Source organism: Streptomyces sp. NPDC093568 (genome assembly GCF_044764945.1).
In the GTDB taxonomy this organism is placed as follows: Bacteria; Actinomycetota; Actinomycetes; order Streptomycetales; family Streptomycetaceae; genus Streptomyces.
The window spans coordinates 1-187,718 of record NZ_JBIWJD010000012.1 but is presented as its reverse complement, the minus strand read 5'-3'; the positions used below and the strand labels follow the sequence as shown (position 1 = coordinate 187,718).

General features: G+C 71.0%; 165 protein-coding genes, 2 tRNA genes and 10 pseudogenes. 68 read left to right on the top strand and 109 right to left on the bottom strand.

What is annotated here, in order from left to right; all coding sequences use genetic code 11:
- The first annotated feature begins 531 nt into the window (after nt 1-531).
- Nucleotides 532-1,563, top strand: a complete 1,032-nt coding sequence (gene trpS, locus ACIRD7_RS36300; protein ID WP_403460120.1) for a tryptophan--tRNA ligase — start codon at nt 532-534, stop codon at nt 1,561-1,563.
- Nucleotides 1,564-1,604: 41 nt separating this feature from the next.
- Here the strand turns inward: trpS and proC are convergent, their stop codons facing one another.
- The 6 genes from proC to ACIRD7_RS36270 form a co-directional block, all read right to left on the bottom strand.
- A complete protein-coding gene (gene proC / locus ACIRD7_RS36295; protein WP_403460119.1) occupies nt 1,605-2,417 on the bottom strand; it encodes a pyrroline-5-carboxylate reductase in 813 nt (270 codons plus the stop codon).
- A 122-nt stretch (nt 2,418-2,539) separates the two neighbouring features.
- A complete protein-coding gene (locus tag ACIRD7_RS36290; RefSeq protein ID WP_403460117.1) occupies nt 2,540-3,331 on the bottom strand; it encodes an ABC transporter permease in 792 nt (263 codons plus the stop codon).
- Complete coding sequence (locus ACIRD7_RS36285; protein WP_403460116.1) at nt 3,328-4,128, bottom strand: ABC transporter ATP-binding protein; 801 nt, start codon at nt 4,126-4,128, stop codon at nt 3,328-3,330. The genes ACIRD7_RS36290 and ACIRD7_RS36285 overlap by 4 nt, the downstream gene beginning before the upstream one ends.
- A gap of 204 nt (nt 4,129-4,332) precedes the next feature.
- Nucleotides 4,333-5,109, bottom strand: coding sequence for a class I SAM-dependent methyltransferase (locus ACIRD7_RS36280; protein WP_403460115.1), 777 nt, complete (start codon nt 5,107-5,109; stop codon nt 4,333-4,335).
- A gap of 384 nt (nt 5,110-5,493) precedes the next feature.
- Nucleotides 5,494-5,997, bottom strand: a complete 504-nt coding sequence (locus ACIRD7_RS36275) for an EamA/RhaT family transporter (protein WP_403460114.1) — start codon at nt 5,995-5,997, stop codon at nt 5,494-5,496.
- 42 nt (nt 5,998-6,039) lie between these two features.
- Nucleotides 6,040-6,384: an SH3 domain-containing protein gene (locus ACIRD7_RS36270; RefSeq protein WP_403460113.1), complete on the bottom strand. Its 345-nt coding sequence runs from the start codon at nt 6,382-6,384 to the stop codon at nt 6,040-6,042.
- 182 nt (nt 6,385-6,566) lie between these two features.
- Here ACIRD7_RS36270 and ACIRD7_RS36265 point away from each other — a divergent pair, with 182 nt between their 5' ends.
- The gene (locus ACIRD7_RS36265) at nt 6,567-8,672 is read left to right on the top strand and encodes a serine/threonine-protein kinase (protein WP_403460112.1); all 2,106 of its coding nucleotides are present in this window, start codon (nt 6,567-6,569) and stop codon (nt 8,670-8,672) included.
- 293 nt (nt 8,673-8,965) lie between these two features.
- Here the strand turns inward: ACIRD7_RS36265 and ilvD are convergent, their stop codons facing one another.
- From ilvD to ACIRD7_RS36245, 4 genes are all read right to left on the bottom strand, one after another.
- Nucleotides 8,966-10,819 carry a dihydroxy-acid dehydratase gene (ilvD, locus tag ACIRD7_RS36260; RefSeq protein ID WP_403460111.1) on the bottom strand — a complete coding sequence of 618 codons (1,854 nt, stop codon included), beginning with the start codon at nt 10,817-10,819 and terminating at the stop codon, nt 8,966-8,968.
- Between the two features lie 205 nt (nt 10,820-11,024).
- Nucleotides 11,025-11,642 (bottom strand): TetR family transcriptional regulator, encoded by a 618-nt coding sequence (locus ACIRD7_RS36255; protein WP_403460110.1) that lies wholly within the window; start codon nt 11,640-11,642, stop codon nt 11,025-11,027.
- Nucleotides 11,639-12,463: a sugar phosphate isomerase/epimerase family protein gene (locus tag ACIRD7_RS36250; protein ID WP_403460109.1), complete on the bottom strand. Its 825-nt coding sequence runs from the start codon at nt 12,461-12,463 to the stop codon at nt 11,639-11,641. Before ACIRD7_RS36250 ends, ACIRD7_RS36255 begins: the two co-directional genes overlap by 4 nt.
- A 419-nt stretch (nt 12,464-12,882) precedes the next feature.
- Nucleotides 12,883-13,815, bottom strand: a complete 933-nt coding sequence (locus ACIRD7_RS36245) for a Ppx/GppA family phosphatase (RefSeq protein ID WP_403460108.1) — start codon at nt 13,813-13,815, stop codon at nt 12,883-12,885.
- Nucleotides 13,816-13,889: 74 nt separating this feature from the next.
- Between ACIRD7_RS36245 and ACIRD7_RS36240 the strand changes: the two genes are divergently transcribed.
- Nucleotides 13,890-14,750, top strand: a complete 861-nt coding sequence (locus ACIRD7_RS36240) for a hypothetical protein (protein ID WP_403460107.1) — start codon at nt 13,890-13,892, stop codon at nt 14,748-14,750.
- Nucleotides 14,751-14,774: 24 nt separating this feature from the next.
- Here the strand turns inward: ACIRD7_RS36240 and ACIRD7_RS36235 are convergent, their stop codons facing one another.
- Nucleotides 14,775-16,553, bottom strand: coding sequence for a hypothetical protein (locus tag ACIRD7_RS36235; protein WP_403460106.1), 1,779 nt, complete (start codon nt 16,551-16,553; stop codon nt 14,775-14,777).
- 204 nt (nt 16,554-16,757) lie between these two features.
- Here ACIRD7_RS36235 and radA point away from each other — a divergent pair, with 204 nt between their 5' ends.
- Entirely contained in the window at nt 16,758-18,167 is a 1,410-nt protein-coding gene (gene radA, locus ACIRD7_RS36230; RefSeq protein ID WP_403460105.1) for a DNA repair protein RadA, read from the top strand.
- Between the two features lie 82 nt (nt 18,168-18,249).
- Nucleotides 18,250-19,374 (top strand): DNA integrity scanning diadenylate cyclase DisA, encoded by a 1,125-nt coding sequence (gene disA / locus ACIRD7_RS36225; RefSeq protein WP_403460102.1) that lies wholly within the window; start codon nt 18,250-18,252, stop codon nt 19,372-19,374.
- Between the two features lie 40 nt (nt 19,375-19,414).
- On the opposite strand, the gene ACIRD7_RS36220 is transcribed toward disA, so the two are convergent.
- Complete coding sequence (locus ACIRD7_RS36220; RefSeq protein ID WP_403460101.1) at nt 19,415-20,236, bottom strand: hypothetical protein; 822 nt, start codon at nt 20,234-20,236, stop codon at nt 19,415-19,417.
- A 187-nt stretch (nt 20,237-20,423) separates the two neighbouring features.
- Between ACIRD7_RS36220 and ACIRD7_RS36215 the strand changes: the two genes are divergently transcribed.
- A complete protein-coding gene (locus ACIRD7_RS36215) occupies nt 20,424-21,065 on the top strand; it encodes a phosphatase PAP2 family protein (RefSeq protein ID WP_403460099.1) in 642 nt (213 codons plus the stop codon).
- A gap of 3 nt (nt 21,066-21,068) precedes the next feature.
- On the opposite strand, the gene ACIRD7_RS36210 is transcribed toward ACIRD7_RS36215, so the two are convergent.
- Both ACIRD7_RS36210 and ACIRD7_RS36205 read right to left on the bottom strand, forming a co-directional pair.
- Nucleotides 21,069-21,728: a response regulator gene (locus ACIRD7_RS36210; RefSeq protein WP_403460098.1), complete on the bottom strand. Its 660-nt coding sequence runs from the start codon at nt 21,726-21,728 to the stop codon at nt 21,069-21,071.
- The gene (locus tag ACIRD7_RS36205; protein WP_403460097.1) at nt 21,725-23,344 is read right to left on the bottom strand and encodes a sensor histidine kinase; all 1,620 of its coding nucleotides are present in this window, start codon (nt 23,342-23,344) and stop codon (nt 21,725-21,727) included. The genes ACIRD7_RS36210 and ACIRD7_RS36205 overlap by 4 nt, the downstream gene beginning before the upstream one ends.
- 163 nt (nt 23,345-23,507) lie before the next feature.
- Between ACIRD7_RS36205 and ACIRD7_RS36200 the strand changes: the two genes are divergently transcribed.
- The 5 genes from ACIRD7_RS36200 to cseC all read left to right on the top strand — a co-directional run bounded on the left by ACIRD7_RS36200 (nt 23,508) and on the right by cseC (nt 28,234).
- A complete protein-coding gene (locus tag ACIRD7_RS36200; protein ID WP_403460096.1) occupies nt 23,508-24,443 on the top strand; it encodes an A/G-specific adenine glycosylase in 936 nt (311 codons plus the stop codon).
- Nucleotides 24,444-24,746: 303 nt separating this feature from the next.
- Entirely contained in the window at nt 24,747-25,286 is a 540-nt protein-coding gene (locus ACIRD7_RS36195; protein ID WP_019756474.1) for a SigE family RNA polymerase sigma factor, read from the top strand.
- A 110-nt stretch (nt 25,287-25,396) separates the two neighbouring features.
- The gene (locus ACIRD7_RS36190) at nt 25,397-25,984 is read left to right on the top strand and encodes a hypothetical protein (protein WP_403460130.1); all 588 of its coding nucleotides are present in this window, start codon (nt 25,397-25,399) and stop codon (nt 25,982-25,984) included.
- Between the two features lie 89 nt (nt 25,985-26,073).
- Complete coding sequence (gene cseB / locus ACIRD7_RS36185) at nt 26,074-26,778, top strand: two-component system response regulator CseB (protein ID WP_403460095.1); 705 nt, start codon at nt 26,074-26,076, stop codon at nt 26,776-26,778.
- Between the two features lie 10 nt (nt 26,779-26,788).
- On the top strand, nt 26,789-28,234 hold the full coding sequence (gene cseC / locus ACIRD7_RS36180; protein ID WP_403460094.1) for a two-component system sensor histidine kinase CseC: 1,446 nt from the start codon (nt 26,789-26,791) through the stop codon (nt 28,232-28,234).
- A gap of 172 nt (nt 28,235-28,406) precedes the next feature.
- Here the strand turns inward: cseC and ACIRD7_RS36175 are convergent, their stop codons facing one another.
- The 3 genes from ACIRD7_RS36175 to ACIRD7_RS36165 all read right to left on the bottom strand — a co-directional run bounded on the left by ACIRD7_RS36175 (nt 28,407) and on the right by ACIRD7_RS36165 (nt 30,943).
- Nucleotides 28,407-28,838 carry a VOC family protein gene (locus tag ACIRD7_RS36175; RefSeq protein WP_403460093.1) on the bottom strand — a complete coding sequence of 144 codons (432 nt, stop codon included), beginning with the start codon at nt 28,836-28,838 and terminating at the stop codon, nt 28,407-28,409.
- A gap of 58 nt (nt 28,839-28,896) precedes the next feature.
- Entirely contained in the window at nt 28,897-29,319 is a 423-nt protein-coding gene (locus tag ACIRD7_RS36170) for a helix-turn-helix transcriptional regulator (protein WP_403460092.1), read from the bottom strand.
- 79 nt (nt 29,320-29,398) lie between these two features.
- On the bottom strand, nt 29,399-30,943 hold the full coding sequence (locus ACIRD7_RS36165; protein WP_403460091.1) for an MDR family MFS transporter: 1,545 nt from the start codon (nt 30,941-30,943) through the stop codon (nt 29,399-29,401).
- Nucleotides 30,944-31,061: 118 nt separating this feature from the next.
- Here ACIRD7_RS36165 and ACIRD7_RS36160 point away from each other — a divergent pair, with 118 nt between their 5' ends.
- Nucleotides 31,062-31,649, top strand: coding sequence for a TetR/AcrR family transcriptional regulator (locus ACIRD7_RS36160; protein ID WP_403460090.1), 588 nt, complete (start codon nt 31,062-31,064; stop codon nt 31,647-31,649).
- A gap of 13 nt (nt 31,650-31,662) precedes the next feature.
- Here ACIRD7_RS36160 and ACIRD7_RS36155 read toward each other — a convergent pair whose 3' ends face one another.
- Entirely contained in the window at nt 31,663-32,277 is a 615-nt protein-coding gene (locus ACIRD7_RS36155; RefSeq protein WP_403460088.1) for a M23 family metallopeptidase, read from the bottom strand.
- Between the two features lie 522 nt (nt 32,278-32,799).
- On the opposite strand from ACIRD7_RS36155, the gene ACIRD7_RS36150 reads away from it, so the two are divergent.
- The gene (locus ACIRD7_RS36150) at nt 32,800-33,447 is read left to right on the top strand and encodes an HAD family acid phosphatase (RefSeq protein WP_403460087.1); all 648 of its coding nucleotides are present in this window, start codon (nt 32,800-32,802) and stop codon (nt 33,445-33,447) included.
- A gap of 60 nt (nt 33,448-33,507) precedes the next feature.
- Nucleotides 33,508-36,552, top strand: a complete 3,045-nt coding sequence (locus ACIRD7_RS36145) for an NACHT domain-containing protein (RefSeq protein ID WP_403460086.1) — start codon at nt 33,508-33,510, stop codon at nt 36,550-36,552.
- A 146-nt stretch (nt 36,553-36,698) separates the two neighbouring features.
- Here the strand turns inward: ACIRD7_RS36145 and ACIRD7_RS36140 are convergent, their stop codons facing one another.
- Nucleotides 36,699-39,224, bottom strand: a complete 2,526-nt coding sequence (locus ACIRD7_RS36140; RefSeq protein WP_403460085.1) for an ATP-dependent Clp protease ATP-binding subunit — start codon at nt 39,222-39,224, stop codon at nt 36,699-36,701.
- A gap of 430 nt (nt 39,225-39,654) precedes the next feature.
- Between ACIRD7_RS36140 and ACIRD7_RS36135 the strand changes: the two genes are divergently transcribed.
- A complete protein-coding gene (locus ACIRD7_RS36135; RefSeq protein WP_403460084.1) occupies nt 39,655-40,359 on the top strand; it encodes an SCO3374 family protein in 705 nt (234 codons plus the stop codon).
- A 19-nt stretch (nt 40,360-40,378) separates the two neighbouring features.
- On the opposite strand, the gene ACIRD7_RS36130 is transcribed toward ACIRD7_RS36135, so the two are convergent.
- The 10 genes from ACIRD7_RS36130 to ACIRD7_RS36085 form a co-directional block, all read right to left on the bottom strand.
- Entirely contained in the window at nt 40,379-40,714 is a 336-nt protein-coding gene (locus ACIRD7_RS36130) for an Lsr2 family protein (RefSeq protein ID WP_200704711.1), read from the bottom strand.
- A gap of 246 nt (nt 40,715-40,960) precedes the next feature.
- Nucleotides 40,961-41,524, bottom strand: coding sequence for an amino-acid N-acetyltransferase (locus ACIRD7_RS36125; RefSeq protein ID WP_403460083.1), 564 nt, complete (start codon nt 41,522-41,524; stop codon nt 40,961-40,963).
- Between the two features lie 9 nt (nt 41,525-41,533).
- Nucleotides 41,534-41,995 carry a BlaI/MecI/CopY family transcriptional regulator gene (locus ACIRD7_RS36120; protein WP_403460081.1) on the bottom strand — a complete coding sequence of 154 codons (462 nt, stop codon included), beginning with the start codon at nt 41,993-41,995 and terminating at the stop codon, nt 41,534-41,536.
- 171 nt (nt 41,996-42,166) lie between these two features.
- The gene (locus tag ACIRD7_RS36115; RefSeq protein WP_403460080.1) at nt 42,167-42,346 is read right to left on the bottom strand and encodes a hypothetical protein; all 180 of its coding nucleotides are present in this window, start codon (nt 42,344-42,346) and stop codon (nt 42,167-42,169) included.
- Between the two features lie 60 nt (nt 42,347-42,406).
- Entirely contained in the window at nt 42,407-43,048 is a 642-nt protein-coding gene (locus ACIRD7_RS36110; RefSeq protein ID WP_403460129.1) for a hypothetical protein, read from the bottom strand.
- A 147-nt stretch (nt 43,049-43,195) separates the two neighbouring features.
- The gene (locus tag ACIRD7_RS36105; protein ID WP_403460078.1) at nt 43,196-43,993 is read right to left on the bottom strand and encodes a type III pantothenate kinase; all 798 of its coding nucleotides are present in this window, start codon (nt 43,991-43,993) and stop codon (nt 43,196-43,198) included.
- 8 nt (nt 43,994-44,001) lie between these two features.
- Entirely contained in the window at nt 44,002-44,973 is a 972-nt protein-coding gene (gene nadC, locus ACIRD7_RS36100; protein ID WP_403460077.1) for a carboxylating nicotinate-nucleotide diphosphorylase, read from the bottom strand.
- A gap of 5 nt (nt 44,974-44,978) precedes the next feature.
- Nucleotides 44,979-46,742 (bottom strand): L-aspartate oxidase, encoded by a 1,764-nt coding sequence (locus ACIRD7_RS36095; protein WP_403460076.1) that lies wholly within the window; start codon nt 46,740-46,742, stop codon nt 44,979-44,981.
- Entirely contained in the window at nt 46,739-47,728 is a 990-nt protein-coding gene (panC, locus tag ACIRD7_RS36090) for a pantoate--beta-alanine ligase (protein WP_403460075.1), read from the bottom strand. Before panC ends, ACIRD7_RS36095 begins: the two co-directional genes overlap by 4 nt.
- Complete coding sequence (locus ACIRD7_RS36085; RefSeq protein WP_403460074.1) at nt 47,725-48,663, bottom strand: Rossmann-like and DUF2520 domain-containing protein; 939 nt, start codon at nt 48,661-48,663, stop codon at nt 47,725-47,727. Before ACIRD7_RS36085 ends, panC begins: the two co-directional genes overlap by 4 nt.
- A 196-nt stretch (nt 48,664-48,859) precedes the next feature.
- On the opposite strand from ACIRD7_RS36085, the gene ACIRD7_RS36080 reads away from it, so the two are divergent.
- Nucleotides 48,860-50,092 (top strand): threonine aldolase family protein, encoded by a 1,233-nt coding sequence (locus ACIRD7_RS36080; RefSeq protein WP_403460073.1) that lies wholly within the window; start codon nt 48,860-48,862, stop codon nt 50,090-50,092.
- Here the strand turns inward: ACIRD7_RS36080 and ACIRD7_RS36075 are convergent.
- Complete coding sequence (locus ACIRD7_RS36075) at nt 50,055-50,297, bottom strand: hypothetical protein (RefSeq protein ID WP_403460072.1); 243 nt, start codon at nt 50,295-50,297, stop codon at nt 50,055-50,057. The genes ACIRD7_RS36080 and ACIRD7_RS36075 overlap by 38 nt on opposite strands.
- A 209-nt stretch (nt 50,298-50,506) precedes the next feature.
- Between ACIRD7_RS36075 and ACIRD7_RS36070 the strand changes: the two genes are divergently transcribed.
- On the top strand, nt 50,507-51,613 hold the full coding sequence (locus tag ACIRD7_RS36070) for a DUF5937 family protein (protein ID WP_403460071.1): 1,107 nt from the start codon (nt 50,507-50,509) through the stop codon (nt 51,611-51,613).
- 3 nt (nt 51,614-51,616) lie between these two features.
- On the opposite strand, the pseudogene ACIRD7_RS36065 reads toward ACIRD7_RS36070, so the two are convergent.
- The 3 genes and pseudogenes from ACIRD7_RS36065 to ACIRD7_RS36055 form a co-directional block, all read right to left on the bottom strand.
- Nucleotides 51,617-52,248 (bottom strand): annotated as a pseudogene (locus ACIRD7_RS36065) (AAA family ATPase).
- A 55-nt stretch (nt 52,249-52,303) separates the two neighbouring features.
- Nucleotides 52,304-52,975: a response regulator gene (locus tag ACIRD7_RS36060; RefSeq protein ID WP_403460069.1), complete on the bottom strand. Its 672-nt coding sequence runs from the start codon at nt 52,973-52,975 to the stop codon at nt 52,304-52,306.
- A gap of 85 nt (nt 52,976-53,060) precedes the next feature.
- Nucleotides 53,061-54,275: a sensor histidine kinase gene (locus ACIRD7_RS36055; protein ID WP_403460068.1), complete on the bottom strand. Its 1,215-nt coding sequence runs from the start codon at nt 54,273-54,275 to the stop codon at nt 53,061-53,063.
- Nucleotides 54,276-54,393: 118 nt separating this feature from the next.
- Here ACIRD7_RS36055 and ACIRD7_RS36050 point away from each other — a divergent pair, with 118 nt between their 5' ends.
- Entirely contained in the window at nt 54,394-55,410 is a 1,017-nt protein-coding gene (locus ACIRD7_RS36050) for an SAM-dependent methyltransferase (RefSeq protein ID WP_403460067.1), read from the top strand.
- Nucleotides 55,411-55,417: 7 nt separating this feature from the next.
- Here the strand turns inward: ACIRD7_RS36050 and ACIRD7_RS36045 are convergent, their stop codons facing one another.
- Complete coding sequence (locus ACIRD7_RS36045) at nt 55,418-56,569, bottom strand: NADH-quinone oxidoreductase subunit D (RefSeq protein WP_403460066.1); 1,152 nt, start codon at nt 56,567-56,569, stop codon at nt 55,418-55,420.
- Nucleotides 56,570-56,600: 31 nt separating this feature from the next.
- On the opposite strand from ACIRD7_RS36045, the gene ACIRD7_RS36040 reads away from it, so the two are divergent.
- The gene (locus ACIRD7_RS36040) at nt 56,601-57,119 is read left to right on the top strand and encodes a PH domain-containing protein (protein WP_403460064.1); all 519 of its coding nucleotides are present in this window, start codon (nt 56,601-56,603) and stop codon (nt 57,117-57,119) included.
- On the top strand, nt 57,116-58,450 hold the full coding sequence (locus ACIRD7_RS36035; RefSeq protein ID WP_403460063.1) for a PH domain-containing protein: 1,335 nt from the start codon (nt 57,116-57,118) through the stop codon (nt 58,448-58,450). Before ACIRD7_RS36040 ends, ACIRD7_RS36035 begins: the two co-directional genes overlap by 4 nt.
- Nucleotides 58,451-58,498: 48 nt before the next feature.
- Here the strand turns inward: ACIRD7_RS36035 and ACIRD7_RS36030 are convergent, their stop codons facing one another.
- Together ACIRD7_RS36030 and ACIRD7_RS36025 are read right to left on the bottom strand one after the other, a co-directional pair.
- Nucleotides 58,499-59,899 (bottom strand): hypothetical protein, encoded by a 1,401-nt coding sequence (locus tag ACIRD7_RS36030; protein ID WP_403460128.1) that lies wholly within the window; start codon nt 59,897-59,899, stop codon nt 58,499-58,501.
- A 219-nt stretch (nt 59,900-60,118) separates the two neighbouring features.
- Nucleotides 60,119-61,249, bottom strand: coding sequence for an alpha/beta hydrolase (locus tag ACIRD7_RS36025; RefSeq protein WP_403460062.1), 1,131 nt, complete (start codon nt 61,247-61,249; stop codon nt 60,119-60,121).
- Between the two features lie 251 nt (nt 61,250-61,500).
- On the opposite strand from ACIRD7_RS36025, the gene ACIRD7_RS36020 reads away from it, so the two are divergent.
- The 6 genes from ACIRD7_RS36020 to ACIRD7_RS35995 all read left to right on the top strand — a co-directional run bounded on the left by ACIRD7_RS36020 (nt 61,501) and on the right by ACIRD7_RS35995 (nt 66,558).
- Nucleotides 61,501-63,333: a phosphatidylglycerol lysyltransferase domain-containing protein gene (locus tag ACIRD7_RS36020; RefSeq protein WP_403460061.1), complete on the top strand. Its 1,833-nt coding sequence runs from the start codon at nt 61,501-61,503 to the stop codon at nt 63,331-63,333.
- A 103-nt stretch (nt 63,334-63,436) separates the two neighbouring features.
- Nucleotides 63,437-64,297, top strand: a complete 861-nt coding sequence (gene folP, locus ACIRD7_RS36015) for a dihydropteroate synthase (protein WP_403460060.1) — start codon at nt 63,437-63,439, stop codon at nt 64,295-64,297.
- Nucleotides 64,294-64,797 carry a nuclear transport factor 2 family protein gene (locus tag ACIRD7_RS36010; protein ID WP_403460059.1) on the top strand — a complete coding sequence of 168 codons (504 nt, stop codon included), beginning with the start codon at nt 64,294-64,296 and terminating at the stop codon, nt 64,795-64,797. The genes folP and ACIRD7_RS36010 overlap by 4 nt, the downstream gene beginning before the upstream one ends.
- Nucleotides 64,798-65,044: 247 nt before the next feature.
- Nucleotides 65,045-65,404 carry a dihydroneopterin aldolase gene (gene folB, locus ACIRD7_RS36005; RefSeq protein ID WP_403460058.1) on the top strand — a complete coding sequence of 120 codons (360 nt, stop codon included), beginning with the start codon at nt 65,045-65,047 and terminating at the stop codon, nt 65,402-65,404.
- Nucleotides 65,401-66,012: a 2-amino-4-hydroxy-6-hydroxymethyldihydropteridine diphosphokinase gene (gene folK, locus ACIRD7_RS36000; protein WP_403460056.1), complete on the top strand. Its 612-nt coding sequence runs from the start codon at nt 65,401-65,403 to the stop codon at nt 66,010-66,012. The genes folB and folK overlap by 4 nt, the downstream gene beginning before the upstream one ends.
- 57 nt (nt 66,013-66,069) lie before the next feature.
- Entirely contained in the window at nt 66,070-66,558 is a 489-nt protein-coding gene (locus ACIRD7_RS35995; RefSeq protein ID WP_403460055.1) for a DUF3180 domain-containing protein, read from the top strand.
- Nucleotides 66,559-66,568: 10 nt separating this feature from the next.
- On the opposite strand, the gene ACIRD7_RS35990 is transcribed toward ACIRD7_RS35995, so the two are convergent.
- The 7 genes from ACIRD7_RS35990 to dacB form a co-directional block, all read right to left on the bottom strand.
- The gene (locus ACIRD7_RS35990; protein WP_403460054.1) at nt 66,569-67,423 is read right to left on the bottom strand and encodes a hypothetical protein; all 855 of its coding nucleotides are present in this window, start codon (nt 67,421-67,423) and stop codon (nt 66,569-66,571) included.
- A gap of 68 nt (nt 67,424-67,491) precedes the next feature.
- Nucleotides 67,492-68,097: a GTP cyclohydrolase I FolE gene (gene folE, locus ACIRD7_RS35985; RefSeq protein ID WP_403460053.1), complete on the bottom strand. Its 606-nt coding sequence runs from the start codon at nt 68,095-68,097 to the stop codon at nt 67,492-67,494.
- Nucleotides 68,098-68,243: 146 nt separating this feature from the next.
- On the bottom strand, nt 68,244-70,283 hold the full coding sequence (gene ftsH, locus ACIRD7_RS35980) for an ATP-dependent zinc metalloprotease FtsH (RefSeq protein ID WP_403460127.1): 2,040 nt from the start codon (nt 70,281-70,283) through the stop codon (nt 68,244-68,246).
- A 183-nt stretch (nt 70,284-70,466) separates the two neighbouring features.
- The gene (gene hpt, locus ACIRD7_RS35975; RefSeq protein ID WP_403460126.1) at nt 70,467-71,027 is read right to left on the bottom strand and encodes a hypoxanthine phosphoribosyltransferase; all 561 of its coding nucleotides are present in this window, start codon (nt 71,025-71,027) and stop codon (nt 70,467-70,469) included.
- A gap of 71 nt (nt 71,028-71,098) precedes the next feature.
- On the bottom strand, nt 71,099-72,265 hold the full coding sequence (gene tilS / locus ACIRD7_RS35970) for a tRNA lysidine(34) synthetase TilS (RefSeq protein ID WP_403460051.1): 1,167 nt from the start codon (nt 72,263-72,265) through the stop codon (nt 71,099-71,101).
- Between the two features lie 211 nt (nt 72,266-72,476).
- Nucleotides 72,477-73,601 (bottom strand): zinc-dependent metalloprotease, encoded by a 1,125-nt coding sequence (locus ACIRD7_RS35965; protein ID WP_403460050.1) that lies wholly within the window; start codon nt 73,599-73,601, stop codon nt 72,477-72,479.
- Between the two features lie 62 nt (nt 73,602-73,663).
- Nucleotides 73,664-75,253 carry a D-alanyl-D-alanine carboxypeptidase/D-alanyl-D-alanine-endopeptidase gene (gene dacB, locus ACIRD7_RS35960; RefSeq protein WP_403460049.1) on the bottom strand — a complete coding sequence of 530 codons (1,590 nt, stop codon included), beginning with the start codon at nt 75,251-75,253 and terminating at the stop codon, nt 73,664-73,666.
- A 124-nt stretch (nt 75,254-75,377) separates the two neighbouring features.
- Between dacB and ACIRD7_RS35955 the strand changes: the two genes are divergently transcribed.
- Both ACIRD7_RS35955 and ACIRD7_RS35950 read left to right on the top strand, forming a co-directional pair.
- A complete protein-coding gene (locus ACIRD7_RS35955) occupies nt 75,378-75,869 on the top strand; it encodes an inorganic diphosphatase (RefSeq protein ID WP_351615513.1) in 492 nt (163 codons plus the stop codon).
- Between the two features lie 115 nt (nt 75,870-75,984).
- A complete protein-coding gene (locus ACIRD7_RS35950) occupies nt 75,985-77,613 on the top strand; it encodes a threonine/serine exporter ThrE family protein (protein WP_403460048.1) in 1,629 nt (542 codons plus the stop codon).
- Between the two features lie 52 nt (nt 77,614-77,665).
- Here ACIRD7_RS35950 and ACIRD7_RS35945 read toward each other — a convergent pair whose 3' ends face one another.
- Nucleotides 77,666-78,586, bottom strand: coding sequence for a DedA family protein (locus ACIRD7_RS35945; RefSeq protein WP_403460046.1), 921 nt, complete (start codon nt 78,584-78,586; stop codon nt 77,666-77,668).
- Nucleotides 78,587-78,723: 137 nt separating this feature from the next.
- Between ACIRD7_RS35945 and ACIRD7_RS35940 the strand changes: the two genes are divergently transcribed.
- Nucleotides 78,724-79,089 carry a YbjQ family protein gene (locus tag ACIRD7_RS35940; RefSeq protein WP_403460045.1) on the top strand — a complete coding sequence of 122 codons (366 nt, stop codon included), beginning with the start codon at nt 78,724-78,726 and terminating at the stop codon, nt 79,087-79,089.
- A gap of 28 nt (nt 79,090-79,117) precedes the next feature.
- Here ACIRD7_RS35940 and ACIRD7_RS35935 read toward each other — a convergent pair whose 3' ends face one another.
- Nucleotides 79,118-79,879 (bottom strand): MerR family transcriptional regulator, encoded by a 762-nt coding sequence (locus ACIRD7_RS35935; protein ID WP_403460044.1) that lies wholly within the window; start codon nt 79,877-79,879, stop codon nt 79,118-79,120.
- A 126-nt stretch (nt 79,880-80,005) separates the two neighbouring features.
- Here ACIRD7_RS35935 and ACIRD7_RS35930 point away from each other — a divergent pair, with 126 nt between their 5' ends.
- Nucleotides 80,006-81,289: an ion channel protein gene (locus ACIRD7_RS35930; RefSeq protein WP_403460043.1), complete on the top strand. Its 1,284-nt coding sequence runs from the start codon at nt 80,006-80,008 to the stop codon at nt 81,287-81,289.
- A 30-nt stretch (nt 81,290-81,319) separates the two neighbouring features.
- The gene (locus ACIRD7_RS35925; RefSeq protein ID WP_403460041.1) at nt 81,320-82,726 is read left to right on the top strand and encodes a glutamate decarboxylase; all 1,407 of its coding nucleotides are present in this window, start codon (nt 81,320-81,322) and stop codon (nt 82,724-82,726) included.
- A gap of 47 nt (nt 82,727-82,773) precedes the next feature.
- Here ACIRD7_RS35925 and ACIRD7_RS35920 read toward each other — a convergent pair whose 3' ends face one another.
- The 5 genes from ACIRD7_RS35920 to ACIRD7_RS35900 form a co-directional block, all read right to left on the bottom strand.
- Nucleotides 82,774-83,496 (bottom strand): ABC transporter permease, encoded by a 723-nt coding sequence (locus ACIRD7_RS35920; RefSeq protein WP_403460124.1) that lies wholly within the window; start codon nt 83,494-83,496, stop codon nt 82,774-82,776.
- 35 nt (nt 83,497-83,531) lie between these two features.
- Nucleotides 83,532-84,497 carry an ATP-binding cassette domain-containing protein gene (locus tag ACIRD7_RS35915; RefSeq protein ID WP_403460040.1) on the bottom strand — a complete coding sequence of 322 codons (966 nt, stop codon included), beginning with the start codon at nt 84,495-84,497 and terminating at the stop codon, nt 83,532-83,534.
- Nucleotides 84,498-84,570: 73 nt separating this feature from the next.
- Nucleotides 84,571-85,212 (bottom strand): PadR family transcriptional regulator, encoded by a 642-nt coding sequence (locus tag ACIRD7_RS35910; RefSeq protein WP_403460038.1) that lies wholly within the window; start codon nt 85,210-85,212, stop codon nt 84,571-84,573.
- A 74-nt stretch (nt 85,213-85,286) separates the two neighbouring features.
- The gene (locus tag ACIRD7_RS35905) at nt 85,287-86,747 is read right to left on the bottom strand and encodes an aldehyde dehydrogenase family protein (RefSeq protein ID WP_403460037.1); all 1,461 of its coding nucleotides are present in this window, start codon (nt 86,745-86,747) and stop codon (nt 85,287-85,289) included.
- Between the two features lie 91 nt (nt 86,748-86,838).
- Complete coding sequence (locus tag ACIRD7_RS35900; protein WP_403460123.1) at nt 86,839-87,663, bottom strand: helix-turn-helix domain-containing protein; 825 nt, start codon at nt 87,661-87,663, stop codon at nt 86,839-86,841.
- 333 nt (nt 87,664-87,996) lie between these two features.
- On the opposite strand from ACIRD7_RS35900, the gene ACIRD7_RS35895 reads away from it, so the two are divergent.
- On the top strand, nt 87,997-88,512 hold the full coding sequence (locus ACIRD7_RS35895; protein WP_403460035.1) for an ATP-binding protein: 516 nt from the start codon (nt 87,997-87,999) through the stop codon (nt 88,510-88,512).
- A 95-nt stretch (nt 88,513-88,607) separates the two neighbouring features.
- Here the strand turns inward: ACIRD7_RS35895 and ACIRD7_RS35890 are convergent, their stop codons facing one another.
- From ACIRD7_RS35890 to rpmG, 5 genes are all read right to left on the bottom strand, one after another.
- Nucleotides 88,608-88,886 carry a DUF397 domain-containing protein gene (locus ACIRD7_RS35890; RefSeq protein ID WP_403460034.1) on the bottom strand — a complete coding sequence of 93 codons (279 nt, stop codon included), beginning with the start codon at nt 88,884-88,886 and terminating at the stop codon, nt 88,608-88,610.
- 333 nt (nt 88,887-89,219) lie between these two features.
- Nucleotides 89,220-89,453: a 30S ribosomal protein S18 gene (rpsR, locus tag ACIRD7_RS35885; RefSeq protein ID WP_403460032.1), complete on the bottom strand. Its 234-nt coding sequence runs from the start codon at nt 89,451-89,453 to the stop codon at nt 89,220-89,222.
- A gap of 3 nt (nt 89,454-89,456) precedes the next feature.
- Nucleotides 89,457-90,623 (bottom strand): CobW family GTP-binding protein, encoded by a 1,167-nt coding sequence (locus ACIRD7_RS35880; RefSeq protein WP_403460031.1) that lies wholly within the window; start codon nt 90,621-90,623, stop codon nt 89,457-89,459.
- The gene (locus ACIRD7_RS35875; RefSeq protein WP_403460030.1) at nt 90,623-90,871 is read right to left on the bottom strand and encodes a type B 50S ribosomal protein L31; all 249 of its coding nucleotides are present in this window, start codon (nt 90,869-90,871) and stop codon (nt 90,623-90,625) included. The genes ACIRD7_RS35880 and ACIRD7_RS35875 overlap by 1 nt, the downstream gene beginning before the upstream one ends.
- A gap of 8 nt (nt 90,872-90,879) precedes the next feature.
- A complete protein-coding gene (gene rpmG, locus ACIRD7_RS35870) occupies nt 90,880-91,044 on the bottom strand; it encodes a 50S ribosomal protein L33 (RefSeq protein ID WP_015658813.1) in 165 nt (54 codons plus the stop codon).
- Between the two features lie 62 nt (nt 91,045-91,106).
- On the opposite strand from rpmG, the gene rpmB reads away from it, so the two are divergent.
- The 4 genes from rpmB to ACIRD7_RS35850 all read left to right on the top strand — a co-directional run bounded on the left by rpmB (nt 91,107) and on the right by ACIRD7_RS35850 (nt 93,123).
- A complete protein-coding gene (gene rpmB / locus ACIRD7_RS35865; protein WP_403460029.1) occupies nt 91,107-91,343 on the top strand; it encodes a 50S ribosomal protein L28 in 237 nt (78 codons plus the stop codon).
- On the top strand, nt 91,343-91,648 hold the full coding sequence (gene rpsN / locus ACIRD7_RS35860; RefSeq protein ID WP_403460027.1) for a 30S ribosomal protein S14: 306 nt from the start codon (nt 91,343-91,345) through the stop codon (nt 91,646-91,648). The genes rpmB and rpsN overlap by 1 nt, the downstream gene beginning before the upstream one ends.
- A 409-nt stretch (nt 91,649-92,057) precedes the next feature.
- Nucleotides 92,058-92,549 (top strand): hypothetical protein, encoded by a 492-nt coding sequence (locus ACIRD7_RS35855; protein ID WP_403460122.1) that lies wholly within the window; start codon nt 92,058-92,060, stop codon nt 92,547-92,549.
- Between the two features lie 52 nt (nt 92,550-92,601).
- Nucleotides 92,602-93,123, top strand: coding sequence for a DUF4232 domain-containing protein (locus ACIRD7_RS35850; protein WP_403460026.1), 522 nt, complete (start codon nt 92,602-92,604; stop codon nt 93,121-93,123).
- 173 nt (nt 93,124-93,296) lie between these two features.
- On the opposite strand, the gene ACIRD7_RS35845 is transcribed toward ACIRD7_RS35850, so the two are convergent.
- Nucleotides 93,297-94,403 carry a DUF2786 domain-containing protein gene (locus ACIRD7_RS35845; RefSeq protein ID WP_403460025.1) on the bottom strand — a complete coding sequence of 369 codons (1,107 nt, stop codon included), beginning with the start codon at nt 94,401-94,403 and terminating at the stop codon, nt 93,297-93,299.
- An 87-nt stretch (nt 94,404-94,490) separates the two neighbouring features.
- On the opposite strand from ACIRD7_RS35845, the gene ACIRD7_RS35840 reads away from it, so the two are divergent.
- Nucleotides 94,491-95,267, top strand: a complete 777-nt coding sequence (locus ACIRD7_RS35840; protein WP_403460024.1) for a Clp protease N-terminal domain-containing protein — start codon at nt 94,491-94,493, stop codon at nt 95,265-95,267.
- A 34-nt stretch (nt 95,268-95,301) separates the two neighbouring features.
- A complete protein-coding gene (locus ACIRD7_RS35835) occupies nt 95,302-96,996 on the top strand; it encodes a bifunctional 3'-5' exonuclease/DNA polymerase (protein WP_403460023.1) in 1,695 nt (564 codons plus the stop codon).
- Between the two features lie 317 nt (nt 96,997-97,313).
- On the opposite strand, the gene ACIRD7_RS35830 is transcribed toward ACIRD7_RS35835, so the two are convergent.
- From ACIRD7_RS35830 to ACIRD7_RS35820, 3 genes are all read right to left on the bottom strand, one after another.
- Nucleotides 97,314-98,207: a glycosyltransferase family 2 protein gene (locus ACIRD7_RS35830; RefSeq protein WP_403460022.1), complete on the bottom strand. Its 894-nt coding sequence runs from the start codon at nt 98,205-98,207 to the stop codon at nt 97,314-97,316.
- A gap of 227 nt (nt 98,208-98,434) precedes the next feature.
- Nucleotides 98,435-98,836 carry a DUF3052 domain-containing protein gene (locus ACIRD7_RS35825; protein ID WP_403460021.1) on the bottom strand — a complete coding sequence of 134 codons (402 nt, stop codon included), beginning with the start codon at nt 98,834-98,836 and terminating at the stop codon, nt 98,435-98,437.
- Nucleotides 98,837-98,966: 130 nt separating this feature from the next.
- Nucleotides 98,967-100,370 carry a Tat pathway signal sequence domain protein gene (locus tag ACIRD7_RS35820; RefSeq protein WP_403460019.1) on the bottom strand — a complete coding sequence of 468 codons (1,404 nt, stop codon included), beginning with the start codon at nt 100,368-100,370 and terminating at the stop codon, nt 98,967-98,969.
- 601 nt (nt 100,371-100,971) lie between these two features.
- Here ACIRD7_RS35820 and ACIRD7_RS35815 point away from each other — a divergent pair.
- From ACIRD7_RS35815 to ACIRD7_RS35805, 3 genes and pseudogenes are all read left to right on the top strand, one after another.
- Nucleotides 100,972-101,196, top strand: coding sequence for a hypothetical protein (locus ACIRD7_RS35815; protein ID WP_403460018.1), 225 nt, complete (start codon nt 100,972-100,974; stop codon nt 101,194-101,196).
- A gap of 194 nt (nt 101,197-101,390) precedes the next feature.
- Nucleotides 101,391-101,669: a hypothetical protein gene (locus ACIRD7_RS35810; RefSeq protein ID WP_403460017.1), complete on the top strand. Its 279-nt coding sequence runs from the start codon at nt 101,391-101,393 to the stop codon at nt 101,667-101,669.
- Nucleotides 101,666-101,896 (top strand): annotated as a pseudogene (locus ACIRD7_RS35805) (DNA-binding protein); the annotation flags it as partial. The gene ACIRD7_RS35810 and the pseudogene ACIRD7_RS35805, both read left to right, overlap by 4 nt.
- A gap of 52 nt (nt 101,897-101,948) precedes the next feature.
- On the opposite strand, the gene ACIRD7_RS35800 reads toward ACIRD7_RS35805, so the two are convergent.
- The 3 genes and pseudogenes from ACIRD7_RS35800 to ACIRD7_RS35790 form a co-directional block, all read right to left on the bottom strand.
- On the bottom strand, nt 101,949-102,275 hold the full coding sequence (locus ACIRD7_RS35800; RefSeq protein ID WP_403460016.1) for a DUF6233 domain-containing protein: 327 nt from the start codon (nt 102,273-102,275) through the stop codon (nt 101,949-101,951).
- 339 nt (nt 102,276-102,614) lie between these two features.
- Nucleotides 102,615-102,866 (bottom strand): annotated as a pseudogene (locus ACIRD7_RS35795) (YdcF family protein); the annotation flags it as partial.
- Between the two features lie 93 nt (nt 102,867-102,959).
- Nucleotides 102,960-103,019, bottom strand: a pseudogene (locus tag ACIRD7_RS35790) (hypothetical protein); the annotation flags it as partial.
- Here ACIRD7_RS35790 and ACIRD7_RS35785 point away from each other — a divergent pair.
- Nucleotides 103,010-103,497: pseudogene (locus tag ACIRD7_RS35785) on the top strand (tyrosine-type recombinase/integrase); the annotation flags it as partial. The pseudogenes ACIRD7_RS35790 and ACIRD7_RS35785 overlap by 10 nt on opposite strands.
- Before the next feature lie 476 nt (nt 103,498-103,973).
- On the opposite strand, the pseudogene ACIRD7_RS35780 reads toward ACIRD7_RS35785, so the two are convergent.
- Nucleotides 103,974-104,186 (bottom strand): annotated as a pseudogene (locus ACIRD7_RS35780) (hypothetical protein); the annotation flags it as partial.
- A gap of 334 nt (nt 104,187-104,520) precedes the next feature.
- On the opposite strand from ACIRD7_RS35780, the gene ACIRD7_RS35775 reads away from it, so the two are divergent.
- Nucleotides 104,521-105,921 carry a hypothetical protein gene (locus tag ACIRD7_RS35775; RefSeq protein WP_403460015.1) on the top strand — a complete coding sequence of 467 codons (1,401 nt, stop codon included), beginning with the start codon at nt 104,521-104,523 and terminating at the stop codon, nt 105,919-105,921.
- Nucleotides 105,922-106,118: 197 nt separating this feature from the next.
- Here ACIRD7_RS35775 and ACIRD7_RS35770 read toward each other — a convergent pair whose 3' ends face one another.
- The 15 genes from ACIRD7_RS35770 to bldG form a co-directional block, all read right to left on the bottom strand.
- The gene (locus ACIRD7_RS35770; RefSeq protein WP_403460013.1) at nt 106,119-106,829 is read right to left on the bottom strand and encodes a hypothetical protein; all 711 of its coding nucleotides are present in this window, start codon (nt 106,827-106,829) and stop codon (nt 106,119-106,121) included.
- An 84-nt stretch (nt 106,830-106,913) separates the two neighbouring features.
- Nucleotides 106,914-109,022 (bottom strand): hypothetical protein, encoded by a 2,109-nt coding sequence (locus ACIRD7_RS35765; RefSeq protein WP_403460012.1) that lies wholly within the window; start codon nt 109,020-109,022, stop codon nt 106,914-106,916.
- A 278-nt stretch (nt 109,023-109,300) separates the two neighbouring features.
- Nucleotides 109,301-110,785 (bottom strand): ATP-binding protein, encoded by a 1,485-nt coding sequence (locus ACIRD7_RS35760; protein ID WP_403460011.1) that lies wholly within the window; start codon nt 110,783-110,785, stop codon nt 109,301-109,303.
- Between the two features lie 680 nt (nt 110,786-111,465).
- Nucleotides 111,466-111,539 (bottom strand) — tRNA-Thr (locus ACIRD7_RS35755).
- A 183-nt stretch (nt 111,540-111,722) separates the two neighbouring features.
- Nucleotides 111,723-113,351 (bottom strand): alpha/beta hydrolase, encoded by a 1,629-nt coding sequence (locus ACIRD7_RS35750; RefSeq protein WP_403460010.1) that lies wholly within the window; start codon nt 113,349-113,351, stop codon nt 111,723-111,725.
- A gap of 166 nt (nt 113,352-113,517) precedes the next feature.
- Nucleotides 113,518-114,723, bottom strand: a complete 1,206-nt coding sequence (locus tag ACIRD7_RS35745) for a DNA polymerase III subunit delta' (RefSeq protein ID WP_403460009.1) — start codon at nt 114,721-114,723, stop codon at nt 113,518-113,520.
- Between the two features lie 256 nt (nt 114,724-114,979).
- The gene (tmk, locus tag ACIRD7_RS35740) at nt 114,980-118,186 is read right to left on the bottom strand and encodes a dTMP kinase (RefSeq protein ID WP_403460008.1); all 3,207 of its coding nucleotides are present in this window, start codon (nt 118,184-118,186) and stop codon (nt 114,980-114,982) included.
- 197 nt (nt 118,187-118,383) lie between these two features.
- Nucleotides 118,384-121,221: a type I DNA topoisomerase gene (topA, locus tag ACIRD7_RS35735; protein WP_403460007.1), complete on the bottom strand. Its 2,838-nt coding sequence runs from the start codon at nt 121,219-121,221 to the stop codon at nt 118,384-118,386.
- Nucleotides 121,222-121,464: 243 nt separating this feature from the next.
- The gene (locus tag ACIRD7_RS35730; protein ID WP_403460006.1) at nt 121,465-121,662 is read right to left on the bottom strand and encodes a hypothetical protein; all 198 of its coding nucleotides are present in this window, start codon (nt 121,660-121,662) and stop codon (nt 121,465-121,467) included.
- 81 nt (nt 121,663-121,743) lie between these two features.
- On the bottom strand, nt 121,744-121,983 hold the full coding sequence (locus tag ACIRD7_RS35725; protein ID WP_403460005.1) for a hypothetical protein: 240 nt from the start codon (nt 121,981-121,983) through the stop codon (nt 121,744-121,746).
- Nucleotides 121,984-122,203: 220 nt separating this feature from the next.
- Nucleotides 122,204-123,736 (bottom strand): methyltransferase, encoded by a 1,533-nt coding sequence (locus ACIRD7_RS35720; protein ID WP_403460004.1) that lies wholly within the window; start codon nt 123,734-123,736, stop codon nt 122,204-122,206.
- Nucleotides 123,737-123,798: 62 nt separating this feature from the next.
- Nucleotides 123,799-124,395: a small secreted protein gene (locus tag ACIRD7_RS35715; protein ID WP_403460003.1), complete on the bottom strand. Its 597-nt coding sequence runs from the start codon at nt 124,393-124,395 to the stop codon at nt 123,799-123,801.
- A gap of 213 nt (nt 124,396-124,608) precedes the next feature.
- Nucleotides 124,609-127,011, bottom strand: coding sequence for a sodium-translocating pyrophosphatase (locus ACIRD7_RS35710; protein WP_403460002.1), 2,403 nt, complete (start codon nt 127,009-127,011; stop codon nt 124,609-124,611).
- Nucleotides 127,012-127,316: 305 nt separating this feature from the next.
- Nucleotides 127,317-127,754, bottom strand: a complete 438-nt coding sequence (locus tag ACIRD7_RS35705) for an ATP-binding protein (protein ID WP_403460001.1) — start codon at nt 127,752-127,754, stop codon at nt 127,317-127,319.
- Between the two features lie 123 nt (nt 127,755-127,877).
- Entirely contained in the window at nt 127,878-128,219 is a 342-nt protein-coding gene (gene bldG, locus ACIRD7_RS35700; RefSeq protein ID WP_003975386.1) for an anti-sigma factor antagonist BldG, read from the bottom strand.
- Between the two features lie 82 nt (nt 128,220-128,301).
- Between bldG and ACIRD7_RS35695 the strand changes: the two genes are divergently transcribed.
- Nucleotides 128,302-131,007 carry a DEAD/DEAH box helicase gene (locus tag ACIRD7_RS35695; RefSeq protein ID WP_403459999.1) on the top strand — a complete coding sequence of 902 codons (2,706 nt, stop codon included), beginning with the start codon at nt 128,302-128,304 and terminating at the stop codon, nt 131,005-131,007.
- Nucleotides 131,008-131,044: 37 nt separating this feature from the next.
- Here ACIRD7_RS35695 and ACIRD7_RS35690 read toward each other — a convergent pair.
- The 7 genes and pseudogenes from ACIRD7_RS35690 to ssd form a co-directional block, all read right to left on the bottom strand.
- Nucleotides 131,045-131,500 (bottom strand): annotated as a pseudogene (locus ACIRD7_RS35690) (Rv3654c family TadE-like protein); the annotation flags it as partial.
- Entirely contained in the window at nt 131,497-131,892 is a 396-nt protein-coding gene (locus ACIRD7_RS35685; protein WP_403459998.1) for a TadE family type IV pilus minor pilin, read from the bottom strand. The pseudogene ACIRD7_RS35690 and the gene ACIRD7_RS35685, both read right to left, overlap by 4 nt.
- On the bottom strand, nt 131,879-132,088 hold the full coding sequence (locus tag ACIRD7_RS35680; RefSeq protein ID WP_403459997.1) for a DUF4244 domain-containing protein: 210 nt from the start codon (nt 132,086-132,088) through the stop codon (nt 131,879-131,881). The genes ACIRD7_RS35685 and ACIRD7_RS35680 overlap by 14 nt, the downstream gene beginning before the upstream one ends.
- A gap of 138 nt (nt 132,089-132,226) precedes the next feature.
- Nucleotides 132,227-133,021: a type II secretion system F family protein gene (locus ACIRD7_RS35675; RefSeq protein ID WP_403459996.1), complete on the bottom strand. Its 795-nt coding sequence runs from the start codon at nt 133,019-133,021 to the stop codon at nt 132,227-132,229.
- A 39-nt stretch (nt 133,022-133,060) separates the two neighbouring features.
- A complete protein-coding gene (locus tag ACIRD7_RS35670) occupies nt 133,061-133,912 on the bottom strand; it encodes a type II secretion system F family protein (RefSeq protein ID WP_403460121.1) in 852 nt (283 codons plus the stop codon).
- Between the two features lies 1 nt (nt 133,913).
- Entirely contained in the window at nt 133,914-135,191 is a 1,278-nt protein-coding gene (locus tag ACIRD7_RS35665) for a TadA family conjugal transfer-associated ATPase (RefSeq protein WP_403459994.1), read from the bottom strand.
- Between the two features lie 98 nt (nt 135,192-135,289).
- The gene (gene ssd, locus ACIRD7_RS35660; RefSeq protein WP_403459993.1) at nt 135,290-136,417 is read right to left on the bottom strand and encodes a septum site-determining protein Ssd; all 1,128 of its coding nucleotides are present in this window, start codon (nt 136,415-136,417) and stop codon (nt 135,290-135,292) included.
- A 559-nt stretch (nt 136,418-136,976) separates the two neighbouring features.
- On the opposite strand from ssd, the gene ACIRD7_RS35655 reads away from it, so the two are divergent.
- Entirely contained in the window at nt 136,977-137,810 is an 834-nt protein-coding gene (locus tag ACIRD7_RS35655) for an HAD family hydrolase (protein WP_403459990.1), read from the top strand.
- 409 nt (nt 137,811-138,219) lie between these two features.
- On the opposite strand, the gene ACIRD7_RS35650 is transcribed toward ACIRD7_RS35655, so the two are convergent.
- The gene (locus ACIRD7_RS35650) at nt 138,220-139,044 is read right to left on the bottom strand and encodes an oxidoreductase (protein ID WP_403459989.1); all 825 of its coding nucleotides are present in this window, start codon (nt 139,042-139,044) and stop codon (nt 138,220-138,222) included.
- Nucleotides 139,045-139,335: 291 nt separating this feature from the next.
- Nucleotides 139,336-140,655, bottom strand: coding sequence for a hypothetical protein (locus ACIRD7_RS35645; RefSeq protein ID WP_403459988.1), 1,320 nt, complete (start codon nt 140,653-140,655; stop codon nt 139,336-139,338).
- Between the two features lie 293 nt (nt 140,656-140,948).
- Here ACIRD7_RS35645 and ACIRD7_RS35640 point away from each other — a divergent pair, with 293 nt between their 5' ends.
- The 6 genes from ACIRD7_RS35640 (at nt 140,949) to ACIRD7_RS35615 (ending at nt 149,509) form a co-directional block, all read left to right on the top strand.
- Nucleotides 140,949-143,783 (top strand): SulP family inorganic anion transporter, encoded by a 2,835-nt coding sequence (locus ACIRD7_RS35640; RefSeq protein WP_403459987.1) that lies wholly within the window; start codon nt 140,949-140,951, stop codon nt 143,781-143,783.
- 276 nt (nt 143,784-144,059) lie between these two features.
- Nucleotides 144,060-146,018, top strand: a complete 1,959-nt coding sequence (gene acs / locus ACIRD7_RS35635; RefSeq protein ID WP_403459986.1) for an acetate--CoA ligase — start codon at nt 144,060-144,062, stop codon at nt 146,016-146,018.
- A 201-nt stretch (nt 146,019-146,219) separates the two neighbouring features.
- Complete coding sequence (gene nhaA, locus ACIRD7_RS35630; protein ID WP_403459985.1) at nt 146,220-147,659, top strand: Na+/H+ antiporter NhaA; 1,440 nt, start codon at nt 146,220-146,222, stop codon at nt 147,657-147,659.
- Between the two features lie 78 nt (nt 147,660-147,737).
- Entirely contained in the window at nt 147,738-148,235 is a 498-nt protein-coding gene (locus ACIRD7_RS35625; RefSeq protein ID WP_403459984.1) for a phage holin family protein, read from the top strand.
- Nucleotides 148,232-149,170 (top strand): alpha/beta fold hydrolase, encoded by a 939-nt coding sequence (locus ACIRD7_RS35620; RefSeq protein WP_403459983.1) that lies wholly within the window; start codon nt 148,232-148,234, stop codon nt 149,168-149,170. Before ACIRD7_RS35625 ends, ACIRD7_RS35620 begins: the two co-directional genes overlap by 4 nt.
- A gap of 156 nt (nt 149,171-149,326) precedes the next feature.
- A complete protein-coding gene (locus tag ACIRD7_RS35615; RefSeq protein ID WP_403459982.1) occupies nt 149,327-149,509 on the top strand; it encodes a hypothetical protein in 183 nt (60 codons plus the stop codon).
- Nucleotides 149,510-149,543: 34 nt separating this feature from the next.
- On the opposite strand, the gene ACIRD7_RS35610 is transcribed toward ACIRD7_RS35615, so the two are convergent.
- From ACIRD7_RS35610 to nth, 3 genes are all read right to left on the bottom strand, one after another.
- Nucleotides 149,544-150,743 carry a MarP family serine protease gene (locus ACIRD7_RS35610; protein WP_403459981.1) on the bottom strand — a complete coding sequence of 400 codons (1,200 nt, stop codon included), beginning with the start codon at nt 150,741-150,743 and terminating at the stop codon, nt 149,544-149,546.
- Between the two features lie 120 nt (nt 150,744-150,863).
- Complete coding sequence (locus ACIRD7_RS35605; RefSeq protein ID WP_403459980.1) at nt 150,864-151,574, bottom strand: NUDIX hydrolase; 711 nt, start codon at nt 151,572-151,574, stop codon at nt 150,864-150,866.
- Between the two features lie 105 nt (nt 151,575-151,679).
- Nucleotides 151,680-152,921, bottom strand: coding sequence for an endonuclease III (gene nth / locus ACIRD7_RS35600; protein ID WP_403459979.1), 1,242 nt, complete (start codon nt 152,919-152,921; stop codon nt 151,680-151,682).
- A gap of 273 nt (nt 152,922-153,194) precedes the next feature.
- Here nth and ACIRD7_RS35595 point away from each other — a divergent pair, with 273 nt between their 5' ends.
- From ACIRD7_RS35595 to ACIRD7_RS35585, 3 genes are all read left to right on the top strand, one after another.
- Nucleotides 153,195-153,869, top strand: a complete 675-nt coding sequence (locus ACIRD7_RS35595) for a Crp/Fnr family transcriptional regulator (RefSeq protein ID WP_030046018.1) — start codon at nt 153,195-153,197, stop codon at nt 153,867-153,869.
- 133 nt (nt 153,870-154,002) lie between these two features.
- A complete protein-coding gene (locus ACIRD7_RS35590) occupies nt 154,003-154,869 on the top strand; it encodes an NUDIX hydrolase (protein ID WP_403459977.1) in 867 nt (288 codons plus the stop codon).
- Nucleotides 154,870-154,936: 67 nt separating this feature from the next.
- Complete coding sequence (locus tag ACIRD7_RS35585) at nt 154,937-155,767, top strand: MBL fold metallo-hydrolase (protein ID WP_403459976.1); 831 nt, start codon at nt 154,937-154,939, stop codon at nt 155,765-155,767.
- Between the two features lie 262 nt (nt 155,768-156,029).
- Here the strand turns inward: ACIRD7_RS35585 and ACIRD7_RS35580 are convergent, their stop codons facing one another.
- The 3 genes from ACIRD7_RS35580 to ACIRD7_RS35570 form a co-directional block, all read right to left on the bottom strand.
- On the bottom strand, nt 156,030-156,851 hold the full coding sequence (locus tag ACIRD7_RS35580; protein ID WP_403459975.1) for a nucleotidyltransferase domain-containing protein: 822 nt from the start codon (nt 156,849-156,851) through the stop codon (nt 156,030-156,032).
- 141 nt (nt 156,852-156,992) lie between these two features.
- Nucleotides 156,993-157,460: a RidA family protein gene (locus ACIRD7_RS35575; RefSeq protein WP_403459974.1), complete on the bottom strand. Its 468-nt coding sequence runs from the start codon at nt 157,458-157,460 to the stop codon at nt 156,993-156,995.
- Nucleotides 157,457-157,615: a DUF4177 domain-containing protein gene (locus ACIRD7_RS35570; protein WP_003967454.1), complete on the bottom strand. Its 159-nt coding sequence runs from the start codon at nt 157,613-157,615 to the stop codon at nt 157,457-157,459. The genes ACIRD7_RS35575 and ACIRD7_RS35570 overlap by 4 nt, the downstream gene beginning before the upstream one ends.
- A 106-nt stretch (nt 157,616-157,721) precedes the next feature.
- On the opposite strand from ACIRD7_RS35570, the gene ACIRD7_RS35565 reads away from it, so the two are divergent.
- Together ACIRD7_RS35565 and ACIRD7_RS35560 are read left to right on the top strand one after the other, a co-directional pair.
- Nucleotides 157,722-158,699 carry an ArsA-related P-loop ATPase gene (locus ACIRD7_RS35565; RefSeq protein ID WP_403459973.1) on the top strand — a complete coding sequence of 326 codons (978 nt, stop codon included), beginning with the start codon at nt 157,722-157,724 and terminating at the stop codon, nt 158,697-158,699.
- 52 nt (nt 158,700-158,751) lie between these two features.
- Nucleotides 158,752-160,302: an ArsA family ATPase gene (locus ACIRD7_RS35560; protein WP_403459971.1), complete on the top strand. Its 1,551-nt coding sequence runs from the start codon at nt 158,752-158,754 to the stop codon at nt 160,300-160,302.
- A gap of 60 nt (nt 160,303-160,362) precedes the next feature.
- Here ACIRD7_RS35560 and wblA read toward each other — a convergent pair whose 3' ends face one another.
- Complete coding sequence (gene wblA / locus ACIRD7_RS35555) at nt 160,363-160,701, bottom strand: transcriptional regulator WblA (RefSeq protein ID WP_286063707.1); 339 nt, start codon at nt 160,699-160,701, stop codon at nt 160,363-160,365.
- A 580-nt stretch (nt 160,702-161,281) separates the two neighbouring features.
- Between wblA and ACIRD7_RS35550 the strand changes: the two genes are divergently transcribed.
- Nucleotides 161,282-163,582 (top strand): transglycosylase domain-containing protein, encoded by a 2,301-nt coding sequence (locus ACIRD7_RS35550; protein ID WP_403459970.1) that lies wholly within the window; start codon nt 161,282-161,284, stop codon nt 163,580-163,582.
- A 186-nt stretch (nt 163,583-163,768) separates the two neighbouring features.
- Here the strand turns inward: ACIRD7_RS35550 and ACIRD7_RS35545 are convergent, their stop codons facing one another.
- Nucleotides 163,769-164,233 carry a GatB/YqeY domain-containing protein gene (locus ACIRD7_RS35545; RefSeq protein WP_403459969.1) on the bottom strand — a complete coding sequence of 155 codons (465 nt, stop codon included), beginning with the start codon at nt 164,231-164,233 and terminating at the stop codon, nt 163,769-163,771.
- A 263-nt stretch (nt 164,234-164,496) separates the two neighbouring features.
- On the opposite strand from ACIRD7_RS35545, the gene ACIRD7_RS35540 reads away from it, so the two are divergent.
- From ACIRD7_RS35540 to ACIRD7_RS35525, 4 genes are all read left to right on the top strand, one after another.
- Nucleotides 164,497-165,423 (top strand): metallophosphoesterase, encoded by a 927-nt coding sequence (locus ACIRD7_RS35540; RefSeq protein ID WP_403459967.1) that lies wholly within the window; start codon nt 164,497-164,499, stop codon nt 165,421-165,423.
- A gap of 171 nt (nt 165,424-165,594) precedes the next feature.
- Nucleotides 165,595-166,404, top strand: coding sequence for a Pr6Pr family membrane protein (locus ACIRD7_RS35535; protein ID WP_403459966.1), 810 nt, complete (start codon nt 165,595-165,597; stop codon nt 166,402-166,404).
- A 32-nt stretch (nt 166,405-166,436) separates the two neighbouring features.
- Nucleotides 166,437-166,510 (top strand) — tRNA-Pro (locus ACIRD7_RS35530).
- A gap of 517 nt (nt 166,511-167,027) precedes the next feature.
- The gene (locus ACIRD7_RS35525; protein WP_403459965.1) at nt 167,028-168,002 is read left to right on the top strand and encodes an SGNH/GDSL hydrolase family protein; all 975 of its coding nucleotides are present in this window, start codon (nt 167,028-167,030) and stop codon (nt 168,000-168,002) included.
- A 75-nt stretch (nt 168,003-168,077) separates the two neighbouring features.
- Here ACIRD7_RS35525 and ACIRD7_RS35520 read toward each other — a convergent pair.
- Nucleotides 168,078-168,463, bottom strand: a pseudogene (locus tag ACIRD7_RS35520) (tyrosine-type recombinase/integrase); the annotation flags it as partial.
- 216 nt (nt 168,464-168,679) lie between these two features.
- Here ACIRD7_RS35520 and ACIRD7_RS35515 point away from each other — a divergent pair.
- Complete coding sequence (locus ACIRD7_RS35515; RefSeq protein WP_403459964.1) at nt 168,680-169,099, top strand: DUF6578 domain-containing protein; 420 nt, start codon at nt 168,680-168,682, stop codon at nt 169,097-169,099.
- Nucleotides 169,100-169,893: 794 nt separating this feature from the next.
- Here the strand turns inward: ACIRD7_RS35515 and ACIRD7_RS35510 are convergent.
- On the bottom strand, nt 169,894-170,769 hold the full coding sequence (locus ACIRD7_RS35510) for an SDR family oxidoreductase (protein WP_403459963.1): 876 nt from the start codon (nt 170,767-170,769) through the stop codon (nt 169,894-169,896).
- A gap of 43 nt (nt 170,770-170,812) precedes the next feature.
- The gene (locus ACIRD7_RS35505; RefSeq protein WP_403459962.1) at nt 170,813-171,895 is read right to left on the bottom strand and encodes an acyltransferase family protein; all 1,083 of its coding nucleotides are present in this window, start codon (nt 171,893-171,895) and stop codon (nt 170,813-170,815) included.
- Between the two features lie 139 nt (nt 171,896-172,034).
- On the opposite strand from ACIRD7_RS35505, the gene ACIRD7_RS35500 reads away from it, so the two are divergent.
- Nucleotides 172,035-172,490, top strand: coding sequence for a tellurite resistance TerB family protein (locus ACIRD7_RS35500; RefSeq protein WP_403459961.1), 456 nt, complete (start codon nt 172,035-172,037; stop codon nt 172,488-172,490).
- A gap of 257 nt (nt 172,491-172,747) precedes the next feature.
- Here the strand turns inward: ACIRD7_RS35500 and ACIRD7_RS35495 are convergent, their stop codons facing one another.
- The 3 genes from ACIRD7_RS35495 to ACIRD7_RS35485 all read right to left on the bottom strand — a co-directional run bounded on the left by ACIRD7_RS35495 (nt 172,748) and on the right by ACIRD7_RS35485 (nt 175,806).
- On the bottom strand, nt 172,748-174,169 hold the full coding sequence (locus ACIRD7_RS35495) for an LCP family protein (protein ID WP_403459960.1): 1,422 nt from the start codon (nt 174,167-174,169) through the stop codon (nt 172,748-172,750).
- A 68-nt stretch (nt 174,170-174,237) separates the two neighbouring features.
- The gene (locus ACIRD7_RS35490) at nt 174,238-175,308 is read right to left on the bottom strand and encodes a M56 family metallopeptidase (protein ID WP_403459958.1); all 1,071 of its coding nucleotides are present in this window, start codon (nt 175,306-175,308) and stop codon (nt 174,238-174,240) included.
- 6 nt (nt 175,309-175,314) lie between these two features.
- The gene (locus ACIRD7_RS35485; RefSeq protein WP_403459957.1) at nt 175,315-175,806 is read right to left on the bottom strand and encodes a BlaI/MecI/CopY family transcriptional regulator; all 492 of its coding nucleotides are present in this window, start codon (nt 175,804-175,806) and stop codon (nt 175,315-175,317) included.
- 213 nt (nt 175,807-176,019) lie between these two features.
- Here ACIRD7_RS35485 and ACIRD7_RS35480 point away from each other — a divergent pair, with 213 nt between their 5' ends.
- Together ACIRD7_RS35480 and ACIRD7_RS35475 are read left to right on the top strand one after the other, a co-directional pair.
- A complete protein-coding gene (locus tag ACIRD7_RS35480) occupies nt 176,020-176,571 on the top strand; it encodes a TerD family protein (RefSeq protein ID WP_403459956.1) in 552 nt (183 codons plus the stop codon).
- 54 nt (nt 176,572-176,625) lie between these two features.
- Entirely contained in the window at nt 176,626-176,862 is a 237-nt protein-coding gene (locus tag ACIRD7_RS35475) for a twin-arginine translocase TatA/TatE family subunit (protein WP_403459955.1), read from the top strand.
- A 122-nt stretch (nt 176,863-176,984) separates the two neighbouring features.
- Here the strand turns inward: ACIRD7_RS35475 and ACIRD7_RS35470 are convergent.
- From ACIRD7_RS35470 to ACIRD7_RS35455, 4 genes and pseudogenes are all read right to left on the bottom strand, one after another.
- Nucleotides 176,985-178,882: pseudogene (locus tag ACIRD7_RS35470) on the bottom strand (glycoside hydrolase family 15 protein).
- A gap of 46 nt (nt 178,883-178,928) precedes the next feature.
- Nucleotides 178,929-179,345: a hypothetical protein gene (locus ACIRD7_RS35465; RefSeq protein ID WP_403459953.1), complete on the bottom strand. Its 417-nt coding sequence runs from the start codon at nt 179,343-179,345 to the stop codon at nt 178,929-178,931.
- 28 nt (nt 179,346-179,373) lie between these two features.
- Nucleotides 179,374-179,844, bottom strand: coding sequence for an SHOCT domain-containing protein (locus ACIRD7_RS35460; protein WP_403459952.1), 471 nt, complete (start codon nt 179,842-179,844; stop codon nt 179,374-179,376).
- Nucleotides 179,845-179,923: 79 nt separating this feature from the next.
- Nucleotides 179,924-180,562, bottom strand: a complete 639-nt coding sequence (locus tag ACIRD7_RS35455; protein WP_403459951.1) for an HdeD family acid-resistance protein — start codon at nt 180,560-180,562, stop codon at nt 179,924-179,926.
- A gap of 425 nt (nt 180,563-180,987) precedes the next feature.
- On the opposite strand from ACIRD7_RS35455, the gene ACIRD7_RS35450 reads away from it, so the two are divergent.
- Nucleotides 180,988-182,400, top strand: coding sequence for a DUF2252 domain-containing protein (locus ACIRD7_RS35450; RefSeq protein ID WP_403459950.1), 1,413 nt, complete (start codon nt 180,988-180,990; stop codon nt 182,398-182,400).
- A 37-nt stretch (nt 182,401-182,437) separates the two neighbouring features.
- Here ACIRD7_RS35450 and ACIRD7_RS35445 read toward each other — a convergent pair whose 3' ends face one another.
- The 3 genes from ACIRD7_RS35445 to ACIRD7_RS35435 all read right to left on the bottom strand — a co-directional run bounded on the left by ACIRD7_RS35445 (nt 182,438) and on the right by ACIRD7_RS35435 (nt 185,970).
- Nucleotides 182,438-182,635, bottom strand: coding sequence for a hypothetical protein (locus ACIRD7_RS35445; RefSeq protein ID WP_403459949.1), 198 nt, complete (start codon nt 182,633-182,635; stop codon nt 182,438-182,440).
- Nucleotides 182,636-182,756: 121 nt separating this feature from the next.
- On the bottom strand, nt 182,757-183,275 hold the full coding sequence (locus ACIRD7_RS35440; protein WP_403459948.1) for a hypothetical protein: 519 nt from the start codon (nt 183,273-183,275) through the stop codon (nt 182,757-182,759).
- A gap of 37 nt (nt 183,276-183,312) precedes the next feature.
- Complete coding sequence (locus ACIRD7_RS35435; protein WP_403459947.1) at nt 183,313-185,970, bottom strand: LuxR C-terminal-related transcriptional regulator; 2,658 nt, start codon at nt 185,968-185,970, stop codon at nt 183,313-183,315.
- Between the two features lie 215 nt (nt 185,971-186,185).
- Between ACIRD7_RS35435 and ACIRD7_RS35430 the strand changes: the two genes are divergently transcribed.
- Nucleotides 186,186-186,659 carry a carboxymuconolactone decarboxylase family protein gene (locus ACIRD7_RS35430; RefSeq protein WP_403459946.1) on the top strand — a complete coding sequence of 158 codons (474 nt, stop codon included), beginning with the start codon at nt 186,186-186,188 and terminating at the stop codon, nt 186,657-186,659.
- A gap of 48 nt (nt 186,660-186,707) precedes the next feature.
- A complete protein-coding gene (locus tag ACIRD7_RS35425) occupies nt 186,708-187,622 on the top strand; it encodes an RNA polymerase sigma-70 factor (protein ID WP_403459945.1) in 915 nt (304 codons plus the stop codon).
- Here the strand turns inward: ACIRD7_RS35425 and ACIRD7_RS35420 are convergent.
- Nucleotides 187,619-187,718 (bottom strand): annotated as a pseudogene (locus tag ACIRD7_RS35420) (IS481 family transposase); the annotation flags it as partial. The gene ACIRD7_RS35425 and the pseudogene ACIRD7_RS35420 overlap by 4 nt on opposite strands.

Below are 187,718 nucleotides of genomic sequence, written 5' to 3'. Positions count from 1 at the left end.
TTTCCCTTTCCGGCGGTTCCGACTTTAGCAGATCCTTTCGGGCCTGATCCCCAGTCAGCGGGGCTTGTCTTCCCGGCCGTTGGGCCGTTCCGACGAGTGAGACTTTAGCGGATTCCTCGCTCCCGAGCTAATCAGGGGCTGCGCTCTCTCGAGCGCGGATTCCTCATTCCGTAATTACGCATGCCAATGAGACGACGGCAGACAGATCGACTGTCGTCGAATAGTGGCTGGTACTTGCGGAGTGGCTGTCCGGGGACCGACCGGAGTCGGCGCTCACGTCGGACAACTCGGAGAACACTACGGACCGGGCTGGGGCGTGTCAACTTCACTCCGTGTGGCACCCCGGGGGCGTAGTCTGGGACGCATGACGACGCGTACGTACACCCAGCTGTGGTGGGCCGCCTGACGGCGGCCGTTCCTTACGTATGCACTCAACGGCCGCCGCCTCGGCGGCCGTTTTCGTTTCTCCCTCCCGAGCTCCGGAGGGTCGGCCGGCCGGGACGGCGGCCTCGACCAGGAGGTGGAGCAGGGATGACGCGGGTCTTCAGTGGGGTCAAGCCGACCGGGCATCTGACGCTGGGGAACTACCTGGGCGCGATGCGGCGGTGGGCCGCCGTGGATCAGCACGGGGCCGACGCGCTGTTCTGCATCGTCGACCTGCACGCGCTGACGGTGGACCACGATCCGGCGCGGGTGCGCAGGCTCAGTCGGCAGGCGGCGACGTTGTTGTTGGCGTCGGGGCTGGATCCTGAGCTGTGCACCGTCTTCGTGCAGAGTCATGTGGATGAGCACGCGCGGCTGTCGTATGTGCTGGAGTGCGTGGCCACCGACGGCGAGATGCGGCGGATGATCCAGTACAAGGAGAAGGCCGCGCGGGAGCGGGAGCGGGGCGGGAGTGTGCGGCTGTCGCTGCTGACCTATCCCGTGCTCATGGCGGCGGACATCCTGGCGTACGCGACCGACGAGGTGCCGGTCGGGGACGATCAGACGCAGCACGTGGAGCTGGCGCGGGATCTCGCGGTGCGGTTCAACCAGCGGTACGGGCATACGTTCGTGGTGCCTCGGGCCACGCATCCGCAGGTCGCGGCTCGGGTGATGAATCTGCAGGATCCGGCGTCGAAGATGGGCAAGAGCGACGACTCCGGGCCGGGGATCGTCTACCTGCTCGATGAGCCGGACGTGGTGCGGAAGAAGGTCATGCGGGCCGTGACCGACAGCGGGCGGGAGGTCCTGTACGACCGGGACGCGCAGCCGGGGGTGGCGAATCTGCTGGAGATTCTGGCCGCCTGTACGGGTGGGAACCCATTGGAGCTGAGCGGTGTATATGAGTCGTACGGCGCTTTGAAGTCAGCCACTGCGGAGGCCGTGGTCGAGGTCCTCAGGCCCGTACAGGAGAGGCACAGGGAGCTGTGCGCGGATCCTGGCTATGTGGAGGGGGTGCTGCGGGATGGTGCGGAGCGGGCTCGGGCGATGGCGCGGCCGACCGTTGATGCCGCGTATCGGGGGATCGGGTTGCTGCCGGCGGCTGCGACTGCCGCTGCGGATATCGGGGTGACCGTGTAGGGGGCGCCTTGGACCGCCCCCGAAGCAGGGGCGGTCGGGCGTCACTTGGTGTTGCCGGAGGCCAGCTCGCGGCTGCGGTCGCGGGCGGCTTCGAGGGCGGCGATGAGGGCGGCTCGTACGCCGTGGTTCTCGAGTTCGCGGATGGCGTTGATGGTGGTGCCGGCCGGGGACGTCACGTTCTCGCGGAGTTTGACGGGGTGTTCCCCGCTGTCGCGGAGCATCGTCGCGGCGCCGATCGCGGACTGGACGATCAGGTCGTGCGCCTTGTCGCGGGGCAGCCCGAGGAGGATGCCGGCGTCGGTCATGGCTTCGACCAGGTAGAAGAAGTACGCCGGGCCGGAGCCGGAGAGGGCGGTGCAGGCGTCCTGCTGGGACTCGGGGACGCGGAGCGTCTTGCCCACGGCCCCGAAGATCTCCTCGGCGTGGGCGAGGTCGGCTTCGCTCGCGTGGCTGCCGGCGGAGATGACGGACATGGCCTCGTCGACGAGGGCGGGCGTGTTCGTCATGACGCGGACGACAGGGGTGCCTGCGGCGAGGCGCTCCTCGAAGAAGGAGGTGGGGATACCCGCGGCTCCGCTGATGACCAGGCGGTCCGTGGGGATGTGCGGGGCGAGCTCGTCGAGGAGGGTGCCCATGTCCTGCGGCTTGACCGTGAGGATCAGGGTGTCGGCGGTCTTGGCGGCCTCCGCGTTGGTGACCGGCGTGACTCCGTAGCGGGTGCGGAGTTCGTCGGCTCGTTCGGCGCGGCGGGCCGTCACCAGGAGGTCGGCCGGGGCCCAGCCACCGCGGATCATTCCGCTGAGCAGGGCTTCGCCGATCTTGCCGGTGCCGAGGACTGCGACTTTCTGGGTCATGGCTGAGGTGCCCTCCGGGGGTTGCGTCGTCCGCGTTCATCCTCCCACCGAGGGGCTGTCGGCGAGGTGGTGTGTCCGGTGGGCGGACGGGCGGGCGCGCGCCGGGCCCGCCCCCGGGACGGTCAGGCGGTCCGGCGCCGCAGGGTCGCCGCACCCAGCCCCAGGACCAGCAGGGCGCAGCCCGCCACGATCAGGGCGTCGCGGACGAAGGCGGTGGTCGTGTCGGTGTGCTTGAGGACCTCGTTCATGCCGTCGACCGCATAGGACATGGGGAGGACGTTGGAGATGGCCTCCAGAGCGGGGTGCATGTTGTCGCGGGGGGTGAACAGGCCGCAGAGGAGGAGCTGGGGGAAGATCACGGCCGGCATGAACTGGACGGCCTGGAACTCGGAGGCCGCGAAGGCCGAGACGAACAGACCGAGCGCGGTGCCGAGCAGGGCGTCGAGCAGTGCCACGAGCAGGAGCAGCCAGGGGCTGCCGGTGACGTCGAGGCCGAGGAACCACAGGGCGAGTCCTGTCGCCAACGCCGACTGGATGATCGCGAGGGTGCCGAAGGCGAGGGCGTAGCCGGCGATCAGGTCGCCCTTGCCGAGGGGCATGGCGAGGAGGCGTTCGAGGGTGCCCGAGGTGCGTTCGCGCAGGGTGGCGATGGAGGTGACCAGGAACATCGTGATCAGCGGGAAGATCCCGAGGAGGGAGGCGCCGATGTTGTCGAAGGTGCGCGGGCTGCCGTCGAAGACATAACGCAGCAGGAACAGCATCACGCAGGGCACGAGCAGCATCAGTGCGATGGTGCGCGGATCGTGGCAGAGCTGGCGCAGGACCCGGGTGGCTGTGGCTGTGGTCCGGGCGAGGTTCAGCGAGCCGGTGGGGGCGGGCCGGTCTGTGGTGGTCGGGCTCGTCGTGGTGGTCATCGCGTGGTCTCCTTCGCGCGGGCGGCCGCGACCGCCTCGTCGACCAGGTGCAGGAAGGCCGCCTCGACGGTCTCGGAGTTGGTGCGGGTGCGGAGGGCGTCGGGAGTGTCGTCGGCGAGGATCTGGCCCTCGCGCATGAGGAGGAGGCGGTGGCAGCGCTCGGCCTCGTCCATGACGTGGGAGGAGATGAGGAGGGTGGCGCCGCGGGTGGCGGCGATGTCGTGGAAGAGGTTCCACAGGTCTCGGCGCAGGACCGGGTCCAGGCCGACGGTCGGCTCGTCGAGGACGAGGAGTTCGGGGGTGCCGAGGAGGGCGACGGCCAGGGAGACGCGGCTGCGCTGGCCGCCGGAGAGGTTGCCGGCCAGGGAGTCGGCGTGGCTGGTGAGGTCGACGTCGGCGATGGCGCGGGTGACGTTCTCGTGGCGCCGGTCGGTGGCGGCGCGGCCCGGGTCGAGGATCGCGGCGAAGTAGGCGAGGTTCTGGCGGATGGTCAGGTCGTCGTAGACGGAGGGGGCTTGGGTGACGTAACCGATGCGGGTGCGCAGGGTGGGGTGGCCGGCGGGGCGGCCGAGGACGTCAAGGGTGCCGGTGACCTTGGCCTGGGTGCCGACGATCGACCTCATCAACGTCGTCTTGCCGCAGCCTGAGGGGCCGAGCAGACCGGTGATCTGGCCGCGCGGGACGGTGAAGTCGAGGTCGCGGAGTACCTGGCGGGGACCGCGTTCGACGTTCAGGGCCTCGGCTCGGATGGCCGGAGTGTCGGGAGGGTCGGAGCGAACGGACGAATAATTCATCATGCGATGAATAGTGCTCCGGTCGGGCTGTGCCGTCAAGCGCCGAGGCGGGGAGGCGGTCTGGGCTGCGCCGGGTGTGAGGTGCCGGGTGTGAGGTGCCGGGTTCGCGCCCGGATATGGCTCGCCCGCCCTCACCGGGTGGCGGGGCGGGCGGATGTGGGGGGATCGGCGTTGCGGTGGAGTGCGGAGAGGGATGGGGGGGTGGGTTCACGAAGGGGTGGCCAGGGCTACCAGGAGGTCCACGTCGTAGGTCTCTTCGATGATTCCGTCCGGGAAGGCGTCGAGGAGGAACTGCCTCTCCTCGGTGAGGAAGGTGGTGCTGGCCTCCGTGCCGTGGACGAGGAAGATCGAGTGGCTGCCGATGTTGGCGAGGTGCGTGTCCAGGGGGACGCGGCGGCTCCAGCGGACCTTGCGGCGGGTGAAGTGCAGTGTGCCGGTGGGGTCGGTCAGGGCGTTCTGGGCGCCGCTGCCGTTCTGCTCGACGACGGGGTGGACGCCGAAGCGGCGGCCGATCCGGGCTGCCTGGGCGGCGTGCCACGGGATGTCGAGCGGGGTGGTGTTCCACCACAGGGCCAGCGCCCCGCCGGGACGCAGCACGCGTAGCGCCTCCGGCGCCGAGCGGGCGGGGTCGGTCCAGTGCCAGGCCTGGGCGTACGTGATGAAGTCGGCGGAGGCGGTGGCGAGGGGGAGGGCGTCGCCGTTGCCGCGGACGATCGGCAGGTCGGGGTGGACGCTGCGGAACTGGGCCGCCATGCCCGCGCCGGGCTCCACGGCCAGTACGTCGGCGCCGCGGCGGCGCAGCAGGGCGGTGGCGATGCCCGTGCCGGCACCCACGTCGACTACGCGCGCGCCGGTGAGGGGGCGGCCGGCGAGCTCCTCGATCGCGTCGAAGAGGGCGGGCGGGTAGGAGGGACGGTTCGCCGCGTACTGGGCTGCGGCGGCGTTGAAGGCGTGGGCCCGGTCGGCGTGGGAGGGGGCGCTCATACGGCCATGGTGGCGCCGGACGGTGGGGTGTGCACCGAGTTTGCCGAGAGGTGAGTCGACGGCGTCGCGGACGGCGTCGGGTTTACCGAGAAGTGAGACGACGGAGTCGCGGACGGCGTCGGGTTTACCGAGAAGTGAGACGACGGAGTCGCGGACGGCGTCGGGTTTGCCGAGAAGTGAGTGGACGGCGTCGCGGACGGCGGGTGGGGCGCTGTTGGCGGGGCCGACAGGTGAGTCGCGGCCGTCCTGGTCGGCGGGTGGGCCGTCGCAGTCCTCGCCTGCACTATGAGCGCTTCCGTGCCTGCCTGCACCAGGAGTGCTTCCGTCTCCGCCGGGGGTGGGATGAGGCTCGGCTGGAGGGGCTCGCCCGTAACGGGTGCGGGGCTAGGGCCGGCGCCGCTTCTTCGACGGGTTGCCCGTGCGGCGGGTCGTGCGGTTCTCGTGGTCTTTGCGGGCCTTCTCGTATTCCTCGCGGTGGAGCTTCTCGCCGGGGGCCTCGGAGAGGGAGCGGAGGAAGTAGGCGAGGAGGGAGCCGACGAAGCCGATGGCCAGGAGGCCGCGGAGGGAGGCCTGGCGGTGGGGGTCGGGGCGCTTGCTGAAGCCCTCCCAGGTGTGGCGGAAGGCGAGTGCGCTGCACACGGCGAACATCACGACGACCAGGACGGTGACGAAGTCGCCGATGGCCGCGATCTGGAGCCCCTGGAAGGCGAAGCGCAGGACGAGGCAGGAGACGGCCGCGCAGGCGAGGGAACCGACGGACACGGCGATGCGACGGGCGGTGTAGCCGTGATCGTGGTCGACCCAGGTCGTGCCGAAGAAGTGCAGGGGCTCGGGGCGGGGGCCCGTGGAGCCCGCGGGGGTGGCCGGGGTGCCGTTCTTCTCGCTCACATGTCGATTATGGCTCCGGCGTGGCCGCGGGCTCCTACGGGCTCAGCCGCAGCGGGGACGGACGTAGCCGTCGCTTCCCGTCTGCACATAGGCGTCCGCGACGTACTCGCCGTCGTCGATGTTGTCCCAGATGTTCGACGTGCCGTAGGGGCCGCTGACGTTCGTGCCCGGCGTCTGGCAGTAGATCGGCACCATGGCGCCCTCGGGCAGGACGCGGACGATGGAGTACTGGGTGCCCGGCCCCCTGCGGACGTTCAGGCGGACGCCCGGCGCGACCGGGTAGTAGCGCACCCCCGTGGCCGTGGCGGCCAGGGTGGCGACGGCCTCGCCCGCGGTCCCCTGGGCCTCGTCGGCTCTCTCGACCTCTTCAACTCGGTCAGTGGACATGATCGAACCTCCCCCGTTGATCCCCATGACTGCCATGGGGTCCCGTTGATTCCCCTAAATCACGCCACGCACACATGTGCGTGTTGGGAACACGGAGGCTAGCAAGCCGCCTCTGTCTCGTACGAGTCATCGACTAGGCTCCGTGCGTCGCGCGCGCGGACGAACAGCACGGGGGTGGTCCCATGGCGCCGCAGCAGGACGCCGGAGCGGGCGCGGAAGCGGAACTTCCCGAGTACGCCGGTCACTACCGTCTGGAGTCACGTCTGGGCTCCGGTGGCATGGGCGTCGTCCATCTCGCCCGCAGCACCTCGGGGATGCAGCTCGCGGTGAAGGTCGTGCATGCGGAATTCGCCAGGGATCCCGAGTTCAGGGGGCGGTTCCGGCAGGAGGTGGGGGCGGCTCGCCGGGTCAGCGGGGCCTTCACCGCGCCCGTCGTGGACGCCGATCCGGAGGCCGAACGGCCCTGGATGGCCACGCTGTTCATCCCCGGCCCGACCCTCGCCGAACATGTGAAGCGGAACGGCCCGATGGACCCGGCGCAGCTCCGCCGACTGATGGCCGGGCTCGCCGAGGCGCTGCGGGACATACACCGGGTCGGCGTGGTGCACCGGGATCTGAAGCCCAGCAACGTGCTGCTCGCCGAGGACGGCCCGAAGGTCATCGACTTCGGTATATCTCGGCCAAAGGACAGTGAACTGCGGACCGAGACGGGGAAGTTGATCGGTACGCCGCCGTTCATGGCCCCGGAGCAGTTCCGGCGGCCGCGGGAGGTCGGGCCGGCCGCCGACATCTTCGCGCTCGGGTCGGTGCTGGTGCACGCGGCGACGGGGCGGGGGCCGTTCGACTCGGACAGTCCGTACGTCGTCGCCTACCAGGTCGTCCATGACGAGCCGGACCTGACGGGTCTGCCCGTCAATCTCGCGCCGCTCGTGCTGCGCTGCCTGGCGAAGGAGCCCGAGGACCGGCCCACGCCGGACGAGTTGATGCGGGAACTGCGGTCGGTGGCGGCGTCGTACGACACCCAGGCGTTCATTCCGGCGCAGCGGGCCGGCGAGAAGCCGTCCCAGCCGGAGCCGAAGCCGAAGCCGCGCGTCGAGGAGAAGAAGGGCGAGGTCTCCGAACGGCCTCCCCGGCGGCGACGCAAGCTCATGGCGACGGCCGGCGTCGGCGTCGCCGCGCTCGTCGCGCTGGTCTCGGTGCAGCTGCTCGCCGGCGGGGAGCCGTCGCCGTCGCGGGAGGGCCGGGAGACCGCCTCCGCCGGTTTCGACGCGTGGGCAAAGGCGCCGGCGCCCCGGAAGGGCACGCCCCACTGTTCGTACGGGGCGGGGAAGTTGTTGTGTGCGCAGTCCGGGCTCGTCTACGCGCTCGACCCGTTGGACGGCCGGTCACTGTGGCGGCATCCCGTCGGCATGTCGCACGTGAGCGGGCCGCCGGTCGTGGCGGGCGGGCTCGTGCACCCGGCGACGGAGCCGGAGAGCGGGCTGCAGGGCCTCGACCCGGCCACGGGCAAGGCGCGTTGGCAGCGGAGCGCGCCCGCTTCCGGCACCGTCGTCGGCGGCATGCTGTTGCTCACCGGCACCGACGGCACGGTCACCGGTGTGGACGGCGCTTCGGGCGACACCAAGTGGAGGCGGGCCGTTCCGGGCCACAAGGAGCCGTACTTCGTCTCCTTCGCCGGGGATCCGCTGGCGTACACCACGCTCACCTCCGACGACGGGTCGAGCACTCGGGTCACCGCGCTGGACCCGGCCACGGGTGACGTGCGCTGGGACGCGCGGCTGAAAGGGACGCTGGAACTCCTTGACTCGTCGGACGGGTCGGTCTTCCTCGCCGTCGTGGACGGCATCTACAGCGACACCAGGACCGTCATCCGCTACTCCCCCGCCGACCGGGCGACGCGGCGCGTGACACTTCCCCTGCCGGTCATGCAGGCCCGCGGCACCGCGCACGGGAACGTCGTCTATCTGGTGGGCGACGGCGGCTCGCTGGTCGCCGTCGACATGGCGGCGGGCAAGCGGCTGTGGAGCCTGCCGACATCGGTGCTGCGCACGTCCTCGCCCGTCACCGACGGCCGGAACGTGTATCTCAGCGCTCCCGACGGCCGGCTGCTGGCCGTGGACGCCCGCAGCGGCCGGCTCGTGGGCGAGACACCGGTCCGGCTCGGCACGGACCCGGACCACGTGACACCCGACCTGCCGGAGCCGGTGCTCGCGGACGGCCACGTCTACGCGAGCGCACCCGACGGCACCGTCTTCGCCGTCGACGGCCGGGACCCCGCCGACTGGTAGGCCGTACTCCCCCACCGCCCTCGTGCACGTGACATGGCCGCCCCCCACCGACAGTCGACGCGGACCCGGATCATCTGACACGCGACCTGCCGCAGAGCCACTCGCGGACGGCCACGTCTACGCAAGCGCACCCGACGGCACCGTCTTCACCGTCGACGGCCGGAACCCCGCCGACTGGTAGGCCGTACGGCCCCACCGCCGCACACGCGAAGGGCCCCACCCTCCCCCGCACACACGAAAGGGCCGCCCCCGCACCAGCAGGAGGCGGCCCCGCGCCTATAAGTCCAGGCCCCTCAGCCCAGCTTGCTCACGTCCCGCACCGCGCCCTTGTCCGCGCTGGTCGCCATGGCCGCGTAGGCCCGCAGGGCGGCCGACACCTTGCGGTCGCGGTTCTTCGGGGCGTACGTCCCGTTCAACGCCTGCTCACGGCGGGCGAGTTCCGCATCGTCGACCAGCAACTCGATCGAGCGATTCGGGATGTCGATCCGGATCCGGTCGCCGTCCTCTACGAGGGCGATCGTGCCGCCGGACGCGGCCTCCGGGGAGGCGTGGCCGATGGACAGGCCCGAGGTGCCGCCGGAGAAGCGGCCGTCGGTGATCAGGGCGCAGGTCTTGCCGAGCCCGCGGCCCTTGAGGAAGGACGTCGGGTAGAGCATCTCCTGCATGCCGGGGCCGCCCTTGGGACCCTCGTAGCGGATGACGACGACATCGCCGTCGGTCACCTGCTTGTTGAGGATCTTCTCGACGGCCTCCTCCTGCGACTCGCAGACGACCGCCGGGCCCTCGAAGGTCCAGATGGACTCGTCCACGCCCGCGGTCTTCACCACGCAGCCGTCGACGGCGAGGTTGCCCTTCAGGACCGCCAGGCCGCCGTCCTTGGAGTACGCGTGCTCGGCGCTGCGGATGCAGCCGCCCTCGGCGTCCTCGTCGAGCGCCTCCCAGCGCTCGGACTGGGAGAAGGCCTCGGCGGAGCGGACGCAGCCGGGGGCGGCGTGCCACAGCTCGACGGCCTTCGGCGACGGGGATCCGCCGCGCACGTCCCAGGTCTTCAGCCAGTCCGACAGGGACGGGCTGTGGACGGCGTGCACGTCCTCGTTCAGCAGGCCGGCGCGGTGCAGCTCGCCGAGCAGGGCCGGGATGCCGCCGGCGCGGTGCACGTCCTCCATGTAGTACGTGCGGTCCTTGGCGACGTTCGGCGCGACCTTCGCCAGGCAGGGAACCCGGCGGCTGACCTCGTTGATCTGCTCAAGGCCGAACGGAACGCCCGCCTCCTGGGCGGCGGCCAGCAGGTGCAGGATCGTGTTGGTCGAGCCGCCCATCGCGATGTCGAGGGCCATGGCGTTCTCGAAGGCCGCGAAGGTGGCGACGTTGCGCGGCAGGACCGTCTCGTCGTCCTGCTCGTAGTAGCGGCGGGTGATGTCCATGACCGTGCGGGCCGCGTCCTCGTACAGGGCCTTACGGGCCGTGTGCGTGGCGAGGACCGAGCCGTTGCCGGGCAGGGACAGGCCGATGGCCTCGGTCAGGCAGTTCATCGAGTTGGCGGTGAACATGCCGGAACAGGAGCCGCAGGTCGGACAGGCGTTCTCCTCGATACGGAGGATGTCCTCGTCCGAGATCTTGTCGTTCACGGCGTCGGAGATCGCGTCGACCAGGTCGAGCGTGCGGACCGTGCCGTCGACCAGCGTCGCGCGGCCGGACTCCATCGGGCCGCCGGAGACGAACACCGTCGGGATGTTCAGGCGCAGGGCCGCGTTCAGCATGCCCGGGGTGATCTTGTCGCAGTTGGAGATGCAGATCAGGGCGTCGGCGCAGTGGGCCTCGACCATGTACTCCACGCTGTCGGCGATCAGGTCGCGGGAGGGGAGGCTGTACAGCATGCCGCCGTGGCCCATCGCGATGCCGTCGTCGACGGCGATCGTGTTGAACTCGCGCGGGATGCCGCCGGCCTCCCTGATCGCCTCGCTGACGATCCGGCCGACGGGCTGGAGGTGGGTGTGGCCGGGCACGAACTCGGTGAAGGAGTTCGCCACCGCGATGATCGGCTTCCGGCCGATGTCCGCACCGGGTACACCGGAGGCGCGCATAAGGGCGCGGGCGCCCGCCATGTTGCGACCGTGGGTGACTGTGCGGGACCTCAGCTCGGGCATCGTCGCTCGCTCCTTCAAGGACTGCTGGGACTGCTGGGACTGCGATCAAGACTGCTGGGACTGCGATCAGAGACTTCTGACTGCTAACGAGCGTACGCCCGACATCCAGAGGGCGGGACGAGGTGTCCGGAATACGGGACGCATGTCTCGCGAAATCGCGCTCGCGTCGGCGACGCATGCCTTGCGGTACCGGCGATCCGGTCCGTCACGGGCCGGTCAGGTGCCCCTGCACCACGGGCGCCACGCGCGCGATGATCTGCTCCGGATCCGCCGACGCGATCGGCTCGATCTTGATGACGTACCGCATCATCGCGACGCCCACCAGCTGGGCGGCGGCCAGCTCGGCGCGCAGTTCGGCGTCCGGTGCGTCGATCTCGCCGGCGATCCGGCGCAGCAGCTGGGCCGAGACGAGCCGCCGGAACACCGTGGCGGCGGCCTCGTTATTGACCGCCGAGCGGACGATGGCGAGCAGCGGCTTGCGGGTGGCGGGGTTCTCCCAGAGCCCGAAGAGGAAGCGGGTCATGCGTTCGCCGACGGCGTCGAGGGGCGCCGACAGCACGGCGTCGCGCACCTTGAGGGCGGGCACGAGGGCGACCTCCACCGACGCCTCGAAGACCTGCTCCTTGGTGCCGAAGTAGTGGTGCACGAGGGCGGAGTCCACGCCGGCCGCCTTGGCGATGCCGCGCACGGACGTCTTCTCGTAGCCCCGCTCGGCGAACTCCTCGCGGGCCGCGTCGAGGATGCGGTCGCGGGTGCCGGCGGATTCCGTACGAGGGGGGCGGCCCCGGCGTCTGGCGCCCACTCCGCGAGTGGTGTCGCTCATGGCCGGGGCACCCGCACCGCCGAGGCCAGGTGCAGCCGCGTGAAGGCGAGGGCCTCGGCGAGGTCGGCCTCGCGTTCGGCGCCGGACATGGCGCGGCGGGTGTTGACCTCGATGACGACGTGCCCGTCGAAGCCACTGAGCGCGAGGCGCTCCAGCACCTCGGCGCAGGGCTGGGTGCCGCGGCCCGGGACGAGGTGCTCGTCCTTGGCCGATCCGCGGCCGTCCGCGAGATGGACGTGCCCGAGGCGGTCCCCCATCCGGTCGATCATCTGCACGGCGTCCGTCCGGGCGGTCGCCGTATGGCTGAGATCGATGGTGAAGTTCCGGTAGTCGTCCTTCGTCACGTCCCAGTCTGGGGCGTAGGCGAGCATCTCGCGGTCGCGGTAGCGCCAGGGGTACATGTTCTCGACGGCGAACCGCACATCCGTCTCGTTCGCCATGCGCCAGATGCCGGCGACGAAGTCCCGGGCGTACTGGCGCTGCCAACGGAACGGCGGGTGCACGACGACCGTGGAGGCCCCGAGCTTCTCGGCGGCCGCCTGGGCGCGCTGGAGCTTGGTCCACGGGTCGGTGGACCAGACCCGCTGGGTGATCAGCAGGCAGGGGGCGTGGATGGCGAGGATCGGGATCTGGTGGTAGTCGCTGAGCCGGCGCAGCGCCTCCATGTCCTGGCTGACGGGGTCGGTCCACACCATGACCTCGACGCCGTCGTACCCGAGGCGCGCGGCGATCTCGAAGGCCGTCGCCGTCGACTCCGGATAGACGGAGGCCGTCGACAGGGCGACCTTCGCATCCGGGATGCGCACCACTGGTTCTGCCACGGGGACAGCGTACGGGGCGGCACCGGAGGCCGGGGAACCGATGACCACACGCTCGCGTGGAGGCTCCACAATCGGCCACGTGCGCGAACTGGGCGGATGCCCGGTCGGCGGGGGCGGGGTGTGTGGCGGGCTTCACGTGGGTCGCGGTGCCGTCCCCCGGCGCTCGCGCCGCACCGTGCGCCGCGCCGTGCGCCAAGCAGTGCGCCGCCGGGTGCGTCTCCGCAGGGGGCGGGCGTGAGCCCACCCACAACCGCCGGGGGCGTCCCCTCCGAGGCGGGCGTCAGCCCACCGACAACAACCGCGGGCGTCTCCGCAGGGGGCGGGCGTCAGCCCATCCACAACCACCGGGGCACGACCCCGCCGAGACGGTCATCAGCCCACCGACAACCACCGGGGCGCGACCCCGCCGAGGGCGGGCGTCAGCCCACCGACAGGTGATCCAGCTTCCGCAGGATCACGCCCTCCCGCAGCGCCCAGGGGCAGACCTCCAGCGTCTCCACCCCGAACAGGTCCATCGCCCCCTCGGCCACCAGCGCCCCCGCCAGCAGCTGCCCGGCGCGCCCCTCCGAGACGCCCGGCAGCTCCGCGCGCTGTGCCGTCGTCATCCCGGCCAGCCGCGGCACCCACGCCTCCAGGGACTCCCGCTTCAGCTCGCGCTGCGTGTAGAGCCCTTCCGCCGAGCGGGCGGCGCCGGCGATCCGGGCCAGCTGCTTGAAGGTCTTGGACGTGGCGACCACGTGCTCGGGCGCCCCGAAGCGGCTGAATTCGCCCACCGTGCGTGCGATCTGCGCCCGCACATGCCGGCGCAGCGCCCGTATGTCGTCCGCCTCCGGCGGATCACCGGGCAGCCACGCGGCCGTCAGCCGGCCCGCGCCCAGCGGGAGCGACACGGCGGCGTCCGGCTCCTCGTCAATGCCGTACGCGATCTCCAGGGACCCGCCCCCGATGTCGAGCACGAGCAGCTTCCCGGCCGACCAGCCGAACCAGCGCCGCGCCGCGAGGAAGGTCAGCCGGGCCTCCTCCGCGCCGGTGAGAACCTGCAGCTCGACCCCGGTCTCGGCCTTCACCCGCGCGAGCACGTCATCGGCGTTGGTCGCCTCCCGCACCGCGGACGTCGCGAACGGGAGAACTTCCTCGACACCCTTGTCCTCGGCGGCCTGGAGCGCCTCGTGCACGACGCCGATCAGCCGGTCGACACCGTGGGGGCCGATGGCCCCGCCGCCGTCGAGGAGTTGCGCAAGGCGCAATTCCGCCTTGTGCGAGTGGGCCGGCAACGGCCGCGCGCCAGGGTGTGCATCCACCACCAGCAGATGCACCGTGTTAGATCCCACGTCGAGGACACCGAGTCTCATGTACGGAACGCTACTGCCACCAGGGCGATCCTCCGTCCTCGAAGTCGCAGGTACGGACGCCGTACCCTGGACCCGTGCCAAAGACGAAAAAGGCGAAGGACGACAAGACGGCCAAACCCGGCAAGGGTTCTTCGCCGGCGAAGGCGGCCATGACGTCGAAGAAGTCCAAGAAGGGCTCCCGGGAACCGGACGAGAAGGGCCTCGACTTCGCGCGCGCATGGGTGGAGTTCCCTGATCCGGCGGACGACGAGCAGGTCTTCCGCTGTGATCTGACATGGCTGACCTCCCGTTGGAACTGCATCTTCGGCAGCGGCTGCCAGGGCATCCAGGCGGGCCGCGCGGACGACGGCTGCTGCACGCTGGGGGCGCATTTCTCGGACGAGGACGACGAGAAGCGCGTCGCCGAGCATGTGGCGAGACTCACGCCGGAGATCTGGCAGCACCACGACGAGGGCATGGAGCACGGCTGGGTCTCGGAGGACGAGGACGGCGACCGCCAGACCCGCCCCTTCCAGGGCTCCTGCATCTTCCAGAACCGCCCCGGCTTCGAGGGCGGCGCGGGCTGCTCGCTGCACATCCTCGCCCTGAAGGAGGGCCGCGAGCCGCTGGAGACCAAGCCGGACGTCTGCTGGCAGCTGCCGGTGCGGCGGACGTACGAGTGGATCGACCGGCCCGACGACACCCGGGTGCTCCAGGTGTCGATCGGCGAGTACGACCGCCGCGGCTGGGGCCCGGGCGGCCACGACCTGCACTGGTGGTGCACGTCGGCGACCTCCGCGCACGGCGCGGGCGACCCGGTGTACGTGTCCTACCGGCCGGAGCTGATCGAGCTGATGGGCAAGGCAGGCTACGACCGTCTGGTCGAACTCTGCGAGGAGCGCCTGGCGTCGCAGCTGCCGCTGCTGGCGCCGCATCCGGCGGATCCCGCCGGCTAGCCGGCCCGCTCCGGAACCGGCGCACTACGAGTCCGACGGGCTCGGCTCCCCGCTCCCACCGGGCGGCGGTGCCGAGCTCACCGGGTCCGAAGGCCCTTCGGGCGAGGGCTCGGGCGAGGAGGGCGGCGGATCGCCGGTCGGCGGGTCGCTCGGCGTGGGGTCACCGGGGGTCGGATCGGACGGAGGCGGGCTCGTCGGCGTCGGATCCGGCCCGGACGACGAGGGCGGCGGGTCGCCGGGCGTCCCGGGGTGGGTCGGATCGCTCGGACGGGGGTCGGGTCCGGGGTCGTGGCCGCCCGGGTCGGAGGGGGTCGGGGCGCTGCCGTAACCCTCGATGGAGACGAGGGCGCCGGCGGGTGAGATCGCCACCCGCGCGCTCCAGTACCCGGACGGCTCGCGCAGCTGGTCGACGTGCACCTTGATCGTCAACGACTCGCCGGGCGCCAGCGTTCCCGCCGACTGGCTCAGATACAGCCAGTGCGCTCCCGTGCTCGCCGACCAGCGCACCGGCCCGCGGCCCGTCGCCGTGAGGGTGACGAGCGTGGTGTCTCCGCTGTTGTCGGCCGACACCCGAAGCTGCCCGGCGCGCGCGCCGCTGACGCTGACGACCTCGACCAGGACGTCCGGACCGGGACGCTCGCCGAAGCGGCCGCCGGGCCGGGTGCTGGCGTTGCCGGCGTTCTCGTAGCCGGCGCCCGCCGCGTCGCCGTCGAGCGCGCCGGGGCCGTGCGCCTCGCTCGCGCTGGCCGAGCCGCCGTCGACGCCGTCGGCGGTCGGGGTGCCCCGGTAGGCGGCCCACAGGGCGATGACCGGGGCGGCGACGACGGTGGCGACGACGGTCGTCGTGACGGCACGCGCGCGGAACCGGTCCCTGCGGGCGGCACGGTCCTTCGGGTCCATCGGAAAGCCGCTCCGGTCGAAGCGCGGCACGGCGCCACCCCGCGCGCGCGGGTGGTGCGCGAGGGCCATGTGCAGGGCCGCGCGGGGCGCCTGGAGCACGGGCAGTTCGGCGGGGGTGACGGTCGCGCCGGGCCAGCGGCCGGGGATCGCGCGCTCGGCGGTGCGGCGGCAGCGCGGGCAGTCGTCGACGTGCCGGACCAGTTCGCGGCGCAGGGCCGTGCCGAGCACGACCTGGTGGTCACCGGTCAGCCGGGCGACGCCCGGGCAGGCGCCGGTCTCGACGACGGCGAGGGCCGCGCGGGTGCGCTCGACCTCGCAGGCGGCAGCGGCGAGCAGTTCGCGGGCCGCGGCCGGGTCCATACCGAGGACGGCGGCGACCTCGTGGGCGGCGAGGTGGTGGCGCACGGCGAGTTCGAGCGCCTCGCGCTGCTCCGGCGTGGTGCCGGCGGCCTCCGGCCAGGCGAGCAGGGCGAGTTCGCCGCGCCGCTGCTCCTGGACCTCCTCGGAGACGGGCGGACCGGCGGCCCGCTCCCCGGTCGTCCGGTGCGCGCCGTGCCGGCCCGCCGCATGGCTGCCCTGACGTTTCTGCTTGGCCTCGGCCAGCTTGCGCAGACACGCCCAGCGGGCCAGCGCGTACAGCCAGGGCCGCCGGTCCGCCGGGGCCTGCGGCACCCGCTGCCCGCGCCGCTCGGCGAGCGCGAGGGCGTCGCCGAGGGCCGCGGTCGCGGCGTCGTGGTCGCACAGGACGGACAGGCAGTAGGTGAACAGCCCGTCCAGATAGGGCTCGTAGCGCGCGGGCGGCCGCTGCGCCAACGTACGCGCCGCCGCGCGATCGCGCGCCTCCCGGTGCGCCCGATGCGCGCCGGGAGTGCGGGTCGGGGTCTCCGGAGTGCTGCTCATCATTGAGGGACCGTAGGCGGCTCCAGGTGGCCCCTTCTGCCTGCTTGAGCAGTTTTAATCCATACGGGTGAAACGATCCCTCAATGGGGTACAGGAATGCCTAATTCCGTGGCCTGTGCATGACCAGTCGCCCTCTGCGGCAGCCCGGAACAGCGGCGCGCACACGGCCGTACGGCGATGTCAGTGGGCTCGGATACGGTTCATCGCATGGCTGCCCGTACCAAGACCACGAAGGACCGACCGTCCTACCGCTGCACCGAGTGCGGCTGGCAGACGGCCAAGTGGCTCGGCCGCTGCCCCGAGTGCCAGGCGTGGGGGACGGTCGAGGAGTACGGCGCGCCCGCGGTCCGCACGACGGCGCCGGGGCGGGTGACGAGTTCCGCGCTGCCCATCGGGCAGATCGACGGGCGGCAGGCGACCGCGCGCTCCACCGGCGTGCCCGAGTTGGACCGGGTCCTCGGCGGCGGTCTGGTGCCCGGCGCGGTCGTGCTCCTCGCGGGCGAGCCCGGCGTCGGCAAGTCCACCCTGCTGCTGGACGTGGCGGCCAAGTCCGCGAGCGACGAGCACCGCACGCTCTATGTCACCGGTGAGGAGTCGGCGAGCCAGGTGCGGCTGCGCGCGGACCGCATCGGCGCTCTCGACGACCATCTGTACCTCGCGGCCGAGACCGATCTGGCCGCCGTGCTCGGGCACTTGGACGCGGTGAAGCCGTCGCTGCTGATCCTCGACTCCGTGCAGACCGTGGCCTCGCCGGAGATCGACGGCGCGCCCGGCGGCATGGCCCAGGTCCGGGAGGTGGCCGGTGCGCTCATCCGCGCCTCCAAGGAACGCGGGATGTCCACCCTCCTCGTGGGACACGTCACGAAGGACGGCGCCATCGCCGGCCCCCGCCTCCTGGAGCACCTCGTGGACGTGGTGCTCCACTTCGAGGGCGACCGGCACGCGCGCCTGCGGCTCGTGCGGGGCGTCAAGAACCGCTACGGCGCGACGGACGAGGTGGGCTGCTTCGAGCTGCACGACGAGGGCATCACCGGCCTCGCCGACCCGAGCGGACTCTTCCTGACCCGTCGCGCCGAGCCGGTCCCCGGCACCTGCCTGACGGTCACCCTGGAGGGCCGTCGCCCCCTGGTGGCCGAGGTCCAGGCGCTCACCGTCGACTCGCAGATCCCCTCGCCCCGCCGCACGACGTCCGGTCTGGAGACCTCGCGGGTGTCGATGATGCTGGCCGTCCTGGAGCAGCGCGGCCGGATCAGCGCGCTCGGCAAGCGGGACATCTACTCCGCGACGGTGGGCGGAGTGAAGCTCTCGGAGCCCGCCGCGGACCTCGCCGTCGCCCTCGCCCTGGCCTCGGCCGCGAGTGACACACCTCTCCCCAAGAACCTCGTCGCGATCGGCGAGGTGGGCCTCGCGGGCGAGGTCAGACGGGTCACGGGCGTGCAGCGCAGGCTGGCCGAGGCACACCGTCTGGGCTTCACGCACGCCCTCGTACCGGGCGACCCGGGCAAGGTCCCCACGGGCATGAAGGTGCTGGAAGTGGCCGACATAGGGGACGCGCTGCGGGTCCTTCCGCGCTCGCGTCGGCGAGAGGCCCCACGGGACGACGAGGACCGCCGGTAGACTTTGCCCTGGTCTCGCCCGTCCGTACGAACCGAATGTGCGAAACGGGAGCGCCTGAAGAACCTGCGACCGGAGGAGTGCAGTGGCAGCCAACGACCGGGCGGCAGCTCCCGGAAAGTCCGGCGGGAGTTCCGGTGCCGATGGCCTGATGCGCGCCTCCCTGAGCGCGGTGGCACCGGGCACGACCCTGCGGGACGGACTGGAGCGGGTACTCCGCGGCAACACCGGCGGGCTCATCGTCCTCGGCTTCGACAAGACCGTCGAGTCGATGAGCACGGGCGGTTTTGTCCTGGATGTCGAGTTCACGGCGACACGACTGCGGGAGCTGTGCAAGCTCGACGGCGGCATCGTGCTGTCGTCCGACCTGTCGAAGATCCTCAGAGCGGGCGTGCAGTTCGTGCCCGACGCGACGATCCCCACGGAGGAGACCGGCACCCGGCACCGCACGGCGGACCGGGTCAGCAAGCAGGTCGGCTTCCCGGTCGTCTCGGTCTCCCAGTCGATGCGGCTGATCGCCCTCTACGTCGAGGGCCAGCGCCGCGTCCTGGAGGACTCGGCGGCGATCCTCTCCCGCGCCAACCAGGCGCTCGCGACCCTGGAGCGCTACAAGCTCCGCCTGGACGAGGTCGCGGGAACGTTGTCAGCGCTGGAGATCGAGGACCTGGTGACGGTCCGCGACGTCTCCGCGGTCGCCCAGCGCCTGGAGATGGTCCGGCGCATCGCGACCGAGATCGCCGAGTACGTGGTGGAGCTGGGCACCGACGGACGCCTGCTCGCCCTCCAGCTGGACGAGTTGATCGCGGGCGTCGAGCCCGAGCGCGAGCTGGTCGTGCGCGACTACGTCCCCGAGCCGACGGCCAAGCGCTCCCGCACGGTCGACGAGGCGCTGTACGAGCTGGACGCGCTCACCCACGCCGAGCTGCTCGAACTGCCCACGGTGGCACGGGCGCTGGGCTACACCGGCTCACCGGAGGCGCTGGACTCGGCGGTCTCCCCGCGCGGCTTCCGCCTGCTGGCCAAGGTGCCGAGGCTGCCCGGCGCCATCATCGACCGCCTGGTGGAGCACTTCGGCGGCCTGCAGAAGCTGCTCGCCGCGAGCGTCGACGACCTCCAGACGGTGGACGGCGTCGGCGAGGCCCGCGCGCGCAGCGTGCGGGAGGGTCTGTCCCGGCTGGCGGAGAGCTCGATCCTGGAGCGCTACGTCTAGCGGAGCTCTCGCGGACTCTCCCGGAGCTCCGGCGCAGCGCTCAGTCGTTCTCCAGCACGAACGACGTCTGCGTCGTCCCGAACCCGGGCGCCGTCGCCTCCACCAGATACGTGCCCGGCCCGGCCGACCCGGCGGCGGGCGTCGCGCACTGCGGGGCGCTGGGCTTGCGGTCCCACTTCACGGTGTACGTGATGCTGTCGCCGGCCGGTACGCGAAAGCGCAGGCCGGCGGGGTTCGCTGGGCAGTCGGCGGAGGACCACAGGGACTCCTCGGAGCCCGCCTGAGTGACCGTCACCACCGCGTTCTTCGGGCCGAGATCGACCTTGCAGTCGTAGGTGGAGGAGTTCGTCGCGGTCAGCAGCAGGGCGGGCGTCTCGCCGGGCTCGTACGCGTTGTGCCGGCTGCGCACCGTCAGCTTCATCTGGCCGGAGACGCAGTCGGGCAGTGAGGAGCCGTCGGCGACCGTGTCGTCCGCGCCGACACCGCTGCCCGAGCCGCCGCCGGCCGAACCGCTGCCGCCCGACCCGCCGGACGAACCCTCCACCGAACCACCGCCGCCCCCGGAGCCGTCCCCCGAGTCCGAGCCCGAGCCGTCGGAGTCCCCGCCGGCGGTCGACTCGTCGCGCCCGCCCGGCGCTTGGCTGATCGCCGGCCCGGAGCCCGAGGGCCCCGGTGTGATCGTCGAGGGCGCGGGGTTCTTGCCGTCGGCCCCGCCCGCGCCGTTCCTGCCGCCTCCGCCGCCCGAGACCAGCACCCAGGTGGTCAGCAGCGCCAACAGGGCGACCACGGACAGCAGTACGGCCCTCCGTCGCCAGTAGATGGAGGAGGGAAGCGGCCCGACCGGATTGCGCAGAGATCCCACGGCGCAAACTGTACGAGAGATCGGCGCGCTAGCTTGCTCCACCCGCCGCCTCGGATGACAACTTTTCCGGATCATCATTCCGGCGCGCGCCCCCCGCGGTCCGTGTCACCCCCTGTCTTCCGTCAGGGGCGGCACCTGTCGATCGCGGGGTGTGACCGGATCGGCCCGCCGCCTACGGTCCGTGACCATGGACTTCGAGGACGCCGAGCTCTACCGCGACATCACCGGCTTCGCCCACGGCACCCCAACGTGGGTACGGCACGTCGCCGAGACATGGACGGAGGCCGGACTGCTGCTGTTCGGCGCGCTGTTCGCCGTCACCTGGTGGCGGGCCAGACGCGACACGACCCGGGCGTTCGCGATAGCGGTCCTTGCACCTCTGGCCACGGCTGTGGCGTACGTGTGCAGTGAGCTGCTCAAGTCCGGCTTCACGCAGGAGCGTCCGTGCCGGGCGGTGGCCGACGCCACCGCACCGCTCAGCGCCTGCCCGCCGCCGGGCGACTGGTCCTTCCCCAGCAACCACGCCACCATCGCGGGCGCCGCCACCGTCGCCCTCGCCCTGACGGGCCGCGCGCTGCTGTGGCTGACGGCCCCGGCGGCCCTGCTGATGGCGTTCTCCCGGGTCTTCGTCGGGGTGCACTATCCGCACGACGTGGCGGCGGGGCTCGTGCTCGGCGCGGTCGTGGCGGTGACGGCCGTACGGCTCGGCACCGGTCCGGCGATCCGGCTCGCCGAGGCGATGCGGGGCGCGCCGGCGCCGGCCGTGCGGTGGTTCACCGGGCCGGGGCCGGACCGCGCCCCGTCGTACCACCCGGGCGCCGGGCGCTGAGCCTCACGTCTCCACCAGCCCCGCCTCGTACGCCACGATCGCGGCCTGAACCCGGTTGCGCACGCCCAACCGGTCCAGGGCGGCGCTCACATACGCCTTCACCGTGCCCTCGACGAGATGCAGCCGGGCGGCGATCTCCGGGTTGGACAGGCCCGCGCCGACCAGGGCGAGCACCTCGCGCTCGCGCGGGCTGAGTCGGGCCACGCGGGTGCGGGCGGCGGCCTCGCGGCCGAGGCGGCCGTCGCTGCCGCCCAGGCCGTCGATGACGTACCGGGCGACCTTCGGCGAGAGGAAGGCGGCGCCGCCGGCCACCGCCCTGACGCCCGCGACGAGTTCGTAGGGATCCCCGGACTTCAGCAGGAAGCCGGTGGCGCCGCCGCCGAGGGCGCGGGCCACGTAAGCCTGTTCGGAGAAGGTCGTGAGCATCGCGACGGCCGTGCCGGGAACGGTCCGTACGATCTCCTCCGCGGCGGCGAGCCCGTCCAGGCGAGGCATCCGGATGTCCAGCAGGGCGACGTCCGGCCGGTGCGCCCGGGTCAGCTCCACGGCCGCGCGGCCGTCGCCCGCCTCCGCGACGACCTCGGTCCCGTCGTCGCTCGCCAGGATGGCGCGGACCCCGGCCCGCACCATCGCCTCGTCGTCGGCCAGCAGTACGCGGATCACCGTATGAACTCCTCATCAGTGGAGGGGCGTTGAGAGAGACCGGCCCGGGGGATCACGTCCTTGGCCACCAGCCGTCCCGCGTCGTCGAAGCAGAGCCTGAAGTGGTCGACGGAGACGAGGAGTTCGCCGCTCGCCCGGTAGTAGCGGCACTCGCTGTTCCGCGGGGGCGGTGTGGGCGCCCGCTCCACCGGGGCGTCGCGCACGGTGCGGTCCGGAAGGACCCGGCCGACGTCCTCGGCCGGTGCGCCCAGGCGCAGTTCGGCGTACGCGGCGGGCGGCAGCACCGAGTGGGTCTCGGTGTAGGCGTACCAGGCGAACCCCCCGCCGACCAGCACGACGCCCGCGCCGGCCGCTGCCGCGAGGGCGAGGACGATGCGGCGGCGGGCCTGGGTGAAGGGGGCGTGTGCGGCGGGGCCGGGCGTCGGGGCGGGTCCGCCGGCGGACTGTTCGGGGACGTGGGCGCGGACGCGGAAGCCGTCTCCGTGCGGGCCGGCCTCGAAGGCGCCGCCGACCGCGGTGACCGCGGCGCGAAGCGCGGGGAGTCCGGTGCCGCCGGAGGCCGGGGGCGGCGGGGCCGGGACCGTCGCGCTGTCGGGCACCGCCGCCCTCACCCCCGGTCCGCTGCTCACCGTGACCGTCGTCCCCGCACGCTCCCCGGCCGCCGCGACGACGACCGGCGCCCCGGGCGCGTGCCGGGCCGCGTTGGTCAGGGCCTCGCGGACCACTCGGTACAGGACGCGCTCGGTGACCCCGCCCGGCGTGGGCGAGGCGAGGCGTTGGCCGGGTGCGGCCGGCTCCCATCGCACCGGCAGCCCCGACTCGGCGGCGCGTGCGACGAGTTGCTCGACGGTCTCCCCGGCCGGTGTCAGGGACGCCGGCACCGGCTCGTCCTCCTCGCGCAGGACGCCGATGATCAGGTGCAGCCGTTCGGTGGCGTCGGCGGCGGCCGCGCGCAGGTCGGCGACGGCGGCGCGGTGGTGGTCCGGAAGGTCGCCGGCGACCTGGAGGGCGCCGGCGCGCAGGGCGATCAGGCTCAGCTCGTGGCCCAGGGAGTCGTGCATGTCCTGCGCGATCCGGGCCCGCTCGCGCAGCCGGGCACGCTCCTCGGCGACACGCTGTTCGCCCTCCAGGCGTGCGGCCCGGCTCCAGCCGGCCTCGGACAGCTGCCGGGACTGCCGCCAGTAACGGCCGCCGAGCCACGGGAAGACACAGCCGAACAGCAGGGTGCCGGTCAGCACCACCCACTCCGGCGCCGGATCCACCCCGAACAGCGCGATCCGCGCCGTGCCGAGGCAGCCGACACCGCCGAGGACGGCCAACGCCGGCCGTACCCGCCGCGCGCGCAGCCCGAGCAGCAGCGCGAAGACGCCGAGCGCGGGACCGTAGGAGACGCTGAACAGAGCGGGGGCGGCGGCCAGGCTCAGTACGGCGGTCAGCGCGAAGGCCGCCAACGGCCGCCGCCGGGCCAGGGCGACCGCGGCGGCGACGACGACAAGCCCGGCCGACTGCTGCCACAGGGCCCGCGGCTCGTTCATTCCCAGCCGGTCGGCCGTCAGCGCGGGGAACCCGAGAGCGGCCCAGAGCAGGCAGGCCCGCCAGGTGCGAGGACGTTCCATCCGCACGACGCTACAAGCGGGGGACGGGGTGACACTGCTGCCGATCGTCAGGTGCGACGTACTCCTCGCGCGGGTCCCCGCACACCGCGACCCGCAGCCGCCAACGCACCGGCGCCGCCGCCTACCCACCCCGCCGCCCCCAGCATGGCAGGATCGGAAGGCCATGACTGCGCCCACGAAACCCCCGCACAGCCACCCAGCCGACGCCGGCTCACCGGACCCCCTCGGTCAGCCGCTGCACAGCCCTGTCATCGACTGGTTCGGCGAGAACGCCCGCGACCTCCCCTGGCGGCGCCCCGAGGCCGGCCCCTGGGGAGTGATGGTCAGTGAGTTCATGCTCCAGCAGACGCCGGTGAGCCGCGTCCTGCCCGTCTACGAGCAGTGGCTGACCCGCTGGCCCCGTCCCGCCGACCTGGCCAAGGAGGCGCCCGGCGAGGCCGTCCGCGCCTGGGGCCGGCTCGGCTACCCGCGCCGCGCGCTGCGGCTGCACGGCGCCGCCGTCGCCATAGCGGAACGGCATGGCGGGGACGTACCCACCGACCACGCCCAGCTCCTCGCCCTGCCCGGCATCGGCGAGTACACGGCGGCCGCCGTGGCGTCGTTCGCGTACGGCCAGCGGCACCCCGTGCTGGACACCAACGTCCGGCGCGTGATCGCCCGTGCCGTCACCGGCGTGCAGTACCCGCCGAACGCCACCACCGCCGCCGAACGCAAGCTCGCCCGCTCGCTGCTCCCCGACGACGAGGGCACCGCCGCCCGCTGGGCCGCGGCCTCCATGGAGCTCGGCGCGCTGGTGTGCACGGCGAAGAACGAGTCGTGTCACCGCTGCCCGATCGCCGCGCAGTGCGCCTGGCGGCTCGCGGGCAAGCCGGAGCACGAGGGCCCGCCGCGGCGCGGTCAGACGTACGCCGGGACCGACCGCCAGGTGCGCGGCAAGCTGCTCGCCGTACTGCGCGAGGCCCATGTGCCCGTGCCGCAGGCCGCGCTCGACCGGGTGTGGCACGAACCGGTGCAGCGCGCCCGCGCCCTGGACGGTCTGGTCTCGGACGGGCTGGTGGAGCCGCTGCCGGGCGGGATGTACCGGCTGCCGCTGAGCTGACGCTCAGTCAGATCACAGCGGGAGGGCCTTCGCAACATCCGATACACAGCCCTCCCATGGCCGCGATTCGAACAAATCACCCCATAGCACTCCCAACTCCCCAGCCGTTTTGTCCGTTTCCTGATTCCGTTACACAACCGACGGACAGCCGAGCGCTGGCCGCAGGCTGCTTCGGACAGCCCCGTGACAACGCCTCCGTAGCTTCATTTCCGTACCCGACAGGCGGGGACGACTACGAACCACAGGCAGTGAGCCCGACGGCCGACAGGCCGGTCGGGGACGGGGAATCGGGAGGCGGTCAACATGGCGCAGGGCGAGGTGCTCGAGTTCGAGGAGTACGTCCGCACCCGGCAGGACGCGCTGCTGCGCAGCGCCCGCCGGCTGGTCCCGGACCCGGTCGACGCGCAGGACCTGCTCCAGACGGCGCTGGTGCGGACGTACCACCGCTGGGACGGCATAGCGGACAAGCGGCTCGCGGACGCCTACCTGCGCCGCGTGATGATCAACACGCGGACCGAGTGGTGGCGGGCGCGCAAGCTGGAGGAGGTGCCGACCGAGCAGCTTCCGGACGCCTCCGTCGACGACGCCACCGAGCAGCACGCGGACCGCGCCCTGCTGATGGACATCATGAAGGTTCTCGCTCCGAAGCAACGCAGCGTCGTCGTGCTGCGACACTGGGAGCAGATGTCCACGGAGGAGACGGCCGCCGCCCTCGGCATGTCGGCCGGAACGGTCAAGAGCACGCTGCACCGGGCGCTCGCCCGGCTCCGCGAGGAGTTGGAGAGCCGCGATCTGGACGCACGCGCGCTGGAGCGTGAGGAGCGGGAGCGTTGCGCGGCCTAGGCACGACGACGGGCGGCACCGGAAACACAGAAGGGGAGGCCGACGACATCGGCTCCGCGCAACCCGGGCCCCCAGCGGCCCGGGGGACCTTCCAGGCGGCGTTCACGGCGATGGCCGTGTTCGTCGCCCTCGCCCTTTGCCTCTCCGGCTGCGCCACCGGCGGCACCGGCGCCCGCGACGAGGGGCCCGCGCACGCCGACATGGCGCGCAGCAAAGCCGTCTCGTCCGCCTCGCCCTCGCCCTCGCCGGTCCCGGACCGCACGGAGGCCGTCCGGCTGGTCAAGGCGGACCCCGCGGTCTCGACGGAGGTCAAGCGCGAGCTGAAGCCGTGCGTCTCCGACGACTACCCGATCGACGTGTCGTACGGCGACCTGACCGGCGCCCCCTCGGACGACATCGTGGTCAACGTGCTGTCCTGCGGCGACTCCGTCGGCGTCGCCTCGTACGTGTACCGCGAGCAGGGCGGCGCGTACCGCAATGTGTTCAAGTCCGAGGAACCCCCGGTCTACGCCGAGATCGACCGCGGCTACCTTGTGGTGACCAAGCAGGTGTACGCCAAGGACGACGCGCTCTCGAACCCCTCCAGCGAGGACGTGATCTCCTACCGGTGGATCTCGGACCGCTTCGTCCGCAAGTACAGCACCCGCACCGACTACGGCTCCCTCGGCGACGAGGAGACGGCGGCGCCGGAGGGCTGACGGCGTGAACGCATCGCCCGCTCCGCGCGTCCCACTTATGGACACGCCCGACACAGCCGCAGCAGCACACGAGGACTGAGAGCACCCGGATGGCAGACCAGACCCACGTTCTGTTCGTCGAGGACGACGACGTCATCCGCGAGGCCACCCAGCTCGCCCTGGAGCGGGACGGCTTCGCGGTCACCGCCATGCCCGACGGGCTGTCGGGCCTGGACGCGTTCCGGACGAACCGCCCCGACATCGCGTTGCTCGACGTGATGGTCCCGGGTCTGGACGGGGTCAGTCTGTGCCGCCGGATCCGCGACGAGTCGACCGTGCCGGTGATCATGCTGTCGGCGCGCGCCGACTCGATCGACGTGGTGCTCGGCCTGGAGGCGGGGGCCGACGACTACGTGACCAAGCCGTTCGACGGGGCCGTACTGGTCGCGCGGATCCGGGCCGTGCTGCGCCGCTTCGGGCACGCGAGCGGCCCCGACCGGGCGGACGAGGCGGACTCCTCGGCCGTCGGCGGCCCGCTGTCCTTCGGCGACCTGGAGGTCGACACCGAGGGCATGGAGGTGCGCCGGGGCGGCGAGCCGGTCGCGCTCACGCCGACCGAGATGCGGCTGCTGCTGGAGTTCTCCTCGGCGCCGGGCACCGTGCTGTCGCGGGACAAGCTGCTGGAGCGGGTGTGGGACTACGGCTGGGGCGGGGACACCCGCGTCGTCGACGTCCATGTGCAGCGGCTGCGGCAGAAGATCGGCCAGGACCGTATCGAGACGGTCCGTGGCTTCGGCTACAAGCTGAAGGCCTGAGCGGGGCGGCATGCGGGGGATGTTCAGACGTCCGGCGGCGTCCGGAGCGGGAAGAGTCGGCCTCACCGATCCGGCGGAGGTCGCGGGTCAGGGGTCGGGTGTGCGGGTGCCTTCGCTCGCCGGCCGGCGTGCGGGCAGGCGCGTGGGCGGCGGCCGTATCGCCATACGCACGGGCCTGCGCTGGAAGCTGAGCGCGGCGATCGCGCTGGTCGGCGCGCTCGTGGCGATCGTGCTGAGCCTGGTCGTGCACAACCAGGCCCGGGTCTCGATGCTGGACAGCGCGCGCGACCTCGCGGACGAGCGCATCCAGATCGCCCAGCGCAGCTATGAGCAGTCCAAGCGGCTGAACTTCCCCAACCTCACGATCGACGACCCGGAGCTGCCGGCGGCGCTGCGGGACCGGGTCGAGGAGGGCCGGCGGGCGACCTATGTGACCGACTCGCCGAGCGGCGCGCCCGACATCTGGGCGGCCGTGCCGCTCAACAACGGGCATGTCCTGTCGTTGCGGACGGGCTTCACCGACCGCAGCGAGCGCATCCTCAACCGCCTCGACCAGGCCATGTTCATCGGGTCCATCGCGGTGGTGCTCGGCGGCAGCGCCCTCGGTGTGCTCATCGGCGGCCAGCTCTCGCGCCGGCTGCGCCAGGCGGCGGCCGCGGCGAACCAGGTCGCGAGCGGGGAGCCGGACGTCAGGGTGCGGGACGCCATCGGGGGTGTCGTCCGGGACGAGACCGACGATCTCGCGAGCGCGGTGGACGCCATGGCGGACGCGCTGCAGCAGCGGCTGGAGGCGGAGCGCCGGGTCACCGCGGACATCGCGCACGAGCTGCGCACGCCGGTGACCGGGCTGCTGACTGCGGCCGAGCTGCTGCCTCCGGGGCGGCCCACGGAACTGGTCCTGGACCGGGCGAAGGCCATGCGCACGCTGGTCGAGGACGTCCTGGAGGTGGCCCGGCTGGACAGCGCCTCCGAGCGGGCCGAGCTGCAGGACATCCTGCTCGGCGAGTTCGTCAGCCGGCGGGTCGCGGCCAAGGATCCCGCCATCGAGGTGCGGGTCGTCCACGAGTCGGAGGTCACGACCGACCCGCGGCGCCTGGAGCGGGTGCTGTTCAACCTGCTGGCCAACGCGGCACGGCACGGCAGGCCGCCGATCCAGGTCACGGTCGAGGGCCGGGTCATCCGGGTGCGCGACCACGGACCCGGGTTCCCGGAGGACCTGCTCGCCGACGGCCCGAGCCGCTTCCGCACCGGCAGCAGCGACCGCTCCGGCCACGGGCACGGCCTCGGCCTGACCATCGCCGCAGGTCAGGCGCGGGTCCTCGGTGCCCGGCTGACCTTCCGCAACATCCGCCCGGCGGGTGCCCCGGAGCATGTCGCGGCGGAGGGAGCGGTCGCGGTCCTGTGGCTGCCGGAACACGCGCCGACGAACACGGGGAGCTACCCGATGCTGCCGTAGCGCCCGGTGGCGTACGGCTCAGGGTCCGCGGCACGTGGTTTACGGCTCGTGGCTCACGGTCTACGGCACGTGGCTTACGGTCCACGGCTCACGGCTCGTGGCTCACGGTCCACGGCACGTGGCTCACGGTCCACGGCTCACTCGTGAGTTACGGCTCGTGGCTCAGGGCTCACTAGAACGACTTGCTGAAGTCGAGTTCCTCGCTGCGCTCGGTCAGCGAGTACCAGTTGCCGTTGTCGTCGCGGAAGATCGCCTCGATGCCGTACGGCCGCTCCTGCGGCTCCTGGATGAACTCGACCCCGCGTGCCTTGAAGGTCTCGTAGTCGCCCCGGCAGTCGTCGGTGTGGAACGCCCCGGCTCCGATGACGCCCTTGCCGACGAGGGTCTTCAGCGCGGCCGAGGACTCCGGGTCGAGGCCGGGTCCGTCCAGGCTCATCAGGGCCAGCTCGACGTCCGGCTGGTCCTTCGCGCCCACGGTGACCCACCTCATGTCCCCCATGGACAGGTCGTTGCGCACCTCGAAGCCGATCTTCTCGGTGAAGAACGCCTTGGTGCGCTGCTGGTCGAACGTCCAAACGGTGGTGATGCCCAGGCCCTTGATCATGGCTGCTCTCCCGTGCTGCGGCTTGCGGTTACTGCCGTCACGTTAGGCAGAGGCGGGGTCACGGCGCTTCTTCAGAATTGCCCTCCTCCCGCTGCCGGAAGCCGCCGGCCCACAGCATCGCGTAGCACCCCGGTATCAGCGCGGCCCCGCGCCCGACGTGCTTCTCGCGGTACTCGCTCGGGGACAGCCCGGTGCGCGCCTTGAACTTCGCCGAGAAGGTCCCGAGGCTGCTGAACCCGACCAGATGGCAGATCTCGGTGACCGTCAGATTGGCCGCCCGCAGATACTCCTCGGCCCGCTCGATCCGCCGGTGCGTCAGGTACTGCCCCGGTGTCTCGCCGTACACCGCCTTGAAGGCCCGCACGAAGTGATACCGCGAGTACCCGGCATGCGCGGCCACCGCGTCCAGGTCGAGACCGGGATCGGCCCAGTCCCGGTCCATGGCGTCCTTCGCCAGCCGCAGCTGCCGCACCTTGTCCATGCAGCCGATGGTGACACGCCCCACTGACAGGACCCCCGGACGGCGATCCGCCCGGGGGTCCGGCACCTGCCGGGACGTCCTACGCCTGCGGTCCCGCTCCCTTGAGCGGCACTTCCTTGACGAACACGGCCGCCGCCAGGGACAGCACGGCGATCACCGCTCCCAGCAGGAACGCGGAGTGCGTGCCGGCCGACACCGCGTGCTGGTACGCCTCCCGGACCGCGTCGGGCAGCTTGGCGAGGCTCGCCGCGTCCAGCTGCGCCGACTGCTCGGTCACCTTCGACCCCAGCGCCCCGCCCCGCTCGGCCATGACGTCCTGCACCCGGTTGTTGAACAGGGCGCCCATGATCGCGACGCCGAAGGAGGAGCCGAGCGTCCGGAAGAGCGTGGTGGAGGAGGACGCGACGCCCATGTCCTTCATCTCGACGCTGTTCTGCGCGACCAGCATGGTGATCTGCATCAGACAGCCCATGCCCAGGCCGACCACGGCCATGAACACACCGGACATGAAGCGGCTGGTGCCGGTGTCCATCGTCGAGAGCAGGTACAGCCCGACGACCATCGCCACGCTGCCGACGATCGGGAAGACCTTGTAACGCCCGGTGTTCGTGGTCACCCGGCCGGCGACCATCGACGTGACCAGCATCGCGCCGAGCATCGGCAGCAGCAGAAGCCCCGAGTTGGTGGCGGAGGCACCCTGCACCGACTGCTGGTAGAGCGGCAGGAACAGCGTCGCTCCGAACATCACGAACCCGGTGATGAAGCCGATCAGGGACATCAGCGTGAAGTTCCGGCTGCGGAAGATGTGCAGCGGCACCACCGGCTCGGCCGCCTTGGTCTGCCAGAACACGAACCCGACGAGCGCGGCGACGCCGATGCCGATCAGCTCCATGATCCGCGCGGACGTCCAGGCGTACTCCGTACCGCCCCAGGTGGTCACCAGCACGATCGCGGTGATCCCCACGGTGAGCAGACCGGCGCCCAGGTAGTCGATCCGCGCCTGCGCCCGCTTCTTCGGCAGATGCAGTACGGCGCTGATCGCGGCGAGCGCCACGACACCGAGCGGCAGGTTGATGTAGAAGGCCCAGCGCCAGCCCCAGTTGTCGGTGATGGTGCCGCCGACCAGCGGTCCGCCGATCATCGCGAGCGCCATGACGCCGGCCATCATGCCCTGGTACTTGCCGCGCTCCCGCGGCGGGATGAGGTCACCGATGATCGCCATGACGCCGACCATCAGACCGCCGGCGCCGAGGCCCTGCACGGCCCGGAAGGCGATCAGCTGCCCCATGTCCTGGGCCATGCCGCTGAGCGCGGACCCGACCAGGAACAGCACGATCGACGACATGAAGACGCCCTTGCGGCCGTACATGTCGCCGAGCTTGCCCCACAGCGGAGTCGAGGCCGCGGTGGCCAGGGTGTAGGCCGTGACGACCCACGCCAGATGCTCCAGGCCGCCGAGCTCACCGACGATCGTCGGCATCGCGGTGCCCACGATCATGTTGTCGAGCATCGCGAGCATCATCGTGATCATCAGCGCCAGCAGGACGACCCGTACGCTCCTCGGCTTCTCGGCCGGATCCGTCTGATCCGCCGGCCCCTTGTCCACTGCCAGTGTGTCCGCCATGGTTCCCTCTCCCCCAGCTACTTACTTGCCGCCCGGCTAGTTGCCTACACTGAAGGAAGGTAGGGGCGTAACTAGCCGGTCGTCAAGTAAGTTTTCTGGAAAGCCGAGGAGTAAGAGGATGGGTGGCACCATGGACGGCACCAAGCAGCGGCGCCGCGGGGACACCCGCCAGCGCATCCAGGACGTGGCCCTCGAACTCTTCGCCGAGCAGGGCTACGAGAAGACCTCCCTGCGCGAGATCGCCGAGCGCCTGGAGGTCACGAAGGCGGCCCTGTACTACCACTTCAAGACCAAGGAAGAGATCATCGTCAGTCTCTTCGAGGACCTGACGCGGCCGATCGAGGAACTGATCGAGTGGGGCCGGCGCCAGCCGCACACGCTGGAGACGAAGCAGGAGATCGTACGCCGCTACAGCCAGGTCCTTACGGACGCGGCCCCCCTGTTCCGCTTCATGCAGGAGAACCAGGCCACGGTCCGCGAGCTGAGCATCGGCGAGATGTTCAAGAACCGCATGCTCGGCATGCGGGACATCATCATCGACCCGGACGCCGACCTCGTCGACCAGGTCCGCTGCGTCAGCGCCCTCTTCACGATGCACGCCGGCATGTTCGTGCTGAGAGACCTCGAAGGCGACCCCGAGGAGAAGCGCAAGGCCATCCTCGAGGTCGCCACAGACCTGGTCACCCAGGCGCACAAGGGCGCCTGAATCACTGGGTGACTCAGATCGCGAGACCCTTGGCCCGCAGGAAGGCCACGGGGTCGATCGCGGTGCCGTAGTTGGCGGTCTTGCGGATCTCGAAGTGCAGGTGCGGACCGCTGGAGTTACCGGTGTTACCGGACTTGGCTATCTTCTGGCCGGTCTTGACGACCTGGCCGATCTTCACGTCGATGCGCGACAGGTGGGCGTACTGGGAGAAGGTCCCGTTGCCGTGCTTGATGACGATGGCGTTGCCGTACGCGGGACCGTCACCGGCGCCGTTGCCACCGGCCTTGACGACGGTGCCGCCGTGCGCGGCCACGACCTGGGTGCCGGTCGGGACGGCGAAGTCCTGCCCGCTGTGAGTGGACTGCCACATGCCGCCGGCCTGCGCGAAGCTGGCCGACTTCGTGTACTTCTTCACCGGCTTGACCCAGGAGACGGCGGCCTTCTTGGCGGGCGCCTTCTTGGCGGCGGCCTGGACGGCGGTGGAGACACCGGTGGCGGAGGTCATCTCAGAAGCGACCGCGCCTCCGGCGCCCAGCACGACCGAGGCTCCCAGTCCGGCGGCCAGCACAGCAGCACGGGTGCGGAACGCGGACGTACGGGACGAACGGAAGTTAAAGCGCGGGGACATTCGAAACCTCACGAGGTGGGCGACAGGGAAAACCACCCGACGCACAAGGCGCTCGCCGGATGGCCATCCCTTGGTAACCCCCTTCGCCCCGAACCCCCAAACCCCCCTATCTACGACAGTGGCTAGTACTCCGCCTCATAAATCCCCGCATCTTGACAGACCACTTAATACGGACGAACCAGCACTGACGCCAAAACCATCAGCCCTTTTTGTGGATTTAGATCCGTTTTGCCCACCGGGCCCGTTTCCACTATTCCCGCTAGTAACGGACAAATCGCCTGTGCGGCATGTCACCGCCGAGCGCAATCAGAAGACCCCGGAATGTGACGGGCGCTACGCCGCGCCCCCGCCACGGCCAACTCCGGCTGAACGGCCGCGAAGGCGGAATCTCTCGCCTTCATGTGACGCACGCCTCTAGCGACTTACCGTCCAGTAACCTTAACGTTCCCCTCACGCCACCCCCACCCACGAACATGCACGCGACAACAACACAGCGCACGTGACGTGAGAGGACCCCCACACATGACGCTTCGCCGCCCCTGGGTGCGCCGGATAGCCGTCTCCAGCGTCTCCGCGGCCGCCCTCGTGGCCCTCGCGGTTCCCGCCGAAGCCGCGACGACCGCCACCGCGACGAGCACCTCCACCACGGCGACGGCCGCCGCGGCGTCCTCGGCGGATGTCGGCTACGACACCTGGCAGAAGGACTGCACGGCGGTCATGAACCAGGCGCTTCCCTACCTGAAGCAGCGGATCGCCGCCACCAAGCCGGGTGAGAAGCAGGCGATCGTCTTCGACATCGACAACACCACCCTGGAGACGGACTTCGGCTTCAGCTACCCCCAGCCGGCCAACAAGCCGGTCCAGGAGGTCGCCAAGTACGCCCAGGAGCACGGCGTCGCCCTGTTCTTCGTCACCGCCCGCCCCGGCATCATCTACACGGTGACCGACTACAACCTGAAGTACGTCGGCTACAAGGTCTCCGGCCTGTACGTGCGCGGCTTCTTCGACCTGTTCAAGAACGTCGCCGACTACAAGACCGCCCAGCGTGTCGACATCGAGAACAAGGGCTACACGATCATCGCGAACATCGGCAACAGCGCCACCGACCTGTCGGGCGGCCACGCCGAGAAGACGTACAAGCTGCCGGACTACGACGGCCAGCTTTCCTGACCCCGGCCTCCAACTCCCGGTAGTCTCACCCCCGTTCGCGCGATCACGGGGGTGAGGCGGATGGAGCCCGCGGTACTGGGCAGCCGGCTGGCGTCCGCACTGGTCGGTCCACTGGTGCGCAAGCTGTTCGCCCCGGACGCCCCGGGCGCCGGCCTGGTCGACAAGCCCGTACGCCTGTCGCACCTCGTGTCCTTCCGGGGCGAGAAGCGCACCCTCAAGGAGAAGGACGTCCGCCGACTCGCCGCCGAACTGGTGGCGCAGGCCGTGACCTCGCCCGGCGAACGGCCCTTCCCGCCCGACGAGGAAGCGGCCGTCACCGACACCCTCGCGCGGCGGCTGCTCGCCCTCGGCGACCTGGACATGGACGACGTCCAGGCCGTACGGCTGGGCAGCCACGAACTCGCCCAGCAGCTGCGTCGCCGGGCCGCGCCCCCCGACGGCCTGTCCGGCGACGCCTGCGTCTTCCTCGACTCGGCGACGCAGTGGGCGTGCCTGCACATCCTGGAGTTCTTCACCCGCCGCTCCTCCTTCGTGGCCCGGACCCTGGTGGAACACAGCCGCGCCCAGTCCGAACTCATCGCCCGTGTCGACGAGTTGATCACCCGGACCCCGCGCCCCGACGCCCGGGACACCGCCTTCGAGCGCCGCTATCTGCCGTACGTCGTCGACCAGCACAACCACATCACCATCTACGGCATCGACCTGCGCGACTCCCCCGACCGCTGGCCCCTCGAAGTGGCTTACCTGAGCCTGGAGGCGACCGGGGACGAGGAGCGCGCGGCCTCCGGGTTCCGCGCCGAGAGCAGCTTCAGCGTTCACCTTCCCGCCGAGGGCGCCCTCCTGGACCACGACTGTGTGCTGCTGCGCGGCGACGCCGGCTCGGGCAAGACGACCCTGGTGCAGTGGCTGGCGGTGACCGCTGCCCGCAACGGGGACCGCGTCCCCTACGTCCTGCCGCTGCGCACCCTGGTCCGCGCGGGCACGCTGCCGACGCCCGAGCGCTTCCTCGCCGCGGTGAGCTGCCCCCTGTCGCCCCCGGCGGGGTGGGCCGAGCGGGTACTGAACGCCAGACGCGCCCTCGTCCTGGTCGACGGCCTGGACGAGATTCCCGACGCGGACCGGCACCGGACCCGGGCCTGGCTCCTCGGGCTGATCCACGCCTTTCCCGGCAACCAGTGGCTGCTGACCTCGCGCCCCACGGCCGTCCGCCCCGACTGGCTCACGGCCGAAGGGTTCCGCGAGCTGCTCCTCGCTCCGATGCGCCGCGGCGAGGTGACGACCTTCGTGCGCCGGTGGCACGCGGCCGCACAGGCCCCCGAGTACCTGGCACCGCTGCTGGACGCGCTGCGCACCAAGCGGGACCTGGCGCGGCTCGCCACCAACCCGCTGATGTGCGGCCTGATCTGCGCCCTGCACCGGGAGCGCCGCGGCTTTCTGCCCCTCAGCCGCCAGGAGTTGTACGAGGCCGCCCTGTCGATGCTGCTGGCCCGCCGGGACCGGGAACGCGGCATGGGGGCACCCGACGGCGTCGACCTCGGTCAGGCGGCCCGCTCGGAACTGCTGCGGCGCATCGCCTACGCGCTGATCCTGAGCAGCCGCACCGAAATGGAGCAGGACACGGCCGAGGCGGTGGTGGAGCGCGCCCTGCCCAGCATCGTGCCGTCCGGGCAGCACGACGCGCCCGCGGTCTTCCGGCACCTCCTGCTGCGCAGTGGCCTGCTGCGTGAACCGGCGCCGAACATCGTGGACTTCGTGCACCGCACCTTCCAGGACTACCTGGGAGCGCTGGCCGCGGTGGAGGAGGGCCATGTGGATGTGCTGGTCAGCCGTGCCCACGACCCTCAGTGGGAGGACGTGATCCGCATGGCGGTGGCCCACGCGCGGCCGCACGAACGGGCCGGCATCCTGCGCAAGCTGCTGTCCCTCGCCCACACGCGCACCGACCTGCTGGCCCTGGCCTGCCTGGAGCACGCGACGTCCCTGGACCCGCAGGTGCGCACGGAGGTCGAGACACGGGCGGCGCAGCTGATCCCGCCCCAGACCAAGGCGGAGTCCCGGGTGCTCGCGGAAGCCGGCGGTCCACTGATCCTGGAGCTGTTACCCGGTCCGGACGGCCTCTCCACGACGGAGGCCGCCGAGGTGTCGCGGACGGCGGCGCTGGTGGGAACCGACGGGGCGCTGCCCGTCCTGAAGAGGTTCCGCGCCCACCCCGAGCTCGCGGTGCGCGCGCAACTCGTCGCGGCGTGGAGCCAGTTCGACGCCGAGGAGTACGCCGACGAGGTCCTCGCCCACGTCGACGCCGCCGACCTCTTCCTCACGGTGCGCGAGGACGCCCAGCTGCGTGCCCTTCCCCGGCTGGGCCCGAGGCCCCGGGTCCGCTTCAACGGGCCGCACGACCCCGTACCGCTTCTCTCCGCGCTCGACAGGGAAGCCCTGAGTCACCTGGTCGTCTACGACAACGCCCGCCTGACCGACCTCACGCCCCTCTGCTCGCTTCCCGGGCTGAGCTATCTGCATCTGCACCGCTGTCCCGGCATCAACGACCTCTCGCCGCTCGCCACCGCCTCGCTCAGCGAACTGCACCTGTGCTGGGACCGGCGCGGCGCACCCATGGTCGGCCTGGACCGCTGCACGCAGCTGCGCGAACTGGGCCTCGACGGAGAACTCCCCTGGGGCGTCACCCTCTCCGACTTCCTGCCCATCGCGGCACCGCTGGAGTTCCTGTTCCTGTCCCAGGGGACGGTGGAGAGCCGGGGGCTGCGGGACATCGGCCACTGGCCGACGCTGCGCACCTTGAGCCTGGGGCCGTACCCGGGCCGTCTGTGGCGGAAGGACTGGGAGGCGATCGCGGAGCTGCCCCGGCTGAGCCACCTGTTCCTGCACACCTCGGTGCTGGACTGGATCGATCACGCCCCGCAGATGCCGGGCGTCGAAGTACTGCGGGTGACCCAGCTGACGGGCAGGGAGCAGCTGGACAGGCTCGCCCTGTGCTTCCCGGGCCTGCGTCAGGTGGCCCTGGCGGCCGCGCCGGACCGGTTCCTCGATGCCGAGTGGTACGCGGATGTCTTCCCGGACACGGAGATCATCGTGGAGCCGGGCTCCTGAGGCCGGGCGGGTGAGGGGCGGGGCAGCGCCAAGGCGCAGGGCAACGCAAAGGGGCCGGGCAACGCAAAAGGGCCGGGCAGCGGGCCGGGCAGCGCAAAGGGGCCGGTGCCCGAAAGCACCGGCCCCTCAAGGCATCGCCCGAAGGCTTACGCCTCCTTGCTCAGGTTCGGCCCGGTTCCGCCGGCCGCCTGCTCGATCGGCGGGACGTCCGGCAGGGCCGACTTCTCCTCGCCGCGGAAGGTGAAGGTCTTGGTCTCGCCCTCGCCCTCCGTGTCGACGACCACGATGTGACCGGGGCGCAGCTCGCCGAAGAGGATCTTCTCCGACAGGGTGTCCTCGATCTCGCGCTGGATCGTGCGGCGCAGCGGCCGGGCACCCAGCACGGGGTCGTAGCCCTTCTTGGACAGCAGCTCCTTGGCGGACTGGGAGAGCTCGATGCCCATGTCCCGGTCCTTCAGGCGCTCGTCCACCTTGCTGATCATCAGGTCGACGATCGCGAGGATGTCGTCCTGGGTCAGCTGCGGGAAGACGACCACGTCGTCGACGCGGTTGAGGAACTCGGGCCGGAAGTGCTGCTTGAGCTCGTCCTGGACCTTGTTCTTCATGCGCTCGTAGTTGGTCTTCGTGTCACCCGAGGCCGCGAAGCCCAGGTTGAAGCCCTTGGAGATGTCCCGGGTGCCGAGGTTGGTCGTCATGATGATGACCGTGTTCTTGAAGTCCACCACCCGGCCCTGGGAGTCGGTCAGGCGACCGTCCTCCAGGATCTGCAGCAGCGAGTTGAAGATGTCCGGGTGGGCCTTCTCGACCTCGTCGAAGAGGACCACCGAGAACGGCTTGCGCCGCACCTTCTCCGTCAGCTGGCCGCCCTCTTCGTAGCCCACGTAGCCGGGGGGCGAACCGAAGAGCCGCGAGACCGTGTGCTTCTCGCTGAACTCCGACATGTCGAGGGAGATCAGCGCGTCCTCGTCACCGAAGAGGAACTCGGCGAGGGCCTTGGAAAGCTCGGTCTTACCGACACCGGACGGGCCGGCGAAGATGAACGAGCCACCGGGGCGCTTCGGGTCCTTCAGACCGGCACGCGTACGGCGGATCGCCTTCGACAGCGCCTTGACGGCGTCGACCTGGCCGATGACCCGCTTGTGGAGCTCGTCCTCCATGCGCAGCAGACGCGAGGACTCCTCCTCGGTCAGCTTGAAGACCGGGATGCCGGTGGCCGTGGCGAGGACCTCGGCGATCAGCTCGCCGTCGACCTCGGCGACGACGTCCATGTCGCCGGCCTTCCACTCCTTCTCCCGCTTGGCCTTGGCGGCCAGGAGCTGCTTCTCCTTGTCGCGGAGGGAGGCGGCCTTCTCGAAGTCCTGCGAGTCGATCGCGGACTCCTTGTCCCGGCGGACACCGGCGATCTTCTCGTCGAACTCGCGCAGGTCCGGCGGCGCGGTCATCCGGCGGATGCGCATCCGGGAGCCGGCCTCGTCGATCAGGTCGATCGCCTTGTCCGGCAGGAAGCGGTCCGAGATGTACCGGTCGGCCAGGGTCGCGGCCTGGACGAGGGCCTCGTCCGTGATCGAGACACGGTGGTGGGCCTCGTACCGGTCGCGCAGACCCTTGAGGATCTCGATGGTGTGCGGGAGCGAGGGCTCGGCGACCTGGATGGGCTGGAAGCGGCGCTCGAGGGCCGCGTCCTTCTCCAGGTGCTTGCGGTACTCGTCCAGCGTGGTGGCACCGATGGTCTGCAGCTCACCGCGGGCCAGCATCGGCTTCAGGATGGAAGCCGCGTCGATGGCGCCCTCGGCGGCACCCGCACCGACCAGCGTGTGGAGCTCGTCGATGAACAGGATGATGTCGCCGCGGGTGCGGATCTCCTTGAGCACCTTCTTCAGGCGCTCCTCGAAGTCACCGCGGTAGCGGGAGCCGGCGACCAGCGCGCCGAGGTCCAGGGTGTAGAGGTGCTTGTCCTTGAGGGTCTCGGGCACCTCGCCCTTGACGATGGCCTGGGCGAGGCCCTCGACGACGGCGGTCTTGCCGACGCCGGGCTCACCGATCAGGACCGGGTTGTTCTTGGTACGGCGGGACAGCACCTGCATTACCCGCTCGATCTCCTTCTCGCGCCCGATGACCGGGTCGAGCTTGGACTCACGAGCGGCCTGGGTGAGGTTCCGGCCGAACTGGTCGAGGACCAGGGACGTCGAGGGGGTGCCCTCGGCAGGCCCGCCGGCGGTGGCGGTCTCCTTGCCCTGGTAACCGGAGAGCAGCTGGATGACCTGCTGCCGCACCCGGTTCAGATCTGCGCCCAGCTTGACCAGGACCTGGGCGGCGACGCCCTCGCCCTCACGGATCAGGCCGAGCAGGATGTGCTCCGTGCCGATGTAGTTGTGGCCCAGCTGAAGGGCCTCGCGGAGCGACAGCTCCAGGACCTTCTTGGCACGGGGGGTGAAGGGGATGTGCCCGGACGGGGCCTGCTGCCCCTGCCCGATGATCTCCTCCACCTGCTGGCGGACCGCCTCGAGCGAAATCCCGAGGCTCTCAAGGGCCTTGGCGGCGACACCCTCACCCTCATGGATCAGGCCCAGGAGGATGTGCTCGGTGCCGATGTAGTTGTGGTTGAGCATCCGGGCTTCTTCCTGAGCCAGGACGACAACCCGCCGCGCGCGGTCGGTGAACCTCTCGAACATCGTTAATCGCTCCTCAGAGCGGTCAGGCAGTGGGGGGAACTTCCCCTCCCTGTCCTTCCGCAGCTTAGTCCCGCAAGCGGGGACCGCTCATTCCAACTGCCGACACCGTCGATGGCCTCCTGACCCCGAACGCCGACATCTGCTCCAACCCGATGGTGCGAGACGATGTTCCCGCAGGCCAGGTGGTTACCCTCACCATCAGTACGCCGATGGCGAACGTGAGACTCACTGTCCTGCGTGTCGCCCCCTCCCACTAGGGATGTCTTACCCGCTGGGACGGACACTCCATGCCGCGCCCCCCGGTTCCCTCCGCTACGGGCGAACAACCTTGCGCCTCCCCGCACCCCCCGCACGCCCCCTTTTCGGCACTCTGCGCATCCACTAGTGCACCCAGCGTAACCCGCATGCTCTTTCGGCGGTTGCACTTGGCATGGTCGGCACCCGTCCTTCGCTCGCCACGGAATTCGCCACGATCCCCTTCCCCCGTCGGCCGCTCGATCCGAGCGATCAGGTCCGCCGGTGGTACGAGAACGAACTGGGCTGGCCGGTGGTGCCCGCGACGGCCACGACCCCGCCGAGCCTGCGGGTGGGCCATCGCTTCGACGTCCTGGACGTGCCTGTCGAGGCCGGCCGCGGTGCCCTGCGCCATCTGAGGCCGCACTCTCCGGTGGCCCTCCAGGGCGAGCGGATGCTGCTGCTCCTGGCCGCGGGCAGCGCTCAGGAGGTGCCGGGGGTGCTGCTCTGGCTGGAGTGGGGCTCCCTGCCCCTGGACCTGCGAACCCTCACCGAGGGCGATCTCATGGCGGCGCCGACGCCGCCGGATCACGGGCCGGTCATGGACGTACGGCCACCCGCGGCCGACGGAGCGAGGGGAGCCGTACGGCGTCCCGGTCGCTCGGGGCCCGGTGAGGTGGGGCCGCTTCCCCTGGGCCGCTCGGGTGCAGTGCAGGGGGCCGCGGTGTGGTTGCGGCCCCCCGAGTCTGGGGGCGAGGTCGAGGCCTCGCTGCCGACGCTGTCGGCGCTCGGGGGCGGTGGGGGCGCCCCCGATCTCGTACGGGTTCTGGACACGGTGGCCTCGCGGTGCCACCGCCTGCGGCTGCGCCGCGGGTGCGTCCAGCCGTCGGCCTGTCCATAGGGCAGGCGCCGGCCTTGAATCAGGCGTTGGCCTTCTCGTATGCCTCGCGAATGGACGCGGGAACGCGGCCGCGGTCGTTGACCTCGTAACCGTTCTCCTTGGCCCACGCACGAATCTGCGCGGTGTCCTGGCTGCCACCGGAAGCGGCGCGCGTCTTTCCGCGTCCACCCGAAGCGCGGCCTCCGGTACGACGACCGCCCTTCACGTAAGGATCGAGAAGGCCACGGAGCTTGTCCGCATTGGCAGTCGTGAGATCGATCTCGTACGTCTTGCCGTCCAGCGCGAACGTCACGGTCTCGTCCGCCTCGCCGCCGTCGAGGTCGTCGACAAGAAGGACCTGAACCTTCTGTGCCACCGGATTTCCTTTCATCGAAACTTGAGGGCTGGGGGTCTGCGGCGTCCGCCGTTTCGCCGTCCCCTGTTATATGCAGTACTGCAGTACGTCGGAAAGCAAACCGCTTTTGCTGGAAAAACACAAACCCCCGGGAGAGACCCTCAGGCAACCCGCAGTCCGGAAACATGCGCGTTTCGGACATAGGGCACCTGGGCACGGGCTGTCGCACGGAATACCCGTTGTGGATCCCTGGTGGATGCCGGGTGATCACAGATGCAGAAGCATCCGGCTGTTGCCCAAGGTGTTCGGTTTCACTCGTTCGAGACCGAGGAACTCCGCCACGCCCTCGTCATAGGAACGCAGCAGCTCCGCGTAGACATCGGTGTCGACCGGCGTCTCACCGATCTCGACGAAGCCGTGCTTGCCGAAGAAGTCCACTTCGAAGGTCAGACAGAAAACTCGCCGAACGCCGAGCCAGCGTGCGGTGTGGAGCAACTTCTCCAGCAACTGGTGACCGACACCGGCGCCCTTCAGACCGGGCTTCACGGCGAGAGTGCGCACTTCCGCCAGGTCTTCCCACATCACGTGCAGTGCGCCGGCGCCGACGACCTCACCGTTGTCGTCCCGTTCCGCGACCCAGAACTCCTGGATGTCCTCGTAAAGCGTCACCGTGGCTTTGTCGAGCAGGATGCGACGGCGGACGTACTCGTCAAGGAGACGACGCACCGCCGGGACATCGGCGGTACGGGCCCGCCGGACGGTGATGGCTTTTGCGGTGACTTCTGGGCTCTCCGCCGAGGGAGTCTCGGCCGAGTGACTCTCTGCTGACATGAGCGGACGCTATCGCCCGTCGGGCCCCTGTGCGGAGCCGGGGTTCTCGGCGGCGGTATCGGCGCCGGTCGTATTGGGGGTGTCGCTATCGGTGCTGGTATCGCTGCTGCGGGTATCCGTATCCGTATCCGCGGGTTCGGAGGTTTCCGGGCCTTGGACGATGCGTACGGCGTCACGCAGGGCCTGGCGCTGTTCGTCGCTCATCATGCCGAAGAAGGCGACGAGCGCGGCGGCCGGGTTGTCGCTCTGCGACCAGGCGTCGTTCATCAGGGCGGCGGCGTAGGCGGCTCGGGTGGAGACCGCCTCATATCGATAGGCGCGGCCTTCCGCCTCGCGGCGCACCCAGCCCTTCTGATGGAGATTGTCCAAAACGGTCATCACCGTGGTGTACGCGATGGACCGTTCCTGCTGAAGATCTTCCAGGACTTCCCGAACGGTCACCGGGCGGTTCCACTTCCACACCCGCGTCATGACCGAGTCTTCGAGTTCTCCCAATGGGCGAGGCACAGTTCAGCACAATAGTAGGAGTTCTCCACAAATGGGAACAAAAAGGGCGTACGACTCGGAAAACGCGTGGTGTGCGCTTGGAGTCGTACGCCGTTGAGTGCGTCGGATCCGGCGGTGGGTGGGCCGGACGGTCGCTCAGGCGTCCGGGGCGGCGGAGGACTGGCGGGCGCCCTCCGCGCGCGCGAGGGCGGCGTCGACGGCCGCGTCCTCCTTGGCCTTGTTGGCTCCGCCCTGGGTCTTCACGATCACCCTGATCACGCCGATGAAGAAGACGGCCATGACGGCCGGCGGGAGGAGTGCGGAGACGTAGTCCATGCGTCCAGGGTAGCCAGGGGGGTGAGGCGGGCAGGCGCTGGCCCCGCGGAGGGACCGCCGTCAGCCCGCGGCGAGCTGCTGGGGTGGGTTCGGAGGTGGCTGGGTCGGCGGTTTGCGACGGGGGAAGACCTCGCCGGGCGTGGGGATGGGACGGGTCGGCTTCGGGGCGTCGGGGGTTGGCGCGGGGCCGGGGGCGGGTTTCGGGGCGGCCGGTTTCTCGGCGGGCTTCTTCCGGGGCGGCTTGCCGGGTTCCTGGGCGACGGCCGCCTGGGCGGGGAGGTCGACCGGGGTGCCGGGGGTGCCGTTGGAGAGGCCGCCGGGGAGGGCGTGGAGGTGGGTGCGGGACGCGGGGATGGCCGGGTGGACGAGGGGGCGGCAGCGGTCGAGGAGGGCCGCCGCGGCGGGGTTGCCGCGCAGGGTCCGCAGGGCCGTGAGGTCGTCGGCGGTCGGGACGTAGCCGGCGCCGAGGGCCTCGTCGAGGAGGGTGAGGTAGCCGGCTGCGGTGCCGGGGAGGGCGGCGCGGTAGCGGGCGAGGTCGGCCACCAGGAAGGCCCGCATCCGGGCACCCTCGCGCATCGCCTCGTCTAGCGACTCGGTGAGGCGTAGACAGTCCTGGACGTCTTCGGCCGAGGCGGGACTGGGGTTCACGGCAAGGGTGAGGGCGCGGCGGAGCACACGCAGCTCCTCCACGCCGAACGCCATGCCGCCGCGGGATCCGTATGGCGTGGGCATGCGCCGACGATACGCGCTAATCAGACAAACGCGGCATATGGGGCGGGGTGTGGCGTGGGGTGACACCCGGGTGGGCGGGGGTGCGGGGCCGCGGGCCTCGGACCCCCGCCGGCCGGGTCACATGCGGGAGACGTTGCGTTCGTAGACCAGGCGCAGGCCGATCAGGGTCAGCCACGGTTCGTGCTCGTCGATGACCGAGGACTCGCCGAGGACCATGGGGGCCAGGCCGCCGGTCGCGATGACCGTGACGTCGTCGGGGTCCTCCGCCAGTTCGCGGGCCATGCGGTTGACGACGCCGTCGACCTGGCCGGCGAAGCCGTAGACGATGCCCGACTGCATCGCCTCGACGGTGTTCTTGCCGATCACGTTCCTCGGCCGGGCCACCTCGATCTTCCGCAGCTGCGCGGCCTTGACGCCGAGGGCCTCCACCGAGATCTCGATGCCGGGGGCGATGACTCCGCCGACGTACTCCCCGCGCGCGGAGACCGCGTCGAAGGTGGTCGCCGTACCGAAGTCGACGACGATCGCCGGCCCGCCGTACAGCTCGTTCGCCGCGACCGCGTTGATGATGCGGTCGGCGCCGACCTCCTTGGGGTTGTCGAACTGGATCGGCACGCCCGTCTTCACGCCGGGCTCGACCAGGACGGCGGGTACGTCGCCGTAGTAGCGCCGGGTGACCTCGCGCAGCTCGTGCAGCACCGAGGGCACCGTCGCGCAGATGGCGATCCCGTCGATGCCGTCGCCCAGCTCGTCGCCGAGCAGCGGGTGCATGCCCATCAGGCCCTGGAGGAGGACCGCCAGCTCGTCGGCGGTGCGGCGGGCGTCCGTGGAGATGCGCCAGTGCTCGACGATGTCCTCGCCGTCGAACAGGCCGAGGACGGTGTGCGTGTTGCCTACGTCGATCGTGAGGAGCATGCCCGTCCCTACTCCGCCGCTCGCAGGTCCAGGCCGATGTCCAGGATCGGCGAGGAGTGGGTGAGGGCACCGACCGCCAGGTAGTCGACGCCCGTCTCGGCGTACGCCCTGGCGTTGTCGAGGGTCAGCCGGCCGGACGCCTCGAGCGCCGCGCGGCCGGTCACGATCGCGACCGCCTCCTCGCACTCGATCGGCGTGAAGTTGTCCAGGAGGATCAGGTCCGCGCCCGCGTCCACGACCTCGCGCAGCTGGTGGAGGGTGTCCACCTCCACCTCGACGGCAAGGTCGGGGAAGGCCTCGCGGACGGCCTTGAAGGCCTGTGCGACGCCGCCGGCCGCCACCACGTGGTTGTCCTTCACCAGGGCCGCGTCCGAGAGCGACATGCGGTGGTTCACACCGCCGCCGCAGCGCACCGCGTACTTCTCCAGCGCGCGCAGGCCCGGGGTCGTCTTGCGGGTGTCGCGGACCCGCGCCTTCGTGCCGTCCAGGACGTCCGCCCACGCGCGCGTGGCCGTCGCGATGCCCGACAGGCGGCAGAGGATGTTCAGCGCGCTGCGTTCGGCGGTCAGCAGGTCCCGGGTGCGGGTGGTGATGGAGAGCAGCTTCTGGCCCTGCTCGACGCGGTCGCCGTCCTCCACGTGGCGCTCCACCTCGAACTCGTCCTCGCAGACGATCGAGACCACCGCCTCGGCGACCCTGAGGCCCGCCGCGACGCCCGCCTCGCGCGCCACGAAGTCGGCCGTGGCCACCGCCTCTTCGGGGATCGTCGCGACCGTCGTCACGTCCACGCCGTGGGCCAGGTCCTCCTGGATCGCCACGTTGGCGATGTCCTCGACCTCGACCGGGTCGAGGCCCGCGTCGGCCAGGAGCTGGGCGAGCGCGGGGTCGAGACCGCACTCCATGTACTCCTCTTCGGCACCGCAGGCACAGTCGTCGCCGCAGCCGCCGTTCGAGGCGAGGGGAAGGTCGGGGGTGGTCACTGCTGTCACTGCTCCTGGGGCCGGGTCGGGGGGAAGTCCGCGGTGTCTGTGGTGTGCACGGCCAGTGTGCGGTCGGGGTTCAGGCGTACGACGATGTGGCGGCGCCATGTCGTGTCGTCGCGGTCCGGCTCGTCCTCGCGCCAGTGGCAGCCGCGCGTCTCCTCGCGCAGGCGGGCGGCCGCGACCAGGACGCGGGCCACGCACAGGAGGTTCGTGGCCTCCCAGGTGTCCACGCCGGGCTCGGCCGTCTTGCCGTTCTCGGTGAGGGCGTCGCGGGCCTCGGTGCGCAGCTGCTGGAGCTGGTCGGCGGCCTTCGCGAGGGAGTCGGCGGAGCGCAGGACGCCGGCGCCGTCCGTCATGATCCGCTGGATCGTGAAGCGGGCCTCGGGCGCGAGCAGGGGGTGCTCGGGGGTCTCCGGGTACGGCACCGGCTGCGGCACGCGCGCGTGGAGGCCGTCGGCCGCGCGGGCGGCCGCGATGTCCTCCACGATGCGCTCGGCGTAGACCAGTCCTTCTAGGAGGGAGTTCGAGGCCAGGCGGTTGGCGCCGTGCACGCCCGTGCAGGCGACCTCGCCGCACGCGTACAGGCCGGGGACGGTCGTACGGCCCTGGGAGTCGGTGCGGACGCCGCCGGAGGCGTAGTGGGCGGCCGGGGCGATCGGGATGGGCTCGTGGACCGGGTCGATGCCGTGGGCGCGGCAGGCCGCGAGGATCGTCGGGAAGCGGTGTTCCCACATGTCGGCGCCGAAGTGCCGCGCGTCGAGGAACATGTGCTCGGCGTCCTGCTCCTGCATGCGCCGCATGATGCCCTTGGCGACGATGTCCCGGGGGGCGAGTTCGGCGAGTTCGTGCTGTCCGACCATGAAGCGCACGCCGTCGGCGTCGACCAGGTGGGCGCCCTCACCGCGTACGGCCTCGGAGACCAGGGGCTGCTGGCCCTCCGCCTCCGGGCCGAGGAACAGGACGGTGGGGTGGAACTGGACGAACTCCAGGTCGCTGACCTCGGCGCCCGCGCGCAGGGCGAGGGCCACTCCGTCGCCCGTCGACACGGACGGGTTCGTGGTCGCCGAGAAGACCTGGCCCATGCCGCCGGTCGCGAGGACCACCGCGGGGGCGTGGACGGCCCCCACGCCGTCGTGCTGGCCCTCGCCCATGACGTGCAGGGTTACGCCCGCCGTGCGGCCGTCGGCGTCCGTGAGGAGGTCGAGGACGAGCGCGTTCTCGACCGTGCGCAGTCCCGCCCGTCGCCCACCACCGCCCTTGCCCGAGAGCGCTTCGCGCTCGCCCCTCCTGACTGCGCGTACCGCCTCGACGAGGGCGCGGGAGATCTCCGCGCCGGTCGCGTCTCCGCCCGCGTGGGCGATGCGGCGGCGGTGGTGGCCGCCCTCGCGGGTGAGCGCGAGCTCTCCTTCGGAGGACTCGTCGAAGTGGGCGCCGGTCTCGATCAGCCGCCGTACGGCGTCGGGGCCCTCGGTGACGAGGATGCGGACCGCTTCCTCGTCGCACAGACCGGCGCCCGCGACCAGGGTGTCGTCCAGGTGCTGTTCGGGGGTGTCGCCCTCACCGAGGGCCGCGGCGATGCCGCCCTGGGCCCAGCGGGTGGAGCCGTCGTCGAGGCGGGCCTTGGTGACCACGACCGTCGTCAGGCCGGCGGCCTCGCAGCGCAGGGCGGCGGTGAGGCCCGCGACGCCGGAGCCGACGACCACGACGTCCGCGGTCAGGGACCACCCGGGCGCGGGCGCGTGCAGTCGTATGCCTGTGCTGGTCACGAGGCGGCTCCGAAGGTGAGGGGGATGTTGTCGATCAGCCGGGTCGTCCCGACCCGGGCGGCGACGGCGAGGACGGCCTCGCCGGTGAAGTCGTCCTCGATCTCGGTGAAGTCGGAGGGGTCGATCAGGGCCAGGTAGTCCAGTTCGAGCGGCGGGTCGAGGCGGGCGGCCTCGTCCAGGACCAGGCGGGCGGCGGCGCGGATGGCCGCGGCGGCGCCGGGTACGGCCTTGGCGACGGCGTGCGCGTCGGCCGCGGCGCGGGACTCGCCTATGGCGCTGAGCGCCTCGGCACGCGCGCGCGTGGCCGGCACTTCGCGGGCCCGCGCGCGCAGCGCCTCCTGGGCCGCGTGCCGGTCACGGCCGGCGAAGAGCGCCTGGGACAGCGCGAGGGCCGTGCGGCGCTCCTTGGGCGAGAGGTAGCGGTTGCGGCTGGAGAGGGCGAGGCCGTCCTCCTCGCGCACGGTCGGGACGCCGACGATCTCCACGCCGAAGTTCAGGTCCCGGGCCATCCGGCGGATCAGGGCGAGCTGCTGGGCGTCCTTCTGGCCGTACAGGGCGACGTCGGGGCGGGTGAGGTGCAGCAGCTTGGCGACGACGGTGAGCACACCGTCGAAGTGGCCGGGGCGGGAGGCCCCCTCCAGGCGCTCGCCCATGGGGCCGGCGCTGACGCGGACCTGGGGCTCGCCGCCGGGGTAGACCTCGTCGACGGCCGGGGCGAACACGGCGTCCGCGCCCGCCTCTTCGGCGATCTTGACGTCGGCGTCCAGGGTGCGCGGGTAGCGGTCGAGGTCCTCGCCCTGGCCGAACTGCAAGGGATTGACGAAGACCGTGACGACGACCTCGCCGTCGGGTCCGGCGATCCCGCGCGCGGTGCGGATCAAGGTGGCGTGCCCCTCGTGCAGGGCACCCATGGTCATCACTACGGCGCGGCGGCCGGCACGCGTGCGTGCGTGCAGTTCGTCGGCGGTGCGCAGCAGGGTCGTCATCGGGCGTCTCCCTCGGCGCCGTCGGTCCTGTCGGTCCCGCCTGCGAGTACCCCGAGGAGGTCTTCGGCGAGCTCCGGCTTGAGCAGTCCGTGGGCGAGCGCCCGGTCGGCCGTCGCGCGGGCCATCGCGAGATAGCCGGCGACGGCCTGCGGGGCGTGCCGCCGCAGTTCGGTGACGTGCGCGGCGACGGTGCCCGCGTCCCCGCGCGCGACGGGGCCGGTCAGGGCGGCGTCGCCGGAGCGCAGGGCGTTGTCCAGGGCGGCGCCGAGCAACGGGCCGAGCATCCGGTCGGGGGCGGCGACGCCCGCCTCGCGCAGCAGCTCCATGGACTGGGCGACGAGGGTCACCAGGTGGTTGGCGCCGAGCGCGAGGGCCGCGTGGTAGAGCGGGCGCATGTCCTCGGCGACCCACTCGGGTTCGCCGCCCATCTCGATGACGAGGGCCTCGGCGGCCAGCCGCAGCTCGTCGGGCGCGGTGACGCCGAAGGAGCAGCCCGCCAGGCGCTGGACGTCCACGGGGGTGCCGGTGAAGGTCATCGCCGGGTGCAGGGCCAGCGGCAGCGCGCCCGCGCGCAGGGCGGGGTCCAGGACCTTGGCGCCGTACCGCCCGGACGTGTGCATCAGCAGTTGGCCGGGCTTGACGGCACCGGTCTCGGCGAGGCCCTCGACCAGGCCGGGCAGGACGTCGTCCGGGACGGTCAGCAGCACCAGTTCGGCGCGCGCGAGCACTTCGGCGGGCGGCACCATCGGCACGTCGGGGAGCATGCGCTCGGCCCGTCGCCGGGAGGCGTCGGAGACTCCGGAGACGGCCACGGGACGGTGTCCGGCGAGCTGGAGGGACGCGGCGAGTGCGGGGCCCACGCGGCCGGCGCCGACGACACCGACGGTGAGCCGCGCGGGGCGGTCCTTGGGATCTGGCTGTTGGCTTGTACTCACGCGAAGGCGGCCTTCCCGTTCCAGTCCGCTCTGGGTACCGGACGATTTCTCGTCATGTTAACGCGATTGGTTCGAGCGGCGTTCGGTTGTCCACAGGCTGTGGGTTTCGCCACGCCCCCGCACGCGGGCGCCGAAGGGGAGCCGCAGGGGGAAATGCAGGTGCCCGCCGAGTCGGGCGCGCGGGATGATCCGCGGCATGAGCGATACGGCGGAACAGAGCGGGCAGCAATTGTCGGACGAGCAGCTGTCGGACGACGAGCGGCGCAAGCGGCGCCGTGAACGGCGCAATGCCGCTTATCGCGGCGCGCGGCGCGTGCTCGCGCGCCCCGGCTTTCTGGGCACCCTCCGCGAGCGCCTGGCGCTCCTGGACGAGGCGCGTGCGCTGGACCTGCACGACCTCGACGCGCCGTCCGACGTCTACGGCGACGGCATCGTCGAGGTCCTGGAGGAGCAGACCGCCGCTCTGCTCGGCAAGGAGGCCGCGGCTTTCTTCCCGACGGGGACGATGGCCCAGCAGGTGGCCCTGCGCTGCTGGGCGGGCCGTACCGGCGACAGCACCGTCGCGCTGCATGCGCTGGCCCACCCCGAGGTGCATGAGCGGAATGCGTTCAGCCAGGTCAGCGGCCTGCGCCCGGTCCGGGTGACGAGCGAGCCGCGACTGCCGACCGCCGCCGAGGTACGGGACTTCGACGAGCCCTTCGGGGCGCTGATGCTCGAACTGCCCCTCCGCGACGCCGGTTTCGTGCTGCCCACCTGGGAGGAGCTCACGGAGGTCGTGGAGGCGGCGCGGGAGCGCGACGCGGTGGTGCACTTCGACGGCGCGCGCCTGTGGGAGTCCACCGTCCACTTCGGCCGCTCCCTTCCGGAGATCGCGGACCTTGCGGACAGCGTGTACGTGTCGTTCTACAAGTCCCTCGACGGCTTCGGCGGGGCCGCCGTCGCCGGTCCGAAGACGCTGATCGACGAGGCGAAGGCCTGGCGGCACCGCTACGGCGGAACGATCTTCCAGCAGTTCCCGACCGCCCTGTCGGCGCTGGCCGGACTGCGGCGTGAGCTGCCCCGGCTGCCCGAGTACGTCGCCCACGCGCGCGTGGTGGCCGCCGCGCTGCGCGAGGGCCTCACGGCGGCCGGGGTGCCGTGGACACGGGTCCACCCCGAGCCGCCGCACACGAACGAGTTCCAGGTCTGGCTGCCGTACGACGCCGACACCCTCGCGGAGGCCGCGATCCGGCAGGCGGAGGAGACGAGGACCGTCCTTTTCGCCAACGGCTGGGAGACCAAGGGGCCGCAACTGGCCGGCACCGAGGTCTACGTACGGGCCGCCGGGCTGGAGTGGACGGCCGACGACGTACGGGAGGCCGCCGCCGGCTTCGTGGAGCGGCTGACCGACGTCAGCAGCGTGAACAACGCTGCGGGTCAATACAGCTAGAGCGCGGCCTCGGACGCAGCCACCGCCCCAGGGCGTGCCGTAGCCGCCCGTGCGCCGGGCGCCCGGCGACGACGGCCCTGAACTGCCGGTAGTCGCGAAACTCGCGCACGACCTGCCAGTCGTGGCGGCCGGGTGCCGGCGGGGCCGCCTCGCCGAGCCGGCGGGCGCGGTAGGTGTCGAGGAGGTACTGCTGGGTGATGCTCATGGCCGATCGCCTTCTCGGGACGTAGGAGACATGGAGGCGTGCAGTGGCTGGTGCGTGAATCGGCTGGTGCGTGAAGTGGCTGGTGATCGGGCTCCGCGGCTGCCCCGGTGATCCCAGGCTCGCCCCCGCCCGGCCGCCCCGTCGCGTCGATTGACGGCGGCCGTCAATCGAGGGCCGCGTTGTCAGTGGCGGGGTGCACCATGAAATGCATGAGCGTGACCATCGACATCGCGGGGCTGCGGCCGGAGAGGCTCGCCGTGGTGCCCTCGCCCCTGGCCGAGCTCGGCATGGCGCTGCACGCGCTGTCGGAGCCGGGGCACCACCCGGGCCTGCAGGGCTGGGTGACGGGCGTGACGGCCCGGCTGGACTCACACCTGGCCGACCGGATGTGTGAGGCCGACTTCCTGTGGCGGACGACGTTCTCGGACCTGTTCCTGCCCTTCGCCGGCATCCCGGGCGGATGCACGCTCCCGGGTGCCACCCTCGCCGAGGACCTGGACCTGCTCGACAAGCTCACGGACGAGCAGTTCGTGGACGCCGCCCTGGAGTTCACCTGCGCGCTCCCGTACGCCACCCAGGGGCCCCATGTCCTGGACGACCCCGAGCTGCGCCGACGTGCCCTGGAGCTGGCCACCGCGCGCGGGCCGCAGCAGCTGCGGTTCAGCCGGCGGCTGCTGGAGGACCCGCCGCGCATCCGGGCCTGGCTGCGGCAGTTCCTGGAGGACTGCGACGAGATCTTCTTCGCGGACGCCTGGCCCCGCCTGCACCACCAGCTCGCGGCGGACGCCCGCCACAAGACCGACCTTCTGCGGCACAAGGGGCTGTCCGAGGCGCTGACGGCCGTGTCCCCGGCGGTGAGCGTCGACGAGGCCGCCGGACGGATCTCCATCGACAAACTGCGCCAGGGCCACACCGTCATCAGGGAAAGCAGCCTGCTGCTCGTGCCGACGAGCCTGGGCTGGCCCCATCTGATGGTGCTGCACCGGCACGGCTGGCAGCCGGTGCTGCACTACCCGATCGGCTCCCCCGGACTCGCCGCGCCCCCTTCGGTCGACCAGCTGACCCTGCGGATGACCGCCCTGTCCCACCCGGTGCGGATGCAGCTGTGCCGCAACCTCGCCCGCAGCACGTACACCACGAGCGAGCTCGTGCGGATCCACGGCATGACCGCCCCCGAGATATCCCGGCACTTGAGCGTGCTCAAGAAGGCGGGCCTGATCACCACCCGCCGGCGAGGGCGGTACGTCCTCTACCAGTTGGACGTCACATCGGTGGCGCGGCTCGGCAGCGACTTCCTCGAAGCGCTCCTGAGGTGAGCGTCAGTCGAACCGGATGTGCCTGACCCCGACCCCCGCCTGCCGCAGCCGCGTGCGCAGCGCGCCCTCGTGGTTGGGCCGCAGCCGCAGCCCGGCCAGGACGGCGATCCGGTCGGCCGTCTTCGGCACGGTCGAGTGGTCCGTCCACAGGTGCTCGGCGAACTCCGGCTCGCGCAACCGCTCCAGGCAGTGGTCGAGCTGCTGGACGGCCCAGCTCTCCCGCCGCAGCCCCGAGTTCTTCCCGCCGACGTACCGCAGGAGATGCCCGAAGCCGCGCTCCCGGAGCCGTTTCAGGACCGTCTCCCGTTCGGCGAGGAGGGTGAAGTGCCGTACGTCGTGGCCGAGTTCACCCAGCCGTCCGACCGTCTCGGCGAAATGGCCGGAGTGCGTGACGGTCATGGGGGCGATCACCACGCCGTCGTCTTCGTCAGGGCGAGGTCGAGCACCTCGACGACGCCCTGCCGCCAGGACGCCAGATCCTGGAAGTCGCCGCGCAGTTCGGGCGGGAGCATGCGCCGCAGACCGAACCCGGGGTGCTCCGGGTCGCAGATGACGCTGCCGGGCAGGCGGCGCAGGATCTCGTGTGCGGTCTGTGTCTTGCCGCCCCCGAAGGGGCCGTTGATCCACAGGAGCATGCGCAGACCCTAGTGCCCCCGGGCCACCCGCGCGCGAGGTCCTCGGCCTCCGGCCTCAGCCGTGCCCGCCCGCCCGTACCAGCCCCGTCTCGTAGGCGAGGACCACCACCTGCACCCGGTCCCGGAGCCCCAGCTTGGTCAGGATGCGGCCGACGTGGGTCTTCACGGTCGCCTCGGACAGCACCAGCCGGGCGGCGATCTCCCCGTTGGACAGCCCCTGGGCGACCAGCACCATGACCTCGCGCTCGCGGTCGGTGAGCCGCTCCAGCTCCTTGTGCTGGGGCTCCTTGCCGGCGGACGGCAGCATCGGCGCGAACCGGTCGAGCAGGCGCCGGGTCGTCGAGGGGGCGACCACCGCGTCACCGCTGTGCACCGCGCGGATGGCGCCGAGGAGCTCGGCCGGCGGCACGTCCTTGAGCATGAAGCCGGAGGCGCCCGCCTTCAGCCCGGAGAAGGCGTACTCGTCGAGGTCGAAGGTGGTCAGGATCAGCACCTTGGGCGGCTCGGGCTCCGAGCAGATGCGGCGGGTGGTCTCCACACCGTCCAGCTTCGGCATGCGCACGTCCATCAGCACCACGTCGACGGCGGTCGCGCGCAGCACCTGGAGGGCCTCGACGCCGTCGCCCGCCTCCGCGACGACCTCCATGTCCGGCTGGGCGGCGAGCACCATCCGGAACCCGGTGCGCAGCAGCACCTGGTCGTCGACGAGCATCACGCGGATCGTCATCGGGTCCTCTTCCGTGTCTTCCGGGTCCGTCTAAAGGGGCGTTCTACAGGCATTACAGGTGTCAACAAGGTGCACGACCCAGAGGTCAGTGTGCTGGTTTGAGCGGCAGCAGCGCACTGATGCGGAATCCTCCGCCCGGGCGCGGGCCCGCGTCCAGGGTGCCGCCGACCATGCCGACGCGTTCGCGCATCCCGATCAGGCCGTGCCCCCGGCCGTCGGCGCCGCCGTCCTCGTACAACTCGTGCGGGGCGCCCTTGCCGTCGTCCTCCACGAGCAGGCCGAGCCCGTCGTCGAAGTAGACCAGGCGCACGCTGGCGCCCGCGTTCGGCCCGCCGTGCTTGCGCGTGTTGGTCAGCGCCTCCTGCACGATGCGGTACGCGGTCAGCTCGACGCCGCTGGGCAGCGGACGCGGGTTGCCCTCGACCTTGAAGTCGACCGGCAGACCGGATGTGCGGCACTGCTGGATGAGGTCGTCGATCTGCTCGACGTCGGGCTGCGGGACGTACTCGCCGGTCTCCTGGTGCTCGCCGGTGCGCAGCACGCCCAGCAGGCGGCGCATCTCGGCGAGGGCCTGGCGGCCGGTGGAGGAGATGGTCTCCAGGGCCTTCTTGGCCTGGTCGGGGGCGGAGTCGAGGACGTAGGCGGCGCCGTCGGCCTGCACCACCATCACGGAGACGTTGTGCGCGACCACGTCGTGCAGCTCGCGGGCGATCCGGGCGCGTTCGGCGGCGACCGCGACCTTGGACTGCGCCTCGCGCTCCTTTTCGAGCCGGGTCGCGCGCTCCTCCAGCTGTTCGTAGTAGGCGCGCCGGGTGCGGATCGAGTCGCCGAGCACCCAGGCGAGCGCGAACGGCACCGTCATGAAGATCACCAGGGCCACGTTGCCCAGGACGCTGGATTCCTCCTCCGGCCAGCGCAGCTGCGCCAGGGGCGCCGCGCACAGGCCCACGCCGAGCGCGAGCCGGGAGGCCCAGCGGGCGCCGGTCGCGGCCACCGTGTAGGTGATCACCAGGAAGGCGAAGTTGGCGGGTGTCGTCGCCACGTTCAGCACCAGCTGCGCGATTCCCACCCCGATGGCCAGCAGCAGCATCTTCTCCGGCATGCGCCGCCGCAGCGCGATCACCAGGCACAGCAGGACGACCACCACGACGATGGCCGCCTCTGAGTCCGAGCCCGGAGAGTTCTGCCCGCCCTCGTCCCGGACGGTCACGGCGACCACAGAGATCCCGAGCAGGAAGACGGCCCAGAAGCCGTCGACCCATGTCGGGTGCCTGCGGATGAAGTCATAGAGGCGCTGCACGTAACCCAGCGTAGGGAAGTGAGATGCGTGCAAGGGTCAACCGGAGGACCGATCCGCACCTCGCGCGCGTACTCCGCAAGGTGGAGGCTGCGTTCCCCTGTACGCATAGCCTGGGCCGGTGACAGCAGAGGCGACGGACGAGTGGCACGGATGGCGCGCGGCGGCGGCGGCCGCTCTCTACGGGCCTGACGGCTTCTACCGGCGTCCCGAGGGGCCGGCCGGCCACTTCCGTACGTCCGTCCACGCCTCGCCGCTCTTCGCGCGCGCCGTGGCCACGCTGCTGTGCCGGGTGGACGAGGCCCTGGGCCGGCCCGCACGGCTCGACTTCGTCGACATGGCGGCGGGCCGCGGTGAGCTGGTCGCGGGTGTGCTGGCCGCCCTGCCCGCCGAGGTGGCGGCACGCACGCGTGCGTACGCCGTCGAGGTCGCCGACCGTCCGGGGTCCCTCGACCACCGGATCGAGTGGCTGCCCGAGCCGCCGGCGCGGACGACGGGCCTGCTGTTCGCGAACGAATGGCTGGACAACGTCCCCGTGGAGATCGCGGAGGTGGACTCCTCGGGCGTACCCCGTCAGGTCCTGGTACGCCGCGACGGCACCGAGCGCCTCGGGGAGCAGGTCGCGGGCGCGCAGGCGGAATGGCTCGCGCGGTGGTGGCCGCTGACGGGCGCCGCGGAGGGCACGCGGGCCGAGATCGGCCTGCCACGGGACGAGGCCTGGGCCGCGGCGGCCGGCACCCTGGAGCGGGGCCTCGCGGTCGCCGTGGACTACGCGCACTCGGCGCCGTCACGACCGCCCTTCGGCACCCTCACCGGCTTCAGGGACGGCCGCGAGACGGCCCCCGTGCCGGACGGCTCGTGCGACATCACGGCCCATGTGGCACTGGACGCCTGCGCCCTGCCCGGGGCGGTCCTGCTGACCCAGCGCGCCGCCCTGCACGCCCTGGGCCTCTCGGGCGCACGCCCCCCGCTGGAGCTGGCCTCCACGCGCCCGGCGGAATACGTACGAGCCCTCGCGGGCGCGGGTGAGGCGGCCGAGCTGACGGCGGCAGGCGGCCTCGGCGACTTCGGCTGGCTCATGCAGCCCGTCGGCATTCCGGACGTGCTGACGCAGGCGCAGGGCACCCCGGCGGACTGACGGCCGCCTACTTGTCGATGTCCCCCACCACGAAGAACATCGACCCCAGGATCGCCACCATGTCCGCGACCAGCGTGCCCGGCAGCAGCTCGACCAGGGCCTGGATGTTGTTGTACGACGCCGAGCGCAGCTTCAACCGGTACGGGGTCTTCTCGCCCTTGCTCACGAGGTAGTAGCCGTTGATGCCGAGCGGATTCTCGGTCCACGCGTAGGTGTGGCCCTCGGGGGCCTTCAGCACCTTGGGCAGCCGCTGGTTGATCGGCCCCGGCGGCAGCTCGGCGAGCCGGTCGAGGCAGGCGTCGGCGAGATCGAGGGCGTTGTGCGTCTGCTCCAGCAGGCACTCGAACCGGGCGAGGCAGTCACCCTCCTCGCGGGTCACCACCCGCAGCACGTCGCTCAGCTCGCCGTAGGCGAGATACGGCTCGTCGCGGCGCAGGTCGAAGTCCACGCCCGAGGCGCGCGCGATCGGCCCGCTCACGCCGTACGCGTGCACGGCCTCCGGCGTGAGGGCGCCCACGCCCCGCGTGCGCCCCCGGAAGATCTCGTTGCCGAGGACGAGGTCGTCGAACCGGTCCATGCGGGAGCGCACGTCGGCGACGGCGGTCCGCGCGCGCGTGGTCCAGCCGGACGGCAGGTCCTCCTTCAGGCCGCCGACCCGGTTGAACATGTAGTGCATCCGCCCGCCGGAGACCTCCTCCATCACGTGCTGGAGTTCCTCGCGCTCGGTGAAGGCGTAGAAGATCGGCGTGATCCCGCCCAGCTCCAGCGGATACGACCCCAGGAACATCAGGTGGTTGAGCACCCGGTTGAGCTCCGCGAGCAGGGTCCGCGTCCACACGGCCCGCTCGGGCACCTCCATGCCGAGCATGCGCTCGACGGCGAGGACGACGCCCAGCTCGTTGGAGAAGGCCGACAGCCAGTCGTGGCGGTTGGCGAGCATGATGATCTGGCGGTAGTCGCGGGCCTCGAAGAGCTTCTCCGCGCCCCGGTGCATATAGCCGATCACGGGCTCCGCGCGCGTGATGCGCTCGCCGTCGAGGACGAGCTTCAGACGCAGCACGCCATGCGTCGACGGGTGCTGGGGCCCGATGTTGAGCACCATGTCGGTGCTCTCCGCGGCGCCGCCGATGCCGACCATGGTCTCCGTCGTAGGAGTCATGGACACAGTCTCTCCTACGTACGCTGGCCTCATGGAGACGGGGAGCCCGGAGAACACGGGTACGGCGGGGGACCAGCGGGCGGGGGACGGACCGGAGTGGACCGGGCTGCCACCGGGTCTGCTCCGCATGCGCCGACTGTTGCTGGTGGTGTGGCTGGGCCTGCTGACGATCGGCCTGGCCCTGCTGCTGGGCCTGCTCGCCGGACCCACCTGGACGGCCTTCGCGCTCCTGCCCCCGGCGGTGATGGCGTGGGGCTGGGTGATGCTCGGCCGTAACTGGGCCTCGTGGCGCTACGCCGAGCGCGCCGACGACCTGCTGATCAGCCGGGGCGTGCTGTGGCGCGAGGAGACGGTGGTGCCCTACGGCCGCATGCAGCTGGTCGAGGTCACCTCCGGGCCCGTGGAGCGGCACTTCGGCCTGGCCAGCGTGCAGCTGCACACGGCGGCCGCCGCGACCGACGCCACCATCCCGGGCCTGGACCCGGCCGAGGCGGAACGGCTGCGCGACCGGCTCACCGAGCTCGGCGAGGCCCGATCGGCGGGCCTGTGACCACTCCGGGCGTCGACGACGCCGTACGCGAGCTGCGCCCCGTGACCGAACGCCGCCTGCACCCCGTCACCCCGCTCAGGCGGGCCTGGGCACCGGTGGCCGTGCTGATCGGCTGGGCGGTGCACGACCCGGACCAGGCGCAGCGCCAGCTCACCCGGCTGACCACGACCACCCTCCTCATCGCCCTCGCCGTACTGCTCCCCGCGGCCGCCCTGTACGGCTTTCTCACCTGGTGGTTCACGCACTTCGCGGTGACGGACAGCGAACTGCGCATCCGTACGGGCCTGTTGTTCCGCCGCACGGCGCACATCCGGCTGGAGCGCATCCAGGCCATCGACGTCACCCAGCCGCTGCTCGCGCGCGTGGCCGGGGTGGCGAAGCTCAAACTGGACGTCGTCGGCACGGACAAGAAGGACGAACTGGCCTTCCTGGGCGCGGAGGAGGCCCGCACACTGCGCGCCGAACTCCTCGCCCGCGCCGCCGGTTTCGCCCCCGAGACGGCCCACGAGATAGGCGAGGCCCCCTCCCAGCAGCTCCTGAGCGTGCCCCCGGCGGTCCTGGCCACCTCCCTCGTGCTCACCGGCGCGACCTGGGGAACCCTGGCCGCCGCCGTCGCCGTACCGACGATCCTCTGGCTGGTCACCCAGAGCGCGTGGACGGTGCTGGCCACCGCGATTCCCCTGGTCGGCGCGGCGGGGGCGAGCACTGTGGGGCGTTTCGTCACCGAGTACGACTGGACGGTGGGCGAGTCCCAGGACGGCCTGCGCATCGACCACGGCCTGCTCGACCGCGCCCACGAGACGGTGCCGCCGGGCCGGGTGCAGACGGTGCGGATCGTCGAACCGCTCCTGTGGCGGCGGCGCGGCTGGGTGCGGGTGGAGCTGGACGTGGCCGGCTCGTCCAACTCCCTGCTGCTCCCGGTCGCCCCGCGCGAGGTCGCCGAGTCGGTCATAGCCCGCGTGCTGCCCGGGGTGACCGTCCCGAGCCGGTCGTCCCTGTCCCGCCCGCCGCGCCGAGCGGCTCGCTGTGTGCCCCTGTGGTGGCGCGGTTACGGCCTCACCGTCACGGACGCGGTGTTCGCCGCCCGGATCGGCCTCTTCCGTCGCAGCCTGGCCCTCGTCCCGCACGCGAAGGTCCAGAGTGTACGGCTTGCTCAGGGCCCCTGGAAGCGCCTGTGGCGCGTCGCCGACGTCCACGTGGACACGGGGGCCAACAAGACCGTCACGGCCCGTCTGAGGGACGCAGAGGAGGCGGCGGAGCTGCTGCGGGCGCAGGCGGAGCGGTCGCGGACGGGACGCCGGGACGCGCTCCCGGACCGCTGGATGGCGTGACCGTACGCGGCGCCCGGCACGGGCGCCGGGCGGCCTCGCGGGCCTCCGTCAGGAAACCGCGCTCCGCAGCCCCTGCACGTCGATCTGTTCCGTCTCGTCGTGCGCCGTCAGGTCGATGACCTGACCGACGCCCCGGGACTCCTCGTCCGCCGGCTTGAACTGGGCCTCGGACTCCGCCTTGTGCAGGGCGAGGGCCTCCTGGCCGACGACGTCGGCGAGGTCCTCGTTCTGGACGGCCTCCAACGCGGAGGGCGCCGCCCCCTGCTTGGTGCCGAAGAAGTCGAAGCCGCCCTCGACGGCCGGGCGCCGCACGGGCGCGGCCGGCGCGACGGCCACCGCGGTCGGGGCGATGAAGTGACCCGCGGGCCGCTGGGCCGGAGGCAGGGCGGGCCGCGCCGTGGCGACCGCGCCGGCCGGGGTGACGGCGGCCGCGCGCTCATGCCCGTCGGCCGCCTCGGACTTCCCCTGCGGGTCGTCCTCCAGGGTGGTGCCGGTCTCGGACGCGCCGGTTCCCTCCGCCTCGGCGGCATCGGAAGGGTCCTTCACCGGCTCACCGCCGGAGGGTCCGTCGCCCTTCGGGGGCTGGTTGTTGGGCGGCTCGTCTTTTGGGGCTTCGCTCTTCGGGGCGTCGCTCGCGGAGGGTTCGCTCTTCGGGGCGTCGCTCGCGGAGGGTTCGCTCGTCGAGACGTCGCTCTTCGGAGCCTCGTTCTTCAGCGCGTCGGCGCCCTTGAGGGACGCGTCCTTCGCCGCCTCGTCCTTGACCGCGCCGCCCTCGACCGCCTCGCCCTCGGCCGGTTCACCGTCCTCGTCGAACCGCGCCAACGCCGCCTGCGCCCGCAGGAACAGCCGGGAACCCTCGGGCGAGAAGACCCCCGTGGTCTCCTCGGCGCCCTCGACGGCAGCCGTCTCCACGGCCTCCGCTTCCGCCTCGGCCTCGTCCCCGGCGACTTCCGCCACGGCCGGGGCAGCCACAGCCCCCGCCTCCTCGTCGGCCGCGCTCTCGACCGCCCCCGGCGGCAACGCGCGCGCGGGCGTGGTCGCCTCTATCTCCAGGACCCGGCGCTCCTCCAGGACGCTCGCCCGCTCGGTCTCCGCCGTGGCGTACCGCCGCAGCAGCGACGCGTGCTCGTTGCGCAGCCCCGCGAGCTCCGCCCGCTTGCCCCGCAGCCGCTGCTCCAGCTTCATCCGCAGCTCGCGCGACTCCTCGAGGTCGGTCTCCAGTTCGGCGACCCGCTCCTCGTGCCGCCACTCGTCGCTCGCCCGCGCGCGCGTGAGGTCGGCGACCTGCTTGCCGGCCTGCGTGTCCCAGCGGCGCATGACGACCGCGCCGATGACCGCCGTCGCCGCGGCGGCCGCGGCGAGGCCGCGCAACGCCATGGGCTCGGTGAACACCCAGGGGGCGAGCGCACAGACGACGGACACGCCAGCGATCGCCGACGGCGGCAGCATCCTGTGCAAGGGCGGGGAATGGCGGTGACGTCCACGTGGCATGGCCAGAAACTTACCGCGCGTAGGCGAATCTTGGAGCCCCGCCCCGTAAAAAGACAGCCATCCCCGGCCGTTCACATGGCAACAGCAATCAGAACCGCCACCGAATTGCGCGAGAACCAAGATCACAAAGCCTCTCCCGCAGGCCGGCCCCCACCCCGGTTCGCGCTCCGCCCCCGCTCAGCCCCCGCTCAGGCGGCCACTCAACCGCCCGCTCATCCACTCCAGCGTCGCCGGAATCTCGCGCCGCCAGGTGTTGAAGTTGTGCCCTCCGCTTTCGAGGATGATCGAGGAGATCCGCGTCGCCCCGTTCGCCTTCACGCGCGCAATGAACTTCAACGTGTCCTTGTAGTTGGATTCTCCAACTTTGCTGCTGCTGACGAGCAGTGAAGTGTCCGGAGCGGGCATGTGCTTGAGGTACCACCACAGGTTCGCGCGATTGCGCAGTTCCTCGTCGCCCTGGAAGAGATCACCGGTCGTGGCGTCGATCGGCGCCTTGTAGTACGCGGAAAGCCCCGCCCCGGCGGCGTACACCCCGGGGTGGTGCAGGGCGAGCTTCAACGCGCAGTAGCCGCCGGTCGAGTCGCCGATGACGCCCCAGCCGCCGGCCCCGCCGCGCACCCTGTAGTGGCCGCTCACGGCGTCGGGCAGGTCGGACGCGAAGAACGTCTCGGTCTGCGGGCCCCGGGGGATGTCCACGCACTCCGTGTCCCGCGGCGGCGCCACGGTCGGCCGCATCATCACCAGGATCATCGGCTCCATACGGCCCTCGGCGGCGAGCCTCGCGGCCGTACGCGGATAGTCGAGCTTGTCCACCAGTGCCTGGGCCGTACCCGGGTAGCCCGTCAGGACCACGGCCGCGGGGAACGTACGCGTGCGGTACCGCGGCTGAAAGTATTCGGGCGGCAGATAGACGTACGCGGGTGTCGCGATGTGCGACTTACGGCCCACGAGCCGGATCTTCTGTACCTGCCCGCCCACCTGGGGCCGGGCGCTCGCGGCCCCCGGCACCCGCCGGCTGTCGACGACCTTCAGGGGCCCGTCACCGGGCGTGTGGTCCACGACGACTCCCTGGTCGTCCTCCTGCCCGAACAGGTCGGCCCAGCTGGCGTAGAACCCGAAGGCCTGGTTGGCGAGCAGGCCGACCGCCGCGAAGAGCGTCAACTGCGTGGCGAGCAGCAGCCCGACGCGCCCGGCGACGGCCCGCGGCCCCCGCCGGGCCAGCCGTGGCCACAGCCACACCGTGCCGACGAACAGCCCGACCGCGGCCGCGACCGCCAGCGTCAGCACCTTGTCGCTCGTGAGACCCATCGATGGTTACCTGCCCGCGCTTTCCGTCCGGACCGCGCGGGCACCCGCCCCCGCGTTCTCCCCTGCACCTTCGCGAGGGCTTGCCCCGGACTTTCCTTGGCCTTTGAAACGGTTTTGGAGAGCTGAGTGAACCTCTCCCCTCAAGACACCGTCCTAGAGGGCGCAATGTCGCCGGATGCCCGAATCGGCACCGGATCCAAGGTCTCTCGCAGAACTAATGGGATGCGATGTCTGTCAGGACAGATGTGGAAATGTCGGGCAAGGTTCCTCAACGATCGACCCAGGTGGGGCATCTGTCGAGCCGCGTGCGGTACGTGCTGCGCGGGCCGCGTCCCGAGGCCGTTCCCGTCCTCCTCGGCAGAGCCTGCGCCCTGGTCGGCCTGCTGGACGTCGCCGCCGGCGTCTTCCCGCGCTTCCGGCACAGCCGTATGCACGCCATCGCCGAGGTACTGCCGGGCGCGATGAGCCCGTTCGCGGCGGCGCTCTCGCTCAGCGCCGGCATGCTGTTGCTGCTGCTCGCGCACGGCCTCAAGCGCGGCAAGCGCAGGGCCTGGCGCGCGGCGGTCGTCCTGCTGCCGGCCGGAGCGGTGGCGCAGTTCACCTACCGCCACTCCGTCATCGGCGTCCTCATCTCCCTCGCGCTGCTCGCACCCCTGCTGCGCCACCGCGACCAGTTCGCGGCCCTGCCCGACCCGCGCAGCCGCTGGCGCGCGCTGGCCAACTTCGTCCTCATGGGCGCCGGTTCGCTCGCCCTCGGACTGGTCATCGTCAGCGCCCACCCGAAGACCCTGGTCGGCGACCCGAGCCTGGCCGACCGCATCACCCACGTCCTGTACGGCCTGTTCGGCTTCGAGGGCCCGGTCGACTACCAGGGCAACACCTCCTGGACGGTCGCCTTCTCCCTCGGCGCCCTCGGCCTGCTCACCGCCGTCACCACCATCTACCTGGCCTTCCGCCCCGAACACCCCGCCGCGGCCCTGACCGAGGACGACGAGGCCCGGCTGCGCGCCCTGCTGGACAAGCACGGCGGCCGCGACTCCCTCGGCCACTTCGCGCTGCGCCGCGACAAGGCGGTCGTCTTCTCCCCCAGCGGCAAGGCCGCCGTCACCTACCGCGTCGTCTCCGGCGTGATGCTCGCCAGCGGCGACCCCATCGGCGACGTCGAGGCCTGGCCCGGCGCCATCGAGCGCTTCATGGACGAGGCCAAGGCCCACTCCTGGACCCCCGCCGTCATGGGCTGCTCCGAGACCGGCGCCGAGGTGTGGACCCGCGAGACCGGCCTCGACGCCCTCGAACTGGGCGACGAGGCGGTGGTGGACGTCCCGGATTTCTCCCTCACCGGCCGCGCGATGCGCAATGTGCGACAGATGGTCAAGCGCATCGAGCGCGCCGGTTACGAGACCCGGGTACGGCGCGTCCGTGACCTCGGCGAGTTGGAACTGGAGCGCATCCGGCAGGCCGCCGAGGACTGGCGCGGCACCGACACCGAGCGCGGCTTCTCCATGGCGCTCGGCCGCGTCGGCGACCCCGCCGACGGCGACTGTCTGATCGCCACCGCCCACAAGGCCGACGACGAACCGGGTCCGTACGGCGACCTCAAGGCGATCCTCCACTTCGTGCCCTGGGGCACCGACGGGGTCTCCCTCGACCTGATGCGCCGCGACCGCGCGGCCGACCCCGGCATGAACGAACTGCTGATCGTGGCCGCCCTCCAGGCCGCCCCGAAGTTCGACATCGCGCGCGTGTCCCTCAACTTCGCGATGTTCCGCTCGGCGCTGGCCCGCGGCGAGAAGATCGGCGCCGGACCGGTGCTGCGCGCGTGGCGGGGCCTGCTGGTGTTCCTCTCCCGCTGGTTCCAGATCGAGTCCCTGTACAAGTTCAACGCCAAGTTCCAGCCCCGCTGGGAGCCCCGCTTCGTGGTCTACCGCGCCTCCGCCGACCTGCCCCGCCTCGGCATCGCCGCCATGCAGGCGGAGGGCTTCGTGAACCTGGCCCTGCCCCTGCCGCGCTTCCTGCGCCGCCGCACGGCCACCCCGCGCCCCTGCGCGCACCGGGTGGTGGAGCGCGACGTCCAGGCGGCGTGAGGCCGCCGCCCCAGACCGGCCCGAGCGGCAGCCCACCCACCCCCCTGGGCTGCCGCTCGGGCCGCGGCACGTCCCGGCCCCTGCTTGGGCCTAGGCTGAACGTATGAGCAAGCAGAGCGGACGCGGGCGTGTCGCGGGCCTTCCGGGGTGGGACCGGTGCGCGGTCATGGGAGTCGTGAACGTGACCCCCGACTCCTTCTCTGACGGCGGCCGCTGGTTCGACACCACATCCGCCGTCAAGCACGGCCTCGCCCTCGTCGAGGAGGGCGCCGACCTCGTCGACGTCGGCGGCGAGTCCACCCGCCCCGGCGCCTCGCGGGTCGACGAGGACGAGGAGCTGCGCCGCGTCGTCCCCGTCGTGCGCGGCCTCGCCTCCGAGGGCGTCACGGTCTCCGTCGACACCATGCGCGCCACCGTCGCCGAGCAGGCCCTCGCCGCCGGCGCCGCCCTCGTCAACGACGTCAGCGGCGGCCTCGCCGACCCCGCGATGATCCCGGTCGTCGCCGACGCCGGCGCGCCCTTCGTCGTCATGCACTGGCGCGGCTTCCTGGAGGGCGCGAACGTCAAGGGCGTGTACGACGACGTCGTCACCGAGGTCGTCGACGAACTCCGCGCGCGCGTGGAGGCCGTACTGGAGGGCGGCATCGCCCCCGACCGCGTCGTCGTCGACCCCGGCCTCGGCTTCTCCAAGGACGCCGAGCACGATCTCGTGCTGCTCGCCCACCTCGACCGACTGCTCACCCTCGGCCACCCGCTCCTCGTCGCCGCCTCCCGCAAGCGGTTCCTCGGCCGGGTCCTCGCCGGCCCCGAGGGCGCGCCGCCGCCCGCCCGGGAGCGCGACGCCGCCACGGCCGCCGTCTCCGCGCTCGCGGCGCACGCCGGCGCGTGGGCGGTGCGCGTGCACGAGGTGCGCGCCACGGCGGACGCGGTGCGCGTCGCACGCGCCGTCGAAGGAGCCCGGTGAGCGCCCCCCACACCGACGTCGAACAGGTGGAGGCGGCCAACACCGCCTTCTACGAGGCCGTGGAGCGCGGCGACTTCGAAACGGTGTCCTCGCTCTGGCTCACCCCGTCCGACCTCGGCGTCGACGAGACCTACCACGACCCGGCCGACGCCGGCGTGATCTCCTGTGTGCACCCCGGCTGGCCGGTACTCACCGGACGCGGCGAGGTCCTGCGGTCGTACGCCCTGATCATGGCGAACACCGACTACATCCAGTTCTTCCTCACCGACGTACACGTCTCCGTCACCGGCGACACCGCCCTGGTGACCTGCACCGAGAACATCCTCAGCGGCGGCCCGGCGCCCGACGCCGGCGAGGAGCTCGGCCCGCTCGTGGGCCAGCTCGTGGTCGCCACGAACGTGTTCCGGCGCACACCCGAGGGCTGGAAGATGTGGTCGCACCACGCCTCGCCGGTTCTGGCCGAAAACGACGAGGACGACAACGACGAGACCCCGTCCTGAGTGGGTAGGCGCTCCATAGGGACCAACAAGTGGTTGGAATCACCTGGGTGCGGGTAGGGGCGGCTACCAACCCGTGAGCCGCCGGATTCCCCAGGGGAAACACACGATGAATCCTGCCGGCCCAGGGCCGGGCCACGCCCCCGTGACCCGGCCCTGTCCGTGCCCGCAGGTAGATTCGTTCGAGGCCGGTGTGCCGCCCGCACACGGCACCGACCGGCCGTCACCGACGATTGCAGGAGTGATTCGCGTGGATCGTGTCGCGCTGCGCGGCCTGAAGGCCCGCGGGTACCACGGTGTGTTCCCCGAGGAACGCAGGGAGGGCCAGACCTTCGTCGTGGACCTCGTCCTGGGCCTGGACACCCGGCCTGCCGCCGCCGACGACGACCTGGCGAAGACCGTGCACTACGGCATCGTGGCGGAGGAGGTCGTGGCCGTCGTCGAGGGCGAACCGGTCAACCTCATCGAGACCCTCGCCGAGCGCGTCGCCCAGGCCTGTCTGAAGCACGAAGGGGTCCAGGAGGTCGAGGTCACCGTCCACAAACCGGACGCGCCCATCACCGTCCCCTTCGACGACGTGACCGTCACCATCACCCGGAGCCGAGTATGACTGCACCCTTCATCAAGGGTCCCAGCGACCCGACCGTACAGCCGGTACCCGCCTCCGTCGTCGACCAGGTCGACGCCGCCGACACCACCCTCCACAACCCCAAACGCGCCGTCATCTCCCTCGGCGCCAACCTCGGCAACCGCCTGGAGACCCTCCAGGGCGCCATCGACGCGCTGGAGGACACCCCGGGCGTGCGCATCAAGGCGGTCTCCCCCGTCTACGAGACCGAGCCGTGGGGCGTCGAGCCGGGCAGCCAGCCCACCTACTTCAACGCGATCGTGGTCCTCAAGACCACGCTCCCCCCGTCCTCCCTCCTGGAGCGGGCACACGCCGTCGAGGAGGCCTTCCACCGGATCCGCGACGAACGCTGGGGCGCGCGCACCCTCGACGTCGACATCGTCGCCTACGCCGATGTCGTCTCCGACGACCCGCAGCTCACCCTCCCCCACCCGCGCGCCCACGAGCGGGCCTTCGTCCTCGCCCCCTGGCACGACCTGGAGCCCGAGGCCCAGTTGCCGGGCCGCGGCGCGGTCGCCGACCTGCTCGGCACGGTCACCCGGGAGGGCGTGGCGCCGCGCGCCGACCTGGAACTCCAGCTGCCCGAATAGTCGTTAAGGTCAAGACGACCACCATCCGCGGGCACCCGGGGGAGCTGAAAGAACACCGTGAGAGAGCTGCGCATCAGGACACTGGCAGGCGTGTTCATCGTGGCCGGAGTCCTGTCGTGGGCGGGCGCCCGCCTCTGGAACTCCATCGGGACCCTGCCCAGCGTCCCCCTGGCCGCCCCGATCGTCCTGGCGGTCATCGCCGTGGTCCTGCTGGCCACGGCGCTCTCCATCCGCGCCCGCCTCAAGGCCCAGCGCGAGCGCCGCCCCGAGGCCAAGGGCGTCGACCCGCTGATGGCCGCCCGCGCGGTGGTCTTCGGCCAGGCCAGCGCACTGGTAGCCGCCCTGGTCGCCGGCATGTACGGCGGCACGGGCGTCTTCCTCCTGGAGTCCCTCGACATCCCCGCCCGCCGCGACCAGGCCATCTACGCCGGCTTCTCGGTCCTGGCCGCCCTCGGCGTGATAGCGGCGGCCATCTTCCTGGAGCGCGTGTGCAAGCTCCCGGAGGACGACGAACACAATGGCGCGGGGGCGGCGCCTACGGTGTGACAGCGCCGGGTCACCAGGGCAGGCGGGCAAGGTGTCCGTTGACCAGGAAGCCCCGGTGCGGGTCCAGGCGGTAGCTGTAGAGGGTGAACGGGAGTGCTGCCCGTGGAGTGACCCTCGCGCCCACCACTTGCGCCAGCTCCGAAAGGAACGGCGCGTTGCCGCTGACCAGCAGACGTCCGGACCACGTCTTGGGACGGAATCCATCTCCGTCCGTGTAGCCGTCCAGAAAGCCTTCGAACGTTTCCCTGTCCCGAAGGACAACCCGCGGAAATCGCTGCCGCATGTGGTGCGCGTCTCCGCCCACGTACTGCCTCATCAAGTCGGCCAGATACGACGACACCACACGTACACGAAAGCCCGGAGCATCCCGCTGGAGGTAACCGGAAGGCCGCGTCACCGCCTCCAGCCGGGCCGGCAGCCCGGTGGCGGCGGTGAGACAGGCCGCAAAGCGCGCGGCGAACACCTCGTCGTTGACCACCAGGGACACGTAGTTCTTGCCGACCGTCCCGTCCGCGCAGTTGGCCCCGATCAGGTAGCCCAGCTCATAGCCCGGCTTGATGATCAACCGTGTGCGACACAACTTCCGCGCCGGCGTCCACGCGAGCACCGTGCCCGTGGCATCCCTCGCGTGAACCCACCCGTCGGGCGTGCCGAGCATCTGGTCGGGTGCCACCGTGAACGTCACATGATCGGTCACGACGTCGACCACCTCGCACACCCGGACGGTGGCGACCGCCACGACCGTGGTCTGGATCGTGCGCTCCCCATCCAGCGTCCAGAGTCGGCAGCCCACTGGGACATTCCGCGCCTGCAGGCGGCCGTCAACCGCGTTCACCGTCTGCTTGCTGGGCAGCCCGTACCCCACCGCAATCCCCCTTGATCAGCGATCGGCCCACTGATCAAAGACGGTATCGGGCACCACCGACAATCAGGTCAACGCGCCAGTATCAGGCTCATTGCCTCGGCGCGGGTCGTAGAGTCACGAAGCTGGCCGCGCACCGCCGACGTCGTGGTCTTGGCGCCGGGCTTACGAATACCGCGCACCGACATGCACATGTGCTCGGCCTCAATGACGACGATCACGCCCCGGGCCTCGAGGATCTTCATGAGGGAGTCGGCAACCTGCGTCGTAAGTCGTTCCTGCACCTGCAGCCGACGGGCGAAAACCTCGACAAGCCGCGCGAGCTTCGACAGGCCCGTAATCTTGCCGCTTTCTGCCGGAATATACCCAATGTGGGCTACGCCGTGGAATGGCAGCATGTGATGCTCGCACAAGGATACGATTTCAATGTCCTTCACCAGGACCATCTCGTCGTGCCCGATGTCGAACGTGGTCGTCAGAACATCCTCAGGCTGCTGCGTGTGTCCCGCCAAGAGCTCTCGATACGCCCGCGCCACCCGCCCCGGCGTCTCCCTGAGCCCTTCGCGGTCCGGGTCCTCCCCGACCGCGATCAGCAGTTCGCGTACGGCGTTCTCGGCGCGCTTCTCGTCGAACTCGCCGATGCTGCCCTCGCCGTCCAGCGTCACGGGGTCGGTCATGTGGTGCCTCGTTCCTTTGCGGGTGGCGCGTGTGGGTCACGCGTCTGAACTGCGGGCATACGAAAGCGCCGCGCCCCCCAGGCTAAAACCAGGGGGGCACGGCATCCATTCCGGGCCCGGTGCGAACCGCACCGGGTGGAGCGAGGTCAGCTCTCGGGGCGCTCCTCGGGAGCCGGCTCGGCCGCCGGGGCCGGCTCCGTCACCGTCGACTTGGCGGTGCTGATCGCCGGCGTCGCGCCGTTGGCGCCGTTCGTCAGTGCGAGCTCCTTCGGGGAGAGCACCGGCGGACGGGTGGACGGCGTACGGCGGGAGGACCCGGTCCAGGCGGGCCGGGGCGGGCGCTTGACGATGGGGGCGAAGATCTCGGCGATCTCCTCCTTGCCCAGCGTCTCCCGCTCCAGCAGCTGAAGCACCAGGTTGTCGAGGACGTCGCGGTTCTCGACCAGGATCTCCCAGGCCTCGTTGTGCGCGTTCTCGATGAGCTTCTTGACTTCCTCGTCCACCAGCGCGGCGACCTCTTCCGAGTAGTCGCGCTGGTGAGCCATCTCACGTCCGAGGAACGGCTCGGTGTTGTCGCCGCCGAACTTGATGGCGCCGAGACGCTCGGTCATGCCGTACTGCGTGACCATCGCGCGGGCCGTGGTGGTGGCCTTCTCGATGTCGTTCGCGGCACCCGTGGTCGGGTCGTGGAAGACGAGTTCCTCGGCCGCACGGCCGCCCAGCATGTAGGCCAGCTGGTCCAGCATCTCGTTGCGGGTGGTGGAGTACTTGTCCTCGTCCGGCAGGACCATCGTGTAGCCGAGGGCGCGGCCTCTGGACAGGATCGTGATCTTGTGGACCGGGTCGGAGTTAGGGGAGGCCGCCGCGACCAGGGCGTGTCCGCCCTCGTGGTACGCGGTGATCTTCTTCTCCTTGTCCGACATGATCCGGGTCCGCTTCTGCGGGCCCGCCACGACGCGGTCGATCGCCTCGTCCAGCATCTGGTTGTCGATGAGCTTCTTGTCCGAGCGGGCCGTCAGCAGCGCCGCCTCGTTCAGCACGTTCGACAGGTCCGCGCCCGTGAAGCCGGGCGTACGGCGGGCGACCGCCGACAGGTCGACGTCCGGGGCGACCGGCTTGCCCTTCTGGTGGACCTTGAGGATCTCCAGGCGGCCCTGCATGTCCGGGCGGTCGACCGCGATCTGGCGGTCGAAGCGGCCGGGGCGCAGGAGGGCCGGGTCGAGGATGTCGGGCCGGTTCGTCGCGGCGATGAGGATCACGCCGCCCTTGACGTCGAAGCCGTCCATCTCGACGAGGAGCTGGTTCAGGGTCTGCTCGCGCTCGTCGTGACCGCCGCCGAGGCCGGCGCCGCGGTGGCGGCCGACCGCGTCGATCTCGTCGACGAAGACGATCGCGGGGGCGTTGGCCTTGGCCTGCTCGAACAGGTCCCGGACTCGGGAGGCACCGACACCGACGAACATCTCGACGAAGTCGGAACCGGAGATCGAGTAGAAGGGGACACCGGCCTCGCCGGCGACGGCGCGCGCAAGGAGCGTCTTACCGGTACCAGGAGGCCCGTAGAGCAGGACGCCCTTGGGGATCTTGGCCCCGACGGCCTGGAACTTGGCCGGCTCCTGGAGGAACTCCTTGATCTCCTGGAGCTCCTCGACGGCCTCGTCCGAGCCGGCGACGTCCGAGAACGTCGTCTTCGGGGTGTCCTTGGTGATGAGCTTCGCCTTGGACTTGCCGAAGTTCATGACCCGGGAGCCGCCGCCCTGCATCTGATTCATCAGGAACAGGAAGACGACCACGATGAGGACGAAGGGAAGCAGGGAGAGCAGGATCCCGACGAAGGGGTTCTGCTTGGACGGCGAAACGGTGTAGCCGTCCGGGATCTGCTTGTCCTGGTACTTGTTCTGCAGCGTGTTGGCGATGGTCACGCCTTGGTCGCCGATGTAGCTCGCCTGGATCTTGTCGGCGTCCTCGACCTTGACGCCGTCCTTGAGCTGGACCTTGATGATCTGCTCGTCGCCGGTGGTGAGCTTGGCCGACTCGACCTTGTTGTCATTGATCGCCTGGACGACCTGGCCGGTGTCCACCGTCTTGTAGCCGCCGGACGAGCCGACGACCTGCATCAACACGACCACGGCAAGGACGGCCAGCACGATCCACATGACCGGCCCACGGAAGTATCGCTTCACGTCCATCCATACGGAGCGGTGCCGCCCCGTCCCTCCTGCCATAGTGAGTTTGATAAGACAGTTCTTCTGACGGTACCCCAGCTTTGTCGCGCGTAGCCGCACGGGACGGCTGGCAAGCCCGTCTGCATGCTCCAACGGCGCGAGGCCCGCCGGGGTTCCCGATCGTCCTACAAAGACGGCTCTTGTGGCTCAGCCGCCGTAGACGTGGGGCGCGAGCGTACCGACGAACGGGAGGTTGCGGTACTTCTCGGCGTAGTCGAGGCCGTAGCCGACGACGAACTCGTTGGGGATGTCGAAGCCGACCCACTCGACGTCGATGGCGACCTTGGCGGCGTCCGGCTTGCGAAGCAGGGTGCACACCTTCAGCGACTCGGGCTCGCGCGAGCCGAGGTTGGACAGCAGCCACGACAGGGTCAGGCCCGAGTCGATGATGTCCTCGACGATCAGGACGTGCCTGCCCTTGATGTCGGTGTCGAGGTCCTTGAGGATCCGCACCACGCCGGAGGACTGGGTGCCCGCGCCGTACGACGACACGGCCATCCAGTCCATGGTGACGGGGGTGGACAGCGCCCGGGCGAGGTCGGCCATGACCATCACCGCGCCCTTGAGGACGCCGACGATGAGCAGGTCCTTGCCCTCGTACTCCGCGTCGATCTTCGCGGCCAGCTCGGCCAGCTTCGCGTCGATCTCTTCCTTGGTGATGAGCACCTGCTGGAGGTCGGCACCCATGTCTTTCGCGTCCACCCGCATCACTTTCGGTCGGTCGTCCCGCATATTCGGCTCACCGGCCCCTCCGCGGCGTGCATGCGAGGGGCCGGGATTCAGTCCTGCCGAATCACCAGTCTGCCACCCTGGCGCTGGGCGACGACTTTGCCCGGGAGATTGATGGCTCCCTGGCCGCGCCAGCCGGTGATCAGACGGTCGACTTCCTCGATGTGGCGGGCGAACAGCGAGCCGGCGGGCGCCCCGGCCTCGATGGCGGCGCGGCGCAGGATCCGGCGGCGGACGGCGGGCGGCAGCGCGTACAGCTTGGCGCACTCCAGCAGGCCGGTGGCGTCGCGTACGGCGGCCTCGGCCTGGCTGGCCCAGGCGTCGAGGGCGTCGGCGTCGTCGCGGGAGAGCTGGGCCGTGCGGGCGAGGGCCTCGACGACGCCCTTGCCGAGCGCCTTCTCCAGGGCGGGCAGGCCTTCCTGGCGCAGGCGGGAGCGGGTGTACGCGGGATCGGAGTTGTGGGGGTCGTCCCAGACCGGCAGGGACTGGACCATGCAGGCCTTGCGGGCGGTCTGCCGGTCCAGTTGGAGGAAGGGGCGGCGGTAGCGGCCGCCGGCCCCCGAGACCGCGGCCATTCCGGACAGGGAGCGGATGCCGGAGCCGCGGGCGAGGCCGAGCAGGACGGTCTCGGCCTGGTCGTCGCGGGTGTGGCCGAGCAGGACGGCGGCGGCGCCGTGCCGTTCGGCGGCGTCGTCGAGCGCGGCGTAGCGGGCGTCGCGGGCGGCGGCCTCGGGTCCGCCGAGGCGGCCGACGTTCACGGCGATGGACTCGACCGGGTCCAGGCCGAGTTCGCGCAGGCGCTGGGCGACTTCCTCGGCGCGCAGGTCGGAGCCGGGCTGGAGGCCGTGGTCGACGGTGACGCCGCCGGCGCGCAGGCCGAGCTTGCGGGCCTCGAACGCGAGGGCGGAGGCGAGGGCCATGGAGTCGGCGCCGCCGGAGCACGCCACGAGCACGAGCGGGGAGGGGGGCCGCTCGTGCGGGGCAGCGCGCGGGGGCTCCTGCGCGGTCGGGCCGGGGAGCTCGTACGACGGTGCGAGCGCCGTGTCGTGGGCGGCGCGGGGGGCGCCGGCCCAGGGCAGGGGCGGCGTCAGGAGCGCGGTCGCGCGCGGGCCGCTCGGCGCGGGGACGTCGGTGGTGCGGCTGTGTTCGGTGAGGAGGTCGTGGAGGACGCGGCGAACCGCCAGGCGTATCGCCGCGACCGCAGGATGGGGACCCATGTCCGGTTCCCTTCATGAAGTTTTCGGGGGGTGAACCCGAGCTCGGTCACTCAGAGTGTGTAGATGGTGACAGAACCGGGCCGTTCCCCGAGCATTGCACGCCTACCCATGGCTCACGGTCCCTCGGACGGGTGATTGCGGGGGCGTTCGCCTGCCGTCGGCCGGATTCGGTTCACGACCTTCGTATGAGATGCACGACTCGGCGCGTGTTTCACGACTCCGCCTTGCGATGCACCCGTGCGATCCAGTCCGCCGGTTTGGCGATCTCCGACTTGGTGGGGAGGGTGTTCGGGGACGTCCAGACGCGGTTGAAGCCGTCCATGCCGACCTGGTCCACGACCGACCGGACGAACCGCTCGCCGTCGCGGTACTGCCTGAGTTTGGCGTCGAGGCCCAGCAGTTTGCGCAGGGCCATGTCCAGCCGGGAGGCGCCCTTGGCGCGCCGCTGCTGGAACTTCTCGCGGATCTCGGCGACGGAGGGCACGACGGCCGGGCCGACGCCGTCCATCACGAAGTCGGCGTGGCCCTCCAGCAGGGACATCACCGCGGTGAGGCGGCCGAGGATCTCGCGCTGGGCGGGGGTCTGCACCAGCTCGACGAAGGATCGCCCGCCGTCGTCCTCCTCGGCCTCGGGCCGGCCGCCCGAGAGGGACTGGGCCGCTTCGCGGATGCGCTCCAGGACGGTCATGGGGTCGACGTCGGTCTCTCCCAAGAAAGACTGGATTTCGCCCTCGAGGTGGTCGCGCAGCCAGGGCACCGCGCTGAACTGGGTGCGGTGCGTCTCCTCGTGCAGGCACACCCACAGGCGGAAGTCGTGGGGCTGTACGTCGAGTTCGCGCTCCACGTGCACGATGTTCGGGGCGACGAGCAGGAGGCGGCCGCCGCCGTTCTCGCCCGCCGGGAGTTCGCGGGTGGCGGGGGCGAAGGTCTCGTACTGGCCGAGGACGCGGGAGGCGAGGAAGGACAGCAGCATTCCCAGTTCGACGCCGGTGACCTTGCCGCCGACGGCGCCGAGGACCGCGCCGCCGGGGCTGCCGGTGCGCCGCTCCTGCATCTTGTCGAGCAGGGGCTTGAGGATCTCGCGGAAGCCGGCGACGTTCGCGCGGACCCAGCCGGGGCGGTCGACGACGAGGACGGGGGTGTCGTGGATGTCGTCCGTGCCCATACGGGTGAAGCCCCGGACGTGTTCCTCCGAGGCCTTGGCGTGTCGGCGCAGCTCGGCGACGACGGACCTGGCCTCGTCGCGGCTCACCTCGGGGCCCGGGCGTACGAGCCGGGTCGCGGTCGCCACCGCGAGATTCCAGTCGACCATCTCGGCACCACCGATGCTCGTCATGTGTCAACCGTACGTGAGCGTTCCCACTTGGGGCAGGCCGTGGCGGTTCGCGATGCCCGGGGTCAGCCGCAGCCGCATGCCGCGAGTGCGGTCGCCGTTCGGTCCAGGGCCGACTGGACCGACCCCGGATCCGCCGTACTCGTGCTCAGGAACGCGAAGGCGAGGAGCCGGCCGTCCTGGTCGACGACCGTGCCGGCCAGGGCGTTCACGCCCGTGAGGGTGCCGGTCTTGGCTCGTACGATGCCGGCCGCGCCGTCGGTGTAGCGGGTGCTCAGGGTGCCGGTGAAGCCGGCCACCGGCAGGCCGGTCAGGGTCGCGCGCAGTTCGGGGTGGGCGGGGTCGGCGGCCTTGGCGAGGAGGGCGGTGAGCAGGTCGGCCGTGAGCTTGTCCTCGCGGTTGAGGCCGCTGCCGTCCTTGAAGGTCACGCCGGACACCGGCAGTCCGAGCTTCTTCAGCCGGGCCTTGATCGCCTCGCCCGCGCCGTCGAAGTCGGCGCGCGCGCCGCTCGCCACGGCGGTCTGGCGGGCGAGGTGCTCGGCGATGTCGTTGTCGCTGTTGGTGAGCATGCGCTCGACGAGGGCGGAGAGCGGCGGTGAGGAGACCTGGGCGAGCGACTCGGCCCGGTTGGTCGCCTTCGACGGGCCGGGCGCGGTCGTCTTGATGCCGTGGTCGGCGAGGAGGTCGGCGAACTGGGCCGCCGCGTCCTTGGCCGGGTCCTCCTTCCGCTTCACCGGTCCGCTGGTGGAGTCGTTCGTGCGGGCCTCGTCGACCGTGAGGGCGCTGACCGCGGCGAGGTTGGGGTTCTTCCCGATGGGGTGCAGTTCGGGTCCGGCGTAGAGCGTCTTGTCGTACGAAAGGGTGACCTCGCGTACGCCTCGCTCGGCCAGTGCCTCGGCCGTGCGGTCCGCGAGTTCGCGCAGGCCGGCCCAGCCTTCGGTGTCCTTGCGGGCCGTGAGCGTGGGGTCGCCGCCGCCGACGAGGACGAGTTCGTTCGTGTCGGGTTCGAGGGCGGTGCGGGTGATGAGGCGGTGGTCGGGGCCCAGGGCCGCGAGGGCGGCCGCGGCGGTGGCGATCTTCGTGGTGGAGGCGGGGGTGAGGGCCTGGCCGGCGCCGTCGCCGTACAGGCGCTTGCCGCTGGCCACGTCCACGATCGCCGCCGACTTGGCGCCGAGCACCGGGTCGGCCAGGAGCGGGCCGACGAGGTCGGCGACGGCCTTGCCGTTCGGGGCCGCGTTCACGGCGCCGGTGCCGCCGCCCAGGCCGGTCAGGACGGAGGCGGCGCTGGGGGCGGGGCGGGGCCCGCCGGCGGCCGCGTCCGCGGAATCGGACGTATCGGTATCACGGCCGTGATCTGCGCCACCCGTGACCTCCAGGGCAACCGCCCGGTCGCGCTCGGCCGTACGCTGACCGGTGGAGTCCCAGGGGCCGGCGACGGTCACCACTCCGGCGGCCAGCGCCAGTCCGGCGGTGGCGGCGCCCGCGGTGTACTGCCAGGTCTTCGGCTTGCGTGTCCGCGCGGCCTGCGGTGAGACGGCTCGCGAGAGCCGCGCGACCCGTGGTTTCGCGGCCGTCACGACGCGGGCGAGACGTGGGCGTACGGCCTCCGCGGCCCGTGCCAGACGCGGTCGAACGGCGCCCGCGACCCGCGTCACATGCGGTCTCGCGGCTCGCCACGGCCTCAGCTCCGGCACTACCACCAGCCCCTTTCGCGATCACACACCTGCGTGAGGGACACTTAACCACCAGAACTATGTGTTGATCATGGAGGAGCCACCGGTGGAGTTCGACGTCACGATCGAGATCCCGAAGGGTTCGCGGAACAAGTACGAGGTGGACCACGAGACCGGTCGGATCCGCCTGGACCGTCGACTCTTCACCTCGACCAGCTACCCGGCCGACTACGGCTTCGTCGAGAACACCCTCGGCGAGGACGGCGACCCGCTGGACGCGCTGGTCATCCTGGAGGAGCCGACCTTCCCGGGCTGCCTCATCAAGTGCCGCGCCATCGGCATGTTCCGGATGACGGACGAGGCCGGCGGCGACGACAAGCTGCTGTGCGTCCCGGCGTCCGACCCGCGCGTGGAGCACCTGCGCGACATCCACCACGTGTCGGAGTTCGACCGCCTGGAGATCCAGCACTTCTTCGAGGTCTACAAGGACCTGGAGCCCGGCAAGTCCGTCGAGGGCGCCGACTGGGTGGGCCGTACCGAGGCCGAGGCCGAGATCGAGCGGTCCTACAAGCGCTTCAAGGACCAGGGCGGCCACTGAGCATCCCCTGGCTTGTGCCAAGTGAACGGGCTGTACGCATGCGCGTGCAGCCCGTTCGCGTGTCTGTGCGCATACTGAGTGCGGCAGGAGGTGTCGTACAAGGAGTGCTACGCAGGTGACGGAAGCGGAGGACCGCAAGCCGCAGTCGGACGAGGCGAGGATGGCTTTCACCCCGCCCGCCGGGATCGAGGTCGGGGACAGCGAGTCGGAGACCACGTCGGAGTTCGCCCTCCCCACGGGGCTGGATGCGCCGCATCCGCCGACCGCGGAACCGGAGGGCTCGGCGTTCAGCACGCCCAGCCTGTACGGCGGCCCGGACGCCCTGGCGTTCACGCCCCCCAACGGCATACCGCAGGTCAGCCTCACCAAGGACCTGCCCTGGCAGGACCGGATGCGCACGATGCTGCGCATGCCGGTGGCCGAGCGGCCCGCTCCGGAGCGGATGCCCCGGGCGGAGGAGGAGGGTCCGGCCGTCCCGCGCGTGCTCGACCTGACCCTGCGTATCGGCGAGCTGCTGCTGGCGGGCGGTGAGGGCGCGGAGGACGTCGAGGCGGCGATGTTCGCGGTGTGCCGGTCCTACGGCCTGGACCGCTGCGAGCCGAACGTCACCTTCACGCTGCTGTCGATCTCGTACCAGCCCTCGCTGGTGGACGACCCGGTCTCGGCGGCGCGCACGGTGCGGCGGCGCGGCACCGACTACACGCGCCTGGCCGCCGTGTACCGGCTCGTCGACGACCTGAGCGACCCGGAGAGCCACATCTCCCTGGAGGAGGCCTACGGGCGGCTCGCGGAGATCCGCCGCAACCGGCACCCCTACCCGACCTGGGTGCTGACCGGCGCGAGCGGACTGCTGGCGGGCGCGGCCTCCGTGCTGGTCGGTGGTGACGTGATCGTCTTCGTCGCGGCGATGGTGGGCGCGATGCTCGGCGACCGGCTGGCGTGGCTGTGCGCGGGGCGCGGGCTGCCGGAGTTCTACCAGTTCACGGTGGCCGCGATGCCGCCGGCCGCGATAGGGGTCGCGCTGACGCTGGCGCACGTCGATGTGAAGGCGTCCGCGGTCATCACCGGTGGGCTGTTCGCGCTGCTGCCCGGACGGGCGCTGGTGGCGGGCGTGCAGGACGGGCTGACCGGCTTCTACATCACCGCGTCCGCGCGGCTGCTGGAGGTCCTGTACTTCTTCGTCGGCATCGTGGTCGGTGTGCTGGTGATCCTGTACTTCGGGGTCAACCTCGGCGCCAAGCTCAGCCCGGACGCGGTATTGAACGTCTCCGAGCGGCCGTACTGGCAGATCGCCGCGTCGATGCTGCTGTCGCTGACCTTCGCGGTGCTGCTCCAGCAGGAACGATCCACCGTGCTCGCCGTGACCCTCAACGGGGGTGTCGCGTGGGTCGTGTACGGCGCCATGCACTACGCCGGAGAGTTCTCGCCGGTCGCCTCCACGGCTGTCGCGGCGGGGCTGGTGGGCTTGTTCGGGCAGCTGATGGCGCGCTATCGGTTCGCGTCGGCGTTGCCGTACACCACCGCGGCGATCGGACCCCTGTTGCCCGGTTCCGCCACCTACTTCGGGCTGTTGTCGATCGCGCAGAACAACGTCGACAAGGGCCTGGTGTCGCTGGCCACGGCCGCCTCACTCGCCATGGCCATCGCCATCGGGGTGAACCTGGGGTCCGAGATCTCGCGCCTGTTCCTGCGCATCGGCTCCGCCGAGAAGCGCCGAGCGGCGAAGCGGACACGGGGCTTCTGAGCGCTCGGCGGTTCTCATATCGGCCGGGGTGGCCGTCAACGCAACCGGCGTCTCAGTAGCCCTGGTTCGGCGGGTACTGCTGGTTCTGCTGGTCGTAGCCCTGCGGGTACTGCTGGGCGTACGGCTGCTGCGGGGGCTGCTGGCCGTAGTACTGCTGGTCGTAGCCGTACTGCTGGCCGCCCTGGTCGCCGTACTGGTTGCCGTAACTCTGCCGGCCGCCCTGGTCGCCGTACTGATTGCCGTACGGCTGCTGGGGCTGGTCGTCGGACGGGATGCGGCGGAGCTGGGTCGTCGCGTCGTCCATGGGCGGGGCCTGCTGGTGCCGTACCGCGGCCGGGGCCTCGGCAGCCGCCCGCTTCTTCTTGGCGCGCTCCCGCAGGAACTCGATGATGATCGGGACCACGGAGATGAAGACGATCAGGATGAGGATCGCCTCGACGTTGGTCTTGATGAAGTCGATCTGGCCGAGCCAGTAGCCGGCAAGGGTGACGCCGGTGCCCCAGGCGATACCGCCGATGACGTTGTAGGTGAGGAACGTGGCGTACTTCATACGGCCGGCGCCCGCCACGATGGGGGCGAAGGTGCGCACGATCGGCACGAAACGGGCGAGGACGATCGCCTTCGGGCCGTACTTCTCCATGAACTCGTGCGCCTTCTCCAGGTTCTCCTGTTTGAAGAGCTTGGAGTTGGGCCGGTTGAAGAGCTTCGGGCCGAAGAACTTGCCGATCATGTAGCCGACCTGGTCGCCGATGACGGCGGCCAGCACGATGAGCGTGCAGACCAGCCACAGGGGCTGGCTGATGTAGTTCCCCTCCGCCACGAACAGACCCGCCGTGAACAGCAGGGAGTCCCCCGGCAGGAACGCGAAGAGACCGGACTCGGCGAAGACGATCAGCAGGATTCCGGGGAGGCTGAAGGTCTCGATCAGATAGTCCGGGCTGAGCCACTCGGGGCCGAGCGCAAGCGTGGTCACGTGACTGTGGCTCCTGCGGGGAAGGGGCGGGCGGGCTGTGACTGGCGGGTCCAAAATATCAACGCCGCAGTGGCCGCCCAGGTTCCATGGACGCGTTCAGGATGCACTGTGCCCCGGCTGGGACAAAGCTGTGAGCCATGGGCATCGAAGAGTACGGCGGCGGGCAGGGCCCCCGGCCGGACGTTCTGGTGGTGACGACGAACGACGTTCCCGGACACCGGGTCACGGAGGTCGTCGGCGAGGTCTTCGGGCTGACCGTGCGCTCCCGGCACGTCGGCAGTCAGATCGGCGCCGGGCTGAAGTCACTGGTCGGCGGTGAGCTCAAGGGGCTCACCAAGACGCTCGTGGAGACCCGCAACCAGGCCATGGAGCGGCTCGTCGAGCAGGCACGCGCGCGTGGCGCGAACGGCGTGCTGGCGTTCCGCTTCGACGTGACCGAGGCGGCGGACGTGGGCACCGAGGTGTGCGCCTACGGAACCGCGGTGGTCCTGGCCCGGGAGTGACCCGGACGGCCCCTCGCGGGCCAGGAACTCACGAGGTGTGACGGGCGGCGTTCGCCAGGATGGCGTCGCGCAGGTACACGGCGAGGCCGGGGCGGATGCCGTCGTACATCGCGGTGAACCGCGGGTCGGCTACGTACATCTCGCCCAGCCGGGTGTGCATGTCGTGCGAACAGTCGTAGTACGTGCCGTTGATGAAGCGGCGGTGGTCCTCCGCCGTGTCCATCGCCGCCTCGGAGGCGGCCGGTGTGCCGCCGGTCATCAGGTCGGCCATGCGCTGATGGATCGCCTCCATCTCCTCGGTGACGCGCTTCCAGTCCTCCTTGGTGTACGCGGCCGTGCGCTGCTGTGACTGCCGGTAGGCGTCGGTGTCGCCCCAGCGCTCCCGCACCTCGTCCGCGTACTGGTCCGGGTCGTGGTCCCCGAACACCTCGAACTTCTCCTCGGGCGTGAGGTCGAGTCCCATCTTGCGTGCCTCCATGGCCTGTTCCACGGCCGTCGCCATCTTCTGGAGCTTCTCGATCCGGGCGGTCAGCAGTTCGTGCTGCCGGCGCAGGTGCGCGCGCGGGTCCGCGTCCGGGTCGTCGAGCAGGGCGGCGACCTCCTCGAGCGGGAAGCCGAGCTCGCGGTAGAACAGGATCTGCTGCAGCCGGTCGAGGTCGGCGTCGCTGTAGCGCCGGTGGCCCGCGTGGCTGCGCTCGCTGGGCACGAGCAGGCCGATGTCGTCGTAGTGGTGCAGGGTGCGCACCGTCACACCGGCGAAACCGGCGACCTGTCCCACCAAGTAGCTCACTTCCGCTCCCTTCTCGGTACGCCCTCCACGGTGCGTCCTCACGTGGCGTGAGGTGCAAGCCGGGCACCGCCCCCGACTCGGCCCACTCCAGATGAAGCGTCCGTTTTGCCCGCTTATCGTGAGCCCGTGGCCCAGGAAACCGCGCAGCAGCCGCCCCATCCTCCGGCGACCCCGGCGCGCGCGCTGCTGCCGTCGATCCTGCCCGCCGTGGTGATCGGCGTGATGGCGAGCCTGCTGCTCCTGGGCGTGAGCGAGGCGGCGGAGGCGCTCCAGGACGTGCTGTGGGGCGATCTGCCGGACGCCCTGGGGGTGGGGCGCTACTCGGTGCTGTGGATGCTGGTGATGCTCACCGCCACCGGGATCGCGGTGGGCCTGGTGGTGTGGAAGGTGCCGGGGCACGCCGGGCCGGATCCGGCCACCGTCGGCCTGGACGCGCCCGTGCTGCCGGTCTCGGTGCTGCCCGGGCTGGTGCTGGCGACGGGGCTGATGCTGGCGGGCGGGCCGAGTCTGGGCCCGGAGAACCCGATCATCGCGGTGAACGTGGGGCTGGCGTTCTGGCTGGGCCACCGGCTGGCGCCCCGGGCGCCGGGACAGCTGTGGCCGATGCTGGCGGAGGCGGCGACGATCGGCGCGCTGTTCGGGACGCCGGTCGCGGCGGCGCTGCTGCTGTCGGAGGCGCTGGCGACGCGTCAGACCCGGGGCGCGCTGTGGGACAACGTGTTCGCGCCGCTGGTGGCCGCCGCGGCCGGGGCGCTCACCGTCGACCTGGTGTCCGAGCCGTCCTTCGACCTGGGCCTGCCGCCGTTCGGGCACCCCGGCTGGGCGGATCTGCTGGCGGTGGTCGTGGTCGCCTCGGCCGCCGCGGTGCTCGGCATGGCCGCCGTGTACGTCTTCCCGTACGTCCACGGCGTCTTCCGGCGGCTGCGGCACCCGATGGTGGCGCTGCCCGTCGGCGGGTTCCTGCTGGGGCTCCTGGGGGCGCTGGGCGGCCATCTGACGCTCTTCAAGGGGCTGGAGGAGGTCGGGGAGCTGGCGGCCGACCCGGACGGCTGGAGCGCCGGGGAGTTCGCCACGATGACGGTCGTCAAGCTGGCCGCGCTGGTGGTCGCGGCGGCGTGCGGGTTCCGGGGCGGGCGGATCTTCCCGGCCGTCTTCGTCGGTTCCGCGTTCGGCCTGGCCGCGCACGCCCTGGTGCCGGAGGTGCACCCGGCCGTGGGGGTGGCCGCCGGGGTGCTGGGCATGCTGCTGGCGATCACCCGGCAGGGCTGGGTGAGCCTGTTCACCGCCGCCGTCCTGGTCGCCTCGCCCTCGATCATCGCCCTGTTGTGCATCGCCTCGCTGCCGGCCTGGCTGCTGGTGACGGGGCGCCCCCAGATGCAGTTGCGCCCCGACGGAACCTCGGTCCGATGAAACCCGTTCGTGAAGTCAGGAGGCAGGCCCATGTCCTTGCACAAAGGTCCCGGCGACCCCGAAGAGCGTCACCTGTCCGTGAACCCCTTCTACGGCGAGGCCAATCCGGTCGGCGGCATGACCCAGGCCCCGCCCACGCATCGGCTGCCCGAGGCGCCGATGTCGCCGTCGACGGCGTATCAGCTGGTCCACGACGAGCTGATGCTGGACGGCAACTCCCGGCTCAACCTGGCCACCTTCGTCACCACGTGGATGGAGCCGCAGGCCGATGTGCTGATGGTGGAGTGCCGTGACAAGAACATGATCGACAAGGACGAGTACCCGCGCACGGCCGAGTTGGAGCGCCGCTGCGTGGCGATGCTGGCCGATCTGTGGAACGCGCCGGATCCCTCGACGGCCGTGGGCTGCTCCACCACCGGCTCCAGCGAGGCGTGCATGCTCGCGGGGATGGCGCTCAAGCGGCGCTGGGCGCGGCGCAACACCGACCGGTATCCAGGGGCGCGCCCCAACCTCGTGATGGGTGTCAACGTCCAGGTGTGCTGGGACAAGTTCTGCAACTTCTGGGAGGTCGAGCCCCGGCTGGTCCCTATGGAGGGCGAGCGGTTCCATCTCGATCCGCAGGCGGCGGCCGAGATGTGCGACGAGAACACCATCGGGGTCGTCGGGATCCTCGGCTCCACCTTCGACGGCTCCTACGAGCCGATCGCGGACCTGTGCGCCGCCCTGGACGCCCTCCAGGAGCGCACGGGCCACGACATCCCGGTGCACGTCGACGGCGCGTCCGGGGCCATGGTGGCGCCCTTCCTCGACGAGGACCTGGTGTGGGACTTCCGGCTGCCGAGGGTCGCCTCGATCAACACCTCGGGGCACAAGTACGGGCTCGTCTACCCCGGCGTCGGCTGGGCGCTGTGGCGGGACGCCGAGGCGCTGCCGGAGGAGCTGGTCTTCCGCGTCAACTACCTGGGCGGCGACATGCCGACCTTCGCGCTGAACTTCTCCCGGCCGGGCGCACAGGTCGTGGCCCAGTACTACTCGTTCCTGCGGCTGGGCCGGCAGGGCTACCGGGCCGTGCAGCAGACCGCGCGGGACGTGGCCGGCAAGCTCGCCCAGGCGGTGGAGAAGCTCGGCGACTTCCGGCTGCTGACCCGCGGCGACCAGCTGCCGGTGTTCGCCTTCACCACGGCCCCGGACGTCAGGGCGTACGACGTCTTCGACGTCTCCCGGCGGATGCGCGAGAGCGGCTGGCTGGTCCCCGCGTACACCTTCCCGCCCCACCGCGAGGACCTGTCGGTGCTGAGGGTCGTCTGCCGCAACGGCTTCTCCGCCGATCTCGCCGAGCTCTTCGTGGAGGACCTGAGCCGCTCCCTGCCGGAGCTGCGCCGGCAGCCGCACCCCTTCACCCGCGACAAGGGGGCGGCCACCGGCTTTCATCACTAGGGCCCGGCGTTCGGATCAGCTCGGCGTCGCGGGCACCGGGGTGGCCGCTAGCGGCTCAGTCGCGCGAACCGCCGTACCGCCAGCGGGAAGAACACCGCCAGCAGGGCCAGCGGCCAGACGGTCGCCGCCACGACGTGCTCGGTGCCCGTGCCGGCGAACAGGTTCCGTACGGCCGTCGCCGTGTGGGACATCGGGTTCCACTCGACGACCGTGCCCAGCCAGCCGGGCATCGAGCCGGGCAGGGCGAGGGCGTTGGACAGGAAGCCGATCGGCCAGACCAGGATCTGCACGGCCTGCACCATCTCGGGCCGGCCGGCCACCAGGGCCAGCTGGATGCCGACCCACAGCATGGCGAAGCGGAAGAGGAGGAGCAGCCCGAGGGCGCCCAGGAAGCCCCCGGGGGAGCCGTCCGCGCGCCAGCCCAGCGCGAATCCGACGCCCATCAGGACGAGCAGAGCCAGCGCCGACTGGAGCATGTCGGCGGCCGAACGGCCCACCAGGACCGCCCCGTTGGCCATCGGCATGGAGCGGAAGCGGTCGATCACGCCCTTGTTGATGTCCTGGGTGACCGCGATCATCGTGCCCTCCAGCCCGAAGGCCATGGTGAGCGCGAGCATCCCGGGGAGGAGATAGTCGATGTAGGAGCCGTGGACGCCCCGGCCGCCGCCGATGAGGTAGCCGAACATCAGCAGCAGCATCACGGGGAAGACCAGGTTGACCACGACCTGCACGGGCTGGCGCGCCCAGTGGGCGAGTTCGCGGCGGGTCATGGTCCAGGAGTCGGTCAGGGCGTAGGCGTGCGTGCTCACGCGGCCTCCTTCACTCGGTCGTCGCTCCCGGTGAGGTGCAGGAACACCTCGTCCAGCGTCGGCCGCCGCAGCACGACGTCCTCGGCCTCGATCCCGGCCTCCTCCAGGGCCCGTACGACCCCGGAGAGCGCCGCCATCCGGTCGCTGACGGGGGCGCTGAGCAGCCGGCGGTCGGTGTCGACGGAGACGGTGTCCTTCGGCACGGGCAGCAGGGCGACCGCGGCACCCAGCTGACCGGCGTCGCGCAGGACGACATCGACGCGGTCGCCGCCGGTCAGCGCCTTGAGCTGGTCCGCCGTGCCGTCGGCGACGACCCGGCCGGCGTCCACGACCGAGATGCGGTCGGCGAGCTGATCGGCCTCCTCCAGGTACTGGGTCGTGAGCAGCACCGTGGTGCCGCCGCCGACCAGGGAGCGGACGGCGGACCAGACCTCGGCGCGGCCGCGCGGGTCGAGGCCGGTGGTGGGTTCGTCGAGGAAGAGCACCTCCGGGTCGGTGATGAGTGAGGCCGCCAGGTCCAGCCGTCGCCGCATGCCGCCGCTGTACTGCTTCACCGGCTTGCGGCCGGTGTCGGCCAGGCCGAAGCGCTCCAGGAGCTCGTCGGCGCGCACGCGCGCGTGGCGGGCGCCGAGGTGGTAGAGGCGGCCGAACATCTCCAGGTTCTGATGGCCGCCCAACTCCTCGTCCAGGGCCGCGTGCTGGCCGAGCAGCCCGATGCGCAGGCGCACCTCGTACGCCCGGCGCACCACGTCGTGCCCGGCCACCTCCACGCGGCCGCTGTCCGGCCGCAGCAGGGTGGACAGGATCCGGACCAGGGTCGTCTTGCCCGCGCCGTTCGGGCCGAGCACTGCGTGCACGGTGCCGCGCGTGACCGTGAGGTCGAGCCCGTCCAGCGCGTGCCTGCCCGCTTTTCCGCCGTACTTCTTGCGTGCCCCTTCGACGATGATCGCCGTGTCGGCCACTGCTTCTCCCTCGCTAGTCAAACTTGACTACAAGCTCGAAGGTAGGCCACCTCTCAGAGTTAGTCAAACTTGATTAGCGCGCATCTCCGGGGTGGGTCTCCCCCGTCGCGTACGGGTTCTCCTGGTCATCGGCCAGGATGCCGACGAACGGATCGCCCTCTCCGGAGAACGTGTAGGCGCCCGCTTCGAGCCGCTCGATCAGCCCGCTGGTCCACTCGCCCTCGGAGTCCGCGGTGTGCACCCACATGTTCATGATCTCGCCGATGTGGCCGAGCTGCTCGGGCCCTTCCTCGGGCACGTAGTGGGCCACGACGGAGGCACGCCACTCGTCGATCCGGCGGACCCGCTCCTTCAGGAGGGTCACCGCCTCGGCCCGCGGCAGGTCGACCATGAAGCCGAGGGCCGCCGTCTTCACGTCTCCCCGCTGGTCGTAGGTGACCAGCGCGTCGCGCAGCAGCGCGAAGTACTCCTCGGTGCCCGCGTCCGTCAGCTCGTACTCCACCCGGGGCGGGCCCCCCGCCGTGGACGGCGCGATCTCGTGCGCGTGCAACAGGCCCTGCTTCGCCATCTGCTTGAGCGCGTGGTAGATCGAGCCGGGCTTGGCGTTGGACCACTCGTGCGCGCCCCAGTACTCCAGGTCGTTGCGCACCTGGTAGCCGTGGGCCCGGCCGTGCATACGGACGGCGCCGAGCACGAGGAGACGGATCGCTGACATGCGGTCCAGGTTAGAGCCGCGGTGTGCCCGGGGCCGAGGTCAGCCCCGGGCGCGAGGCCCCTCGGACGCTGCGCTCAGAACGGGAACCCGCTTCGCCCGTGCTGCACCGAGATCCACTTCGTCGTCGTGAACGCGTCCAGCATCGTCTCGCCGTTCAGGCGGCCGAGGCCGGAGTGCTTCTCGCCGCCGAAGGGGACGATCGGCTCGTCGTGGACGGTGCCGTCGTTCACGTGGAACATGCCCGTGTCGATCCGCTTGGCGAAGGCGACACCGCGCTCGATGTCCGCCGTGTGGACGGCGCCGCTCAGGCCGTACGGGGAGTCGTTGACCAGGCGTACGGCCTCCTCCTCGCCGTCGAAGGTGAGGAGGAAGGCGACCGGGCCGAAGACCTCCTGCTTCAGCAGGGCCGAGTCGGCGGGCAGATTCGTCAGGACCGACGGCTCGACGAGGTTGTCCGTCGTCGTGCCGTGCACCAGAGCGGTAGCGCCCTCGGCGATGGCCTGCTCGACGGTGCCCGAAATGGCGTCCGCCTGGGAGGAGTTGATGACCGGACCGATGACGGTCTCCGGGTCGCGCGGGTCGCCGGCCTTGAGGGTCTTCACCTTGGCGACGAACTTCTCGGTGAACTCGTCCGCGACCGAGCGGTCCACGAGGACGCGGTTCGCGGCCATGCAGACCTGGCCCTGGTGGACGTACCGGCTGAAGACCGCCGCGTCGACCGCGTAGTCGATGTCGGCGTCGTCGAGGACGACGATCGCGCTGTTGCCGCCGAGTTCGAGGACCGAGCGCTTGAAGTGCGAGGCGCAGACGGTGGCGACGTGGCGGCCGACCTTGTCGGAGCCGGTGAAGGAGATGACCTTCGGGACCGGGTGCTCGATGAAGGCGTCGCCGATCTCGGCGATGTCGGTGATGACGACGTTGAGCAGGCCGGCGGGCAGGCCCGCGTCCTCGAAGATCTTCGCGACCAGGGAGCCACCGCAGATCGGGGTGTTCTGGTGGGGCTTGAGGACCACGGCGTTGCCGAGCGCGAGGGCCGGGGCGACCGACTTGATCGACAGCAGGAAGGGGAAGTTGAAGGGGCTGATCACACCCACGACACCGACCGGCACGCGGTAGACGCGGTTCTCCTTGCCGTCCACCGGCGACGGGACGATCTTGCCCTCGGGGCGCAGCGCCAGGTGGACCGCCTCGCGCAGGAACTCCTTGGCGAGGTGCAGCTCGAAGGCCGCCTTCAGCCGGGTGCCGCCGAGCTCGGCGATGATCACCTCGGCGATCTCCTGCTCGCGGTCCTCTATCAGGCGCAGCGCCTTCTCGAACACCGAGCGGCGGGCGTACGGATTGGTCGCCGCCCACTGCTTCTGGGCGCGCGCGGCGGCCTGGTAGGCGTCGTCGACCTCGTCGACCGTGGCTATGGTGATCGACGCGAGCTTCTCACCGTCGTACGGGTTGAAGTCGATGATGTCCCAGGAGCCTGTGCCCGGACGCCATTCACCGTCGATGTACTGCTGAGCCAGGTCGGTGAAGTAGGACGACATGTGATCCCTCAATCCCTAGCAGACACCCGATCGGCATGGACGCCATCGCGATCGCCTTCACGGTCTGATCACACGTCATCGTACTTGTGTCTCAGGAGAGTTGAAGGAGTCCCCGCAGAAGATCCCGGCTCTCGTCCGGCCCCGGACTGTCCTGCTGGAGCTCCTTGAGCGCCTTCTCGTACTGGGCGACGTCCTCGTGCTTGTCGAGGTACAGGGCGCTGGTGAGCTGCTCCAGGTAGACGACGTCCGAGAGGTCGGACTCGGGGAAGCTGAGGATGGTGAAGGCGCCGGACTCACCGGAGTGGCCGCCGAAGCCGAACGGCATGACCTGCAGGCGTACGTTGGACCGCTCGGAGATCTCGATGAGGTGCTGGAGCTGGCCGCGCATCACCTCACGGTCGCCGTACGGCCGGCGCAGAGCGGCCTCGTCGAGGACGATGTGGAACTCCGGGGCGTTCTCGGCGACGAGGTACTTCTGCCGCTCCAGGCGCAGCGCCACACGCTTTTCGACGTCGGCCGCGCTCGCGCCCTTCATACCGCGCCGGACGACCGCGCGGGCGTACTCCTCGGTCTGCAACAGGCCGTGCACGAACTGCACTTCGTAGGCGCGGATGAGGCTGGCGGCGCCCTCCAGGCCGACGTAGGTGGGGAACCAGCTCGGCAGGACGTCGGAGTAACTGTGCCACCATCCCGCGACATTGGCCTCACGGGCGAGGGAGAGCAGTGAGGCGCGCTCCTGCTCGTCCGAGATGCCGTACAGCGTCAGCAGGTCTTCGACGTCCCTCGTCTTGAAGCTCACCCGGCCCAGCTCCATCCGGCTGATCTTCGACTCGGAGGCGCGGATCGAGTAACCCGCCGCCTCGCGCGTGATCCCGCGCGCCTCCCGCAGTCGCCTCAGTTGCGAGCCGAGCAGCATGCGCCGCACCACCGATCCGGGCTCTCCCGCGCTCACGTTCGCCAGCCTCCCCAACCGTCTTCAGGGCCCGCAGTCTGCCACTAAATCACTTCGAGCAGTACTCGTCCGATTACAGAGACGGAAAGAAGACAAGGATTCCTCCCAGGAAGGAGTCAGCGGAACACAAGGAGAGGGGCCGAAGTTGGCGGAAAAAATGGCCAACAAGCGGTACGGGAGCGTCCAATTCGGTCACGTGCACGTGCATCTGCCCTTGCATCTGCCTGGCGCATCCGAAACCATGGTCCCGCGCAACCGCTGCATCGCAACGACCGCGAACTCTCGGGAGTGCCTCGCATGGGGACGAATGGATCGACCATGCTCGAGCCGTTACGGCAGGGCCTTCCGCCGCTGGATCCCACCGCCGTCTCCAATGCCGCGTCCTGCGCTCTGCCCGCCCGTTACGAAGCGGTGCGCGAGGCCCGGAAGTTCACCCGGCGCACCATGGACCAGTGGGAGCTGGGCTACCGCTTCGACGACGTGTGTCTCGTGGTGTCCGAGCTGGTGACGAACGCGCTGCGGCACGCGCTGCCCGCCGGCGCGCAGCGGATGCCCGAGCAGACGCCGCCCGTGCGGCTGCATCTCATGCGGTGGACCGAGCGACTGGTGTGCGCGGTGCGCGATCCCAGCCACGACAGCCCGGTCGCGCGCGATACCGACGACTTCTCCGCGGAATCCGGGCGGGGACTGTTCCTTGTCGACTCCTTCAGTGACGGCTGGGGATGGCATCCGCTGGCGGGAACACTCAGCGGCAAGGTGGTCTGGGCGCTGTTCCGGCTGCAGCCGGCGACGGGGAGCTCGGCCGAGGGATGAACCGCGGCGCACGACGGCGCCGCGGTTCTACGCGCGTTACCCAGCGATACGGACCGATTGCCCTGAGTTGCACGGCCGTTCGAGGAGGCGCCTGCTCAGCCCGCGACCAGGTGGTCGAACTCGCCGTCCTTGATGCCCAGGAGCATGGCCTCGATCTCGGCACGGGTATAGACGAGGGCCGGGCCGTCCGGGAAGCGGGAGTTGCGCACGGCCACCTCTCCGCCCGGGAGCCGGGCGAACTCCACGCAGGAGCCCTGGGAGTTGCTGTGCCTGCTCTTCTGCCAGGCCACCCCGTTCAGATCCGTGGCTGCCATGCCGTTGTACACGTCGTGGTCCACAGGTCGCTCCCCGGTGGTGCGGTGGCTCGAGGCCATTGAGGCATGAGGTGGTGCAGTGGTGCGGCAGTCAACTGCTTCCGGATCATAGCTCTGTTCACGTGCAACTGCATGAGCAGATGCACGTGCACGCGGGGTGTTCCTGTGGTTACTCCTGTGACGTACGCGGCCCTGTTTGCGTTCCAGCGCATGCCCCGCGGATCGCGTCACACACCGACCCTCGCATCCTAGGAAGAGACGCATTCCGTGGCCGTCTTGTTCCAAACGCGAAGCGACAGTCCGCTTCCTGGACGCACAAGGTCCCGGCACCCACCGGGTGGGCGCCGGGACCTGCGCATACGCGTTCGCGTCGGCCGCGGTTGTGGCTGGGGTTCAGCGGGTTGTGTACGGAAGGAGTGCCATTTCGCGAGCGTTCTTGATGGCCTTTGACAGCTGGCGTTGCTGCTGGACCGTCACCCGGGTGACCCGACGGCTGCGGATCTTGCCCCGGTCGGAGATGAACTTCCGCAAAAGGTCGGTGTCCTTGTAGTCGATGTAGGTGATCCCGGCCTGGTCGAGGGGGTTGGGGCGGGACTTGGCCGGCTTGCGGGCGGGGATGCGGGGCATCGGTCAGACCTCCAGGAGGGTGTCGAAGGCGGGCGGGAGCCGCTTCCAGGCGTCGCGGCCGGCGGCGTACTCGGCGTCGGTGAGCAGGCAGGACTCCAGGAGCCGGCACAGGCCGTCCCGGTCCAGGCCGGGGGACGTGAAGACCAGGTGCTGGCAGCAGTCGCCGTGCTCGGGGTGCCAGTCCAGCGCGGCGGCCGCCCGGCGCACCGGCGGCACCATGTCCCAGGCCGCGTCGGGCAGGGAGGCCATCCACGGGCCCGCGCTCTCCACGCACAGGGCCCCGCCCGCCGCGTCCCAGTGCAGCAGCACGTCGGGCTTGTCGGCGAGCCAGAAGCGGCCCCGGCTGCGGGCCGCCGCACAGGTGATGTCCTCCAGTGCCTCGTACAGCCGCTCCGGATGGAAGGGGCGGCGGCGGTGCCAGACCAGGGTGGCGACGCCGTGCGCGTCGGCCTCGGCGGGGAGCAGGGCACACGCCGGGTGCTGGGCCGCGGCGGCCGACTCCACGTCGAAGCCCGCGAGGGCCGCCTCGGCGAGCGGGCCGACGAGGCGGCGGCGGGGAGTCGGCACCGTCAGGTCGTCGGCGGGCCCGATCGGGACCTGGCGGGCCGTCGGGTGCAGCTGGGCCAGCAGTTCGCGGTCCTCGTCGTCGGCCTCCGGGGAGTCGGCCACGGCGAGGACGGGGGCGTACTCCAGCTGGCGCGCGAAGGTGTCGGCGACCGTGCGCTGGTCGGTCGCGGCGGCCGCGAGGTCGCGCTCGGCCAGGTCGTCGCCGTCGCCCAGGTACGGCAGGACCAGGGCGGGGTCGACCGCGGTGATCACGCCGGTGACCGTGAGCCCGCCGGCCGCGACCACCTCGGCCATCGCCTTGGGTTCGACGGAGTCCCAGAGCTCGACGACGGCCATCCGGGTGCCGCCCGCGTCCCGGATCCGCAGCAGTTCCGGCACCAGGTCCTCGCGCAGGGCACAGCAGGCGCAGTCGTTGACCAGCGGCGCCTCGCCGGCGCTGACGAGGCCGGCCGCGTCGCGGATCGTGCGGACGACCGTGCCGGCCGCGGCCGTCGCCAGGTCGTGGTGGAGTACGACGCTGCCGGGGACGTCGGCGAGCAGCCGTGCCACGGCCGCCTTGCGGGCGTCGGCGTGCAGCCCGCCGACGATCACGACGGAGAGCATCAGCCCTTCTTTCCGTACCGGCGCTCGAAGCGCTCGACGCGGCCGGCGGTGTCCAGGACACGGGCCGTGCCGGTGTAGAAGGGGTGGCTGACGTTCGAGATCTCGACGTCGACGACCGGGTAGGTGTTGCCGTCCTCCCACTCGATCGTCTTCGTACTGGTCATCGTCGAGCGGGTCAGGAACGCGTGGTTCGCGGCGCGGTCCCGGAAGACGACCGGGCCGTAGGGCGGGTGGATTCCGTTGCGCATGGCGGTGCTCAGCGCTCCTCTCGGAAATCGACGTGCCGGCCGGCGACCGGGTCGTACTTGCGCAGGGTCATCCGGTCGGGGTCGTTGCGGCGGTTCTTGCGGGTCACGTAGGTGAAGCCGGTGCCGGCGGTGGACCGGAGCTTGATGACCGGGCGGAGTTCGTTGCGAGCCATGCTGCTATCTTACTGAAAATGAATTCCATTAACAGCTTCGAGCGAGGAGAGGTGCGTCACCCGTGTCCGCCCACTGCATGCTGACCGGCGCCCGGCCCGGCTTCGGCAACACCGTTTCCCACTCCCATCGGCGTTCCTCCCGCCGCTTCGACCCCAACATCCAGACCAAGCGCTACTGGCTGCCCGGCGAGGGCCGGCACGTGCGGCTGCGGCTGAGCGCCAAGGGGATCAAGACCGTCGACACCATCGGCGTCGAGGCGGCAGTCGCCCGGATCCGCGCGCGGGGGGTGAAGGTCTGATGGCCAAGAAGAGCAAGATCGCCAAGAACGATCGCCGGCAGGAGATCGTGGCCCGGTACGCCGCCCGGCGGGCCGAACTGAAGGAGATCATCCGGCGGCCGTCGTCCAGCGACGCCGAACGGCTCGCCGCCCAGCGTGAGTTGCGCCGCCAGCCCCGGGACGCCAGCGCGACGCGCGTACGCAACCGCGACCAGGTGGACGGGCGGCCGCGCGGCTACCTGCGCGCCTTCGGCCTGTCCCGGGTGAGTCTGCGCGAGCAGGCGCACGCGGGGTATCTGCCGGGGGTGCGCAAGGCGTCCTGGTAGGCCGGGCTGGGCCTGGCCGGGCTGGACCTGGCCGGGCTGGGCCTGGCCGGGCTGGGCCTGGCCGGGCTGGGCCTGGCCGGGCCTGACCTGGGTACCAAGGACCGGGAGGGACCTGGGTACCGAGGGCCGGAGGGACCTGGGTACCGAGGGCCGGAGGGACCTGGGGTACCGAGGGCCGGAGGGACCTGGGGTACCGAGGGCCGGGAGGGACCTGGGCACCGAGGACCGGGACGGACCCGGGGTACCGAGGACCGGGACGGACCTGGGGTACGGACCGGACTCCCTGGTAACTTGCTGCGGTCGTTTCGGCCACGTCGGCCGAATCGGCCGTATGCCGACCGCTACAGCTTGGGAGCTTCCAGTGACCTCGGCGACTTTCTCGCGTACGCGCACGATGTCGGGCCGTCGGATGCGGGCCGCCGCCATGGCGGCGACGCTGGCGGGCGCGCTCGCGCTGACCGCGTGCAGCGGTGACGGCGGCTCCGATTCCGACGCCGCCCCCAGCCCGAGCGGCTCCGCCACCGCGAGTGCCGACACGGGTGGCGGTACGGGCGGTGGCACGGGTGGCGGATCGGAGTCCTCGGCCGGTGAACTGGGCGGCAGCTGGCTCGCCACGACCGACGGCAAGGCCGTGGTGCTCATGATCAACGGCAAGGAGGCCGGGCTCTTCGCGACCGGCGGCACCGTGTGCAGCGGGACCTCGGGCGAGGAGGACGGGATGCGGATGATCCGCCTCAAGTGCACCGACGGCAGCAAGGACCGCGCGGTCGGGATGGTCGACTCGGTCGCCAAGTCCTCGCTGAAGGTGACCTGGGAGGGCGGCCTCGGCTCCGAGACGTACACCAAGTCTGAGGGCGGCAAGCTCCCGACGGGCCTGCCGACGGCCGGTCTGGGATCGTGATGTTTGATTCGCTCACTGCCCGCGATCACTGACGTCCCAGCCAGAGGAACCCATGCGCGCCACCTCCCTCACCGTCGCCGCCCTCGCCGCGGCCCTCCTCCTGACCGCCTGCGACGACGGCGGGGACACCACCGGCCAGGACGCCAAGGCCGGTTCCGGCTGCGTCGACGAGCTGGCCGTGGAGTTCGGGCCGGCCAACGCCGCGCCCGCCGCCGGTGACACCGGCAACGTGCCGGTCACCGTCACCAACCGCGGCGAGGCCAAGTGCGCCCTGGACGGGCTGCCCACGCTCGAGTTCGACGCGGGCGGCAAGACGGTCACGGTCGCGCCCGACCAGGCCGTCACGGCGGGCAAGACGACCCTCGTGAAGGACGCCACCACGTCCTTCACGCTCACCTACGTCCGGGGCGAGGAGGGCGGCGGCAAGAGCCTCGCCGTGAAGACCGCGAAGGTCCGGCTGCCCGGGTCCACCGAGACGCACAACTTCAAGTGGTCGTACGGCGCCGTCGCGCTCAAGAGCGACGGGAAGACTCCGGACGCGTCGGTGAGCGGGTTCCAGCGGTCCGGCGACTGAGGCCGTCGGGCGAGTTCAGCGGTCCGGCGACTGAGTCCGACCGGCGAGGCCAGCGCTCCGACGACTGACGCCGACCAGCGAGGCCAGCGCTCCGACGACTGACGCCGACCAGCGAGGCCAGCGCTCCGACGACTGACGCCGACCAGCGAGGCCGGCGGTCCGGCTGCTGACGTTCAGCGCAGCGGCCGACGGGGTGCCACCTGGGCCCGGTCGGCCGCCTCGGCGCCCTCCACCCAGCCCGCCTCGTCGCTGACACCGCGCAGCCGGGTCGTGGTGGTCTGCGGGAACATGTGGTCCAGGCGTGCGGTGACCGCGACCTCGCGCGAGGCGAGGACCGGAAGCAGGTCGTCGGACACCTGCGTCCGCGCCGCCTCGTCCAGCCGGCCGCCGATGCGGTGGGCGTAGGCCGCCAGGAACGACTGCCGGAAGGTCTTGGTGCGCTTGCGACCGCCCGCGCGCTGCGCCGCCTCCGCCTTCGTCATCGCCGTCTGCGCCTGCACGAGCAGCGAGGTGTAGAGCAGCTCGACCACCTCCAGGTCGGCCTCGAAGCCGACGACCGTGGAGAACCCGAACGGTTCGTTCCACACGGCACGGCAGTGGTTGGCGCCTGCCACCGCGTCCAGCAGGACCGCCTTCGCCTGCTCGTACGGCGGCTCCACCCCGATCCTGCAGGCGCCGGGCGCGTCCTTCGCGGCGGGCGTGCGGGAGGCGAGCAGGGCCTCGTCGATGCTGTGCCGGGCCATCAGCTCCTGCGCCTTGGCGCTGAGCGCCTCCGCCTCCTGCGGGAACCCGGTCGCCTCCGCCTTCGCCAGCAGCGCGCGGATCCGCGTGAGCATGCGCGACTCGGGCCGGGAGCCCTTGGCCGCCGGCTCCTCCAGGGGTTCCAGGGCGGGCAGGCGCAGCAGGAGGCGGTACAGCTCCAGGACGGCGGTGGCGTGCGAGAAGCGGTCGGCGCGGGGCGGCGCCCCGGTGGGCAGGTCGTCGAGCTGCGCCTGCCAGCGGGGGCCGCGGGGGCGGTCGTTCGGCGTCTGCGCGCGGATCAGCGCCGAGAGCAGTCGTACGTGTACGTCGTCCAGGTCGCGCCGCACCAGCCGTACGACATCCGCCGGCTGCCAGCCGCGCCGCCAGGCCGCCGCCACGAACTCCTCGCCGCGCCGGGAGAGTTCGGCGTCCGCGCCTGGGTCGGCGGCGAGCAGGGAGGCGCCGGTGTCGAGCGCGGTGTGCTCGGTGTCGTAGAGGGCGGCCTCGAAGGCGCGGTCGACGGTGCTCGGCGTGGTCACCCAGGGATCGTAGATCGGTGTCGAACATCGCCGCAGAATGTCAACCTCGGGTTGACACTCCCATGACTGTCAACCTACGGTTGACACATGTCGACGAACCCGACCATCACGTCATCCGTACGTCTCGACGAACTCATCGCGGCCATCAAGAAGGTCCACGACGAACCCCTCGACCAGCTCCAGGACGCGGTGATCGCCGGCGATCACCTCGGCGAAGTGGCCGACCACCTGATCGGTCACTTCGTGGACCAGGCCCGGCGATCGGGCGCCTCCTGGACCGACATCGGCAAGAGCATGGGCGTCACCCGGCAGGCCGCGCAGAAGCGGTTCGTGCCGAAGGAGTCCATCGACCTCGACCCCCAGCAGGGCTTCGGCCGCTACACGCCACGCGCCCGGGGCGCGGTGGTGGCCGCCCACAACGAGTCCATCGCGGCCCGCAACTCCGAGGGCCGGCCGGAGCACCTGGTCCTCGGCCTGCTCGCCGACCCCGACGGCCTGGCCGCGAAGGCGATCACGGCCCAGGGCGTACTCCTGGACTCCGTACGCCAGGCCGCCACCGCGGCGCTGCCGCCCGCCGTCGACGAGGTGCCCGAACTCGTCCCCTACGGCTCCGACGCCAAGAAGGTGCTGGAGCTGACCTTCCGCGAGGCCCTGCGCCTCGGCCACAACTACATCGGCACCGAGCACATCCTGCTGGCCCTGCTGGAGTTCGAGAACGGCACCGGCGTCCTGTCCGGCCTCGGCCTCACCAAGCAGGCGGTGGAGGACTACGTCGTCGAACTGCTCTCGCAGTTCCTGCAGAGCGGTGAGCGGACCAGCAAGGAGTCCCGCGAGCAGAACAAGGCGGGCGAGGCGCGGGGCTGAGCCCGTTGTCAGACCCGGGTGCCACACTCGCAGCATGACCGACCGGTGGGCGCTCGCCCCGGCCGAGGACGGTGGCGTGGAGATCGCCCCCCTCGGCCCGGACGGGCTGCTCGCCGGGCCGGTGCGCCGGGAGCCGGACGCCGCCGAGGCCGTGCGGAGGCGGCCGGAGGTCGCGCGCTGGGTGTGGCGGTCCACCGCCGAGATCTATCCGCGACTGCTCGCCACGGGGGTGCGAGTGGAGCGGTGCTACGACATCGAGGACGCCGAGACCCTCCTGCTCGGCCACGAGGGGCGGTCCGGCGAGCCCAGGTCGGCCGCCGCCGCCCTCGCCCGGCTGCGCGGCGGCGCCGTGCCGCCCGACCCGCCGCAGCGCTCGGCCGAACCGGGCTCGCAGTCCTCGCTGTTCGAGCCACAGGCACTCCATGTCCCGCTCACCGACCTGGTCGAGGTGTACACCGAGCAGCAGCGCCGGCACGACCGGACCGCGCACCCGGAGCGGATGCGGCTGCTGACGGCGGCCGAGTCGGCGGGGATGCTCGTCGCCGCCGAGATGAACCGGTCCGGGCTGCCCTGGAGCGCCGAGGTCCACCGCCGGGTGCTGCACGAACTGCTGGGCGAGCGGTACGCCGGCGGCGGGGAGCCGCGGCGGCTGGCCGACGAGGTGTCCGCGGCCTTCGGCCGCCGGGTGCGGCCCGATCTGCCCGCGGACGTCATCAAGGCCTTCGCGCAGGCCGGGATCAAGATCAGATCGACCCGTCGCTGGGAGATCGAGTCCCTCGACCACCCGGCCGTGAAACCGCTGGTCGAGTACAAGAAGCTCTACCGGATCTGGGTGGCCCACGGCTGGTCCTGGCTCCAGGACTGGGTGCGGGAGGGCCGGTTCAGACCCGAGTTCATCGCGGGCGGGACCGTCACCGGGCGCTGGGTGACCAACGGCGGGGGCGGGCTGCAGATCCCGAAGGTCATCCGGCGTGCCGTGGTCGCCGACCCCGGCTGGCGGCTGGTGGTGGCCGACGCCGACCAGATGGAGCCGCGCGTGCTCGCCGCGATCTCGCGCGACCCCGGGCTGATGGAGGTGGCCGGACGGGAGACCGACCTGTACCAGTCCGTCTCCGACCGGGCCTTCTCCGGGGATCGCGCCCAGGCCAAGCTCGCGGTGCTGGGTGCCGTCTACGGCCAGACCTCCGGCGACGGACTCAAGAACCTCGCCGCGCTCAGACGCCGGTTCCCCAAGGCGGTGGCCTACGTCGACGAGGCGGCGCGGGCGGGCGAGGAGGGGCGGCTGGTGCGGACGTGGCTGGGGCGGACCTGTCCGCCGGCCGCCGGAGCGACGGACGACATCGCCGAGGAGGCCGGAATCCCGGTCGCGGACACCGGGGACGAGCCGGCCGAGGGCGCCGGTGCCCAGGAATGGGGCCGCGGTTACGCCTCCACCAACGCCCGTGCGCGGGGCCGCTTCGCCCGTAACTTCGTCGTGCAGGGCAGCGCCGCCGACTGGGCACTGCTGCTGCTCGCCGCGCTGCGGCAGACCTGCGCGGGGATGTCGGCCGAGCTGGTCTTCTTCCAGCACGACGAGGTCATCGTGCACTGTCCGCTGGAGGAGGCCGAAGCGGTGGTGACGGCGATCCGGGAGGCGGCGGAACTGGCGGGACGGCTGACGTTCGGTCAGACACCGGTGAGATTCCCGTTCACCACGGCGGTGGTGGAGTGCTATGCGGACGCGAAGTGATCGACGCGTGTATCGACGCGGGTATCGGCCCGCGTAGCGACGCGTGGATCGAACCGCGTAGCGACGCGTGGATCGACCCGCGTAGCGACGCGTGGATCGACCCGTGTATCGACGCGTGTCGCGAAACACATTTGGCCAGATGTTGGCGTTCTCTTGGCATGGCTTAATCTGATCAGCACATCGGATCCGGCCCGACGGCGCGCGCGTGGAACGCGCAGCTCGGGGGAGCGTCGCCGCCGCGGCCGGATCCGGGGACGCATGGGTCCCGGTCGGCGGAGGTGAACGACCGGGACCCGCGTCCCGCTCCGCCCCACCGGTCAGACCACCGGCGGCCGCCCCAGCCGGCACAGCCGCAACACCGTGCGCCAGCGCATCGGCCGCCGCTCACCGGCCGGTTCCCGCAGCCCCTCCCTGAAGCCGCCGAACCAGGCACGCAGACCGCCGAACGACCGGGTCCGGGCGAGGGTGAGCAGCACCCAGATGCCCAGATGGACCGGGATCAGCGGCAACGGCAGCCGACGGCGGGTCAGCCAGACGCGGTTGCGGGCGTTGACCCGGAAGTAGATGGCGTGCCGGGCGGGCGAGGTCTTCGGGTGCTGGAGGAGCAGTTCGGGCGCGTAGAGAATGCGCCAGCCCGCGTCGATCGCCCGCCACGCGAGGTCCGTCTCCTCGTGTGCGAAGAAGAACTTGGCGGGCCAGTCCCCGGTCTCGGCCAGCATCGCCGTCCGCAGCGCGTGCCCGCCGCCGAGGAAGCCGGTGACGTAACCGCCCTTGAACGGATCGGACTTGCCGACCCGCGGCACGTGCCGCTGCTGGGTCTCGCCGTGCTCGTCGGCGATGCGGAAACCGACGATGCCGAGCCGGTCGTCGGCGGCGTACAGGTCCCGTACCCGGCGCAGCACATCGGCGTCGACGAGCAACCCGTCGTCGTCCAACTCGACCACGACGTCGATGTCCCCGAACTCACGCAGCCGCTCCAGAGCCACATTGCGTCCACCCGGACAGCCCAGGTTCTCGTCCATCTCGATCGGCGTGAACTCGCCGGGCAGCCCCAGCCGCTCCGCGAACTCGGGCAGCGGGCAGCCGTTGCCGACGACGACGATCCGGTCGGGGGCGAGGTCCTGCTTTGCCACGGACTCCAGCAGCGCGTCGACCTCGGCGGGACGGTTGCCCATGGTCACCACGGCGACGGCGATCCTCAGCTCCGTCATACCCGCCCCCTCACCTCGTCCCGGCTGCGATTACCGGCGAGATGCTAGTCGTTCACGGGTACGACGTCTAAAGTTCGCCAATCTGCGGGGCGTTCGGTGGGGCTGGTGTGGGGGTTCGGTGGGCGGGCCGGGGGCTGCGGACTGAGGGTGGCGGATTGCGTACGGCGGGCTGTCTGCTGAGGGCGACGGACTTCGTACGGCGGGCTGCCTGCAACGTACGGGCGAACCTACCTACGGCGGTGCTCCCGACGCCGTACGAACTTCAGCCCCGACCAGTCCTCCCCCAGCGCCGCCACCTTCACGTCGACGACCCCGAGGGGGAGGAAGAGGTCGCGCAGGGCGTTCTCGGTGATGTCGCTGGTGTGGCCGGCGGCGCGTCGGGGCCAGGCGATCCACAGCATGGCGTCGTCGGCGAGGTCGCCGACCAGCCCTGGCCCTTCGGCGACGAGATCCCCGTACGCCCGATAGAACGCGACGGCGACGTCTGCCCCGCGCGGCCCCCCTTCGGCCACCTCGCATCCCGTCGGCAGCCCAGGGATGTCCCACTGATCCGGCGCATGAAGGAGCCGCAGCCGATGGCCCGGCTTGATGCCGATCTTCTGGGCGAGCGGCGTACCGGAGTCACTCATCACGGCCGCCTCCGTACACGGAAATCCAACGCATCCGCTCCCGATTGTCCCGCGGAGCGCACGCGGGACTACCCTCGCCGCGCCGCAACCACAACCACGCAGACGAGGGCGCCGCCGGACTCCGCGCCCGTCAGGCGCGCAGCGGGTTGTGACGCGCGGCCGCCATCAGGTACCAGGCGGTCGCCCCCACATGCCGGTACGGGTAGTACCCGAACCCGAACCCGGTGTCGAGAGGACTGCTCGCGGACACGACCCCCACCCCCTCGGGCAGCGCCCGCCCACCGACGGTCTGCCCGCCGCCGAGCCGCTCCTGGGCCCGTTCGAGGGAGTCCATCAGCCGCCGGGCCCGCGCCTCGTCAGCGCGGCCGCCCCGCTCCCGCAGCGCGAGCGCGAGATGCGCGGTCCCCTCGAACCACACGCCGTTCCTGTCAGGCTTGGGCTGGGAGTCGGCGATCGGTGCGTCCTCGTTCGCGAGGAGACTGGCGGAACTGAAGGTGACACCTTCGTACGACTGCCCCGCCGGAACCGTGCTGTTGCGCCGCCCGGCGTGGTCGAGCACGGCCAGCTCTCGCGCGGCCCAGTCGAGCGAACGGGCATGGGCGCGGGAGTCGAGGGCGAGGTGGGTCCAGGTCTGGGTGTCCTCGGGGATGGGCGACTTGTTGACGGTCACGCCGTCGTTGGTGCCGGTGTAGAAGAACCCGCCGTCCGCCTCCCACATCCGCAGCACGAAGTCCCGCGCACGGACACGCCGTTGCGTCCACACCCCGTCCCGCGTGAGCCGGGCGAGCCGCCCGAAGAGACAGACGAGGTCGGTGTTGTGCTCGGTGGAGGTGAAGGGCAGCCGCTGGTTGCCCCCGTCGACGCCGAACTTGTAGCCCCCGAGGGGTTCGTCCGTACGCCCGTTCCGCTCGATCCACTCCCCGATCCGCACAGCGCCACGGAGAAACCGCCGCTCCCCCGTCCGCCGCGCCAGCGCAGTGAGCGCGATCCCGGCCCAGGCCATGTCCCCCACGGCCGTACCCGTGAACCCGAACTGCGTCCCCACATTGACGGCCCCGTCCGCCCGCACGAACCCGTCCGGCTGCCGCGAGCCGTCATAGAAGGTGTACGGCCCCACGTTGTAGGCCTGCCGGAGCCGACCGTCGTCGTAGCCCGGGTCATGCGCCTGCGCGTACAACAACGCGTCCCCGAGAACGACCGCCCGCTCCCGTCCGCCGGCGGTGCGGGCAGCGAGGAGGGCGAGGATCGCGAGGGCGTTGTCGTAGGTGAAGGCGGTACTGAAGAGACCGGCCTGGTCGGTGTAGCTCTGGGCGAGGCGGGTGGGGCCGTGGTCGGGGTAGGCGTCCATGGCTGCGGCGAGGAAGGTGTGGGCACGGTGGGGGGCGGAGCTCCGCCCTGGAGCGGCGTACGCGGTTCCGGCCCCGCCGAGGGCGACGGCACCGAGCCCGAGCCCGAGGCCGGCGCCGATGAATGTGCGGCGACCGAGAGCCGGACCTTGCCCGCCGATGCCGTTCGCGCCGGTCGTACCGTTCATGGGTCTCCCTCATCGGGCCTTGAGAGCGCTCTCATGGATGCGGGGTCATTCTGCTGGTGCGGGTGTCGTGGGTCAACAGGCCTGTTTTGTTGCGCAGTTGACGCCGACGAACCATTCACCGTCCGATGCAGGACCGAGTTGTCCCGAGTGCTCATCAGGTGATCACCAGAAAGGGACGGCCTTGCTCATGCAGTACGCCACACGCCTCGCAACGACTCTGACCGCTACTGGAGCCCTCTTACTCACCGGGGGGACAGACGTACGCGCCGGCGCCATCGGCTCGACTCCAGTGCGCACGTTCGAGTACAGCGCGGGAGGCGTGACCATGAGGTTCCGACCGGCTGCATGTTCACCCACATCGTCCGGGGTAGCGGCAAGAGGATCACGTACCAGAACGCCGGGGTCGACTGCGGTCGACTGCGGTCGACTGCGCTTTCGTCGGGGCGCTCAGCAGCGGCTTCTGCAACTGGCGCATCGATTTCACCTATGCCGACACGACCAACCGGACCTACCGCACGTCACGCGGCAAGACACACAGCGAGTGCAAGATCCACCCGATGCGGAACAACGCTCCCCAGACGTTGCCTCGTTATGGCAAGGCGTGCGCCCACCTCCTTGTCAACGGAGTGCGCAGGATCCTCGACGCCGTCGCGCCGGGGTCGCCGCATTCCTCGCGGGCCTCTTCGCCACGCTGGCCTTCTTCGCCTTCTTCCCCGGCCTGCCACACGTCATCGACTGGGGGGCGATCCTCGTCTCCCTGGCCGTGGGCGGGCTCGCCCACTGGGGCTGTCTGTCCTGGATGAGGCGGACCACCACGAAGAAGTAGTCGGACACCCCCAGGCCGAGCGTCGACCTGGGGGATTGCCGAGTCGGGTCGTGATGACCAGGCCGGTGCGCCCACTTGGCGAATAAGTCCGGCTCAGGTTCAACCTGGTTCAACAGATCGCCGATCCCATTCGCACCCGGCGGCACCGGAAGCGCGCGTCGCCGAATAACAACAGTTTTGTCAATGTGGGCTCCATGACCGCCACCCCCGACCCTGCTCCCGGCGAAGGTCCCGTCCGCCCGGTCTCCGTCTCTCTCCACGAAGGCACCATCGCGGCACTCAAAGCACGCACCGGCAAGCGCGGCATGTCCGCATATGTCGAAGCCCTTATCCAGCGCCAACTGGAGCGCGACCGACTGCGCGAACTCATCGAGGACGCCGAAGCAGAGCACGGCCCCGTCGACCAGGCAGCGGTCGAGACCAAGCGAGCGCTCCTGCGCGGCGACATGGCCGTCTCGGCGGACACCGCGTGATCGGCACCCTCGTTCTGGACCGCGAAGGCCTGTCCAAGCTCGTACGCCGCACACCCGATCTCACCGAATGGCTCGCCGCCGCCGAGGCCGAGGACATCCGCGTCATCGCCAGCTCCGTCACCCTCGTTGAAGCCCACGACCCCAAGACCAACCAGGCCCGCTTCGACTACGCCGTCTCGCGCCTCAACATCGTCCCTCCCACCGAATCCATCGCCCGCCACGCGAGCAGCACAGTGCGGCGTCAGATGTTCAGCTGCTCCATACGTCAAGCCCGCCGCCTTACTCCTTCGCCAGACCGAGGAGCTTGTCAGGTCGGCAGCGCTGGCAGGGGTGTTGGAAGGAAGCGTCCTTCAGCAGCGCGTACTGGGCCTTGGTGGCATCGAGGGTGGTGACTGGCTGCTGGATATGGGCGCAGTCGGCGGCATGGATGGTGACCCCTACAGGCTTGCCTGCGCGCCGGTCCTGCTCGCTGACGTAGCCGTCCGTGGCCCGCACCTGCTGCGCGACCTGCTCGATCTTCCGCCGGGTACCTCGCAGCTGCCAGTCGAGCCACTCCTCAAGGACGCGCAATTTGGCAAGGCGCTCGGACGGCGAGAGGTCGGACATGCGTTCGATTCTAGAGCCAGGATGCCACGCCGGCATCCCCGATGCCCACCTCACTCTCGCCGACGAGTAGGCGGGCACCGTGTTGACGAGCGGGCCAAACGCCCCATGCCGCTCCGCCATCCTGGGGATCATGAGCCGCCATGCCTACCTGAATCGCGTGCGCTCCCTACGGGCCTGCGGCGGATCGACCGCCATTACGGCGACACCGAGAGCTGGGCATCCGCCCGCCCGCGACCGTCCACGCGGCCCAAGTTGGGGCTACTGGCCGCACCTGGACCCGGTGAGTACCGGATCTCCACCCGACCTTGATCTTTCGTGAGTGCCGCGCCCGCACCGCACACGTGCACGTGGCTCCAGGAGGAAGTGGACAGCCTCACCGCGCGGCATGCGCAACTTGGTTGTAGGGCTCGTGGCCCCCGTGAAGACGGTGACCGGCACCATGCCCTGGTGGTACAGCTCCGCAGTCACGTCAGCCACACCAAGGTCGTGACTGCCGAGACCCACGACCACGGAACAGGGCCGTGGGTCATGGTGCATGAAGTGGTACTCCCACAGGAGTCGAGCATCTGCCCATGCCTGTGCCGAGATCATCCCTGCCCCTTGTCCTGCGCCGAGTCGGAAAGCCACCGTGCCATCTGCCGTGTACGTGGTCCGGTGCAGCTCGACTACGGGCTCACCGACCGGGAGCTGTAGGAGCTGCACTACGCCCGCCGTCGGGATGCGGGCGAACAAGGCCTCTGTCATGTGGTCGATCTCGTATCCGGCGTCATAGAGGCCCGCCGAACTGCACGACGCACAAGAGCCACAAGCGCGGGTGCCCCAAGTCGTGCCCAAAGGACTGCACTCGGCACGCCAGTGCCTGCCCCGAGCGCAAGAACGGCGGAGGCGGGACGCTGCCGGCGAAGCGTGGGAGGAACGTAGGGCGGTCTTCAACCGGCCGGACGGCCGTCCACTCGATCCCCGGCAGGACTGGGAGGAGTTCAAGGAGTTGCTGGCGGAAGCCGGGATCGACGATCGCCGCCTGTACGACGGTAGCCGTCACACCGCCGGCACGATCCTGAACGAGCTGGGTGTGGACATGCCCACGATCATGGAGATCCTCCGGCATACCCAGATCAGCCAGACCCGACGGTACGTGAAGGGACGATCGCACCGTTCGACTAGAACGGAGACTACGGACAGCCGCACGGCTCGCGCCCGTTGCCGCCGCCGCGTGCGCTGAACGAAAAAGCCCAGCTCAGAGCTATTCTGAGCTGGGCTTCGGTGGAGCCGCCTTCGGGATTCGAACCCGAGACCTACGCATTACGAGGGCGTGAGAGATCGTGACGAGCTGTGCCACGCGATCGCATCAGATCCAGTTTTCGCAGATCAAGGCACTGATCGCGGTCCGGCTGCTCGTACGCCGTGTTGCACCGTCCACAGGCGTCCGCGCTCTCCTTGCGCTCCCCACCCCTTCGGCAAGGCGATGAACCGGCCAGCAAGCACGGTGCGACACCATCGTCGCACGGCTTGTCGAAATCCCACACACGAGACCGATCACCATCATCCGTGGCCTTCCCGCCCACATGCCTCACGCCGACGAGCACAGCGGCACACACAGCAGCAACAGCAACAGCTCGACGAAAGACGGCCTCCTTCCGCCTCGGGCGTGACAGCCGTCGGCTCATCGACGCCTGCGGGCTCCGGTACGTCAATGTGGAGCAGCTTGAGCAAGTCAGCGGTGACAACCCGGTATGCATTGCCAAGCCGCAGGACCGTGCACGGATACCGACCACGCTTGGCCAGGTCATACCCCGTAGTACGACTGAGGGACAGCGCACGATTCGCCGTCTCCAAGTCCACAGCCGCGGGCAGCGCCAGCAGTTCCTCACGCGTCAGCCCACGGGATGCGTCGTCAAGCTTGGTGATCACAGATGATCCGTACCCCGCGGGGCATCAGCCACCTGCCGTTCCGGGCCACAAAGCCACAGAATCCGCCAGCAGTGTGACGCCGGGTCAGCGGCGGCCTCCGGCTCGCTGCGGCTCAGCACAGCTCTGTCCAACCACCTTGGCGCCCGATGTCAGTGCACTGACGTACGCTGGCTTTCCGCACGGCCCGGACCGCCGGTAGCACCGGAGGCACCAGCCGCAGCTCACCTACTTCCCCGTCCGGGAGTGCGTCAGTACCGCGCTCACCAGCGGAAATCTCCTTCTCGCTTGCGCATCCGCAAGGTTGCGCACCCAACGCGTTCCCGGAGTCTCCCGCATGCCTACCGAGCCCGAACTCACTCCAGTCGTCGACTTCCTGTGCGAGCACAGCCCCAGCAAGAGCCGCGTCATGGCCCTGATCGGTCCCTACCACGGCGCTCGTTCCCTCACCGCAGTGTTCACCTGCAAGGACAAGCACCACGCCCACCAAGCGGTCCAGCTGCTGCGCCGCGCACTGGCCTCCCGCGACACCGCCGTTGTCATGGAAGACCTGGACACTCTGGCCACGGCGCTGCCCGACGCCCCCGCCAGCTCCTTGCGCGCGGCGACGGCCCACGCAGCCTCAGGAGCATGGCCCGCCCCCGCAGGCACGACGTTCTGCCCACCTGACGAAGACCTCGGAGAGGACGAGGACACGCAAGTCGACGAGGCACCCACCGCACCGGAGTCAGAAACGCCTGACGGCGCGCGGCTGAAGGAGCTGCCGGGCAAGGTCGTACGCATTACTCATCTGCGCGAGTTCCACATCACCGACGAGGACGCGCTCATACGCGCGGCCATCGACGACGGCTGGGAGCCGCTGCCCGCGTCCGAGTTGGACGCGGACGATCCTCGCGATCTGGTCGGCGCCGTGATGACCCTGACCGAGAGCGGCAGTTGGATCATCGGTGCCGATACCCTGGAAGACCAGAGCGAGGCAGGACTGCTGCGCGCCGAGCAGGGTGACGAGCTCACCGACTGGAGCCCCGTCCCGGTAACAACCCATTTCCACCACGGGTGGCGGCTGCGCCGTGCGGTCCCCGACACGTCGGCCGACGAGGAGCAGCCCGACCTGGTCGCGCTCTTCCCGGTCAAGGAGTGTTCCTGCGGCGACGAGGACTGCGAGAACTGCGGCTGGCAACTCACCCCGCGCACCGCCGACCTGCTCCTGACCGCGTTGAGCGTTCTGGCCGACCAGGCCTACGACGACGCCGACGAACTACGGGACCAGCCCGTGACCAAGCAACAGCCCGGCGACTGGGAGCTGTTCACACGCCTGCCCTCCCTCACCTGGTCCGCCGACCGGAACTGGCGCCGCCGAATGGCACGAGCCTTCGACGACCTGACCGACGACCTGGAACACGGTCGATGGCCCCAACCCTCGTGTACCGCCGAGGAGATGGCCCTGCACCTGGCGATCGAGGACGCGCCCGGCTACCTGGACGACATCGACACCCGCGACACCGCACACGGCACCCTGCCCGAACACCGCGACGACTACGACTGGGACGCCTGCTCCGACTTGTTCTTCCAGGACCACGACGTCCTCATGCTCTTCGACGCGCGCCTCGACGGCATCGAGGACCCGGACGGCGACGTGAACCAGCGCCTCGGCATGGGAGACCTGCGCACCGCCGCCTGGTTTGAGCCATTCGGATACCCGGAAGCCCGGGACCCAGGGCGCGGCTTCCGACGCTGACCGCAGCTCTCGTGGCCGCTGCTCCGCCGCTTTTCGGCGAAGCAGCGGCCACCGCACTTCTGCAGCGCGCTCGGCACCTCGGCGGCATGGGAGGCGCATCCTCAACCAGGCGCTCAGAGGACCGCTCGAGCCCGGTGGACCGTCGGCTCACGGCGTCGGGGCCACCCCGCCCGCCTTGGCCGGGGGCCGGGGCCGCCCTACCCATCGCCACCGAACGGGAGCCATGGACGACAGCCCTCTTCGGCCAGCCAGGCGCGGGCCCGTCCGAGCCCTCGTTCATCGCTGAGCCGGTGGAACCGGCGCCAGGCGCGCTCGTCACGGGCGAGGACATCCTTGAAGCGCCGAAAGGCGCCTCGGCCGCGGATGGCGGTCCACAGCCCATCGGCGAGGGCGGTGTCACCGAGCATTTCGATGAACAGCTCCATGTCCTCGTAACCGTCCCGGGAACCCAGCGCCGGCACGGACAGCCACCGGTCGGGAGCGTCCGCCTCCTCGAACCCGGTCTCCAGCTCATCGGCGATGGCCGGCTGGCACTCCCCGGTGGACAGATCGAGCCGACCACCAGACTCGACCGGGTCGCCCTCCAGCAGCATGGCGAGCATCTCCAGATCGACCGAGAGCGGACGAAGGGTGGGATTCACCACGTGCCCCACAGACCCGCGCAACACGTCATCCAGTTCCTCATCGCCCCGGAAACCGCGCTCCCGCAATGCTCCGAAGAACGTGGCAGCCATCTTCGCGGCACCCGGCAGACCCAGAGCAGCGGTACCTGCCACACCGTCACCGGCCAGTTGCAGCACCTCGCTCACGGGTCCGCGGCGCAGCGCGGCAAGCAACGCCTTCCCGTCCGCCCCGTGCAGCGCGCCGCGCACGGCCCGCAGCCCGTCCTCGTCCCATCCCTCGACCATGGCCCAGACGCTAACGCGCGTCACCGAGTCGTAGAACCGGCCGACGGACCGGGCGGTCGCCCGGTGCCGATCGGTGTCACCCTGTCACCGGCGCCGCTTGCGCCCGCCCCTGCCCGTAGAACGCCCACGGCCGCGGACGCCGCGGTGACGAACTGCGGACGTACGCCAGGCCCTGGCCGCGAGGTGCCGGAGTTCCTCAAGCCCGGCCCGGTCCGGGTGCCCGGAGTCCAGCGCGGCGGCGACCGCGTCCCTGGCCTCGGCGCCCTGGGCGCGCAGTGCCTCCTCGCCGCAGCCCGCACCGCCCGCCAGCTCCAGGAGCTGGAGCAGGCTCTCGGCGAGCACCAGCAGATGCTCGGCGTCGGTCATGTCCTCGGGGGACAACAGTTCACGGTGCGCCAGTGCGCTCAGCGCGAGCGGAGCCAGTACGGCGTCACCGCGCAGCGCACGCAGCAGCCGCTCGCCCTCACCGTCGGGCCACGCCACCGCCAGCACGTCGAGCATCGCCTGTGCCCGCGTGCGGAAGGATGCACCTGCCATGGCTCGTACGGCGTCGGTCAGTTGCCGCAGTGCGGCATCCCGCTCCCCGCGGGCCGAAATCCAGCCGGCCAGTTCCGCGCGTGCGGCATCCGGGCCGTAGTCCTCGGCCAGCACCCCCAGCAGACCGGCCGCCGGTACCTGGACCAGCTCACCGACCAGCGGTGCGTCCCGGCCGGCCGCCAGCAGCCGCCGCCGTACGGCCCGGGTGCCCAGTTCGGTGAGGCGGATGAGTTCGACGGGCCCTGCGGTCAGTTCCTCACGCAGGCGGCGGTCACGCTCCCGCGCCTGAGCCGGATCCGCTGCCGCCCCCACGGCCCCCAGCAGCTCCGCGAGTTCCTGCGGCATGCCCGCAGGCAGTTCAGGTCCGGAATCCTCTGGATCGAAGAGATCGGCCTCCAGGAACACCGGATCGGCCATCCCCTGTTCCCGCTCGACCGCGCCCAGGTCCACCAGCACGTCGAGCACCGAACGCAGGTCCCGGTCGGCGTGCTCGAACCACATCCGGTGTCGGAGGTCCGAGCCGCCGTCCAGTTGGAAGCGGGCCCGGTAGCCCAGGTGGACAGAGTCGCGCAGCCGCGGCCAGGGCATCGGGTACGGCAGGCTGTAGAGCGTGTTCAGTACGTCCTCGAGCATCTCGCCATAGAGGTCGAAGAGCATCGACTCGACGGGCCGGCCGCTGGGCGCCCCGATCAAGGCCTGCCGCAGTTCGAAGAGTGCGTCGAAGGCGCGCGACCAGAGCTGAAGCGGGTCGGCCAGCACCGGCCTGGCCTTGGCCACCGCGTACAACCGGCCCTTGGCGACCCGGACCAGCCGCGCCTTCTTCGCCCACTCCACGAGCAGTCCCAGCCGCGGCAGGTCGGCCGAGGAACGCACCCCCTCGGTCCTGTCCCCGGTGCCCAGCACGCCCACCAACTCGCGGGCGTCGGCCATCCGCAGTCGCCCCGCGGCCGTCACCACCCGCCCCTCGCGCCCCGCCCACTCCGCAAGCCCCCGCAACTGCGCCACAGTCGTCGACGCCTCGGCCCGTAGCCGCAGTTCACCGTCCGGAGGGAGCACCACCGGCAGCTGCGGCTCGGCCCGAGCTCCGTCGGCCAACACACGGCCGTTCAACCGCCGATCCATGATCGCGTCAAGAGCTCGCTGATCGTAAGCGACCTCCCCGCGCTGAGCGCGGTCCGCGAACCGCTGCAACGCCGCCCCGTCCATGACGTCCACGCCCTGCTCGGCAGCGGTCACCGCCCAGAACTTCGCCAGGCCCCAGCGAGTACGGTCCACCATCGCCGCCGGATACCGCTCCTCGGCCGCGTCCACCGCGCCGAGGGATTCACCGATCGCGGGACCGCGAGGGTCCGCCAACTGCACGGCATGCAGAAAGCGCAGGAGGGTGCGCAACGTGCCCGGACCGTCGCCGCGTTCCTCTCCGGGAAGCTCGGTGACCTGCTGGGGGAGCCAGGACAGCAGCAGTTCCTCCACATGCCGTGGCTCCCACAGCCCCAGCCGACCGTCGGCGGTCGCCCGGTGCCGGTAGTCCAGCGCCGCCTCGGCCATGAACGCGTCCACCGGAGTCCCTTGCTCCCCGGCCCACCGGACCAGCCGGTCGAGCAACAGTCCACACGCCGCCTCGAACTCGTCCTCGGCTCCGGCTTCGCACCGCATCCGCATGAAATCCGCCCCGCCTGTCCGCAGCCTTGCTCGCCTCGCCTCGCCACGCTACCGCCGAATCGCGACGTACCACTCTCGGCCGAGGATCCGGCGCCCACCACCGACATGTCGTGGTGGCGGCCCGCGCTCACCCTGACCGTCCGACGACGGATCGCGCATGGTCGTACGAGCCCTCGCCTTACCTGTCCGAAGAGCCCGGACTCCTCATACGGTCCGCATACGGGTCCACCGGCCGGTTCGGACGACCGGTCCCCCGCGCCGCAGATCGAGAGTCATTCGCCGTGGTAGAGGCGGAGCAGGTCGATCAGGTGGATCGTGGGGTCGTTCTTCGCGAGGTGAGTCAGTTCATCGGTGAAGCCGGTACCGCTGAAGCAGTAGAGCCTCGTTGCCTCGGTAGCCGTGCCGCTCCTGGTCAGGAGGGAGCGGATATGCCGGAGGCGTTCCAGGTGGCCGGCTCCCATCACGTCGCTCCACTTCGCTTCGCCGATGGCGAGCAGCACCTGACGGCCGTCGTGGGTCTCACCGTGGACGGCGACATCGACTTCGTGGCTGGTCCGGGCGGCGGGGTCGTTGACGGTGCCGCCGGCGACCCGTGTGGCGTGTCCGCCGTGGGTGTCGGGTGCCGCATGCCAGCGGGCCCATTCCCGGCAGACCTGCTCGAAGTGCGGACCGACGACTTTGCTGCGGAAGGTGGACTGGGTTCGGCGCCATACGTCGGGCGCCCGCCCGGGGCGTTCCAGATCGCCCCAGGCCGGGCGCATGACCGCGTGGTAGAAGGTGACGAGCGGTTCGGCGATGCGGTAGGCGGAGCGGTTGCGGCGAAAGGCGTCGGCTTCGTGGGTGATCATGCCGACGTCCTGGAGAACGCTCAACGGGTGGGCGAGGTCGGTGGACTTGCGCCCCAGGTAGTCGGCGATGCCGCCACGAGCGGCGTTACCGGCGGCGATGGCTGCCAGGACCGAGTGATACAACGCGGTGTCGTGAAGTTCGGGCTCCTCGGCGAGAAGGTAGCGGGCCTCCCGGAAGAGCGGACGCGCCGGGTTGAGCACCGCACGCACGACCCAGGCATCGAAGTCGTCCGGCCCGGCAGGAGTGTCCCCCTGGGTGAACTCACGGCGGTAGGCGGGCGTACCCCCGACGATGGCATTGGTCAGCAACGCCGTGCGCGGGTCGTCGATCTGCCAGAACTCGGCCGCGAGCCGGAAGTCCAGGGTCGGGACCACGAGTTCGAGGCCGGCTCGGCCCCGCAGCGGAGCATTGCCGGACAGCAGCCGACCCATGAACGACAGCGCGGAACCGCACAACAGCAGACGCACCGGAGTGTTGCTGTGCTGGGCAGCGGGGTCGAGAGCGCGCTGGATGATCGAAGGCAGGGAGGGAGACGCCTTAGCGAGGAAGGGGAACTCGTCGATGACCGCCACGGCGGGACCACCCGCGTCGGCGATGCGCATGAGTTCCGCGACCGCCTCGTCCCAGTGCGCGAAACGGAACGGAGTCGGCTGCCCGCGATAACGGGCCAGTGCCTCACCGAACTGACGCAGGGCGTCGGCCTCGGTGGTCTCGGTGGCGGTGAACATGAAGCCACCACTGGCACGAGCGACGGCATCGAGCAGGAAGGTCTTGCCCTGCCGGCGACGACCGGAGACCACACCCAGCGTGGCTTGCGGGCCCGGCAGGGTGGCGAACCGGGTCAGCTCGGCCCATTCGAAGGCGCGGTCGAACATCTCGGCGGGCTTGTCCACAGCACCAGCTCCCATATATAGATGCAGTTATTATAGCTGCACTTATTTGCTGCACTGATCGACCAAACCGACTCCGGATCTCGCGAGGCGAACACCTGCTGCCGCCGACGCCAGCCAATGTGCCCATTGAAGGATTCCGGCTCGTTCCACAGCCCTTCCGGGTTCGTGCCGCTGGGCCGCCCTGGGCTCTTCCGGCCGGGTGAGGTTCGGGCGGGGGTGGACCACGTCAACGGAAGCGGCGGATCGCGCGCGGGCCGCAGAACCCCGAGAGCACGACGGCACATCTCGCGCGTACGGCATTGACACCCTCGCCCCCACCCCGGACGGCACCACCGGGTCGACGAAACCGACCGCGCCCGTCTTCCTCATCAGGATTGTGCGACATCGACAACCTGACCGGAGTCAGCACTTCCCGCTCGACCGACCGCCATCAACGCCGGCCGGTGCACTGCCGTTGCACCGATGCGCTCCCCTCCCGCACTCCATCGCCAACCAGAAGCGATCAGGAAGCGGCGAACTCTCGAAACCACAAGGTCAGAGGGGTATCCGCACGCACACCCCGGGGAACCACACCGCCACGAACCTCCGACCTACGCATTGCGCCTGCGCAGGTCAACCGCCGCAGTCCAGCCCGGACGACACAGCATGAATAACAGAAAACCCCAGGTCAGCGACCTGACCTGGGGTTCGAAAAGAGCCGCCTTCGGGATTCGAACCCGAGACCTACGCATTACGAGTGCGTTGCTCTGGCCATCTGAGCTAAGGCGGCGCGCTGTCCGCACTATGGTGCGATCAGCAACGTCGGTAAGTCTACACAGTTTCTGAGGTGCCCCGTACCAACCCCTGCCCGGCCCCCGCACGCCCCCGGCGAGGCTCCGCGCGCAGGTCCGACCGCCCCGGAGTCATGGGTTCCGGAGCGGCCGGAGTCATGACTTCAGGGCGGCCGGCACGGCTAGCCGCAGCGCTTGTCGCGGGTCGGTGGTGTGCCCCGGACGAGGTAGGCGTTGATCGCGTCGTCGATGCAGGTGCTGCCGCGGCCGTATGCCGTGTGGCCGTCACCGTCGTAGGTGAGGAGGCGCGACGAGGAGAGCTGGCGGGAGAGGGCCTGGGCCCAGCGGTAGGGGGTCGCCGGGTCGCGGGTGGTGCCGACCACGACGATCGGGGCCGCGCCCCGCGCCTCGATGCGGTGCGGCTCACCGGTGGGCGCCACCGGCCAGTACGCGCAGTTCAGGGTGGCCCAGGCGAGGCCCTCGCCGAAGACGGGGGACGCCTTCTCGAAGGTGGGGAGGGATCTGCGGACCTCCTCGGGGGTGGAGAAGGCCGGCGGGAGGTCCACGCAGTTCACGGCCGCGTTGGCGAACATCAGGTTCGAGTAGTTGCCGTCGGCTTCGCGCTCGTAGTAGCTGTCGGAAAGGGCGAGGAGTCCCGCCCCGTCCTTCTCCTGCATCGCCGAGGTCAGGGCGTCGCGCAGCTGCGGCCAGCTTCCCTCGTCGTACATCGCCGCGATCACGCCCGTGGTGGCGAGGGACTCGCCGAGTTCACGGCCGTCCTCGTCACCCGTCGGGACGGGCTGTGCGTCGAGCTTCTCGAAGAAGGCCTTGAGGTTGCGGCCGACCTCCCCGGCCTTCGTACCCAGCGGGCAGTCCGGCTGCCGCACGCAGTCCCTCGCGAACGCCCGGAACGCCGTCTCGAACCCCGCCGTCTGGTCGAGGTTCATCCGGCGGGCGGGCAGGGACGGGTCCATCGCGCCGTCCAGGACCATCCGGCCCACCCGGTCCGGGAAGAGCCCGGCGTACGTCGCCCCGAGGAAAGTGCCGTACGACGCACCCACGTACGTCAGCTTCTCGTCCCCCAGCACCGACCGCAGGACGTCCATGTCCCGGGCCGCCTCCGCGGTGGAGACGTGGCGCAGCAGACCGGGCGCGTCCCTTCCGCAGCCCTCGGCGAACCGCTTGTACGCGACGACCAGCTCGTCCGTCTCCTTGGCGTCGTCGGGCGTGAAGTCCGTCTGGGTGTACGCGTCCATCTCGCGTCCGTCCAGGCATTCGACGGGCTCACTGCGGGCGACTCCGCGCGGGTCGACCGCGACCATGTCGTAGTGGGCGCGCACGTCGGTCGGGTAGCCGATCCCCGCGTACTGCTGGAGGTAGCCGATCGCAGAACCGCCCGGCCCGCCCGGGTTCACGAGCAGCGATCCGAGCCGCTTGCCCGGTCCGGTCGCCTCCTTGCGGGCCACCGCGAGACGGGTGTCACCGGCTTCCGGCTTCTTGTAGTCGAGCGGCACGCGCATGGTGGTGCACTGGAAACCAGGCACCCCGCAGCTGCGCCAGGTCAGCTTCTGCCCGTAGTACGGCGAGAGCGCGGCCGGCGTCGACCGCGGCAGCGCGGCCAGCGCGGCCTCGGCCGCCGGGCTCCCCGCATGTGTCGCCCCGCCGGAGGAGCAGGCGGAGGCGAGCAGCGCGGCGACGGCGAGGAGGGTGCCGAACGTGCCCGCCCGCCGACGGGATCGACGGGGGTTGCGAGGGCCCGGCCCGCTCGGGCTCGGGTCAGGGCTGAGTGGAGAGCTGCGCCTGGTGTGCATCTGGCGAGCGTAACTCTGTGCAGTGGATTGAATGCCGTGCGTGCACGGTACGGCTCGTACGTGTTACATGGTCAACCTCCTGTTGATTGCTGGTGAGTACCCCACAGCACCGCCTCAGCGCCGGTGGCGGGTGGCGGGGGAGCCGAACCGCAGAGCCCCTGTTCGTTCAGCCCGCTCTGAGTGCCATGGTCATCGCCTCCACCGCCAGCAACGGCGCCACATTGCTCTCCAGGGCCTCGCGGCAGTCGGCGATGGCCTCGATGCGGCGCAGCGTGGACTCCGGGGAACTGTCGCGGGCGAGGCGCTCCAGTGCGTCCTCGGCGTCGGTGTTGGCGAGGGCGATGCGGGAGCCGAGCTGGAGGGCGAGGACGTCGCGGTAGAAGGCGGTGAGGTCGGTCAGGGCGAGGTCGAGGCTGTCGCGCTGTGTCCGCGTGCGGCGCCGCTTCTGTTTGTCCTCCAGGTCCTTCATCACGCCGGCGGTGCCGCGCGGCATCCGGCCGCCCTGAGCCGCGCCCAGCGCCGCCTTCAGCTCCTCGGTCTCCTTGGCGTCCATCTCCTCGGCGAGTTGCTTGGCGTCCTCGGACGCGGCGTCGACCAGTTCCTGGGCGGCCTTGAGGCAGCCGCCGATATCTCCGAGCCGCAGGGGCAGCTTGAGCACGGCTGCCCGGCGCTCGCGGGCCGCCGGGTCGGTGGCCAGGCGGCGGGCCCGGTCGACGTGGCCCTGGGTGGCACGGGCCGCGGCGGCGGCCACGTCGGGCTCGATGCCCTCCCTGCGTACGAGCATGTCGGCGATGGCGTCGACCGAGGGTGTGCTCAGGTTCAGGTGGCGGCAGCGGGAGCGGATGGTGGGCAGGACGTCCTCGATGGAGGGGGCGCAAAGCAGCCAGACCGTGCGGGGGGCGGGCTCCTCCACGGCCTTCAGGACGGCGTTGGCCGACTTCTCGTTCAGCCGCTCCGCGTCCTCGACGAGGATGATCTGCCAGCGGCCGTTCGCCGGGGACGTGAACGACTTGCGGACGGTGTCCCGCATGTCGTCGGCGAGGATCTGGGTGCCGACGGCAGCGACGGTGGTGACGTCGGCGTGCGTGCCCACCAGCGCCGTATGGCATCCGTCGCAGAAGCCGCAGCCTGGGGCGCCGCCGAGCGCCCGGTCGGGGCTGACGCACTGCAGCGCGGCGGCGAAGGCCCGTGCCGCCTGATTGCGGCCCGCTCCGGGCGGGCCCGTGAACAGCCAGGCGTGCGTCATCTTGGACGCCTCGGGCGGCGGGGCGTCGGTGGCAGCGGCGGTGACCAGGGCGTCGGCGTCCCGAGCGGCAGCGTCCAGCTGCTCGCTGACCCGCTCCTGCCCCACCAGGTCGTCCCATACGGTCATGGGTCCCGCCCGCCTTTCGTCACGCCTCGCGTTGTGAGATCCATTGTGCGGGGCGGCACTGACAACGAGGGCACCCGCAGGGGGAGGCCGGATCCGTGCGGCTGCGGGTCGGTGGGGCCGGTCGCACGGCTCCCCGCGCGATTGGGTGGGCCAGGTCACACGGGCCTGAAGCAGCCACGCGCCCGGCCAACCTCAGACCCGGCCAACCTCAGACCCGACCGACCTCAGACCCGACCGACCTCAGACCCGACCGACCTCAGCGCCGCCTACCCCGCCCCCGTCCCCCGTCCTCGTCGTACTCCTCATCGTGCGGGCCCAGCAGCTCGTCCGCCAGCGTCGGCAGATCGTCCAGCGGCGTCTCCTCGGCCCAGTCGGACCGAGCCCTGCGTCGCTGCGTGCCCGACTCGTCGACCTGGGGCATCTCACGCGTACGTTCCTCGTCGCGGAAGTACCCGGGCGGCACCCGGTCCCCGCGCTCGTCCGCCGACACGGGCGGGAGTACGGCCGTCTCGTCCGCCGCGCCCGGCGGAACCGGCGGCAGCACAGCCGTCTCGTCCGCGGCCCCCGGCGGAACCGGCGGCAACACGGCCGTCTCATCCGCCGCCCCAGCAGGCGCCGGCGGCTGCGGCAGCTTCGCCGTCACCTCGGACTCGGACTCCCCGGAGGCACGCCGGCCGGAAGGCCGCTCATCACGAGTCGCCCCCCGTTCCTCGTCCCGCACCGGCCGCAGCACCGTCGTCTCGTCGGACGCCCCACCCGGCGCGTTCTCCGGCGTCACCACCGGCGTGGGAACCGTCGCCGCGTCCCTGAAGCCGGCGCCGGCCGCAGGTCCCTTCGGCTTGGGCCCCGCCTCCGCGGCGGCCGCGGCCTGCTCCGCGAGTCGCCGGGCCTCCTCGGCACGCAGCAGCGCCTCTTCCGCCTTGCGCTGCTTCTCCAGGCGCCGGGCCTCGGCCTCGGCGTGGATGCGGGCCTCTTCCTCGGCCTGCTTGCGGCGGCGGTCCTCCTCGGCCCTGCGGCGCGCCTCTTCCTCGGCGCGCACCTTCTCCTCCGCGAGGAGCCGCTGGCGCTCCTCCTCGGCCCGCCGCTGCGCTTCCTCGGCCCGCAGCCGGGCCTCCTCCGCCTGCCGTTCGGCCTCGCGCCGCTGCGCCTCCTCCAGCTCGCGCCGCTTGCGCTCCTCCTCCTCGGCACGCAGCCGGGCGAGCTGCTCCTGGCGCTCGCGCTCCAGGCGCTCCTCCTCGGCCTTGCGCGCGGCCTCTTCCTCGGCCTTGCGGCGGGCCTCCTCCTCGGCCTTGCGGCGCGCTTCCTCCTGCGCCTGGATCTCGGCCTCGGACAGCGGCAGCATCTGGTCGAGCCGGTGGCGGATGACCGTCGTCACCGACTCGGGCTCCTGGCCCGCGTCCACCACCAGGTAGCGCCCGGGGTCGGCCGCGGCCAGCGTCAGGAAGCCGGAGCGCACGCGCGCGTGGAACTCCGCCGGCTCCGACTCCAGCCGGTCCGGCGCCTCGGTGAACCGCTCGCGGGCGATCTCCGGAGAGACGTCGAGGAGCACGGTCAGGTGGGGTGCCAGTCCGTTCGTCGCCCAGCGGTTGATGCGGGCGATCTCCGTCGGGGACAGGTCGCGGCCCGCACCCTGGTAGGCGACGGAGGAGTCGATGTAGCGGTCCGAGATCACGACCGCGCCGCGCTCCAGTGCCGGCCGGACCACCGTGTCCACGTGCTCCGCGCGGTCCGCCGCGTACAGCAGGGCCTCGGCGCGGTGCGACAGCCCGGCGCTCGACACGTCCAGCAGGATCGACCGCAGCCGCTTGCCGACCGGCGTCGCCCCCGGCTCGCGCGTGACGACCACCTCGTGGCCCTTGCCGCGGATCCACTCCGCGAGCGCCTCGGCCTGTGTGGACTTCCCGGCGCCGTCGCCGCCCTCCAGGGCGATGAAGAACCCGGACGTCGCGGGCACCAGCTCCGAGTCGTCCCCGCCGAGCACCGCGTCCCGCAAGTCCTGCCGCAGCGGCACACCGGACCGGTCGTCGACCTTGGCCAGCACCAGCACGGCCACCGGCAGCAGCAGCGCGCCGACCAGCATCAGCGTGAACGCCGCGCCGCCGTGCGCGAAGACGAACTTGCCGCTCTCCAGCCGGTGCGGCCCGATCAGCGCGGCCACCAGCGGCGCGATCACCGCGCCGAGCGCCACACAGACCCGTACGACCGCGTGCAGGTGCTCGGTCGTGCGCGACCGGCGGAACTCCTCGGCCTCCTGGTCGATCAGGGTGTGCCCGGTGTTGGCGGCCACCCCCGCGCCGATCCCGGCCAGCGCGACGATCAGCAGGACGGTCGTGACGTCCGGGACGAGGCCCGCGGCCAGCAGCGCGACACCGGTGAAGGCGATGGCCAGCGCCAGCAGCCGGCGCCGCGACAGGGCGGGCAGCACGGAGGGCGCCGTACGGATGCCGACGACCACGCCGCCGGTCAGCACGAGCACCAGCAGGCCGTACAGCACCGGGCCGCCGCCGAGGTCCTTGGCGTGCAGCACGGACACGGCGACCGCCGCGGCCACCGCTGCGGCGACCGCCGCGCACGCCGTCACCAGCAGCGCGATCGCGCCGGTGCGGCCCTTGTCGACGCCCGTCCCGGTCTTCGGGCGGCGCAGCCCTTCCAGCGGCGAGCGCGCACGCGGGGTGCGTGTGTCGGGCAGCTCCAGGAAGGTCACCACGGACAGGGACGCGGCGAACAGCCCGGCCGCGACATAGGACGCGAGGGCCGCCTGGTGCTGCGCGAACCAGTCGAGTCCGGCACCGAGCAGGTTGTTGAGCAGGGCGGCGACGACGAGTGCGGCGCCGGCCAGCGGGACGGCCACGAAGCTCGTACGCAGCGACAGGCGGCGCAGGGCGTCCATGTGGTCCGGCAGCGGGCGTACCGACGCGCCCTCCGGCGGCGGGGGCGGCAGCAGTGCGGGCGCCGCGCTCTCGCGGCACACCGTCCAGAAACGCTCGGCCACTGCGGTCACGAAGGCCGTCACCAGGAGCAGTGCCAGCGCGTTGTCCGGCGTCCAGTCGATCCACAGGGGCGCGACGATCAGCAGGGCGACGCGCAGTCCGTCGGCGCCGACCATGGTCCAGCGCCGGTCGAGCGGGCCCTCCTGCGAGGTCAGCGACGTCAGCGGGCCGAGGAGCACGGCGCCGAAGAGCAGCGTCGCCAGGATGCGTACGCCGAAGACGGTCGCCACTGCGAACGCCACGCCTCGGTAGCCCCCGCCGAACGACCCCTCCGCGATCGCCGCCTGAAGGGCCAGCAGCACCAGCACCAGCAGGGCGAGGGTGTCGCCGACACCCCCCACCAACTGCGCACTCCACAGCCGCTTCAGCTGAGGTCGGCGCAGCAGGGCGCGCACCGCGCGCTCGCGGGAGTCCGCTGCCAGGGCGTCGTCGGGGGCCGGGTGGTGGGCCGTTGGCTGCTCGGCTCGGGTCATGCTTTCAGCCTATCGGGACCCACCGACAGCCCGGCGCTCCCGCCCGAACGTACGCACGCCCCGACACCAAACTGATGCCGAGGCGTTCGTTTTGCGAACCGGAGGTGAAGGTCTGGGCCCTCAACCAGGCCCGAAAAGGGCCGGGTTGTGACCCGGACCGGTCGCCGGCCGGCCGCGCGGGCGGCCGGCCCGCCGGCTCAGTCCTCGCTGGAGGACTTCGCGGCCGTGGCCTTCTTCGCGGCCGCCGTCTTGGCCGTCGTCTTCTTCGCGGCCGTCGTCGTCTTCTTCGCCGCGGTCTTCTTGGCGGCCGTCTTCTTGGCCGGAGCGGCCTTCTTGGCGGCCGTCTTCTTCGCCGGGGCCTTCTTCGCCGTCTTCTTGGCGGGTCCCTTGGCGCGCTTCTCGGCGAGCAGCTCGAAGCCGCGCTCCGGCGTGATCGTCTCGACGCTGTCGCCTGAGCGCAGGGTCGCGTTGGTCTCGCCGTCGGTCACGTACGGCCCGAAACGACCGTCCTTGACGACGACCGGCTTCTCGCTCACCGGGTCGGTGCCCAGCTCCTTCAGCGGCGGCTTGGCGGCCGCGCGGCCACGCTGCTTGGGCTGGGCGTAGATCGCCTGCGCCTCCTCCAGCGTGATCGTGAACAGCTGCTCCTCGGCCTGGAGCGAGCGCGAGTCCGTGCCCTTCTTCAGGTACGGCCCGTAGCGGCCGTTCTGCGCGGTGATCTCCACGCCGTCCGCGTCGGTGCCCACGACACGCGGCAGGGACATCAGCTTGAGCGCGTCCTCCAGCGTGACCGTGTCGAGCGACATGGACTTGAAGAGGGAGGCCGTGCGCGGCTTGACGGCGTTCTTGCCGGTCTTCGGGGTGCCCTCGGGGAGCACCTCGGTGACGTACGGGCCGTAGCGGCCGTCCTTGGCGACGATCTGGTGGCCGGTCTGCGGGTCGGCGCCCAGCTCGAAGTCGCCGCTGGGCTTGGCCAGCAGTTCCTCGGCCAGCTCGACGGACAGCTCGTCCGGCGCCAGGTCGTCGGGGATGTCGGCGCGCTGGTGCTGCTCGGTGTCCTTCTCGCCGCGCTCGATGTAGGGGCCGTAGCGGCCGACGCGCAGCACGATGTCGTTGCCCACGGGGAACGACGACACCTCGCGGGCGTCGATGGCGCCCAGGTCGGTCACCAGTTCCTTGAGGCCGCCGAGGTGGTCCCCGTCGCCGTTGCCGGCGTCGGCCGCGCTGCCGTTGTGGGTGCCCTCGCCGAAGTAGAAGCGCTTCAGCCACGGCACTGACTGCGCCTCGCCGCGGGCGATGCGGTCGAGGTCGTCCTCCATCTTGGCCGTGAAGTCGTAGTCGACGAGCCGGCCGAAGTGCTTCTCCAGGAGGTTGACCACGGCGAAGGACAGGAAGGACGGCACGAGTGCCGTGCCCTTCTTGAAGACATAGCCGCGGTCGAGGATCGTGCCGATGATCGACGCGTACGTCGACGGGCGGCCGATCTCGCGCTCTTCGAGCTCCTTGACCAGGCTGGCCTCGGTGTAGCGGGCCGGGGGCTTGGTGGCGTGCCCGTCGACCGTGATCTCCTCGGCGGTGAGCCGGTCGCCCTCGCTGACCTGCGGCAGCCGGCGCTCGCGGTCGTCCAGCTCGGCGTTGGGGTCGTCGGCGCCTTCGACGTAGGCCTTCAGGAAGCCGTGGAAGGTGATCGTCTTGCCGGACGCGCTGAACTCGACGTCCCGTCCGTCGGCCGCCGTGCCGCCGATCTTGACGGTGACGGAGTTACCGGTCGCGTCCTTCATCTGGGAGGCGACGGTCCGCTTCCAGATCAGCTCGTAGAGCTTGAACTGGTCGCCGGTCAGCCCGGTCTCGGCGGGCGTGCGGAAGCGGTCGCCGGAGGGGCGGATCGCCTCGTGCGCCTCCTGCGCGTTCTTGACCTTCCCGGCGTAGGTGCGCGGGGCGGCCGGCAGGTAGTCGGCGCCGTACAGCTGCGTGACCTGGGCACGGGCGGCGGCGACGGCGGTGTCGCTCAGCGTCGTCGAGTCCGTACGCATGTAGGTGATGTAGCCGTTCTCGTACAGCTTCTGCGCGACCTGCATGGTGGCCTTCGCGCCGAAGCCGAGCTTGCGGCTCGCCTCCTGCTGCAGCGTCGTCGTACGGAACGGGGCGTACGGCGAGCGGCGGTACGGCTTGGACTCGACGGACCGGACGGCGAACTGCGTCTGCTCCAGGGCGGCGGCCAGCGCGCGGGCGTTGGCCTCGTCGAGGTGGAGGGTGTTCGCGCTCTTCAGTTGTCCGAGGGAGTCGAAGTCGCGGCCCTGCGCGACTCGCCTGCCGTCGACGGTCTGCAGGCGGGCGACCAGCGACGACGGGTCCGACGGATCTCCTGCGCGGCCGGTCGCGAAGGTGCCCGTCAGGTCCCAGTACTCAGCAGAACGAAACGCGATGCGCTCGCGTTCCCGCTCCACGACGAGTCGGGTGGCGACGGACTGGACACGGCCGGCCGACAGCCGCGGCATGACCTTCTTCCACAGGACCGGCGAGACCTCGTAGCCGTAGAGGCGGTCGAGGATGCGGCGGGTCTCCTGGGCGTCGACCAGCCGCTGGTTCAGCTCGCGCGGGTTGGCGACGGCGGCCTGGATCGCGGCCTTGGTGATCTCGTGGAAGACCATCCGCTTGACCGGGACCTTGGGCTTGAGCACTTCCTGGAGGTGCCACGCGATGGCCTCGCCCTCGCGGTCCTCATCGGTGGCGAGGTAGAGCTCGTCGGATTCCTTCAGCAGGTCCTTGAGCTTCTTGACCTGGGCACGCTTGTCGGCGTTGACCACATAGATCGGCTCAAAGTCGTGTTCGACGTCCACACCGAGGCGGCGGACCTCGCCGGTGTACTTCTCCGGCACCTCCGCAGCGCCGTTGGGAAGGTCGCGGATGTGCCCGACGCTCGCTTCGACTACGTAGCCGGGGCCCAGGTAGCCCTTGATCGTCTTCGCCTTGGCAGGCGACTCGACGATGACGAGTCGGCGGCCGCCCTGTGCGGTCTCGCTGGTCGGGGACAACTTCGCTCTTCTCTCCGGTCGACGCTGGGCCTCCCCAGGCCGTAGTCCCGGGGTCGGGTGGTGGTGACGCTGCGGAGTGTGACGGTACATCCCGCCCCGTTGTCAAACGGGAAAAGCCCGCAACGGCCACTCGAACGGTAACCCGACTTCCGCCATTCCTGCCGCCCGGAGTGGCCACAGGTCTTTTCGAGCCTTTCCGGAAGACGGCTCACCAATTACCGGCTGCCCAGCTCATGGGCGTTCTCAGAGGCGGGAGAAGCACCAGGTTCCGAGGATCAGCGCGATCACCGAGACAAGGCCCGCGAGGGTCGCCGATGCGACGGGGTTCACACCGTGAGCGACGGGCTGACGCTGCCTGACCCGCACCGCGGTCCACACCAGCAGCCCGGCTCCGAACAGGGCGAACACGATCCCAGCGAAGATCGCCGGTCCCCTCTCCATGGCCCTCTTGCCCCTTTTCTCCCGTCCGCGAGTGCCCCAGCCCGGGGAGGCTGACACGCGCGGACGGCGCTCAGGCGAACCTCAGGTGAACGAGGGACCGACGCGACGGTGGACTCTCCTGACCTCGAGTGCCGGCCGCCACGACAGCCCCACAGGATCCTCCACCCTCGCCGGCCTCTCCCGCCTCAGAGCGCGCCGGGCGCGGGCGTCTTTCCTGATCGTCTCGGTGCTGTCCGCACGGCTGCCGCCGAGCGCGTGGACCAACTCGAATTTGTCCCCGGGGAGCTCGGCGGCTTTGCCGGTGCCCTTCTTGTGGTTCATTTCGCCGGTGCCCGAACAGCGCCTATGACCTGGTCGGTGTGCGGTTTGGCGCAGTCGATCAACAGAGTGTCGTATCCGCCGATCACGGCACCCGTGCCGAGTACGAGGCATGCCGTATCGCCGCCTGTCGGCGGTGTCGCCGGAAGCCGGAGCAGGCGGCTCGCCGCACCTGTTGCGGGGCGCCGGACGGATGTTGGCCGGTTTCCCCTCCCGGCCCCGGTCACCGTGCCGGTTCGAGGAACCCCTGTTCCACCAGCAGCCGGATCTGCGCGGGCGTACGGTCGCGCAGCAACACCGGGTCCTCGCCCATCAGTTGGGCGATGGCGTCCAGGATGCGGCCCGCGCTCAGCGAGCCGTCGCACACGCCGGCGAAGCCCGCGCCGACCGTGTCCACCTGCGTGGCCCGGCGCATCCCGCGGTGCTGGCGCAGCACCACGTGCTCCGGGTCCTCGGCTCCGGGCAGTCCGACCTGCTCCTGCACGATCTCGCCGACGAGCCTGAAGTGGTCCTCCAGCAGGGCCGCGTCGTCGCGGGCCCGCAGATAGTCGATGCGGTCGAAGTGCGCCCGCACGGTGTCGCCGAGCGGCTGCTCCACCGGATGCGGCCACTCCTCCACGGTGATCGACGGCACGGGGCCCGACGCCTTGCGCAGGGTGATCCAGCCGAACCCGACGGCCCTGACCTTGCGCCCCTCGAACTCGTCCAGCCAGGCGTCGTAGCGCGCCTGGTACTCGGCCACGTCACCCCGGTGGTCACCGGCGTCCCGCAGCCACAGCTCGGCGTACTGCGTGACGTCCTGGACCTCGCGCTGCACGATCCACGCGTCGCACCCGCGCGGCACCCACGACCTGAGCCTGTCCTGCCAGTCCTCCCCCTCCACGTGCTGCCAGTTGGCGAGGAACTGCGCGAACCCGCCCTCGTTCAGCCGCTCCCCCGCACCCTGAACGATCGACCGGCACAGATCGTCCCCGCCCATCCCACCGTCGCGATACGTCAGCCGCGCGCCGGGCGAGATCACGAAGGGCGGGTTGGAGACGATCAAGTCGTACCTCTCGTCGTTCTTCAGCGGCTCGAACAGCGAGCCCTCGCGCAGGTCCGCGGCCGGCGCGCCGGACAGCGCGAGCGTGAGCGCGGTGATGTGCAGCGCGCGCGGGTTGAGGTCGGTCGCCGTCACGCGCGTGGCGTGCTGCGCGGCGTGCAGCGCCTGGATCCCGGAGCCGGTGCCGAGGTCCAGGGCGGCGGAGACGGGCGTACGGACGGTGATGCCGGCGAGGGTCGTGGAGGCGCCGCCGACGCCGAGGACGACCCCCTCGTCCTTGCTGCCGATGCCGCCCGCACCGCCGACCGCGCACCCCAGGTCGGACACGATGAACCAGTCCTGGCCGTCGGGCCCGCCGTAGGGCCGTACGTCGACGGTCGCGGAGACGTCGTCGCCGGAGGCGCCACCGCCGACCCGGACCAGCCAGCCACTCTCCAGGCACGCGTCGAGGGGCAGAACGTCCGCCACGCGCGCGTGCGGCACGGGTTGCTGCAACAGAAACAGCCGTACGAGCGCCTCCAGGGGCGTCTCTCCCCGGGTGGCCCGGAGCGCGGGAACGGTCTCGCTGCGCGCGAGCGCCGCGTACGCGGGCGCGCCCAGCAGTTCGAGCAGCCCGTCGGCGGTGAAGGAGGCCCCGAGCAGGGCCTCCCGCAGCCGGGCGGCCACATCGGGGCGGTCGGATGCGGGCAGGGCAGGCAGCGTGGAGTCACTCACGACCCCATTGTGGCCCGCGCCCGCCCGCGGAGTCGGCACGGCCGCCTTGGGCCGCGTTCGGCTCAGCTGCCGGAGGCCCCGGCCGCGCCGGACGCCACGGCGGCCTGCTTGCAGCCCTCCTGAGAGGTCAGCGCCTTCTTGGTGTCGCCGGACTCGAGCTTCTTCAGCGCCGTGATCGCGCTCTTGCGCTGGGTCTCGACCTGCTTCATCTCGGCCGAGACCTCCTTCAGACCGGAGGCGAACTTCCCCTGGTCCTTCGTGTCCAGACCGTCGACCCGCTTCTTCAGGTCGGCGTAGGCCGCGGAGAGGGCCGTGAGCTTCGTGACGACGTCCTTCTGGGTCTTCGCGCCGTCCTCGACCCCGGGAGGCGCGCCGGCGCTGCTGATGAGGGCCGCGCGCTCCTTGTAGCCGTCGGCGAGGTCCTGGAAGGCCTTGGAGTCGGCCTGCTGGAGCTCCTTGGGCGTGCTGGTGGTGTCCTTGGCCGCCTTGGTGATCGCGACGTAGGCCGCCGAGATCTTCGCGTTCTGCGCCGGCACCGCGTCGCAGACCTTCTTCGCCCAGGCGTCGAGCTCCTTGTTGCCCTCGTCGCTCGTGCATCCCGTCAGCGCCAGCGCCAGTACCGCACCGCCGGACAGCGCGGCCGCGAGCTTCTTGTTCACCGGTTTGGTCCCTTCCGTGGCTCTCGGCCACGGGACCCTACACGGCGGATGGATGACGACAGCACCCCGAATCGTGCCTATGTAATGATTTACGACTCTTTGCACCATGTGAGAGAAGGGTCACGGCCGGGTGTGAACGAGCAAGGGGCGGGCGGGCGACGCACCAACGCGCGCCACCCGCCCGCCCCTTGATCTGGGCTGTCGTAAGACCGCCTACGAAACCACCGCGGGATCGGCCGGCTTGGCCACCCTCTCGGCGTTGTCTTCGTCACCCACGGCGATACCGCGCCGCTTGGAGACATAGACCGCGCCGATGATCACCAGCAGCGAGGCGACGGCGATCAGGACCCGCACGCCGACGTTCTTGTCCTCGCCGTAGCTGAACTGGATGACCGCGGGCGCGATGAGCAGCGCGACCAGGTTCATGACCTTCAGCAGCGGGTTGATCGCCGGACCGGCGGTGTCCTTGAAGGGGTCACCGACCGTGTCGCCGATCACCGTCGCGGCGTGGGCCTCGCTGCCCTTGCCGCCGTGGTGGCCGTCCTCGACGAGCTTCTTGGCGTTGTCCCAGGCACCACCGGAGTTGGCGAGGAACACCGCCATCAGGGTGCCCGTACCGATCGCACCCGCGAGATACGCGCCGAGGGCGCCGACGCCGAGCGTGAACCCGATGAAGATGGGCGCCATCACGGCGAGCAGACCGGGCGTGGTCAGCTCGCGCAGGGCGTCGCGGGTGCAGATGTCGACGACCTTGCCGTACTCCGGCTTCTCCGTGTAGTCCATGATCCCGGGCCGCTCACGGAACTGCCGCCGCACCTCGTACACCACGGAACCCGCCGACCGCGACACCGCGTTGATCGCCAGCCCCGAGAAGAGGAAGACGACCGCCGCGCCCGCGACCAGGCCGACGAGGTTGTTGGGCTGCGAGATGTCCATCATCAGGTTCATCGGCGCGCCTTCACCGCTGAGCTTCTCGCCGACGTCCCGCGCGCCGGTGGTGATGGCGTCGCGGTAAGACCCGAAGAGCGCCGCCGCCGCGAGGACGGCGGTGGCGATGGCGATGCCCTTGGTGATGGCCTTGGTGGTGTTGCCCACCGCGTCCAGGTTGGTGAGCACCTGGGCGCCGGCGCCCTCGACGTCACCGGACATCTCGGCGATGCCCTGCGCGTTGTCGGAGACCGGCCCGAAGGTGTCCATGGCGACGATCACACCGACCGTGGTGAGCAGACCGGTGCCGGCCAGGGCCACCGCGAACAGCGCCAGCATGATCGACGTGCCGCCGAGCAGGAACGCCCCGTACACGCCGAGGCCGATCAACAGGGCGGTGTAGACGGCCGATTCGAGACCGACCGAGATACCGGCGAGCACGACGGTGGCGGGACCGGTCAGCGAGGTCTTGCCGATGTCCCTGACGGGGCGCCGGTTGGTCTCGGTGAAGTAGCCGGTCAGCTGCTGGATGACGGCCGCGAGCAGGATGCCGATGCCCACGGCGACGAGCGCGAGGATCCGCGGGTCGCCCTCCTTGGTCGCGATGGCGGCGTCGGTGACACCGTCGAGGTCGGCGTACGACGACGGCAGGTAGGCGAACACGGCGATCGCGACGAGCACGATCGAGATCACCGCGGAGATGAAGAACCCGCGGTTGATCGCGGTCATGCCGCTGCGGTCGGAGCGGCGCGGGGCCACGGCGAAGATGCCGATCATCGCGGTGATCACGCCGATCGCGGGCACGATCAGCGGGAACGCGAGTCCCAGGTCGCCGAAGGCGGCCGACCCGAGGATCAGCGCGGCGACCAGGGTCACGGCGTACGACTCGAAGAGGTCGGCCGCCATACCGGCGCAGTCGCCGACGTTGTCGCCCACGTTGTCGGCGATGGTCGCGGCATTGCGCGGGTCGTCCTCCGGAATGCCCTGTTCGACCTTGCCGACCAGGTCGGCGCCGACGTCGGCGGCCTTGGTGAAGATGCCTCCGCCGACACGCATGAACATCGCGATCAGCGCGGCGCCGAGACCGAATCCTTCGAGCACCTTCGGCGCGTCGGCCGCGTACACCAGCACCACACAGGAGGCGCCCAGCAGACCGAGCCCCACTGTGAACATGCCGACGACGCCGCCCGTGCGGAAAGCGATCTTCATGGCTTTGTGCGAGACGGTGGTGAGATCCTTTTCCGGCTCACCCTCCGCCGGGGTCGCTTCCCGCGCCGCCGCGGCGACCCGCACATTGCTGCGCACGGCGAGCCACATGCCGATATAACCGGTGGCCGCCGAGAACGCGGCGCCGATCAAGAAGAACACCGATCGGCCGATGCGCTGATTCCAGTCGTCCGCGGGCAGCAGCATGAGCAGGAAGAACACGACGACGGCGAATACGCCGAGCGTCCGCAGCTGCCGGGCCAGATAGGCGTTGGCGCCTTCCTGTACCGCTGCCGCGATCTTCTTCATGCTGTCGGTGCCCTCGTCCGCCGCGAGCACCTGGCGCACGAGAACGCCGGCGAGCACGAGCGCGGCCAGTGCGACAACGCCGATGACCGTGATGATGATCCGGTTGTCGTCCGTCAGTACTGCGGCTGCGAGGGTTGTGGGGTCCAGCTGATGAGGGGTAGAAAGCCCCGCCATTCGTCCTCCTTGACGCTTGGGCTGAGCTCAAGATGTGGACGGATTCTAGGTACCGGAACCTGATCAAAACAGATGGCGGTAAACGGAATTAGCCTTCACATGCCGTTCAGCAAATGATCGACATCTCGCCACTGAACCCGAAAGTGCTAATGCCTCAAAACCATTGACGTGAGCATAGGCGCTTGATCAAATTATCGGGTGATTGATCGTGAATTTCTTCACGAATTCGCCGACGCCGCCGGCGTAAACACGAAAGGGCCCTGCTGAGCAGGGCCCTTTCGTGATGAGAACGCTTCGAGGGGGTCTCAGGTAAGCACCACGGCCGGCGGTGTGGTCGGCCAGGTCATACGGATCAGCCCACCATGCTCCCCGGCGGAGACCTCGACGTCGTCGACGAGACCGCTGATGACCGCGAGGCCCATCTCGTCCTCTTCGGCCTCGATCTCGCCGTCGTCGCCCGCGCCGCCGGCGGCCCGCTCACCGGGAACGGAGCGCGGAGCCTCGTCGCCGACCTCGATGGAGAACTGTTTCTCCTCCTCGATCAGCGCCACCTTCACCGGCGCCGTGATGCCGACGCTCTGATGCAGTCCGACGGCCCGGGAGCAGGCCTCGCCGACGGCGAGCCTGACCTCGTCCAGGACGGCCTCGTCCACTCCGGCCCTGCGCGCCACCGCTGCCGCCACCAAACGGGCGGTCCTGACGTGCTCGGGCAGCGCGCTGAAGCGGAGTTCAACGGTGGCCATGCATCCCCCTCGCAACTTCGGGCGTGCTATCGGGGGGAACGGGCCGCCGAAAGCCCGCTCCCCCTTCACTTTCAACTTCTGCCGCCCCGGGCACACCGCTGCACGGCGTGTCCGGGTCCGGGATCAGTCGGTCGCCGCTACCGCTTCCTCGACCGAGGTGTGAATCGGGAACACCTTGGTGAGGCCGGTGATGCGGAAGATCTTGAGAATGCGCTCCTGGTTGCACACCAGGCGCAGGGAGCCCTCATGGGCTCGTACCCGCTTCAAGCCGCCGACCAGTACGCCGAGCCCGGTGGAGTCGAGGAAGTCCACGCCCTCCATGTCGACGACGAGGTGGAAACTCCCGTCGTTCACCAGCTCGACCAACTGCTCGCGCAACTTGGGCGCGGTATATACGTCGATTTCGCCACCGACCTCGACGACCGTACGATCGCCGACGGTACGGGTCGACAGGGACAGGTCCACGGATCCTCCAGCACCTTGCTATCGAGCGGTCGTCCCTAGGGACACCTCGGCTTGCAGCCCCCAGGACGGTTCGCCAGCCGCGATGGCATTCAATCACTTACCGGCAGGCGTGCACGACGCCTTGGTCCCATTGTCCGTCACGCCAGTGACACACTCGGTGCCGATGGCCAAGAATCACCGATCCGATCGAACCCCAACGGGCCCCGTTTCCCGGGTGGACCCGGGCGCGGTGCTGGACCGGCTCGCCTCGGGGCCGAGTCGGGCTTCGCGCATCACTCATACGGAGCATGTGCCCCCGAGGGCGGGTCGCCATGCCGTCTGGCCCGACCGGATCCGCGCGGAGGTCATCGCCGCGGTGCAGACGGCCGGAATCGAACATCCCTGGGCCCACCAGGCACGCGCTGCCGAGCACGCCCTGGACGGCGACTCGGTGGTCGTCGCCACGGGCACCGCCTCCGGGAAGTCCCTGGCCTACCTCGTGCCGGTCCTGTCGACCCTCCTGGACGGCTCGGAGGCCCCGAACGGCCGCGGCGCCACCGCCCTCTACCTCGCTCCGACCAAGGCTCTTGCGGCGGACCAGTGCCGTTCGGTGAAGGAACTTTCACATCCGCTGGGCAATTCGGTACGTCCGGCCGTGTACGACGGCGATACTCCGTTCGAGGAACGGGAGTGGGTCCGCCAGTACGCCAACTACGTCCTCACCAACCCCGACATGCTGCACCGGGGCATACTCCCGTCCCACCCCCGCTGGTCCTCCTTCCTCAAGGCCCTGAAGTACGTCGTCATCGACGAGTGCCACACCTATCGCGGCGTCTTCGGCTCCCATGTCGCCCAGGTGCTGCGCCGCCTGCGCCGCCTGTGCGCCCGCTACGGCGCCTCTCCCGTCTTCCTGCTGGCCTCCGCGACCGCCGCCGAGCCCGCGGTGGCCGCCCGCCGCCTCACCGGGCTCCCGGTGGTCGAGGTCGCCGACGACGCCTCCCCGCGCGGCGAACTGGTCTTCGCCCTCTGGGAGCCCCCGCTCACCGAGCTCCAGGGTGAAAAAGGCGCACCCGTCCGGCGTACCGCCACGGCCGAGACGGCGGACCTCCTGACCGACCTGGCCGTGCAGGGCGTGCGCTCGGTCGCCTTCGTGCGCTCCCGGCGCGGCGCCGAGTTGATCTCGGTCATCGCCCAGGAGCGCCTCGCCGAAGTGGATCGCTCCCTCGCCCGGCGTGTCGCGGCCTATCGCGGCGGCTACCTCCCGGAGGAGCGCCGCGCCCTGGAACAGGCCCTCCACTCCGGCGAACTCCTCGGCCTGTCCGCCACCACCGCCCTGGAACTCGGCATCGACGTCTCCGGCCTCGACGCCGTACTGATCGCCGGCTATCCGGGCACGCGCGCGTCCCTGTGGCAGCAAGCGGGCCGGGCCGGCCGCTCCGGGCAGGGCGCGCTGGCCGTCCTGGTCGCCCGCGACGACCCGCTGGACACCTACCTCGTCCATCATCCCGAGGCCCTGTTCGACCGTCCGGTGGAATCGACGGTCCTCGACCCCGACAACCCGTACGTCCTGGCCCCGCACCTGTGCGCGGCGGCCGCGGAGATCCCGCTGACCGATGAGGACCTGGACCTCTTCGGCCCCGAGGCCGAGGCTCTGCTGCCGCAGCTGGAGGCCGCGAAGCTGCTGCGCCGCCGTACGAAGGCCTGGCACTGGACCCGCCGGGAACGCGCCGCCGACCTCACGGACATCCGCGGCGAGGGCGGCCGGCCGGTCCAGGTCGTCGAGGCCGGGACGGGACGGCTGCTGGGCACCGTCGACGCGGGCTCCGCGCACGGCACGGTGCACGAGGGCGCCGTCCACCTGCACCAGGGCCGTACGTACCTGGTGCGCTCCCTCGATCTGGAGGACTCGGTGGCCCTGGTCGAGGAGGCCGCGCCGCCGTATTCGACGGTCGCCCGCGACACCACGGCGATCTCCGTGCTGGAGACGGACGTCGAGATCCCGTGGGGTGACGGCCGCCTCTGCTACGGCTCCGTCGAGGTCACCAACCAGGTGGTCTCCTTCCTGCGCCGCCGGCTGATCACCGGCGAAGTACTGGGCGAGACGAAACTCGACCTCCCTCCTCGTACGCTGCGCACCCGCGCGGTGTGGTGGACGGTCACCGAGGACCAGCTGGACGAGGCCCGGATCAACCCGGAGATCCTCGGCGGCGCCCTGCACGCCGCCGAGCACGCCTCGATCGGCCTGCTCCCCCTGTTCGCCACCTGCGACCGCTGGGACATCGGCGGCGTGTCGATCCCGCTCCACCCCGACACGCTTCTCCCGACGGTCTTCGTCTACGACGGCCACCCCGGCGGCGCGGGCTTCGCGGAACGCGCCTTCCACACGGCCCGCTCCTGGCTCACGGCCACCCGCCAGGCCATCGCCTCCTGCGAGTGCGACGCCGGCTGCCCGTCCTGCATCCAGTCCCCCAAGTGCGGCAACGGGAACGACCCGTTGCACAAGAGGGGCGCGGTGCGGCTGCTCGGGGTGCTGTTGAAGGGGGCGCCGGAGGGGGAGGCCGGGGAGCGGACCGACGGGGCCGGGGAGCGGGGCGAGGGGGCCGGGGAGCGGGGCGTGGCTGGCCGGGACGAGGGGCTGGGAGGCCGAGAGGGCCAGGAGGGGCCGGTGTCGGTCGCTCAGGCGGTCACGGGGCCGGTCTCGGGTGGTGCGCCTCAGCAGGCCGGTACGCGCCCGGAGGGCCGGGCGGTGGCTCCATCTGGCCGGCGGGACGCGGAGGCGCCGTCGGTGCCGCGGGTCCCGGAGGCGTAGGCGGCGCCGCGAGTCCCTGAGGCGTGGTCGGCCCCGTAGGCTCCGCAGGTCCCGCAGGCCCCGCAGGTCCAGCCCTCGCCCTGACCTCCGCCTCGAAGGGCCCTCGGCCCGAGGCGGCCGTCACGTCCGAGATCTCGCCGGCCATCACGCACCGCACGAGCCGCGCCTCCTGCGCCCGCGCCACCCGTTCCGCCCGCGCACAGGCCGCCGTACCGCCCTCCGCCCAGTGGTCGGCCGCCGCCAGTGCCGCGAGATCCGCACCGCCGGCCGCGCGATGCCGGGTCACGACGGCGTGGCCCAGGGCGAGTACGACGCCGAAGACGACGCAGAGCACGGCGATGGCGCCGAGGCTCCACACGGTGGCGGAGCCCCGGTCGGAGGTGAGGTCGACGGCAGCGGGCCTCCATCGCGCGAAACACCGACGGTCGGCTGGCGCCCGCCGGGGCCGACGCCTGGGACCAAGCCTCCGGGCGGATTCGCCAGTTCCGCTCATGTCCCCGCCCCCACCATCTCCTCAGCCGACGCCACGGCCTCCTCCCGTACCTCGAAGGGGAGCCCGCTCAGCACCGGCGGCTTGGCGACGACGGTCACGCGGACCTCGTCGCCCTCCCGGCCGACCGTGACCGTCGCGCCGCGCGGGGCAGCCTCGCGGGCCACCTCGACGACCGCCTCGGTCGGATCCTGACGGGCTGCCGCGCGGGCACCCGTCCGGGCCGCGTCCACGCACTGGATCTGCGCCGCCATCACGAGCAGCCCCCACACCAGCGCCATCGCGAACATGACCAGCACCGGCAGCACCACAGCCGACTCGGCCGTCACGAATCCGCCGTCCGAGCGCCAGGCCGACCCGCGCTCACGCACTCCTCCCTGCTCACATCCCCGCATCGAGTGCTCGCTTCACGATGGCCTGCAACTCAGCGCTGACCTCGCCGCTCGTCACGACCTTGTAGAGCACCACGGCGAACGCCACCGCGGCGACGATCCCCATCGCGTACTCGGACGTGACCATCCCGGCGTCCCTCTGCGCCGTCCGCACCCGCCACACCAGCGCGCGCATCCGCGCCCGTACCGCCTTGTACATCTCAACCCCCGTAAGGTTCAGTTCCGTTGAAAAAGCCCTTGAAATGCCTGTCGTTGGATGTCTGTCGTTCAACGCCCGCGACAGCTCGAGCCGGCTGCCGGCTTCCTGCCACCGCACTCCGCGATCCACCTCACGCCGTCATCCACCACCACCCCCTCCCAACACCCCACCCGCAAGCCCGATCACCACAGGCGCCACACCGATCGCGATGAACGCGGGCAGGAAGCACAACCCCACCGGCGCGGTGACCATGACGGCCGCACGCCTGGCCCGCTCGGTCGCGGTGCGCGTCCACTCGGCGCGGGCGTCCGCGGCAAGGCGCGCGACCGGTCCGGCCGCCGGAAGTCCTGTCACATCGGCCCGTTCCAGCAACCGCGCCAGCGCTCCGGCCCCCGGCATCGAGGCCAGTCGCTGCCACGCCTCGCCCGGTTCACCACCAAGCCGTACCTCCGCCGCGCCCCGCGCCAGACCGTCCCCGACGGGACCACCCAGCGCCTCGCCCACGGCCTGCGCCGCCATCACCGGGCCTGCTCCCGCCGCGATACAGGCCGCCAGCAGATCGGCGGCGAGCGGAAGCCGACGTGCCACCTCACCGGCGTCGACCGCCTCCACACCGTTCTCGGCGGACCGCTGCCGACGCCGCCACCACCACAGCCCAACCGCGGCAGCCAGCCCCACCACCGCTCCGATGACGCCGCCGACCAGTGCCCAACCGGCGCCCCCGGCCGCCACGACAGGCAGCCCTTCCCGCACGCCCTGCCGGACGTCGAACCGTCTGCGCCTCGACGCCGCATCGCCGGTCGCCATCAACCCCACAAGCCGTCGCCGGACCCTGCGCTCGTGCCGGGACTCCGCCCACCACCGCCACACCCACCCGACGGCCAGCACCACCCCCATCGCCGTCCCCAGCCTGTGGACAACCTCCGCGTTCACGCCGACCCCTCCCTCTCGCTCCCCTGCCGGCCCGAGTCCTCACATCGCCTCCGCACCGCGCACGATCCGCGACGCCCACCACAGCCCCACCCCCTGCAGCACTCCGCCGACGACGAGACACCCGATCCCCGCCCCGGTGTGCAGCAGCACGTGCAGCGGGTCCGCCCCCATGGCGGCGCCGAGCAGCAGCCCCAGGACCGGCAGCCCGGCGAGCATCACGACGGTCGACTTGGCACCCGACAACTGGGCGCGCAAGTCCGCACGTTGGTCCCGCTCGGCGCGCAACGCCCCTTCCAGGCGGTCGAGCCCCGCCGCGAGCCCCGCGCCCTGGTCCACAGCGACCCGCCAGCACGCCGCCAGGCCCGACAGGCCGTCCGCGCCCGGCTGCCGTGCCGCGGAGGCGAGCGCACCCGGCACATCGCCGCCGAACCGCGCCGCCGCCAGCACCGCGGACTGCGCCTCACCGAGCCCGCCGGAGTCCCGTGCGGCCAGCAACAACGCCTCACCCGGGTGCCGCCCGGCCCGCACCTCCCCGGCGAGCGTCGCGCACAGCTCGATCACCGCGTCTCCGTGACGCTCGCGCACCCGCCGCGCCTCCCGGGCCAGCCGGACCCGCCGCAGCAAGGGCACTCCGGCCGCCCCCGCGACGACCGGCAGCACCGAGGACCCCAGCACGGCCAGCACCAGCCCGACGACCGGTGCCCACCACTCGGCCCGCATCCGCCCCGGCAGCCGCCGCAGCTCGCCTGCCAACCGCCGCCAGTCGGGCGGCCCGGCACCCACCGCCCCACCTCCCGCGAGCAGCAACTGCGCCCGCCGGGACCCGAAGTTCGGCCCACCCAGGAACCAGACCGCCACACCGAGGCACAGCACGGCCGCCCCCGCCGACATCTCACCCACTCAAATCACCGAACCCCTCACGATCACCGGACCGCTCACATTCGCCGAGCCCCCCACGGTCACCACGGACACCACGCTCCCCCACAACACCCCCGGCACCCCCGACACCCTCATCGCCCTCATCCCCCTCACCCCGAAGCAACCCCCGCAGCCGCCCCCACCCCCGCTCACGGGCGAACGCCCCCGCGCCCCACCGCAGCGCCGGCACCGTCCGCACCCACCCCGACCGGTCCCGTTCCAGCACATGCACCTCGGCGATCCGCCGTCGCCCGCTGCGGTCGCGGACGAGATGCAGTACGACCGACAGCGCGGCCGCCAACTGGCTGTGCAGCGCGGCCCGGTCGAGTCCTGCCGCCGTGCCGAGCGCCTCCAGCCGGGCCGGGACGTCTCCGGCCGCGTTGGCGTGGACGGTCCCGCAGCCGCCTTCGTGGCCGGTGTTCAACGCGGCCAGCAGATGCACCACTTCGGGTCCGCGCACCTCGCCCACGACTAGCCGGTCCGGCCGCATCCGCAGCGCCTGCCGCACCAGGTCCTCGAGGGTGACGAGGCCGGCGCCCTCCTGGTTGGCGGGTCTGCTCTCCAGCCGTACGACATGCGGATGGTTCGGCCGCAGCTCCGCGGAGTCCTCGGCCAGCACGATCCGCTCGCCCGGTCCGACCAGCCCGAGCAGCGCGCTCAGCAGCGTGGTCTTGCCGGTGCCGGTGCCGCCGCTGATGAGGAAGGACAACCGCGCGTCGACCAGCGCCCGCAGCAACCGGTCCCCGCCCGGCGGCACCGTGCCCGCGGCGACCAGTTCGTCGAGCGTGAACGCCCGCGGCCGTACCACTCGCAGCGACAGGCACGCGGAGCCGACGGCGACGGGCGGCAGCACCGCGTGCAGCCGGGTCCCGTCGGGCAGCCGGGCGTCCACCCAGGGCCGCGCGTCGTCCAGTCGCCGCCCGGCCACCGCCGCGAGGCGCTGCGCGAGACGTCGTACGGCCGGCGCGTCCGGGAAGGACACCGGCGTCAGCTCCAGGCCGCCGCCCCGGTCCACCCAGACCCGGTCCGGCGCCGACACCAGCACGTCCGTCACCGAGGGGTCGGCGAGCAGGGGCTCCAGCGGGCCGCTGCCGACCAGTTCGGACCGCAACCGGGTCGCCGCCCCGAGGACTTCGGCGTCCCCCAGCACCCGGCCCTGCTCCCGCAGAGCCTGCGCCACACGTGCGGGCGTCGGCTCGGCCCCGCTCTCGGCCAGCCACTGCCGCACCCCGTCGAGCAGCTCCGCCGGCATGCCCGCCCCGGCAGCCGTGCCGGCCGACGCCCACCCAGACGCGGCCCGTCCCGGACCGGCCCGGCCACCCCTCGCCAGGTCAGGCTCGGAACCCGTACTCATCCGGCCCTCACCTCAAGCAACGCGCGCTCCCAGAACTCCCGGCAGAACCGCCCCAACGGCCCCCGCCCCGCCGCCCCCGGCGGTTCCTTGCTCTCGTGCGGCCGCAGCAGGCCCGACTCGACCGGCACCTCGCCCACCAGCGGCAGGTCCAGCAGCCGGGCCACCTCACGGTCGTCGAGGCCGGGTGCGTACGGCCCGCGCACGGCCACCCGCAGGTCCCGCAGGACGAGCCGGACCGCGGAGGCGATCTGGCGGGCGGCGGCGACGGCGCGCAGTTCGGCGGGGACGACGAGGATCCCGACGTCGAGCTGGGCGAGCGCCTCCGCGACCCCGTCGTCGATGCGGCGGGGCAGGTCGACGACGACCGCGCCGCCCCTGCGGCGGGCCGCGGCGAGCACCGCGCGCATCGCCTGAGCGGGCACGGCGACGCATTCACCGCGGTCCCAGCTCAGCACCCGCAGGGAGTGCAGCTTCGGCAGGGACTCCTCCAGCGCGCCGCTGCCGAGCCGCCCGCGCGAGCCGGCGAACGAGGGCCAGCGCAGCCCTTCCGCCGCCTCACCGCCGAGTACGACGTCGAGTCCGCCGCCCAGTGGGTCGGCGTCCACCAGCAGCGTGCGCAGCCCTTCACACGCGGCGGTGACGGCGAGGGCGCACGCGAGTGTGGAAGCTCCGGCGCCGCCCCGGCCACCGATCACGCCGACGGTGAGGGCGGGCCGGCCGACGCCTTCGGTGACGTCGGCGATGCGGTCGACCAGCCACTGTTCGCCGTCGGGCAGCATCAGGACGTGGTCGGCGCCGATCTCGACGGCCCGGCGCCAGACCCCGGCGTCGTCCTGGTCCCGTCCGACGAGCACCACTCCGCGCCGGCGTCCTGCCCCGCGCACGCGGCGTGCGGCGTCGTCACCGACCAGGACGAGCGGCGCGGCCTCCCAACTGCCCCTGGGCTCGGGTACTGAGTGGTGGACCTCCGGTGTGGCGCCGGCCGCGGCGCACAGGCGCAGCAGGTCGTCCAGCAGTTCGGCGTCTTCCGTGACGATCAACGGCTTGCCCGGCCGCCCGGAGGCGGCGGGCGGTGGATCGTGTGTGACGACTGCGGTCACGGTTTCCGTCCCCCTTCGCTGCATCACTCGCGCAGCCCTGCGGCCCCGCGATTCCCATACGTGTGAAGAACCGGCAACCGGCCTCCATATGAACGGCCGATACGAACCGGCCAAACACGCCCGACTAACCAGAACCGGCCATGAAGTCGGTCCTAGCGGGACGCGTTGGAATCACGGTGCAGCGATCCCGGAAATCGTGTGGATCTTGGTCGATAACTGTGGACAACTCGGCAGTTGTGAATATCGCCGTCACCCAAACCGGTGACCCCCGCACCGATCCCTGTACGACTCCCGCAGAGCAGCACGACGACTACCCACAGTCACGAATCTTGGGCATGGCGAACCGGCGGCCTCAGCCGCTCGGCCCCGACCGTGGGGCAGCTCTTGAAAGGGAAAAACCCACCCGGACATGCGACGACCCCCGCCGGGGGGGAGAGCGGGGGTCGTCTCCACGGCCGACTCGGGGGGGGGAGGAGTCGGACCGGGTTAGCACGGTCGCGAACGATCCGTGACTTCCATGGTGTACCCGAGAGCCCTCTCAGGCAAACCCACGCGCCCACCTTACGCCGAATGGGCTGCGCCTATGCTCAGGGTCGTGGAAAACCACTCCTTGCCCCGCACAGCGGCCTTCTTTGACCTGGACAAGACGGTCATTGCGAAGTCCAGCACGCTCACGTTCAGCAAGTCGTTCTACCAAGGCGGTCTGATCAACCGCAGGGCCGCGCTGCGGACCGCATACGCCCAGTTCGTCTTCCGCTTGGGCGGTATGGACCATGACCAGATGGAGCGCACACGCGAGTACCTCTCCGCGCTCGTCCGTGGCTGGAACGTCCAGCAGGTCAAGGAGATCGTCGCCGAGACGCTGCACGACCTGATCGACCCGATCATCTACGACGAGGCCGCCTCCCTCATCGAGGAGCACCACACCGCCGGCCGCGACGTCGTGATCGTGTCCACGTCGGGCGCCGAGGTGGTCGAGCCGATCGGCGAGCTGCTCGGCGCCGACCGCGTGGTGGCAACACGCATGGTCGTGGGCGACGACGGCTGCTTCACCGGAGAGGTGGAGTACTACGCGTACGGCCCGACGAAGGCCGAGGCGATCAGGGAACTGGCCGCGTCCGAGGGATACGACCTCGACCGCTGCTACGCCTACAGCGACTCGGCGACCGACCTGCCGATGCTGGAGGCGGTCGGGCATCCGCACGCGGTGAACCCGGATCGCCCGCTGCGCCGCGAGGCACTCGCGCGCGGGTGGCCGATTCTCGACTTCCATCGCCCGGTCCGGCTCAAGCAGCGGATTCCGTCCTTCTCCGTACCGCCGCGGCCCGCCCTCGTCGCGGTCGCCGCCATAGGAGCCGCGGCGGCCACCGCGGGCCTTGTCTGGTACGCGAACCGACGCCGCACCGCGCCCGCCTGACCTGCGCCTCCCGCTTTCCGAGCACCCCGCGCGACAAACAGATGCCCGATTCACGCGATTTGCGACTAAAAGTAAAGAACTGCGGCGAGGCCTTCCGCTTCCTTCCGGCCAGGAGTACAAAGGACTCAACGGCCCGCGAGACCAAGGACATCCGAGAGGATCACCTTTAATACGCATTTGGCCCCACGGACCGAGCATGAACATTGGGCACCCACGCGACGTCGACCCGTCGATTACGGGCCAGCCGCACCAGGTGACGGGCAAAGTTCCCGACCTGATGGGCAACATATCGAGGACGCTTGGTAACCCGGTGAACATGCCAGCGGCGGTACGAATACTCGTACCGCCGCAACTCTTGTGCGCACGCGCGGGGATCCTGGAACGCCACGAGGCTCCACGCGCGCGTGCGCTACGCCGCCCCGCGCTGCAGCGCCTCGCACACCGCCGTCGACTCACGGGCCCCGAGCTCGATCGCCCTGCCGCAGTGCGCGATCCACGCGGCCATGCCCTCGGGAGTGCCGGAGACATAGCCCTCGAGCGCCGCCACATAGGCCGCGCGCCCCAGTTCGGCGTGGCCGACCTCGGCCGCGCAGACGGACTTCGGGTCCAGCCCGCTGCCGACCAGGACGATGCGCTCGGCCGTGCGCGCGACCAGGCCGTTGTGGGAGGCGAAGGGGCGCAGCGCGATCAGTTCGCCGTGCACGACAGCCGCCGTCACCAGGGCCGGCGCCGAACCACCGGCGATGATCAGCTCGGACAGCCCCTCCAGACGGCCGTGCACCTCGGCCGCGCTCGGCAGCGGCAGCTCGACCAGCGGCTCGTGGACCGGCTCGCCCTCCTGCCGCGGGCGGCCGACCTCGCCCTCGTTGCTCGCCGCCGCCACCAGGTGCAGCCGGGCCAGCACACGCAGAGGTGACTGCCGCCAGATGGACAGCAGTTGGCCCGCCTCGGCCGTCAACCGCAGGGCCGCGCCCACGACACGCGCCTCGTCGTCACCACTGAAGTCGGTACGCCGGCGCACCTCTTCGAGCGCCCAGTCGGCGCCGGACAGCGCCGCCGAGCCCCGGGCGCCGCGCAGGGCCGCCTCTGCGGTGATCTCGTTGCTCCGGCGCCGCATGATCCGGTGCCCGTACACGCGGTCCACAGCCTTGCGCACGGACTCCACGGACTCGGGCACCCCGGGCAGTGAGGCGAGGGCCGCGAGCGGATCGGCGGTCGCACCAGTCGTACTCATGAGTACGACAGTACGCGCCCGCCCGTCGTCCGACCGCCCGCCCCCACCGGCACCCCTTCTCACCACGCCTCACCCCCTCACACGCCCCACGATCGTGTGGCCTTCCCACCACACCGCTGCCACATACAGCTATCCCGTGACCACTGTTCGTGAATATGAAGATTGCCTTCGCCGGAAAGGGCGGCAGCGGCAAGCCAACGCTGTCTCTGAGAGTGCGACCTCCCTGCCTGAAAGCGTGGCCGCCTTGCCTGAAAGCGGACACCTCGAGCCGGTCAACTCACCCTCTGACGTCTACGGCTTGACCGGCGGCGCCCCGGGCACCCCCTTCGGAGCCGGCGCCGGCCGCGCGGACAGGAAGGACGCCCAGCCCCCCTTCGGGGCCTCGCCCACCCCCAGGGTGCGCAGCTTCTTCAGGACCGCCGGGTCCTGGGCGTCCAGCCAGTCGGCGAGCTGCCGGAAGGACACGCAGCGCACGTCGGGCTTGTTGCAGACGGCCTCGACGACCTCCTCGACGGCGCGCATGTAGGTGCCGCCGTTCCAGGACTCGAAGTGGTTGCCGATGATCAGGGGCGCGCGGTTGCCCTCGTAGGCCCGGCGGAAGCCCATGAGCAGGCCGTCGCGCATCTGGTCGCCCCAGACCTCGTGCTTGGCGGGGTCGCCCTGGGTCGCGGTGCCGGACTGGTTGACCATGAAGTTGTAGTCCATGGTGAGCTGCTCGTAGGAGTGCCCGGGGAACGGCACCAGCTGCATCGACAGATCCCACAGGCCCTCCCTCTTGGCAGGCCACAGCTGGTTGTTGACGCCGCTGGAGTCATAGCGGAAGCCCATCTCGCGGGCGGCCTTGACGAAGTTGTCCCGGCCCTCCAGGCAGGGTGTGCGGGCGCCGATGAGCTCCTTGTCGTAGTCGAAGGGCAAGGGTGGCGCCTTCGTCATGCCGGTGGTGGTCTTCCAGGACTTGACGAATCGTTTCGCCTGGGCGATCTCGTCCTTCCACTCCTCTACCGACCACTCGCCGACCCCGCCGTCGCTGCCGCAGAAATGACCGTTGAAGTGGGTGCCGATCTCGTTTCCCTCCAGCCAGGCGTGGCGCAGCTGCTTCACGGTGTCGGCGATGCCCTTCTCGTCGTTGAAGCCGATGTCGGAGCGGCCCGGGGAGTGCTGCGGCGGGCGGTACAGGTCGCGCTTGTGGTCCGGCAGCATGTACACGCCGCTGAGGAAGTACGTCATCGTCGCGTTGTTCGCCTTGGCGACCTCACGGAAGTGCGAGAACAGCTTCTGGCTGTCCTCGCCGGCGCCGTCCCAAGAAAACACCACGAACTGCGGGGGCTTCTGGCCGGGCTTGAGCCGTTCCGGTCTGTGCAGACGGGGCTGCGCGCCGGTGTACGCGGTGGAACCGTCGCCGATCAGGCGGATCGCGCTCCCGGGCGCGGGCACCGCGGGCACCGCGGGCTTCGCCTTGTGCGGTCCGGGCGCCGCGGGCCGGGTCGTGTCGGGACCGCTCGCGCATCCGGCGAGCGACGCGGCGCAGACCGCTGCGGCAGCGGTACCCGCGGCGATCCGGTGCGTCGCGGCGATGGTGCGAGGGGCGGCGAACCTGCGGGGGGCGGCCATCCGTCCACCTTCTTCCTTCTCTCGGGTGCCGACTGCGCCGCAAAGGTCGCACGGGATCGAGAAGGAATTAATACGACAAGCCGACTAATTGGCCACTTCACTCTTGAGGGGGATTTATTAGTCCATTTGCTCGGAAAATCTATTCTCTCCCTTTACTCTGCATTACGATCCGTTTACCGACAGTTGCATCCCGCCACTGCACGCCGTGACCACACGGCCGCGACCCGACCCCTCGCCACCGGGCGAGGGACCACCTGTTCCGCGACCGCGCTGCCCCGGAGGAGACGGGAAACATGTCAGCCTGCGTTCCGACCCGCGCCGACGAACCAAGTCGAGAGAAGCGCATCCACGAACCCCACAGTCCGCCCCCGACCCGGCCCCGCCGCCCTCGCCTCGCGGGGGCCGACGTCTCGGCCTCGATCGCGGTCTTCCTGATCGCACTCCCGCTGTCCCTCGGCATCGCGCTCGCCACCGGCGCGCCCCTCCAGGCCGGCCTCGTCGCCGCCGCCGTCGGAGGAATCGTGGCCGGACGGCTCGGCGGTGCCCCGCTCCAGGTCAGCGGCCCGGCCGCCGGCCTCACGGTCGTCACCGCCGAGCTCATCCAGCACTACGGATGGCGTACGACCTGCGCCATCACCATCCTCGCCGGCCTCGCCCAACTCGGCCTCGGCCTCCTGCGCGTGGCGCGCACCGCGCTCGCCGTCAGCCCTGCCATCGTGCACGGCATGCTCGCCGGCATCGGCGTCACCATCGCCGTGGCCCAGCTGCACATCGTCCTGGGCGGCATCCCGCACAGCTCGGTCCTCGACAATCTGCGTGAGCTGCCCGCCCAGTTGGCCGGTGTGCATCCGGCCGCCCTGTCGGTGAGCGTGCTGACCCTCGCCCTGCTGGTGGTCTGGCCCCGGCTGCCCGGCCGGGCCGGCCGGCTGCTGCGCAAGGTGCCGACCCCGCTGGTCGCCGTCGCCGTCGCCACCACGACCGCCTCGCTGGCCGGACTCCACCTGCCCAAGGTCGACCTGCCGTCCTGGAGCAGCCACGCCCTGGCCACGCTCCCCGAAGGCCCGGTACTCGGCCTGGTCGCCGCCGTGCTCACGATCACGCTGGTGTGCAGCGTGCAGTCGCTGCTCGGGGCGGTCGCCGTGGACAAGCTGGTCGCCGGCCGACCGGAGCAGTCGGCCCGCGTCGGACGCTCCGACCTGGACCGCGAGCTGCTCGGTCAGGGCGCCGCCAACGTCGTCTCCGGCGCGCTCGGCGGGCTGCCCATCGCGGGCGTCGCGGTGCGCAGTTCGGCGAATGTGCACGCCGGTGCCGTCAGCCGGAACTCCACGATGCTGCACGGCGTTCTGGTAGTAGTCGCCGCGCTGCTGATAGTCCCGATCCTGGAGCTCATCCCGCTCGCCTCGCTCGCCGCCCTGGTGATGGCCGTCGGCATCCAGATGGTGTCCCTGCACCACATTCGCACGGTGACCCGCCACCGAGAGGTGCTGGTGTACGCCGTCACCACCCTCGGCGTGGTGTTCCTCGGCGTGCTGGAGGGTGTGGCCCTGGGGATCGCCATGGCCGTCGGGGTCGCCCTGCACCGCCTCACCCGCACCCGGATCACGCATGACGAGTCGGAAGGAGTTCATCACGTACATGTACGAGGCCAGTTGACGTTCCTGGCGGTGCCCCGGCTCAGCCGAGCCCTGCATCTCGTACCCCAAGGCGCGCACGCCGTCGTGGAGTTGGACGGGTCGTTCATGGACCACGCGGCGTACGAGTCACTGCAGGACTGGCAGAACACCCAGAGGGCACACGGCGGCACCGTCGAGCTGATCGGCCGCAGGGCCGGAGTCAGGATCGGCGAGCCGACGGGACCGGCCGGCCTCCCCGGCGACGTCGGGATGGCCGAGCTGGAGTCCGCCGACTGCCGCTGCCACCCCTGGACGCCCTGGCGCAACCACCAGTGCGAGATCCCGGAGGCCTCCCCGCTCCGCGAGGGACAGCACGGCGAAACACGGACGCCCACGACGACCAGGGCGCCCGGGACCAGCGACACCGACGGTCCCGGCACGCCCACAGGCACCGACGGCAACACCGCCACCGCCGCCAGCGGGACCGGCGGACTCGACACGACCGTCGGGACGGGCGAGACCGGCGAGACCGACGGCTCCGCCGCCCCCGGCCGCCCCGGCCCAGGCCGCCCCAGGCAAGACGGCCCCGACACATCCGCAGGAGGACCGGACACAGACACGACGACAAGCGCGAAAAGCGGCACAGCCACAGGACCCGGCACTGGAACCGGGACAGCCACAGGACCGCGCACCGGGACCGGCACCGGCACCGGCACCGGACCCGGCACAGCCCCAGGCCCCGACACCGGAACCGGCCTCAGCCCAGGCCCCGACACCGGCCCCGGCCTCAGCCCCGGCACCACCACAAACACCAGCATGTCCGGAGCCACCGACGGCAGTCGCCCCAGCGCCCGCCAACTCGCCCGAGGGATCAGCGCGTTCCAGCGCAACACCGCGCCCCTGGTGCGAGGTGAGCTGGCACGGCTGGCGCGTGAGGGCCAGCAGCCCTCGCAGCTGTTCCTCACCTGCGCGGACTCCCGGGTGGTCACGTCGATGATCACTTCCAGTGGTCCGGGCGACCTGTTCGTGGTGCGCAACGTGGGCAACCTGGTTCCGCTGCCCGGCCAGGAGAGCGGAGACGACTCGGTGGCCGCCGCGATCGAGTACGCGGTGGACGTGCTCCAGGTCCGGTCGATCACGGTGTGCGGGCACTCCGGGTGCGGTGCCATGCAGGCGCTGCTCGCCGCCGAGCCGGACGGCCCGCAGACCCCGCTCAGGAGGTGGCTGCGGCATGGCCGGCCGAGTGTGGAGCGGATGTCCGACGAGAGCAGGCCGTGGGCCAGACTCGCCGGGCGGGCGCCGGCCGACGCGGTCGAGCAGCTGTGTCTGACGAACGTGGTGCAGCAGTTGGAGCACCTGCGCGCCCACGCGTCGGTGAACCGGGCTCTGCGGGCGGGGGCGCTGGAGTTGCACGGGATGTACTTCCACGTGGGCGAGGCGCAGTCGTATCTGCTCGCGGAGGGGGACACGGACGAGGTGTTCGACCACGTGGGAGTGGCGGATCTGTCGGCCTGACGGGGAGAAGAGTGCGCGGCCCCGTGCGGAGCGGGGCCGCGCTCGCGGTGAGGCGGCGTTTCGCCTGTACCCGGCCGGAGTGTGAAAGGGATAACAGACCTGAACCGCGTCCGTCCCATGTCCGTGGGAACGGATGACCCCGGTGCCGGCAACGGCTCGGACCCCACCCCCGCCGACAGGTCTAAACCAATTTTCCATCGACCCTTGTCATCGGACCCCCGGGTCTGATGAGCTGTGGCCTGGGACACAACGGACACCCTGGGAAAGGGAGATGTCGTGAGCAACGAAAGCCTGGCCAACCTGCTGAAGGAAGAGCGCAGGTTCGCACCCCCCGCCGACCTGGCCGCAGGCGCCAACGTCACGGCGGAGGCGTATGAACAGGCCAAGGCTGACAGGCTCGGCTTCTGGGCCGAGCAGGCCCGCCGGCTGACCTGGGCCAAGGAGCCGACCGAGACGCTGGACTGGTCGAACCCGCCGTTCGCGAAGTGGTTCAAGGACGGCCAGCTCAACGTCGCGTACAACTGCGTGGACCGGCATGTGGAGGCCGGGCTCGGCGACCGGGTCGCCATCCACTTCGAGGGGGAGCCCGGCGACAGCCGTGCCATCACCTACGCCGAGCTCAAGGACGAGGTCTCCAAGGCGGCCAACGCCCTGCTGGAGCTGGGAGTTCAGAAGGGCGACCGGGTCGCGGTCTACATGCCGATGATCCCCGAGACGGCGGTCGCGATGCTGGCCTGCGCCCGGATCGGCGCCGCGCACTCCGTCGTGTTCGGCGGCTTCTCGGCGGACGCGCTGGCCACCCGTATCCAGGACGCGGACGCCAAGGTGGTCATCACCTCCGACGGCGGTTACCGGCGCGGCAAGCCGTCGGCGCTGAAGCCGGCCGTGGACGAGGCCGCCGGCAAGGCGGGCAATGTCGAGCACGTGCTCGTGGTCCGCCGTACCGGCCAGGACGTCGCCTGGGACGACAGCCGTGACGTCTGGTGGCACGAGATCGTCGAGCGGCAGTCCGCCGAGCACACCCCCGAGGCCTTCGACGCCGAGCACCCGCTGTTCATCCTGTACACGTCCGGCACGACGGGGAAGCCCAAGGGCATCCTGCACACCTCTGGCGGCTACCTCACCCAGACGTCGTACACCCACCACGCGGTGTTCGACCTCAAGCCGGAGACGGACGTGTACTGGTGCACGGCCGACGTCGGCTGGGTCACCGGCCACTCGTACATCGTCTACGGGCCGCTGGCGAACGGCGCGACGCAGGTCATGTACGAGGGCACCCCGGACACGCCGCACCAGGGCCGCTTCTGGGAGATCGTGCAGAAGTACGGGGTGACCATCCTGTACACGGCGCCGACGGCGATCCGTACGTTCATGAAGTGGGGCGACGACATCCCCGCGAAGTTCGACCTCGGCAGCCTGCGGGTGCTGGGTTCCGTGGGTGAGCCGATCAACCCCGAGGCGTGGATCTGGTACCGCAAGCACATCGGTGCCGACCGGACGCCGGTCGTCGACACCTGGTGGCAGACGGAGACCGGCGCGATGATGATCTCGCCGCTGCCGGGCGTGACCGAGGCCAAGCCCGGTTCGGCCCAGCGTCCGCTGCCCGGCATCTCCGCGACCGTCGTGGACGACGAGGCGAACGAGGTGCCCGACGGCGGTGGCGGCTACCTGGTGCTGACCGAGCCGTGGCCGTCGATGCTGCGCACCATCTGGGGCGACGACCAGCGGTTCCTCGACACGTACTGGTCGCGGTTCGAGGGCAAGTACTTCGCCGGGGACGGGGCGAAGAAGGACGACGACGGCGACATCTGGCTGCTCGGCCGCGTCGACGACGTCATGCTCGTGTCGGGCCACAACATCTCCACCACCGAGGTCGAGTCCGCCCTGGTCTCCCACCCGTCCGTCGCCGAGGCGGCCGTCGTCGGCGCCACCGACGAGACGACGGGGCAGGCCATCGTCGCCTTCGTGATCCTGCGCGGTACGGCCGACGCCGAGGACGAGAGCCTCATCGCCGACCTGCGCAACCACGTCGGGGCCACCCTCGGCCCGATCGCCAAGCCCAAGCGGATCCTGCCGGTGGCCGAGCTGCCGAAGACCCGCTCCGGCAAGATCATGCGCCGGCTGCTGCGGGACGTCGCCGAGAACCGCCAGCTCGGTGATGTCACGACCCTGACCGACTCGACCGTCATGGACCTCATCCAGGCGAAGCTCCCGGCGGCGCCCAGCGAGGACTGAGCAGGGCCAAGTACTGAGCACGGCCATCGAGGGCACCCGGCGACGAGCGCGCCGGGTGCCCTTCGGGTACGTACGGTGGACATCGACGGATGCACTCCCGTGCACCCTTAGGTAAGCTAAGTAAACAAGCTCAGCCTCAGGTGTGCCGGGAAGTCTGGTCGGCAAGTGCTCTGTCCTGCCCACCGACCGGAGGTCTCCCCCGTGGCCGCGCCCCGCACCCCCGCTCCCGCCCGCAAGGTTCTCGGACGGCTCTCCCTCCCCGAGCGGACCTTCGTCGCGGACGCGCTGCGCACCGAGACCGTCGGCGGGGTACTGCTGCTGCTCGCCGCGATCACCGCGCTGGTCTGGGCGAACGTACCCGCGCTGCACGACAGCTACGAGACCGTCGGCCACTTCCACTTCGGCCCCGAGGCGCTCGGGCTGAACCTGTCCGTCGAGCACTGGGCCGCCGACGGACTGCTCGCGATCTTCTTCTTCGTCGCCGGCATCGAGCTCAAGCGTGAGCTGGTGGCCGGCGATCTCAGGGACCCCAAGGCGGCCGTGCTGCCGGTCGTCGCCGCGTTGTGCGGGATGGCGGTGCCCGCGCTCGTCTACACGCTGACGGCTGTCACCGGGGGCGGCTCGACGGACGGCTGGGCGGTGCCGACCGCCACCGACATCGCCTTCGCGCTGGCCGTGCTCGCCGTCATCGGCACCTCGCTGCCGAGCGCCCTGCGCGCCTTCCTGCTCACGCTCGCCGTGGTCGACGACCTGTTCGCGATCCTGATCATCGCGATCTTCTTCACCTCACAGATCGACTTCGCCGCGCTCGGCGGCGCCGTCGTGGGACTCGTCGTCTTCTGGCTGCTGCTGCGGAAGGGCGTACGGGGGTGGTACGTGTACGTCCCGCTCGCGCTCGTCATCTGGGGGCTGATGTACAACAGCGGCATCCACGCCACCATCGCGGGCGTGGCGATGGGCCTGATGCTGCGCTGCACCCGGCGCGAGGGCGAGGAGCACTCCCCCGGCGAGCACATCGAGCATCTCGTGCGCCCGCTGTCGGCAGGGCTGGCGGTCCCCCTGTTCGCGCTGTTCAGTGCGGGTGTGGCCGTCTCCGGCGGCGCTCTCGGCGAGGTGTTCACACGGCCCGAGACACTCGGCGTGGTCCTCGGCCTGGTGGTCGGCAAGGCGGTCGGCATCTTCGGCGGTACGTGGCTGACGGCACGTTTCACCAGGGCCTCGCTCAGCGACGACCTGGCGTGGGCCGACGTGTTCGCGGTGGCCACCCTCGCCGGCATCGGGTTCACCGTCTCGCTGCTCATCGGCGAACTCGCCTTTGCGGGCGACACCGCGCTGACCGACGAGGCCAAGGCCGCGGTCCTGGTGGGGTCCCTCATCGCGGCGACCGTGGCGACGGTGCTGCTGAAGATACGTAACGCCAAGTACCGCGGGATGGTGGAGGCCGAGGAGCGCGACGAGGACGAAAGCGGCGTCCCGGACATCTACGAGGAGGACGAGCCGGAGTACCACCTGCGCATGGCCGCCATCCACGAGCGCAAGGCCGCCGAGCACCGCCGGCTCGCCGAGGAGAAGGCCGCCGCACGCCACGCGCTTGCCGAAGTGGCGGGCAGGGCAGGCGAGGAGGAGCACCGTCGGGCATGATCTGACGGGACGGTACAAAAGACGGAACCGTACGCAGTCAGGCAGAAGACGGAACCGTACACGACGAGGGAGACCGCGATGAGCGCACCCGACGGCAGCCCGGCCGGCGCCGAACGCAGCATCGGCCAGCTGTTCGCCTCGGCGACGACCGAGATGTCGGCGCTGGTGCATGACGAGATCGCACTGGCGAAAGCGCAGCTCAAGCAGGACGTCAAGCGGGGCGCGACGAGCGGCGGCGCGTTCACGATGGCGGGCGCCGTGCTGGTGTTCTCGCTGCCGATGCTGAACTTCGCCCTCGCGTACGGCATTCAGACCTGGAGCGACTGGAACCTCGCGATCTGCTTCGTGCTGTCCTTCGCGGCCAACGTCCTCGTCGCCGGCATCCTCGCGCTGATCGGCGTCGTCTTCGCGAAGAAGGCCAAGAAGAGCAAGGGCCCGCAGAAGGTCGCCGCCTCGATGAAGGAGACGGCGGGCGTGCTGCAGAAGGCCAAGCCGCACCCGCGTCCGGGCCCGCGGCCGGAGCTGGAGGACCGGGCGCCCGCGGCCATCGAGGCTGTGGCACGCTCATCGTCATGACGGATCCCGCCGCCCCTTCGGCTCAACCCGCCTCGGTCGTACGAGTGGACGGTCCCTGGACACACAGGGACGTGGCCGCCAATGGTGCGCGCTTCCACATCGCGGAGATGGGCGACGGTCCGCTGGTGCTGCTGCTGCACGGATTCCCGCAGTTCTGGTGGGCCTGGCGGCACCAGCTCGTCGCGCTCGCCGACGCCGGCTTCCGGGCCGTCGCCATGGACCTGCGCGGCGTCGGCGGCAGCGACCGCACCCCGCGGGGTTACGACCCGGCCAACCTCGCCCTCGACATCACCGGCGTGGTCCGCTCCCTGGGCGAGCCCGATGCCGCGCTGGTCGGCCACGACCTCGGCGGATATCTGGCGTGGACGGCGGCCGCGATGCGCCCCAAGCTGGTGCGGCGGCTCGCGGTCTCCTCCATGCCGCACCCCCGGCGCTGGCGTTCGGCGATGCTCTCCGACGTCAAGCAGACGAGCGCGAGTTCCTATATCTGGGGATTTCAGCGCCCCTGGATTCCCGAGCGGCAGCTGACGGCCGACGACGGGGCACTCGCCGGCCGGCTCATCCGGGACTGGTCGGGCCCGCGGCTGCCGGACGACGACGCGGTGGACACGTACCGCCGTGCGATCTGCATCCCCTCGACGGCGCACTGCTCCATCGAGCCGTACCGCTGGATGGTGCGCTCGCTGGCCCGTCCCGACGGCATCCAGTTCAACCGCCGTATGAAGCGACCGGTGCGGGTGCCGACGCTGCATCTGCACGGCTCGCTCGACCCCGTGATGCGCACCCGCAGCGCGGCCGGTTCGGGCGAGTACGTCGAAGCGCCGTACCGCTGGCGGCTGTTCGACGGACTCGGGCACTTCCCGCACGAGGAGGACCCGGTGGCGTTCTCCGCCGAGCTGATCAACTGGCTCAAGGACCCGGAACCCGACCGCTGAAACAGCGCCGCGCCGACCCCGATCGGTGACCGTGCCGATGCGCCCGGTGTCCGGAACTGAACACCTGTCCTACGAACAGCCAATTGCCCGGCGCATAGGCCAATTGGGGGCGCCAGGGGCGGTTATCGACCTTGGGGCGGGGGCAGACGTCGGGGTATGGGCTGGACGCACGACTACAGTGACGCAGCACGCAATCGCCGCTCGGCCAGTGGGCTGAGCTCCCACCAGCGAGGCAGCGCCCCGCAGATGCCGGGCTCCGACCTCAGGGTGGGCATTCCGCGCATTCTGCGCCGCCGGGCCCGCTGGGTCTCGGTACGCCTGCGCCACCCGCGCGGCTGACGGGCCGCGCCCGTCCGCCGTTGCGCCGCCGGGCCTACAGGGCGCAGCTGTCGCTGTCCACCTGCTGGTTGGCGGTACGCCCCTTGGCGATGTCCTCCTGGATCTCGTCCGCGGTGAGGGCGTAGCCGGTGTCGGCGTCGTCCAGGGACTTGGCGAAGACCACGCCGTACACCTTGCCCTGAGGGGTCAGCAGCGGACCGCCGGAGTTGCCCTGGCGGACGATCGCGTACAGCGAGTAGACGTCGCGGCGTACGGTGCCGCGGTGGTAGATGTCCGGACCGTTGGCCGGCAGGCGCCCCCGCACCCGGGCCGCGCGCACGTCGTACGCGCCGTTCTCCGGGAAGCCCGCGATGATCGCGCCGTCGCCGCTCTCGGCGTCCGAGGCCGTGAACCGCAGTGCGGGCGCGTCCAGGTCCGGTACGTCCAGTACGGCGATGTCGCGCTGCCAGTCGTAGAGGACGACCTTCGCGTCGTACCGCCTGCCCTCGCCGCCTATCTGGACGGTGGGTTCGTCGACGCCACCGACGACATGCGCGTTGGTCATGACGCGGCGGTCGGCGAAGACGAAGCCGGTGCCCTCCAGGACCTTGCCGCAACTCGTCGCCGTGCCCATGACCTTGACGATGGAGCGCTTGGCGCGCGCGGCCACCGGGCTGCCGGCGAGGGCCGGGTCGGGCGGCTGGACCTCGTTGATCGGCTCGTTGGAGAAGGGGCTGAAGACCTGCGGGAAGCCGTTCTGCGCGAGGACGGTGGAGAAGTCCGCGAACCAGGTGTCGGCCTGGTCGGGCAGCGCCCGTGAGACGCCGAGCAGCACCTTGGAGCTGCGGACCTCCTTGCCGAGCGTCGGCAGCGTCGTCCCGGCGAGGGCCGAGCCGATCAGCCAGGCCACGAGGAGCATCGCGACGACGTTGACGAGGGCGCCGCCCGTCGCGTCCAGGGCGCGGGCCGGGGACCAGGTGATGTACCGGCGCAGCTTGTTGCCGAGGTGGGTGGTCAGGGCCTGGCCGACGGAGGCGCAGACGATGACGACGACCACCGCGACGACCGCGGCCGTGGTGTTCACCTCGGAGTTGTCGGTCAGCGCGTCCCAGATGACCGGGAGGAGGTAGACGGCCACCAGGCCGCCGCCGAGGAAGCCGATCACCGACAGGATGCCGACGACGAAGCCCTGGCGGTAACCCACGATCGCGAACCACACGGCGGCGACCAGCAGCAGGATGTCCAGCACGTTCACCGATTCAGGCCTCGCCTCGTCACTCTCCGGTCCCCCCGCCTCGACCGGGGCTCCGGCCCACCGCACAGCGCGAATCGGACAGGGCGGCCCCCGTGAATACACAGCACGGCAGACACCCTGTCATGACCGCCAGTCGAGCGGGACCTGCTTACCCCGGTCCCAGGGCCGCTCCCAGCCCGAGAAATGCAGCAGACGGTCGATGATTCCGGCCGTGAAGCCCCAGACAAGGGCGGATTCGACCAGAAATGCCGGTCCTTGGTGGCCGCTGGGGTGGACGGTCGTGGCGCGGTTGTCCGGATTCGTGAGATCCGCCACGGGGACGGTGAAGACCCGGGCCGTCTCGTTCGGATCGACGACGTCGACCGGGCTCGGCTCTCTCCACCAGCCCAGCACAGGAGTGACGACGAAGCCGCTGACCGGGATGTACAGCTTGGGCAGCACGCCGAAGAGCTGGACACCGCTCGGATCGAGACCGGTCTCCTCCTCGGCCTCGCGGAGAGCGGCCCGCAGCGGCCCGTCGGCCTGCGGGTCGCCGTCCTCGGGGTCGAGGGCGCCACCGGGGAAGGACGGCTGTCCGGCATGGGACCGCAGCGAACTGGCCCGCTCCATGAGCAGCAGCTCGGGCCCGCGCTCGCCCTCCCCGAAGAGGATCAGCACGGCCGACTGACGCCCCGCGCCGCTCTTCGGCGGCAGGAAGCGGCTGAGCTGCAACGGCTCGACCGTCTCCACCACCCGCACCACCGGACCCAGCCAGTCCGGCAGCCCTTCCTTGCTGACCGCCACCGAACCGACCACCACCGACCCGTCCTGCGTGTCACTCGCCCGCGTCATCGCCACCCCCGTCGTCCTGTCGAGTCCAACGCCCGAGGGCACCTAGATCGTTCCGATCCGGCCGTACGAGCACTCCACGACACCCCGCCGGGCCCGCTCGCCCCGTCATCCGGCCCCCAGCGGCGGGGCCGCCTTGCCGCCCGCCTCCAGGTAGGACTGGGGCGGATTGAGGCGCTGGCCGGGGAAGCCGCCCTTCTCGTACTTGAGGAGCTTCTTCGCCTTCTCCGGATCCGTCTCGCCCTCGCCGTAGGCCGGGCAGAGCGGGGCGATGGGGCAGGCGCCGCAGGCGGGCTTGCGGGCGTGGCAGATGCGGCGGCCGTGCCAGATCACGTGGTGCGAGAGGTCCGTCCAGTCGCTCTTCGGGAACAGGGCCCCGATCTCGGCCTCGATCTTGTCCGGGTCCGTCTGCGCGGTCCACTCCCAGCGCCGCACCAGCCGCTGGAAGTGCGTGTCCACGGTGATGCCGGGCCGGCCGAAGGCGTTGCCGAGGACGACGAACGCGGTCTTGCGGCCGACGCCGGGCAGCTTGACGAGGTCCTCGAGCCGCCCCGGGACCTCGCCGCCGTGGTTCTCCACCAGCGCCTTCGACAGCCCCATCACCGACTTGGTCTTGGCCCGGAAGAACCCGGTCGGCCGGAGGATCTCCTCGACCTCCTCGGGGTTCGCGGCGGCCAGGTCCTCGGGCGTGGGGTACTTGGCGAACAGCGCGGGGGTCGTCTGGTTGACCCTCAGGTCCGTGGTCTGGGCGGACAGCACCGTGGCGACCACGAGCTGGAAGGGGTTGTCGAAGTCCAGCTCCGGGTGGGCGTACGGGTAGACCTCGGCGAGCTCGCGGTTGATACGCCGGGCACGGCGGACGAGGGCCGTGCGGGACTCGGCGGTGGGGGGCTTGGCGGTGACGGTCCTGACGGGAGAGGCGCCCTTCACGGAGGCGGTGGCGGCTTCCGGGACGATGGCGGGTTTCTTGCTGACGGCTTTCGTCGTGAGGGGCTTCTTGGCGACTGTCTTGGCGGTCGCCTTGGTTGCCTTCTTCGCAGGGGTCGCCTTGGTTGCCTTCTTCGCGACTGTCTTCTTCGCAGCCGTCGACTTCGCAGCCGTCTTCTTCATGGCGGCCTTCTTTGCGGTGGCCTTCCTCGCGGTGGCCGTCTTGGTGGCCTTCTTCGCCGTGGCCTTCTTGGCGACCGCCTCCTCGGTAGCCGCCGTACGGGCAGTCGCCTTCTTCGCGGGCACCTTCTTCGCGGGCACCTTCTTCACCGCCGCTTTCTCGCCACCGGCAGCCGTCCCACCTGGCGTCGTTTTCGCCGTTTTTGTCGTTTTCCTTCCGCCGCCAGGGTCCTGTTCGCCCACAGCGGAATCTCGACGTACAACCACCCGCCCAGCCCCCTTGGCCTGTGCTCTCACCGGCGATTTGGACACCCGGCCAGCCTAAAGCCCGGCACTGACATCCGCCCCGGACCTCGAAGATCGGCCCCCAATTGGACCCCTGCCGCTTACCTCGGGACACCTGTGCGGCATCCTTGTGACAGATCACACTGTTTGGACCGTCCGGCAAAATGGGGAACACGGTCCCCTGGTACGCGGGGGAGAGATCCCCTGAGCAGGTCGACAAGGAGAGAACTCGTGGACGACCCTCTGCGGCGCAATCCGCTCTTCGCGGCTCTCGACGACGAGCAGTCCGCGGAACTGCGCGCCTCCATGAGTGAGGTGACCCTCGCGCGTGGCGACTCCCTGTTCCACGAGGGCGACCCGGGCGATCGGCTCTACGTCGTCACCGAGGGCAAGGTCAAGCTTCACCGGACGTCTCCCGACGGCCGCGAGAACATGCTCGCCGTCGTCGGCCCCGGCGAGCTCATCGGCGAGCTGTCCCTCTTCGACCCGGGCCCGCGCACGGCGACCGCCACCGCGCTGACGGAGGTCAAGCTGCTGGGCCTCGGCCACGGCGACCTCCAGCCCTGGCTGAACGCCCGCCCCGAGGTGGCCACCGCGCTCCTACGCGCCGTCGCCCGCCGCCTGCGCCGCACCAACGACGCGATGTCCGACCTCGTCTTCTCGGACGTCCCCGGCCGTGTGGCCCGCGCGCTCCTCGACCTCTCCCGCCGCTTCGGCGTGCAGTCCGAGGAGGGCATCCACGTCGTCCACGACCTGACGCAGGAGGAGCTGGCCCAGCTGGTCGGCGCGTCCCGCGAGACGGTCAACAAGGCCCTCGCCGACTTCGCCCAGCGCGGCTGGCTGCGGCTGGAAGCCCGCGCGGTGATCCTGCTGGACGTGGAGCGTCTGGCGAAGCGGTCGCGTTAGGCCCACTTTCCCGTCGTACGGCAACGGGGCCCCGTCTCACACCGAGGCGGGGCCCCGTCGCCGTTGACCTCGCAGGTTCCCGCCCCACGGCCACCCCTCGAACATCAGCGCACCAAGAGATAGCCTCGCGCCCATGGCAAACGGGCAGTGGTACCCACCGGAGTGGCCGGACCGAATCCGTGAGCTCGCGGAAGGACGCCTCACCCCCGTCGTTCCGAAACGGGCGGCCACCGTCATGCTGCTCAAGGACTCCGGCGCCGGACCGGCCGTGCACATGCTGCGCCGCCGCAGCTCCATGGCCTTCGCCGGCGGTGCCTACGCCTACCCCGGCGGCGGGGTGGACCCCCGTGACGAGCAGCCGATCCGCTGGGCGGGCCCCACGCGCGCGTGGTGGGCGCGACGGCTCGGCGTGGAGGAAGCGGTGGCCCAGGCGATCGTCTGCGCCGCCGTACGGGAGACGTACGAGGAGGCCGGCGTGCTGCTCGCCGGGCCCACCGCCGATTCCGTGATCGGGGACACCACCGGCGAGGACTGGGAAGCGGACCGCGCCGCCCTGGTCGCCCGTGACGTGTCGTTCGCCGAGTTCCTGGACCGCCGGGGGCTGGTCCTGCGCTCCGACCTGCTGGGCGCCTGGACCCGCTGGATCACCCCGGAGTTCGAACCCCGCCGCTACGACACCTGGTTCTTCGTCGCCGCCCTCCCGGAGGGCCAGCGCACCCGCAACGCCTCCACGGAGGCCGACCGCACGGTGTGGACCCGTCCCGCGGACGCCGCCGCCTCGTACGACAAGGGCGAGTTGCTGATGATGCCGCCCACCATCGCGACGCTGCGGCAGCTGACGCCGTACGACAGCGCCGCTCACGCTCTCGCCGCCGCTCCCGACCGCGATCTCACGCCCGTCCTGGCCCAGGCCCGCCTGGAGGACGGCGAGATCGTGCTCTCCTGGCCCGGCCACGACGAGTTCACCAAGCACATACCGACCGGCGGAGCCCCCGCATGACCTGGCCCGCACTGTCCGCACCGCCCGCGGTCCCCGCGGCGCCGACCGCCTTGGAAGGTCCCCTCGCATGACGGACGCAGCAGCCCTCCCCGGCCAGCCGCGAGGCGGGGTCCTCACCGGTCCCGCCACCACCCGCGCCGTCAACGTCCTCGCGCCGAACGCGTCCGCGATGACCCTGGACGGGACCAACACCTGGCTGGTCTCCGAACCGGACTCCGACCTGGCCGTCGTGATCGACCCCGGTCCGCTGGACGACGGTCACCTGCGCAACGTCGTCGCGATGGCCGAGAAGTCCGGCAAGCGTGTCGCCCTGACCCTGCTCACCCACGGCCACCCGGACCACGCCGAGGGCGCCGGACGCTTCGCCGAGCTCACCGGCACGCGCGTGCGTGCCCTCGATCCGGCGCTGCGGCTCGGCGACGAGGGGCTCGGCGCCGGGAACGTGGTCACCGTCGGCGGCCTGGAGCTGCGCGTCGTACCGACGCCCGGGCACACCGCCGACTCCCTCTGCTTCCACCTCCCGGCCGACCGCGCCGTCCTGACCGGCGACACGATCCTGGGCCGTGGCACGACGGTGGTGGCCCACCCCGACGGCCGGCTCGGCGACTACCTGGACTCGCTCCGGCGGCTCAGGTCCCTCACGGTCGACGACGGCGTGCACACCGTCCTCCCCGGTCACGGGCCTGTCCTGGAGGACGCGCAGGGCGCCGTCGAGTTCTATCTCGCCCACCGGGCCCACCGGCTCGCCCAGGTCGAGACGGCGGTCGAGGACGGCTACGGCACCCCGGCCGAGGTCGTCGCCCATGTGTACGCGGACGTGGACCGCTCCCTGTGGCCGGCGGCCGAGCTGTCGGTACGGGCACAGATGGACTACCTGGAGGAGCACGGCCTCATCTAGGCGAGGCGGGACCCAAGGACACCCCCTGGGCTGCGCGTCCTCAGTCGGCCGGGGGCGCTCCCGTGGGCTGCGCGTCCTCCTTCGGGCCGGGGGCACCCCCTGGGCTGCGCGTCCTCAGTCGGCCGGGGGCGCTCCCGTGGGATGCGCGTCCTCAGTCGGCCGGGGGCGCTCCCGTGGGATGCGCGTCCTCCTTCGGGCCGGGGGCACCCCCTGGGCTGCGCGTCCTCCTTCAGGCCGGGGGGCACCCCCTGGGCTGAGCGTCCTAGTCGGGCCGGGGGGCCTTGACGCCGTGCACGCGCGCGTACTCCCCCGCCAGCCACGGGCCGAGATCATCGACGTACGACCGGAGCACCCCCGCGTCGCCCGTGGGCTCGTGCCCGAGCCCGGCCGCCACGCGCATCTGCTCCGCGCGGGCCGGGTAGTACGCCCCGAACGCCTCGGCCATTTCCGCCAGATCGCTGGTCCAGCCGCCCCATCGAGGCATGACGAGCGTGAACCCGGTCCGCACGAGATGCCGTGACATGAACCGCACGAGCGGCCGCCGGGCGTCGTCGCTGTCACCGGCCCCGGCGATCCGCTCCCGCCAGCGGGGCAGCAGGAGGCCGAGGTCACCGTTGGTCTCCCGCGCGAGCAGCGAGTCGGGCCGGTAGCGGGGAAGATACTCGGCGAGATCGTCCCCGAGCAGGGGCGTGCAGAGGCAGGAGACGAACCACCCGAGGTCGTACGTCTCCAGGTCGCTCAGCAGCCGTTCGCGGCCGTAGAGCAGCGTCCCGACCCCGTCGATCTGCGCGAACTCCTTGTCCAGGTCCTCGCCGAGCACGCGCGCGGCCGCCCGGTCCGCCTCCGTCGGCTCCGCGCGCAGGGCGACCAGCAGATCCAGGTCGCTGCGCCCCACGCGCGCGGTGCCGCGCGGAATCGACCCGTAGAGGTAGGCGCTGTGCATCCGCGCCCCGAACACGTCGAGCAGCCGGTCCCGCGCGGCCGCCACGACGGGCCGGAACGCGTGCGGGATCCGCCCGAGGGACCCTTCGGGCGCGATGTAGCCCTGGGCGTCGAGCCCTCTGCGGAGATCGGTTTCGGCCATGGGGCCACTGTGCCCTGCCGGGAGGCCGGGAGCGGGCTCATTTTCGGCGCCGTACGGCGATGTTCGGCCGGACCGTGACACGCGACCTGCCCGGGGGCACACGGGGCACCCTCGGACAGGCCACGACAGTCGTCGAAGGGCCTACGCCCCGGTCAGCTCCACCTGGACCTCGACCTCGACCGGCGCGTCCAGCGGCAGCACGGCCACGCCCACCGCGCTGCGCGCGTGCACGCCCTTGTCGCCCAGCACCTCGGCGAACAGCTCGCTCGCGCCGTTGATCACACCGGGCTGGCCGGTGAAGTCCGAGGCGGAGGCCACGAACCCGACGACCTTCACCACGCGCGCGATGCGGTCCAGGTCACCGGCCACCGACTTCACGGCGGCGAGGGCGTTCAGGGCGCACGTACGGGCGAGGTCCTTGGCCTCCTCGGCGGTGACCTCGGCGCCCACCTTGCCGGTGACCGGAAGCTTGCCCTCCACCATGGGCAGCTGGCCCGCGGTGTACACGTACACGCCGGACTGGACCGCCGGCTGGTACGCGGCGAGCGGAGGCACGACCTCCGGGAGGGTCAGGCCCAGCTCGGCGAGCTTCGCCTCGACCGCGCTCATGCCTTCTCCCGCTTCAGGTAGGCCACGAGCTGCTCGGGGTTGTTCGGCCCGGGCACGACCTGGACGAGCTCCCAGCCGTCCTCGCCCCAGGTGTCCAGAATCTGCTTCGTGGCGTGGACGAGCAGCGGCACGGTTGCGTATTCCCACTTGGTCATGTGGCCGACTTTATCCGCTGTCCGCGGGGCGCAACGCGGCCGACCACCGCCAGATTGTCCACAGGCTGTCGCGTGGTCGGCGCACCGACTGGTTAGGCTCGAAGACGTGAGCAGGCTCCAGGTCGTCAGCGGCAAGGGCGGGACCGGAAAGACCACGGTCGCCGCCGCGCTCGCGCTCGCCCTCGCGACGGAGGGGAAGCGGACGCTTCTCGTCGAGGTCGAGGGCAGGCAGGGCATCGCGCAGCTCTTCGAAACAGAGGCGCTGCCATACGAGGAGCGGAAGATCGCCGTCGCTCCTGGGGGCGGGGAGGTGTACGCCCTCGCCATAGACCCCGAACTGGCCCTTCTGGACTATCTCCAGATGTTCTACAAGATGGGCGGCGCGGGCAGAGCGCTGAAGAAACTCGGCGCCATCGACTTCGCCACCACCATCGCGCCGGGACTGCGGGACGTACTCCTGACCGGCAAGGCGTGCGAGGCCGTGCGCCGCAAGGACAAGTCCGGGCGGTTCGTATACGACTGTGTCGTCATGGACGCGCCGCCCACCGGGCGCATCACCCGCTTCCTGAACGTCAACGACGAGGTCGCCGGCCTCGCCAGGATCGGGCCGATACACAATCAGGCGCAGGCCGTGATGCGGGTGCTCAAGTCCTCGGAGACGGCGGTGCACCTGGTGACGCTGCTGGAGGAGATGCCCGTCCAGGAGACCGCGGACGGGATCGCCGAGCTGCGGTCGGCGCGGCTGCCGGTGGGGCGGATCATCGTGAACATGGTGCGGCCCGAGGTGTTGGACGCGACCGATCTGGAACTCGTCCGCAGTGTTCCGCGCGCGGCCGTCGCCAAGTCGCTGTCCTCGGCCGGACTCGGCGGGGCGCGGCGCGGTGGGAACGCCGAGAAGCTGGTGGACCCGCTGCTGGCGCAGGCCGACGAGTACGCCGAGCGGTACATGCTGGAGCACGAGCAGCGCGCGGTCCTGGGCGAGTTGGGGCTGCCGGTGCACGAACTGCCGCTGCTCGCCGAGGGCATGGACCTGGCGGGTCTGTACGCACTCGCGCGCGAGCTGCGGGAACAGGACTGGTCATGAGTCCGTTCACTAGTCGGGAGCCGTACGCGGTACGTCGGAAGCAGGGGATGTCATGAGTCGTCCGGAAGCGGCCCACGCACACGACGCCGGCCCCAAGTCCCACGGCCTCTCCTCGGTGCGCGTGCTCGACCTCGACCCGCTGCTCGACGATCCCGACACGCGCATCGTGGTGTGCTGCGGCTCGGGCGGGGTCGGCAAGACCACGACGGCTGCGGCGCTGGGGCTGCGGGCCGCCGAGCGCGGGCGCAAGGTCGTGGTGCTCACGATCGACCCGGCCCGTCGGCTAGCCCAGTCGATGGGCATCGACTCGCTGGACAACACCCCGCGCCGGGTCAAGGGCGTGGAGGGCGACGGCGAGCTGCACGCGATGATGCTCGACATGAAGCGCACCTTCGACGAGATCGTCGAGGCGCACGCGGACCCCGAGCGGGCCGCCGCGATCCTGGGGAACCCCTTCTACCAGTCGCTCTCGGCGGGCTTCGCGGGCACGCAGGAGTACATGGCGATGGAGAAGCTGGGCCAGCTGCGGGCCCGGGACGAGTGGGACCTGATCGTCGTCGACACCCCGCCGTCCCGCTCGGCGCTGGACTTCCTGGACGCGCCCAAGCGGCTCGGGTCCTTCCTCGACGGCAAGCTGATCCGGGTCCTGCTGGCCCCGGCGAAGGTCGGTGGACGCGCGGGGATGAAGTTCCTGAACGTCGGCATGTCGATGATGACGGGCGCGCTCGGCAAGCTGCTCGGCGGGCAGCTGCTGAAGGACGTACAGACCTTCGTGGCGGCCATGGACTCGATGTTCGGCGGGTTCCGCACCCGCGCGGACGCGACCTACAAGCTGCTTCAGGCGCCCGGCACGGCGTTCCTGGTGGTGGCGGCGCCGGAGCGGGACGCGCTGCGGGAGGCCGCGTACTTCGTGGAGCGGCTGGCCGCCGAGGACATGCCGCTCGCGGGTCTGGTGCTCAACCGGGTCCACGGCAGCGGCGCCGACCGGCTGTCGGCCGAGCGGGCGCTCGCCGCCGCGGAAAATCTTGAAGAGCCCCGCATTGTGGATCAGGAGGGCGGGAAAGCTGGACTTCGTAACTCCCCCGACACGTACGACAGTTCAGAATCGGCCGCTTCCGAGGCGCCGGCTCCCGACGCAGGCTCCCCCGCCGCCACGGACCTGAAGCGCACCTCGGCCCCGGACACGTCACAGTCGCGGACGGACGAACCGGAGTCCGTCGCGTCCGTGTCCGCGTCCGCGTCCACGCCTGGCGAAGCGTCCGGTGACCCGCGTGTCGAGCGGTCCGGTGATCCGCACGGGGAGCCGTCCGGTGATCCGCACGAGGAACGATCCAGTGATCCGCACGGCGAGCGATCCGATGACCCGCATGTGGAGCGGTCCGTCGACCAGCTCACCGCGGGCTTGCTGAGGCTGCACTCCGAGCGCATGCAGTTGCTCTCGCGTGAGCAGCGCACGCGGGACCGCTTCACCGCGCTCCATCCCGAGGTGGCGGTGGCCGAAGTGGCCGCGCTGCCCGGCGACGTGCATGACCTCACGGGGCTGCGGGACATCGGTAACCGGCTCGCGGCCCATCGGCCGGAGCTGCCCGAGACGAACGCCTGAGGGGAACCCCGACGAGCGCCTGAGGGGAACCCCGGGGACACACCCCGACCGGGGGTGGCCTCAGCCCACCGCCGCGTAGTTCTCGTACACCTCGTCGTCGTCGAGCGGCAGGATGCCCGCTCCACGCTCGTACTCCGTACGTGCCGTCTCCAGCAGCCGGCGCCACGAGGTGACCGTGGGCCGCCTGCGCAGCAGCGCGCGGCGCTCCCGCTCCGTCATTCCTCCCCACACGCCGAACTCGACGCGGTTGTCCAGCGCGTCGGCCAGGCACTCGGTCCGCACCGGGCAGCCGGTGCACACCGCCTTGGCCCTGTTCTGCGCTGCTCCCTGAACGAACAGTTCATCCGGATCGGTAGTGCGGCAGGCCGCCTGCGCACTCCAGTCGACTACCCAGCCCATACCGGCGCCGTCCTCTCCCGAATCGAGGCTCCCCCACGGCGGCAGCGGCATATTCACCGCCGCCAGTTGAGGACGTTACGGAAGGTGGGCACAGCGCAACACCCCCTTCGGGCCCAATCTTGAATGGCCCGAACGGACTATGCGTAAGCGGCAGATCACCCGGGGGAGTGAGCTGGCGACATGCGTGACTTTCCCGGCAAACCGGGGCAGTTCTGCTGAGTCACAACGGACGCCAGATGACACACAAGGCGGATTCGGACACGTACCCACCAAAAAAAGTGGGTGGTCGCCAGAACGATTCGGGGTCGCCGGACGTATTGATACATGGCCGCGCTGCTGTGACAGTTGAGAGCAGCTTAGGCCAAGGCCTGCACGCCTGTCCGGCGATTGGGCCGTATCCGTCGTGCGAGCTCCGCTCGCGGGCAGACGGCTGACTTCGTCGTGCCGTGGCCCCCGCCCCCGTCCGCGCCTGCCGTGGCCCCCGCCCCCGTCCGCGCCCATGGCCTGTCTCACATCGCCGGGCCGGGCTCGCGCCCGATCGGCTCTCGGTTCGCTCATCTCTACGGTTTAGGCTGCCTCCATGCCAAAGAACCGCTCGGGCGGTGGTCTGTCGCCGACTCAGCAGGCCGCCAAGTTCCTCGGTGTCAGTGTGCTCGCGGGAGCCGTGCTGGCCGGTATCGCGCTGCCCGCCGTAGGCGCCCTGGGACTCGCGGCCAAGGGGTCCGTCGAGAGCTTCGACGAGCTCCCGACCAACCTCAAGACGCCGCCGCTGAGCCAGCGCACCACGATCCTGGACGCCGAGGGCGGCACGATCGCCACCGTCTACTCGCGCGACCGGACGGTGGTCAACCTCAAGGACATCTCGCCGTACATGCAGAAGGCGATCGTCGCGATCGAGGACGCCCGCTTCTACCAGCACGGCGCGGTCGACCTGAAGGGCGTCCTGCGCGCCCTGAACCGCAACGCCCAGAGCGGCGGCGTGAGCGAGGGCGCGTCCACGCTGACACAGCAGTACGTGAAGAACGTCTTCGTCGAGGAGGCCGGCGACGACCCGACCAAGGTCGCGCAGGCCACCCAGCAGACCCTCGGCCGCAAGATCAAGGAGCTGAAGTACGCGATCCAGGTGGAGGAGGAGCTCGGCAAGAAGAAGATCCTCGAGAACTACCTGAACATCACGTTCTTCGGCCAGCAGGCGTACGGCGTCGAAGCCGCCGCCCAGCGCTATTTCTCCAAGTCCGCCAAGGACCTCAAGCTCCAAGAGGCCGCGCTGCTCGCCGGCATCGTCCAGTCGCCCAGCCGCTACGACCCCATCAACGACGAGGCCGAGGCCACCAAGCGGCGCAACACCGTCCTGCAGCGCATGGCCGACCTCGGTGACGTCCCCCAGGCGGAGGCCGACAAGGCCAAGGAGGCCCCGCTGGGGCTGAAGGTCAGCAAGCCCAAGAACGGCTGCATCACCGCGGTCAAGGGCGCCAGCTTCTTCTGCAAGTACGTCGAGAAGGTCTTCCTCTCCGAGCCGGTCTTCGGCAAGAACCGCGAGGCCCGCGCCAAGATCTGGAACCAGGGCGGCCTGACGATCACGACGACCCTGGACCCGCAGGCCCAGAAGTCGGTCCAGGCCTCGCTCAAGGACCACGTCTACCAGGACGACAAGGTCGCCGCCGCGACCACCCTCGTCGAGCCCGGCACCGGCAAGATCCTCGGCATGGGCCAGTCGAAGCCGTTCGGCTACGGCAAGAACGAGACCGAGATCAACTACTCGGTCGACTCGGCGTACGGCGGCTCCAACTACGGCTTCCCGACCGGTTCCACGTTCAAGCCGTTCGTCGCCGCGGCCGCGCTGGAGGAGGGCCGGCCGCCGACGCAGGAGTACTCGTCGCCGTACGAGATGGAGTACCCGAGCCCGGTGCAGACGTGCGACAGCTCGCCGTGGACGAACCTGCGCGGCGAGAAGCTGGAGAACGAGAGCGAGTCGGAGCACGGCCCCTACCGCCTGAAGAAGGCGATGGAGCTGTCGGTCAACACCTACTTCGTGCAGATGATCGCCGACATCGGCCTCTGCCCTGTGGTCAACATCACCGACCAGCTCCAGGTCCGCCAGGGCAACGGCGACAAGCTCCCCGAGCGCCCGGCCATCGCCCTCGGTTCCGTCGGCCTCTCCCCGCTGACGATGGCGAGCGCGTACGCCGCCTTCGCCTCCCGGGGCATGTACTGCACGCCGATCGCCATCGAGTCCATCTCGCAGAAGGTCGGCGGCAAGGAAAAGTCGATGGAGGTGCCGAAGTCGACCTGCTCGCGCGCGATGTCCGAGCTGACCGCGGACACCATCAACAGCCTGCTGCAGGGCGTGGTCGACTCCGGTACGGGCAGGGAGGCCGGTCTCACCGACCGCGACAGCGCCGGTAAGACCGGTACGACGGACGAACGCCGCAACGCCTGGTTCGTCGGCTACACGCCGAACCTCTCCGGCGCCGTCTGGGTCGGCAGCGCCACCCAGAAGGTGAAGATGCGCAACATCTACATCGGCGGTGAGTACAACGACCTGGTCTACGGCGGCAAGGTGCCGGGCCCGATCTGGCGGGACGCCATGCTCGGCGCCCTGGACGGCAAGCCCGTCGAGGACTTCAACACCATCCACATCCCCGACGACGAGGACCGTGACAAGGGCCGGGGCGACGAGGACGACAACGACCGCGGCCGCGGCAACGACGACGGCAACAACGGCGACGACAACCTCATCGGCGGCCTGCTCGGCGGCGGCACGGGCGGGAACAGCGACGGGGGCACGGGCGGGGGGACCGAACCGAGTCCGTCGTTCTCGATTCCTGAGGGATGGTGGCAGGGGCAGACGAATGGGAACGGGAATGGGGGCCGTGACTGATGCGGCGGTCCCTGTGACGCGTTCGCAGTGACCCTTTTAGCCCGACGGCGACGGCCCCCGACCCCTCGTATGGAGGGGCCGGGGGCCGTCGCCGTTGTAGTCATAACGGCTGTCGCCGTGCGCCGGACGGGGTCAGCCCGCCAGCGACGTGGGCAGCCCGCCAGCAGGGTCAGCCCGCCAGCAGCGTCAGCTCGCCAGCAGCTTCTTGACCACCGCGGCCACGCGGCCGCCCTCGGCCTGCCCCGCGACCTTCGGGTTCACGATCTTCATCACGGCGCCCATGGCACGCGGACCCTCGGCACCGGCCGCCTTGGCCTCCTCGACGGCCTGGGCCACGATCTCGTTCAGCTGGTCGTCGCTGAGCTGCTTCGGCAGGTAGGTGGCGAGCACCTCGCCCTCCGCCTTCTCGCGCTCGGCCTGCTCGGCACGACCACCCTGCGCGAACGCGTCGGCGGCCTCACGACGCTTCTTCGCCTCGCGGGTGATCACCTTCTGCACCTCGTCGTCGGAGAGCTCGCGCTTCTCCTTGCCCGCGACCTCCTCCTTGGTGATCGCGGCGAGCGTCAGCCGGAGCGTCGAGGAGCGGAGCTCGTCGCGCTCCTTGATCGCGGCGTTGAGGTCTTCCTGCAGCTTCGACTTGAGCGTGGTCATGGGGTCGATTGTCGCAGGTACGGGGAGCGGGGCGCCCGTGGATTTCAAGGGGGCGGGTGGGAGGGGAGGGGAAAGGGCGCTCGGAGGGGATCGCAGGGGACCTGAGGATGGCCGGGGGCCGGAGGATGGCGGGGGCCGGAGGATGGCCGGGGCCGGAGGATGGCGGGGACCGGAAGACGGCCGGGGCCGGAGGATGGCGGGGACCAGAGGATGCCGGGGACGGGCGGGCGCAGGGTGCTTCTACCGTCTGACACGATGGTCGTATGCGCGCGCGATACGGAGTGCCCCTGGGAATCACGGCGGTTGGGGCCGCCGGACTGCTGTACTCGGCGGGTTTCGAGGCCCGTTCGTTCCGCCTGCGACGGGTGACGGTCCCCGTCCTGCCGGCCGGTATGCGGCCGCTGCGGGTGCTCCAGGTCTCCGACATCCACATGGTCAGCGGCCAGCGCAAGAAGCAGCGCTGGCTGCGCTCGCTGGCGGGTCTGCGCCCCGACTTTGTGATCAACACGGGCGACAACCTGTCGGACCCCGAGGGCGTGCCGGAGGTGCTGGACGCGCTGGGCCCGTTGATGGAGTTCCCGGGCGTGTACGTCTTCGGCTCCAACGACTACTACGGCCCCAAGCTGCGCAACCCCGCCCGGTACCTGCTGGAGAAGACCCAGGGCCGGCACGGCCTGAACGGCAACCCGCCCGCCGTGGGCGCGATCCACAACCCGTGGGAGGACCTGCGCGACGGCTTCGACGCCGCGGGCTGGCTCAACCTGACGAACACGCGCGGGACGCTGAAGGTCGAGGGCGTGTCCGTGGAGTTCACCGGCCTGGACGATCCGCACATCAAGAGGGACCGCTACGAGCAGGTGTCGGGCGGTCCGTCGGGCGCCGCGGACTTCGCGATGGGCGTGGTGCACGCGCCGTACCTGCGCGTCCTGGACTCCTACACGGCGGACGACTACCCCCTGATCCTGGCCGGCCACACCCACGGCGGCCAGCTCTGCATCCCCTTCTACGGCGCCCTGGTCACCAACTGCGACCTGGACACGGACCGAGTGAAGGGCCTGTCGACGCACACGGCGGGGGGCCGCACCTCCTACCTCCACGTCTCGGCGGGCTGCGGCGCGAACCGCTACACCCCGTTCCGCTTCGCGTGCCCGCCGGAGGCGACGTTGCTGACGTTGGTGGGGCGGGAGTAGTAGGGGAGGCAGGGAGGGGTGGGGCGGCGACGGGTTACGGGTGGCGGATGACGGCTGACGGCTGACGGCTGACGGCTGACGGCTGACGGGGCGATAAATCCCCCCATCTCTCATTAACTCGCATGGACGACCCGTATCGCCCATTTCGCCCACGCTGCTTAGCGTGAGGCCATGACCGCCCCGATACCCAGGGACATCCCGAACATCCCCGCGATACCGGGAGTCCCCGTACTCTTCCCGTCGCACGTCCCCGCCACGGCCGTGGTCGCTCCCACACCGCGCCGCCTGGCCACCTTGTTCCGCCTGCTGGTGGCCGTGTCGGCGGCAGCGGCCGTGGCCGTCGAGGTCGGCCTCGGCAGCCCCTTGCGCACCCTGAGCCACTTCACGATCCAGAGCAACATCCTGCTGGCCCTGGTCTTCGTCGCCTCGGCCCGCCGCGCCTGGGCGGCCCGCCCCCCACTCCCCACGTCCCTGACAGGCGCCACACTGCTCTACGCCCTGGTCACGGCCCTCGTCTACCACCTGATCCTGGCGAACGGGGCGAGCCCTTACCCCCTGCCCGGCATCCTCACGGGCGAAGCGGCCGCCCCGACGGGCTGGCACGCGATCACCAACCAGATCCTGCATACGGCGGTGCCGATCGCCGCACTCCTGGACTGGCTGCTCCTCACATACCCCGGCGACCTGCACCTCCGCCAGGCGACGACGTGGCTCCTCTACCCCCTGACCTACCTGACCTTCACCCTCACCCGAGGCGAACTACTGACCCCCGGCACGCCGGCCCGCTACCTCTACCCGTTCCTCGACGTCGCGGGGCACGGCTACAAGAGCGTCCTGGCCAACGCCCTCCTCCTGGGCCTCGCCATCTACGCCCTGGCCATCCTGCTCGTGGCCCTCGACCACGCCCGCCCCAACCCGATCCGCCACCGCGTCCACCACCGCGCACAAACCGGATTTCGTCTCCAGCCCCCTGTGGGCTAAAGTAAACGTCGTCGCCGCGACAGCAGCGACATCGGGGTGTAGCGCAGCTTGGCAGCGCGCTTCGTTCGGGACGAAGAGGTCGTGGGTTCAAATCCCGCCACCCCGACGCTGGTCAGAGGGCCTGGTGTGCAAGTGACACCAGGCCCTCTGTCATGCCCGGGGGCCAAACGGAGGGCCAAACGAATTTGATCCGCCCCCAGCCCCCTCCGTCTTGACTCAGGGTCCGAACGATTCCTAATGCGGTCCCGTCAGCCCGAGGGCTTCGGGCGGAATGGGCCGGTGGCGCCGCCCATCGCGCAGGAGCCCGCAGAGCGTTGACCCTCAGGCGGGCGATGGCCAGCCGGGAGTGATCACGAATGAGACAGGCGGCTAGGGCCGTCAGATGTGCCGAGGCGATGGCCAGCCGGTCGATGTGGCTGCGAGGGCCACGCATACCGTGCGGGGCCGGTCAAGCCTCGGAGCTAGACGGCCAAGATCCGGACTCATCCGTTCAGGACCTGACCACCTGGACCATAAAGACGCCCGAACCACACGGGATGTGACTGTCCGTATTGGATCTAGTGCTTTAAGTAACGAGCCTCTTAGGGTCAAAGCGTCGCCAACACCGTATCCCTGGAGGATTCGTGGCAAGGTTCCGCACTCGTCTGGCCCTGCTCGGCTCGGCCGCGGCTCTCACCGCCGGCGCCCTCGCTCCCGCACAGCTCGCCGGGGCACAGCCTGCCGCCGCGGCGGAGTACGACTGGGTCGCCCTGGGCGACTCCTACACCGCCGGGGCCATCCAGGCCGCAGGTGGCGTCTTCGAGATCCCCCGGGACGGCTGCGAGCGCACCGACCGGTCCTACCCGCAGGTCATCGACCGGGACCTCGGCTCGTTCTTCGAGCTGACCAACGTCAGCTGCGGCGCCGCCACGATCGAGGACGTCACCTTCAACGCGCAGCAGCCGATCGGCCGCCACCTGCCGCCCATCTCCGAGGACCCGGACTACCCCTTCCCTGCGGTGCCGCCCCAGTCCGAAGCAGTCAAGTCTGGCACCGACGTGATCACCGTCGGCGTGGGCGGCAACACCCTCGGGTTCGCCGACATCCTCCTCAAGTGCCTGGAACTGGGTCAGGGCAGCGGCGGCGTGGGCACCCCGTGCAAGGACGCCCTCGCCGCCGACATCCCCGCCAGGCTGACCAAGGTCGGCACCGACTACGACCAGATGCTCGCCAAGCTCCATGAGAAGGGTCCGCACGCCAAGATCCTGGCCGTCGGCTACCCCACGGTCATCCCCCAGGACACCTCCAAGTGCCGCTACAACGACATCCACCAGTTCTTCTCGATCACCCAGGGGGACCTGGACTGGCTGCGCCAGGACGTCCTGGAACCCCTCAACAAGGTCATCGAGAAGTCGGCCGCCACCCAGGACTCCGCCACCTTCGTCAACCTCTACGACTCCTCCGAAACGCACAGCGTCTGTGATGCCGGCAAGTGGGTCGAGGGCGTCCTCGACAGCGACAACCGGCCGGCCCTCGTGCACCCCAACGCCAAGGGCCACCAGAACGCCGCCGACCACGTCATCTCGGAGATGCTGAACGCCATCGCCCCGAAGGACTGACCCGCAGAGGGCACCCCGTCCTCGATCCACCGCCGAGTTGCCTCCGGTCCTCCGGCCCGGAGGCAACTTCGCTCTTCAAACACCGAAGAAGCGCTCAGCCTTACTGGCTGCCTGCGCCCCCTCTTCCTGACCTTCGGCGAAGATGTCATCCATCGCTTCGGCGCCCTGCTGCGTGATCACGGGCCTGAGCTGCTTGCGATAGACCGCCTCAGTGGTCGCCTGACTGCTGTGGCCGACAAAGAGCGCGATCCGCTCCAACGGGATGCCATGGTCGGAGAGCAGGGATACGAAGCTGTGCCGGAGCTCCCGCGGGGTCACTCAGGCTTCAGTCCGGCCTTTTTCACGATGGCCTTGAAATCTCGCCGGACGTTGGCTGCGTCCAGTGGTTCGCCGCTCCGCGTCGTGAAGACACGGCCGGCTGGGCTCCACTCCATCCCTCTCAAAGCCCGCTCCTGTTGGCGCGGCAGATCTCAGAGGCACCAGCAAGCCCGGGATCCGGACGTCAACGCCTCAAATCAACGACGGCAGACAGCAGGAACTCTGGTCAACCCGTCGCAGGCTCGCACCGCGAGCGTCCGAAGCGCTGGGGCTCGATCGATCGAACTCCCAAAGCTTGTGTCGTAGATCATGCGCGAGGGCCCCTGATGAGGTCAGGTCGCCCAGCAGACAATGGCGGCATGACGTTGACGCTTTGGGTCGATGACTGGCAGATCCAGTGCTGCGGACAGAGCTTCACGCCCGGGGATGTCGTCTCCTGGACGCTGCTGAAGGTCGATCCGGAGGATTACGCCGACGTCGTTGGCAGCGAACGTGCGGACGAGATCGACTTCCGCGAGGAGCATCACGGCCAGGAGGATGGGCACGCACCCACCTCGGTGGAAGTGGTATCGATCGTCGAGGTGCACTGTCGTTTCGAGGTACCCCTGGGTGCTACGGACAAGGTGAACCGCCCCGTTCCGGGCACGACCGTGCTGGTTCCGGTCAAGGAGGCGGACGGGTGGGCAAAGGCCAGGCCAGAAGTCAGCTTCGTGGGCTATCTGGTGACGGCCCGGCGTGCCGCAGACGAGCCGGAAGGTGTGGTTGCTAGCGGCCGATGAAGGCGCCGGTGGGGGCAGGCATCCTGCTCGGTTTGGTCGGTATGACCGTCGCTGACCGATCCGGCTGGAGCTACGGATCAGGTGATGCCCACGACAGGAGACGGTGCGCGGTCGGCGCTGGCAGGTCATCCGCTGGCCATCGACGAAGCCCGACCGTCGGTTAGGTCCCGGACGATCCTCCGGGCCGCCCCCACACAGGCCGGGGATGCAACCATTCCCTTCAGAGCTGGAACCCCCGGAAGCCGACCGCGCCTTGAGACCCTAAAAGCTGCCACTGACAACGGCTCTGTGGGGGATTGGCCGTTGGACCTCCGGCAGCCACAAGGGCGGCAGGGCCACAGGTAGCGCCACAGTGGTCGGCTCCTCTTGAACGAACGACTGCCCTCGCAGCGGCTCCGGCGCCGGCCTCAAGGTCAAACGGCATCCACCTCGTTCTTCCCGCCGACGACGGCGAGGTCGTCCTGGCATCGGCGGACAGCGCGATGCGCAACCCCGGTGACTGACGATCCCGCCCGCCGGGCTGTCCAGATCCTTGCGAACGGCGGGGCTGCGAGCTGGCGTCACTCACCTGCGAGGTCCGACCCGACGCCGCGGGTGGCGTTGTCGTCGCTGCCACGACAGTCGTGCTCCTCCGCAGTCACCGGTGCGCCTTCCGCCGCGGAATCTGGCCGCCGAGCCACCCCACCGCCACCCGGGCCGCCATCTACGCGTCCGTTCTGGAGGAGCGCCTGATGACACGCGTGGTCCCGCAGCTCGGCGACGCCGCGTCGTCGGGTGAGAAATCGCGTGATCACCTATTCGACGTGGCGTGAACCACGGGCCGGCGACGGCCCGTCAGCAGCGCGGCGGCCCCCGTCAAGGAACTCCCGGGCCCCGCGCAGCCTCGTCCGCAGTCGGTTCTGTGTGGCGCGGCTGTCGAGGCGGATGTCCAGGCCTCCGGGCAGGGTGGTGTCGGCCCGTTTGGCCGTGGGGAGGTGGGTGGCGTCCAGGCCTTCGTGGTGGGCGATGAGGATGCCGAGGTCGTGGCGGTTCAGGGCGTCCGGGCCGGACAGGTGGGAGACTCCTGACGCGTCGGAGAGGGCGAGTTCCAAGAGGGCGGCGGCCAGGTCCTCGACGTGTACCGGGCAGCGGATGTTGTCGGTGAACAGGGCGCCTTCGCGGGTGCCGGACGCCAGGTCGCGCACCATGCGTTCGTGCGCCGAGCGGCCGTGGCCGATGATCAGTGAGGTGCGGGCGACGACCGCGTCCGGCAGCAGGAGTCGTACCGCGGTCTCGGCGGCTGCCTTGGCCGCGCCGTACGGGGAGACCGGGTCGGGCAGGCAGGACTCGTCGTAGTGGACGTCCGCGCCGGAGAACACCGCGTCGCTGGAGACATGGACCAGGCGGCAGCCCTGCTCGGCGGCCGCCAGGGCCACGCGGATCGCACCCTCGGCGGTGACCGCCCAGTCGGCGTTGCCGCTGGAGGCGTTCAGCACTACGGATGGGGTTACCTCGGCCATCAGTCTGGCGATGTGTGCTGGGTCTCGGACGTCGAGGGGGTGCCACGCTACGTCCGGCGCTCTTCCGGGGCGGGAGGCGAATGTCGCCGCCGTCTCGTGTCCCGCCGCGGTGGACTGGCGGACCAGTTCCGTTCCCAGGAAGCCGCTGCCGCCGATGATCAGGACCGTCATGGGCAGCCACGGTAGTGGAGGCGGGGCCCTGCCCGGGGTGGCCTCAGCGTGTCAGCAGCCTGGCCACCGCCCACTTCATCGCCTTCCGGAAAGGCCGTCGCACAGCGGGGGCGCACAGCGCTGTCACCACCGCCGCCGCGAGCCCCGTCAGCGCGAGTATCCCTGCCGGCCCACGGATCCAGCCCGCGTCGTACCAGCCCCAGTACTCCGCCGCCTGCGCCACGAATCCGTGCAGCAGATAGCCGTACAACGTGCCCGCGCCGAACGCCGTGAACCATGTCCTGCGGCGCGGCACCCACGCGAGGAACCCCAGGACCAGGGCGAGGGAGCAGCCGAACGTGGCCAGGGTCATCAGCGGGCCGTACCAGGCGGGGGCCGCGAGCGATGTCGCGCTGGTGTTGTGGAAGAACCAGGCGTAGTTCATCCTCGGCACCGCCCAGTACGCCAGGGCCAGCGCGCCGGCGAACAGCGGTACGGCCAGGAGGCGGGCCTCTCGACGGGCCGGCAGGTGGAGGTGGTGGGGTTTCAGGCGCAGGCCCAGGACGAAGTACGGCAGGAACTGCGCGACGCGTTGGAGGTCCAGGTCGTTGCCGACGGACGGGGAGAGGGTCGCCGCCGCGGCGATCGTGAGGGCGATCGGGAGCGGGTGGCGCAGGGTCTGCCAGATCGGTGTCGTCAGGCGCCAGATGAACAGGGCCGCCAGGAACCAGGTCAGGTAGAGGGGGTCGAAGAGGGTGATCGGGCGCTCGGGGTCGTGGCTCGTCCAGCGGGTGAAGAAGGTGTACGCCGTCTCGAAGAGCACGTAGGGGGCCGCGATGCCGGTCAGCAGGCGTCCGATGTTCCTCGGCGTCGCCTCGAATCCGCGCGATAAATAGCCCGAGATCAGCGCGAACACCGGCATGTGGAAGGCGTACACGAGCGTGTAGAGGGCCGTGATCGATCTGCTTCCCTCGCGCAGGGGCTCCCAGGCGTGGCCCGCCGCCACCAGCACGAACGCCAGGTATTTGGCGTTGTCGAGGAAAGGGTCCCGCTGGGGTGGTGAGGCCTGTCTCGCCGGTGCCTCCGCGGACCTTGGTGCTGGTACGGCAGTGGCGTCGGTTGCCGGTGTGGCGTGAGTGGAGAGCATTGCCAGCACCCTAAACACACCGTTGAGGGCTCGCTCAACCCCGCCAGCGCGCTCGCACTCGCACTCGGGCGTCTACCATCTCTGGTAACTTCTACACTACTGTAGAAGTGAGTGATCGTGTAGGGAGTCGGGAGTCGGCATGGCCCTTTGGGACCGCATCAAGGAGTCCGCATCGACGATGCAGACCCAGCTGGTAGCGAGGAAGAACGACCTCAAGAGCGGCGCCTTCCGCGACGCGAGCATGGCCATGTGCGCGCTCGTCGCCGCGGCGGACGGCACCGTCGATCCCTCCGAGCGGCGGCGCGTCGCTCAACTCATCGCCAGCAATGACGTGTTGCGGAACTTCCCCGCCGACGATCTGCGCCGTCGCTTCGAGGAGAACCTCGACCGGCTCGCCGCCGACTTCGACTTCGGCAAGGTGAGCGTGATGCAGGAGGTCGCCAAGGCGATTAGGAAGCCCGTCGAGGCGCGGGCCGTTGTCCAGATCGGCATCGTCATCGGCGGCGCCGACGGCGACTTCGACAAGGACGAGCAGGCCGTGGTTCGCGACGCGTGCTACGCGCTTGGGCTGCCGCCGCACGAGTTCGATCTCTGACCTGTCCCGGCCCGGACGGCGTCCGAACGCCCCTCGCATCCGTACGGTTGCCCAGGCGGGGTCGGGTCAGCGGCCGCACGGCGTCAGACTCTGAACCATCCCGGCCCCCACGCCGCGCCAACGCCCCACGCATCCGTACAGTTGCCCAGACCGGGTCCGGTCAGCAGCCGCACGAGGTCAGTCTCTGAACCATCCCGGCCCCCACGCCGCGCCAACGCCCCACGTCCGTACGGTTGCCCAGGCCGGGTCGGCCCGGCTCAGCGGATGCGCGCGGCGTCCAGGTCCTTTCCGACCACCAAGGTCACCACGCCGGCCGCCGTATCCCCGGCCTCCGCCGCCCGCGCCCGGACCCCGGGCAGCCGCGCCGCCAGTGCCTCGGCCTGTTTCTTCAGGCCCGCCGGGTAGGTGACCGTCGTGGTGCCGGTGTTCTCGGGGGCGTTTCCGGTGCCGGTGACCATGATGCCGGATGCGCGCAGCTTCTCCGCGACCGTGCCGGCCAGGCCCTGGACCGACGTGCCGTTGAGGACCTGGACGCGGACGGCGGAGGCGTACACGGGGTTCTTCCCCTCTGCCTCCAGTCGCTTCTTGTCGACCTCCTGGTCCTTGGCGAGCGCGGTGAACAGGTCGGTGGCCTGCGGGTACTGCCAGACGACGTTGGCCGTGTCGGAGGCCACGTCGGCCTCCCGTGGGTAGTTGGGGACGGTGAGGAAGGTCAGGCGATCGCTCGGTATTCCCTTGAGTTCCGAGGCGAGGGAGTACAGCGGCTTGATGCCGGCCATGTCGGGGTCCGTGGTGAGGGACTTGGTGCCGGACTGCAGGAAGCCGTAGAGCGACTTCGGGCTCGTCAGCTTGGCCTTCGCCTTCTCCGCCAGGGCGTTCATGAACTCCTGCTGGCGTCCGATGCGCCCGATGTCGGAGCCGTCGCCGACGCCGTAGCGGACCCGTACGTAGCCGAGCGCCTGCTCGCCGCCTACGGTCTGGCAGCCCGCGTCCATGTCCAGCCGGGCCTTCTTGGAGTGGATGGCCTCCTCGGGGCAGACCTCTATGCCGTCCAGGGCGTCGACCATCCCCTTGAACCCCTGGAAGTCGACGGACATGAAGTGGTCGATGCGCAGGCCGGTGTTGGCCTCGACGGTCTTGATCGAGCAGGCGGCGGCCCCGGCGACCTCGCCGCTGCTGCCGCCGATCGCGAACGCCTCGTTGATCTTGAAGCGGTGCGGGTCGGAGGTGTTGCCGTCGCCCTTGTCGCAGGCCGGTATCTCCACCCAGGAGTCACGGGGGAACGACACGACCGTGGCCCACTCACGGTTCGCGGGTACGTGCAGCACCATCAGCGTGTCCGACTGCATGGTGGTCAGGTCCTTGCCGTACTTCGCGTTGGCGCCGTCGCGGCTGTCGGAGCCGACGACGAGGATGTTCTTCGAGCCGGGGCTGAGGTTGGCGGGACGGTCCCCGCCGATCCTGTCGTCGACGTCGGCGGACTTGATGTTGTTGTCGAGGTCCTGGTAGACCCAGGCGCCGACGCCGGCGACACCGAGCACGACCGCCGAGGCCGCACCCGCACTCCACGCCAGGATCCGCCTCCGCCGGCCCGGCCGGGCCGCTCCCGTCCCCGCTCCCGCTCCCGTCCCCGCCTCCGGCTGTGTACGCCGCCGCTTCCCCGAGCCGCTCACCGGCATTCCTCCCCCTGGGCCACGATGGCCCCCTTATGAACAGACGACGAAATCGGGCTCTTCCGTTGCCCGGGTCACAGTGGTGTGGCCGCGCGGAAGATGAGGACCATCGTCACCGCCGAGTTCGCCGACGACATCGCCGACACGGCCGTCCCCACGGCCGCACACCACGCCGCCAGGCCCACCGACGTGAACAGCGACGGCCACCGGCGCACCGCCGGGGCGGGCCCCAGTAGCGCGGCCACCCTGCGGGGCACGGGTCCCGGCGCGGCGAACCCGGCCAAGGTCACGACCGGCGCACCCCCTGACACCAGCGCCGCCTTGCCGACGGCGGACCCAACCGTACGGCGATACCCCATCGACCGGGCCACCTTCCCATCAGCCCTGCCGAACTCGGGCCCCGACCAAGCGAACCCCGCCAAGGTCGCAACCGGCGCACCCCCGGACACCAGCGCCGCCTTGCCGATCGCGGACGCCACCGTGTGCCGGTGTCCCACCACCTGCGCCGCCTCCTCATCAGCCCACCGCTCCGCCGTGTACGACACCGCCGTACGCAGCGGGCGCAGGAACGGGTTGGTGCGTGCGGCCAGTTGGACGGTGAGCAGGAAACGGTGGTGACCGGCGGCCAGATGGGCTCGCTCATGGGCGAACAGGGCCCGGCGTTCGGCGGGTTCGAGGTGGTTCAGGAGGCCGGTGGTGACGACCACGCGGTCGCGTCTGCCGCCGGGGAGCGCGTACGCGTACGGCAACTCGTCGGGCAGTACGGCCACTTCGGTGCCCGGCAGCCCGGTCAGCGCCCGGTGCGCGCGCCTGCGGACCCGGCCGTGCTGACACAGGGTCCGGGCGCAGGCCACGACCACCGCGCACAGCGCCGGAATCGCCGCCTTGCCGACCACCTCGTCGTACGGCACCGCCGCCCGCACCTCGGGATCCGACCAGCCGTCGGGGAGGGGGTTGCCGGGCAGTTGGGCGGTGCCCACCACCATCACCAGGCCCAGGCACAGCGTGCTGCACGCCGCCATCACCGCGGCGACGCCGGTCAGCAGCCTGGTCGCGGTGCGCGGATGCAGATGCTGCTCGGCGAGGCGGGCGATCGGCCAGGCCGTGAGCGGCAGGACGAGCGGAAGAAAGACGAAGACCCCCATACGGCGTCAGTCTTCTCCTTCGCCCGGGGACCCGCCCTGGGACCCGCCCGGGGACCCGCCCGGGGACCGGTCCGAGGGCCGGTCTGAGGACCGACTCGGCGACCGACCCGGCGACCGACCCGCGCCGCCGGACTGCCCCAGCAGATCGCGCAACAGCCGCTCGTCGTCCGGGCCGAGACCCGTGACGAAGCTGGCCAGCACCGCCCCCCGGTCGCTCTCGGCGTCGAGCACCTTGCGCATCCGGTGCGCGGCGAGGCCCGCCTGGTCCGACGCGGGTGTCCAGGCGAAGGAGCGGCCCGCGCGCTCCCGGGTCACCGCGCCCTTGGCCAGCAGCCGGGTCAGGATGGTGATCACCGTCGTATAGGCGAGGTCCCCGCCGAGGCGCTCCTGCACCCAGCCGGCCGTAGCCGGCCCGTCCGCCTCGCCCAGCGCCGACAGGACCAGCGCCTCCAGCTCGCCCTGCCCCCGGCGCCGGGGGCCCTGCCGGTGATCCGCCATGTCCTGTCTCCCTTCCGCTGAGCCGCACGCCATCTGCGAGACATCGAGCGGTACATCGTAAGGAAAGCAGAGGTCGCCCGGCGGGGACGGCCTTCCCATATGGCCTTCCCATATGGCCTTCCCATATGGCCTTCCGGATACGACCTTCCCGTATTTCTACAGTGTTGTAGATTTCTGGGGTACGTCATCACCGCACGCAGGAGAAGAGCAACCGTGGGAGTTTCCCTGGCCAAGGGTGGCAACGTCTCGCTCAGCAAGGAGGCACCGGGCCTGACGGCCGTGCTGGTCGGGACCGGCACCGACTACGACCTCGACGCCTCCGCCCTGCTGCTCGACGCAGCCGGCAAGGTCCTCTCCGACCGGCACTTCGTCTTCTACAACAACCTCACCAGCCCGGACGGTTCGGTCGAGCACACCGGCGACAACCTCACCGGTGAGGGTGAGGGCGACGACGAGTCGGTCAAGGTGAACCTCGCGGCCGTACCCGCCGAGGTCGACCGGATCGTGTTCCCGGTCTCCATCCATGACGCCGAGAACCGCGGGCAGAGCTTCGGGCAGGTCCGCAATGCCTTCATCCGGGTCGTCAACCAGGCCGGCGGCGCCGAGATCGCCCGCTACGACCTGTCGGAGGACGCCTCGACGGAGACGGCGATGGTCTTCGGCGAGCTGTACCGGGGCGGCGCGGAGTGGAAGTTCCGCGCGGTCGGTCAGGGTTACGCTTCGGGCCTGGCCGGGATCGCCGCCGACTTCGGCGTGAACGTCTGACCAGGGCCGGCCGCACACCGAGGCTCACGCCCCAGCTCACCAGGAGGTCGACCCATGTTCGGACTGAGCGAAGTCGCGATCATCCTCGTCGTCGTCATAGCCGTGCTCTGCGCGAAGAAGCTGCCGGACCTGGCCCGTTCGGCGGGCAAGTCGGCGCGCATCTTCAAGGCCGAGGCCAAGGCGCTGAAGGACGAGGACGACGGGACGGCACCCCGGGTGATCCCGGGCGAGACGGTCACCCCGGGCACAGACGAGCCGAGGCCCGGGGGGACGCAGCAGCCTCGTACGTGAGATGCCGGCCCGGGCGAGCAGCGCGGGTGGCTTCCGGAACCGCGGTCGCTTCCTTCACGGGCCGCTTCCGGAAGCGCCGTCGCTTCCTTCACGGGCCGCTTCCGGAAGCGCCGTCGCTTCCTTCACAGGCCCCTGCCCGGGTCACCCACGACATGGCGGCGTACGACCGGGTATCCGCGTTCGGGTGCCGCCGGCCCCGCGCCGTCGCGCCGGGCGAGTTCCTCGTCCAGCGCCATCGCGGCGGTGATCAGCGCGAGATGGGTGAACGCCTGGGGGAAGTTGCCGAGTTGCTCGCCCGAGGGGCCGATCTCCTCGGCGAACAGGCCGACGTGGTTGGAGTAGGTGAGCATCTTGTCGAAGGCGTACCGGGCCTGGGAAAGCCGGCCGCTGCGGGCGAGGGCCTCCACGTAGAAGAAGCTGCACAGGTTGAAGGTGCCCTCGGAGCCGCGCAGTCCGTCCGGGGAGGCGGCCGGGTCGTAGCGGTAGACCAGGCTGTCGCTGACGAGTTCCTCGTCCATGGCGTCGAGGGTGCTCAGCCAGTCCGAGTCGTGCGGGGAGAGGAAGCCGACCCGGGGCATGAGCAGCAGTGAGGCGTCCAGGACGTCGGTGTCGAAGTGCTGGACGAAGGCCTGGCGCTTGTCGTGCCAGCCCTGTTCCACGATCTGCCGGAAGACGGCGTCCCGGGCCTCGGTCCAGCGTTCCAGGTCGGCCGGCCGGGAGGTGTACAGCGCGGCGCGGATGCCGCGGTCGAACGCCACCCAGGTCATCAGCCGGCTGTAGGTGAAGTTCTGCCGCCCGCCCCGGGTCTCCCAGATGCCCTCGTCAGGGCGGTCCCAGTGGTCGGTCAGCCAGTCCAGTACGCCGCGCAGTGCCGTCCAGCCGCGCAGCTCGCCGATGTCGCGGCCCACGATCAGGGCGTCGGCGGCCTCGCCGTAGATGTCGAGCTGGAGCTGGTCGGCGGCGGCGTTGCCGGCCCGGACCGGCCGTGAACCCTGGTAGCCCTCCAGGTGGTCGAGGATCTCCTCGCTCAGCCGCGGGTCGCCGTCGACCCGGTACATGATCTGCAGCGGGTTGCCCGACGGGGTCGCTCCGGCCGCGAGGCGGTCGCGCAGCCAGCGGCGGAAGGCATACGCCTCGGTGTGGAACCCCAGGTCGATCAGGGCCCGCACGGACAGGGAGGCGTCGCGGATCCAGGTGTAGCGGTAGTCCCAGTTGCGCTCGCCGCCGATCTGTTCGGGCAGCCCCATGGTGGCCGCCGCGACCGGTGCCCCGCTGGGCGCGTAGGTGAGGAGCTTGAGCGTGATCGCCGAGCGGTTCACCATGGACTGCCAGCGTCCCCGGTAGGTGCACGAGCGCAGCCACGACTGCCAGAAGGACTGGCAGCGCTCCAGTTCCTCGGCGACGCCCGCCACCGACGGCGCCGGCGGGGCGGGGCCCCCGCCTGCCGTGCTGGTCAGCACGACCGCCGCGATCTGGCCGGCCGAGAGCGTGAAGCGGGCGGTGACGTCGTCGCCGTCGGTCCGCAGCTCGACGTCCTCGGTGCTCTGCACGTGCAGGTCGGTCGCTGGTCCGCGCAGCACGGCGTGCCGGCCGTCCGGCCGGGTCACGGTGTGCGGGGCACGGGCGTAGTCGAAGCGCGGGCGGCAGGTGAAGGCGAACGGCAGGCTGCCGCGTACGACCCTGACGACCTGAGCAGTGTGTGCCGGTCCGTGGCCTGCGTCGACTCGAGGGGCACCATGAAGTCGGCGACCTCGCCGACGCCGCCGGGGGCCATGAACCGGGTGATCAGGACGGCGGTGTCGGCCAGATACAGCTGCCGCACCGCCATCCCGTCCGCCGGAAGCTCCGCGGCCAGCCGGCAGTGGCCCCCGCGCTCGCCGTCCAGGAGCGAGGCGAACAGGCTGGGCGAGTCGAGGCGCGGTGTGCACCACCAGTCGATGGTGCCGTCGGACGCCACCAGGGCAGCGGTCTGCAGATCGCCGACCATGCCGTGATCGGCGATGGGTGGGTATCCGTTCACGAGCCTCCTCCTCCGGCGGGTCGTCACCGGGCACACGGTCGGCGGGTTACCGGAAGTCTTCCTTCCGCGCGACGCACAGCGCCCAGATGATGAACCCGGAGATCGCGATCATGACCACCGACCACACCGGGTAGTACGGCAGCGAGAGGAAGTTGGCGATGATGATCAGCCCCGCGATGGCCACGCCTCCGACGCGGGCCCACATCGACGCCTGGAACAGCCCGATGCCGACGATCACGGCGACCACGCCCAGGATGAGATGGACCCAGCCCCAGCCGGTGAGGTCGAACTCGAAGACGTAGTTGTTGGTGGTGACGAAGACGTCGTCCTCGGCGATCCCCATGATGCCGCGGAAGACGGCTATCAGTCCGGCGATGGTGAGCATGACGGCGGCGAAGACCGTCAGACCCCCTGCCCAGGCGTACTTGGTCTCGTGCGCCTGCTTGGTCTGCATGGTGGCCATGGTTGTACCTCGCTTCCTTGGTGCGTGCTCAGGTGCGTGTGCCCGGTGTGGTGGTGGAGCCGGTACCGGCCGACGGGCCGGCGCCGCTCAGGACGAGGTCCTTGGCGCGGCGGAACTCGTCGTCCGTGATGTCGCCGTGGCTGCGCATCTCGGACAGCCTGGCGAGTTCCTCGGCGCTGCTGGGCCGCTTGCTCTCGCCGGCGGTGTCGCGGATGTAGTCGTCGAACGCCCGCTGCTGTGCCTGGGCGTGGGCGATTTCGCGGCTGCCCATCTCCTTGCCGCGGGCGATGAGGTAGACGAACACGCCGAGGAAGGGCAGCACGATGCAGAAGACCAGCCAGCCGGTCTTGCCCCAGCCGCTCAGGCTGTCGTCGCGGAAGATGTCGCCGATGATCCGGAAGAGCAGGACGAACCACATGATCCACAGGAAGAACCAGAGCAGGGTCCAGAACATGCTCAGCAGCGGATAGTCGTAGGCGAGGTACGTGGTCGCGCTCATCGTTTGCCTCCGTCCCGGGCGGGAGACCGCTCTGCCGCTCCCGCTGACCTCAGCGTGCACATGCTCACGACGAACGGCCTCACCCTGGGCGGGTGAAGCCCGCCCGGTGCAGTGCGGACCGCCAGGCGAGGGCGACTCCCAGCTCGATGAGTCCGAGCAGCAGCAGCCACAGGCCGAGCAGCCGGGTCAGGACTACGGCGGAATCGCTCGGCAGCGCCAGCACCACGATGCCCGCGACGATGCCGAGCGCCCCGGCGCCGAGGAGGACCGCGCGGTGCGGCAGGCCCTTGGCGGCGAGGGCCGTCCAGGCGGTGAGCATGCCCGTCACCAGCCAGACGGCGCCGACGATCAGTGACAGCGCGGCGATGGTCTGCAGCGGGTGGCGCAGGCACAGCACGCCGGCGAGGACGTAGAGGGCCGCGGCGAGCAGTCCCAGGTGCCGGTCGCCCTGCTCCCGGGCGAAGGAGGTGACGAACCGGAACCCGCCCGTCACCAGCAGATACACCCCGATGATCACCGCCAGGACGTGCAGGGTGGCATCCGGCCAGGCCAAAGCGATGATGCCGGGCACCAAGGTCGCCAGCGCCGACCCCAGCAGCCAGGTCCACGAGCCGCCGAGGTCCGCCAGCAGCCGATCGGTGTCCTGCTCGGCGAGAACCGTCCCGTCGGCCAGAGGATCGGCTCCGGTGCCCGGCGCGGAATCACGCGGCACGGTCATGACTCCTCCTCGCGTGACACGCCCGGTGAGCACCGAACCGCCGACGGGACGGTGTACGGCACCCTCACGGGCCCAGCGTGGCGCGCACCGGCTCGGGCCGGGTCACCCATGGCGGGTGATCCGGTGGGGTGGGTGTGGCGGTGGAGCGGCCAGGGGGTGGGTTGCGTTACGAAGTGGGCGGCACCCTCGCCGTATCCGTTCGGTGCGGTGCCGTGCGTGGCGGGGTGGCCTTGGCCGGGTGTCCGCCGAAGCGGCCACCGCACCGGACGGACCGGACTCACCACTGCATCCACCGCCCCGCCCCCCGGATCACCCCTGACGGGTGATCCCCCGAGGCGGCCGGGGCGGTGGGGTGGCTGGTGAGGGTTGGCCGGGGTGTCCGTGCGGGTGCTGGGCGGCGGCCGGCCGGAGGTGGAGGGTGCGTAATGTCGATGCCGAACGCGTTCACGGCCTCGCTGTCACCGCGGGAGCGGGCGGAGTACGGCAGGAGTGCGCGGAGCCGCGTCTCGCGGTCCGCTCACGCCGACATCGAGCCGGGAGGGGAACGGCCCGACCCGATCGGGGTGATCGAGCGTCAGTCGGCCACCCGGGTCCCGGAGCTGGTGCCGATCCGCTACGGACGGATGCTGGAATCGCCGTTCCGCTTCTACCGGGGCGCCGCGGCGATCATGGCGACGGACCTGGGGCTGCTGCCCGACACCGGGCTGCGGGTTCAGCTCTGCGGTGACGCCCACCTGCTGAACTTCCGGCTGCTGGCCTCGCCCGAGCGCCATCTGGTCTTCGACATCAACGACTTCGACGAAACCCTGGACGGCCCCTTCGAGTGGGACGTCAAACGGCTCGCCGCGAGCTTCGTGATCGCCGCCCGCGCCAACGGGTTCCCCACCGCCGAGCAGGACCGCGCCGTACGGGAGTGCGTACAGGCGTACCGGACGCGGATGCGGGAGTTCGCCGGGATGCGCAGCCTGGACATCTGGTACGCGCAGGACGACGCCGACCAGATGCGGGAGCTGATGGCCTCCTCGATGAGCAAGGAGGCCCGGCGCCGCACGGCCCAGGCGACGGCCAAGGCACGCACCCGCACCCACCTCCAGGCCTTCGCCAAACTCACCCGCGTCACCGCCGACGGCCGGCGCATCGCCCCGGACCCGCCGCTCATCACACCGCTGGAGGACCTGCTGAACGGCTCCTCGGTGGGCGAGGAGGAGAAGGAGCTGCAGACCGTCTTCGAGGGGTACGCGGGGTCCCTGTCGTCCGAGCGGGTCCATCTGCTGAGCCGCTACCACCTGGTCGACATCGCCCGCAAGGTCGTCGGGGTCGGCAGCGTCGGCACCCGGTGCTGGATCCTGCTCCTGCTCGGCCGGGACGACGACGACCCCCTGCTGCTCCAGGCCAAGGAGGCGCAGGAGTCGGTGCTGGCCGCGCACACCGGCGGGCAGCGCTACGACAACCAGGGCCGGCGCGTCGTGGCCGGGCAGCGGCTGATCCAGACGACCAGCGACATCTTCCTCGGCTGGACCCACACCGTGAGCGGTCTCGACGGGCAGCAGCGGGACTTCTACGTGCGGCAGCTGCGGGACTGGAAGGGCATCGCGCGGCCGGAGACCTGGGACCCGTCGATGCTGCGGCTGTTCGCGTGGCTGTGCGGGGGCAGTCTGGCGCGGGCCCACGCCCGATCGGGCGACCCCGTCGCCATCGCCGCCTACCTGGGCGGCGGCGACCGGTTCGACCGTGCGCTGGCCGAGTTCGGGCAGGCCTACGCCGACCGCAACGAGCGGGACTTCGAGGCGCTGGGCGAGGCGGCGCGCACGGGCCGGGTGCGGACGGACGACCTCTGACCTCCGAGAGGGCCTTCAGGAGGACCTCAGGGACGGGTCACTCCGGGAGTTGCCGCATCTCCAGTACGCGCAGGCCGAGTGACTGGAAGCGGGCCAGCAGGCCGTACAGGTGGGCGTCGTCGACCACGGAGCCGTACAGCACCGTCTGGCTGGACATCAGCACGTGATCCAGTTCCGGGAAGACCTTGGCCAGGGTCTCCGACAGATGCCCTTCCACACGGATCTCGTAGCGCATGTGCTGCCTCCCGCCGACAGCCGCAGGCCGACCTACCTGCCACCGTTCTCATCGTGACGCCCGCCGGGACGCTCCCACCTCACCCTGGGCAGGTGACCCCGCCCGCTCCCCCGCCGGCGGGTCAGTGCGTCAGGACGAGCTTGAACACGATGATCAGCAGGCCGAGCGCCAGGTTGACGCAGGCGGTGACGGCCATCAGGCGCCCTGAGGCGCCGGCCCGCCGTGCCGCGGCCAGTGACCAGCCCACCTGCCCCGCGACGGCCACGGAGAGGGCCAGCCACACGGCCCCTGACACGCCCAGCCCCAGGAGCGGGCTGACGGCCACGGCCACGGCCGGCGGGACGGCCGCCTTGACGATCGGCCATTCGTCACGGCACACGTGCAGCACGGTCCGGCGGTCCAGGACGCGATGGGTCAGGCGGGCCCCGAACAGCTGGGCGTGCACATGGGCCAGCCAGAAGGCCAGGCTGGTCAGAATCAGCAGCAGGACCAGTTCCAGGCGGGGGAAGGAGCCCAGCGCGCCGGCGCCGATCACCACGGAGGCGGCGAGCATGGAGCCGTAGACGCCGCCTGTGTAGTCGGCGCGCTCCCTGAGCTCCGCCCGGCGCTCGCGCGCGGTGAGCGGCTGATTTCCGGTCATGACCGCCTCTCGATGTCGGCGCGGACCACCGCGCGCGTCACAGCAGGTGCAGCTCGCGGGCCCGTCGTACGGCGTCGCCCCGGCGGTTGACCGAGAGCTTGCGGTAGACGCTCTTGAGGTGGGTCTTCACCGTGTTCACGGAGACGTACAGGTCGGCGGCGATGTCCTCGGTCGACATCATCTGGGCGAGGCGCTCCAGCACGTCGTGCTCGCGTCCGCTCAGCCGCTCCACCATCAGCGGCGCGGGCTCGGAGGAGTCGGATCCCGGTGCGAGCCAGCCCGCGGCCAGCCCGCGCAGGGGCTCCCCGGCCAGGTAGGGCCCGAGCCACGCCCCCGCCTCCAGGAAGGGCAGCCGCAGTCGTTCGCGCCGGGCCTCGGTGAGCGCCCGCGCGAGCAGTCTGCGCGCCCCGGCGGCGTCGCCCGCCGTGTGCGCGGCCTGCGCCCTGAGCAGCATGGCCCGCACGAGCACCGCCGGACCGGTGCGGGTCTCGCCGCCGATGACGTCGAGCAGCTTCAGGGCCGTGTCCGGGTCGCCGGCCGCGAGGTGGGCCCGTGCCGCGCCCACGGCACAGGTGGGCTGCTCGCCGGTCACGGGCGCCAGCACCTGGGCTGCCTCGTCGGGGCGGCCCTCGGCCAGGTGGGCGGCGGAGGCGACCAGAGCGGCCTGGCCGCGTTCCCAGGGGGAGACGACGTCGGCGGTCACGGCCGGTTCCGTGGCCGCGAGGGCGGCGCGGGTCCTGCCCCGGGCCAGCAGCAGACGGGCCGTCGCGATGGACCGGCCGGCGGCCGTCACCGGGTCGCGCGCCGCGCAGTCGCGGGTCTGGTCGAGCAGCGCCTGGGCCTCGGCCAGTTCGTTGCGGTCGACGGCCACCGCGGCCAGGACCAGCCGGCCGAGCGCGGAGACGGACTCCTGGGGCAGGCTGAACCGTTCCGTCTCGGTCATCGCCGCGGCCGCCTGGTGTTCCGCCCTGGTCGGCCAGCCGTCGAGGTAGTCCAGGAGCGCCAGATGCTCCAGGGACTCCTCCCGCGGCAGCGCCGTCGCGGCGCCCGCGGTGCCGTCGGCCACGGCGGTGAGCGCGTCCCGCGCCTCGGCGAACCGCCCGGCCCACAGCCGGGTCGAGCCCAGGTGGGTCAGCAGCAGCGCGGACAGCTCGGGGTGCTTGCGCAGCAGATAGGCCGGAACCTCCTCCTCCAGTTCGCGCGCCGTGCGCACGGCCTGCTCCGCCCGGCGCGGGGACCCGGCCTGCCGGGCCGCCAGGGCCTGGAGCAGGGCGCAGCTCAGCCGGGCCGCCGCAGGGGTGCCGGAGGTCTCGGCGGTCTCGGCGGCGTCGGAGGTCAACCGCTCCTCGGCGTGGTGGAGATGGGCCAGCGCATGGTCCAGGTCGCAGCGGGACAGATCACGCGCCGCACGGACGAGGTCCGCCGCCGGGCTCGTCGTACCGGGCCCCATGCCGGAGAACAGCTCGGCCAGGTCGTCGGAGCGCAGGCCGGTGAAGAGCTGGCCGATCGCCAGGTCGTCGACGAAGGCGCGGGCGGTGAAGTCCCACTCCCCCGCGGCGGCGCCGTGGGCCAGCATCTCCGGCAGCAGCCCGGACCGCCCGAGCCAGCGCGCGGCCCGCAGGTGCAGCTCCGGTTCCAGCTCGGCGGAGCGCTCGCGCAGATGGGCCCGGAGTATCTCCCTGAAGAGCGGGTGCAGCCGGTACCAGGAGTGGCCGAGGTCCTCCACGAACGCGTTCTCGCGGTGCAGCCCGGCGAGGATGGACTCGGCGTCGGCGCGTCCGGTCAGGGCGTCGGCCAGACCGACGCAGAACCGCTCCAGGACGCTGACCCGCAGCAACAGGTCCTGGGTGGGCGGCGGCTGCCGTTCGAGGACCTCCGCCAGCAGGAAGTCGGCGACCGTGCTGTGCCCGGCCTCGAACTCCTTCAGATAGGCCTCCGGGTCCGGGGCGTGCCGGGCGGCCAGCGCGCACAGCCGAAGTCCGGCCGCCCAGCCCCCGGTGCGGTCCACGAGGGCGTCGGCGGCGGGGACGGGCAGGCGCAGTCCGTGCCGTTCCAGGAGCGCGACCGTCTCCTCGGGTGTGAAGGCCAGTTCGGCGTTGCGGATCTCGGTCATCGCGCCGGCCGCGCGATAGCGGTGCAGCGGCAGCAGCGGCTCGGTCCGGGTGACGATGACCAGGCGCAGTCCCGGCCCGGCGTGGTGCAGCACGAACTCCAGCTGCCGCGAGATCTCCGGGGCGCTGATCCGGTCGTACTCGTCGAGCACCACGGTCACGACGCGTTCGCCCTCGGCCAGCCGCGCGGCGAGCCGGGCCAGCAGGGTGCGGCCGACCCCGCCGGTCCCGGCGGGGCCGCCGATGCCGGCGACCGGCGCCCCGCTCAGCCGCAGCGCCTGGAGCAGATGCGCCCAGAACATCCGCGGACTCTGGATCGCCGCGTCGAGCGTGAGCCAGGCGACCGGCTGCCCCAGGCCCGCCGCCCAGTCGGCGACCAGCAGCGTCTTGCCGGCCCCCGCGGCGCCGTTCACCATCGTCAGCGGTGTCCGCAGGGCCTGGTCGAGGTGCTCGACCAGCCGCTCACGGCGCAGGAACGTGGCGGGCCGGGCGGGCAGGGCGAAACGGGTGCGCAGGAACGGGTCTCCCAGCGGATCGACGTGGGAGACGGAGGGTTCGTACGGAGTGTCGTCGCTCGCTGCCAACGCGCTCACCGCCCTGCGGGATCGGGGATGCCGCTCCCCTCACACCCCCTCACACCACCATCACAGCTTTGCCGCGTTCCTGCGCGCCAGGTGCCGAAAGCCGCCCCCGCCGGCGCTTCCCGGCGCGAGACGCAGATCACATTCGCCGATGTCACAGGGGGTCGGGTCATCTCGTCTCGGGGGTGTAGCCACTACGACGGCCAAGGGAGCACACCATGGACGCACGACTGAACCTCCTCACCGACCCGACCATCGGCAAGGCCCTGAAGTACGTCATGTCGGCGGGCCGGGTGGTCAAGGACTCGGCGCTGCCGGCGGCGACCCAGGAGCTGGTGTCGCTGCGCGTCAGCCAGATCAACGGCTGCGCGGTCTGCATCGACATGCACACCAAGGAGGCGGCCGCGGCCGGGGAGAGCCCGGTACGGCTGAACCTGGTGGCGGCCTGGCGGGAGGCCACGGTCTTCTCCGCGGCCGAGCGGGCCGCGCTGGAACTCGCGGAGGCCGGGACCCGGATCGCGGACTCGGGCGCCGGAGTCGGCGACGAGGTGTGGGAGCAGGCCGCCCGGCACTACGACGAGGAACAGCTGGGGGCCCTGCTGTTGCTGATCTCCTTCATGAACCTGGCGAACCGGCTGAACGTCATCACCCGGCAGCCCGCCGGCGACTACAAGGCCGGACAGTTCCACTGAGCCGGGCCGCCTCGGCGGGCCGGACGACTTCGACGGAGGGGATCGCACGTGGGGAAGGTCGATGAGTTCGAGGAGCTGCGCCCGCTGCTGTTCTCGATCGCCTATCGGATCCTGGGCAGCGTGGGCGAGGCCGAGGACGCGGTGCAGGAGGCCTGGCTGCGCTACGACGGCTCGTCGACCCGGCCCACCTCGGCCAAGGCCTATCTGTCGGCCGTGGTGACCCGGATCTCGATCGACGTGCTGCGCTCGGCGCGGGTGCGCCGCGAGGAGTACGTCGGTCCCTGGTTCCCCGAGCCGCTGCTGAGCGACCCGTACCAGGACCCGGCGCGCTCGGTGGAGCTGGCCGACTCGGTGTCGATGGCGGCGCTGCTGCTGCTGGAGCGGCTGAGCCCGCTGGAGCGTGCGGTGTTCGTGCTGCGGGAGGTGTTCGGCTTCGGCTTCGACGAGATCGCCACGGCGGTCGGACGCTCGGAGGCGGCGTGCCGGCAGCTGGTCGTACGGGCCCGGCGGCACATGGAGGCCGGTCGGCCCCGGTTCGCGGCCGACCGGCAGGAGCGGCAGGAGCTGGCGGCGCGGTTCTTCGACGCGCTCAAGGACGGTGACATGGGCGGACTGCGGGAGCTGCTGGCCGCCGACGCGCAGTTGGTCGGGGACGGCGGCGGCAAGGCACCGCAGCTGGCCAGGGCCGTCGTAGGCGCGGACAACGTGGCCCGGCTGCTCGCCGCCGTCTCCCCCCGGCTGGCCCGGCTCGGCATCGCCGTCGAGCCGCACGAGGTCAACGGCCAGCCCGGTGCCGTCTACCGGGACCGCGACGGCCGGGTGCTGCAGACCCTGGTCCTCGACGTCCTGGAGGGCCGGATCCAGACGATCCGCACGGTGCTCAACCCCGACAAGCTCGCGCATATGGGCCCGGTGGCGGACGCGTGGGCGATCACCCGCGAGCTGAAGCGGGCCCCCCGCTAGGTGTATTGACCCGCAGCGTTGTTCACGCGGCTGATGGGTGGCTGGCCTGCGAGTGCGGTGTGGCAGCGGTGGTGGTTGTAGGTGTGCAGGAAGTCT

Coding starts and splice junctions, on each gene's coding strand:
- trpS (WP_403460120.1), top strand. CDS start 532: ATGACGCGGGTCTTCAGTGGGGTCAAGCCGACCGGGCATCTGACGCTG.
- proC (WP_403460119.1), bottom strand. CDS start 2,417: ATGACCCAGAAAGTCGCAGTCCTCGGCACCGGCAAGATCGGCGAAGCC.
- ACIRD7_RS36290 (WP_403460117.1), bottom strand. CDS start 3,331: ATGACCACCACGACGAGCCCGACCACCACAGACCGGCCCGCCCCCACC.
- ACIRD7_RS36285 (WP_403460116.1), bottom strand. CDS start 4,128: ATGATGAATTATTCGTCCGTTCGCTCCGACCCTCCCGACACTCCGGCC.
- ACIRD7_RS36280 (WP_403460115.1), bottom strand. CDS start 5,109: ATGAGCGCCCCCTCCCACGCCGACCGGGCCCACGCCTTCAACGCCGCC.
- ACIRD7_RS36270 (WP_403460113.1), bottom strand. CDS start 6,384: ATGTCCACTGACCGAGTTGAAGAGGTCGAGAGAGCCGACGAGGCCCAG.
- ACIRD7_RS36265 (WP_403460112.1), top strand. CDS start 6,567: ATGGCGCCGCAGCAGGACGCCGGAGCGGGCGCGGAAGCGGAACTTCCC.
- ilvD (WP_403460111.1), bottom strand. CDS start 10,819: ATGCCCGAGCTGAGGTCCCGCACAGTCACCCACGGTCGCAACATGGCG.
- ACIRD7_RS36255 (WP_403460110.1), bottom strand. CDS start 11,642: ATGAGCGACACCACTCGCGGAGTGGGCGCCAGACGCCGGGGCCGCCCC.
- ACIRD7_RS36245 (WP_403460108.1), bottom strand. CDS start 13,815: ATGAGACTCGGTGTCCTCGACGTGGGATCTAACACGGTGCATCTGCTG.
- ACIRD7_RS36235 (WP_403460106.1), bottom strand. CDS start 16,553: ATGATGAGCAGCACTCCGGAGACCCCGACCCGCACTCCCGGCGCGCAT.
- radA (WP_403460105.1), top strand. CDS start 16,758: ATGGCTGCCCGTACCAAGACCACGAAGGACCGACCGTCCTACCGCTGC.
- ACIRD7_RS36215 (WP_403460099.1), top strand. CDS start 20,424: ATGGACTTCGAGGACGCCGAGCTCTACCGCGACATCACCGGCTTCGCC.
- ACIRD7_RS36205 (WP_403460097.1), bottom strand. CDS start 23,344: ATGGAACGTCCTCGCACCTGGCGGGCCTGCCTGCTCTGGGCCGCTCTC.
- ACIRD7_RS36200 (WP_403460096.1), top strand. CDS start 23,508: ATGACTGCGCCCACGAAACCCCCGCACAGCCACCCAGCCGACGCCGGC.
- ACIRD7_RS36195 (WP_019756474.1), top strand. CDS start 24,747: ATGGCGCAGGGCGAGGTGCTCGAGTTCGAGGAGTACGTCCGCACCCGG.
- ACIRD7_RS36190 (WP_403460130.1), top strand. CDS start 25,397: ATGGCCGTGTTCGTCGCCCTCGCCCTTTGCCTCTCCGGCTGCGCCACC.
- cseB (WP_403460095.1), top strand. CDS start 26,074: ATGGCAGACCAGACCCACGTTCTGTTCGTCGAGGACGACGACGTCATC.
- cseC (WP_403460094.1), top strand. CDS start 26,789: ATGCGGGGGATGTTCAGACGTCCGGCGGCGTCCGGAGCGGGAAGAGTC.
- ACIRD7_RS36175 (WP_403460093.1), bottom strand. CDS start 28,838: ATGATCAAGGGCCTGGGCATCACCACCGTTTGGACGTTCGACCAGCAG.
- ACIRD7_RS36170 (WP_403460092.1), bottom strand. CDS start 29,319: ATGGACAAGGTGCGGCAGCTGCGGCTGGCGAAGGACGCCATGGACCGG.
- ACIRD7_RS36165 (WP_403460091.1), bottom strand. CDS start 30,943: ATGGCGGACACACTGGCAGTGGACAAGGGGCCGGCGGATCAGACGGAT.
- ACIRD7_RS36160 (WP_403460090.1), top strand. CDS start 31,062: ATGGGTGGCACCATGGACGGCACCAAGCAGCGGCGCCGCGGGGACACC.
- ACIRD7_RS36155 (WP_403460088.1), bottom strand. CDS start 32,277: ATGTCCCCGCGCTTTAACTTCCGTTCGTCCCGTACGTCCGCGTTCCGC.
- ACIRD7_RS36150 (WP_403460087.1), top strand. CDS start 32,800: ATGACGCTTCGCCGCCCCTGGGTGCGCCGGATAGCCGTCTCCAGCGTC.
- ACIRD7_RS36145 (WP_403460086.1), top strand. CDS start 33,508: ATGGAGCCCGCGGTACTGGGCAGCCGGCTGGCGTCCGCACTGGTCGGT.
- ACIRD7_RS36140 (WP_403460085.1), bottom strand. CDS start 39,224: ATGTTCGAGAGGTTCACCGACCGCGCGCGGCGGGTTGTCGTCCTGGCT.
- ACIRD7_RS36135 (WP_403460084.1), top strand. CDS start 39,655: ATGGTCGGCACCCGTCCTTCGCTCGCCACGGAATTCGCCACGATCCCC.
- ACIRD7_RS36125 (WP_403460083.1), bottom strand. CDS start 41,524: ATGTCAGCAGAGAGTCACTCGGCCGAGACTCCCTCGGCGGAGAGCCCA.
- ACIRD7_RS36120 (WP_403460081.1), bottom strand. CDS start 41,995: ATGACGCGGGTGTGGAAGTGGAACCGCCCGGTGACCGTTCGGGAAGTC.
- ACIRD7_RS36115 (WP_403460080.1), bottom strand. CDS start 42,346: ATGGACTACGTCTCCGCACTCCTCCCGCCGGCCGTCATGGCCGTCTTC.
- ACIRD7_RS36110 (WP_403460129.1), bottom strand. CDS start 43,048: ATGGCGTTCGGCGTGGAGGAGCTGCGTGTGCTCCGCCGCGCCCTCACC.
- ACIRD7_RS36105 (WP_403460078.1), bottom strand. CDS start 43,993: ATGCTCCTCACGATCGACGTAGGCAACACGCACACCGTCCTCGGCCTG.
- panC (WP_403460075.1), bottom strand. CDS start 47,728: ATGACGACCCTGCTGCGCACCGCCGACGAACTGCACGCACGCACGCGT.
- ACIRD7_RS36080 (WP_403460073.1), top strand. CDS start 48,860: ATGAGCGATACGGCGGAACAGAGCGGGCAGCAATTGTCGGACGAGCAG.
- ACIRD7_RS36075 (WP_403460072.1), bottom strand. CDS start 50,297: ATGAGCATCACCCAGCAGTACCTCCTCGACACCTACCGCGCCCGCCGG.
- ACIRD7_RS36070 (WP_403460071.1), top strand. CDS start 50,507: ATGAGCGTGACCATCGACATCGCGGGGCTGCGGCCGGAGAGGCTCGCC.
- ACIRD7_RS36060 (WP_403460069.1), bottom strand. CDS start 52,975: ATGACGATCCGCGTGATGCTCGTCGACGACCAGGTGCTGCTGCGCACC.
- ACIRD7_RS36045 (WP_403460066.1), bottom strand. CDS start 56,569: ATGACTCCTACGACGGAGACCATGGTCGGCATCGGCGGCGCCGCGGAG.
- ACIRD7_RS36040 (WP_403460064.1), top strand. CDS start 56,601: ATGGAGACGGGGAGCCCGGAGAACACGGGTACGGCGGGGGACCAGCGG.
- ACIRD7_RS36030 (WP_403460128.1), bottom strand. CDS start 59,899: ATGCTGCCGCCGTCGGCGATCGCTGGCGTGTCCGTCGTCTGTGCGCTC.
- ACIRD7_RS36025 (WP_403460062.1), bottom strand. CDS start 61,249: ATGGGTCTCACGAGCGACAAGGTGCTGACGCTGGCGGTCGCGGCCGCG.
- ACIRD7_RS36020 (WP_403460061.1), top strand. CDS start 61,501: ATGTCGGGCAAGGTTCCTCAACGATCGACCCAGGTGGGGCATCTGTCG.
- folP (WP_403460060.1), top strand. CDS start 63,437: ATGAGCAAGCAGAGCGGACGCGGGCGTGTCGCGGGCCTTCCGGGGTGG.
- folK (WP_403460056.1), top strand. CDS start 65,401: ATGACTGCACCCTTCATCAAGGGTCCCAGCGACCCGACCGTACAGCCG.
- folE (WP_403460053.1), bottom strand. CDS start 68,097: ATGACCGACCCCGTGACGCTGGACGGCGAGGGCAGCATCGGCGAGTTC.
- ftsH (WP_403460127.1), bottom strand. CDS start 70,283: ATGGACGTGAAGCGATACTTCCGTGGGCCGGTCATGTGGATCGTGCTG.
- hpt (WP_403460126.1), bottom strand. CDS start 71,027: ATGCGGGTGGACGCGAAAGACATGGGTGCCGACCTCCAGCAGGTGCTC.
- tilS (WP_403460051.1), bottom strand. CDS start 72,265: ATGGGTCCCCATCCTGCGGTCGCGGCGATACGCCTGGCGGTTCGCCGC.
- ACIRD7_RS35965 (WP_403460050.1), bottom strand. CDS start 73,601: ATGACGAGCATCGGTGGTGCCGAGATGGTCGACTGGAATCTCGCGGTG.
- ACIRD7_RS35940 (WP_403460045.1), top strand. CDS start 78,724: ATGGGCATCGAAGAGTACGGCGGCGGGCAGGGCCCCCGGCCGGACGTT.
- ACIRD7_RS35925 (WP_403460041.1), top strand. CDS start 81,320: ATGTCCTTGCACAAAGGTCCCGGCGACCCCGAAGAGCGTCACCTGTCC.
- ACIRD7_RS35920 (WP_403460124.1), bottom strand. CDS start 83,496: ATGACCCGCCGCGAACTCGCCCACTGGGCGCGCCAGCCCGTGCAGGTC.
- ACIRD7_RS35910 (WP_403460038.1), bottom strand. CDS start 85,212: ATGTCAGCGATCCGTCTCCTCGTGCTCGGCGCCGTCCGTATGCACGGC.
- ACIRD7_RS35905 (WP_403460037.1), bottom strand. CDS start 86,747: ATGTCGTCCTACTTCACCGACCTGGCTCAGCAGTACATCGACGGTGAA.
- ACIRD7_RS35900 (WP_403460123.1), bottom strand. CDS start 87,663: ATGCTGCTCGGCTCGCAACTGAGGCGACTGCGGGAGGCGCGCGGGATC.
- ACIRD7_RS35895 (WP_403460035.1), top strand. CDS start 87,997: ATGGGGACGAATGGATCGACCATGCTCGAGCCGTTACGGCAGGGCCTT.
- ACIRD7_RS35890 (WP_403460034.1), bottom strand. CDS start 88,886: ATGGCCTCGAGCCACCGCACCACCGGGGAGCGACCTGTGGACCACGAC.
- rpsR (WP_403460032.1), bottom strand. CDS start 89,453: ATGCCCCGCATCCCCGCCCGCAAGCCGGCCAAGTCCCGCCCCAACCCC.
- ACIRD7_RS35880 (WP_403460031.1), bottom strand. CDS start 90,623: ATGCTCTCCGTCGTGATCGTCGGCGGGCTGCACGCCGACGCCCGCAAG.
- ACIRD7_RS35875 (WP_403460030.1), bottom strand. CDS start 90,871: ATGCGCAACGGAATCCACCCGCCCTACGGCCCGGTCGTCTTCCGGGAC.
- rpmG (WP_015658813.1), bottom strand. CDS start 91,044: ATGGCTCGCAACGAACTCCGCCCGGTCATCAAGCTCCGGTCCACCGCC.
- rpsN (WP_403460027.1), top strand. CDS start 91,343: ATGGCCAAGAAGAGCAAGATCGCCAAGAACGATCGCCGGCAGGAGATC.
- ACIRD7_RS35855 (WP_403460122.1), top strand. CDS start 92,058: ATGCGGGCCGCCGCCATGGCGGCGACGCTGGCGGGCGCGCTCGCGCTG.
- ACIRD7_RS35850 (WP_403460026.1), top strand. CDS start 92,602: ATGCGCGCCACCTCCCTCACCGTCGCCGCCCTCGCCGCGGCCCTCCTC.
- ACIRD7_RS35840 (WP_403460024.1), top strand. CDS start 94,491: ATGTCGACGAACCCGACCATCACGTCATCCGTACGTCTCGACGAACTC.
- ACIRD7_RS35835 (WP_403460023.1), top strand. CDS start 95,302: ATGACCGACCGGTGGGCGCTCGCCCCGGCCGAGGACGGTGGCGTGGAG.
- ACIRD7_RS35830 (WP_403460022.1), bottom strand. CDS start 98,207: ATGACGGAGCTGAGGATCGCCGTCGCCGTGGTGACCATGGGCAACCGT.
- ACIRD7_RS35825 (WP_403460021.1), bottom strand. CDS start 98,836: ATGAGTGACTCCGGTACGCCGCTCGCCCAGAAGATCGGCATCAAGCCG.
- ACIRD7_RS35820 (WP_403460019.1), bottom strand. CDS start 100,370: ATGAACGGTACGACCGGCGCGAACGGCATCGGCGGGCAAGGTCCGGCT.
- ACIRD7_RS35810 (WP_403460017.1), top strand. CDS start 101,391: ATGACCGCCACCCCCGACCCTGCTCCCGGCGAAGGTCCCGTCCGCCCG.
- ACIRD7_RS35800 (WP_403460016.1), bottom strand. CDS start 102,275: ATGTCCGACCTCTCGCCGTCCGAGCGCCTTGCCAAATTGCGCGTCCTT.
- ACIRD7_RS35775 (WP_403460015.1), top strand. CDS start 104,521: ATGCCTACCGAGCCCGAACTCACTCCAGTCGTCGACTTCCTGTGCGAG.
- ACIRD7_RS35770 (WP_403460013.1), bottom strand. CDS start 106,829: ATGGTCGAGGGATGGGACGAGGACGGGCTGCGGGCCGTGCGCGGCGCG.
- ACIRD7_RS35765 (WP_403460012.1), bottom strand. CDS start 109,022: ATGCGGTGCGAAGCCGGAGCCGAGGACGAGTTCGAGGCGGCGTGTGGA.
- ACIRD7_RS35760 (WP_403460011.1), bottom strand. CDS start 110,785: ATGGGAGCTGGTGCTGTGGACAAGCCCGCCGAGATGTTCGACCGCGCC.
- ACIRD7_RS35750 (WP_403460010.1), bottom strand. CDS start 113,351: ATGCACACCAGGCGCAGCTCTCCACTCAGCCCTGACCCGAGCCCGAGC.
- ACIRD7_RS35745 (WP_403460009.1), bottom strand. CDS start 114,723: ATGACCGTATGGGACGACCTGGTGGGGCAGGAGCGGGTCAGCGAGCAG.
- tmk (WP_403460008.1), bottom strand. CDS start 118,186: ATGACCCGAGCCGAGCAGCCAACGGCCCACCACCCGGCCCCCGACGAC.
- ACIRD7_RS35730 (WP_403460006.1), bottom strand. CDS start 121,662: ATGGAGAGGGGACCGGCGATCTTCGCTGGGATCGTGTTCGCCCTGTTC.
- ACIRD7_RS35725 (WP_403460005.1), bottom strand. CDS start 121,983: ATGAACCACAAGAAGGGCACCGGCAAAGCCGCCGAGCTCCCCGGGGAC.
- ACIRD7_RS35710 (WP_403460002.1), bottom strand. CDS start 127,011: ATGGCGGGGCTTTCTACCCCTCATCAGCTGGACCCCACAACCCTCGCA.
- ACIRD7_RS35705 (WP_403460001.1), bottom strand. CDS start 127,754: ATGGCCACCGTTGAACTCCGCTTCAGCGCGCTGCCCGAGCACGTCAGG.
- ACIRD7_RS35695 (WP_403459999.1), top strand. CDS start 128,302: ATGGCATTCAATCACTTACCGGCAGGCGTGCACGACGCCTTGGTCCCA.
- ACIRD7_RS35685 (WP_403459998.1), bottom strand. CDS start 131,892: ATGCGGGGATGTGAGCAGGGAGGAGTGCGTGAGCGCGGGTCGGCCTGG.
- ACIRD7_RS35680 (WP_403459997.1), bottom strand. CDS start 132,088: ATGTACAAGGCGGTACGGGCGCGGATGCGCGCGCTGGTGTGGCGGGTG.
- ACIRD7_RS35670 (WP_403460121.1), bottom strand. CDS start 133,912: ATGTCGGCGGGGGCGGCCGTGCTGTGCCTCGGTGTGGCGGTCTGGTTC.
- ACIRD7_RS35665 (WP_403459994.1), bottom strand. CDS start 135,191: ATGCCGGCGGAGCTGCTCGACGGGGTGCGGCAGTGGCTGGCCGAGAGC.
- ssd (WP_403459993.1), bottom strand. CDS start 136,417: ATGCAGCGAAGGGGGACGGAAACCGTGACCGCAGTCGTCACACACGAT.
- ACIRD7_RS35655 (WP_403459990.1), top strand. CDS start 136,977: ATGCTCAGGGTCGTGGAAAACCACTCCTTGCCCCGCACAGCGGCCTTC.
- ACIRD7_RS35650 (WP_403459989.1), bottom strand. CDS start 139,044: ATGAGTACGACTGGTGCGACCGCCGATCCGCTCGCGGCCCTCGCCTCA.
- ACIRD7_RS35645 (WP_403459988.1), bottom strand. CDS start 140,655: ATGGCCGCCCCCCGCAGGTTCGCCGCCCCTCGCACCATCGCCGCGACG.
- ACIRD7_RS35640 (WP_403459987.1), top strand. CDS start 140,949: ATGTCAGCCTGCGTTCCGACCCGCGCCGACGAACCAAGTCGAGAGAAG.
- ACIRD7_RS35625 (WP_403459984.1), top strand. CDS start 147,738: ATGAGCGCACCCGACGGCAGCCCGGCCGGCGCCGAACGCAGCATCGGC.
- ACIRD7_RS35620 (WP_403459983.1), top strand. CDS start 148,232: ATGACGGATCCCGCCGCCCCTTCGGCTCAACCCGCCTCGGTCGTACGA.
- ACIRD7_RS35615 (WP_403459982.1), top strand. CDS start 149,327: ATGGGCTGGACGCACGACTACAGTGACGCAGCACGCAATCGCCGCTCG.
- ACIRD7_RS35605 (WP_403459980.1), bottom strand. CDS start 151,574: ATGACGCGGGCGAGTGACACGCAGGACGGGTCGGTGGTGGTCGGTTCG.
- ACIRD7_RS35590 (WP_403459977.1), top strand. CDS start 154,003: ATGGCAAACGGGCAGTGGTACCCACCGGAGTGGCCGGACCGAATCCGT.
- ACIRD7_RS35585 (WP_403459976.1), top strand. CDS start 154,937: ATGACGGACGCAGCAGCCCTCCCCGGCCAGCCGCGAGGCGGGGTCCTC.
- ACIRD7_RS35580 (WP_403459975.1), bottom strand. CDS start 156,851: ATGGCCGAAACCGATCTCCGCAGAGGGCTCGACGCCCAGGGCTACATC.
- ACIRD7_RS35575 (WP_403459974.1), bottom strand. CDS start 157,460: ATGAGCGCGGTCGAGGCGAAGCTCGCCGAGCTGGGCCTGACCCTCCCG.
- ACIRD7_RS35570 (WP_003967454.1), bottom strand. CDS start 157,615: ATGACCAAGTGGGAATACGCAACCGTGCCGCTGCTCGTCCACGCCACG.
- ACIRD7_RS35560 (WP_403459971.1), top strand. CDS start 158,752: ATGAGTCGTCCGGAAGCGGCCCACGCACACGACGCCGGCCCCAAGTCC.
- wblA (WP_286063707.1), bottom strand. CDS start 160,701: ATGGGCTGGGTAGTCGACTGGAGTGCGCAGGCGGCCTGCCGCACTACC.
- ACIRD7_RS35550 (WP_403459970.1), top strand. CDS start 161,282: ATGCCAAAGAACCGCTCGGGCGGTGGTCTGTCGCCGACTCAGCAGGCC.
- ACIRD7_RS35545 (WP_403459969.1), bottom strand. CDS start 164,233: ATGACCACGCTCAAGTCGAAGCTGCAGGAAGACCTCAACGCCGCGATC.
- ACIRD7_RS35540 (WP_403459967.1), top strand. CDS start 164,497: ATGCGCGCGCGATACGGAGTGCCCCTGGGAATCACGGCGGTTGGGGCC.
- ACIRD7_RS35535 (WP_403459966.1), top strand. CDS start 165,595: ATGACCGCCCCGATACCCAGGGACATCCCGAACATCCCCGCGATACCG.
- ACIRD7_RS35515 (WP_403459964.1), top strand. CDS start 168,680: ATGACGTTGACGCTTTGGGTCGATGACTGGCAGATCCAGTGCTGCGGA.
- ACIRD7_RS35510 (WP_403459963.1), bottom strand. CDS start 170,769: ATGACGGTCCTGATCATCGGCGGCAGCGGCTTCCTGGGAACGGAACTG.
- ACIRD7_RS35505 (WP_403459962.1), bottom strand. CDS start 171,895: ATGCTCTCCACTCACGCCACACCGGCAACCGACGCCACTGCCGTACCA.
- ACIRD7_RS35500 (WP_403459961.1), top strand. CDS start 172,035: ATGGCCCTTTGGGACCGCATCAAGGAGTCCGCATCGACGATGCAGACC.
- ACIRD7_RS35495 (WP_403459960.1), bottom strand. CDS start 174,169: ATGCCGGTGAGCGGCTCGGGGAAGCGGCGGCGTACACAGCCGGAGGCG.
- ACIRD7_RS35490 (WP_403459958.1), bottom strand. CDS start 175,308: ATGGGGGTCTTCGTCTTTCTTCCGCTCGTCCTGCCGCTCACGGCCTGG.
- ACIRD7_RS35485 (WP_403459957.1), bottom strand. CDS start 175,806: ATGGCGGATCACCGGCAGGGCCCCCGGCGCCGGGGGCAGGGCGAGCTG.
- ACIRD7_RS35475 (WP_403459955.1), top strand. CDS start 176,626: ATGTTCGGACTGAGCGAAGTCGCGATCATCCTCGTCGTCGTCATAGCC.
- ACIRD7_RS35465 (WP_403459953.1), bottom strand. CDS start 179,345: ATGGCCACCATGCAGACCAAGCAGGCGCACGAGACCAAGTACGCCTGG.
- ACIRD7_RS35460 (WP_403459952.1), bottom strand. CDS start 179,844: ATGAGCGCGACCACGTACCTCGCCTACGACTATCCGCTGCTGAGCATG.
- ACIRD7_RS35455 (WP_403459951.1), bottom strand. CDS start 180,562: ATGACCGTGCCGCGTGATTCCGCGCCGGGCACCGGAGCCGATCCTCTG.
- ACIRD7_RS35450 (WP_403459950.1), top strand. CDS start 180,988: ATGTCGATGCCGAACGCGTTCACGGCCTCGCTGTCACCGCGGGAGCGG.
- ACIRD7_RS35445 (WP_403459949.1), bottom strand. CDS start 182,635: ATGCGCTACGAGATCCGTGTGGAAGGGCATCTGTCGGAGACCCTGGCC.
- ACIRD7_RS35440 (WP_403459948.1), bottom strand. CDS start 183,275: ATGACCGGAAATCAGCCGCTCACCGCGCGCGAGCGCCGGGCGGAGCTC.
- ACIRD7_RS35430 (WP_403459946.1), top strand. CDS start 186,186: ATGGACGCACGACTGAACCTCCTCACCGACCCGACCATCGGCAAGGCC.